Annotated in this window: 199 protein-coding genes, 2 tRNA genes, 3 rRNA genes, 9 pseudogenes and 1 riboswitch (2 of these 214 cut by a window edge); of the genes and pseudogenes, 123 read left to right on the top strand and 90 right to left on the bottom strand. The window is 68.5% G+C overall.

The window, feature by feature from the left end; all coding sequences use genetic code 11:
• Positions 1–287, bottom strand: partial view of an RNA polymerase-binding protein DksA gene (gene dksA / locus PKO50_RS01330; RefSeq protein WP_109934727.1) — the 5' portion only. The gene continues 157 nt to the left of window position 1, outside the view; 287 of the gene's 444 nt are visible here — the first part of the coding sequence; its start codon is at positions 285–287; the stop codon falls past the left edge of the window.
• Positions 288–477: 190 nt separating this feature from the next.
• On the opposite strand from dksA, the gene PKO50_RS01335 reads away from it, so the two are divergent.
• Both PKO50_RS01335 and sfsA read left to right on the top strand, forming a co-directional pair.
• Positions 478–1,650: a pyridoxal phosphate-dependent aminotransferase gene (locus tag PKO50_RS01335; RefSeq protein WP_109934726.1), complete on the top strand. Its 1,173-nt coding sequence runs from the start codon at positions 478–480 to the stop codon at positions 1,648–1,650.
• The gene (sfsA, locus tag PKO50_RS01340) at positions 1,650–2,357 is read left to right on the top strand and encodes a DNA/RNA nuclease SfsA (protein WP_275628590.1); all 708 of its coding nucleotides are present in this window, start codon (positions 1,650–1,652) and stop codon (positions 2,355–2,357) included. The genes PKO50_RS01335 and sfsA overlap by 1 nt, the downstream gene beginning before the upstream one ends.
• Positions 2,358–2,362: 5 nt before the next feature.
• On the opposite strand, the gene PKO50_RS01345 is transcribed toward sfsA, so the two are convergent.
• Together PKO50_RS01345 and PKO50_RS01350 are read right to left on the bottom strand one after the other, a co-directional pair.
• Positions 2,363–2,692, bottom strand: a complete 330-nt coding sequence (locus tag PKO50_RS01345; RefSeq protein WP_275628591.1) for a Rieske (2Fe-2S) protein — start codon at positions 2,690–2,692, stop codon at positions 2,363–2,365.
• An 82-nt stretch (positions 2,693–2,774) separates the two neighbouring features.
• A complete protein-coding gene (locus PKO50_RS01350) occupies positions 2,775–4,985 on the bottom strand; it encodes a TonB-dependent hemoglobin/transferrin/lactoferrin family receptor (protein WP_275628592.1) in 2,211 nt (736 codons plus the stop codon).
• A gap of 187 nt (positions 4,986–5,172) precedes the next feature.
• Here PKO50_RS01350 and PKO50_RS01355 point away from each other — a divergent pair, with 187 nt between their 5' ends.
• From PKO50_RS01355 to PKO50_RS01375, 5 genes are read left to right on the top strand one after another with little or no spacing between them, the layout of a single operon-like run.
• Positions 5,173–6,228 carry a ChuX/HutX family heme-like substrate-binding protein gene (locus PKO50_RS01355; RefSeq protein WP_109934722.1) on the top strand — a complete coding sequence of 352 codons (1,056 nt, stop codon included), beginning with the start codon at positions 5,173–5,175 and terminating at the stop codon, positions 6,226–6,228.
• A gap of 10 nt (positions 6,229–6,238) precedes the next feature.
• Positions 6,239–7,132, top strand: coding sequence for an ABC transporter substrate-binding protein (locus PKO50_RS01360; RefSeq protein WP_109934721.1), 894 nt, complete (start codon positions 6,239–6,241; stop codon positions 7,130–7,132).
• 50 nt (positions 7,133–7,182) lie between these two features.
• Positions 7,183–8,166, top strand: coding sequence for an iron ABC transporter permease (locus tag PKO50_RS01365; RefSeq protein ID WP_109935769.1), 984 nt, complete (start codon positions 7,183–7,185; stop codon positions 8,164–8,166).
• The gene (locus PKO50_RS01370; RefSeq protein WP_275628593.1) at positions 8,166–8,933 is read left to right on the top strand and encodes a heme ABC transporter ATP-binding protein; all 768 of its coding nucleotides are present in this window, start codon (positions 8,166–8,168) and stop codon (positions 8,931–8,933) included. The genes PKO50_RS01365 and PKO50_RS01370 overlap by 1 nt, the downstream gene beginning before the upstream one ends.
• A gap of 11 nt (positions 8,934–8,944) precedes the next feature.
• Positions 8,945–9,829, top strand: coding sequence for a ChaN family lipoprotein (locus PKO50_RS01375; protein ID WP_275628594.1), 885 nt, complete (start codon positions 8,945–8,947; stop codon positions 9,827–9,829).
• Between the two features lie 801 nt (positions 9,830–10,630).
• On the opposite strand, the gene PKO50_RS01380 is transcribed toward PKO50_RS01375, so the two are convergent.
• The 3 genes from PKO50_RS01380 to PKO50_RS01390 all read right to left on the bottom strand — a co-directional run bounded on the left by PKO50_RS01380 (position 10,631) and on the right by PKO50_RS01390 (position 13,582).
• Positions 10,631–11,431, bottom strand: coding sequence for a cyclic nucleotide-binding domain-containing protein (locus PKO50_RS01380; protein WP_089390268.1), 801 nt, complete (start codon positions 11,429–11,431; stop codon positions 10,631–10,633).
• A gap of 107 nt (positions 11,432–11,538) precedes the next feature.
• Positions 11,539–11,811, bottom strand: a complete 273-nt coding sequence (locus PKO50_RS01385) for a TfoX/Sxy family protein (protein WP_089390269.1) — start codon at positions 11,809–11,811, stop codon at positions 11,539–11,541.
• A 208-nt stretch (positions 11,812–12,019) separates the two neighbouring features.
• Positions 12,020–13,582 carry an AAA family ATPase gene (locus PKO50_RS01390; RefSeq protein ID WP_275628595.1) on the bottom strand — a complete coding sequence of 521 codons (1,563 nt, stop codon included), beginning with the start codon at positions 13,580–13,582 and terminating at the stop codon, positions 12,020–12,022.
• Positions 13,583–13,801: 219 nt separating this feature from the next.
• Between PKO50_RS01390 and mrcB the strand changes: the two genes are divergently transcribed.
• The 3 genes from mrcB to PKO50_RS01405 are packed head-to-tail and all read left to right on the top strand — an operon-like array spanning position 13,802 to position 17,305.
• Positions 13,802–16,126 carry a penicillin-binding protein 1B gene (mrcB, locus tag PKO50_RS01395; protein WP_275628596.1) on the top strand — a complete coding sequence of 775 codons (2,325 nt, stop codon included), beginning with the start codon at positions 13,802–13,804 and terminating at the stop codon, positions 16,124–16,126.
• 16 nt (positions 16,127–16,142) lie between these two features.
• The gene (locus PKO50_RS01400; RefSeq protein ID WP_275628597.1) at positions 16,143–16,976 is read left to right on the top strand and encodes a tetratricopeptide repeat protein; all 834 of its coding nucleotides are present in this window, start codon (positions 16,143–16,145) and stop codon (positions 16,974–16,976) included.
• The gene (locus PKO50_RS01405) at positions 16,976–17,305 is read left to right on the top strand and encodes a YqcC family protein (RefSeq protein WP_109935746.1); all 330 of its coding nucleotides are present in this window, start codon (positions 16,976–16,978) and stop codon (positions 17,303–17,305) included. The genes PKO50_RS01400 and PKO50_RS01405 overlap by 1 nt, the downstream gene beginning before the upstream one ends.
• Positions 17,306–17,315: 10 nt before the next feature.
• Here the strand turns inward: PKO50_RS01405 and PKO50_RS01410 are convergent, their stop codons facing one another.
• The gene (locus tag PKO50_RS01410; RefSeq protein ID WP_089390274.1) at positions 17,316–17,762 is read right to left on the bottom strand and encodes a DUF4124 domain-containing protein; all 447 of its coding nucleotides are present in this window, start codon (positions 17,760–17,762) and stop codon (positions 17,316–17,318) included.
• Between the two features lie 402 nt (positions 17,763–18,164).
• Between PKO50_RS01410 and PKO50_RS01415 the strand changes: the two genes are divergently transcribed.
• From PKO50_RS01415 to rrf, 11 genes are all read left to right on the top strand, one after another.
• Positions 18,165–19,895, top strand: a complete 1,731-nt coding sequence (locus tag PKO50_RS01415; RefSeq protein ID WP_109935745.1) for an acetolactate synthase 3 large subunit — start codon at positions 18,165–18,167, stop codon at positions 19,893–19,895.
• A 2-nt stretch (positions 19,896–19,897) separates the two neighbouring features.
• Positions 19,898–20,389 (top strand): acetolactate synthase small subunit, encoded by a 492-nt coding sequence (ilvN, locus tag PKO50_RS01420; protein ID WP_009612939.1) that lies wholly within the window; start codon positions 19,898–19,900, stop codon positions 20,387–20,389.
• A 47-nt stretch (positions 20,390–20,436) separates the two neighbouring features.
• The gene (ilvC, locus tag PKO50_RS01425; protein WP_089390276.1) at positions 20,437–21,453 is read left to right on the top strand and encodes a ketol-acid reductoisomerase; all 1,017 of its coding nucleotides are present in this window, start codon (positions 20,437–20,439) and stop codon (positions 21,451–21,453) included.
• A 140-nt stretch (positions 21,454–21,593) separates the two neighbouring features.
• The gene (pssA, locus tag PKO50_RS01430; protein WP_089390277.1) at positions 21,594–22,412 is read left to right on the top strand and encodes a CDP-diacylglycerol--serine O-phosphatidyltransferase; all 819 of its coding nucleotides are present in this window, start codon (positions 21,594–21,596) and stop codon (positions 22,410–22,412) included.
• 62 nt (positions 22,413–22,474) lie between these two features.
• On the top strand, positions 22,475–23,488 hold the full coding sequence (msrP, locus tag PKO50_RS01435) for a protein-methionine-sulfoxide reductase catalytic subunit MsrP (protein ID WP_275628598.1): 1,014 nt from the start codon (positions 22,475–22,477) through the stop codon (positions 23,486–23,488).
• Between the two features lie 5 nt (positions 23,489–23,493).
• A complete protein-coding gene (msrQ, locus tag PKO50_RS01440; RefSeq protein ID WP_089390289.1) occupies positions 23,494–24,102 on the top strand; it encodes a protein-methionine-sulfoxide reductase heme-binding subunit MsrQ in 609 nt (202 codons plus the stop codon).
• A 535-nt stretch (positions 24,103–24,637) separates the two neighbouring features.
• A 16S ribosomal RNA gene (locus tag PKO50_RS01445) occupies positions 24,638–26,174 on the top strand.
• A gap of 80 nt (positions 26,175–26,254) precedes the next feature.
• A tRNA-Ile gene (locus PKO50_RS01450) sits at positions 26,255–26,331 on the top strand.
• Between the two features lie 15 nt (positions 26,332–26,346).
• Positions 26,347–26,422 (top strand) — tRNA-Ala (locus PKO50_RS01455).
• A gap of 232 nt (positions 26,423–26,654) precedes the next feature.
• Positions 26,655–29,545, top strand: a 23S ribosomal RNA gene (locus tag PKO50_RS01460).
• A 134-nt stretch (positions 29,546–29,679) separates the two neighbouring features.
• Positions 29,680–29,795 (top strand): 5S ribosomal RNA (gene rrf, locus PKO50_RS01465).
• Together the 16S, 23S and 5S rRNA genes with 2 tRNA genes alongside form the textbook arrangement of a ribosomal RNA operon.
• 124 nt (positions 29,796–29,919) lie before the next feature.
• On the opposite strand, the gene PKO50_RS01470 is transcribed toward rrf, so the two are convergent.
• From PKO50_RS01470 to PKO50_RS01485, 4 genes are all read right to left on the bottom strand, one after another.
• Entirely contained in the window at positions 29,920–31,431 is a 1,512-nt protein-coding gene (locus tag PKO50_RS01470) for an IS66 family transposase (RefSeq protein ID WP_042913351.1), read from the bottom strand.
• Positions 31,432–31,494: 63 nt separating this feature from the next.
• Positions 31,495–31,830, bottom strand: coding sequence for an IS66 family insertion sequence element accessory protein TnpB (gene tnpB, locus PKO50_RS01475; RefSeq protein WP_028629613.1), 336 nt, complete (start codon positions 31,828–31,830; stop codon positions 31,495–31,497).
• Positions 31,827–32,162: a transposase gene (locus tag PKO50_RS01480; protein WP_275628599.1), complete on the bottom strand. Its 336-nt coding sequence runs from the start codon at positions 32,160–32,162 to the stop codon at positions 31,827–31,829. The genes tnpB and PKO50_RS01480 overlap by 4 nt, the downstream gene beginning before the upstream one ends.
• Positions 32,163–32,694: 532 nt before the next feature.
• Positions 32,695–33,444: a transporter substrate-binding domain-containing protein gene (locus tag PKO50_RS01485; protein WP_109934616.1), complete on the bottom strand. Its 750-nt coding sequence runs from the start codon at positions 33,442–33,444 to the stop codon at positions 32,695–32,697.
• A gap of 220 nt (positions 33,445–33,664) precedes the next feature.
• Here PKO50_RS01485 and PKO50_RS01490 point away from each other — a divergent pair, with 220 nt between their 5' ends.
• Entirely contained in the window at positions 33,665–34,504 is an 840-nt protein-coding gene (locus PKO50_RS01490; RefSeq protein WP_275628600.1) for an SDR family oxidoreductase, read from the top strand.
• Between the two features lie 10 nt (positions 34,505–34,514).
• Here the strand turns inward: PKO50_RS01490 and PKO50_RS01495 are convergent, their stop codons facing one another.
• Both PKO50_RS01495 and PKO50_RS01500 read right to left on the bottom strand, forming a co-directional pair.
• Positions 34,515–34,940 carry a VOC family protein gene (locus PKO50_RS01495; protein ID WP_275628601.1) on the bottom strand — a complete coding sequence of 142 codons (426 nt, stop codon included), beginning with the start codon at positions 34,938–34,940 and terminating at the stop codon, positions 34,515–34,517.
• A gap of 58 nt (positions 34,941–34,998) precedes the next feature.
• On the bottom strand, positions 34,999–35,652 hold the full coding sequence (locus PKO50_RS01500) for a YciC family protein (RefSeq protein ID WP_009615681.1): 654 nt from the start codon (positions 35,650–35,652) through the stop codon (positions 34,999–35,001).
• Between the two features lie 171 nt (positions 35,653–35,823).
• On the opposite strand from PKO50_RS01500, the gene PKO50_RS01505 reads away from it, so the two are divergent.
• The 9 genes from PKO50_RS01505 (at position 35,824) to PKO50_RS01545 (ending at position 45,311) form a co-directional block, all read left to right on the top strand.
• The gene (locus PKO50_RS01505) at positions 35,824–36,546 is read left to right on the top strand and encodes a DUF2076 domain-containing protein (RefSeq protein ID WP_275628602.1); all 723 of its coding nucleotides are present in this window, start codon (positions 35,824–35,826) and stop codon (positions 36,544–36,546) included.
• Between the two features lie 87 nt (positions 36,547–36,633).
• Complete coding sequence (locus tag PKO50_RS01510) at positions 36,634–37,110, top strand: NYN domain-containing protein (protein ID WP_109934620.1); 477 nt, start codon at positions 36,634–36,636, stop codon at positions 37,108–37,110.
• Positions 37,111–37,155: 45 nt separating this feature from the next.
• Complete coding sequence (locus tag PKO50_RS01515) at positions 37,156–38,490, top strand: DEAD/DEAH box helicase (protein ID WP_275628603.1); 1,335 nt, start codon at positions 37,156–37,158, stop codon at positions 38,488–38,490.
• Between the two features lie 160 nt (positions 38,491–38,650).
• Positions 38,651–39,469 (top strand): LuxR C-terminal-related transcriptional regulator, encoded by an 819-nt coding sequence (locus tag PKO50_RS01520; protein ID WP_089389824.1) that lies wholly within the window; start codon positions 38,651–38,653, stop codon positions 39,467–39,469.
• 175 nt (positions 39,470–39,644) lie between these two features.
• Complete coding sequence (locus tag PKO50_RS01525) at positions 39,645–40,760, top strand: ABC transporter ATP-binding protein (RefSeq protein WP_275628604.1); 1,116 nt, start codon at positions 39,645–39,647, stop codon at positions 40,758–40,760.
• 71 nt (positions 40,761–40,831) lie between these two features.
• Entirely contained in the window at positions 40,832–41,974 is a 1,143-nt protein-coding gene (locus tag PKO50_RS01530; RefSeq protein WP_275628605.1) for a spermidine/putrescine ABC transporter substrate-binding protein, read from the top strand.
• Between the two features lie 114 nt (positions 41,975–42,088).
• Positions 42,089–42,997, top strand: coding sequence for an ABC transporter permease (locus tag PKO50_RS01535; RefSeq protein WP_275628606.1), 909 nt, complete (start codon positions 42,089–42,091; stop codon positions 42,995–42,997).
• A 1-nt stretch (position 42,998) separates the two neighbouring features.
• Positions 42,999–43,817: an ABC transporter permease gene (locus PKO50_RS01540; RefSeq protein ID WP_275628607.1), complete on the top strand. Its 819-nt coding sequence runs from the start codon at positions 42,999–43,001 to the stop codon at positions 43,815–43,817.
• Between the two features lie 24 nt (positions 43,818–43,841).
• Positions 43,842–45,311, top strand: coding sequence for an aldehyde dehydrogenase family protein (locus PKO50_RS01545; protein ID WP_275628608.1), 1,470 nt, complete (start codon positions 43,842–43,844; stop codon positions 45,309–45,311).
• Positions 45,312–45,820: 509 nt separating this feature from the next.
• Here the strand turns inward: PKO50_RS01545 and PKO50_RS01550 are convergent.
• From PKO50_RS01550 to PKO50_RS01565, 4 genes are all read right to left on the bottom strand, one after another.
• Positions 45,821–46,192, bottom strand: a complete 372-nt coding sequence (locus PKO50_RS01550) for a VOC family protein (RefSeq protein WP_275628609.1) — start codon at positions 46,190–46,192, stop codon at positions 45,821–45,823.
• Between the two features lie 80 nt (positions 46,193–46,272).
• Positions 46,273–46,878, bottom strand: a complete 606-nt coding sequence (locus tag PKO50_RS01555) for a GNAT family N-acetyltransferase (protein WP_275628610.1) — start codon at positions 46,876–46,878, stop codon at positions 46,273–46,275.
• Between the two features lie 37 nt (positions 46,879–46,915).
• Positions 46,916–48,157 (bottom strand): TIGR03862 family flavoprotein, encoded by a 1,242-nt coding sequence (locus PKO50_RS01560; protein ID WP_275630413.1) that lies wholly within the window; start codon positions 48,155–48,157, stop codon positions 46,916–46,918.
• 487 nt (positions 48,158–48,644) lie between these two features.
• Entirely contained in the window at positions 48,645–49,565 is a 921-nt protein-coding gene (locus PKO50_RS01565; RefSeq protein WP_275628611.1) for a histone deacetylase, read from the bottom strand.
• Between the two features lie 183 nt (positions 49,566–49,748).
• On the opposite strand from PKO50_RS01565, the gene PKO50_RS01570 reads away from it, so the two are divergent.
• Genes PKO50_RS01570 through PKO50_RS01580 form a run of 3 tightly spaced genes read left to right on the top strand, consistent with a single transcriptional unit; the run spans position 49,749 to position 52,827 of the window.
• Positions 49,749–51,365, top strand: a complete 1,617-nt coding sequence (locus PKO50_RS01570; protein WP_275628612.1) for a SagB/ThcOx family dehydrogenase — start codon at positions 49,749–49,751, stop codon at positions 51,363–51,365.
• Positions 51,362–52,231 carry an acyl-CoA thioesterase II gene (gene tesB / locus PKO50_RS01575; protein ID WP_109936399.1) on the top strand — a complete coding sequence of 290 codons (870 nt, stop codon included), beginning with the start codon at positions 51,362–51,364 and terminating at the stop codon, positions 52,229–52,231. Before PKO50_RS01570 ends, tesB begins: the two co-directional genes overlap by 4 nt.
• Positions 52,228–52,827: an HAD family hydrolase gene (locus PKO50_RS01580; RefSeq protein ID WP_275628613.1), complete on the top strand. Its 600-nt coding sequence runs from the start codon at positions 52,228–52,230 to the stop codon at positions 52,825–52,827. The genes tesB and PKO50_RS01580 overlap by 4 nt, the downstream gene beginning before the upstream one ends.
• Before the next feature lie 595 nt (positions 52,828–53,422).
• Here PKO50_RS01580 and PKO50_RS01585 read toward each other — a convergent pair.
• Positions 53,423–55,288 carry a TonB-dependent receptor gene (locus tag PKO50_RS01585; RefSeq protein ID WP_275628614.1) on the bottom strand — a complete coding sequence of 622 codons (1,866 nt, stop codon included), beginning with the start codon at positions 55,286–55,288 and terminating at the stop codon, positions 53,423–53,425.
• Positions 55,289–55,372: 84 nt separating this feature from the next.
• A riboswitch (cobalamin riboswitch) is annotated at positions 55,373–55,573 on the bottom strand.
• A gap of 311 nt (positions 55,574–55,884) precedes the next feature.
• Here PKO50_RS01585 and eutS point away from each other — a divergent pair.
• The 20 genes and pseudogenes from eutS to PKO50_RS01685 all read left to right on the top strand — a co-directional run bounded on the left by eutS (position 55,885) and on the right by PKO50_RS01685 (position 74,119).
• Positions 55,885–56,220, top strand: coding sequence for an ethanolamine utilization microcompartment protein EutS (eutS, locus tag PKO50_RS01590; RefSeq protein WP_275628615.1), 336 nt, complete (start codon positions 55,885–55,887; stop codon positions 56,218–56,220).
• Positions 56,221–56,222: 2 nt separating this feature from the next.
• A complete protein-coding gene (locus PKO50_RS01595) occupies positions 56,223–56,690 on the top strand; it encodes a EutP/PduV family microcompartment system protein (RefSeq protein ID WP_089389808.1) in 468 nt (155 codons plus the stop codon).
• Positions 56,687–57,382, top strand: a complete 696-nt coding sequence (eutQ, locus tag PKO50_RS01600) for an ethanolamine utilization acetate kinase EutQ (protein WP_275628616.1) — start codon at positions 56,687–56,689, stop codon at positions 57,380–57,382. The genes PKO50_RS01595 and eutQ overlap by 4 nt, the downstream gene beginning before the upstream one ends.
• A gap of 7 nt (positions 57,383–57,389) precedes the next feature.
• Positions 57,390–58,232, top strand: coding sequence for an ethanolamine utilization cob(I)yrinic acid a,c-diamide adenosyltransferase EutT (eutT, locus tag PKO50_RS01605; protein WP_275628617.1), 843 nt, complete (start codon positions 57,390–57,392; stop codon positions 58,230–58,232).
• Complete coding sequence (locus PKO50_RS01610; protein WP_275628618.1) at positions 58,229–59,230, top strand: phosphate acetyltransferase; 1,002 nt, start codon at positions 58,229–58,231, stop codon at positions 59,228–59,230. Before eutT ends, PKO50_RS01610 begins: the two co-directional genes overlap by 4 nt.
• A gap of 96 nt (positions 59,231–59,326) precedes the next feature.
• Entirely contained in the window at positions 59,327–59,620 is a 294-nt protein-coding gene (gene eutM, locus PKO50_RS01615) for an ethanolamine utilization microcompartment protein EutM (RefSeq protein WP_109936393.1), read from the top strand.
• Positions 59,621–59,735: 115 nt separating this feature from the next.
• On the top strand, positions 59,736–60,023 hold the full coding sequence (gene eutN / locus PKO50_RS01620) for an ethanolamine utilization microcompartment protein EutN (protein WP_275628619.1): 288 nt from the start codon (positions 59,736–59,738) through the stop codon (positions 60,021–60,023).
• Positions 60,024–60,117: 94 nt separating this feature from the next.
• Entirely contained in the window at positions 60,118–61,539 is a 1,422-nt protein-coding gene (locus tag PKO50_RS01625; RefSeq protein ID WP_275628620.1) for an aldehyde dehydrogenase family protein, read from the top strand.
• A gap of 7 nt (positions 61,540–61,546) precedes the next feature.
• A complete protein-coding gene (gene eutJ, locus PKO50_RS01630) occupies positions 61,547–62,383 on the top strand; it encodes an ethanolamine utilization protein EutJ (RefSeq protein ID WP_275628621.1) in 837 nt (278 codons plus the stop codon).
• A gap of 46 nt (positions 62,384–62,429) precedes the next feature.
• Positions 62,430–63,583: pseudogene (locus PKO50_RS01635) on the top strand (iron-containing alcohol dehydrogenase).
• Between the two features lie 44 nt (positions 63,584–63,627).
• Positions 63,628–64,884 carry an ethanolamine utilization protein EutH gene (gene eutH / locus PKO50_RS01640; RefSeq protein WP_275628622.1) on the top strand — a complete coding sequence of 419 codons (1,257 nt, stop codon included), beginning with the start codon at positions 63,628–63,630 and terminating at the stop codon, positions 64,882–64,884.
• A 10-nt stretch (positions 64,885–64,894) separates the two neighbouring features.
• Entirely contained in the window at positions 64,895–66,313 is a 1,419-nt protein-coding gene (locus tag PKO50_RS01645) for an ethanolamine ammonia-lyase reactivating factor EutA (RefSeq protein WP_275628623.1), read from the top strand.
• 9 nt (positions 66,314–66,322) lie between these two features.
• Positions 66,323–67,684: an ethanolamine ammonia-lyase subunit EutB gene (locus PKO50_RS01650; protein WP_275628624.1), complete on the top strand. Its 1,362-nt coding sequence runs from the start codon at positions 66,323–66,325 to the stop codon at positions 67,682–67,684.
• Positions 67,685–67,694: 10 nt separating this feature from the next.
• Positions 67,695–68,576 (top strand): annotated as a pseudogene (gene eutC, locus PKO50_RS01655) (ethanolamine ammonia-lyase subunit EutC).
• 25 nt (positions 68,577–68,601) lie between these two features.
• Positions 68,602–69,261 (top strand): ethanolamine utilization microcompartment protein EutL, encoded by a 660-nt coding sequence (eutL, locus tag PKO50_RS01660; RefSeq protein ID WP_089389796.1) that lies wholly within the window; start codon positions 68,602–68,604, stop codon positions 69,259–69,261.
• Between the two features lie 13 nt (positions 69,262–69,274).
• A complete protein-coding gene (locus PKO50_RS01665) occupies positions 69,275–69,769 on the top strand; it encodes a BMC domain-containing protein (protein WP_089389795.1) in 495 nt (164 codons plus the stop codon).
• Positions 69,766–71,136, top strand: a complete 1,371-nt coding sequence (locus tag PKO50_RS01670; protein WP_275628625.1) for a 4Fe-4S dicluster domain-containing protein — start codon at positions 69,766–69,768, stop codon at positions 71,134–71,136. The genes PKO50_RS01665 and PKO50_RS01670 overlap by 4 nt, the downstream gene beginning before the upstream one ends.
• Positions 71,121–71,669, top strand: coding sequence for a BMC domain-containing protein (locus PKO50_RS01675; protein WP_275628626.1), 549 nt, complete (start codon positions 71,121–71,123; stop codon positions 71,667–71,669). The genes PKO50_RS01670 and PKO50_RS01675 overlap by 16 nt, the downstream gene beginning before the upstream one ends.
• Positions 71,670–71,777: 108 nt before the next feature.
• Positions 71,778–72,836 carry an HTH-type transcriptional regulator EutR gene (eutR, locus tag PKO50_RS01680; RefSeq protein ID WP_275628627.1) on the top strand — a complete coding sequence of 353 codons (1,059 nt, stop codon included), beginning with the start codon at positions 71,778–71,780 and terminating at the stop codon, positions 72,834–72,836.
• Positions 72,837–72,934: 98 nt separating this feature from the next.
• Positions 72,935–74,119 carry an acetate kinase gene (locus tag PKO50_RS01685; protein ID WP_275628628.1) on the top strand — a complete coding sequence of 395 codons (1,185 nt, stop codon included), beginning with the start codon at positions 72,935–72,937 and terminating at the stop codon, positions 74,117–74,119.
• Between the two features lie 24 nt (positions 74,120–74,143).
• On the opposite strand, the pseudogene dxs reads toward PKO50_RS01685, so the two are convergent.
• From dxs to PKO50_RS01700, 3 genes and pseudogenes are all read right to left on the bottom strand, one after another.
• Positions 74,144–76,053, bottom strand: a pseudogene (dxs, locus tag PKO50_RS01690) (1-deoxy-D-xylulose-5-phosphate synthase).
• Positions 76,054–76,448: 395 nt separating this feature from the next.
• Positions 76,449–77,336: a (2E,6E)-farnesyl diphosphate synthase gene (ispA, locus tag PKO50_RS01695; RefSeq protein WP_275628629.1), complete on the bottom strand. Its 888-nt coding sequence runs from the start codon at positions 77,334–77,336 to the stop codon at positions 76,449–76,451.
• On the bottom strand, positions 77,333–77,575 hold the full coding sequence (locus PKO50_RS01700; RefSeq protein ID WP_009615726.1) for an exodeoxyribonuclease VII small subunit: 243 nt from the start codon (positions 77,573–77,575) through the stop codon (positions 77,333–77,335). The genes ispA and PKO50_RS01700 overlap by 4 nt, the downstream gene beginning before the upstream one ends.
• Before the next feature lie 116 nt (positions 77,576–77,691).
• Between PKO50_RS01700 and PKO50_RS01705 the strand changes: the two genes are divergently transcribed.
• Both PKO50_RS01705 and PKO50_RS01710 read left to right on the top strand, forming a co-directional pair.
• Positions 77,692–78,291: an ACP phosphodiesterase gene (locus PKO50_RS01705; RefSeq protein WP_275628630.1), complete on the top strand. Its 600-nt coding sequence runs from the start codon at positions 77,692–77,694 to the stop codon at positions 78,289–78,291.
• A 67-nt stretch (positions 78,292–78,358) separates the two neighbouring features.
• Positions 78,359–79,225: a universal stress protein gene (locus PKO50_RS01710; protein WP_109934471.1), complete on the top strand. Its 867-nt coding sequence runs from the start codon at positions 78,359–78,361 to the stop codon at positions 79,223–79,225.
• 148 nt (positions 79,226–79,373) lie between these two features.
• Here the strand turns inward: PKO50_RS01710 and PKO50_RS01715 are convergent, their stop codons facing one another.
• Entirely contained in the window at positions 79,374–80,138 is a 765-nt protein-coding gene (locus tag PKO50_RS01715) for a lysophospholipid acyltransferase family protein (protein ID WP_275628631.1), read from the bottom strand.
• Positions 80,138–80,896: an L-ornithine N(alpha)-acyltransferase gene (gene olsB, locus PKO50_RS01720; protein ID WP_275628632.1), complete on the bottom strand. Its 759-nt coding sequence runs from the start codon at positions 80,894–80,896 to the stop codon at positions 80,138–80,140. Before olsB ends, PKO50_RS01715 begins: the two co-directional genes overlap by 1 nt.
• 141 nt (positions 80,897–81,037) lie before the next feature.
• Here olsB and PKO50_RS01725 point away from each other — a divergent pair, with 141 nt between their 5' ends.
• The 16 genes and pseudogenes from PKO50_RS01725 (at position 81,038) to PKO50_RS01800 (ending at position 102,472) form a co-directional block, all read left to right on the top strand.
• Positions 81,038–81,934, top strand: coding sequence for an acyl-CoA dehydrogenase (locus tag PKO50_RS01725; RefSeq protein ID WP_275628633.1), 897 nt, complete (start codon positions 81,038–81,040; stop codon positions 81,932–81,934).
• A 70-nt stretch (positions 81,935–82,004) separates the two neighbouring features.
• The gene (locus tag PKO50_RS01730; RefSeq protein WP_109934475.1) at positions 82,005–82,790 is read left to right on the top strand and encodes an MBL fold metallo-hydrolase; all 786 of its coding nucleotides are present in this window, start codon (positions 82,005–82,007) and stop codon (positions 82,788–82,790) included.
• A gap of 96 nt (positions 82,791–82,886) precedes the next feature.
• On the top strand, positions 82,887–84,011 hold the full coding sequence (locus PKO50_RS01735) for a serine hydrolase (RefSeq protein ID WP_275630414.1): 1,125 nt from the start codon (positions 82,887–82,889) through the stop codon (positions 84,009–84,011).
• A complete protein-coding gene (locus tag PKO50_RS01740) occupies positions 84,008–84,337 on the top strand; it encodes an amidase (protein WP_275628634.1) in 330 nt (109 codons plus the stop codon). Before PKO50_RS01735 ends, PKO50_RS01740 begins: the two co-directional genes overlap by 4 nt.
• Before the next feature lie 409 nt (positions 84,338–84,746).
• Positions 84,747–85,322 (top strand): YceI family protein, encoded by a 576-nt coding sequence (locus PKO50_RS01745; RefSeq protein ID WP_109934478.1) that lies wholly within the window; start codon positions 84,747–84,749, stop codon positions 85,320–85,322.
• Between the two features lie 74 nt (positions 85,323–85,396).
• On the top strand, positions 85,397–86,476 hold the full coding sequence (locus PKO50_RS01750; protein WP_109934683.1) for a phosphatidylserine/phosphatidylglycerophosphate/cardiolipin synthase family protein: 1,080 nt from the start codon (positions 85,397–85,399) through the stop codon (positions 86,474–86,476).
• Positions 86,477–86,518: 42 nt separating this feature from the next.
• A complete protein-coding gene (locus tag PKO50_RS01755; RefSeq protein ID WP_089389779.1) occupies positions 86,519–87,796 on the top strand; it encodes an acyltransferase in 1,278 nt (425 codons plus the stop codon).
• An 85-nt stretch (positions 87,797–87,881) separates the two neighbouring features.
• Positions 87,882–88,480, top strand: a pseudogene (locus tag PKO50_RS01760) (DUF2846 domain-containing protein).
• Between the two features lie 269 nt (positions 88,481–88,749).
• On the top strand, positions 88,750–89,262 hold the full coding sequence (gene fae, locus PKO50_RS01765) for a formaldehyde-activating enzyme (protein ID WP_275628635.1): 513 nt from the start codon (positions 88,750–88,752) through the stop codon (positions 89,260–89,262).
• A 10-nt stretch (positions 89,263–89,272) separates the two neighbouring features.
• Positions 89,273–90,307: an aldo/keto reductase gene (locus PKO50_RS01770; protein WP_275628636.1), complete on the top strand. Its 1,035-nt coding sequence runs from the start codon at positions 89,273–89,275 to the stop codon at positions 90,305–90,307.
• A pseudogene (locus PKO50_RS01775) lies at positions 90,304–91,742 on the top strand (NAD-dependent succinate-semialdehyde dehydrogenase). Before PKO50_RS01770 ends, PKO50_RS01775 begins: the two are co-directional and overlap by 4 nt.
• 119 nt (positions 91,743–91,861) lie before the next feature.
• Positions 91,862–93,220 carry an MFS transporter gene (locus tag PKO50_RS01780; RefSeq protein WP_275628637.1) on the top strand — a complete coding sequence of 453 codons (1,359 nt, stop codon included), beginning with the start codon at positions 91,862–91,864 and terminating at the stop codon, positions 93,218–93,220.
• Positions 93,221–93,401: 181 nt separating this feature from the next.
• Entirely contained in the window at positions 93,402–99,806 is a 6,405-nt protein-coding gene (locus PKO50_RS01785) for a filamentous hemagglutinin N-terminal domain-containing protein (RefSeq protein WP_275628638.1), read from the top strand.
• Positions 99,806–101,293, top strand: coding sequence for a DUF637 domain-containing protein (locus PKO50_RS01790; RefSeq protein ID WP_275628639.1), 1,488 nt, complete (start codon positions 99,806–99,808; stop codon positions 101,291–101,293). Before PKO50_RS01785 ends, PKO50_RS01790 begins: the two co-directional genes overlap by 1 nt.
• Complete coding sequence (locus tag PKO50_RS01795; protein WP_275628640.1) at positions 101,290–101,793, top strand: hypothetical protein; 504 nt, start codon at positions 101,290–101,292, stop codon at positions 101,791–101,793. The genes PKO50_RS01790 and PKO50_RS01795 overlap by 4 nt, the downstream gene beginning before the upstream one ends.
• A 388-nt stretch (positions 101,794–102,181) precedes the next feature.
• Positions 102,182–102,472, top strand: a complete 291-nt coding sequence (locus PKO50_RS01800) for a hypothetical protein (protein ID WP_275628641.1) — start codon at positions 102,182–102,184, stop codon at positions 102,470–102,472.
• 315 nt (positions 102,473–102,787) lie between these two features.
• Here PKO50_RS01800 and PKO50_RS01805 read toward each other — a convergent pair whose 3' ends face one another.
• The 5 genes from PKO50_RS01805 to PKO50_RS01825 form a co-directional block, all read right to left on the bottom strand.
• Complete coding sequence (locus tag PKO50_RS01805; RefSeq protein WP_275628642.1) at positions 102,788–103,054, bottom strand: DUF1427 family protein; 267 nt, start codon at positions 103,052–103,054, stop codon at positions 102,788–102,790.
• A 52-nt stretch (positions 103,055–103,106) separates the two neighbouring features.
• Entirely contained in the window at positions 103,107–103,760 is a 654-nt protein-coding gene (locus PKO50_RS01810; RefSeq protein ID WP_275628643.1) for a hydrolase, read from the bottom strand.
• Positions 103,761–103,891: 131 nt separating this feature from the next.
• Complete coding sequence (locus tag PKO50_RS01815; protein WP_275628644.1) at positions 103,892–104,833, bottom strand: LysR family transcriptional regulator; 942 nt, start codon at positions 104,831–104,833, stop codon at positions 103,892–103,894.
• A gap of 95 nt (positions 104,834–104,928) precedes the next feature.
• The gene (locus tag PKO50_RS01820; RefSeq protein ID WP_109933242.1) at positions 104,929–105,189 is read right to left on the bottom strand and encodes a hypothetical protein; all 261 of its coding nucleotides are present in this window, start codon (positions 105,187–105,189) and stop codon (positions 104,929–104,931) included.
• A 173-nt stretch (positions 105,190–105,362) separates the two neighbouring features.
• On the bottom strand, positions 105,363–106,238 hold the full coding sequence (locus PKO50_RS01825; RefSeq protein ID WP_275628645.1) for a LysR substrate-binding domain-containing protein: 876 nt from the start codon (positions 106,236–106,238) through the stop codon (positions 105,363–105,365).
• Between the two features lie 240 nt (positions 106,239–106,478).
• On the opposite strand from PKO50_RS01825, the gene PKO50_RS01830 reads away from it, so the two are divergent.
• The 10 genes from PKO50_RS01830 (at position 106,479) to PKO50_RS01875 (ending at position 116,531) form a co-directional block, all read left to right on the top strand.
• The gene (locus PKO50_RS01830) at positions 106,479–107,654 is read left to right on the top strand and encodes a hypothetical protein (protein ID WP_275630415.1); all 1,176 of its coding nucleotides are present in this window, start codon (positions 106,479–106,481) and stop codon (positions 107,652–107,654) included.
• 94 nt (positions 107,655–107,748) lie between these two features.
• Positions 107,749–108,687 carry a LysR substrate-binding domain-containing protein gene (locus PKO50_RS01835; RefSeq protein WP_275628646.1) on the top strand — a complete coding sequence of 313 codons (939 nt, stop codon included), beginning with the start codon at positions 107,749–107,751 and terminating at the stop codon, positions 108,685–108,687.
• A 214-nt stretch (positions 108,688–108,901) separates the two neighbouring features.
• Positions 108,902–110,326 carry an aldehyde dehydrogenase gene (gene aldA / locus PKO50_RS01840; RefSeq protein WP_275628647.1) on the top strand — a complete coding sequence of 475 codons (1,425 nt, stop codon included), beginning with the start codon at positions 108,902–108,904 and terminating at the stop codon, positions 110,324–110,326.
• An 88-nt stretch (positions 110,327–110,414) separates the two neighbouring features.
• Positions 110,415–111,710, top strand: coding sequence for an MFS transporter (locus PKO50_RS01845; RefSeq protein WP_275628648.1), 1,296 nt, complete (start codon positions 110,415–110,417; stop codon positions 111,708–111,710).
• The gene (locus PKO50_RS01850; RefSeq protein ID WP_275628649.1) at positions 111,707–112,924 is read left to right on the top strand and encodes a mandelate racemase/muconate lactonizing enzyme family protein; all 1,218 of its coding nucleotides are present in this window, start codon (positions 111,707–111,709) and stop codon (positions 112,922–112,924) included. The genes PKO50_RS01845 and PKO50_RS01850 overlap by 4 nt, the downstream gene beginning before the upstream one ends.
• A 52-nt stretch (positions 112,925–112,976) precedes the next feature.
• The gene (locus PKO50_RS01855; protein ID WP_275628650.1) at positions 112,977–114,626 is read left to right on the top strand and encodes a GMC family oxidoreductase N-terminal domain-containing protein; all 1,650 of its coding nucleotides are present in this window, start codon (positions 112,977–112,979) and stop codon (positions 114,624–114,626) included.
• Between the two features lie 92 nt (positions 114,627–114,718).
• On the top strand, positions 114,719–115,300 hold the full coding sequence (locus PKO50_RS01860) for a DJ-1/PfpI family protein (protein WP_275628651.1): 582 nt from the start codon (positions 114,719–114,721) through the stop codon (positions 115,298–115,300).
• 32 nt (positions 115,301–115,332) lie between these two features.
• Entirely contained in the window at positions 115,333–115,635 is a 303-nt protein-coding gene (locus PKO50_RS01865) for a ribbon-helix-helix domain-containing protein (RefSeq protein WP_009615780.1), read from the top strand.
• A 129-nt stretch (positions 115,636–115,764) separates the two neighbouring features.
• A complete protein-coding gene (locus PKO50_RS01870) occupies positions 115,765–115,932 on the top strand; it encodes a YhfG family protein (protein WP_009615782.1) in 168 nt (55 codons plus the stop codon).
• Positions 115,933–115,934: 2 nt separating this feature from the next.
• Positions 115,935–116,531, top strand: coding sequence for a putative adenosine monophosphate-protein transferase Fic (locus tag PKO50_RS01875; RefSeq protein ID WP_089389749.1), 597 nt, complete (start codon positions 115,935–115,937; stop codon positions 116,529–116,531).
• Between the two features lie 425 nt (positions 116,532–116,956).
• Here PKO50_RS01875 and PKO50_RS01880 read toward each other — a convergent pair whose 3' ends face one another.
• Entirely contained in the window at positions 116,957–118,480 is a 1,524-nt protein-coding gene (locus tag PKO50_RS01880; protein ID WP_109933232.1) for a fumarate hydratase, read from the bottom strand.
• 254 nt (positions 118,481–118,734) lie between these two features.
• On the opposite strand from PKO50_RS01880, the gene PKO50_RS01885 reads away from it, so the two are divergent.
• Genes PKO50_RS01885 through PKO50_RS01895 form a run of 3 tightly spaced genes read left to right on the top strand, consistent with a single transcriptional unit; the run spans position 118,735 to position 121,609 of the window.
• Complete coding sequence (locus PKO50_RS01885) at positions 118,735–119,862, top strand: GGDEF domain-containing protein (protein WP_109933231.1); 1,128 nt, start codon at positions 118,735–118,737, stop codon at positions 119,860–119,862.
• Complete coding sequence (locus PKO50_RS01890; protein ID WP_275628652.1) at positions 119,855–120,787, top strand: iron-sulfur-binding ferredoxin reductase; 933 nt, start codon at positions 119,855–119,857, stop codon at positions 120,785–120,787. Before PKO50_RS01885 ends, PKO50_RS01890 begins: the two co-directional genes overlap by 8 nt.
• A 48-nt stretch (positions 120,788–120,835) precedes the next feature.
• Positions 120,836–121,609, top strand: coding sequence for an enoyl-CoA hydratase-related protein (locus PKO50_RS01895; RefSeq protein WP_109933229.1), 774 nt, complete (start codon positions 120,836–120,838; stop codon positions 121,607–121,609).
• Positions 121,610–122,441: 832 nt separating this feature from the next.
• Here the strand turns inward: PKO50_RS01895 and pyk are convergent.
• The 3 genes from pyk to PKO50_RS01910 all read right to left on the bottom strand — a co-directional run bounded on the left by pyk (position 122,442) and on the right by PKO50_RS01910 (position 125,759).
• The gene (pyk, locus tag PKO50_RS01900; RefSeq protein WP_275628653.1) at positions 122,442–123,893 is read right to left on the bottom strand and encodes a pyruvate kinase; all 1,452 of its coding nucleotides are present in this window, start codon (positions 123,891–123,893) and stop codon (positions 122,442–122,444) included.
• 65 nt (positions 123,894–123,958) lie between these two features.
• Positions 123,959–124,888, bottom strand: coding sequence for a universal stress protein (locus PKO50_RS01905; protein WP_275628654.1), 930 nt, complete (start codon positions 124,886–124,888; stop codon positions 123,959–123,961).
• 64 nt (positions 124,889–124,952) lie between these two features.
• On the bottom strand, positions 124,953–125,759 hold the full coding sequence (locus PKO50_RS01910) for a tetratricopeptide repeat protein (RefSeq protein ID WP_275628655.1): 807 nt from the start codon (positions 125,757–125,759) through the stop codon (positions 124,953–124,955).
• Between the two features lie 101 nt (positions 125,760–125,860).
• Here PKO50_RS01910 and PKO50_RS01915 point away from each other — a divergent pair, with 101 nt between their 5' ends.
• The 3 genes from PKO50_RS01915 (at position 125,861) to PKO50_RS01925 (ending at position 127,153) form a co-directional block, all read left to right on the top strand.
• The gene (locus PKO50_RS01915; RefSeq protein ID WP_275628656.1) at positions 125,861–126,232 is read left to right on the top strand and encodes a hypothetical protein; all 372 of its coding nucleotides are present in this window, start codon (positions 125,861–125,863) and stop codon (positions 126,230–126,232) included.
• A 76-nt stretch (positions 126,233–126,308) separates the two neighbouring features.
• Positions 126,309–126,734: a DUF4124 domain-containing protein gene (locus PKO50_RS01920; RefSeq protein WP_109933224.1), complete on the top strand. Its 426-nt coding sequence runs from the start codon at positions 126,309–126,311 to the stop codon at positions 126,732–126,734.
• A 59-nt stretch (positions 126,735–126,793) separates the two neighbouring features.
• On the top strand, positions 126,794–127,153 hold the full coding sequence (locus PKO50_RS01925) for a PilZ domain-containing protein (protein ID WP_109933223.1): 360 nt from the start codon (positions 126,794–126,796) through the stop codon (positions 127,151–127,153).
• A 697-nt stretch (positions 127,154–127,850) separates the two neighbouring features.
• On the opposite strand, the gene PKO50_RS01930 is transcribed toward PKO50_RS01925, so the two are convergent.
• The 7 genes from PKO50_RS01930 to PKO50_RS01960 form a co-directional block, all read right to left on the bottom strand.
• On the bottom strand, positions 127,851–129,182 hold the full coding sequence (locus tag PKO50_RS01930; protein WP_109933222.1) for a DUF58 domain-containing protein: 1,332 nt from the start codon (positions 129,180–129,182) through the stop codon (positions 127,851–127,853).
• Positions 129,179–130,189: a MoxR family ATPase gene (locus tag PKO50_RS01935; protein WP_109933221.1), complete on the bottom strand. Its 1,011-nt coding sequence runs from the start codon at positions 130,187–130,189 to the stop codon at positions 129,179–129,181. Before PKO50_RS01935 ends, PKO50_RS01930 begins: the two co-directional genes overlap by 4 nt.
• Positions 130,186–131,460, bottom strand: coding sequence for a DUF4350 domain-containing protein (locus PKO50_RS01940; RefSeq protein ID WP_109933220.1), 1,275 nt, complete (start codon positions 131,458–131,460; stop codon positions 130,186–130,188). Before PKO50_RS01940 ends, PKO50_RS01935 begins: the two co-directional genes overlap by 4 nt.
• The gene (locus tag PKO50_RS01945) at positions 131,457–133,028 is read right to left on the bottom strand and encodes a DUF4129 domain-containing protein (protein WP_275628657.1); all 1,572 of its coding nucleotides are present in this window, start codon (positions 133,026–133,028) and stop codon (positions 131,457–131,459) included. Before PKO50_RS01945 ends, PKO50_RS01940 begins: the two co-directional genes overlap by 4 nt.
• Positions 133,015–133,998 (bottom strand): stage II sporulation protein M, encoded by a 984-nt coding sequence (locus tag PKO50_RS01950; protein WP_275628658.1) that lies wholly within the window; start codon positions 133,996–133,998, stop codon positions 133,015–133,017. The genes PKO50_RS01945 and PKO50_RS01950 overlap by 14 nt, the downstream gene beginning before the upstream one ends.
• The gene (locus PKO50_RS01955) at positions 133,995–134,720 is read right to left on the bottom strand and encodes an RDD family protein (RefSeq protein WP_089389734.1); all 726 of its coding nucleotides are present in this window, start codon (positions 134,718–134,720) and stop codon (positions 133,995–133,997) included. Before PKO50_RS01955 ends, PKO50_RS01950 begins: the two co-directional genes overlap by 4 nt.
• A gap of 133 nt (positions 134,721–134,853) precedes the next feature.
• Positions 134,854–135,609 (bottom strand): hypothetical protein, encoded by a 756-nt coding sequence (locus tag PKO50_RS01960; RefSeq protein WP_275628659.1) that lies wholly within the window; start codon positions 135,607–135,609, stop codon positions 134,854–134,856.
• Positions 135,610–135,726: 117 nt separating this feature from the next.
• On the opposite strand from PKO50_RS01960, the gene sbcB reads away from it, so the two are divergent.
• On the top strand, positions 135,727–137,160 hold the full coding sequence (gene sbcB, locus PKO50_RS01965) for an exodeoxyribonuclease I (RefSeq protein WP_109933217.1): 1,434 nt from the start codon (positions 135,727–135,729) through the stop codon (positions 137,158–137,160).
• Between the two features lie 69 nt (positions 137,161–137,229).
• Here sbcB and mvaT read toward each other — a convergent pair whose 3' ends face one another.
• Positions 137,230–137,604 carry a histone-like nucleoid-structuring protein MvaT gene (gene mvaT / locus PKO50_RS01970; protein WP_074982273.1) on the bottom strand — a complete coding sequence of 125 codons (375 nt, stop codon included), beginning with the start codon at positions 137,602–137,604 and terminating at the stop codon, positions 137,230–137,232.
• A gap of 251 nt (positions 137,605–137,855) precedes the next feature.
• Here mvaT and purU point away from each other — a divergent pair, with 251 nt between their 5' ends.
• From purU to PKO50_RS01985, 3 genes are read left to right on the top strand one after another with little or no spacing between them, the layout of a single operon-like run.
• Complete coding sequence (purU, locus tag PKO50_RS01975) at positions 137,856–138,707, top strand: formyltetrahydrofolate deformylase (protein ID WP_009615828.1); 852 nt, start codon at positions 137,856–137,858, stop codon at positions 138,705–138,707.
• Positions 138,708–138,748: 41 nt separating this feature from the next.
• Positions 138,749–138,934 (top strand): hypothetical protein, encoded by a 186-nt coding sequence (locus PKO50_RS01980; protein ID WP_275628660.1) that lies wholly within the window; start codon positions 138,749–138,751, stop codon positions 138,932–138,934.
• 27 nt (positions 138,935–138,961) lie between these two features.
• Positions 138,962–139,945, top strand: coding sequence for a zinc-dependent alcohol dehydrogenase family protein (locus PKO50_RS01985; protein ID WP_275628661.1), 984 nt, complete (start codon positions 138,962–138,964; stop codon positions 139,943–139,945).
• A 621-nt stretch (positions 139,946–140,566) separates the two neighbouring features.
• Here PKO50_RS01985 and PKO50_RS01990 read toward each other — a convergent pair.
• The 3 genes from PKO50_RS01990 to upp all read right to left on the bottom strand — a co-directional run bounded on the left by PKO50_RS01990 (position 140,567) and on the right by upp (position 143,710).
• Complete coding sequence (locus tag PKO50_RS01990; protein WP_109933213.1) at positions 140,567–141,568, bottom strand: lysylphosphatidylglycerol synthase transmembrane domain-containing protein; 1,002 nt, start codon at positions 141,566–141,568, stop codon at positions 140,567–140,569.
• Positions 141,569–141,778: 210 nt separating this feature from the next.
• Positions 141,779–143,068, bottom strand: coding sequence for a uracil-xanthine permease family protein (locus PKO50_RS01995; protein WP_109933212.1), 1,290 nt, complete (start codon positions 143,066–143,068; stop codon positions 141,779–141,781).
• A gap of 3 nt (positions 143,069–143,071) precedes the next feature.
• Complete coding sequence (gene upp / locus PKO50_RS02000) at positions 143,072–143,710, bottom strand: uracil phosphoribosyltransferase (RefSeq protein WP_089389726.1); 639 nt, start codon at positions 143,708–143,710, stop codon at positions 143,072–143,074.
• A 215-nt stretch (positions 143,711–143,925) separates the two neighbouring features.
• Here upp and PKO50_RS02005 point away from each other — a divergent pair, with 215 nt between their 5' ends.
• The 3 genes from PKO50_RS02005 to PKO50_RS02015 all read left to right on the top strand — a co-directional run bounded on the left by PKO50_RS02005 (position 143,926) and on the right by PKO50_RS02015 (position 146,581).
• A complete protein-coding gene (locus tag PKO50_RS02005) occupies positions 143,926–144,483 on the top strand; it encodes a hypoxanthine-guanine phosphoribosyltransferase (protein ID WP_275628662.1) in 558 nt (185 codons plus the stop codon).
• A gap of 3 nt (positions 144,484–144,486) precedes the next feature.
• Complete coding sequence (locus PKO50_RS02010; protein ID WP_275628663.1) at positions 144,487–144,963, top strand: WbuC family cupin fold metalloprotein; 477 nt, start codon at positions 144,487–144,489, stop codon at positions 144,961–144,963.
• A gap of 193 nt (positions 144,964–145,156) precedes the next feature.
• Positions 145,157–146,581 carry an aldehyde dehydrogenase family protein gene (locus tag PKO50_RS02015; protein ID WP_275628664.1) on the top strand — a complete coding sequence of 475 codons (1,425 nt, stop codon included), beginning with the start codon at positions 145,157–145,159 and terminating at the stop codon, positions 146,579–146,581.
• A gap of 257 nt (positions 146,582–146,838) precedes the next feature.
• Here PKO50_RS02015 and PKO50_RS02020 read toward each other — a convergent pair whose 3' ends face one another.
• Positions 146,839–147,744 carry a LysR family transcriptional regulator gene (locus PKO50_RS02020; protein WP_089389723.1) on the bottom strand — a complete coding sequence of 302 codons (906 nt, stop codon included), beginning with the start codon at positions 147,742–147,744 and terminating at the stop codon, positions 146,839–146,841.
• Positions 147,745–147,887: 143 nt separating this feature from the next.
• Between PKO50_RS02020 and PKO50_RS02025 the strand changes: the two genes are divergently transcribed.
• From PKO50_RS02025 to PKO50_RS02035, 3 genes are all read left to right on the top strand, one after another.
• Positions 147,888–148,373, top strand: a complete 486-nt coding sequence (locus PKO50_RS02025) for a hypothetical protein (protein ID WP_089389722.1) — start codon at positions 147,888–147,890, stop codon at positions 148,371–148,373.
• A gap of 81 nt (positions 148,374–148,454) precedes the next feature.
• Positions 148,455–148,742, top strand: a complete 288-nt coding sequence (locus tag PKO50_RS02030) for a PA4642 family protein (protein ID WP_089389721.1) — start codon at positions 148,455–148,457, stop codon at positions 148,740–148,742.
• 187 nt (positions 148,743–148,929) lie between these two features.
• On the top strand, positions 148,930–149,331 hold the full coding sequence (locus PKO50_RS02035) for a glyoxalase/bleomycin resistance/extradiol dioxygenase family protein (RefSeq protein ID WP_089389720.1): 402 nt from the start codon (positions 148,930–148,932) through the stop codon (positions 149,329–149,331).
• A 60-nt stretch (positions 149,332–149,391) separates the two neighbouring features.
• On the opposite strand, the gene mqo is transcribed toward PKO50_RS02035, so the two are convergent.
• Entirely contained in the window at positions 149,392–150,876 is a 1,485-nt protein-coding gene (gene mqo / locus PKO50_RS02040; protein WP_275628665.1) for a malate dehydrogenase (quinone), read from the bottom strand.
• 513 nt (positions 150,877–151,389) lie between these two features.
• Here mqo and PKO50_RS02045 point away from each other — a divergent pair.
• A complete protein-coding gene (locus PKO50_RS02045) occupies positions 151,390–151,977 on the top strand; it encodes a YajG family lipoprotein (protein WP_089389718.1) in 588 nt (195 codons plus the stop codon).
• Between the two features lie 227 nt (positions 151,978–152,204).
• Here PKO50_RS02045 and PKO50_RS02050 read toward each other — a convergent pair whose 3' ends face one another.
• A complete protein-coding gene (locus tag PKO50_RS02050; RefSeq protein WP_009615850.1) occupies positions 152,205–152,414 on the bottom strand; it encodes a hypothetical protein in 210 nt (69 codons plus the stop codon).
• A 271-nt stretch (positions 152,415–152,685) separates the two neighbouring features.
• Between PKO50_RS02050 and PKO50_RS02055 the strand changes: the two genes are divergently transcribed.
• Entirely contained in the window at positions 152,686–152,973 is a 288-nt protein-coding gene (locus tag PKO50_RS02055; RefSeq protein ID WP_109936742.1) for a hypothetical protein, read from the top strand.
• A 60-nt stretch (positions 152,974–153,033) separates the two neighbouring features.
• On the opposite strand, the gene PKO50_RS02060 is transcribed toward PKO50_RS02055, so the two are convergent.
• Positions 153,034–154,191: a 1-acyl-sn-glycerol-3-phosphate acyltransferase gene (locus PKO50_RS02060; RefSeq protein WP_275628666.1), complete on the bottom strand. Its 1,158-nt coding sequence runs from the start codon at positions 154,189–154,191 to the stop codon at positions 153,034–153,036.
• Between the two features lie 136 nt (positions 154,192–154,327).
• Between PKO50_RS02060 and PKO50_RS02065 the strand changes: the two are divergent.
• From PKO50_RS02065 to PKO50_RS02080, 4 genes and pseudogenes are all read left to right on the top strand, one after another.
• A pseudogene (locus PKO50_RS02065) lies at positions 154,328–154,509 on the top strand (CPXCG motif-containing cysteine-rich protein).
• Positions 154,509–154,775, top strand: coding sequence for a DUF2007 domain-containing protein (locus PKO50_RS02070; RefSeq protein WP_275628667.1), 267 nt, complete (start codon positions 154,509–154,511; stop codon positions 154,773–154,775). The pseudogene PKO50_RS02065 and the gene PKO50_RS02070 overlap by 1 nt, the downstream one beginning before the upstream one ends.
• Positions 154,776–154,793: 18 nt before the next feature.
• Complete coding sequence (locus PKO50_RS02075; RefSeq protein ID WP_275628668.1) at positions 154,794–155,411, top strand: SOS response-associated peptidase; 618 nt, start codon at positions 154,794–154,796, stop codon at positions 155,409–155,411.
• 452 nt (positions 155,412–155,863) lie between these two features.
• A complete protein-coding gene (locus PKO50_RS02080; RefSeq protein WP_275628669.1) occupies positions 155,864–157,234 on the top strand; it encodes an MFS transporter in 1,371 nt (456 codons plus the stop codon).
• Positions 157,235–157,569: 335 nt separating this feature from the next.
• Here PKO50_RS02080 and PKO50_RS02085 read toward each other — a convergent pair whose 3' ends face one another.
• From PKO50_RS02085 to PKO50_RS02125, 9 genes and pseudogenes are all read right to left on the bottom strand, one after another.
• On the bottom strand, positions 157,570–160,623 hold the full coding sequence (locus PKO50_RS02085; protein ID WP_275628670.1) for a multidrug efflux RND transporter permease subunit: 3,054 nt from the start codon (positions 160,621–160,623) through the stop codon (positions 157,570–157,572).
• Positions 160,624–160,710: 87 nt separating this feature from the next.
• Entirely contained in the window at positions 160,711–161,823 is a 1,113-nt protein-coding gene (locus tag PKO50_RS02090) for an efflux RND transporter periplasmic adaptor subunit (protein WP_275628671.1), read from the bottom strand.
• 261 nt (positions 161,824–162,084) lie between these two features.
• Positions 162,085–163,182, bottom strand: coding sequence for a DUF1513 domain-containing protein (locus PKO50_RS02095; RefSeq protein ID WP_275628672.1), 1,098 nt, complete (start codon positions 163,180–163,182; stop codon positions 162,085–162,087).
• An 87-nt stretch (positions 163,183–163,269) separates the two neighbouring features.
• Complete coding sequence (locus tag PKO50_RS02100; RefSeq protein WP_275628673.1) at positions 163,270–164,331, bottom strand: imelysin family protein; 1,062 nt, start codon at positions 164,329–164,331, stop codon at positions 163,270–163,272.
• Positions 164,332–164,341: 10 nt separating this feature from the next.
• A complete protein-coding gene (locus PKO50_RS02105; RefSeq protein ID WP_275628674.1) occupies positions 164,342–165,760 on the bottom strand; it encodes a di-heme oxidoredictase family protein in 1,419 nt (472 codons plus the stop codon).
• Positions 165,761–165,937: 177 nt separating this feature from the next.
• The gene (locus tag PKO50_RS02110; RefSeq protein ID WP_275628675.1) at positions 165,938–167,272 is read right to left on the bottom strand and encodes an imelysin family protein; all 1,335 of its coding nucleotides are present in this window, start codon (positions 167,270–167,272) and stop codon (positions 165,938–165,940) included.
• Between the two features lie 134 nt (positions 167,273–167,406).
• A pseudogene (locus PKO50_RS02115) lies at positions 167,407–169,478 on the bottom strand (EAL domain-containing protein).
• A 193-nt stretch (positions 169,479–169,671) separates the two neighbouring features.
• Positions 169,672–170,253, bottom strand: coding sequence for a superoxide dismutase [Fe] (gene sodB, locus PKO50_RS02120; protein WP_043314054.1), 582 nt, complete (start codon positions 170,251–170,253; stop codon positions 169,672–169,674).
• A gap of 310 nt (positions 170,254–170,563) precedes the next feature.
• Positions 170,564–171,165: pseudogene (locus tag PKO50_RS02125) on the bottom strand (LysE/ArgO family amino acid transporter).
• A 162-nt stretch (positions 171,166–171,327) separates the two neighbouring features.
• Here PKO50_RS02125 and PKO50_RS02130 point away from each other — a divergent pair.
• Positions 171,328–172,227, top strand: a complete 900-nt coding sequence (locus tag PKO50_RS02130) for a LysR family transcriptional regulator ArgP (protein ID WP_275628676.1) — start codon at positions 171,328–171,330, stop codon at positions 172,225–172,227.
• Here PKO50_RS02130 and PKO50_RS02135 read toward each other — a convergent pair.
• Complete coding sequence (locus PKO50_RS02135; RefSeq protein ID WP_275628677.1) at positions 172,214–173,266, bottom strand: saccharopine dehydrogenase NADP-binding domain-containing protein; 1,053 nt, start codon at positions 173,264–173,266, stop codon at positions 172,214–172,216. The genes PKO50_RS02130 and PKO50_RS02135 overlap by 14 nt on opposite strands.
• Positions 173,267–173,445: 179 nt before the next feature.
• Between PKO50_RS02135 and PKO50_RS02140 the strand changes: the two genes are divergently transcribed.
• Complete coding sequence (locus tag PKO50_RS02140; RefSeq protein WP_275628678.1) at positions 173,446–174,435, top strand: NAD(P)-dependent oxidoreductase; 990 nt, start codon at positions 173,446–173,448, stop codon at positions 174,433–174,435.
• Between the two features lie 90 nt (positions 174,436–174,525).
• Here PKO50_RS02140 and PKO50_RS02145 read toward each other — a convergent pair whose 3' ends face one another.
• On the bottom strand, positions 174,526–174,795 hold the full coding sequence (locus tag PKO50_RS02145) for a hypothetical protein (RefSeq protein WP_244160886.1): 270 nt from the start codon (positions 174,793–174,795) through the stop codon (positions 174,526–174,528).
• A 262-nt stretch (positions 174,796–175,057) separates the two neighbouring features.
• Between PKO50_RS02145 and PKO50_RS02150 the strand changes: the two genes are divergently transcribed.
• Positions 175,058–175,897: an ATPase gene (locus tag PKO50_RS02150; protein WP_275628679.1), complete on the top strand. Its 840-nt coding sequence runs from the start codon at positions 175,058–175,060 to the stop codon at positions 175,895–175,897.
• Positions 175,898–176,236: 339 nt separating this feature from the next.
• On the opposite strand, the gene PKO50_RS02155 is transcribed toward PKO50_RS02150, so the two are convergent.
• From PKO50_RS02155 to PKO50_RS02165, 3 genes are read right to left on the bottom strand one after another with little or no spacing between them, the layout of a single operon-like run.
• A complete protein-coding gene (locus tag PKO50_RS02155; RefSeq protein ID WP_275628680.1) occupies positions 176,237–177,286 on the bottom strand; it encodes an alkene reductase in 1,050 nt (349 codons plus the stop codon).
• Positions 177,287–177,321: 35 nt separating this feature from the next.
• Entirely contained in the window at positions 177,322–178,485 is a 1,164-nt protein-coding gene (locus PKO50_RS02160; RefSeq protein ID WP_275628681.1) for an MFS transporter, read from the bottom strand.
• 48 nt (positions 178,486–178,533) lie between these two features.
• Positions 178,534–178,845, bottom strand: coding sequence for a helix-turn-helix transcriptional regulator (locus tag PKO50_RS02165; RefSeq protein ID WP_089389696.1), 312 nt, complete (start codon positions 178,843–178,845; stop codon positions 178,534–178,536).
• A gap of 243 nt (positions 178,846–179,088) precedes the next feature.
• Here PKO50_RS02165 and PKO50_RS02170 point away from each other — a divergent pair, with 243 nt between their 5' ends.
• On the top strand, positions 179,089–179,667 hold the full coding sequence (locus PKO50_RS02170) for a hypothetical protein (protein ID WP_275628682.1): 579 nt from the start codon (positions 179,089–179,091) through the stop codon (positions 179,665–179,667).
• Between the two features lie 246 nt (positions 179,668–179,913).
• Here PKO50_RS02170 and ppa read toward each other — a convergent pair whose 3' ends face one another.
• The 3 genes from ppa to PKO50_RS02185 form a co-directional block, all read right to left on the bottom strand.
• Entirely contained in the window at positions 179,914–180,444 is a 531-nt protein-coding gene (gene ppa, locus PKO50_RS02175) for an inorganic diphosphatase (protein ID WP_009615962.1), read from the bottom strand.
• 82 nt (positions 180,445–180,526) lie between these two features.
• Positions 180,527–181,345 carry a zinc-dependent peptidase gene (locus PKO50_RS02180; RefSeq protein ID WP_109936760.1) on the bottom strand — a complete coding sequence of 273 codons (819 nt, stop codon included), beginning with the start codon at positions 181,343–181,345 and terminating at the stop codon, positions 180,527–180,529.
• A 7-nt stretch (positions 181,346–181,352) separates the two neighbouring features.
• A complete protein-coding gene (locus PKO50_RS02185; protein WP_275628683.1) occupies positions 181,353–182,012 on the bottom strand; it encodes a DedA family protein in 660 nt (219 codons plus the stop codon).
• Between the two features lie 173 nt (positions 182,013–182,185).
• Here PKO50_RS02185 and PKO50_RS02190 point away from each other — a divergent pair, with 173 nt between their 5' ends.
• Positions 182,186–183,766 (top strand): protein kinase, encoded by a 1,581-nt coding sequence (locus tag PKO50_RS02190; protein WP_275628684.1) that lies wholly within the window; start codon positions 182,186–182,188, stop codon positions 183,764–183,766.
• Here the strand turns inward: PKO50_RS02190 and PKO50_RS02195 are convergent.
• The 5 genes from PKO50_RS02195 to eat form a co-directional block, all read right to left on the bottom strand.
• Positions 183,662–184,552, bottom strand: coding sequence for a transporter substrate-binding domain-containing protein (locus PKO50_RS02195; protein WP_275628685.1), 891 nt, complete (start codon positions 184,550–184,552; stop codon positions 183,662–183,664). The genes PKO50_RS02190 and PKO50_RS02195 overlap by 105 nt on opposite strands.
• A gap of 92 nt (positions 184,553–184,644) precedes the next feature.
• Positions 184,645–185,109: an N-acetyltransferase gene (locus PKO50_RS02200; RefSeq protein ID WP_275628686.1), complete on the bottom strand. Its 465-nt coding sequence runs from the start codon at positions 185,107–185,109 to the stop codon at positions 184,645–184,647.
• Between the two features lie 351 nt (positions 185,110–185,460).
• On the bottom strand, positions 185,461–186,273 hold the full coding sequence (eutC, locus tag PKO50_RS02205) for an ethanolamine ammonia-lyase subunit EutC (RefSeq protein ID WP_275628687.1): 813 nt from the start codon (positions 186,271–186,273) through the stop codon (positions 185,461–185,463).
• 10 nt (positions 186,274–186,283) lie between these two features.
• Positions 186,284–187,678 (bottom strand): ethanolamine ammonia-lyase subunit EutB, encoded by a 1,395-nt coding sequence (locus PKO50_RS02210; RefSeq protein WP_275628688.1) that lies wholly within the window; start codon positions 187,676–187,678, stop codon positions 186,284–186,286.
• A gap of 52 nt (positions 187,679–187,730) precedes the next feature.
• Positions 187,731–189,095 (bottom strand): ethanolamine permease, encoded by a 1,365-nt coding sequence (eat, locus tag PKO50_RS02215; protein ID WP_109936766.1) that lies wholly within the window; start codon positions 189,093–189,095, stop codon positions 187,731–187,733.
• A gap of 280 nt (positions 189,096–189,375) precedes the next feature.
• Between eat and PKO50_RS02220 the strand changes: the two genes are divergently transcribed.
• The 3 genes from PKO50_RS02220 (at position 189,376) to PKO50_RS02230 (ending at position 191,526) form a co-directional block, all read left to right on the top strand.
• Positions 189,376–190,425, top strand: a complete 1,050-nt coding sequence (locus PKO50_RS02220) for an AraC family transcriptional regulator (protein WP_109936767.1) — start codon at positions 189,376–189,378, stop codon at positions 190,423–190,425.
• A 379-nt stretch (positions 190,426–190,804) separates the two neighbouring features.
• Positions 190,805–191,290: a hypothetical protein gene (locus PKO50_RS02225; protein ID WP_109936768.1), complete on the top strand. Its 486-nt coding sequence runs from the start codon at positions 190,805–190,807 to the stop codon at positions 191,288–191,290.
• A complete protein-coding gene (locus tag PKO50_RS02230) occupies positions 191,290–191,526 on the top strand; it encodes an MYXO-CTERM sorting domain-containing protein (protein WP_109936769.1) in 237 nt (78 codons plus the stop codon). Before PKO50_RS02225 ends, PKO50_RS02230 begins: the two co-directional genes overlap by 1 nt.
• A gap of 53 nt (positions 191,527–191,579) precedes the next feature.
• Here the strand turns inward: PKO50_RS02230 and PKO50_RS02235 are convergent, their stop codons facing one another.
• On the bottom strand, positions 191,580–193,100 hold the full coding sequence (locus PKO50_RS02235) for an aldehyde dehydrogenase family protein (protein ID WP_109936770.1): 1,521 nt from the start codon (positions 193,098–193,100) through the stop codon (positions 191,580–191,582).
• A 304-nt stretch (positions 193,101–193,404) separates the two neighbouring features.
• Here PKO50_RS02235 and PKO50_RS02240 point away from each other — a divergent pair, with 304 nt between their 5' ends.
• From PKO50_RS02240 to PKO50_RS02255, 4 genes are all read left to right on the top strand, one after another.
• Complete coding sequence (locus tag PKO50_RS02240) at positions 193,405–195,315, top strand: sigma-54-dependent Fis family transcriptional regulator (RefSeq protein WP_275628689.1); 1,911 nt, start codon at positions 193,405–193,407, stop codon at positions 195,313–195,315.
• Positions 195,316–195,625: 310 nt separating this feature from the next.
• Positions 195,626–196,978 (top strand): UDP-N-acetylmuramate:L-alanyl-gamma-D-glutamyl-meso-diaminopimelate ligase, encoded by a 1,353-nt coding sequence (mpl, locus tag PKO50_RS02245; RefSeq protein ID WP_275628690.1) that lies wholly within the window; start codon positions 195,626–195,628, stop codon positions 196,976–196,978.
• A gap of 1 nt (position 196,979) precedes the next feature.
• Positions 196,980–197,609 carry a flavin prenyltransferase UbiX gene (gene ubiX, locus PKO50_RS02250; RefSeq protein ID WP_109936773.1) on the top strand — a complete coding sequence of 210 codons (630 nt, stop codon included), beginning with the start codon at positions 196,980–196,982 and terminating at the stop codon, positions 197,607–197,609.
• Positions 197,599–197,886, top strand: a complete 288-nt coding sequence (locus PKO50_RS02255; RefSeq protein ID WP_176450304.1) for a YceK/YidQ family lipoprotein — start codon at positions 197,599–197,601, stop codon at positions 197,884–197,886. Before ubiX ends, PKO50_RS02255 begins: the two co-directional genes overlap by 11 nt.
• Positions 197,887–198,195: 309 nt before the next feature.
• Here PKO50_RS02255 and PKO50_RS02260 read toward each other — a convergent pair whose 3' ends face one another.
• The 3 genes from PKO50_RS02260 to PKO50_RS02270 form a co-directional block, all read right to left on the bottom strand.
• On the bottom strand, positions 198,196–198,837 hold the full coding sequence (locus PKO50_RS02260; RefSeq protein ID WP_109935021.1) for an oxidoreductase: 642 nt from the start codon (positions 198,835–198,837) through the stop codon (positions 198,196–198,198).
• A gap of 42 nt (positions 198,838–198,879) precedes the next feature.
• Positions 198,880–200,394, bottom strand: a complete 1,515-nt coding sequence (locus PKO50_RS02265; RefSeq protein ID WP_275628691.1) for a C13 family peptidase — start codon at positions 200,392–200,394, stop codon at positions 198,880–198,882.
• Positions 200,395–200,484: 90 nt separating this feature from the next.
• Complete coding sequence (locus PKO50_RS02270; protein ID WP_109933211.1) at positions 200,485–200,940, bottom strand: MaoC family dehydratase; 456 nt, start codon at positions 200,938–200,940, stop codon at positions 200,485–200,487.
• 152 nt (positions 200,941–201,092) lie between these two features.
• Between PKO50_RS02270 and PKO50_RS02275 the strand changes: the two genes are divergently transcribed.
• Genes PKO50_RS02275 through PKO50_RS02285 form a run of 3 tightly spaced genes read left to right on the top strand, consistent with a single transcriptional unit; the run spans position 201,093 to position 202,776 of the window.
• Positions 201,093–201,461 carry a CidA/LrgA family protein gene (locus PKO50_RS02275; RefSeq protein WP_089389678.1) on the top strand — a complete coding sequence of 123 codons (369 nt, stop codon included), beginning with the start codon at positions 201,093–201,095 and terminating at the stop codon, positions 201,459–201,461.
• A complete protein-coding gene (locus PKO50_RS02280) occupies positions 201,454–202,167 on the top strand; it encodes an LrgB family protein (RefSeq protein WP_109933209.1) in 714 nt (237 codons plus the stop codon). Before PKO50_RS02275 ends, PKO50_RS02280 begins: the two co-directional genes overlap by 8 nt.
• A gap of 18 nt (positions 202,168–202,185) precedes the next feature.
• Entirely contained in the window at positions 202,186–202,776 is a 591-nt protein-coding gene (locus PKO50_RS02285) for an LON peptidase substrate-binding domain-containing protein (RefSeq protein ID WP_089389676.1), read from the top strand.
• A gap of 171 nt (positions 202,777–202,947) precedes the next feature.
• Here PKO50_RS02285 and prpD read toward each other — a convergent pair.
• From prpD to PKO50_RS02315, 6 genes and pseudogenes are all read right to left on the bottom strand, one after another.
• Positions 202,948–204,431, bottom strand: a pseudogene (gene prpD / locus PKO50_RS02290) (2-methylcitrate dehydratase).
• Between the two features lie 243 nt (positions 204,432–204,674).
• On the bottom strand, positions 204,675–205,862 hold the full coding sequence (prpF, locus tag PKO50_RS02295; protein ID WP_275628692.1) for a 2-methylaconitate cis-trans isomerase PrpF: 1,188 nt from the start codon (positions 205,860–205,862) through the stop codon (positions 204,675–204,677).
• 161 nt (positions 205,863–206,023) lie between these two features.
• The gene (acnD, locus tag PKO50_RS02300) at positions 206,024–208,633 is read right to left on the bottom strand and encodes a Fe/S-dependent 2-methylisocitrate dehydratase AcnD (RefSeq protein WP_275628693.1); all 2,610 of its coding nucleotides are present in this window, start codon (positions 208,631–208,633) and stop codon (positions 206,024–206,026) included.
• An 18-nt stretch (positions 208,634–208,651) separates the two neighbouring features.
• Positions 208,652–209,812: a 2-methylcitrate synthase gene (gene prpC / locus PKO50_RS02305; protein ID WP_109933206.1), complete on the bottom strand. Its 1,161-nt coding sequence runs from the start codon at positions 209,810–209,812 to the stop codon at positions 208,652–208,654.
• A gap of 172 nt (positions 209,813–209,984) precedes the next feature.
• The gene (prpB, locus tag PKO50_RS02310) at positions 209,985–210,872 is read right to left on the bottom strand and encodes a methylisocitrate lyase (RefSeq protein WP_109933205.1); all 888 of its coding nucleotides are present in this window, start codon (positions 210,870–210,872) and stop codon (positions 209,985–209,987) included.
• Positions 210,869–211,591, bottom strand: a complete 723-nt coding sequence (locus tag PKO50_RS02315; protein ID WP_089389670.1) for a GntR family transcriptional regulator — start codon at positions 211,589–211,591, stop codon at positions 210,869–210,871. Before PKO50_RS02315 ends, prpB begins: the two co-directional genes overlap by 4 nt.
• 196 nt (positions 211,592–211,787) lie before the next feature.
• On the opposite strand from PKO50_RS02315, the gene PKO50_RS02320 reads away from it, so the two are divergent.
• Positions 211,788–212,399, top strand: a complete 612-nt coding sequence (locus tag PKO50_RS02320) for a class I SAM-dependent methyltransferase (protein WP_275628694.1) — start codon at positions 211,788–211,790, stop codon at positions 212,397–212,399.
• Between the two features lie 7 nt (positions 212,400–212,406).
• Here PKO50_RS02320 and PKO50_RS02325 read toward each other — a convergent pair whose 3' ends face one another.
• From PKO50_RS02325 to PKO50_RS02335, 3 genes are all read right to left on the bottom strand, one after another.
• Positions 212,407–212,646 (bottom strand): hypothetical protein, encoded by a 240-nt coding sequence (locus PKO50_RS02325; RefSeq protein WP_009615991.1) that lies wholly within the window; start codon positions 212,644–212,646, stop codon positions 212,407–212,409.
• Between the two features lie 165 nt (positions 212,647–212,811).
• Complete coding sequence (locus PKO50_RS02330) at positions 212,812–213,042, bottom strand: hypothetical protein (protein ID WP_009615992.1); 231 nt, start codon at positions 213,040–213,042, stop codon at positions 212,812–212,814.
• A 111-nt stretch (positions 213,043–213,153) separates the two neighbouring features.
• Positions 213,154–213,606 carry a hypothetical protein gene (locus tag PKO50_RS02335; protein ID WP_275628695.1) on the bottom strand — a complete coding sequence of 151 codons (453 nt, stop codon included), beginning with the start codon at positions 213,604–213,606 and terminating at the stop codon, positions 213,154–213,156.
• 126 nt (positions 213,607–213,732) lie between these two features.
• Between PKO50_RS02335 and PKO50_RS02340 the strand changes: the two genes are divergently transcribed.
• Positions 213,733–214,029 carry a type II toxin-antitoxin system MqsR family toxin gene (locus PKO50_RS02340; protein WP_275628696.1) on the top strand — a complete coding sequence of 99 codons (297 nt, stop codon included), beginning with the start codon at positions 213,733–213,735 and terminating at the stop codon, positions 214,027–214,029.
• A gap of 2 nt (positions 214,030–214,031) precedes the next feature.
• Positions 214,032–214,433 carry a type II toxin-antitoxin system MqsA family antitoxin gene (locus PKO50_RS02345; RefSeq protein WP_089389665.1) on the top strand — a complete coding sequence of 134 codons (402 nt, stop codon included), beginning with the start codon at positions 214,032–214,034 and terminating at the stop codon, positions 214,431–214,433.
• A 451-nt stretch (positions 214,434–214,884) separates the two neighbouring features.
• Here the strand turns inward: PKO50_RS02345 and PKO50_RS02350 are convergent, their stop codons facing one another.
• The 8 genes from PKO50_RS02350 to ada form a co-directional block, all read right to left on the bottom strand.
• Complete coding sequence (locus PKO50_RS02350; RefSeq protein ID WP_109934197.1) at positions 214,885–216,213, bottom strand: sigma-54 dependent transcriptional regulator; 1,329 nt, start codon at positions 216,211–216,213, stop codon at positions 214,885–214,887.
• Complete coding sequence (locus tag PKO50_RS02355) at positions 216,210–218,096, bottom strand: sensor histidine kinase (RefSeq protein WP_275628697.1); 1,887 nt, start codon at positions 218,094–218,096, stop codon at positions 216,210–216,212. Before PKO50_RS02355 ends, PKO50_RS02350 begins: the two co-directional genes overlap by 4 nt.
• A gap of 202 nt (positions 218,097–218,298) precedes the next feature.
• On the bottom strand, positions 218,299–219,033 hold the full coding sequence (locus PKO50_RS02360) for an amino acid ABC transporter ATP-binding protein (RefSeq protein ID WP_089389662.1): 735 nt from the start codon (positions 219,031–219,033) through the stop codon (positions 218,299–218,301).
• A complete protein-coding gene (locus PKO50_RS02365; RefSeq protein ID WP_275628698.1) occupies positions 219,030–219,698 on the bottom strand; it encodes an ABC transporter permease subunit in 669 nt (222 codons plus the stop codon). Before PKO50_RS02365 ends, PKO50_RS02360 begins: the two co-directional genes overlap by 4 nt.
• Positions 219,695–220,441 (bottom strand): amino acid ABC transporter permease, encoded by a 747-nt coding sequence (locus tag PKO50_RS02370; protein ID WP_109934194.1) that lies wholly within the window; start codon positions 220,439–220,441, stop codon positions 219,695–219,697. The genes PKO50_RS02365 and PKO50_RS02370 overlap by 4 nt, the downstream gene beginning before the upstream one ends.
• A 189-nt stretch (positions 220,442–220,630) precedes the next feature.
• The gene (locus PKO50_RS02375) at positions 220,631–221,539 is read right to left on the bottom strand and encodes a glutamate/aspartate ABC transporter substrate-binding protein (protein ID WP_275628699.1); all 909 of its coding nucleotides are present in this window, start codon (positions 221,537–221,539) and stop codon (positions 220,631–220,633) included.
• A 540-nt stretch (positions 221,540–222,079) separates the two neighbouring features.
• Positions 222,080–222,721, bottom strand: coding sequence for a phosphatase PAP2 family protein (locus PKO50_RS02380; protein WP_275628700.1), 642 nt, complete (start codon positions 222,719–222,721; stop codon positions 222,080–222,082).
• An 80-nt stretch (positions 222,722–222,801) separates the two neighbouring features.
• Entirely contained in the window at positions 222,802–223,860 is a 1,059-nt protein-coding gene (gene ada / locus PKO50_RS02385; RefSeq protein WP_275628701.1) for a bifunctional DNA-binding transcriptional regulator/O6-methylguanine-DNA methyltransferase Ada, read from the bottom strand.
• 122 nt (positions 223,861–223,982) lie between these two features.
• Between ada and PKO50_RS02390 the strand changes: the two genes are divergently transcribed.
• A protein-coding gene (locus PKO50_RS02390; RefSeq protein WP_275628702.1) for a transporter substrate-binding domain-containing protein crosses the window boundary here: on the top strand, positions 223,983–224,949 show its start. It continues 1,394 nt past the right edge of the window; only the first 967 of its 2,361 coding nucleotides appear in the window; the start codon lies at positions 223,983–223,985; its stop codon lies off the right edge, out of view.

Consider the following 224,949-nt stretch of genomic DNA (forward strand, 5'->3'; position numbering starts at 1 on the left):
TCGATCTTCTTGATCAGTTTGCGTTCGCGGTCGCGGGCGCGCAGTTCGAGGCTGAACTCCTCTTCCTGGCTGGCGCGGTCGGCCGGGTCCGGGAAGTTGGCCGCTTCGTCCTGCATGTGGTGCACGGTGCGGTCGACTTCTTCCATCAGCTCAACTTTCCACTTGTTGAGGATGGAGGTGAAGTGGGCGCGCATGCGCTCGCTCATGTACTCCTCGCCCTTGGTTTCCTTGTAGGGTTCGAAGCCACGAATCAGTTGGCTGCTCTGCTGTTTTGCATTGGTGGGCATGTGTGGCCGCCTCTCACTCTCGCTAATCCTGTCGCGGATGGTCCCTCTCCGGCACCGCCGGCCCCGCGCTCGCAAGCGGGCGAACTTACCAGATCGATAATCGCGATGCTACTCCCGGTTGTCGAGCTTGCTGCCACCCGCTGATGGCTTGGTTAGAATCGCCTCTTCGTCGCAAAGTTCGGTATTTCCCATGGTTTCTTCCTTCAGTGCCCGCAGCCGCGCCATCGAACCTTTCCACGTCATGGCGTTGCTGGCGCGAGCCAACGAGCTGCAGGCCGCTGGCCACGACGTCATCCACCTGGAGATCGGCGAGCCGGACTTCAGCACCGCCGCGCCCATAGTCGCCGCCGGCCAGGCCGCACTGGCCGCCGGCCATACCCGCTACACCGCGGCCCGCGGCCTGCCGCAGCTGCGCGAGGCCATCGCCGGCTTCTACGCCTCGCGCTACCGCCTGGCCATCGACCCCGAGCGCATCCTGGTCACCCCGGGCGGTTCCGGCGCCCTGCTGCTGGCCAGCAGCCTGCTGGTCGACCCGGGCCGCCACTGGCTGCTGGCCGACCCCGGCTACCCGTGCAACCGTCACTTCCTGCGCCTGGTGGAGGGCGCCGCGCAACTGGTGCCGGTGGGCCCGCAGAGCCGTTACCAGCTCACCCCGGAACTGGTGGATGCGCACTGGAATCAGGACAGTGTAGGCGCTTTGCTGGCATCGCCGGCGAATCCTACGGGCACTTTGCTGCACAAGGATGAACTGGCCGCGTTGTCGCAGGCCCTCAAGGCCCGTGGCGGGCACCTGGTGGTGGACGAGATCTACCACGGCCTGACCTACGGCGTGGATGCCAGCAGCGTGCTGGAAGTGGACGACGAGGCCTACGTCCTCAACAGTTTCTCCAAATATTTCGGCATGACCGGCTGGCGCCTCGGCTGGCTGGTGGCGCCGCCGGCGGCGGTGGGCGAGTTGGAGAAGCTGGCGCAGAACCTCTACATCAGCGCCCCGAGCATGGCCCAGTATGCCGCGCTGGCCTGCTTCGAGGAGGGCACCCTGGCCATTCTCGAGGAACGCCGCGCCGAGTTCGCCCGCCGCCGCGACTACCTGCTGCCGGCCCTGCGCGAGCTGGGCTTCGGCATCGCCGTTGAGCCGGAAGGGGCCTTCTACCTGTACGCCGACATCAGCGCCTTCGGCGGCGACGCCTACCGCTTCTGCCAGCACTTCATCGAGACCGAGCACGTGGCCTTCACCCCGGGCGTGGACTTCGGCCGCTACCAGGCCGACCACCACGTGCGCTTCGCCTATACCCAGAGCCTGGAACGCCTGGAGCAGGCGGTGGAGCGGATCGCCCGCGGCCTGAAGAGCTGGCGGCCCTGATGCGCTTCGCTCCGGAACTGGAGGAGGCGCGCCTGCTGCGCCGCTACAAGCGCTTCCTCGCCGATATCGAGATGCCCACCGGTGAGCAGTTGACCATCCACTGCCCGAACACCGGCTCCATGCTCAACTGCATGAGCGAGGGCTGCCGGGTGTGGTTCAGCCGTTCCTCCGACCCCAAGCGCAAGCTGCCCGGCACCTGGGAGCTGAGCGAGACGCCCCAGGGGCGCCTGGCCTGCGTAAACACCGGGCGGGCCAACCGCCTGGTGGAGGAGGCCCTGCTGGCCGGGAGCGTCGCCGAACTGGCCGGTTTCGCCGGGCTGCGCCGGGAGGTCGCCTATGGCGTGGAGAACAGCCGCGCGGACTTCCGCCTGGACTTCGCCGGCGGGCCGGTGTTCGTCGAGGTGAAGAGCGTCACCCTGGGCTTCGACGCCACGCCGGTGGCGGCCTTCCCCGACGCAGTGACCACCCGCGGGGCCAAGCACCTGCGCGAGCTGGCGGCCCTGGCCCGTGCGGGCACCCGCGCGGTGCTGCTGTATTGCGTGAACCTGTCCGGCATCGAGGCGGTGCGCCCGGCGGAGGAGATCGACCCGGCCTATGCCGCCGCGCTGCGCGAGGCGCGCGACGCCGGCGTGGAGATGCTGGCCTATGGTGCCGATATCGACGTCAGCGAAATCCGCCTGAGCCGGCCGCTGCGCATCGAGTTGTAGGTCTTTCAGTCGTCCTCGGGCAGGCTTATCCACAGGCCCCGCTCGTCCTCGCGGCAAGGCAGGCTGTCGAGCACCTCGCCCAGGCAGGGGCCCTGGATGCATTCGCCGGATTCGACGAGGAAGAGCGCGCCGTGGTGGGCACACTGCAGCAGGCCGCCGCTGGCGTCGAGGAAGCGGTCGGCCTCCCACTCCAGGGGCACGCCACGGTGCGGGCAGCGGTTGCGGTAGGCGTACACGCGGCCCTGGCGGCGCACGGCGAAGACCTTCAGGCCTTCCACCTGGAAGCCGCGGCTGCGGCCCTCGGCCAGTTCGCCCGGATGGCAGAGCAGGATCACCGCGGCGCTCCCGGCGCCGACAGCAGGGCACGTGGCGCCCCCTGGCGTCGGGATAGGGTGCACGTCCTTGTGCTGAAGTCGGTCAGATCTCCCAGATCAGGTTGGCCGCCGCATAGCGGCCGGGCTGGGTGTAGCGATCCAGGCTGGGGCTGTTCTCGGTGAGGCCGCGTACGTCGCCCCATTGCCAGTACTTCTTGTCGGTGAGGTTGAACAGGCCGGCGTTGAGGGTCACGCCGTCGGTGATCCGCACCCAGCCGCTGAGGTCGAGCAGACCGTAGCCGCCGGGCTTGAATTGGCTGGGGACTTCGTTGTCGTCGATGCGCTGCTTGGCCTGCACCAGGGTCCAGGTCAGCTCGCTGCCGAAACGTCCGCCGGGCGCATCATACCCCAAACCGAACACGCCCTTGAGCGGGTCGACGCTGTTGATCGGCTCGCCGGTTTCCTCGTCCTTGCCCCGTGCATAGGACACGGCGCCACGCAGGCGGGTCCCCTCGGGCAGGCCGGCGGCCAGGTGCAGGTCGAGGTCGCCGCGGGCCTCGGCGCCGCGGATGGTGACCTTGTCCAGGTTGGTGTACTGGTAGGTCAGGCGGCCGTTGCCGGTGGGGTCGTTGGGCAGGGTGACCTGCTCGATGAAGTCGTCGTAGCGGTTATAGAAGAGGGCGATGCCGAAGCTGCCCATGGTGTACTTGCCGCGCAGGCCGAGTTCATAACTGTCGCTGGTTTCCGGCTTGAGGTCGGTGTTGGCGATGGTCTGGTAGCCGATGGCGGTGTTGACGAACTCGCCGAAGATGTCCACCGGCTCGGGCGCGCGGAAGCCGGCGGCGTACTGGCCGTAGACGCTGTGGTGGTCGTCGATGCGGTAGGTCACGCCGAACTTGGGCGACAACGCGTGATCGCTGAAGTTGGACGGGGCGGTGTCCAGCGGGTGGCTGTTGAGATAGCGCTGGCTGACCTCCGGGCGCATCTCGTAGTAGTCATAGCGCAGGCCCGGCAGCAGGGTCCAGCGGCCGATGTCGATGCTGTCCTGGATGAACGCCGCGTATTCGTGGGTGACCGGATCGGGGAATTCGCTGAGCGGGAAGGTTTCGCTGCCGAAGGCCGGCGGCACCGGTTGGCCGTTGCTCTGGAAGGTCTCGCCGCCCTTGCGCAGGTCGCTGCTTTCCAGGCGCTTGAGGTCGAAGCCGTAGATCAGGTGGTGCTGGGTGTCGGCCAGGGCGAAGCGCTTGTCCAGCTGGCTGTTCAGGCCCCAGAGTGTTTCCTGGTATTTCGAATCCCGCACGCGATCGCGCAGGCTGCCGCCGCTGAAGCGTTCCTGGTAGGTCTGCTGGCGGATCTGGCTGTCCTGGTAGTTGAGCTGCCATTGCACCTGGTCGGCCAGCGCGCTGTCGAGCTGGAAGCGGTGCTGCAGGCTGATGCGCTCGCGGTCGGTGCTGTCGGTGGCATCGGAGGTGCGGGTGGCGCCGGTGGCGCTGTACTCGTTGAGCAGGCGGGTGTCGGCGTCGTCGGCGTAGCGCTCGTAGGCCAACTGCAGGCGGCTGCCTTCGGCGTAGTCCCAGCCGACCTTGGCCAGCAGGTTGTCGGTACCGAAGTCCACCGGGTTGGCCTCGCCACGGGTGGCGCCGATGCCGCCCTGGCCGCCGAAGGTCTCGGTGTCGTGGCCGTCGCGGCGGCTGATGGTCAGCAGGCCGTCCACCGGCCCCTGGCGCCCGGCGAAGGTGGCGCTGCCCAGCCAGCTGTCGTCGGAGCCGTCGTAGCCGGTCTTGAAGCGGGCGTAGAAGTCCTTGCCGTCCTCCAGGTAGTCCGCGGCGTCCTTGGTCAGGAAGCTCACCGCGCCGCCCAGGGCGTCGCTGCCGTACAGCGAGCTGGCCGGGCCGCGAAGTATCTCGACGCGTTTCACGGTATCCAGGTCGATGTAGTTGCGCCGCGCGTCCATGAAGGGGCCGAAGGCGAAGGCGCCGGGCACGCCGACGCCGTCCACCTGGGTCAGCACGCGGTTGCCGCCGATGCCGCGGATGGTGAAGCCCGACAGGCCGAAGCGGCTGCCGCTGCCGCTCACCGACACGCCGGGCTCGTAGCGCACCAGCTGCTTGATGTCGTTGGCGTTGTTGCGGTCGATGTCCTGCTCGGTCTGCACGCTCACAGTGCTGGGCACCGTATCCACGGGTTGCTCGCTGCGCGTCGCGGTGACCGTGGTCTCGCCGAGGGAAACCGCATTGTTCGCGAGGGCGAGTGAGGGGCTCAGCAACAACAGGGCCAGCCAGTGGCGGCGGGCGAACGGAGGCGTGATCGACATGGGGTACCTGTATTTTTCTTGGAAGTGGCAGATGGCAAATGGCCGTTGGCAGAAGGCGGCGCAGACCATAATGCCTCTCAAATCTAAATGCAAATTATTATCAAATAGATTTATTAAATTCGTTGTGGCACAGTTCGTCGGTGCCGCCGCGATGCGGCAGGTCTCCCTGTGAACGAGGACTTCTGCGATGACTACCCTTTCCGCGCCGGCTTCCGAGCTGTACCGCGCCTGGCAGGCGCTGCGCGCCGAGAAACCGCGTCTGCGCGCCCGTGATGCGGCGCAACACCTGGATGTGAGCGAGGCCGAGCTGACCGCCAGCCGTCTCGGCGTCGATGCCGTGCGCCTGCGCCCGGAGTGGGCCGCGCTGCTGCCGGCGCTGGGCGAGCTGGGCCCGATCATGGCGCTGACGCGCAACGAGCACTGCGTGCACGAGCGCAAGGGGCCGTACCAGGAAGTCACCGTATCGGCCAACGGGCAGATGGGCCTGGTGGTGTCCCCGGACATCGACCTGCGCCTGTTCCTCGGCGGCTGGGACAGTGTGTTCGCCGTCAGCGAGGAAACCGCCCACGGCACCCAGCGCAGCATCCAGGTGTTCGACCGCCAGGGCACCGCGGTGCACAAGGTGTTCCTCACCGAGCACAGCGAGGTCGCCGCCTGGGCGCCGCTACTGGAACGCTTCCGCGCCGAGGAGCAGAGCGAGCGCCTGGAGCTGCGCCCGGCCGAGGCCAAGGCCGCGCCGCTGGCCGATGAAGCGATCGACGTCGCTTCCCTGCGCGGGGGCTGGGCGGCGCTGAAGGACACTCACCACTTCTTCGCCCTGCTGAAGAAGCACAAGGCCGCGCGCACCCAGGCGCTGCGCCTGGCCGGCCGCGAGTGGGCCGAGCCGCTGGACGTGGCCGAGCTGCCGCGCCTGCTGGAGGCGGCCAGCGCATCCCGCTTGCCGATCATGATCTTCGTCGGCAACGCCCACTGCATCCAGATCCACACCGGCACCGTGGACAACCTGAAGTGGCTGGACGACTGGTTCAACGTGCTCGATGCGCAGTTCAACCTGCACCTGAAGACCTCCGGCGTGCGCGAGCTGTGGCGCGTGCGCAAGCCGAGCAGCGACGGCATCGTCACCAGCTGGGAGGCCTTCGACGCCGATGGCGAGCTGGTCCTGCAGGTGTTCGGCGCGCGCAAGCCGGGTGTGCCGGAACTGGAAGAATGGCGTAGCCTCGCCGAATCCTTCACGGCTATCTGAGGAGGCAACCATGACTGCGCGTCCCCTGCTGGCCGGGCTGTTCGCCGGGCTTTGCCTCGCCGCCACCAGCGCCATCGGCGACACCCTGCCCAAGCGCTGGGTGAGCGCCGGCGGCTCGCTGAGCGAGTGGGTGGTGGCCCTGGGCGGCGAGCCCCGCCTGGTCGGCGTCGACACCACCAGCCTGCACCCGGCCAGCCTCAAGGCGCTGCCGAAGATCGGCTACCAGCGCCAGCTGGCGGCCGAGGGCATCCTGGCGCTGAAGCCGGACATCCTCCTCGGCAGCGAGGAGATGGGGCCGCCGCCGGTACTGCAACAACTACGCGCCGCCGGGGTGCGTATCGAGACCCTGTCGGCCAAGGCCGATGAGCAGACCGTGCACGACAACCTGCTACGCCTGGGCGAGCTGCTGGGTACGCCCGAGCAGGCCGGGAAGGTGGCGGCGGACTTCCAGGCGCGCCTGGCGGCGCAGCAGGCCTGGGTCAGCAAGGCCCAGGCCGGCCAGGCCGCGCCGGGCGTGCTGCTGCTGATCGGCAACGCCGGCGGCAGCCTGCTGGTGGCCGGGCAGGACACCGCCGGCGACTGGATGATCCAGCACGCCGGCGGGCGCAACCTGGCCAGCCACAAGGGCTACAAGGCACTCTCCGGCGAGGCCCTGACCGCCCTCGACCCGCAGGTGGTGGTGCTGGCCGACCGCAGCCTGGACGGCGACAAGGCGCGCGAGGCGCTGATTCGCCAGAACCCCGGGCTGGCCGCCACCCGGGCGGCGCGTGAGGCCCATGTGCTGCTGCTCGACCCGACGCTGCTGGTCGGCGGCCTCGGCCCGCGTATTCCGGACGCATTGGCCAGCCTCTCCCAAGCCTTTTATCCTTCCGCGCAGGCCCTGAACCCGGAAGGTCGTCCTTGACTGCGAAGCACGCTGCCCGACCGCTGTTCCTGCTCCTTGGTTTCCTCCTGCTGCTGGTCCTCTGGCTGTCCCTGGCCCTGGGGCCGGTCAGCCTGCCGCTGGGCGACACGCTACGGGCGCTGGCGCGCCTGGCCGGGCTGCCGGTGTCCGCCGACGATCTCGGCCAGGCCGAACTGATCGTCGGGCAGATCCGCCTGCCGCGCACCCTGCTGGGCGTCGCCACCGGCGGGGTGCTGGCGCTGGCCGGGGTGGCCATGCAGGGGCTGTTCCGCAACCCGCTGGCCGACCCCGGGCTGATCGGCGTGTCCAGCGGCGCCGCGCTGGGCGCCGCCATCGCCATCGTCTTCGGCGCCTCCATCGGTGGCCTGCCGGAGGCCTTCGCCCCCTACTTGCTGTCGGCCTGCGCCTTCGTCGGCGGCCTGCTGGTGACCGCGCTGGTCTACCGCCTCGGCCGCCACAACGGCCAGACCAGCGTGGCCACCATGCTGCTCGCCGGCATCGCCCTCACCGCGCTGGCCGGCGCGCTGATCGGCCTGTTCACCTACCTGGCCGACGACGCGACGCTGCGCACCCTGACCTTCTGGAACCTCGGCAGCCTCAATGGCGCCAGCTACCCGCGGCTGTGGCCGCTGCTGCTGGTCACGCTGCTGGTGGCCTGCTGGCTGCCGCGCCGGGTGGACGCGCTCAACGCGCTGCTGCTGGGCGAGTCCGAGGCGCGCCACCTGGGCTTCGACGTCGAGCGGCTGAAGGTCGAACTGATCCTCTGCACCGCCCTGGGTGTCGGCGCCGCGGTGGCCGCGGCGGGGCTGATCGGCTTCATCGGCCTGGTGGTGCCGCACCTGCTGCGCCTGATCGTCGGCCCCGACCACCGCCTGCTGCTGCCGGCCTCGATGTTCGGCGGCGCCATCCTGCTGCTGCTCGCCGACCTGGTGGCGCGCCTGGCGCTGGCGCCGGCGGAGCTGCCGATCGGCATCGTCACGGCGCTGATCGGCGCGCCCTTCTTCCTTTACCTGCTGATCCGGGGGCGTTCCTGATGCTGGCGGCGGAAAACCTGACGGTGAAGCGCGGCCAGCAGGTCGTGCTGCAGGGTGTGAGCCTGGCGCTGCAGCCGGGCGAAGTGCTCGGCGTGCTGGGGCCCAACGGCGCGGGCAAGAGTACGCTGCTGGGGGCTTTGAACGGTGAGCTGCCGCTGGCCAGTGGGGGCGTGAGCCTCGACGGCCGCGCGCTGGACCAATGGCAGGGCACGGCACGGGCACGGCGCCTGGCGGTGCTGCCGCAGTCCTCGTCGCTGAATTTCGCCTTCAGCGTCGAATCCGTGGTGGGCTTCGGCCGCCTGCCCCACGACAGTGGCCGCCAGCGCGACCGCGAGATCATCGCCGAAGCCATGGCCGCGGCCGACGCCTCGCACCTCGCCGGGCGCAGCTACCTGGCGCTGTCTGGTGGCGAGCGCCAGCGCGTGCACCTGGCGCGGGTCCTGGCGCAGTTGTGGCCGGGTGGCGAGGAGCAAGTGTTGCTGCTGGACGAGCCGACCTCGGCGCTGGACCCCCTGCACCAGCACACCACCCTGCAGGCCGTGCGCGAGTTCGCCGGCCGCGGCGCCGCGGTGCTGGTTATCCTGCATGACCTCAACCTCGCGGCGCGCTACTGTGACCGTCTGCTCCTGCTGCACGACGGCCGCCCGCATCTGTTCGGCACGCCGGACGAGGTATTGCGCGCGGAACCGCTGCGCCAGGTGTTCGGCCTGGACGTGCTGGTGCAGCGCCATCCCGAGCGCGGCCATCCGCTGATCGTCGCCCGTTGAAAGGAGTTCACGTGAAATACCTGCTGATTCCCCTGGTGGCGCTGCTGGCGGCCTGCCAGAGCCTGCCTTCCGCTCCGTCCCTGCCGGCCTGGCAGAGCCCCGAAGGCCGCGACAATGCCGAGTTGGGTGTCATCCGCGACCTGCGCAGCGGCCAGGCGCTGACTCCGGAACAACTGCTCGAACGCCTGGAGGCCGCGCCCCGCGTGCTGGTCGGCGAGCAGCACGACAACCCCGACCACCACGCCCTGGAGCTGTGGCTGGTGCGCGCCCTGGCCCAGCGCCGCGAGCAGGGCAGCGTGCTGCTGGAAATGCTCAACCCCAACCAGCAGCAACGGGCGACGGCGGCCCAGGCCGACAGCGCCGCCGGCAAGCCGCCGCAGGACCTGTACGCCGCGCTGGCCTGGCAACCGGGCTGGGACTGGTCGCTCTACGGCCCGCTGGTGTCCTGGCTGGTCAAGCAGCCGGCGCCGTTGCTGGCGGCCAACCTGGACCGCAGCGAGATCAAGCGCATCTACGGCGAACAGCCGGCCCTCGCCGGTACCCGCTCGACGGCCGAGGACGTGCGCCGGGTGCTGCTCGACGACATCCGCGAATCCCACTGCGGCCTGCTGCCGGAAAGCCAGATGCCGGCCATGCTGGCGGTGCAGCAGCAACGCGACCGGCGCATGGCCGAGCGGCTGAAGGCGGCGCCCGCGCCCGCCGTGCTGATCGCCGGCGGCTTCCACGTACGCCGCGACTTGGGCGTGCCGCTGCACCTGGAAGACCTGGGGGCAGGGAAGGGCATGCAGGTGCTGATGCTGGCCGAGGTGGGCAAGACGGTCACCGCGCAACAGGCCGACTACGCCTGGTACACGCCGGCGCTGCCGCCGCAGGATCATTGCGCGAAGTTGCGTTGATGCGGGCATAGCCTGACGGGAGGGCTCCTCTTTTGTGTAGGAGCGAGCTTGCTCGCGAAGGGTGCTCTACCGGAGGCTTCGGTGCCTGTTCTGAAGAACGCCCTCTCCCTAACCCTCTCCCTGAAGGGAGAGGGGACCATTCGGCAGACGCTGATGCTCTGGAGTCAGCCGGCTAGCACCGTGACTGCCGGCTGAAACCAAGCCTGTTCTCGGCACGGACAAGCCCCCTCTCCCTTCAGGGAGAGGGCTGGGGAGAGGGAGCGGAATACCACCGAAACACCAACACAGCCGGGAGCGCTGTTCGCAAGCAAGCCCGCTCCCACGAAAAGCCACCCAAACGCCAGGCAAAAAAAGACCCGGCGATGAGCCGGGTCGAAACCGTGATTAGCCTGATGAGGAGATAATCTGATCGTCCGACTGCGGTGGCCGCTCAGCTTACCGACTGGCCTCGCGACCAGTTGAGTTAATAATAACAATTATCATTCGCGAGTCAACGCTTTTTTCATCGTTCCGGCATTTCCCGGCGAACGGTCATGGGGAAAGGGCGCCTGGAAAAATCGCGGGCAAAAAAAAGACCCGGCGGTGAGCCGGGTCTAAAACCGTGATTAGCCTGATGAGGAGATAATCTGATCGTCCGACTGCGAGTAGGGCTCTCAGCTTACCCGCCGACCTCGCGGTCAGCTGTGGTAATAATAACTATTATCATTTGTGAGTCAACAGCATTTCGCAAAAAAATTTCGCCATGCAGAAACGACGAAGCCCGGCGCATGGCCGGGCTTCGTCCTGGGGCTTCGGCTGGCGCTAGCCGGCGCCGAGCTGCAGGCGCAGCTGGGTGACCTCGCGGTTGAGCAGGTCGATGCGCCGCGCCATGCCTTCGATCAGGCTGTGGGCGATGCGCGGGTTGCTCTGCATCAGGCTGAGGAACTGGTCCTTGGGGATCACCATCACGGTGCAGGGCTCGCTGGCGACCACGCTGGCGCTGCGCTTCTCGCCGGTGAACACGGCCATGGCGCCGAAGATCTCGTCCTTCTGCACGTCGCCGACCTTCTGCCCGTCGACGAAGGCCTCGGCGTGGCCCTCGATGATGATGAACACGTGCTCGGCGTCGTCGCCTTGCTGGATCAGCTGGTCGCCGGCGGCGAAGTGGCGGAAGCCGGTGGAGGGGCGGATGTCCGGCTGCTTGAGGTGCGCCAGGGCATCGGAAAGCAGCGCGGTGTGGCCGATCAGGTAGTGCAGGAACAGCTCCTGGCGCTGCTCGTCGGCGTGGATGTGGTGGAACACGTCGCTGCGCGAGTAGGGGATCAGGCACAGCGGCTCGTCGCTGGTGTAGCGGCACGGCGGCAGGTCGATGCCCTGGCGCAGGCCCACCAGGTCGCCCTCCTGCAGGTAGAACAGCGGGCGTTCGTCGACCAGCGCGTGGAGCAGGCCGTTCTCGATCAGGAACAGCTGCTGGTTGGGCAGCTCGGCCGCCAGGTCGTCGGTACGTTCCAGGCGGATGGGCTCCGCGCAGGGGGCGAGGCCGGAAAGCAGCTGGGCGGGAATCCCCTGCAGGCGGCTGATCAGCTGGTCGGCGTATGCCGGTTGTTCACCGAGTAGGTACATGGGCCGTGATTCCTTGGACGGACGTTGGCGGTCGAGGCGCACGAAGGGCCCTGAAACGATAGGGTTCTGGCCCGCTGCCGTAAATCATTTCCTGGAAGGCTTGTGAGCTAACTCTGATTCCTTTGGGGGAAAGTTTCCAACTGGCCCAGCAGGTCGGCCTTGTGCGCCGGTGGCAGGTCGTTCCAGTGGACATCCAGCAGGGCCCCTTCGATGGCATAGAGCAGTACCTTGGAGGCCCTGAAGCCGCGGGCCCGAACGGCGCGGTAGGCGCCGACCGCCCCCAGGCGGCGCAGGTCGGAAACGTTGTGGATGCCCACGGCGTGCAGCCATTGGGCCGAGGTCTTGCCAAGATTCTTCAGATGCAGCAGTTCGTCGTTCATCGTCGGTCCTTGCGATGCGGCACACGGGGTGGGTCATGCATGGCGGCGACGGCCGTGAACTGCTGGAGACGGCCGGCTCACTTGACGATGAAGTGTAGCGGGCCGGTGGCGGGACAATGTGGCTTTGTGACATCGGCGGGCGCCAAAGCGCCCTCGGCGTGACGAACGGCAGCCCGGGCATACTCGACGCCCGGGCTGGAGCCGGTTCTCAGAGGCCCGGCAGGCGCTGGCGGATGCTACTTACCAGGGTGTCCAGGCTGGCACTGTCCTGGGTGTCGACGCGCTTGCTGTGGGCCTGCTCGTCGGCGTCCAGGGCCTCGCGCCCGGCTTGCTGGGCCTGCACCACCTCGAGGGTGGCGTCGGACGGGTCGCCGCCCTGCGCCTGGCGCTGGGCCAGCCAGCTGGCGATCACGTTTTCCGGCGCCTGGCAGTCGAGGATCAGGTAGGGCACCCCGGTGTCGTCGGCGATGTGGCGTGCGGCCTGGCGCTGGGCGTGCTTGAGGAAGGTGGCGTCGAGCACCACCGGGTAGCCGGCGCGCAGGATGTCGCCGGCCAGGGTGTTGAGGCGCTCATAGGTGGCCGCGCTGGATTCGGCGTTGTAGATGCCGCCTTCCAGGGCACCACGCTGGGCGTCCTGCTGTTCGCCGAACAGGCGCTTGCGCTCCACGTCCGAGCGCAGGCGGATGGCGCCCAGGGCCTCGACCAGGCGCAGCGCCACCGAACTCTTGCCCACCGCGGAAACGCCCATGGTCAGGGCCAGGAAGCGCGAGGGGATGGCGCTGTAGCTCTCCGCCAGGTTGGCGTAGTTGCGGTACTGGCGCAGGGTCGCGGCCTTCTGCACGGCGTCGTGCTGGTGGGCCAGGCTGAACAGGGCGATCTTGGCCCGCACCAGGGCGCGGTAGGCCTTGTAGAAGTTGAGGATTTCCAGGGACTGGTAGTCGCCGGTCAGCTCCAGGTACTGGCTGACGAAGCGCCGCGAATGGCACTTCAGGCCGCGGTCCTCGAGGTCCATGGCGAGGAAGGCGTAGTCGGCGCAGACGTCGGTGAAGCGGAACGGCTCGTTGAACTCGATGCAGTCGAACAGCACCACCTGGCCGTCGATCAGCGCGGCGTTGCCCAGGTGGATGTCGCCGTGGCATTCGCGGACGAGGCCGTTCGCCTTGCGCGCCTGCAGCAGCGGCTCCAGGCGGGCGTAGGAGCTTTCGGCCCAGGCTTCCAGGGCGTCCAGCTGCAGCAGGTCGGCCTTGTCGCCGAGCAGCGGGCGGATCTGCTCGAAGTTCTGCCGCACCGGCGCCATCACCGCCTCGGCCGAACCCAGCGGGTTGTCCTGCGGGACCTGCGGGGTGCGCAGGTGGAAGCCGGCGATCTGCTTCGCCAGGGCGTCGATGTGCGCGGAGGTCAGCTCGCCGCGCGCCTGCACTTCGCTGAGCAGCGCGTTCTGCGGGAATTCGCGGCACTTGAGCGCGTATTCGATCGCCGGGCCTTCGCCGCCCAGCTGCGGTGCGGCCTCGCTGCCGGTGATCGGCAGCACGTCCAGGTACAGGCCCTCGGTGAGGCGCTGGTTCAGGCGCAGTTCTTCCTCGCAGAAGTGCTTGCGCGCGGCGAGGTCGGTGAAGTCGAGGAAGCCGAAGTTCACCGGCTTCTTGATCTTGTAGGCGTACTGGCCGGTGAGCAGGACCCAGGAGATGTGGGTTTCGATGACCCGCACCTGCTCCACCGGGTGGGGGTACAGGGCAGGGTTCTGCAGGGCAGCGATCAGAGTCTGGCTCACGGGATATTGTCCTTGGCTGTCCGGATTCGGGAGGCAGGCATTATGGCGGCATCGCCGGTGGCTGCAAACTTGCGCGGCGCCGCAGGCAACCAATCGGCCGGGCGCTGGTCGAAGCTGCGTCGCCATGGCCGGGGTTCCGCCGCGTGCCCGCGACAGAGCCCGGACGCCGCCTCGCTCGGCGTCTGTCCCCTGTGGATAAAGTACGTATAATGCGCCGCCATGACGCGTCCCCGATCCCCCCGTTCCCGTAAGAATCAAAAGCCCGCTCCGTCGCGCAAGTGGCTGGGCTGGCTGCTCAAGCTCAGCCTGGTAGGCCTGGTCGTGCTGGCCGGTTTCGCCGTGTACCTCGATGCGGTCGTCCAGGAGAAGTTCTCCGGCAAGCGCTGGACCATCCCGGCCAAGGTCTATGCCCGGCCGCTGGAGCTGTTCGTCGGCCTGAAGCTGAACAAGGACGACTTCCTCCAGGAACTCGGCGCCCTGGGCTACCGCCGCGACGGCGCGGTCAGCGGCCCGGGCATGGTGGCCGTCTCCGGCGGCACCGTCGACCTCAACACCCGCGGCTTCCAGTTCTACGAGGGCGCCGAGCCCGCGCAGCGCATCCGCGTGCGCTTCTCCGGCGACTACGTGGCCGGCCTGTCCCGCGCCGACGGTGCCAAGCTGGACGTGGCGCGCATGGAGCCGCTGCTGATCGGCGGCATGTACCCCTCGCACAACGAGGACCGCATCCTCATCAAGCTGGACGAGGTGCCGCCGTACCTGGTCGACACCCTGGTGGCGGTGGAAGACCGCGACTTCTGGTCCCACCATGGCGTTTCGCTGAAGTCCATCGCCCGCGCCGTCTGGGTCAACGCCAGCGCCGGGCAACTGCGCCAGGGCGGCAGCACCCTGACCCAGCAACTGGTGAAGAACTTCTTCCTGACCAACGAGCGCAGCCTCAGCCGCAAGCTCACCGAAGCCATGATGGCGGTGCTGCTGGAGCTGCACTACGACAAGCGCGAGATCCTCGAGGGCTACCTCAACGAGGTGTTCCTCGGCCAGGACGGCCAGCGCTCGGTGAACGGCTTCGGCCTGGCCAGCCAGTACTTCTTCAGCCAGCCGCTGTCCGAGCTCAAGCTGCCGCAGATCGCGCTGCTGGTGGGCATGGTCAAGGGACCGTCCTACTACAACCCGCGGCGCAACCCGGAGCGCGCCATGGAGCGGCGCAACGTGGTGCTCGACGTGCTCGCCGAGCAGGGCGTGATCACCCCCGAGCAGGCCACGGCGGCCAAGCAGGCGCCCCTGGGCGTGACCCGCCAGGGCAGCATGGCCAACAGTTCCTACCCGGCGTTCCTCGACCTGGTGAAGCGCCAGCTGCGCCAGGACTACCGCGAGGAAGACCTGACCGAGGAAGGCCTGCGCATCTTCACCAGCTTCGACCCCATCCTGCAGTACAAGGCGGAAACCGCGGTCACCGAGACCTTCAAGCGTTTCGCCGGGCGCAAGGGCCTGGACCAGACGGAAACCGCGATGGTCGTGACCAACCCGGAGACCGGCGAGGTGCAGGCGCTGATCGGCAGCCGCGACTCGCGCTTCGCCGGCTTCAACCGCGCGGTGGACGCCACGCGGCCGATCGGCTCGCTGGTCAAGCCGGCGGTCTACCTGACCGCCCTCGAACGGCCCAGCCAGTACACCCTGACCACCTGGATCCAGGACCAGCCGTTCTCCATCAAGGGCAAGGACGGCCAGGTGTGGACGCCGAAGAACTACGAAGGCGATTCCAACGGCACCATCTTCCTCTACCAGGGGCTGGCGCGTTCGCTGAACCTGTCCACCGCCAAGCTGGGCCTGGACCTGGGCGTGCCCAACGTGCTCAAGACCCTCGAGCGCCTGGGCGTGCAGGTGGACTGGCCGGCCTACCCGTCCATGCTGCTGGGCGCCGGCGCCATGACGCCGATGCAGGTGGCGACCATGTACCAGACCATCGCCAGCGGCGGCTTCAACACCCCGCTGCGCAGCATCCGCAGCGTGGTCGCCGCCGACGGCCAGCCGCTCAAGCGCTATCCATTCCAGGTCCAGCAGCGCTTCGACTCGGGCTCCATCTACCTGCTGCAGAACGCCATGCAGCGGGTGATGCGCGAAGGCACCGCGCGCTCGGCCTACAACCAGCTGCCGTCGAACCTGACCCTGGCGGGCAAGACCGGCACCACCAACGATTCCCGCGACAGCTGGTTCTCCGGCTTCGGCCAGGACCTGCTGGCGGTGGTCTGGCTGGGTCGCGACGACAACGGCAAGACACCCTTCACCGGCGCCACCGGCGCGCTGCAGATCTGGACCAGTTTCATGCGCAAGGCCGACCCCCTGCCGCTGGACATGCCGGTGCCGGATAATGTCGGCATGGCCTGGGTCGATCCGCGTACCGGCCAGGGCAGCGACGCCAATTGTCCGGGCGCCGTGCAGATGCCCTATATTCGCGGAAGCGAGCCGGCGCCGGGCGCCGGCTGTGGCAACAACCAGCAGACGCCGGCCGGCGAGGTCATGGACTGGGTCCGTGGCTGGCTGAATTGAGGCGAGAGGATTCGAAGTGAGAAACGCATGGTTTGCCGTGGCTGCCGCCGCGGCCGTGCTGTCCGGCTGCGCCACCCCGCAGCAGGGCGCTATCCCGGTGCAGGATTCCGGCACCTCGGTGTCCAACCAGGAGCGTGTCGGCTATTCCAATGCCAACCGCCCGGCCTATGCCAACACCGCGCCGAGTGCGGCGTCACAGCCGGCCGGTGATTCCGGCGTGACCGTGATGGTGCCCCAGGATGCCGGCATGGCGCCGATCCAGGCCTTCCCGGCGCAGACCGGCACGGCGCCTATCTCCACCGGCCCGGCCGCCCCCGGCACGCAGCAATATGGCAGCGCCCCGGCTGCGCCCGCCGGCAGTGCGCCGAGCAACATCAGCGCCACCGGCGGCTTCAGCCAGCAGACCTACCAGCAACCGGTCTACCAGCAGCAACAGCCCAGCTACCAGCAGCAGGCCCCGGCCGCGCCGGTGCAGGCGCCGTCCGGCATTCCCTCGCGCAACGCGCCGCTGGCCGCCGACGAGCAGCTCGATGGCCCGGTCCTGGCGCTGCTCACCACCGCCCAGCAACAGCAGGGCAGCGGCGACCTCAACGGCGCCTCGGCCAGCCTGGAGCGCGCCCAGCGCATCGCCCCGCGCGAGCCGCAGGTGCTCTACAAGCTCGCCCAGGTACGCCTGGCCCAGGGCGACGCCGCCCAGGCCGAGCAGGTGGCCCGCCGCGGCCTGTCGCTGGCCAACGGCCGGCCGACGCTGCAGGCCAGCCTGTGGGACGTGATCGCCAAGGCCCGCGAGGCCCAGGGTGACGCGGCTGGCGCAGCTACCGCGCGGCAGAACGCCAAGGCGACACTGTGATGGACGGCCGCCTGCCTGCCATCGCCGACCAGCTCCTGCTGATCGAGCGGGAACTGCGTGCGCTGGCCATGTGGGAAGAGCAGTCGCCTTCGGACGAGGCGCTGGCCAGCCAGGAGCCGTTCTGCGTGGATACGCTGGAACTGGAGCAATGGCTGCAGTGGATCTTCCTGCCGCGGATGAAGCTGATCATCGAGAGCGGCGCGGACCTGCCGCACGCTTCGGGCATCCGCTCCATCGCCGAAGTGGTCTACGCGAACGAGGGCGAGCGCATGCTCACCCTGTTCGAGGCCCTGGGCGAGTTCGACCGGCTGATCGGCGAGGCGCCCTGAGCCACGCCGGTCAGTTGCAGTTCTTCTGCAGGTCCTGCTCGGTCTGGGTGATGCGGGCCTGCCGTTCTTCTTCCGGGATGCGTCGCATCTCGCCGTCGTCGTCGGCCACCCGTACCCGCGGGTTGTTCTTCAGCTGTGCCAGGTTGGTCCGCAGGGTGTCGCAGTAGCGCGCACGCTCGGCCTCCTGCTGGGCGACTTCCTGGCGCACCTTTTCGTCGGCCGCCTTCTGCTTGTCGCTGGCCGAGGGCGCGGCCGCCGGGGCCGGCCTGGGTGGCAGCGGGAAGCCCGAGGGCGGCGGGGCGACCTTGGTGTCCACGGTGGCGGCTTCGGTGCCCTGCGGCGGCTGCGCGCCGAAATGCGTGACACCCTGGGCGTCGACCCACTTGTATACCTGGGCGGCCATCAGCGGAGCACTCAGGGCGAACATCAGGGCGCCCATCACAATCGTCCGTCGCATGCGGTTTCGGTCCTTGGATGCGGAAACTGCGGGTAACTATAACCAAAAGTGTCGATGCGTCCGCAGAGAAAGATCACAACCTGCGTCAGACACAAATCCATATATGGCTTGACTTGACGCGGCCGAATCAGAAGAATCCAAGGTTCGCTGCAGTGGGCCGGCCGCAAGCTGGTTTTACTCGGCAGACAAGAGGCGCTACCCGCGCCGCTAAGTTTCACCCTGCTTCGCGTTACCTCGCGCTGGGTGGAGGCCCTCCGTAACACACCAGGTGCGCCTCCAAGTTCTGCTCATTCGGCAGTCGACGTAGCCGGCGATTACATTCGCCCAATTGTCTGCCGGGCAGCCAACCAAGTTTCGGTCCCCCGCCCCTGGGAGATCGTTTAGCGTTCTAGAGGTGACAACGTGGAGCTTTTATCCGGCGCTGAAATGGTCGTCCGCTCGTTGCGTGACGAAGGCGTTAAGTACATCTACGGGTACCCGGGCGGTGCCCTCCTGCACATCTACGACGCTCTCTTCAAAGAGAACGAAGTGACCCACATCCTGGTGCGTCACGAGCAGGCCGCTACCCACATGGCCGATGGCTATGCGCGCGCCACCGGCAAGCCCGGCGTGGTCCTGGTGACCTCCGGCCCGGGTGCGACCAACGCCATCACCGGCATCGCCACCGCCTACATGGACTCCATCCCGATGGTGGTGATCTCCGGCCAGGTCGCGAGCAACATGGTCGGCACCGATGCCTTCCAGGAAACCGACATGGTCGGTATCTCCCGGCCGATCGTGAAGCACAGCTTCATCATCAAGCATCCCTCGGAAATCCCCGAGGTGATCAAGAAGGCCTTCTACATCGCCCAGTCCGGCCGTCCGGGCCCGGTGGTGATCGACATTCCGAAGGACATGGGCGATCCGACGCAGAAGTTCGAGTATTCGTATCCGAAGAAGGTCAAGCTGCGCTCCTACAGCCCCGCGGTTCGCGGTCACTCCGGCCAGATCCGCAAGGCCGCCGAGCTGCTGCTGTCGGCCAAGCGCCCGATCATCTACGCCGGTGGCGGCGTGATCATGGGCAATGCCGCCGAGCCGCTGACCGAAGTGGCGCGCCTGCTCAACGTCCCGGTGACCAACACCCTGATGGGCCTGGGCGGCTTCCCCGGCAACGACCGCCAGTTCGTCGGCATGCTCGGCATGCACGGCAGCTACACCGCCAACCTGGCGATGCACCACGCGGACGTGATCTTCGCCGTCGGCGCGCGCTTCGATGACCGCGTCATCAACGGCGAGACCGCCGCCAAGTTCTGCCCGAACGCCAAGATCATCCACGTCGACATCGACCCGGCCTCGATCTCCAAGACCGTCAAGGCCGACATCCCGATCGTCGGCCCGGTGGACAGCGTGCTGGCCGAGATGGCCACCATCCTCAAGGAAATCGGCGAGACCCCGAACAAGGAGGCCCTGGCCGCCTGGTGGAAGCAGATCGACGAGTGGCGCGGCAACCGCGGCCTGTTCCCCTACGACAAGGGCGACGGCAGCATCATCAAGCCGCAGAGCGTCATCGAGACCCTCTGGGAAGTCACCGGCGGCGACGCCTTCGTGGCCTCCGACGTGGGCCAGCACCAGATGTTCGCCGCCCAGTACTACCGCTTCAACAAGCCCAACCGCTGGATCAACTCCGGTGGCCTGGGCACCATGGGCTTCGGTTTCCCCGCGGCCATGGGCGTGAAGCTGAACTTCCCGGAGGCCGACGTGGCCTGCGTGACCGGCGAAGGCAGCATCCAGATGAACATCCAGGAGCTGTCGACCTGCCTGCAGTACGACCTGCCGGTGAAGATCGTCAACCTGAACAACGGTGCGCTGGGCATGGTCCGCCAATGGCAGGACATGCAGTACAACAGCCGCTACTCGCACTCCTACATGGAATCCCTGCCGGACTTCGTCAAGCTGGCCGAGGCCTATGGCCACGTCGGTATGCGCATCACCGACCTCAAGGACCTGAAGCCGAAGATGGAAGAGGCGTTCGCCATGAAGAACCGCCTGGTCTTCCTCGACATCCAGGTCGACACCAGCGAGCACGTCTACCCGATGCAGATCCGCGGCGGTGCGATGCGCGACATGTGGCTGAGCAAGACGGAGCGTACCTGATCATGCGACACATCATTTCCCTGCTGCTGGAAAACGAACCCGGCGCGCTGTCCCGCGTGGTCGGCCTGTTCTCCCAGCGCAACTACAACATCGAGACCCTGACCGTGGCGCCGACCGAGGACCCGACCCTGTCGCGCCTCACCCTGACCACGGCCGGGCATGACGAAGTCATCGAGCAGATCACCAAGAACCTCAACAAGCTGATCGAGGTGGTGAAGCTGGTGAACCTGTCGGAAAGCGCCCACATCGAGCGCGAGCTGATGCTGGTGAAGATCAAGGCCACCGGCGCCCAGCGCGCCGAGGTCAAGCGCACCACCGACATCTTCCGCGGGCAGATCGTCGACGTCACCAGCAGCGTCTACACCGTGCAGCTGGCCGGCACCAGCGACAAGCTTGACAGCTTCATCCAGGCCATCGGCACCGCTGCGATCATCGAGACGGTGCGGACCGGGGTGACCGGCATCGCCCGTGGCGACAAGACTCTCAGCATCTGAATTTGAAAGACGGCCCACGAGGCCACTAGACCAGGGGAATTACCCAAATGCGCGTTTTCTACGATAAAGACTGTGACCTCTCCATCATCCAGGGCAAGAAAGTTGCCATCATCGGTTACGGTTCCCAGGGCCATGCCCATGCCTGCAACCTGAAGGACTCCGGCGTCGACGTCACCGTCGGCCTGCGTTCGGGCTCGCCGTCCGCCGTCAAGGCGCAGAACCACGGCCTGAAAGTGGCCGACGTGGCCAGCGCCGTCGCTGCCGCCGACCTGGTCATGATCCTGACCCCGGACGAGTTCCAAGGCCGCCTGTACAAGGAAGAGGTCGAGCCGAACCTGAAGAAGGGTGCCACCCTGGCCTTCGCCCACGGCTTCTCCATCCACTACAACCAGGTCGTACCGCGCGCCGACCTCGACGTGATCATGATCGCGCCGAAGGCCCCGGGCCACACCGTGCGTTCCGAGTTCGTCAAGGGCGGCGGCATCCCTGACCTGATCGCCATCTACCAGGACGCTTCCGGCAACGCCAAGAACGTCGCCCTGTCCTACGCCTGCGGCGTCGGCGGCGGCCGTACCGGCATCATCGAAACCACCTTCAAGGACGAGACCGAAACCGACCTGTTCGGCGAGCAGGCCGTTCTGTGCGGCGGTTGCGTCGAGCTGGTCAAGGCCGGTTTCGAAACCCTGGTCGAAGCCGGTTACGCGCCGGAAATGGCCTACTTCGAGTGCCTGCACGAACTGAAGCTGATCGTCGACCTCATGTACGAAGGCGGCATCGCCAACATGAACTACTCGATCTCCAACAACGCCGAGTACGGCGAGTACGTGACCGGCCCGGAAGTCATCAACGCCGAATCCCGCGCTGCCATGCGCAATGCCCTCAAGCGCATCCAGAACGGCGAATACGCCAAGATGTTCATCAGCGAAGGCGCCACCAACTACCCGTCGATGACCGCCTACCGCCGCAACAACGCGGCCCATGGCATCGAAGTCATCGGCGAGCAGCTGCGCGCCATGATGCCCTGGATCGCCGCCAACAAGATCGTCGACAAGTCCAAGAACTAAGGGCTTTCCGATACTCGAGGAAACGCGGCTCCGGCCGCGTTTTTTCGTTCTTGCGCAGGGTTCTGGTATAAAGCCTGTGCGCCCGGGCGTCCGTGCCCCGCGCTCGATCGTATTCCGCTGAGTTCCCTAAGGAAGTCTCCATGAGTGAAGGTCCCGAGGAGCCGAACAAGGCCTCCGAAGAAACCGAAAGCCTGCTGCCCATCGACGAGCACGTCGAGGAAGGGCACGACGCCGACGGCCGCAAGGTCCGCCACCGCGGCATCTACCTGCTGCCCAACCTGTTCACCACCGCGGCGCTGTTCACCGGCCTGTACGCCATCATCAACGCCATGAGCGGCGACTTCTCCAATGCCGCCATCGCCATCTTCGTCGCCATGGTCCTGGATGGCCTGGACGGTCGCGTCGCGCGCCTGACCAACACCCAGAGCGCGTTCGGCGCCGAGTACGACTCGCTGTCGGACATGGTCGCCTTCGGCGTGGCCCCGGCGCTGGTCGCCTTCGAATGGGCGCTGAGCAGCCTGGGCAAGGTCGGCTGGATGGTCGCCTTCATCTACGTGGCCGGCGCCGCGCTGCGCCTGGCGCGTTTCAACACCCAGGTGGGCAAGGCCGACAAGCGCTACTTCATCGGCCTGGCCAGCCCGGCCGCCGCCGCCCTGGTGGCCGGCACCGTGTGGGCTTTCGCCGACTTCGAGATCCAGGGCGCCAAGGTCTCCCTGCTGGTCGCGCTGATGGTCGCCGCCGCCGGCATGCTGATGGTCAGCAACATCAAGTACCACAGCTTCAAGGACCTCGACCTGCGTGGCCGCGTGCCCTTCGTGGCGATCCTGGTGGTGGTGCTGGCCTTCGCCGTGGTCTTCACCGACCCGCCGCGCATCCTGCTGCTGCTGTTCCTCGCTTATGCCGCGTCCGGTCCGGTGCAATACTTGTTGCAACTGCGCCGCCGTCGTCGCCCGAGCTGATGTAATTTCCCCCGGGCTCCGCAGTCTATTGGCGCACACAGCCAGTCGTTGCGGAGCCCGCCATGCTGATCCGTATTGCCCGACCCTCCGATTGCCACGAATCGGAAGTCACTCCCGAAGCCCTCTACCTTTCCCGCCGCCGTTTCCTCGCCGCCGGCGCGGCAGGCGCCGCCCTTGCCGGCCTGCCGGCCATGGGGCTGGCCGAGCCTTCCCGCTATGCCGATGTCGAGGCCGCGGCCAGCACGCCGGGCTGGTTCAGCGAAAAGCTCCCCTCGACCAAATGGGATGCCGTCACCGTGCAAGGGGAGAGCATCACCCCCTTCAAGGATGCGACCACCTACAACAACTTCTACGAGTTCGGCCCGGACAAGGGCGACCCGGCCGCCAACGCCGGCGCGCTGAAGACCGAACCCTGGTCGGTGGTGATCGATGGCGAGGTGGCGAAGCCCGGCAAGTACGCCCTCGAGGACTTCATCAAGCCCTACCGCCTGGAAGAGCGCATCTATCGCCTGCGCTGCGTGGAGGCCTGGTCCATGGTCATCCCCTGGATCGGCTTCCCGCTGTCGGCGCTGATCAAGCGCGTCGAGCCGACGGGCAATGCCAGGTACCTGCGCTTCGAGACACTGGTCGACCGCGAGCGCATGCCCGGCGTGCAATCCAACTTCGCCCTGATCGACTGGCCATACGTGGAAGGGTTGCGGATGGATGAGGCCATGCACCCCCTGGCGATTCTGGTCGTGGGCATGTATGGCCGCGTCCTGGCCAACCAGAACGGCGCGCCGCTGCGCCTGATCGTGCCCTGGAAGTACGGCTTCAAGGGCGCCAAGTCGATCATCCGCATCAGCTTCGTCGCCGAGCAGCCGAAGACCACCTGGGAAAGCCTGGCGCCCGACGAGTATGGCTTCTACGCCAACGTCAACCCGACGGTGGACCACCCGCGCTGGAGCCAGGCCCGCGAGCGGCGCCTGCCCAGTGGACTATTCAGCCCCAACGTTCGTCCCACCCTCATGTTCAACGGCTACGCCGACGAAGTGGCCTCGCTGTACGCGGGGATGGACCTGAGGAAGAACTACTGATGCAGATGCGCAATCCCGTGTGGCGCGCCAGCGTATTCCTGTTGGCGCTGTCGCTGCCGCTCTACTGGCTCTACCAGGCCTGGGCCTTCGCCCTGGGGCCGGACCCGGGCAAGGCGCTGGTGGACAACCTGGGGCAGGGCGGCCTGGTCCTGTTGCTGCTGACCCTGGCCATGACCCCGCTGCAGAAGCTGACGCGCTGGAACGGCTGGATCCTGGTGCGCCGGCAGCTCGGCCTGTGGTGCTTCACCTATATATGCCTGCACCTGTGCGCCTATTGCGTGTTCATCCTCGGCCTGGACTGGGCGCAGCTGGGTGTCGAATTGCGCAAGCGGCCCTACATCATCGTCGGGACACTGGGCCTTCTCTGCCTGCTGCCCCTGGCGCTGACTTCCAACAAATACAGCATGCGCAAGCTGGGTAGTGGCTGGAAGAAACTGCACCGGCTGGTCTATCTCATCCTCGCCCTTGGCCTGCTGCATATGCTGTGGGTCGTGCGTTCGGACCTCGAGCGCTGGTCGTTGTATGCCGCCGTGGGCGTATTCCTGCTGTTGCTGCGCCTGCCGCCGGTGGCGCGGCAACTGCCGGCGCTACGAGCCCGTTTCGCATCGCGCTGAAGATTCTTTCAGAAAAGTGTTGACGGGCATTCTGAAGTCCCTATAATGCGCACCACTCCCAGCGACGAAGCGCTGAAAGAGCTTGAAAATCAAGCACTTAAGCGGGTTCGAAGTTGAGAGTGGTGGTCAGGCAGGTGATTCACTTGCCGCCTTTCGGTTCGATAGCTGCTCCGGCGGCGGGCCGAAAAGGAAGATCGCCGAGGTGCTTGACAGCGAGTTTGAACGCTGTAGAATGCGCCTCCCGCTGACGAGAAGCTTCGGCCGATCGAAAGCGCAAGCGGTTGAGTAGGAACGAAAAATTCTGAAAATAACGCTTGACGGAATAAGAGGTTGGCGTAGAATGCGCGGCCTCGGTTGAGACGAAAGAATCAACCACTGCTCTTTAACAAGTTGAATCAAGCAATTCGTGTGGGTGCTTGTGAGCTAAGACTGGTGATCGCAAGATTATCAGCATCACAAGCAACACTCGTGAATTCGAGAGTTTTTTGCGATTGCTGAGCCAAGTTTAGGGTTTTCTCAAAACCCGATCAGTATTGAACTGAAGAGTTTGATCATGGCTCAGATTGAACGCTGGCGGCAGGCCTAACACATGCAAGTCGAGCGGATGAAGGGAGCTTGCTTCCGGATTCAGCGGCGGACGGGTGAGTAATGCCTAGGAATCTGCCTGGTAGTGGGGGACAACGTTCCGAAAGGGACGCTAATACCGCATACGTCCTACGGGAGAAAGTGGGGGATCTTCGGACCTCACGCTATCAGATGAGCCTAGGTCGGATTAGCTAGTAGGTGGGGTAATGGCTCACCTAGGCGACGATCCGTAACTGGTCTGAGAGGATGATCAGTCACACTGGAACTGAGACACGGTCCAGACTCCTACGGGAGGCAGCAGTGGGGAATATTGGACAATGGGCGAAAGCCTGATCCAGCCATGCCGCGTGTGTGAAGAAGGTCTTCGGATTGTAAAGCACTTTAAGTTGGGAGGAAGGGCTGCAAGCTAATACCTTGTAGTTTTGACGTTACCAACAGAATAAGCACCGGCTAACTTCGTGCCAGCAGCCGCGGTAATACGAAGGGTGCAAGCGTTAATCGGAATTACTGGGCGTAAAGCGCGCGTAGGTGGTTTGGTAAGATGGATGTGAAATCCCCGGGCTCAACCTGGGAACTGCATCCATAACTGCCTGACTAGAGTACGGTAGAGGGTGGTGGAATTTCCTGTGTAGCGGTGAAATGCGTAGATATAGGAAGGAACACCAGTGGCGAAGGCGACCACCTGGACTGATACTGACACTGAGGTGCGAAAGCGTGGGGAGCAAACAGGATTAGATACCCTGGTAGTCCACGCCGTAAACGATGTCGACTAGCCGTTGGGATCCTTGAGATCTTAGTGGCGCAGCTAACGCGATAAGTCGACCGCCTGGGGAGTACGGCCGCAAGGTTAAAACTCAAATGAATTGACGGGGGCCCGCACAAGCGGTGGAGCATGTGGTTTAATTCGAAGCAACGCGAAGAACCTTACCTGGCCTTGACATGTCCGGAATCCTGCAGAGATGCGGGAGTGCCTTCGGGAATCGGAACACAGGTGCTGCATGGCTGTCGTCAGCTCGTGTCGTGAGATGTTGGGTTAAGTCCCGTAACGAGCGCAACCCTTGTCCTTAGTTACCAGCGGGTTATGCCGGGCACTCTAAGGAGACTGCCGGTGACAAACCGGAGGAAGGTGGGGATGACGTCAAGTCATCATGGCCCTTACGGCCAGGGCTACACACGTGCTACAATGGTCGGTACAGAGGGTTGCCAAGCCGCGAGGTGGAGCTAATCCCACAAAACCGATCGTAGTCCGGATCGCAGTCTGCAACTCGACTGCGTGAAGTCGGAATCGCTAGTAATCGTGAATCAGAATGTCACGGTGAATACGTTCCCGGGCCTTGTACACACCGCCCGTCACACCATGGGAGTGGGTTGCTCCAGAAGTAGCTAGTCTAACCTTCGGGGGGACGGTTACCACGGAGTGATTCATGACTGGGGTGAAGTCGTAACAAGGTAGCCGTAGGGGAACCTGCGGCTGGATCACCTCCTTAATCGAAGATCCCGGCTTTCTCATAAGCTCCCACACGAATTGCTTGATTCACTGGTAAGCGACGGTTAGGCAACCCTATATGGGTCTGTAGCTCAGTCGGTTAGAGCGCACCCCTGATAAGGGTGAGGTCGGCAGTTCGAATCTGCCCAGACCCACCAATCGTTGGAAAAGAGGGGGCCATAGCTCAGCTGGGAGAGCGCCTGCTTTGCACGCAGGAGGTCAGGAGTTCGATCCTCCTTGGCTCCACCATCTCCGAAATCGTCGAAAGCTCAGACATGAGTGTTCCGCTGCGAACATTGATGTCTGGTCTTTGTGCCAGAACCGTTCTTTAAAAATTTGGGTATGTGATAGAAGTAGACTGAATGATCTCTTTCACTGGGGATTGTTCAAGTCAAGGTAAAATTTGCGAGTTCAAGCGCGAATTTTCGGCGAATGTCGTCTTCACGTTCGAGACGTATGACCAGATTGCTTGGGGTTATATGGTCAAGTGAAGAAGCGCATACGGTGGATGCCTTGGCAGTCAGAGGCGATGAAAGACGTGGTAGCCTGCGATAAGCTTCGGGGAGTCGGCAAACAGACTGTGATCCGGAGATCTCTGAATGGGGGAACCCAGCCAGCACAAGCTGGTTATCACACACTGAATCCATAGGTGTGTGAGGCGAACCAGGGGAACTGAAACATCTAAGTACCCTGAGGAACAGAAATCAACCGAGATTCCCTTAGTAGTGGCGAGCGAACGGGGACTAGCCCTTAAGCTTCTTGGAATCTAACAGAACGCTCTGGAAAGTGCGGCCATAGTGGGTGATAGCCCCGTATGTGAAAGGTTCCAGGAAGTGAAATCGAGTAGGACGGCGCACGTGAAACGTTGTCTGAACATGGGGGGACCATCCTCCAAGGCTAAATACTACTGACTGACCGATAGTGAACCAGTACCGTGAGGGAAAGGCGAAAAGAACCCCGGAGAGGGGAGTGAAATAGAACCTGAAACCGTATGCGTACAAGCAGTGGGAGCCCACGTTGTTGGGTGACTGCGTACCTTTTGTATAATGGGTCAGCGACTTATATTCAGTGGCGAGCTTAACCGAATAGGGGAGGCGTAGCGAAAGCGAGTCTTAATAGGGCGTTTAGTCGCTGGGTATAGACCCGAAACCGGGCGATCTATCCATGAGCAGGTTGAAGGTTAGGTAACACTGACTGGAGGACCGAACCCACTTCCGTTGAAAAGGCAGGGGATGACTTGTGGATCGGAGTGAAAGGCTAATCAAGCTCGGAGATAGCTGGTTCTCCTCGAAAGCTATTTAGGTAGCGCCTCACGTATCACTCCAGGGGGTAGAGCACTGTTTCGGCTAGGGGGTCATCCCGACTTACCAAACCGATGCAAACTCCGAATACCTGGAAGTGTCAGCGTGGGAGACACACGGCGGGTGCTAACGTCCGTCGTGAAAAGGGAAACAACCCAGACCGTCAGCTAAGGTCCCAAAGTTATGGTTAAGTGGTAAACGATGTGGGAAGGCTTAGACAGCTAGGAGGTTGGCTTAGAAGCAGCCACCCTTTAAAGAAAGCGTAATAGCTCACTAGTCGAGTCGGCCTGCGCGGAAGATGTAACGGGGCTCAAACCATACACCGAAGCTACGGGTGCATCGCAAGATGCGCGGTAGAGGAGCGTTCTGTAAGCCTGTGAAGGTGAGTTGAGAAGCTTGCTGGAGGTATCAGAAGTGCGAATGCTGACATGAGTAACGACAATGGGAGTGAAAAACTCCCACGCCGAAAGACCAAGGGTTCCTGCGCAACGTTAATCGACGCAGGGTTAGTCGGTCCCTAAGGCGAGGCTGAAGAGCGTAGTCGATGGGAAACAGGTTAATATTCCTGTACTTCTAGTTACTGCGATGGAGGGACGGAGAAGGCTAGGCCAGCTTGGCGTTGGTTGTCCAAGTTTAAGGTGGTAGGCCGAACACTTAGGCAAATCCGGGTGTTCAAGGCCGAGAGCTGATGACGAGCTTTCTTTTAGAGAGCGAAGTGGTTGATGCCATGCTTCCAGGAAAAGCTTCTAAGCTTCAGGTAACTAGGAACCGTACCCCAAACCGACACAGGTGGTCGGGTAGAGAATACCAAGGCGCTTGAGAGAACTCGGGTGAAGGAACTAGGCAAAATGGCACCGTAACTTCGGGAGAAGGTGCGCCGGTGAGGGTGAAGTATTTACTGCGTAAGCCCACGCCGGTCGAAGATACCAGGCCGCTGCGACTGTTTATTAAAAACACAGCACTCTGCAAACACGAAAGTGGACGTATAGGGTGTGACGCCTGCCCGGTGCCGGAAGGTTAATTGATGGGGTTAGCGAAAGCGAAGCTCTTGATCGAAGCCCCGGTAAACGGCGGCCGTAACTATAACGGTCCTAAGGTAGCGAAATTCCTTGTCGGGTAAGTTCCGACCTGCACGAATGGCGTAACGATGGCGGCGCTGTCTCCACCCGAGACTCAGTGAAATTGAAATCGCTGTGAAGATGCAGTGTATCCGCGGCTAGACGGAAAGACCCCGTGAACCTTTACTGTAGCTTTGCACTGGACTTTGAGCCTGCTTGTGTAGGATAGGTGGGAGGCTTTGAAGCGTGGACGCCAGTTCGCGTGGAGCCAACCTTGAAATACCACCCTGGCATGCTTGAGGTTCTAACTCTGGTCCGTTATCCGGATCGAGGACAGTGTATGGTGGGCAGTTTGACTGGGGCGGTCTCCTCCTAAAGAGTAACGGAGGAGTACGAAGGTGCGCTCAGACCGGTCGGAAATCGGTCGTAGAGTATAAAGGCAAAAGCGCGCTTGACTGCGAGACAGACACGTCGAGCAGGTACGAAAGTAGGTCTTAGTGATCCGGTGGTTCTGTATGGAAGGGCCATCGCTCAACGGATAAAAGGTACTCCGGGGATAACAGGCTGATACCGCCCAAGAGTTCATATCGACGGCGGTGTTTGGCACCTCGATGTCGGCTCATCACATCCTGGGGCTGAAGCCGGTCCCAAGGGTATGGCTGTTCGCCATTTAAAGTGGTACGCGAGCTGGGTTTAGAACGTCGTGAGACAGTTCGGTCCCTATCTGCCGTGGACGTTTGAGATTTGAGAGGGGCTGCTCCTAGTACGAGAGGACCGGAGTGGACGAACCTCTGGTGTTCCGGTTGTCACGCCAGTGGCACTGCCGGGTAGCTATGTTCGGAATAGATAACCGCTGAAAGCATCTAAGCGGGAAACTAGCCTCAAGATGAGATCTCACTGGGGACTCGATCCCCCTGAAGGGCCGTCGAAGACTACGACGTTGATAGGTCGGGTGTGTAAGCGCTGTGAGGCGTTGAGCTAACCGATACTAATTGCCCGTGAGGCTTGACCATATAACACCCAAACAATTTGTGTGTTGGACGGTGAAGTCGACGAACCGAAAGTTCGTGAGAACCGCAAAGAATACCTGTCACATACCCGAATCTGGGTGAGCGTGAGCGCAAGCCACGAGCATCCGAAAGAATTGCTTGACGACCATAGAGCGTTGGAACCACCTGATCCCATCCCGAACTCAGTAGTGAAACGACGCATCGCCGATGGTAGTGTGGGGTTTCCCCATGTGAGAGTAGGTCATCGTCAAGCACCTATCCCCAAACCCCTGATCAGCCTGGCTGGTCGGGGGTTTTGCTTTGGCGCGGGGAAAACCAATCGCGGACAAGGTCCGCTCCTACGCCATGCCCACCTCCGGCTCGTAAGCGAACGGGCATCACACCTTGCCGGCGGGTACCCAGTTATGCGGCAGCAGCTCGGTCAGGGCGCTGGCCTTCTGCGTCGGCAGGCGCATGAGCACGTCCTTCAGGTAGGCGTACGGATCGTGCCCGTTCAGGCGGGCTGACTGGATCAGCGTCATCAAAGCTGCGCCACGCTGGCCACTGCGCAGCGAGCCGGCAAACAGCCAGTTGGAGCGCCCCAGGGCCCAGGGGCGGATCTGGTTCTCGATCCAGTTGTTGTCGATGGGCAGGTTGCCGTCATCCAGGTAACGCACCAACGCTGCCCAGCGCTTGAGGCTGTAGTCGAGTGCCTTGGCGATCGCGCTGCCTTCCGGCACCTTCTGCCGCTGCCCAAGCATCCAGCTATGCAGGCCCTCGATGATCGGCCTGGCCTTGTCCTGGCGCAGTTGCCGTCGCTCTTCGGCGAGCAGCTCTCGCCCTTCACGCTCCACCTCGTACAACTGTCCGATGTACTGGAGGGCCTGCTCGGCCAGTTGGCTCTGGTTGGCGGCATGCAGGTCGAAGAACTTGCGCCGTGCATGGGCCATGCAGCCGATCTCGGTCACGCCTTGCTCGAAGCTGGCCTTGTAGCCGGCGAAGTCGTCGCAGACCAGTTTGCCTTGCCAATCGCCCAGGAAGCTGCGCGCGTGCTCACCGGCCCGGCTCGGCCTGAAGTCGTAGACCACTGCCTTGAGATCGGCGAAGGGACTGGGTGCATAGGCCCAGACGTAAGCCCGCTGGGTTTTCTTCGTGCCCGGGGCGAGCATCTGCACTGGGGTTTCGTCGGCGAGGATAATGTCCTGCTGGAGCAGGCAGTCGCGCAGGGCATCGACCAGGGGTTGCAGTTGGGCACCGCAAGCGCCGACCCATTGCGCCAGCGTGGAGCGCGCGATGGCCAGCCCGGCGCGGGCGAAGATCTTTTCCTGACGGTACAGCGGCAGGTGATCGGCGAACTTGGCCACCATGACCTGAGCCAGTAGCCCGGCAGTCGGGATGCCCTTGTCGATCACCTGCGCAGGCACCGGGGCCTGGATCAATGTTTCACACTTGGCGCAGACCCACTTGCCACGGATATGCCGCTCGACGGTGAAGGTGCCCGGGGTGTAGTCGAGCTTCTCGCTGACGTCTTCGCCGATGCGCTTGAGTTGGCAGCCGCAGGCACACTGGGTGCTGTCCGGCTCATGGAGTATCAGCGTGCGCGGCAGTTCGGCTGGCAGAGGCGCCCGCTTGGGCTGCTGCCGTAGCTCACGCTTGGCTGCGGCCGGGCGCGCCGCTTCAAGCTCTGCCTCGATGGCGGCGATGTCAGCCTCGATCATCTCATCCAGCAAGTTGAGCTGGTCGGCATTGAGCTGCTCGCTACGGCGGGCGAAGCGGTGGCGCCGCAGCACGGCGAGTTCGTGGTTCAACCGCTGGTTGAGCGTTTCCAGATGATCGATGCGCTGACTCAACTGCGCGGCCAGTTGGCGCAGTTGCTCAGGCGTCAGATGATCGAAAGCGGCAGAATTCATGGCGCCGAGTGTGCGAATTTCTGGCCCCCTCGACGATAGGCCATTGGCCTAATTGCACCCCAGTTACAGGAGCCTGATCTCGGCATCAGGCCCAAGACGCTGCCAAGGCAGGCCGACCACCAGGGCCTGCAACTGCTCGGGGCTGAGTTCCAACTGCTGTCCCTGCCAATTGCCCGACCAGACGAAGCGACCCTTATTCAGCCTCCGAGCGGCCAGCCAGATGCCGAAGCCATCGTGCACCAGCACCTTCATCCGGTTGGCGCGCTTGTTGGTGAACAGGTAGGCACAGTGCGGCTGCGCCGCACCGAACACCTGAACCACCCGGGCCAACGCTGTTTCAGTGCCGGCGCGCATGTCCAGCGGCTCGGTGGCGAGCCAGATGCGCTCGATGCGGATCACTTCAGCAACTCGCGCAGGAAGCGGGCGCAGCCTTCAGGGTCGTTGCCCGGCCACTGCACTGACAGCTTGCCGGCCCGATGGGGAATGGCGATCTGGATGGCCATGTCGGCCGCACTCGGGGTAGCCGGCAGGCTCGGGACGAGAGGAATCGGAATAAAACTTGAGGGTACAGCGGGCAGCTGTGCCTGCTGGCGGCGAATCCACTTGTGCACGAGATTGGCGTTGAGGCCGTGGCTCAAGGCTACACCGGCAACCGAGGCGCCGGGCTGGGTACACTCATCGACGACCTGGGCCTTGAAGGATTTGGGATAGGAGCGGCGTTGGCCTGGCACAGGAGATCCTCCACAAGGGGCTTGAAATGGTGTCCACCAAAAACAGGTGGACACCATGCCGCTAGCTGGAAGAACCGGGGAGGTGTGTTGGCCGGACGCTTACTCCGGCTCCCCCTGTAGGCGCGCGCCCTGCGCGCGAATCGCGGGCAGGGCCCGCTCCTACAGTTACCCTGTGCGCCATGTGCCCGTAGGAGCGGATCTCATCCGCGATCCGGCCAGCAGGCCGGCGGTTTTCCCAGCGCGCTATTACGGCGGCAGTTGTGTTTCCGGTGACGCCGTTCCCTCGCCCCAGCCCTCTCCCGCAAGCGGGAGAGGGGGCCGTTCGGCGTTGTTGGGGGTTCGGCGTCAGCCTGGAACATCGGTTCGAATATGCAATCGTAGGGCGCATAACGCCCCAAGCGTTATCCGCCATCGAGCCCCTGCGCTAACGCCAGCGGCGGATAACCGCGAACGGTTATTCGCCCTACGTCTGACCGAAATCCGCTGCCGCCGGCCCCCACACCAGACCCACCGGCGCGACCGTGATTGCCCCTCAGTTCAACTCGACCTTCTCCCCCTTCGCACTCAACTGCTCGAACGCCTGGTCCAGGCGCTGGCGGAGTTGTTCGGCGTCGGGCGTACGGCGGGAGACGATGAGCTTGAGCGGCAGGCGGTAGAGGGTGTCGTAGGCCAGCGGTGGCAGGCCGGCGGCGTTGCGGGCTTCTTCGACCGGGGCCTGGTAGTCCAGCAGGTAGTCGCCGCGGTCGCGCAGCAGCATCTGCAGCGCTGCGTTGTGGGTGGTGGTGCGGTGCACCTCCAGGTTCAGGCCGGGGTCGTCCAGCAACTGGGTGGCGGGCCGCCAGTAGCTGTAGCCGCTGATCAGGATCACCCGGCTGCCGGCCAGCCCCTGGGGCAGGTGAGGCGCGGGTTGGGAGGCCAGGCGATAGAGGTTGAGGGTGACCTGGCCGAGCACGTGCTCGCACTCCAGGGTGCTTTCGGCCAGCTCGGGCTTGCCGGGTGCGCCGGCCCACAGCTGGACGCTGCCGTCGCGCAGGCCCTGGTAGAGGCGGGCACTGGGCAGGGCCCGGAGTTCGGCGCGGTAGCCGGCCTGGCGCAGCAGCTTGCGGATCAACTCGGCACCTTCGCCCTGGGTGCTGCCGTCATCGTCGGTATAGATGTACGGCGGGAACTCGTAATAGCCGACCGCCAGCGACTGGGGGCCACCGGCAGGGCCTGGCAGGGCATGGGCCAGCGACGCCGGAAGCAGCGACGAGGCCAACGGGAGCAGGAGTTTCTTGAGCATTGCTGCGCCGCACCTTTATCGTTCTTGTGTTGGTGTCTGTATTGAGCATGAGTCGCCAACCGGGGCTTGTCCAGTCCGTGGCCGGCAAAGCGGCGGTGACATTCCCGGGCTGCGACCAGCGGCACACGGAGCGGCCGGCGCAGCCTTCGCCGCGCTCCCCCGGAGGCTATGCTTGAGGGGCGCCCGGTACCGCCGCCGCGCCTGGCCGAGGGCTCCGTACATGCCACGCAAGGTCTTTTCCAGCAAGGTCTACCTGCACAAGACGGTCCTGGTGACCGGCGGTTGCTCGGGCATCGGCCGTGCGCTGGTCTTGCGTTTCGCCCAGGCGGGCGCCCGGCCGGTGATCCTCGACCTGGACCAGGCCGCGCTCGACAGCCTGGTGCAGCACCTGCAGCAACACCTCAACGTCGAGGCCCTGGGGCTGCGTTGCGACATCACCGACCCCGCCGCCGTGGAGCAGGCCGTGGCCGGGGCCATCGAGCGCTTCGGCGGCATCGACGTGCTGGTCAACAATGCCGGCATCACCCACCGCAGCCTGTTCGCCGAGACCGACCTGAAGGTGTTCCAGCGGGTGATGGCGGTGAACTTCTACGGCGCCCTGCATTGCACCCGGGCGGCGCTGCCCAGCCTGATCGCCCGCCAGGGGCAGATCGTCGTGCTCAGCTCGCTCACCGGCTTCGCCCCCTTGCTCTATCGCAGCGCCTACAACGCCAGCAAACACGCCCTGCATGGCCTGTTCGATACCCTGCGCATGGAGCTGGAAGGCACCGGCGTCTCGGTGACCCTCGCCTGCCCCGGCTTCACCGCCACCGACTTGCGCAAGAACGCCCTGGTCGGCGACGGCTCGGTGATCCGCCAGCCGGCCGCGGTCCTGGGCAGCGAAGTGGCCTCCCCGCGCGACGTGGCCGAGGCGATCTACCAGGGCGCCCTGCAGCGCAAGCGCTTGCTGGTGCTGTCCAACGTCAACTGGCGCGCGCGCCTCCTGGCCCGCTACTGCCCCCGGCTGTTCGAACGCCTGCTGGTGCCGCGCATGTCCGGGCTGAAACCGGGCCAGCGCTGAGCCGCTCCCCTCAGTGGGTGTGCGGTACGGCCTTGCCCAGGTCCCAGAAGGTGGCCTCGACCTTGTGCCCGTCCGGATCGCGGACGAAGCAGCCGTAGTAGGGTTCGCCATAGTGCGGGCGCGGGCCCGGCGCGCCGTCGTCGTGGCCGCCATTGGCCAGGGCCGCGGCGTGGAAGGCATCCACCGCTTCGCGGCTGCTGGCGATGAAGCCTATGTGGGTACCGTTGCCGACACTGGCCGGCGCACCGTCCAGCGGCGTCTGCACCCAGAACTCCGGGAACTCGCGGCCATAGGCCACGGCGCCGGGATGCTCCATCACCCGGCGGCAGCCGAGCGTGGCCAGCACCGCGTCATAGAAGGCGCGGGCACGGTCGTAGTCATTGGTGCCGATGGATACGTGGGAAATGCAGCTCGGCGGGATGAGGTCGTCGCTCATGGCAGCTTCCTGGCGCGGTCGGGAGGGACAAGGTTAGCCGCCCGCGCCGGAGTCTGCCTCAGGCTTCCTCGCGCTCCGGGCCGAGGATGTAGATGCGGTAGGCGGCGACGGTCAGCAGCAACTGGAAGAAGCCGCTGAGGGCGCTGAGCGCCAGGCTGTAGCCGAGGGCGTTCTCGCTCAGCTGCTCGATCCAGCCCTGCAGGGCCCAGGTGGGGGCGAGGATCACCAGCACGGTGGTGAGCAGCAGGAAGAAGTGCCCGCCGGTGAGGCGGAAGCTCTCGCGCATGGCGTCGATCGGCCGCAGGCCGCGCTTGACCAGCAGCACCTCGGCGAAGGCCAGCTTGATCATCACGTAGATGCCCGGCAGCACCATCAGCGACAGGCCGATGACGATCAGCAGCGAACTCAGCGCCGAGAGCAGGGCGAAGGCCGGCCACAGGCGCAGCGCCGCGCGCCACAGCTCGCCGACGCCGCGCTGGCGGCCCTCGCCGAAGTCGACCAGGTAGAGCAGCAGGCTGGCGGTGTAGATGGGGTAGAAGATCAACCCGGCGGCCATGCCCCAGGGCGCGAACTGCTGGGAATTGGCGGCCATGCTCAGCTGCTGCTGGGTGAGCGTCTCCAGGACGATCCAGGGCAGGCAGAGCGGCAGCAGCGTGCCGATGTGGCGGCTGAAGAAGTACCAGGTGTCGCGCAGGATGGAGATGGGATTCATCGGCTCGTCTAGAAGGCCAGGTGGCAATCGACTCTAACCCAAGCCCGGCGGCCCAGACCAGAGCCCCGATAGCGCGGATGAAGAAGATTTCATCGACCGGAACTTGTTTTTTCGCCGGCCGATCCAATCTTGTGATCGTTCCCACCCCCCGGTGCTCACTCGAGGCCCCAGATGAATTCCGAAGAGCAAACCCTGATCGATGGCCTGTTCACCCGCCTGCAGGAAGCCGAGCGGCAATCCGCGCCGCGCGACGCCCAGGCCGAGGCGCAGATCAACCAGCACCTCGTGCGCCAGCCGGCCGCGCCCTACTACATGGCGCAGGCGATGCTGATCCAGGAAGCGGCGATCAAGCGCCTGGACCTGCGCGTGAGGGAGCTGGAAGCCCAGGTCGCCAGCCTGCAGCAGAACCGCCCCAGCAGCGGCGGCTTCCTCGCCGGCCTGTTCGGCGGCGGCCAGCGCGAGGCGGCGCCGCAGCCGCAACAGGCACAACAGCGCCCGGATGGCTGGGGCCAGACGCGCTTCTCCCAGCCCGGCGGCAATGCCGGCTACGCCAGCAACCCCAACGACTTCCGCCCCGCCGCGCCGCAGGCTGCGCCCGCCCAGGGCGGCGGCTTCCTGCGTGGCGCCCTGCAGACCGCCGCGGGCGTGGCCGGCGGCATGGTGGTGGCGGACCTGCTGACCAACATGTTCCACCACTCGCAGCCGCAGGAAATCGTCGAGGTGATCCAGGAAGAGGTGCCGGCCGAGCAGCCCACCGGGCTGGACGACTCCGGCCAGTCCTTCCTCGACGGTGATCGCTATGCCGACAACGGCTTCACCGACACCAACTACGACGATGGCGGCTTCGCCGACGACTCCAGCTTCTTCGACGACGACGGCGACATGTTCAGCTGAGTGGATGCCCCACGCCGACGACGCGGGGCTGGCGGCGCGGCGGTGGGCTGCGATAATGCGCGCCCACCGCCTGATCCGGAGCCGCCGTTGAAAACCCTCGCCCTGTTCGCCGATGTGCAGAACCTCTACTACACGGTTCGCCAGGCCTACGGCTGCCATTTCAACTACGCCGCCCTGTGGGCCGAGTTGAGCCGCGAAGGCCGCATCGTCGAGGCCTACGCCTATGCCATCGACCGTGGCGACCCCCGCCAGCAGCAGTTCCAGCAGATCCTCCGCAACCTTGGCTTCGAGGTGAAGCTCAAGCCCTACATCCAGCGCAGCGACGGCTCGGCCAAGGGCGACTGGGACGTGGGCATCACCATCGACGTGCTCGACGCCGTGGCGCGGGTGGACGAGATCGTCCTGTGCTCCGGCGACGGCGACTTCGACCTGCTGCTGCAACGCGTCCGCGCCCAGGGCAAGGCGGCCACCGCCTATGGCGTGCCCGGCCTGACCGCCCAGGCGCTGATCCGCGCGGCGACGCGCTACGTGCCCATCGAAGGCGAGCTGCTGCTGCGCCACTAGCGGCTACAATGCCGGCCATTCCACTTTCCGTTGCGTGAGTGCTCCATGACCTTCGCCGCCCTCGGCCTGATCGAACCCCTGCTGCGCGCCCTCGACGGCCTCGGCTACCAGACCCCGACCCCGGTGCAGGCCCAGGCCATCCCGGCGGTGCTCAAGGGCCGCGACCTGCTGGCCGCGGCGCAGACCGGCACCGGCAAGACCGCCGGCTTCGCCCTGCCGCTGCTGCAGAAGCTGCTGCAGGAAGGCCCGCAGGTGGCCGCCAACTCGGTGCGCGCCCTGGTGCTGGTGCCCACTCGCGAACTGGCCGAGCAGGTGCACGACAGCTTCCGCGCCTACGGCCAGCATGTGCCGCTGCGCACGGCGGTGGCCTACGGCGGGGTGAGCATCAACCCGCAGATGATGAAGCTGCGCAAGGGCGTCGACCTGCTGGTGGCCACCCCCGGGCGGCTGCTCGACCTGTACCGGCAGAACGCGCTGAAGTTCGGCCAGCTGCAGGCGCTGGTGCTGGACGAGGCCGACCGCATGCTCGACCTGGGCTTCGCCCGCGAGCTGGAGGAAGTCTTCGCCGCGCTGCCGGCGCGGCGCCAGACCCTGCTGTTCTCCGCCACCTTCTCCGAGGTCATCCGCCAGATGGCCAAGGGGCTGCTGCGCGACCCGCTGACCATCGAGGTGGCGCCGCGCAACACCGCGGCGAAGACGGTGAAGCAGCAGCTGATCACCGTGGACAAGAAGCGCAAGGCCGAGCTGTTCCTGCACCTGCGGCAGGCTCGCGGTTGGCGCCAGGCGCTGGTGTTCGCCAAGACCCGCAAGGGCGTCGACGAGCTGGTCGGCCTGCTGCAGGCCGAGGGCATCGCCGCCGACTCCATCCACGGCGACAAGCCGCAGCCGGCGCGCCTGCGCGCGCTGCAGCGGTTCAAGGACGGCGAGGTGGACTTCCTGGTGGCCACCGACGTCGCCGCCCGCGGCCTGGACATCGACCAGATGCCGCTGGTGGTCAACTTCGACCTGCCGATCGTCGCCGAGGACTACGTGCACCGCATCGGCCGCACCGGCCGCGCCGGGGCCAGCGGCCAGGCGCTGTCGCTGGTGTGCGCCGACGAGGTGCAGCAACTGGCGGCCATCGAGACGCTGATCGGCCAGACCCTGCCGCGCCGCGAGGAGGAGGGCTTCGAGCCGGACCACCTGGTGCCGCAGACCGTGCCCGGCGGCCAGGTGCTGAAGAAGCCGAAGAAACCCAAGCAGCCCAAGGTGCCCGAGGCCAAGCCGGGCAAGATCCACCTGGGCGACCTGCTGGCCGACAAGCCGCAGGTGAAGGCGGTGCGCAAGGCGCCGGGCTTCGCCAGGGCGCCAACGGGCAAGGGCAAGCCGAAGGGCCGCTGAGGGGCGGGGCGCATCGTGCTGGTGCGCCGGCCCGCTGGCTTTCGCGCTGCGGGCCGCGGCTGGCGGGCTTTCAGGATACTGGCGCAAAACCTGCATTTCCGTGCGCAATTCTGAACGCCTATAGTGTGTGCACCGCGCACACAACAAGAACGACAGCCCTATGCGCCACAAGGAACTCAAAGCCTGGACCGGCGGGCTCGCCCAGCTGCTCCCGCTCGCCCCCGGACGCCCGCGCCTGCTCGGCCTCAGCCAGTGGCTGCAGCAGGCCTGCCCGGTGGACCACTTCGTGCTCTTCGTCTACGAGGGCAACCACCGCCCGCTGGACCTGTTCGACACCTTCCCGGCGGACGTGCGCCACGTCTACGTGCAGGACTACCAGGTCGGCCCCTACCTGCTCGACCCCTTCTACCTCGCCTGCACCCGCAACCAGGCGCCGGGCCTGTGGCGCCTGCGCCAGTTCGCCCCGGACCACTTCTACCTGGGCGAGTACTACCAGACCTACTACCAGCAGACCGGCCTGACCGAGGAGATCGCCTTCTTCGTCGACCTGGCCGGCGGCGCCAAGGCGGTGCTGTCGCTGATGCGCAAGGCTTCGAGCCCGGCCTACAGCCGCGACGAGATGCAGTTGCTGGACTGCGCCCGCCCGGCGGTGGAGCAGGTGGTGCGCGAGGCCTGGGAACTGCGCCGCGCCCAGCCGCGCCCGGCGCAGGACCTGGACTACAAGATCCGCGAGGCCTTCGACCAGTTCGGCGCGCAGCTGCTCACCGCGCGCGAGCAGGAGATCGTCCAGCTGCTGCTGCGCGGCCACTCCAGCGCCTCGGTGGCCGAGCAGCTGGACATCAGCCCGGGCACGGTGAAGATCCACCGCAAGAACATCTACGCCAAGCTCGGCATCGGCAGCCAGTCGGAGCTGCTGGGCCTGTTCATCCGCGAGCTGGCCGGGCAGGACGATGCCGGCGAGATGCGCGCCACGGGCTGATAGCCCGCGCCATGCCCATGTAGGAGCGCGCCCTGCGCGCGAAATCGCGGGCAGGGCCCGCTCCTACAGGTAGGCCGTGCGCGCGGCATCTATCCCCCGAGGGATATATACACCCCGAAAGCCCCATTGCTAGCGTGACCGGCAACAAGAACAGCCACCGAAGGGGCGTGCGGCGATGGATTCCAGCCAGGCTTTCGACATCGAGTTCCGCAACGTGGTCAAGCGCTACGGCAGCGTGCAGGCGGTCAACGGCCTGAACTTCAGGGTGCGCCGCGGGGCCTTCCATTCCTTCCTCGGCAGCTCCGGCTGCGGCAAGACCACCACCCTGCGGATGATCGCCGGCTTCGAGCAGCCCAGCGAAGGCGAGGTGCTGCTGGCCGGCCAGGCGGTGGCCGGGGTGCCCGCGCACCGGCGCCCGGTGAACATGGTGTTCCAGCACTACGCGCTGTTCCCGCACCTGAGCGTGGCCGAGAACATCGCCTACGGCCTGCGCTACCGCACCCCGCGCCCGGACCGCGCCGCGCAGCGCCGGATGGCCGACGAGGCGCTGGAGATGGTGCGCCTGTCCGGCTTCGGCGCGCGCAAGCCCCACGAGCTGTCCGGCGGCCAGCAGCAGCGCGTGGCCCTGGCCCGCGCGCTGGTCAACAAGCCCACCGTGCTGCTGCTCGACGAACCCCTGGCGGCGCTGGACCGCAAGCTGCGCAAGGAGATGCAGTCGGAGCTGCTGCGCCTGCAGCGCGAGGTCGGCATCACCTTCGTGCTGGTCACCCACGACCAGGAAGAGGCGCTGTCGATGAGCGACAGCATCAGCATCATGAAGGACGGCCTGATCATCCAGACCGCCAGTCCCGAGGCCCTCTACGAAACGCCGGCGAGCCGCTACGTGGCCGACTTCATCGGCGAATCCAACCTGTTCAGCGGCACCGTGCGCCGCGTCGACGGCGGCCGCGTGGTGCTCGCCACCGCCGCCGGCCTGGAGCTGAGCAGCCCGCAGACGCCCACCGGCCCGGCCCTGGCGCCGCAGAGCGAAGGCTGCATCGCGGTGCGCCCGGAGCTGGTCGGCATCGCCGCCGCCGGCGCCGAGCTGGCCCGCGAGGTGCGCCTGGGCGGCAGCGTGGAAGACCGCATCTACCTGGGCAACCTCACCGAATACCGGGTGCGCACCGAAGCCTTCGGCATCGTCTGCGTGCGCGTGCTGCGGCAGGGCGCCGAGGCCGGCGCGGCCTTCGAGCACGGCGCGCGGGTACAGGTCGGCTGGAACCAGGCCAGCGGCCTGGCCATGGGCCTCTGAGCAATGCGGCTGCGCCCGGCGCGGCCCTGGACGATCCAACCATAACCACAGCAGACAGGCGGGGAGTGACGATGGACAAGAAGAGTTTCATCAAGACGATGCGCAGTTGGGAGAAGGGCTCCATCACCCGCCGCGAGTTCCTCGGCCGCACCGGCCTGGGCCTGGCGGCGGCGGCGGTGGCGGCGAACACCCCGGGCCTGCTGCTGGGCAAGGCCTATGCCGGGCAGAGCGGCAACCTGGGCGACCGCGTGACCCTGGCCACCTGGCCGAACTACCACAGCCCGGAGAACTTCGAGGCCTTCGCCAAGGCCTCCGGCGCGCGGGTGCAGATGAACGTGTTCGGCTCCAACGAGGAGATGCTCGCCAAGCTGCAGGCCGGCGGCAGCGGCTGGGACGTCTTCGTGCCGACCAACTACACCATCAGCACCTACGTGAAGCTGGGGCTGATCGAGCCGCTGGACCTCTCGCGCATCCCCAACTTCGAGCCCGCGGCCTTCGAGGAACGCTTCATGGCCCAGGGCACGGTGGACGGCAAGGTCTACGCGGTGCCGAAGAACTGGGGCACCACCGGCATCGTCTACGACGCCAGCCGGGTCAAGGGCAGCCCGGACTCCTGGAAACAGTTCTGGGACCTGACCCTGACCAGCGCCTCGGGCCGCACCATCGTCCACGACTACCAGCTCACCGCCATCGGCAACGCCCTGAAGTACTACGGCTACAGCTTCAACTCGGTGGACGAGAAGGAACTGGCCGACGCCGAGAAACTGCTGATCAAGGCCAAGCCGCACCTGTTCGCCATCAACTCCGACATCCAGCCCTCGCTGCGCAACGGCGACGCCTGGATGGCCATGGCCTGGACCGGCGACGCCTCGCAGCTGCACCGCGACAACCCGGACATGACCTTCGTGCTGGGCAAGGAGGGCGGCGAGATCTGGAGCGACTTCTTCGCCATCCCCAAGGGCGCCGAGCACCGCGACGCCGCCTACGCCTTCATCAACTACCTGCTCGACCCGCAGCACAACAAGCTGGAGGTCCTGGCCCACGGCTACCCCAGCGGCGACAAGCGGGTGGACGCGCTGCTGCCCAAGGAGATGCTCGACGACCCGATCATGTACCCGGCGGCCGAGCGCCTGTCGCCCCTGGAGTTCGGCGCTGCGGCGACCCTCACCAGCCCGGCGCGGGCCGAGCTGATGGCGCGCTTCAAGGCCGCCTGAGGACGGCCCTTCGTAGGCGCGAGCCCGCTCGCGAACAGAGCCGTGCCGAAGCGGTTCGCGAGCAAGCTCGCTCCTACGGGGGCTCCGTGCAATTCCATGCGTAGGGAATCGAACATGAACATCGCTGTCAGCGCCCCCCTGCAGGCCGCTGCGACGCCCGCGGCCGCACCGGCGAGAAGCCTCGGCCGCCGCGTCACGCTGCTCCTGCTGCTGCCTTCCACCCTGTGGTTCCTGCTGTTGCTGCTGATGCCGCTGGTGATCATCCTGGTCTTCAGCTTCGGCGAGCGCAGCGCCGTGGGCGGCTACGGCGGCGGGCTGACGCTGGAGAACTACCTCAACCTCGGCTCGCGCGCCCAGGCCTTCTGGAACACCCTGACCCTGGCGCCGCTGGGCACCCTGGCCTGCCTGCTGGCGGCCTACCCGCTGGCCTACTTCCTGGCGGTGAAGGTGCGGCGCAACAAGTCGCTGCTGCTGACCCTGGTGATAGTGCCGTTCTGGACCAGCTTCCTGATCCGCACCTACGCCTGGATCTTTATCCTCAGCGGCAAGGGCATCCCGGCGCTGCTGGAGAGCCTGGGGATCGCCGACGTGCGCCTGATCAACACGCCCTGGGCGGTGCTGATCGGCATCGTCTACGGCTACCTGCCGCTGATGGTGTTCCCCATCTACGTGACCCTGGAGAAGCTCGACAAGCGCCTGCTGGAAGCCTCCGGCGACCTCGGCGCGAGCGCCTTCGAGACCTTCCGCCGGGTGACCCTGCCGCTGTCGGCGCCGGGCGTCATCACCGGGGTGATGCTGGTGTTCATCCTGCTCATGGGCGAGTTCCTGATCCCGGCGATCCTCGGTGGCGGCAAGGTGTTCTTCGTCGGCAACGCCCTGGTCGACCTGTTCCTGCAGTCGCGCAACTGGCCGTTCGGCAGCGCCGTGGCCATGACCCTGGTGGCGATGATGCTGGCGATCATCGGCCTGTACCTGAAACTCGCGGCGCGCTTCGGCGGGCCGCGCAACGACGGGGTGCTCTGAGATGTGGCTGCGCAGCTATTCGACCTCGCTGTACCTGTTCCTCTACGCGCCCATCGCGCTGATCATGCTCTTCGCCTTCAACGCCGGGCGCAGCGGGCTGAGCTTCCAGTGCTGCTCGGTGCAGTGGTTCGGCCGCGCCTTCGGCAACCCCTTCATCATGGAGGCCCTGGGCAACAGCGCGCTGATCGCCCTGTGCTCGGCGCTGATCGCCACCTTCTTCGGCACCCTGGCGGTGTTCGGCCTGCAGCGGGTGGGCAAGCGCGTGCGCCTGCTGTTCGATGCGCTGACCTACTGCGCGATCATCGTGCCGGGGATCGTCATCGGCATCGCCACGCTGATCGCCTTCATCACCCTGTTCGACGTGCTCAACCCGCTGCTGCTGGCGCTGGACATGGGCCTGCCGAAGCTGCGCATGGGCTTCCCCACGGTGGTGGCGGCGCACTCGCTGTTCACCATGGCACTGGTGATGGTGATCGTCCGCACCCGCGTCGAGGCCATGGACAAGGCGCTGCTGGAAGCCTCCGCCGACCTCTACGCGCCGCCGCTGGAGACCTTCCGCCGGGTGACCCTGCCGCAGATCGCCCCGGCCATCCTCGCCGGCTTCCTGCTGGCGTTCACCTTCAGTTTCGACGACTTCATCATCGCCTTCTTCGTCGCCGGCTCCGAGACCACGCTGCCGATCTACATCTTCTCCTCGATCCGCCGCGGCATCACCCCGGAGATCAACGCCATATCCACCGTGATCATCTGCGCCTCGCTGGCGCTGCTGTTCACTTCCCGCTACCTGCAGAACCGCCGCGCCGGCGTTCAGGCCGCCTGATGGCCGCAGACAAGGAGACGTGCGATGCGTGACCAGCTGTACATCAATGGGCAATGGGTCAGCCCGGACCTGGGCGGGACCTTCACCAGCTTCGACCCGGCGACCGGGCGGCCGCTGCGCGAGGTGCCGGCGGCCACCGAGGAAGACGTCGACCACGCCGTGCGCGCGGCGCGCCAGGCCTTCAACCGTGGCTGGGGACAGAGCCGCGGCGGCGAGCGCGCCGAGTGGCTGGAGGCGCTGGCCGACGAGCTGGAACGCAACCAGGCCGGGCTGGCCGAACTGGAGGTGCGCGACAACGGCAAGCCGCTGCCCGAGGCGCAGTGGGACGTGGCCGACGCCATCGGCTGCTTCCGCTACTACGCGGAGCTGGCACGCGAGCTGGACGGCCGCCAGGACCAGGCGCTGGCCCTGCCCGACGAGCGCTTCCGCTGCCGCATCCGCCACGAGCCGGTGGGCGTGGCCGGGCAGATCATTCCCTGGAACTACCCGCTGCTGATGGCCGCCTGGAAGGTCGCCCCGGCCCTGGCGGCCGGCGCCACCTGCGTGCTCAAGCCCTCCGAGCTGACGCCGCTGAGCGCCCTGGAACTGGCCGCCGCGGCCGACGCCATCGGCCTGCCAGCCGGCGTGCTGAACGTGCTGCCGGGCCTGGGCGGCGAGGCCGGCGGCCCGCTCGCCCAGCACCCGGGGGTGGACAAGCTGGCCTTCACCGGCAGCGTGCCGACCGGGGCGAAGATCATGTCGGCGGCGGCCCGGGACATCAAGAACATCAGCCTGGAGCTGGGCGGCAAGTCGGCCTTCATCGTCTTCGACGACAGCGACGTGGAAGCGGCGGTGGAGTGGATCCTCTTCGGCATCTTCTGGAACCAGGGCCAGGTGTGCAGCGCCACCTCGCGCCTGCTGGTGCAGGAAGGCATCGCCCCGCGCCTGCTGGAGCGCCTGGTGGAGGCCACCCGCGCCATCTCCATCGGCAACGGCCTGCAGCCGGGCGTGCTGCTCGGCCCGCTGGTGAGCCAGGGGCAGTACGACAAGGTGCTGGGCTTCATCGAGCAGGGCAAGGCCTGCGGCGCCCGCCTGCTCACCGGTGGCCGGCGCCCGGCGGGGCTGGAAGAGGGCTGGTTCGTCGAGCCGGCCATCTTCGACGAGCCGGCGGAGAACGCCATTGTCTGGCGCGAGGAAATCTTCGGCCCGGTGCTCTGCGTGAAGCGCTTCAGGACCGAGGCCGAGGCCCTGCGCCTGGCCAACGACAGCCGCTTCGGCCTGGCCGGCGCGGTGATGTCCGGCGACCCGCAGCGTGCCGCGAGGGTGGCCGACGGGTTGCGCGCGGGGATCGTCTGGGTCAACTGCTCGCAACCGACCTTCACCCAGGCGCCCTGGGGCGGCATGAAGCAGAGTGGTATCGGCCGCGAGCTTGGGGTGTGGGGGCTGGAGAACTACCTGGAGGTGAAGCAGGTGACGGAGTATGTGTCCGACCAGCCTTGGGGGTGGTATCTGTAGGGGCGGGCTTGACCGGCAATACCTGTGCTCTGGTTCAGCCCCGCTCCCTCTCCCTAACCCTCTCCCTAAAGGGAGAGGGGACCGTTGGGCATGCTCGGGTATTTCGGCGTCAGCCGGCTAGCACAGAGACTACCGGCTGAAACCAAGCCTCCTCTCGGCACGGACAAGCCCCTCTCCCTTCAGGGAGAGGGCTGGGGAGAGGGCGCTCTTGAGGATACACACCGAACCTACCCGGCAGAACGCCGTTCGCGAGCAAGCTCGCTCCTACAAAAAGTCACGCCCCGCTCAATAAGGGAGGGGGATCGTTCGGTGTATTTGGATGTTCCAGCGTCAGCCGGCTAGCACAGAGACTACCGGCTGAAACCAAGCCTCCTCTCGGCACGGACAAGCCCCCTCTCCCTTCAGGGAGAGGGCTGGGGAGAGGGCGCTCTTGAGGATACACACCGAACCACCCGGCAGAATGCCGTTCGCGAGCAAGCTCGCTCCTACGAAAAGCCGCGACCCCGCGCTCAATCAAGATTGTGGCCGATACGCCACAACACCCCGCTCGGATCATGCAAGGTGAAATCCCGCATCCGCCAAGGCTGGTCCGCAGGCTCCCCCAACCGCACCCCGTAGCGCCCGGCGATATCGATCTCGCGTAGGCGTTGCCACCAGGCGTCGGCGTCCTCCACCAGCAGGTGCAGCATCAGGTTCTCGGCGAATTCCTTGACGTAGAAGTTCTGCAGCAGGAAGGCGCAGCGGTCGCCGTGGTGGAAGTAGCTCAGCTCCTCGGAACCCCAGGGATTGGCGAAGCCGAGGTCGCGGTAGAAGGCCTGGGACTGGGCGTAGTCGCGGGCCGGGACGAAGACTTTCAGTTCGACGCTGTTCAGGTCGCTCATGGCGCTTCCTTGTCGTGGCACTGGCCGGCACGGTGGCGTTGCCGCCTCTGCGGGCGGCTGGCGCGCAGTCTAGCGTAGGCTCAGAGGGCGCGCTGCATGTAGCGGTGGCTGGCCACGCCGGGCAGGTCGGAGGTGCGCTCGGCCTGCACCACGAAGCCCATGCGCTCGTACAGCGCCTGGGCCCGCGGGTTGGCTACCGACACGTCGAGGGCGGCCATGGGCAGGCCGGCCTGGCGGCCGCGTTCGAGGAAGTGGGCGATCAACTGGCTGCCCAGGCCTTCGCCGCGTAGCTCCGGCGCCACGCCGAGGTGGGCGAGGTACAGCGTCTGCTTCGGCGGCGGGCAGATGATGCGCTCCAGTTGCAGGCCGTGGTGGATCACCGGTAGCGCGCCCGGGCCGAAGAAGCCGAGGATCTGCCGGCTGGCGGCGAGCATGTAGCCGAGGTTGGCCTCGCCGCCGAACACGGTCCCCACCGCCGCCACCCGCCCATCCAGCTCGCCCACCGTGTGCTGGCGCCAGCCGAACTGGCCGCCGCCCTGGACGAAGGCGTGGCGCAGGAAGTCCTCGGCGCTGTTGCGGCCGGGGCGGGCGAAGGCGTAGTCGAAGGCATCGGGGCCGGAGCTGTAGATCAGCGGGACGGCGGCGTCGACGTCCCCGGCGCGGGCCGGGCGGAAGCTCAGGGGCATGGCGCGGACTCTGCGGGTGGGAGTCCGCAATCTAGCACTAGGGTTCCAGTTTCAGCCAGCGCAATGCGCCCAGGCCGGCGGCGCGGCCGCTGGCGAAGCAGGCGGTGAGCAGGTAGCCACCGGTGGGGGCCTCCCAGTCGAGCATCTCGCCGGCGCAGAACACCCCGGGCAGGGCGTTCAGCATCAGCTGCTTATCCACAGCCTCGAAGGTGACGCCGCCGGCGCTGCTGATGGCTTCGTCCAGCGGGCGGGCGCGCACCACGCGTAGCGGTAGCTCCTTGATCAGCGCGGCCAGGCGTTGCGGCTCGGCATAGTCCGCGGCTGTGGACAACTCGCGCAGCAGGCCGGCGCGCACGCCGTCCAGGCCCAGGCGGCCGCGCAGGTGGTTGGCCATGGACTTGGAGCCGCGCGGCTGGGCCAGGGCCTTGGCCACCTGCTCGGCGCTGCGGCCCGGCAGCAGGTCCAGGTACAGGGTGGCCGAGCCGTCGCGGGCGATGCGCTCGCGGATGGCGGCGGACAGCGCATAGACCAGGCTGCCCTCGATGCCGCCGGCGGTGACCACGAACTCGCCCTGGCGCGGCGCCTCGCCGTCCAGGCCCAGGGCCACCGGCTTGACCGGCGCGCCGGCGAACTTGTCGCGGAAGAACTCGCTCCAGGCCTCGACTTCGAAGCCACAGTTGGAGGGACGCAGGGGCGCGACTTCCACGCCGCGCGCCTGCAGCAGCGGCACCCAGGCACCGTCGGAGCCCAGGCGTTGCCAACTGCCGCCGCCCAGGGCGAGGACGGTGGCGTCGGCCCGCAGCGCCTCGCGGCCAGCGGGGCCGTCGATGAGCAGGCGGCCCTGGTCGTCCCAGCCCTGCCAGCGGCTGCGGGTGTGGATAACTACGCCTTTTTCGCGCAGGCGCTTGAGCCAGGCGCGCAGCAGGGGCGCGGCCTTCATGTCGGTGGGGAAGACGCGGCCGGAGGTACCGACGAAGGTGGTTATCCCCAGGCCATGGATCCACTCGCGCAGGGCCTGGCCGTCGAAATCGGCGAGCAGCGCGCCGACTTCCCCGCGGCGCTCGCCGTAGCGGCCGACGAAGGCCTCGCGGGCCTCGGAGTGGGTGATGTTCATACCGCCGACGCCGGCCAGCAGGAACTTGCGCCCCACCGAGGGCATGGCGTCGTACAGCGCCACGCGCATGCCGGCGCCGGCCAGCACTTCGGCGGCCATCAGGCCGGCGGGGCCGCCACCGATGACGATGGCGCTGGGGGAGGGCGAGGGGCTGGAGCTGGTCATGGGCTGGGCATGGTCGGTGGAGAGGGCGCGCATTCTAGCCTAGCCGCTGCGGCGGGCGGCTGGTCAATTTGCCGGCAGCCGCGGCGAAGCCTTTGCTCACGGGCGGCCGGCGCGCTTGTTCCCAGGATATCCACAGGCGGCTCCACAGCATCCGTGGACAAGCCGATGCCTCGGGCTCTTGTAGGAGCGAGCTTGCTCGCGAACCCCCATTCCCTCCGCGGCGCCCTTCGCGAGCAAGCTCGCTCCTACGAAGAACGCCCTGGTCATATTTTGTTCATTGGGCTGGAGGGCTTGAGGGGCGTGGCCTGCAGCGAAGGCCCCGCAGCTTATCCACAGTGGCTTCCACAGTATCCGTGGACAAGGCTCCGCTGCGTGCAAGCTTGCCTGGTCATCTTTCACCCAGCCGGCTGTGCCCCAGGCCGGGCGGGGGCCGGGGCGGACGCCCCCAAGCTTTTCCACAGGTTGTTCCACAGCCTGCGTGGACAACTCAGCCCAGACCGAGGCGCTGCCAGACGCGCTGCGCGCTGTGGTGGAGGATGCCGTGGCGCCGCGCCAGGGCCGCGCGGTCCTTGTCGTAGCCGCCGCCGATCACCCCCAGCACCGGGACGTCGCGGGCCAGGCAGCGTTCGATCACCCGCTCGTCGCGGGCGGCCAGGCCGGCGTCGGTGAGGTTCAGGTAGCCCAGGGCGTCGTCCTTGTGCACGTCCACCCCGGCGTCGTAGAGCACCAGGTCCGGCTGGTACAGCGGCAGCAGGTAGTCCAGCGCCTCGTCCACCACCCGCAGGTAGTCGGCGTCGCCCATGTGCAGCGGCAGGGGGATGTCCCAGTCGCTGTGCGCCTTGCGCGCGGGGAAGTTCTTCTCGCAGTGCAGCGATACCGTGACGGCGTCGGGGACGTTTTCCAGGATGCGCGCGGTGCCGTCGCCCTGGTGCACGTCGCAGTCGAAGATCAGCACCCGCCCGGCGCGGCCGCTCTCCAGCAGGTAGAGGGCGATCACCGCCAGGTCGTTGAAGATGCAGAAGCCCGAGGCGTGGTCGTGGTGCGCGTGGTGGGTGCCGCCGGCCAGGTGGCAGGCCAGGCCGTGGCGCAGCGCCAGCTCCGCGCCCAGCAGCGAGCCGCCCACCGCGCGCACGGTGCGCAGGGCCAGGGCCTCGCTCCAGGGCAGGCCCAGGCGGCGCAGCTCCTCGTGGCTCATCCGGCCGCCGCAGTAGCGCTCGATGTAGCCGCGGTCGTGGGCCAGGGCGAGGATGTCCGCCGGGCAGGGCTCGGGGCGCAGCAGCGCCGCGTCGCAGATCAGGCCGCTGGCCACCAGGTGCTCCTTGAGCAGGCGGAACTTCTCCATCGGGAAGCGGTGGCCGGCGGGGAAGGGCGGGCTGTAGTCGTCGTGGTAGACCAGGGGCAACGGCATGGGACGGGGCTCGGGCTGTTCAGCGGCAAGGGTAAGCCGGCCCCGCGGCCGGGCGCCAGGGCCGTGCATGGGGCACAATAGGCCCCTGACGAGCATCCCGAGGCGAACCATGCACCTGCCCAGCCTGAGCACCCCGCGCCTGCTGCTGCGCATCAGCCGCCAGCAATGGCTGGAGGCGCAGACATGAACGCCGCCGAGGCCGTGCGTGCCTACCATGCCCTGAGCTGCCACGCCCCGGAGCGCTTCGCCCCGGGGCCCGGCCAGCTGGACTGGGCGACCCAGCCGGCGCCCTTCCGCCGCTATGCCGGGGCGCGCTCGATCGAGTTGCTGCACCGCCCGCAGGAAGAATCGCCGGGCTACGACGGCGTGTTCGCCGGCCCCCTCGGCGAGCCGGCGCCGCTGGGCCTGGAAAGCGTCTCGCAACTGCTCTACGACAGCCTGGCCCTCTCCGCCTGGAAGGAAGCCGGCGGCAGCCGCTGGGCGCTGCGGGTCAACCCCTCCAGCGGCAACCTGCATCCCACCGAGGCCTACCTGCTGCTGCCGGCCGGGGCTGTGGACAAGTCCGCCGTGCTGGCCCACTACACGGCCGACGAACACCTGCTGGAGGTGCGCGCCGAACTGCCGCCCGCCCTGGCCGGGCAGCTCCCCGGCAACGGCCTGCTGCTGGCGCTGGCCAGCATCCCCTGGCGCGAGGCCTGGAAGTACGGCGAGCGCGCCTACCGCTACTGCCAGCACGACTTCGGCCACGCCCTGGCGGCCCTGGCCATCGCCGCGGCCATCCAGGGCTGGGAAGTGCGGCTGCTGCGCACGCTGGACGAGCGCAGCCTGGACGCGCCCTTCGGCCTGGACCGGGAAGGCTTCCACGAGCGCGAGGCGGTGGATGCGTTGCTGTGGATAGGTCCGCCGCAGGACCCTGAGCCCCGCGTGCCCGATGCGCTGCTGCGGGGCCTGGCGGCGCTGGAGCTGCAGGGCGCGCCCAACCGGCTCTCGCGCAGCTACCGCCACTGGCCGGAGCTGGAGCGCGTCCACGCGCTGTGCCGTGCGCCGGCGCTGGCCCCCGCCGACTGGCGCCTGCCGCGCGCCGAGGCGGCCCTGGACAACCCCGGCCTGCCGCTGCGCCCGATTCTCCACCGCCGGCGCAGCGCGCAGAGCCTGGACGGCCGCAGCGGCATCCACGCCGAGCTGCTGCTGGCCTGGCTGCGCCGCCTGCTGCCGGAGCACTCGCCGGTGCCCTTCGCCTGCACTGGCGAGCCGCCGCGCCTGGACCTGCTGCTGTTCGTCCACCGCGTCCAGGGCCTGGCGCCGGGGCTCTACTGGCTGGGCCGCAGCGGCCGCGCGCCGGGCGGCCTGCGCGCGGACTTCCAGTGGCGCCGGGCGGACGCCGGGCTGCCGCTGTACCTGTTGCTGGAAGGCGACGCCCGCCAGCTCTCGGCCTTCCTTTCCTGCGGCCAGGACATCGCCAGCGACGGCTGCGTGGCCTTCGCCATGCTCGCCGACCTGGACGCGGCGCTGGCCGAGGGCCCCTGGACCTACCCGCGGCTGTACTGGGAGGCCGGGCAGATCGGCCAGGTGCTCTACCTGGAGGCCGAGGCCGCCGGGCTCTCGGGCACTGGCATCGGCTGCTATTTCGACGAGGCGCTGCGGGAATTGCTCGGCGAAGGATCGGACCGCCCGGTCAGCCTCTATCATTTCACCATCGGCCGCGCGGTATGGGACACTCGTCTGACCAGCTCCCCTGCCTACCCCCAGCCGCGCCGCCCGCATCCCATTCGCAGTATCGATTCCGAGGAAACGTCATGACCCAGATCCTGGACAACCTGGTGGCTTTGCTGAGCCTGGAACCCATCGAGGAAAACCTGTTCCGGGGCATCAGCCAGGACCTCGGCTTCCGCCAGCTGTACGGCGGCCAGGTGCTCGGCCAGGCGCTGTCGGCGGCCAGCCAGACGGTGGAGCCGGCGCGCCACGTGCATTCCATGCACGGCTACTTCCTGCGCCCGGGCGACGCCAGCATGCCGGTGGTCTACCAGGTCGACCGGGTGCGCGACGGCGGCACCTTCAGCACCCGCCGCGTCACCGCCATCCAGAAGGGCCAGCCGATCTTCGCCCTGAGCACCTCCTTCCAGTACGACGAGGAGGGCTTCCAGCACCAGATCCCGATGCCCGACGTGGTCGGCCCGGAGAACCTGCCCACGGACCTGGAGCTCAAGCAGCGCAGCATCGCCCAGTTCCCCGAGCGCATCCGCGACAAGCTGCTGTACCCCAAGCCCATCGAGATCCGCCCGGTCACCCAGAACGACCCCTACGACCCGCAGGTCGGCGAGCCGATCAAGTACCTCTGGCTGCGCGCCGACGGCAAGCTGCCGGACGTGCCGGCGCTGCACAAGTACATCCTCGCCTACGCCTCGGACTTCGGCTTCCTCACCACCTCGCTGCTGCCCCACGGCCGCTCGGTGTGGCAGAAGGACATGCAGGTGGCCACCATCGACCATTCCGTGTGGTTCCACCGCGACCTGCGCGCGGACGAGTGGCTGCTGTACGCCATCGACAGCCCCTGGGCCGGCAACGGCCGCGGCTTCGTGCGCGGCAGCATCTTCAACCGCGACGGCCAACTGGTGGCCTCGGCGACCCAGGAAGGCCTGATCCGCCGCCGCGAGGACTGGACATGAGGCCGGGCCTGATCCGCCACTGGGTGTTCGACATGGACGGCACCCTGACCCTGGCGGTGCACGACTTCCCGGCGATCAAGCGGGCCCTGGGCATCCCCCAGGAAGACGACATCCTCAGCCACCTGGCGGCGCTGCCGGAAGCCGAGGCGGCGGCCAAGCACGCCTGGCTGCTGGCGCACGAGCGCGAACTGGCCCTGGCCTCCACCGCCGCCCCCGGCGCGGTGGACCTGGTGCGCGCGCTGCACGAGGCCGGCTACCGCCTCGGCATCCTCACCCGCAACGCCCACGAGCTGGCGCTGGTGACTCTGCAAGCCATCGGCCTGGGCGACTGCTTCGCCACCGGCGACATCCTCGGCCGCGGCGAAGCCCGGCCCAAGCCCAATCCCGACGGCCTGCTGCACCTGGCCGAGCGCTGGGGCGTGCAGCCGAAAGACATGCTGATGGTCGGCGACTACCGCTTCGACCTGGAATGCGGCCGCGCGGCGGGCAGCTACACGGCGCTGGTCAACCTGGTGGAGAACCCCTGGCCGGAGCTGAGCGACTGGCACGCCGTGGATTGCTCGGCGCTGGGGCGGCTGGCGGGGGTGTTGGCGTAGGGCGAATAACGCTCCGCGTTATCCGCCGTTTAACGGCGATCCCCGGCGGTGCCAAGGTTGGCCTGGGCGTGGTCCGCCCTGCCGGCGGAATCGCGGATGAATCCGCTCCTACGGGCGAGAATGCCATGCCTCACGGCAACCTGTAGGAGCGGGCCCTGCCCGCGATTCGCGCGCAGGGCGCGCTCCTACATTGGAATGGCGCCGGTGGTTCTGGCTATCGCGGACAGGGTCCGCTCGGAGTGCGGAGAAACGCCGTCGTAGGATGGGTTGAGCGATACCCATCACCACGACGGCATGGGTTTCGCTCAACCCATCCTACGACGCGCGCCTCGGCGCAGTCGGCAAGACGGTTGCCCCAACGGGGACATGCCGTGCAGCACGGCGAATGCGTAGGGCGAATAACGCTCCGCGTTATCCGCCGTTTAATGGCGATCCCCGGCGGCGCCAAGGTTGGCCTGGGCGCCGTCCGCCCTGCCTGCGGAATCGCGGATGAATCCGCTCCTACGGGTGAGAATGCCATGCCTCACGGCAACCTGTAGGAGCGGGCCCTGCCCGCGAAATCGCGCGCAGGGCGCGCTCCTGCATGGGCCGATACCTACAACTCCGGCGTCCAGGTCAACGCCAGCAGCGCGGTGCGCCCGGCTTCCTTGTAGTGGAAGGTCTCGCTGGGGAAGCCCATGGGGTCGGTCGGGCGCTGGTAGCTGGCGCGGGCGTAGTCCTGGTCCAGCAGGTTCTGCAGCTTCAGGTCCCAGCGCAGCGTTTCACTGAACTGCCAGCTGCCGCGCATGTCGAGCACGCCGTAGCCGCCCAGGCGGTCCTGGTTGGTCGCGTCGGCGTAGCTGTTGCTCAGCGCGCGCCAGGTGCCGCCGACGCCGAAGGCGCCGAACTGGCGGTCCAGGTCCAGGCTCAGGGTGCGCCGGGCGCGGCGCGGCAGGGTGTGGCCGGTGTCGCGGTCGCGCGGGTCGATGATGCTCAGGCCGAGGTTGGCCTGCCAGCCGAGGACCTCGCGGGCCAGGCTGGCCTCGAAGCCGTCGATGCGCGCCTTGGCGATGTTCTGCGGCTGGTTGCTGGCGCTGTCCCAGGCGATCAGGTCGTCCACTTCCGTGCGGTACAGCGCGGCCTCAAGATGCGTGCCGGCGAAGTCGCCGCGCCATTGCAGCTCGTAGGTCTTCGAGGTCTCGGCCGCAAGGTCCGGGTTGCTGGCGCCGGGGTAGTAGAGGTCGCTGAAGGTCGGCGCGCGGAAGCCCTCGCCGTAGCTGGCGATCCAGCTCTGGCTATCGCCCACCGGCAGGGTGAAGGCGGCGTTCCAGCTGTTCTGCGAACCGTAGCGCTCATTGTCGTCGTGGCGCAGGCCCAGCTCGGTGGAGAAGGCCTCGCCCTTGAAACTGTGCTGGGCGAAGAAGGCGTGGTTGGTGCGGCTGTCCTCGGCGAAGGCGGTGCTGCCGTCGACCCGGTCCTCGTACCAGTCCGCGCCCAGGGCCAGCTGGTTGCGCGCATCCAACTGCAGGCGGTTGAACCAGCTGGCGGAATGCCGGGTGGTTTCCAGGGTGCCGTTGTTCCACACCTCGGCGGCGCCCACGGCCTTGTTGCGGTCGAAGCTGCGGCCCAGTTCCAGGCGGCTGTTCCACATCGAGGTCAGCTGGCCTTCGAGGTAGCCGCTGTAGCTGCTGACGCGGAATTCGTCGTGGGGCTCGGCGGGGGCGTAGCTGTAGGCGTCGTCGTATTCGCTGTCGCCGCGCTGGTCGTTGAGGCTGAAGCCGGCCTTCCAGTCCTCGTTCAGGCGGTGGTCCAGGTTCAGGTGCACGGCCTTGTTGCGCTGGCCGTCGTGGTCGCTGTCGGCGCCGACGTTGTCGCGGGTGTAGTCGTAGCCGCGGCTCTCGTCGAGGCTGGCGCCCAGGTCGAAGCGGGTGCGCTCGTCGCCGCCGGCGAGCGAGGCGCTGCGCTGGAAGGTGCCGTTGCTGCCGGCGGCCAGGCGCACCTGCGGGTGCAGGCCGGCTTCGCCGCGGCGGGTGAAGATCTGGATCACCCCGCCGATGGCGTCGGCGCCGTACAGCGCCGAGCGCGGGCCGCGGGTCACTTCCACGCGCTCGATGTTGTCGACGTTCAGGTAGTCCAGGCGGGCGATGCCGCTGCTCGCCGAGGCGATGCGCTGGCCGTCCACCAGCACCAGGGTCTGGCCGGGGTTGGTGCCGCGCAGGAAGTAGCTGGTCAGGCCGCCGGCGTTGCTCAGCTGCACGCCGGGCACCCGCTGCAGCAGCTCGGGGACGCTGCGTGCCTGCAGGCGCTCGATGTCGTCGCGGGTGAAGACGGTGTTGGCCGAGGTAGCCTGGCCGCGGGGTTCGGCCTGGCGCGCCGAGGTGATGACCATCGACGGCAGCTGGTAGGCCTGTTCGGCATCGTCGGTGGCGAAGGCCGCCGCGGGCAGCACGGCGGCGGCCAGGGCGAGACGGGAAAGTTTCATCGATGGGTTCCTCAAAAGTGGACTTTCGAGGAGGGCTGGGCAAGGGCGGGAGGGGCCGCGCTTGACGGTGCGGCCCTCCGCAACACCTGTCGTGCGTGTCGAGGGCGGTCTCCGGGCTGCCGACTCGCACGCTCCCGGCCTTCCCATGCGTGGCGCACAGTGGCGGATTGGAGCGCGGCAGGCGCGGGCCTGCGGTCGGTTACCGTTGCGGGGGCAGCGCAGGTCTTTCACCTGCTTCCCGTTACCTCGAACGAAAACGTGCGCACCTTACGAACAACGCCCCGGCCGGGCAAGTCGGGCCGATGCGGAACCTGTCTGTCAGATGCCCCTTTCCCCTACTCCCCGCCACCGCCATAGCTGCGCCCAGCCTGTGCCCGGACGCCTCCCGCCGGCTGCGACAAAGTCACTCAGCACGGCGTCGGCCGCGGGTCGCAGGCCTCGGCGGGAAACCGTCGATGCGGCGTCCTGCGGGCGTTCCAGCGGTTTCTCGTAGGAGTTTTCCGGTCTTGCGGGGCGGCGGAAAACTTTGCCGGATTTTGATAGGGCCGCCGTCCTGGCACTTGTTAGCTTCCTAAGCAGTTAGAGGAGCAGAGCACGTGTCCAAAGAGCGCATCATCCAGGAATTCGTCCCAGGCAAGCAGGTGACCCTGGCGCACCTGATCGCGCACCCCCAGGAGGAGCTGGCGAGCAAGATCGGCGTGCCCGGGGCCGAGGCCATCGGCATCATGACCCTGACCCCGGGCGAGACCGCGATGATCGCCGGCGACTTCGCCACCAAGGCGGCGAACGTGAACATCGGTTTCCTCGACCGCTTCAGCGGCGCCCTGGTGCTGCACGGCAGCGTCGGCGCGGTGGAGGAGGCGCTGGCGCAGACCTGCGCCGCCCTCGGCCGGCTGCTCGACTACAGCGTCTGCCCGGTGACCAGGAGCTGATGATGAGCGCGCAGCGGTATGCCCTGGTCGGCGGCGTCGGCGCCGGCAAGACCACCCTGTTCAACGCCCTGTGCGGCAACCCCGCGGCGGCGCGCAAGACCCAGGCGCTGGAATACGACCCCAGCGGCGCGCTGGATACCCCCGGCGAGTTCGTCAGCCACCCGCGCCTGTACCGCGCGCTGATCACCAGCACCGACGACGTCGACACCCTGGTCTACGTGCACCCCGCCGACTCGCTGGAATGCCGGCTGCCGCCCGGGCTGCTCGACATCCACGCCGGCAAGCGGCTGATCGGGGTGATCAGCAAGTGCGACCTGCCCGGCGTCGACCTGCCCGCCATCGAGCGCCTGCTGCGCAGCCACGGCATCGACGGCGAGATCGTCCGCACCGCCAGCGACGACCCCGCCAGCATCGAGCGCCTGCGCGCGCTGCTGAACGCACGGAATCCGATCGAGGACCTGTTGAGATGAAGAAGCTGATTACCGCCAACGACATCCGTGAAGCCATCGCCGCCGGGCAGAGTTCCCTGGCCGTGGAACTGCCGCGCTGCATCGTCACGCCGGAGGCGCGCACGGTGGCCGAGCAGGTGGGCCTGGCGCTGGTCGAGCGGGTGGCCGGCAGCCCGGAGGCACAGGAAGCGCAAGCGGCCGCGGCCGGGCCCAGCGAGGACGAGCTGGCGCGGATCCGTGCCGAGGTGCTGGCGCGGCTGCCCGCCGAGGTGGACGCGCAACTGGTCGACCAACTGGTGCGCAAGGCCGCGCAGCAGGGCGGCGCCAGAGTGGCCCGGGCAGCCTTCGAGGCGCGCACCGGCGCCGGCGGGATCAAGCTGGTGAAGGGCGACAGCGTGCGCTTCGGCCGCCTCGACGGGGTGCCGGGCGACTGCCAGATCGGCATCACCGACGTGGTCGGCGCCGAGGACGGCAGCAGCATGGGCGCCGGCTTCATGCAGTGGGAGAACGCCTTCTTCCCCTGGACGCTGAACTACGACGAAGTGGACCTGGTGCTGGAGGGCGAGCTGCACATTCGCCAGAACGGCGAGACCCTGGTGGGCCAGCCCGGCGACCTGCTGTTCATCCCCAAGGGCAGCGCCATCGAGTTCGGCACCCCCAGCCGGGTGCGCTTCCTCTACGTCGCCTGGCCGGCCAACTGGCAGGAACAGTGAGGCGGCCATGAGCACTTTCATCACCGAGGCCTGGCTGCGCGAACGCCATGGCCTGAGCGAAGGCACCGAGCTGCGCCTGCCCGCCGATGCGCGGCTGACGCCCTCGGCCCGCGCGCTGATCGACGAGCGCCGCCTGTCGCTGAAGTTCCAGGACGAGCAGGGGCGCCTGTACCGCCCGGCCGGCGAGCCGGACGCCGACGGCGCGGCGCGCCTGAAGCCGGTGCACGGCCTGACCGGCAGCGACCAGCGCGTCGCCGCGGCCTGCCAGCTGTGCGGCGAGACGCCGGCGCACAAGCCCGCCGGCATGACCCACCTGAACGCCCACGAGCTGGTGGCCAAGAACGATCCGCGCCTGCAGTTCCGCGCCCAGCTGGACGCGGCCATCGCCCTGGCGGTGTGGCTGCAGGTGGAGCTGGTGGAACCGGCCGGGCTGGCCGCCTGGCTGGCCGACATCCGTTCGCTGCTCGGCCAGCTGATGCGCGCCGACGTGCTCGGCGAGGAACTGGCCGGGTTCGCCGTCGGCGGGCTCGACGAGGCCGTGCTGCACCGCCTGTCCCACGCGCCTCTGAAATACCTGGGCCACGACCACCTGGTGCCCGAGTGCTGCCACGGCCGCGCGCCAGCGCTGCTCAACCTGCTGCGGGCCAAGGTCCGCGAGGTGGAAATCTGCGCCGCCCAGGTGTTCATGGAGGCCGGCTTCAAGCTGCGTCGCCCGGACCTGCTGCATGCCCTCAACCGGCTTTCCAGCGCGCTCTACGTGGCCATGCTGCTGAGCCTGCTGCACCTGCGCGGGCAACCCTGGCCGAGCGCCGCCGAGCTGGGCCGGCGCGTGCAGGGGGATGCGCCATGAAGCTGTTCGACGAATGCCGCCGGGTAGCCCGGCAGAACCCGCCGCGGGTGGTCTTCCCCGACGCCCTGGACCGCCGCGCCATCGAGGCGGCGCAGTACCTCAAGCGCGAGGGCCTGGCCGAGCCGCTGCTGCTGGGCAACCCCTTCGCCCTGCGCGGCTACTGCCTGGAGCGGCACATCCGCCTGGGCGACCTCGGGCTGATCGACCCGTCGCGCTCGCCCTGGCTGCACGGCTTCGCCCAGGACCTGGCGCAACGACAGAACAAGCTCAGCCCCGAGCAGGCCCTGGAGCAGCTGCACGACCCACTGTGGTTCGGCGCGGCGCTGCTGGCGGCCGGCCAGGTGGACCTGTGCATCGCCGGCAACCTCAGCGCCACCGCCGACGTGCTGCGCGCCGGCCTGCGGGTGGTCGGCCTGGCACCGGGCAACCGCACGCTGTCCTCGGTGTTCGTCATGCTGCCCGCGGACGGCGGCGCGCCCCTGGCCTTCGCCGATTGCGGCGTGGTGCCGCGGCCGACGGTGGAGCAACTGGCGGACATCGCCATCGCCTCGGCCGCCAACTTCGAGCGGCTGACCGGCAAGCCGGCGCGGGTGGCGATGCTGTCGTTCTCAAGCCACGGCAGCGCCAGGCATGCCGATGCCGAGGCGGTGCGCCAGGCCTGCGAGCTGGTGCGCGAGCGCCAGCCAAGCCTGTGCGTCGACGGCGAGCTCCAGTTCGATGCCGCCTTCGTGCCCGAGGTGGCCGCGCTCAAGGTGCCCGGCAGCCCGCTGGGCGGGGCGGCCAACGTGTTCGTGTTCCCAAGCCTGGAGGCCGGGAACATCGGCTACAAGATCGCCCAGCGGCTCGGTGGCATGAACGCCATCGGCCCGTTGCTGCAGGGCATGAACGCGCCGCTGCACGACCTGTCGCGCGGCTGCACGAGCGAGGAAATGATCCAGACGGTGCTACTGGCCAACAAGATGGCCGGCGGCGCCGAGGCTGTCGGGCGAGTCGCCTGAGCCGGACGGCGGCCCCCGCCGTCCGGGGGTAACGCGAGTGGCTAGCCACTCCGAAGAGGCCCTGCGAAGGGCGATCGATTGTTCGAGGAGAGTGAGATGGAAGCATTAGGCATGATCGAAACCAAGGGCCTGGTGGCGCTGATCGAGGCCTCCGACGCCATGGTCAAGGCCGCCCGGGTGAAGCTGGTGGGCGTCAAGCAGATCGGCGGCGGCCTGGTCACCGCCATGGTCCGCGGCGACGTCGCGGCCTGCAAGGCGGCCACCGATGCCGGCGCAGCCGCCGCGCAGCGCGTCGGCGAAGTGGTGTCGGTGCAGGTGATCCCGCGCCCGCATTCGGACCTGGAGGAAGTCTTTCCGATCAAGCTGGCGGGGGATCGCCCGGTGGATTGAGCGGTTCGCCGCGACTGTCCGAGCGGTGCCTGAGCGCGCCCTGCGCGTGCCGGGCACCGTCACCGAGGATCCATGCGTACGCCGCGGGGAACGCGGCCCGACGAGGTAACAGGCGATGAAACTGGCGATTGTCGTGGGGCAGGTGGTGTGCACCGTGAAGCATCCGGGCATGGGCCTGGACCGGCTGCTGCTGGTCGAGATGCTCGACCGTGCCGGGCAGCCCGGCGGTGAACGGCACGTGGCCAGCGACTGCCTCGGCGCCGGCAACGGCGAGTGGGTGATGCTGGCCAGCGGCAGCGCCGCGCGCCAGGCCCTGGCCGAGGAACGCGTGCCGATCGACCTGTGCGTGGTCGGCATCGTCGACGAAGCGGTGCTCGACGGCAGCCTGCTCTACCGCAAATAGGCCCGCCCCCGGCGGTCATTCACGACAAGCGTCCTCCACCGGCCCGCGCCAGGTGGAGTGGCCTGGCTCATCCCTGAATTCTGTGAGGCACGACGTGGACATCAACCCGAAGGAAATCGAACAGGTGGTCAAGGCGGTGCTCGCCTCCATAGGGGCGACCTCCACGGCCGGGGGTTCCGCGCCGGGCGCGACCTGCGCCCCCGGCGTGTTCGTCGAACTGGACGCCGCCGTGGCCGCCGCCGCGCAGGCGCAAAAAGCATTGCGCTCGGTGGCCATGCGCGACCGGGCCATCGCCGCCATCCGTGCCGCCGGCGAGCGCCACGCCCAGGAGCTGGCGGAACTGGCGGTGGAAGAAACCGGCATGGGCCGGGTGGCCGACAAGGCCGCCAAGAACATCGCCCAGGCCCGCCATACCCCCGGCACCGAATGCCTGCAGGCGCAGGTGCTCAGCGGCGACCGCGGGCTGACGCTGATCGAGAACGCGGCCTGGGGCGTGATCGCCTCGGTGACGCCCTCGACCAACCCGGCGGCCACCGTCATCAACAACGCCATCAGCATGATCGCCGCCGGCAACGCCGTGGTGTTCGCCCCGCACCCGGCGGCCAGGCGGGTGTCGCAGCGCACCGTCAGCCTGCTCAACGAGGCCATGGTCGCGGCCGGCGCGCCGGCCAACCTCATCACCACCGTGCAGCGCCCGGACATCGAGACCGCCCAGCGGCTGTTCCGCTACCCCGGCATCGGCCTGCTGGTGGTGACCGGCGGCGAGGCGGTGGTGGAAGCCGCGCGCAAACACACCGACAAGCGCCTGATCGCCGCCGGCGCCGGCAACCCGCCGGTGGTGGTGGACGAGACCGCCGACCTGGCGCGCGCCGCGCGCGACATCGTGTTCGGCGCCTCGTTCGACAACAACATCATCTGCGCCGACGAGAAGGTGCTGATCGTGGTCGACAGCGTCGCCGACGCCCTCAAGGCCGAGATGCTCAAGCACCAGGCCGTGGAGCTGAGCGCCGCCCAGGGCCAGCAGTTGCTGCCGCTGCTGTTGCCGAAGGTCGACGGGCAGGGGCGCGGCACTGTCGCGCGCGACTGGGTTGGCCGCGACGCGGCGAAGATCGCCGCCGCCATCGGCCTGCAGGTACCGGAACAGACGCGCCTGCTGCTGCTGGAAAGCGCCGCCGACCACCCCTTCGCCATCACCGAGATGATGATGCCGGTGCTGCCGATGGTGCGGGTGGCCAACGTCGACCAGGCCATCGCCCTGGCGGTGAAGCTGGAGGGCGGCTGCCACCACACGGCCGCCATGCACTCGCGCAACCTCGACCACCTGGACCGCATGGCCAACGCCATGGACACCAGCATCTTCGTCAAGAACGGGCCATGCCTCGCCGGCCTGGGCTTCGGCGGCGAGGGCTGGACCACCATGACCATCACCACGCCGACCGGCGAGGGCGTGACCTCGGCGCGCACCTTCGTGCGCCTGCGCCGCTGCGTCATGGTCGACCACCTGCGGATCGTCTGAGGCGGCCATGCAACGCGATCTCGAAAACTGGCTGCTGCCGCGCCTGGAACGCGCCGCCTACTGCCTGGCGCACCCCGTCGCGCAACCGGGCGACCGCGGGCCGCTGAGCCTGGGCATCGACCTGGGCACCAGCGCCGTGGTGTCGGTGGTGCTCGACGCCCAGGCGCTGCCGGTGGCGGTGCGCCTGGACTGGGCCGACGTGGTGCACGACGGCGTGGTCTGGGACTTCTTCGGCGCGGTGAAGCTGGTGCGCAGCCAGCTGGAAAGCCTGGAGCGGCAACTGGGCGTGTGCTTCCAGCGCGCCGCGACCTCGTACCCGCCGGGCACCGAGGCGAGCATTTCCACCCACGTGCTGGAGGCCGTCGGCCTGGAAGTCGGCTGCGTGATCGACGAGCCCTCGGCGGTGGCGCGGATGCTGCGCCTGGACCGCGCCGCGGTGGTGGACATCGGCGGCGGCACTACCGGCGTGGCCGTGGTGCACGACGGCGAAGTGACCTATTCCGCCGACGAACCCACCGGCGGACATCACGTCAGCCTGGTGCTGGCCGGCCACCTGGACGTGCCGCTGGAGGAAGCCGAGCGGCGCAAGCGCAAGGAGGGCGAGGCCCTGTGGCCGCTGGCGCGCCCGGTGTTCGAAAAGATGGCCGACATCGTCCGCACGCACCTGCAAGGCCAGGCCGTGGACGCCATCTACCTGTCCGGCGGCTCCTGCACCCTGCCCGGCGTACAGCCGCTGTTCGCCGCGGCCTTCCCCGCGCAGCGGGTGATCCTGCCCGCGCCGCCGCTGTTCACCACGCCGCTGGCCATCGCCGCCTGCGGCCTGCAAGCCGAGGAGGAACGCTGACATGCACGAGCAGGAGGTCGGCCGGGTGATCCATCGCGCCCTGGACATGCTCAATGCCCGCGCGGTGCGCGAATTCCGCGTGCCGCCCAGCACCTACATCGGCCCCGGCGCCACCGTGCGCACCGGCGAGGCCTGCGCGGCGCTGGGCATCCGCCGGCTGTTCGTGATGGTCGACGGCCGATTGCACGAGCAGCGACTGGACCAGGGCCTGCTGCGTTCGCTGGACGACGCCGGGCTGGCCCACGAATGCCTGGTCTATGCCGGCGGCGAGCCGCACAGCGAAGTGGTGGAGGCCGCCGGCCGGCAACTGCTGGCCGCCGACTGCGACGGCGTGCTGGCCTTCGGCGGCGGCTCGGTGCTGGACGCGGCCAAGGCCACGGCGCTGCTGGCGGCCAACCCGGAGCGCCGGGTGAGCGACCTCGGCGAGGGCCCGGCGCTGCGCCGGCGCATGCCGCTGATCGCCGTGCCGACCACCGCCGGCACCGGCTCCGAGGCCACCAACGTGGCGGTCATCACCGACAGCCAGCGGCACCTGAAGCAGGTGCTGGTGCACACCGACCTGATTCCGGACCTGGCGATCATCGACGCCTGCCTGACCCTCGGCGTGCCGCCGGCGGTGACCGCCGCCACCGGCATCGACGCGCTGACCCACGCCATCGAGGCCTACGTCGCGCCGCACGCCACGCCGCTGACCCAGGGCCTGGCCCTGCGCGCCGTGGCGCTGATCGGCGAGGCCCTGCCGCTGGCGGTGGGCAGGGCGGCAACGTCGGCGCCCGCGAATCGATGATGCTCGCCTCGTACATGGCCGGCATGGCCTTTTCCAATTCCGGCCTGGGCCTGTGCCATGCCACCGCGCACCCCCTGGGCGCGCGCTACGGCATTCCCCACGGCCAGGCCAACGCGCTGATGCTGCCGGCGGTGATGCGCTTCAACCAGCTCGTCTGCAAGCGCGCCTACGCCGACATCGGCCACGCGCTCAGCCGCGAAAGCCTGGATGCCGAACGCAGCATCGCCGCGGTGCAGCGCCTGATCGACGAAGTCGGCGCCGCCGGCCGCGACCTGCAGGCCCACGGCGTGCGTCGCGAGGATTTCGCCGCGCTGGCCGAGGCGGCCCTGCAGGACATCTGCCTGGCCGGCAACCCGCGCAGCGCCTGCGCGCAACAGATCACCGCGATCTACCAGGATGCCTGGCAGCGCTGACGCGCCTGCCGTGAAGGAAACGACGTTGTTCAGGAGTAGGTGTCATGAGCGTTAACGAAATCATCCTCTACGTGATGATGGTCTTCCTGCTGATCGGGGCGGTGGACAGGGTATTCAGCCAATTCGGCGGTTCGGAGAAAGTCCTCGGCTACCTCGGCCTGGGCTGGCTCGGGCGCGGCATCGGCGGCTCCGGCGGGCAGTTCGAGGAAGGCTTCATGGCCATGGGCGCGCTGGGCCTGGCCATGGTCGGCATCACCGCCCTGGCGCCGGTGCTGGCCAACCTGCTGGGGCCACTGGTGATCCCGCTCTACGAGAGCGTCGGGGCGAGCCCGGCGATGTTCGCCGGGACCCTGCTGGCCAACGACATGGGCGCCTTCTCCCTGGCCAAGGAGCTGGCCGGCGGCGACACCGCCGCCTGGCTGTACTCGGGGCTGATCCTCGGCGCCATGATGGGCCCGACCCTGGTGTTCATCATCCCGGTGGCGCTGGGCATCATCGACCCGTCCGACCGCCGCTACCTGGCCCTGGGCACCCTGGCCGGGATCGTCACCGTGCCGCTGGGCTGCATCGCCGGCGGGCTGGTGGCGATGTACTCGGGCATCGAGGTCAACGGCGAGCCGGTGCAGTTCAGCCTGGCGATGATCCTCGTCAACATGATCCCGGTGCTGGTGGTCGCGGTGCTGATCGCCCTGGGCCTGAAGTTCTGCCCGGAGAAGATCATCGCCGGCTTCGAGGTGTTCGCCAAGCTGCTGGTGGGGCTGATCACCCTCGGCCTGGCCGCCGCGGTGGTGCAGTTCACCGTGGGCTGGACGCTGATCCCGGGGATGGACCCGATATTCATGAGCGAGGGCGACGAGCCCGGCGCGGTGATGCGCGCCATGGAGGTGATCGGCTCGATCGCCTGCGTGCTGCTCGGCGCCTACCCCATGGTGCTGCTGCTGACCCGCTGGTTCGGCACCCCGCTGATGAAGGTCGGCGGCCTGCTGGGCATGAACAAGGATGCCGCCGCCGGCATGGTGGCGACCCTCGCCAACGTGATCCCGATGTTCGGCATGTTCGGCAAGATGGATGCCCGCGGCAAGATCATCAACTGCGCCTTCGCCGTGTCCGCCGGCTTCGCCCTGGGCGACCACCTCGGCTTCACCGCGGCGAACATGTCCGCGATGATCTTCCCGATGCTGGTCGGCAAGCTGTTCGGCGGTGTCACCGCGGTGGTGGTGGCGCTGCTCATCGCGCCGAAATCCGAAGCCCAACCCGAGCCGGTGGCGTTGCCCGACGCCGACCTGCAGCGGGCCGAGTAAGGGCACGGCCATGAGCAGGCGCGAGTTGCGCAGCGTCGGCATCGACGTCGGCACCACCACCACGCAGGTGATCTTCTCGCGCCTGGTGCTGGTCAACCGCGCCTCGCTGTCGCAGGTGCCGCACTACGAGTTCGCCGCGCGGGAGGTCACCTACGTCAGCCCGGTGGCCTTCACCCCGATCGACTTCGAGGGCCACCTGCGCGAGGACGAGCTGCTCGCCTTCATCCTCGACCAGTACCGCGCCGCGGGGCTGGAACCTGCGCAGGTGGAATCCGGCGCCATCATCATCACCGGCGAGACCTCCAAGGCGCGCAACGCGCGCCCGGCGGTGCTGCGCCTGGCCGAGCGGCTGGGCGACTTCGTGGTCGCCAGCGCCGGGCCGCACCTGGAGTCGGTGATCGCCGGGCGCGGCGCCGGCGCGGCGGAACTGTCCGCCGCCTGCGCCGGGCGGGTGCTGAACATCGACATCGGTGGCGGCACCGCCAACTACGTGCTGTTCGAGGCCGGCCGGGTGATCGGCTCGGCCTGCCTGAACGTCGGCGGGCGCCTGGTGGAGACCGACAGCCGCGGCGCATTGCTGCGCCTGCATGCGCCGGCGCGGGCGATCTGCCGCGAGCTGTTCGGCGCCGAGCCCCAGGCGCTGTCCATCGAGCAATTGCGCACGCTGGCGCGGCGCATGGCGGCGCTGCTGTACGAGGTGATCGACGGCACGCCGTCGCCGCTGGCCAGGGAACTGCTGATGACCGAAGCGCTGCCCGCGGTCGGCCAGTTGCAGGCGCTGACCCTCTCCGGCGGCGTCGGCGAATGCTACTACCACGGCGCGGAACAGGCGCCGTTCCGCTTCGGCGATATCGGCCCGCTGCTGGCCGCGGCGTTGCACGGCGACCCCGGCTTCCAGCGCCTGCCGCTGGCCGAGCCGAAACAGACCGTGCGCGCCACCGTGATCGGCGCCGGCGCCCACAGCCTGTCGCTGTCCGGCAGCACCATCTGGCTGCGCGAAATGCAACTGCCGATGCGCAACGTGCCGGTGGTGCCCTGCGCGACGAACTGGGCCAGCGGCCAGGGCGCGGGCCTTGCCGACGGCTGGTTGCAGAACCTGCTGCGCATGGACCTGCGCGCCGGCGAAGACCTCTACGCCCTGGCCCTGCCGGCGGACCTGCCGGTGGCCTACCGGGCCATCCAGCGCTGCGTGGACGAACTCGCCGGCTTCCAGCGCCATGCAACCCAAGCCCATCCGCTGCTGGTGGTGGCCGCCCAGGACCTCGGCAAGGTCCTCGGCATGCTCCTGCAGCCGCGCCTGGCCGGCCGCGCCCTGGCGGTTATCGACGAAGTGGCGACCAGCGATGGCGACTACATCGATATCGGTAGCCCGTTGTTCGACGGCGAGATCCTTCCGGTCACCGTCAAGTCACTGGCTTTCCCTTCCTGAGGTGGTGTTATGAAGCTCAAGACCCAGTTGTTCGGCAAGACCTATCAGTTCAAGGACGTCAAGGAAGTCCTGGCCAAGGCCAACGAGCCGCGCTCGGGCGACGTGCTCGCTGGCGTGGCGGCAACCACTGCGCAGGAGCGGGTGGCGGCCAAGCAGGTGCTGTCGGAACTGACGGTGGCCGACATCCGCATGAACCCGGTCATCCCCTACGAGGAGGACAGCGTCACCCGGCTGATCCAGGACGACCTCAACGAAACCGCCTACGCCCGTGCCGCGCAGTGGAGCATCGGCGAGTTGCGCGAATACCTGCTCGCCGACACCACCAGTAACGACGACATCACCTTCCTGCGCAAGGGCCTGAGTTCCGAGGTGGTGGCGGCGGTGGCGAAGATCTGCTCCAACGCCGACCTGATCTATGGCGCCAAGCGCATGCCGGTGGTGAAGAAGGCCAACAACACCATGGGCCTGCCCGGTCGCTTCAGCGCCCGCTTGCAGCCCAACGACACCCGTGACGACGTGCAGAGCATCGCCGCGCAGATGTACGAGGGGCTGTCCTACGGCATCGGCGACGCGGTGATCGGCGTCAACCCGGTGACCGACAACGTCGAGAACCTCAGCCGCGTGCTGCACACCGTCTACGAGGCCATCGACAAGTTCGCCATCCCCACCCAGGGCTGCGTGCTGGCCCACGTAACCACGCAGATGGAAGCGATCCGCCGCGGCGCGCCGGGCGGGCTGATCTTCCAGAGCATCTGCGGCAGCGAGAAGGGCCTGCGCGAATTCGGCGTGGAACTGGAGATGCTCGAGGAGGCGCGCGCGGTGGGCGCCGAGTACAACCGCATCGCCGGGCCCAACTGCCTGTACTTCGAAACCGGCCAGGGCTCGGCGCTGTCCGCCGGCGCCCACCACGGCGCCGACCAGTTGACCATGGAGGCGCGCAACTACGGCCTGGCCCGGCACTTCGACCCGTTCATGGTCAACACCGTGGTCGGCTTCATCGGCCCGGAGTACCTGTACAACGACCGCCAGATCATCCGCGCCGGCCTGGAAGACCACTTCATGGGCAAGCTCAGCGGCATCTCCATGGGCTGCGACTGCTGCTACACCAACCACGCCGACGCCGACCAGAACTCCAACGAGAACCTGATGATCCTGCTGGCCACCGCCGGCTGCAACTTCATCATCGGCATGCCGATGGGCGACGACATCATGCTCAATTACCAGACCAACGCCTTCCACGACACCGCCACCATCCGCCAGTTGCTGGGCCTGCGCCCGGCGCCGGAGTTCGAGCGCTGGCTCGAGCGCATGGGCCTGATGAGCGAAGGCCGGCTGACCGCCCGCGCCGGCGATCCATCCATTTTCTTCTGAGGGAAGCGACATGCATCAGCAGCAGATCGAGGACATCGTCCGTTCGGTATTGAATGAACTCCAGGCCCGCCCCGCGGCCGCGCCGGCCAGCGCGCCGACGCCCGCCGCGAGCGCCGTGGAAGACGGCCTGTGCGCCTGGGACCTGGGCTCGGAACAGGCCCGGCAGTGGATCGGCGTCGAGGCCCCGCAGCGCCCCGAGGTGCTGGAGGAATTCCGCAAGGCCACCGCCGCGCGGGTGTGCCTGGGCCGCGCCGGCGTGCGCCCGCGCACCCAGGCGTTGCTGCGCTTCCTCGCCGACCACTCGCGTTCCAAGGACACCGTGCTCAAGGAGGTGCCCGCCGAGTGGGTGGCCCAGCAGGGCCTGCTGGAAGTGTAGTCGGAAATCGACACCAAGGACCAGTACCTGACCCGCCCGGACATGGGCCGCCGCCTCAGCGAGAAGGCGGTGGCGACCCTGCTGGCCGAGTGCAGGAAGAACCCGCAGGTGCAGGTGGTGATCTCCGACGGCCTGTCCACCGACGCGGTGACGGTGAACTTCCAGGAAATCCTCCCGCCGCTGCTGGAGGGCCTGAAGAGCGCCGGGCTGGATGTCGGCACGCCGTTCTTCGTGCGCTACGGACGGGTCAAGGTCGAGGACCAGATCGGCGAACTGCTCGGCGCCCAGGTGGTGATCCTGCTGGTGGGCGAGCGCCCCGGCCTGGGCCAGTCCGAGAGCCTGTCCTGCTACGCGGTGTACAAGCCGACCCTGGCCGGCACCGTGGAGGCCGACCGTACCTGCATCTCGAACATCCACCGCGGCGGCACGCCGCCGGTGGAAGCGGCGGCGGTCATCGTCGACCTGGCCAGGCGGATGCTGGACAAGCAAGCCTCCGGCATCGCCCTGAACCGCTGAGCCCCATCCTGAGGAGCAACCCGACATGAGCATTCTCGATCCGATCAAACCGAGCGTCACGGCCATGCGCCTGATCGCCTCGTTGCAGGAAGACTTCCGCCGCGAGCTCAAGGTGGGCGAGCACATCCGCAGCCTCGGGCTGATCAGCGTCGACTCCGACGACGTCGCCTACATCGCCGCCGACGAGGCGACCAAGCAGGCCCAGGTGGAAGTGGTCTACGGCCGCTCGCTGTACGCCGGGGCGGCCAACGGGCCGTCGCCGACCGCCGGCGAGGTGCTGATCATGCTCGGCGGCCCCAACCCCGCCGAGGTGCGCGCCGGGCTCGACGCCATGAACGAGGTGATCGAGGCCGGGCCGAGCTTCCGCTGGGCCGACGACGCCCACAGCGTGGCCTTCCTCGCGCACGTGGTGTCGCGCACCGGCAGCTACCTGTCGGCCGGCGCCGGCATCGCCCTGGGCGACCCCATCGCCTACCTGGTGGCGCCGCCGCTGGAGGCCACCTACGGCATCGACGCCGCGCTCAAGGCCGCCGACGTGCAACTGGTGACCTACGTGCCGCCGCCCTCGGAAACCAACTACTCGGCGGCCTTCCTCGCCGGCAGCCAGGCGGCCTGCCGCGCCGCCTGCAACGCCTTCTCCGAGGCGGTGCTGGAGATCGCGCGCAACCCCATCCAGCGGGCCTGAGGAGGTGAGCGCCATGATCGATGCCCTGGGGTTGCTGGAGGTCAGGGGCCTGGCCTGCGGCATCGAGGCCGCCGACGCCATGCTCAAGGCGGCGTCGGTGCGCCTGCTGCGCCAGGCCGTGACCAACCCGGCGCTGGTCACCCTGGTGGTGGAGGGCGACCTGGCCGCCTGCCGCGCCGCGCTGGACGCCGGCGCGGCGCTGGCCACCCGGCGCGGCTGCCTGGTCGGCCGCAAGGAGATCGGCCGCCCGGAAGACGACACCGCCTACCTGCTGGATACCCTGCTGGACGCCGGGCAGGAGCCGGCGCCGCGCCCTGCGCCGGCGCCGGAGGAGGCGCTGCTCGGCCTGCTCGCCCGGCGCAGGCAGGGCTACAGCGCCAGCGAGGTGGCGGCGGCCTTCGACATCCCGGTGGCGCAGGCCCGGGCCTGGCTGGAGGGCCTCTTCGCCCAGGGCCGGCTGCGCCGCCGCAGTAGCCGCTACCGCCTGCCGGGAGGGGCGCCGCGATGATCACCGTGCAGGCCCTGGCGCCCGACGAGATCCGCCGCCGGGTGTTCGCCGCCGGCGTGGTGGGGGCGGGGGGCGCGGGCTTCCCGACCCACGTCAAGCTGCAGGCCGAGGCGGAGATCTACCTGGTCAACGGCGCCGAGTGCGAGCCCCTGCTCAAGGTCGACCAGCAACTCGCCGTGATGCAGGCCGAATGGTTGCTCAAGGGCTTGCTCCACGGCATGGCCGCCACCGGCGCGAAGGAGGGGATCATCGCCCTCAAGGCCAAATACCAGGCGGCCATCGACTGCCTGCAACCGCTGCTGCCCGAGCGCGTGCGCCTGCACATCCTGCCGGACGTCTACCCGGCCGGCGACGAAGTCATCACCATCTGGCTGGCCACCGGCCGGCGCGTGCCGCCGGCGGCGCTGCCGCTGGCCATCGGCGTGGTGGTGAGCAACGTGCAGACGCTGATCAACGTCGGCCGCGCGGTGGAGCTGCAGCAGCCGGTGACCCACCGCACCCTGACCGTGAACGGCGCGGTGCGCCGGCCGCTGACCCTCAGCCTGCCGCTGGGCACGCCGCTGCGCGAGGCCCTGGCCCTGGCCGGCGGCAGCACCCTGGAGCGCCCCGCCTTCATCAACGGCGGGCCGATGATGGGGCGCCTGCTGGACGACCTCGACGAGCCGCTGAGCAAGACCACCGGCGGCCTGCTGGTGCTGCCGGACGACCACCTGCTGGTGCGTCGCCGCCGGCAGGGCATGGACTCGGTGCTGGCCATGGCCCGTTCGGTGTGCGAGCAGTGCACGCTGTGCACCGAACTGTGCCCGCGGCACATGATCGGCCACGAACTGCCGCCGCACCTGATCGTGCGCGCCACCAACTACCGGCACGTGGCGCAACCCAGCGTGCTGCTGTCGGCGCTGACCTGCTCCGAATGCGGCATCTGCGAGGCCTACGCCTGCCCGGTGGACATCTCGCCGATGCGCCTGAACCAGGCGCTCAAGGCCCGCCTGCGCGAAGAGGGCGCCCGCTACCAAGGCGAACTGCGCGGCGCCGACCCCATGGCCGAATACCGCCTGCTGCCGGTCAGCCGCCTGGTCTCGCGCCTGGAACTGCAGGCCTACAACCACAAGGCGCCACTGCTGGCCCAGGAACACCACCCCGCCGAGGTGCGCCTGGCGCTGCGCCAGCACATCGGCGTGGCCGCCCGGCCCTGCGTCGCCGTGGGCCAGCAGGTGGCATTGGGCGACTGCATCGCCGAAGTGCCCGAAGGACAACTCGGCGTGCCGCTGCACGCCAGCATCGCCGGCCGCGTGGCGGAGGTCGGCGACGGCCACATCCGCCTCGTCGCCAACCCGCCAGGAGAAGCTTCATGCACCACGCCATAGGCTTGATCGAACTGACCAGCATCGCCCGCGGCGTGCAGCTCGCCGACCTGATGCTGAAGAGCGCCGACGTGCAGCTGCTGGCGGCCAAGACCATCTGCCCCGGCAAGTACATCGCCATGGTCGGCGGCGAGGTCGCCGCGGTGCGCCAGGCGGTGCAGGCCGGCGCGGCCGAGGGCGGGCAGATGCTGGTGGACCAGTTCGTCCTGGCGAACATCCACGAATCGGTGCTGCCGGCCATCAGCGGCGTCAACCCGGTGGACGAGCCGCGCGCGCTGGGGGTGGTGGAAACCTTCAGCGTGGCGGCCTGCATCGAGGCCGCCGATGCCGCGGTGAAGGCGGCCAACGTCACCCTGGTGCGGGTGCACATGGCCTTCGGCATCGGCGGCAAGTGCTACCTGGTGCTGACCGGCGAGATCGCCGACGTGGAGGCGGCGGTGCGGGTGGCCTGCGCCAGCGCCGGGGAAAAGGGCCTGCTGGTGCATGCCATGACGGTGGCCAGGCCGCACCTTGACCTGTGGCAACACCTGCTCTGACGAATTCTCCACAGTGTGAGGCAGCCACAGAGCTACCCACCTGGCCGTGCCTTGCAGACGAAACCCGACCCGCTCGCGCGGGTCCCTGAAGTCATCGGGCAAGGCGTCATGTCGGACAAGAAAAGCACAATCGATCTGCATCACCTGTGGGCGTGCGAAGGCGCGCCGGGCGGGCTGGACGAACCCCTGGGCCACGGCGACGGCGTGCGCCGGCGGCAGACCGGCGACGTCTACGCCCACGCCTGCAACATCACCGCCTGGCAGCAGCTCTACGACCAGCTCGACCCCGGGCCCTTCCGCGGCGAGCTGACCGAGGTCTGGCTCGACGGCCTGCAGTTCTTCCGCGAATACACCAGCCACGCGCTGCACCAGTCCTGCATGGTCTGGCCCGGCGCCTTCTGGTTCGGCATCCCCTACGGCGACAAGGACGTCGGCTACATCGGCCGCGACTGCATCGACGCCCAGGCCATCGCCGTGCGCCCGGGCGGGCGCGAGTTCGAGCTGAGCACCCCGGACGACTACAACATCCTCGGCCTGGTGGTGGAGCGCGAGGCGCTGCTGGAGCACCTGGAGCTGGAGGAGTTGCGCCACCTCGGCCTGCTGCTGGAGGAGTCGCGCCTGCTGCAGGTCGAGCCCGGCGCCCGGCGGCGCCTGTGCGACTTCATGCGCGCCGCGCTGGCGCTGGCCCAGGTCGAGCCGCTGAGCCTGCGCGAGCCCGCGGTGGCGCGGCAGCTGAACCACGACCTGCTGCTCTGCCTGCTGGACCTGCTGCAGGGCGCCGAAGCGGCCCGCCACGCCTGTTCCCGCACCCTGCTGCGCAAGCACTGGGTGGTCGCCAGGGCGCGCGAATACGTGCTGGACAACCCCGCGCGGCCGGTGAGCGTGCTGGAGCTGTGCCGGCTCCTGCACGTCAGCCAGCGCACGCTGCGCAACTGCTTCCTGGACGTGCTCGGGCGCAGCCCCATCCACTACCTCAAGGCCGTGCGCCTGAACGCCGTGCACCGCGAGCTGGGCAGCCCCCACTCGCCCTACGCGACCGTGCAGGACGCCGCCATGGCCTGGGGGTTCTGGCACATGGGGCAGTTCGGGCGCGACTACCAGCTGCTCTTCGGCGAGCGGCCCTCGGCCACCCTGGCCAATCGCGAACGCCTGAGCGCGGCCTGGTAGGCCGCACCTCTTCTCCCCGGCGCGCCCGTGCCCGGCCCTTCGCGGTCCGGGGCGGCGTGGCGCGCCGGGCTCTCCCTTGTCCTGCAGGAAACCCTTCCATGTCCGACCGAAGCATCCTCGTCATCAACTGCGGCAGTTCGTCGATCAAGTTCGCCCTGGTCGAGGAAAGCGCCCCCGAGTTCCGCGCCAGCGGCATCGTCGAATGCCTGGGCACGCCCCAGGCCAGCCTGCGCATCGTCGACGCCGGCGGCCGCGCCGACCTCGCCCTGCCCAACGCCGACCACCGCCAGGCCCTGGCGCGCCTGCTGCCGCTGGTGCAGGCGGCCGCCGAAGGGCGCCTGCAGGGCATCGGCCACCGCGTGGTGCATGGCGGCGAGCACTTCAGCCAGGCCTGCCGCATCGATCCGCAGGTCATGAGTACCATCCGCGACACCGTCGCCCTGGCGCCGCTGCACAACCCCGGGGCCCTGGCCGGCATCGAGGCCGCCCTGGCGCTGTACCCGCAACTGCCGCAGGTGGCGGTGTTCGACACCGCCTTCCACCAGAGCCTGCCCGAGCACGCCTACCGCTACGCCCTGCCGGAACGGCTGTACCGGCATTTCGGGGTGCGCCGCTACGGCTTCCACGGCACCAGCCACCGCTACGTCAGCCAGCGCGCCGCCGCCCTGTGCGACCTGCCGGCGGAGGACAGCTGCTGGCTGTCGGCGCACCTGGGCAACGGCAGCTCGACCTGCGCCATCGTCAACGGCCGCAGCCGCGACACCAGCATGGGCATGACGCCGCTGGAGGGGCTGGTGATGGGCACGCGCAGCGGCGACGTCGACCCCAACCTGCACGGCCACCTGATCCGCAGCCTGGGCTGGAGCATCGAGGAAGTCGACAGGATGCTCAACGAGGACAGCGGCCTGCTCGGCCTGTCGGGGTTGTCCAACGACATGCGCACGCTGGAGCAGGCGCGCGCCCGGGGCCATGCGGGCGCGGCCCTGGCCATCGAGGTGTTCTGCTACCGCCTGGCCAAGTCCCTGGCGGCGATGGGCTGCGCCATGCCGCGCATCGACGGCCTGGTGTTCACCGGCGGGATCGGCGAGAACTCGTCGCTGGTGCGCGCCAGGACCCTGGCCCACCTGGAATTTCTCGGTTTCGCCGTCGACGAGGCGGCCAACGACGCGTGCGTGGGCGGGCGCTGCCGGGCAATCCACCGGCCCGGCTCGCCGCGGGTGCTGGTGGTGCCCACCGCCGAGGAACGCATGATCGCCCTGGACACCCTGGCGCTGCTGGGCTGACGCGGCCCGGCGCCGCGCCGGGGCTCAGGCCCCGGGCGCGGGGGTGGCCAGCTGCGCCAGGCGCTCGGCGATGGCGCGCTCGATGCCGGCGGCGTCCAGGCCGCATTCGGCGAGCATCTGCGCCGGCTTGGCGTGTTCCACGTAGTAGTCCGGCAGGCCCAGGTGCAGCAGCGGCTGCTGGCGGTTCTCGCGGGCGAGGAACTCGCCGACCGCGGCGCCGGCGCCGCCCATCACGGCGTTTTCTTCGATTGTCACCAGCAGTTCGTGGCTGTCGGCCAGTTCACGCACCAGGGCCTCGTCCAGCGGCTTGACGAAGCGCATGTCGGCGACGCTGGCGTCGAAGCGCTCGGCCACCTGCAGGGCCTCGGCCAGCTGCACGCCGAAGGCCAGGATGGCGACCTTGCCGGCCTTGCCCTGGCGGCGCAGCACGCCCTTGCCGATTTCCACCGGCTCCAGCGCCGGGTCGATCGGCGTGTTCGGGCCGCTGCCGCGCGGGTAGCGCACCGCCGCCGGGCCCTGGAACAGGTAGCCGGTGGTCAGCAGCTTGCGCAGCTCGTCCTCGTCGCTGGGGGCCATCACCAGCATGCCGGGGATGCAGCGCAGGTAGGAAAGGTCGAAGCTGCCGGCGTGGGTCGGGCCGTCCTCGCCCACCAGGCCGGCGCGGTCGATGGCGAAGAGCACGTCGAGGTTCTGCACGGCGACGTCGTGGATCAGTTGGTCGTAGCCGCGCTGCAGGAAGGTGGAGTAGATCGCCACCACCGGCTTGATGCCGTCGCAGGCCATGCCGGCGGCCAGGGTGACCGCGTGCTGCTCGGCGATGGCCACGTCGAAGTAGCGCTCCGGGAAGCGCTCGGCGAAGGCCACCAGGTCGGAGCCTTCCTTCATCGCCGGGGTGATGCCGACCAGGCGCGGATCCTGCGACGCCATGTCGCACAGCCACTGGCCGAAGACGTTGGAGTACTTCGGCCCGCCGGCCTTCTTCGGCGCGGCGCCCGCCGGCTCCAGCTTGGTGATGGCGTGGTAGCCGATGGGGTCGGCCTCGGCCGGGGCGAAGCCCTTGCCCTTCTTGGTCACCACGTGGAGGAACTGCGGGCCCTTGAGGTCGCGCATGTTGCGCAGGGTGGCGATCAGCGTGGGCAGGTCGTGGCCGTCGATGGGGCCGATGTAGTTCCAGCCCAGCTCCTCGAAGAGGGTGCCGGGGACCAGCATGCCCTTGGCGTATTCCTCGGTGCGGCGGGCGATCTCCCAGGCCCCGGGCAGGCGCGAGAGCACCTTCTTGCTGCCCTCGCGCATGCTGCTGTAGGTGCGGCTGGAGAGGATCTTGGCCAGGTAGTTGGACAGGCCGCCGACGTTGTGCGAGATCGACATGTCGTTGTCGTTGAGGATCACCAGCATGTCGGCCTGCACGTCGGAGGCGTGGTTCAGCGCCTCGAAGGCCATGCCGGCGGTCAGCGCGCCGTCGCCGATCACCGCCACCGACTTGCGCCCCGAGCCCTGCATGCGGGCGGCGATGGCCATGCCCAGGGCGGCGCTGATGGAGGTGCTGGAGTGGCCGACGCCGAAGGTGTCGTACTCGCTCTCGGAGCGGCGCGGGAAGGCGGCCAGGCCGTCCTTCTGGCGCAGCGTGCCCATGCGCTCGCGGCGGCCGGTGAGGATCTTGTGCGGGTAGGCCTGGTGGCCGACGTCCCACACCAGGCGGTCGTCCGGGGTGTCGAAGACGTAGTGCAGGGCGATGGTCAGTTCGATCACCCCCAGGCCCGCGCCGAAGTGGCCGCCGGTCTGGCCGACGCTGTAGAGCAGGTACTGGCGCAGTTCGTCGGCGAGGGTGACGAGCTCCGCCTCGCCCAGCCGGCGCAGTTCGACCGGCGTGCCGGCGCGGTCGAGCAGGGGGTGGCGGGGCGCTCGCGGGGAATCTCGTGGAACGTCGTGGGCATCAGGCTGATCGTTATGAGAGGCAAAGATGCGGCAGTTTACCTGATGCTTCTGACAGGCCCAAGCAAGGCGGTCGTGCCGTTTGCCCGAGAAAGCGGGTGGTTTGCGTCCGGTTGGTTCCTGTGGAGTGGGGCGGGGCTTTGCTTGCGGACCTAGGTCCTTCGCCCTGCCACACCGGCGAAGACGGCAACCTAGAGCCGTCGAAGCGGGTATGGCGTCCAGGGAAGCACGGTCGTAGGAGCAACTGTCTTGCAGGCCGTGCCGAGGTTGCTCTTCGTAGGAGCGAGCTTGCTCGCGAACAGGCTCCGCTGCGGGGCTTATTCGCGAGCAAGCTCGCTCCTACGAGAAGCAGGCCCGCCGGCAGGGGCGTGCGGTTGTACGCGAAACGACCGGTCGGTCAGTTGCGCCGCTCGACGATGTAGCGGGCCAGGTCGCGCAGCGGCTCGGCGCCGTCGCCGAAGCCTTCCAGGGCCGCCAGGGCCTGGTCGCGCAAGGCCAGGGCGTAGGCCTTGGCGGGTTCCAGGCCGAGCAGCGCGGGGTAGGTGGGCTTGTCGTGGGCCTGGTCCTTGCCCTGGGTCTTGCCCAGGGTGGCGGTGTCGCTTTCCACGTCGAGGATGTCGTCCTGCACCTGGAACGCCAGGCCGACGGCGCCGGCATAGCGGGCCAGGGCCTCCAGGCGCTCGACGTCGGCGTGGCCGCTGGCCAGGGCGCCGAGGCGCACGCTGGCCTCGATCAGCGCGCCGGTCTTGTGCCGGTGCATGGTTTCCAGGGCCGCCTGGTCGATGCGCCGGCCCACCGCCTCGAGGTCGATGGCCTGGCCGCCGACCATGCCGGCGGAGCCGGCGGCGCGGGCCAGGGCGCTGACCATGGCCAGGCGCGTCCCGGCGTCCTGCGGGTTCAGCCGGGCGTCGGCCAGCACCTCGAAGGCCAGCGCCTGCAGGCCGTCGCCGGCGAGGATGGCGCAGGCCTCGTCGAAGGCAATGTGGGTGGTCGGCTGGCCGCGGCGCAGGGCGTCGTCGTCCATCGCCGGCAGGTCGTCGTGGACCAGCGAGTAGGCGTGGATCAGCTCCACCGCGCAGGCCGCGCCGTCGGCCCGGGCGGGGTCGCCGCCGAGGGCCTCGCAGGCGGCGTAGGCCAGCAGCGGGCGCACGCGCTTGCCGCCGTTGACCACGCTGTAGCGCATGGCCCGGTAGAGGCGCTGGAGGTCTTCGCGGGGCGGGGTGAACAGGGTTTCCAGGGCGGCATCGACGCGCGCCTGGCAGCGCGCCTGGTAGGCGGCGATCATGCGTCTTCGCCTTCGCTGTCGAAGGGCGCCTCGCTCAGCTCGCCATCGCGCTCCAGCAGCACCTGCACCTTCTGCTCGGCCTGGCTCAGCGCCGCCTGGCATTCGCGGGTAAGGCGGATGCCCTGCTCGAAGGCGCCGAGCGAGTCCTCCAGGGACAGCTCGCCGCTCTCCAGGCGTTCCACCAGGGTTTGCAGTTCGGCGAGGGACTGTTCGAAATCGACGGCTTTCTTGCGGGCCATGGGACATCTCGGCGGGGTATTCGGAACCCGGCGACACTAGCAGAGACGGGCCTTGCGGGCAAATCCGCGGGCCTGCCCGCACCCCGCCGCGGCCGCTTTCGCGCTAAGCTTGGACGATGAACTACCTCGCCCACCTCCACCTCGGCGGCTCGCAGCCGGCGCAGTTGCTCGGCAGCCTCTATGGCGACTTCGTCAAGGGGCCGCTGGCCGGGCGCTGGCCGGCGGACGTCGAGACGGCCATCCGCCTGCACCGGCGCATCGATGCCTTCACCGACAGCCATCCGCTGGTGCACGCGGCGAAGCTGCGTTTTCCCGCCGAGCGGCGGCGCCTGGCCGGGGTGCTGCTGGACGTGTTCTTCGACCATTGCCTGGCCCGCGACTGGGACACATTCAGCAACGAGCCGCTCAGCGAATTCACCCGCCGCGTCTATGGTGTACTGAACCAGACCCCGCAACTGCCCGAGCGCCTGGCGCGCATCGCCCCGCGCATGGCGGCGCAGGACTGGCTGGGCAGCTACCGCGACTTCGCGGTGCTGCAGGACGTGCTCGCCGGCATGGCCCGGCGGCTGTCGCGCCCGGGCCTGCTGGACGGCGCCTGGGAGGAGCTGGCCGAGCGCTACCAGCCGCTGAGCGACGACTTCCGCGCCTTCTACCCGCAACTGCTGGCGCTGGCCGGGCGGCGCGACGATTTGCCTGGGGATCGCCCCCCGGCTTGATATGCATCAAACGTAGGAAAGCCATGAAAGGATGCAATAGAACCCACGACGGAGAGGGAGGTGCTGCATGCTCAAATCATTGATGATCGCCACGGACTTGTCGTCGCGCTCGGAGAAGGCCCTGCAACGCGCCGGGGCCCTGGCCAAGCGCTTCGGCTGCCCGTGGACGGTGCTCTGCGTGGTCGACGAGGACCAGCCGGCGGCGCTGGTCGAGCAGGAGGCGACGCAGGTCCGGCTGCTGCTGGAGGCGCGCCTGGTCGAGCTCACCGCCCTGGGCGGCAGTTGCCCGCGCATCCGCGTCGAGGTGGGCGACCCGAACCAGAAGATCGTCAGCTGCGCGCTGGAGGAGGACGTCGACCTGCTGGTGATGGGCTCGCACCGCAAGAGCGTATTGCGCGACATCTTCGTCGGCACCACGGTGGAGCGGGTGGTGCGCGCCGGCAAGCTGCCGGTGCTGATGGTCAACCAGCCGGCCGCCGGCGAATACCGCGACCTGCTGCTGGCGCTGGACACCTCGCCGGCCTCGGCCAACGCGGTGCGCGTCGCCGAGCGCCTGGGCCTGCTGCAGGGCGCGGTGCGCCGCGCCATCTACGCCTTCAGCCCGCTGGCCAAGGGCATGATGCAGTACTCCGGGGTCAGCGAGGAGCGCATCGACGAGTTCGTCGGCACCGAGACGCGGCAGGCGGTGGACGAGTTCAAGGCGTTCCTCAGGGACCAGCAGCTGGAGCCCTGGATCGACGAACAGCTGGTCGCCGTCGGCCTGCCGGGCAACGTGCTGGAGCGCATGTCCGAGAAGCACCGGCCGGACCTGCTGGTGATGGGTACCCGGGGCATGGGAGGGATCAAGCGTGCCCTGATCGGCAGTGTTGCCGACTACGCCCTGCGCGAACTGGATTGCGACATCCTGGTCGTGCCGCCGGACACCGACGTATAGGGCGGCGCCGCGCAGGCCCCGCGCGCCACTGGAACGACGGCGCCCGCCAATGGCGGGCGCCGGTCTTTCCGGGGGCCGGGGACTGCGCCGCCGTCCGGGGCGGAACCTGCCAGCCGTGGCGCCCGGCAGGTTCGACTTCCTTCCTGTTTCAGGCGGCCAGCGCCTGGTCCCGCGCGATTTCCCCGTAGATCACCGTGCCGATGGCGGCGTGGGCCTGCTGCGCCAGTTGGGCGCGGTCGCGGCCCTGGCTGGGCAGCGGCTCGAGCAGGTGGATCTCCACGCAGCCGCGGTCGTTGCGCAGCAGCCGCAGCAGGTGGCTGAGCAGGTCGTCGTCGCCGATGAAGGGCGCCAGCTGGTCCGGCTCTCCGTCGCGCAGGTAGCGCAGGGCCACCGGCTGCAGCGGTACCCCGGCATGGATGGCGCCGGCCAGCAGGCGCGGGTGGAAATTGCGCAGGCCGCGGCCGTCGGTGGTGGTGCCTTCGGGGAAGATCAGCGTCGAGCGGCCCAGCTGCAGGGCCCCGGCGATCTGCTCGCCGAGGCGGCTGCCGTCGCCCGAGCCGCGGCGGATGAACAGGGTGCCGGCCTTTTCCGCCAGCCAGCCGGCCAGCGGCCACTGGCGCACCTCGGCCTTGGACAGGAAGGTCAGCGGGGCCAGGGCGCCGAGCAGCGGGATGTCGAGCCAGGACACGTGGTTGCTGACCCACAGCGCCGGGCCCCGGGGCAGTTCGCCATGGACCGTCACCCGCAACGGCAGGGCGCGGCGCAGGCGGGCCAGCCACCAGCGCGTCAGGCCCTGGCGCAGGGCGGTCCAGTCGTAGCCGGGCAGGCGTTCGAGCAGCGCCACCGCGGCGGCCAGCGCCAGGCCCAGGCCGACCACCGCCAGCAGGCGGGCGGTTCGCCAGGCGCCGCGCATCACACGGCCGCCTTGAAGTGGCGGGCGTAGCGCGGGCACAGCTCGTCGCGCTTGAGCAGGATGAACACGTCGGCGACCTGGAAGTCCGGGTCCCAGCAGGGCTCGCCGCAGATCTTCGCGCCCAGGCGCATGTAGGCCTTGAGCAGCGGCGGCAGCTCGGCGGTGAGGTTGTCCGGCAGCTCCCGGGCCGGCAGCGGCGTCTTCGGCTCGGCGCGCAGGTGCTCGCGGCACAGGTAGCGCTCGCGCAGGCGCTGCATCACCGCCAGGGCCTGGATGCCGCCGTCGCGCATGGGGATGCTGGCGCAGCCCATCAGGTAGCGGTAGCCGCCTTCGTTGAGCACCTCGGCCAGCTCGCCCCAGAGCACGGCGATGGTGGCGCCGTTGCGGTAGGCCGGGTCGACGCAGGTGCGGCCGATCTCCAGCACCGGGCCCTGCAGCTCGGCCAGGCCGTCGAGGTGGAACTCCTCCTCGCTGTAGAAGCGCCCCAGGCGCCCGGCGGCGCGGTGGTCGAGCAGGCGGGTGGTGGCCACCAGGGCGCCGCTGGCCAGGTCGCGCACGCCGATGTGCAGGCAGTGGCTGTCGTAGTCGTCCAGGTCCAGGCCGAGTTCGGCCCCCTTCAGGCGCGCATCGAACTCGGTGCTGAACACGCGGAAGCGCAGGGCCTGGGCTTCGCGCAGGGCGCGGGCGCCGCGCAGGCGCACGGCCTTGAGGCGGCGTTCTTCGCGCGGGGTGTCGCAGGCGTGGGCGGTCTGACTCATGCGGAGGCCTCCATGGGCCGGCCAGGCGGGTTGCGGCCGGTCGCCTTTGTTGTGCAAGCTCAGGCTAGGAAGCGGCGGTGTCACGCTCGTGACCCTGGCGTGATGCTTGTATGACAACCACCCCTGGATGAGGATCGCCCCATGCCCTGGAACCGCCTGCTCGGCCCACTGGAGCCACTGCCCGCCGGCCTGGCCCTGGAGGACTGGTACGCCGAACTGCTGGCCTGCGCCGACGGTGCCGGGCCGCTGGAGCTGGCGGTGCTCGCCGGGCGCCTGGCGGCCACCCCCGGCCTGGCCTTCCTCGGCGGCTACCAGGCGGCCCTGCGCGCCCTGTGGCCGGCGGCCCCGGCCGGCCTCGGCGCGCTCTGCGTCAGCGAGGGCAAGAGCCTGCGCCCGGCGGACCTGGCCACCCGCCTGGACGGCCTGACCCTGCACGGCCGCAAGGACTTCGCCACCGCCGCCGACAGCGCCGCCTGGTACCTGGTGGCGGCGCGCGACGAGCCGGCCGGCGACGCCCCGCGCCTGGCGATGACCGTGGTGCTGGCCGGCGCCCCCGGCGCGCGCCTGGAGCCGATGCCGGCCATGCCGCTGATCCCCGACATCCCCCATGCCCGGCTGATCCTCGACGGCGCCCACTGCGAGCGCCTGCCGGGCGACGGCTGGGACGCCTACAGCAAGCCGTTCCGCGGCCTGGAGGACCTGCACGTGATGGCCGCGCTGCTGGCCTGGCTGTACGGCGTGGGCCTGGCCAGCCGCTGGCCGCGCGAGCTGCCGCTGCGCCTGGCGGGGCTGCTGGCCGGCTGTGCGGAGGTGGCGCGGCACCCGGTCGGCGACCCGGCCACGCACCTGCTGCTGGGCGGCCTGTTCGCCCAGTTCGACGCCCTGACCCCGGCGCTGGACGCCGCCATCGCCCAGGGCCCGGAGCACTGGGCGCAGCTGTGGAAGCGCGACCGCGCGGTGCTCGCCCTGGGCGGCAGCGCCCGCGCCAGGCGCCTGGACAAGGCCTGGGCGGCACTGGGGCTTGACCCAGGTCAGTGAGGCCTGCGCCCGCGCCTGGGTACCCTGCGCGACATTCCGCCGCCCACCGGCATGATCCGCAGGAAGCTCCATGCGTCGCGAACCCATAGTGCTGTTCGACAACGGCACCCACCAGTGCCTGTGCTTCGATGACCTCGTCACCGGCGACGGGGTGCAGTCCAACCAGTTCCTCATCGTCGACCACGGCCAGTACCTGCTGCTGGACCCGGGCGGCGACCTGACCTACACGCCGCTGTCGCTGGAACTGTCGAAGCTGATGCCGCTGCAGGAGCTGGACTACATCTTCGCCTCGCACCAGGACCCGGACATCATCGCCGCGCTGGACAAGTGGCTGCTGCACACCCGCGCCAAGGTCATCTGCTCCAAGCTCTGGGCGCGCTTCCTGCCGCACCTGACGGCCAACTACCTGGCGGTCAGCCACGGCATCTCCACCTACGACCGCGTCATCGCCGTGCCCGACCGCGGCCAGTCGCTGAACCTCGGCCGCTGCCAGCTGAAGATACTGCCGGCGCACTTCCTGCACTCGGTGGGCAACTTCCAGATCTACGACCCGGTCAGCCGCATCCTCTTCTCCGGCGACATGGGCGCCTCCCTGGTGGACGACGCCAACCCGGTGCAGGACTTCGCCGAGCACCTGCCGCACATGCTCGGCTTCCACCGCCGCTACATGGCCAGCAACAAGGTGTGCCGGCTGTGGGCGGACATGGTGCGCACCCTCGACGTGCAGATGATGGTGCCGCAGCACGGCCGGCCCTTCGCCGGCAGGCCGATGATCGACGCCTTCCTCGACTGGATAAGCGGCCTGGAGTGCGGCATGGACCTGCTCGGCCCGGCCGACTACCAGGTGCCGCGCTGAATCCGTCCGCCATTACGGCGTGATCGGCGCTTATGGCCGTCATGGCGCCGTGCTAGGGTTCCGCCGGAGCTGACAACAAGAGGCCCGCCGATGCCCATGCCCTGCCTGCGCCCGCTGCTGCGTGGCGCCACCCTGGTCGCCAGCCTGTGCCTGCTGGCGCCGGCCCACGCGCAAACCTGGCCTGAGGCCGATTGGCAGGGTGGCCCCGCGCCCAGTGGCCCGGCCTTGCAGGCCTTCGAGGCCTATGCCTTCCCGGCGCGCGACGACGCCACCCGCCAGGGCGTGCGCAGCGACGCCGTGGTGGTGATCCGCGACGGCCAACTGGTCTACGAGCGCTATGCCGGGCCGACCCGCGCGCAGACCCCGCACCTGGCCTGGTCCATAAGCAAGAGCATCATGGCCTGCGTGCTCGGCGTGGCCTACGGCGAGGGCCGCTTCCAGCTGGACGACGCGGTGGCGCAGCACTTCGCGCCCTTCGCCGCGCACCCGCAGGTGAAGATGCGCCACCTGCTCAACTGGGCCTCGGGCCTGGCCTGGGAAGAGGACTACGAATACGCCCCGCTGAAGTCCTCGGTGGTGGCCATGCTCTACACCCGCGGCCGCGACGACATGGCCGGCTTCGTCGCCGGCTTCCCCGCCGACGCCGAGCCGGGCCAGCGCTTCCGCTACTCCAGCGGCGACAGCAACGTGCTCGCCGCCAGCCTGAAGCAGATGGTCGGCGAGGACGCCTACGCGGACTATCCCTGGACCGCGCTGTTCGAGCCCCTGGGCATCCGCTCGGCGGTGTGGGAGCGCGACGCCAGCGGCACCTTCGTCGGTTCCTCCTACGCCTACATGACCGCCCGCGACCTGGCGCGCATCGGCTTGCTGATGCAGCGCGGCGGGCGCTGGAAGGAACGCCAGCTGCTGCCCCAGGCCTGGATGCAGTTCGCCCTCACGCCGTTCGCCAACTACCGCCCGACCACGGAGGACGCCGCCGACGGCGTGCCCGGCGGCCAGTGGTGGCTGAACCGCGCCCCGGCCGGCGCCGGCCTGCCCTGGCCGAACGCCCCGGAGACCACCTTCGCCGCCCTCGGCCACTGGGGCCAGGCGCTCTACGTGCTGCCCGACCAGAAGCTGGTGATAGTGCGCTACGCCGACGACCGCGACGGCAGCTACCGCCACGACGACTTCCTCAAGCGGGCCCTCGCGGCCTTCGCCCAGCCGGAGGCCAAGCCATGATCCGCCGCCATCCGCTGCTCAGCCTGCTGCTCCTGCTGCTGGTCGCCCTGGCCGGCTGGGCCTGGGCCAACCGCGTGCACCTGGAATCCTTCCCGCCGATCATCGGCGCCTACACGGCCAAGGAGTACTGCTCCTGCCGCTACGTCATGGGCAACAGCGCCGAGTACTGCCAGGGCTACACCAGGCAGTACGTGCCCACCAGCGCCTTCCTCGACGACGCCGAGCACAAGCGGGTGACCGCCCGCGGCCTGGGCAGCACCCAGACCGCCGCCTGGCTCGGCCTGCGCGAGGGCTGCCGGCTGCTGCCCCAGGCGGACGCTTTGTAGGGCGAATAACGCCTACGGCGTTATCCGCCGCTTGGCCTCGATCCCCGGCGGCTCCGGGGTTGACCTGGGCGCTGGCCATGGCCTCGGTGTATCCGGCGGATAACCGCGAACGGTTATGCGCCCTACGCCTGGTGTAGGGCGCATAACGCCTACGGCGTTATCCGCCGCTTGGCCTCGATCCCCGGCGGCTCCGGGGTTGACCTGGGCGCTGGCCATGGCCCCGGTGTATCGGCGGATAACCGCGAACGGTTATGCGCCCTACGTTCTCGCCTGGGATTGCCGCGCTGCCGGCCGACTGAACCATTGGCGCTGCCGCCTGCCCAATGGGCTCGCCGGTCGGCCGGTTTGCAAGGCGGCGGCGGGCCGCTATCGTTGGCCTGATCCAGCCGTTTTCCATGTAAGGGACTCCATGCGCTCGCTGTTCGCTTTCCTCCTCGTGGCCTGCTTCGCCGCTTCCGCCCAGGCGGCCTGGTACCTCGACTACGAATCCTCGCGGTTGAACTTCGTCACCGGCCGCGGCGCCGCCGGCGCCGACGGCAACCGCTTCCTGGTCATGCACGGCGCCGTCGACGACCACGGCAAGGCCAGCCTGCGCATCGAGCTGGACTCGGTGCTCAGCGGCGTGCCGCTGCGCGACGAGCGCATCCGCGAGCTGCTGTTCGAGACCGAGCGCTACCCCGAGGCCACGGTGGACGCGCAACTGGACCTGGGGCCGATCCTCGGCCTGGCCAATGGCGCGCAACTGGAGATGCCGCTGCCGCTGCGCCTGAACCTGCACGGCGCCAGCCACGGCTACCGCGCCGAAGTGCTGGTGACGCGCCTGGACGAACGGCGCTTCCAGGTGGTGACGCTGTCGCCGCTGATCCTCGACGCCGCCGACTTCGGCCTGGCGCCGGGGCTGGAGCGGCTGCGCAAGCTCGCCGGCCTGCAGACCATCAACCTGGCGGTGCCGGTGGGCGCCGTGCTGATCTTCGCCCAGCGGTGAGCGGGCCGGTCTTCCCCTGGCGCAGCGGCAACCGCTTCGCCCTGCTGGTGGACGGGGAGAACTTCTTCCCGAGCATGCTCACGGCCATCGCCCGGGCGCAGCACCAGGTCGACCTGGAGCTGTACCTGGTGGAAGGCGGCACCTGCGCCGAACTGCTGCTGGAAACCCTGATCGACGCCCTGCGCCGCGGCGTGGCGGTGCGCTGCCTGTTCGACGGCTTCGGCGCCCTGCGCCTGGGCAGCGCCTGGGGCCGCCGGCTGCGCGAGGCCGGCGGCGAGCTGCGGCTGTACAACCCGCTGCGCTGGCGCGGCGGCTGGCGCAACCTGTTCCGCGACCACCGCAAGCTGCTGCTGGTGGACCAGGACGTCGGCTACGTCGGCGGCGCCGGCGCCACCGACGAGTTCTGGTCGGTGCCGGAGAACACCAGCGCCTGGCACGAGGTGATGGTGCAGATGCAGGGCCCGGTGCTGGCCGACTGGCTGGTGCTGTTCGAGCGCCAGTGGCACGCCTGCCTGCAGGCCAAGGCCTGGCGCCCGCTGGAAGCGGTGCACCCGGCGCGCCTGCCGCCCACGCCCATCGGCAGCAGCGGCCTGGGCCGGGTGGCCTACGCCGACGCCCGCCAGCACCGCGACATCCTGCAGTCGCTGGTGCGCAGCCTGAACGGCGCGCAGCAGCGCATCTGGCTGGCCACGCCGTATTTCTTGCCCACCTGGAAGGTCCGCCGGGCCCTGCGCAAGGCCGCGCGGCGCGGGGTGGAGGTGCGCCTGCTGCTGACCGGGCGGCTCACCGACCACGCCCCCGTGCGCTATGCTGGGCAGCGTTATTACCCGCGCCTGCTGCGCGCCGGCATCCGCATCTTCGAGTACCAGCCGCGCTTCCTGCACATGAAGGTGGCGCTGGTGGACGACTGGGCGAGCGTGGGCTCGTGCAACTTCGATCATTGGAACTTGCGGTTCAATCTGGATGCCAATATCGAGATACTGGACGCCGACTTCACGGCGGCGGTGGCCGATTGCCTGATCGCCGACTTCGCCGCCAGCCGGGAGATCGATTTCACGCTGTGGCACGGCCGCTCCCTGTGGATGCGCCTGCACCAGCGGTTGTGGGGCTGGCTCGACCGGGTGGTGGTGAATTTCCTCGACCGCCGCCGCTGAGCCGCCCGCCGGGGCAGGCACCCGGGGAAACGGGAGAAGGTCGTGAACAAGATCCGCAAGGAAAGGTTCATCGGGCTGGAGTGGTTGCGCTTCCTGCTCGGGATGTACGTGGTGGTCTACCACACCCTGCACGTCTACCCGGCGGAGCAGAAGTTCCGCGGGCTGGACGAGCTGACCAGCCTGGGCTTCTTCGCCACCAGCACCTTCTTCGTGCTCTCCGGCTTCCTCCTGGCCCACGTCTACGTCACCGACGGCCAGCTGCGCGAGAGCCCGCGCAGCTTCCTCACCAAGCGCTTCTCCAACCTCTACCCGATCCACATCTTCTCGATCCTGCTGACCATCGGCGTGCTGCTGCTGATCAGCCAGCTGGGCATCGGCCCGGACCTGGACCAGGCCACCCCGCGCTTCGTCGTCTACGACACCCATGACCACCTGGGCCAGACCCACCCGGAACTGTTCCGCCACTGGATGAGCGACCGCGAGCTGCTGTTCAACAGCATCCTCCAGCTGACCATGCTGCAGGCCTGGAACCCGCTGTACCTGACCTTCAACGCGCCGCTCTGGTCGCTGTCGACGCTGTTCTTCTTCTACCTCTGCTTCCCGGCGCTGGCGCCGCGGCTGATGCGCATCGGCAACAAGCGGCGGGCGCTGCTGGCGCTCTGGCTGCTGTACCTGGTGCCGCCGCTGCTGCTGGCGTTGCACCAGCAGTACGGCATGCCCTGGACCGGCCTGCTGCACCGCAACCCCATCCTGCGCCTGCCGGAGTTCCTCGGCGGCATCCTCGCCTACGGCCTGTTCCGCGAGCACAAGGACGGCGGCCGCCTGCCCGGCACCGGCGCGGTGCTGGCGCTGGGCGGCTTCGTGGTGGCCAACTTCCTCGCCGCCGACTACCTCTACACCCAAGGCGCGCGGCACTGGTACTTCCTGCTGCACAACGGCCTGCTGCTGCCGGCGCAACTGGTGCTGGTGTACATCAGCGCCTTGCCGCGCGACCCGCACAGCCCGGCGATCCGCCACTGGTCGCCGCGCCTGGGGGCGGCCTCGCTGTCGCTGTTCGCCCTGCACGTGCCGCTGTTCACCCTGTTCTCGCGCACCGAGAAGCTGATCCGCGCGCCGGGCGATTGCCTGGCCGACTGGGCCTACTGCATCACCGCGGCCACCGAGCAGCAGCTGTCGCTGTGGCTGTACCCGCTGTTCCTGCTGTTCATGGTGGTCAGCTGCGTGCTGTTCCAGGAACGCTTGGTGGTACCCACGCGCAAGTGGCTGGTGCGCCACCTGTTACCGCAGGCGGCGCAGCGGCGCCCGGCGACCCTGCCCTGAGGCGCCGCCACCCGGACTTTCGGCGGGTGGTCTGGCGGCCGTCGCTGGTTATGCTCAAGGCATGACCACAAGAAGGGACTGACGCATGTTGCGATCGCTGCTGGGCCTGGTTCTCCTGCTGCTGGCCGGCTGCAGTACCCCGGCGCCTTCTTCGGCGCCACCGACGGCCAGGCCTTCGCGCCGCTGCAGCCCAGCGATGCGCGCCACGCCCTGGTCTACCTCTACCGCCCGCAGAACCAGTGGGCCGACGAGGAACTGGAGGCGCCCGGGCTGTTCCTCAACAACGAGCTGATCGGCAGCCTGCCGAGCAACGGCTACCTGGCCCTGGAGTTCGAGCCGGGCAGCTTCAAGCTGGAAATGCGCCGCCCGCTGTTCGGCAGCTTCTGGACCTTCTTCGCCGACGGCCCGCTGGACTTCACCCGCATCGCCAGCTTCATGCTCGAAGCCAGGGCCGGCGGCGTCTACTACCTGCGCTACGACGAGGACCGCGTGCCCGGCAAGCGCAGCCACAGCGAGGGCGACGGCCCGCTGCAGCTGATCGAGGCGCGCCTGGCCGAGCCGGAGATCGCCCGCACCCGGCTGGTCCAGGAACCGGCGCAGATCGCCGCCAGCGGCTACGAGGTGCGCCGCCAGCAACGCTTCTGGCAGGGCGTGGGCAAGGCCCTGGACAAGGTCGGCATCTGATCCCCCGGTTATGAGTTGAACTCATAGCTCCTTGAGTTTTTATGCTTACCGGCCCGCAACGGGCCGGTGCTAAAAAATTGCGCAACGGCTCCCGACAACAACAACGAGCGATTGCGCCATGCCTTCATTCCTCCTGCTTTCCCGCTTCCCGCTCGTTCCCCCGCCAGCCCCGTCGCGAACCGATCACTGAACCCGGCTGCCCCGCAGCCTTGCGCACGGACCCCCGCGGCCCGCGCCCCCGCTCGCCCCGACTATCCCACGAGGTACCCATGAAACAGCTCGCCCTCTACATCGGTGAAGGCTTCGAAGGCCCCGGCGTCAACGCCGCGCACATCAACATCCTGCTCGGCCCGCGCAACGGCCCCGCCGGCCAGGCCTTCGCCGGCAGCCTGGCCTCGCCCAGCCAGGGCCATTGCCCGTTCATGGTGATCGCCCAGCCGAACATCCCGGTCAAGCCGATGACCCTCTACGTGAACAAGGCCCCGATCGGCGGCGACCTGCACGCCAACGCCACCTGGGGCGCGTCCCAGGCCGGCATCGCCAAGGCGGTCACCGAGGCGCTGCTGGACGGCACCCTGCCGGCCGAGGCCGAGGACGAGTGGGCCATCGTCACCGCCAACTGGGTCAACCCGGCCTGCGACGACCTGGATGCCGTCTACCTGAACAACTACAACGCCTGCCGCACCGCCATCCGCGCGGCGCTGGCCTGCAAGCCCGAGCGCGCGCAGCTGGCCGACGTGGCCGGGCAGATCGCCAACCCCTTCTACACCCCCAAAGCCTGAGGTCGCCGCCATGCAGTACATCCGTCTCGGCAACTCCGGCCTGCAGGTCTCCAAGCTGTGCCTGGGCACCATGAACATGGGCACCCCGGACTGGAAGCCATGGATCTTCGACGAACAGAAGAGCGAGCCGATCGTGAAGCACGCCCTGGACGCCGGGGTGAACTTCATCGACCTGGCCGACTTCTACTCCGCCGGTGTCGGCGAGGAAGTGGTGGGGCGCATCCTCAAGCGCCTGGTGCGCCGCGAGGACATCGTCGTCACCACCAAGGTCGGCTACGGCACCCGCCAGGGCATCAACGCCAGCGGCCATTCGCGCAAGCACATCCTGGACAGCATCGACGCCTCCCTGGCCCGCCTGGGCATGGACTACGTCGATATCTACATGCTGCATTTCTATGACGTGAACACCCCGGTGGAAGAGGTGATGGGCGCGCTGAACGACATCGTGAAGGCCGGCAAGGCGCGCTACATCGGCGTGTCCACCATGCTCACCGGGCAACTGGCGAAAATCCTCATGGCCTGCGAGCGCAACGGCTGGGTCAAGCCGATCAACATGCAGCTGCAGCTCAACTGCGCCTACCGCGAGGAAGAGCGCGAGATGATCCCCTTCTGCCGCGACCAGGGCCTCGGCGTCTCGGTGTTCAGCCCGCTGGCCCGCGGCCTGCTGACCGGCGATGCGCAGTCCACGCGCAACCAGACCGACTTCTTCACCCAGCAGATGTACGCCGACGAGGCCTCCTTCGAGATCGCTCGCTCGGTGCAGCGCGTGGCCCGGCGCCGCGGCGTAAGCAACGCGCAGATCGCCCAGGCCTGGGTGCTGAACCACCCCGGCGTGGACTGCATGCTGGTCGGCGCCGACACCACCGCGCAGTTCGACAGCGCCCTGGCGGCCCTGGAGACGCGCCTGGACGAAGAGGAGCTTTACGAGCTGGAGCGCAACTACACGCCCTGCGACGTCATCAACGACTATACCGCCGGCAAGCGCATCCTCCGTGTGTCCCGGCCGATGCGCGAGACCTTTTCGCTGACGGAGGCCGTGGCATGAGCGAACTGCTGAGAGCCGGCCACTACATCGACGGCCAATGGCGGGCCGGCGCCCCACCTACGCGGTGCGCAACCCGGCCAACGACGAGGTCATCGCCCAGGTGCCGCGCGGCGGCGCCGAGGAAACCAACGCCGCCATCGCCGCCGCCGAGCGCGCCCTGCCGGCCTGGCGCGGCCTGCTGGCCAAGGAACGCGGCGCGCGCCTGCGCCGCTGGGCCGAGCTGATGCTGGCCAGCCAGGACGATCTGGCGCGCCTGCTCAGCCGCGAGCAGGGCAAGCCGCTGGCCGAGGCGAAAGGGGAGGTGGCCTACGCGGCGAGCTTCCTCGACTGGTTCGCCGAAGAAGCCAAGCGCGTGTACGGCGACGTGATCCCCTCGCACAAGACCGACGCGCGCATCGTCGTCACCAAGCAGCCGGTCGGCGTGGTGGCCGCCATCACGCCGTGGAACTTCCCGCTGGCGATGGTCACCCGCAAGGTCGGCCCGGCGCTGGCGGCGGGCTGCACCCTGGTCCTCAAGCCCTCGGAAGAAACCCCGCTGTCGGCTTTCGCCCTGGCCGTGCTGGCCGAGCAGGCGGGCATCCCGGCCGGGGTGTTCAACATCGTCTCCGGCGACGCCGCGGCCATCGGCGGCGCGCTGCAGGCATCCCCGGTGGTGCGCAAGCTGACCTTCACCGGCTCCACCCGCACCGGCAAGCTGCTGATGCGCCAGGCCGCGGACACCCTGAAGAAGGTCTCCCTGGAGCTGGGCGGCAACGCGCCCTTCATCGTCTTCGCCGACGCCGACCTGGACGCCGCGGTGCGCGGTGCCATGGCCTCGAAGTTCCGCAACACCGGGCAGACCTGCGTGTGCGTCAACCGCTTCTACGTGCAGGACGAGGTGTACGAGGCCTTCACCGCCAAGCTGGCCGAGGCGGTGCGCGCGCTGCGCGTGGGCAGCGCCCTGGAGGGCGAGACCGAGCAGGGCCCGCTGATCAACGCGGCGGCCCTGGCCAAGGTCGAGCAGCACGTCGGCGACGCCCTGGAGAAGGGCGCCCGGCTGCTCTGCGGCGGCCAGCGCCACGCCCTGGGCGGCACCTTCTACGAACCCACGGTACTGGCCGAGGCCAACGCGGACATGCTGATCGCCGGCGAGGAAACCTTCGGCCCGGTGGCCGCCTGCTTCCGCTTCCGCGACGAGGCCGAGGTGCTGCGCCTGGCCAACGACACGCCCTACGGCCTTTCCGCCTACTTCTACAGCCGCGACATCGGCCGCGTCTGGCGCATGGCCGAGGGCCTGGAGGCCGGCATGGTCGGCATCAACGAAGGGATCATCTCCACCGAGGTGGCGCCCTTCGGCGGCATCAAGGAATCCGGCCTGGGCCGCGAGGGCTCCAAGTACGGCCTCGACGACTACCTGGAGATCAAGTACCTGCTGCTCGGCGGCCTGGCCGACTGACGCCGCCGCGCACGCAGCCGCGGCCACGCCGCTAAGGAGTTCCGCCAACCGCCGCCGCCCCGACCGGTGCGGCGGTCACCCTTCCGTTCAGACAACAAGAAAAAGACTCGGAGACGATCATGTCGGGTAACACAGTCAGAATCGATGACCTGCCCATCGGCAGGTTCCACATCAAGATCGCCGGCCTCACCTTCGGCGCCCACTTCACCGACGGCTACATCCTCGGGCTGATCGGCATCGCCTTCACCCTGATCAACCCGCAACTGAACCTCGACCCCTTCTGGCAGGGCCTGATCGGCAGCTCGGCGCTGCTCGGCCTGTTCTTCGGCAGCCTGTTCTTCGGCTGGATTTCCGACCACCTGGGGCGGCAGAAGATCTTCCTCATCAGCTTCGTGCTGATCACCCTGGCCTCGCTGCTGCAGTTCTTCGCCGAGACCGCGCTGCAGCTGTTCCTCTGCCGGGTGCTGATCGGCATCGGCCTGGGCGGCGACTTCAGCGTCGGCCACGCCATGCTCGCGGAGTTCTCGCCGAAGAAGCACCGCGGCGTGCTGCTGGGCTCCTTCAGCGTGATCTGGACCTTCGGCTACGTCGCCGCCACCTTCGTCGGCAGCGCCATGCTCGGCCTTGGCGACGACGCCTGGCGCTGGATGCTGGCGTCCTCGGCGATCCCCGCCGCGCTGATCCTGATCGCCCGCATCGGCACCCCGGAATCGCCGCGCTGGCTGGTGCACAAGGGCCGCATCGAGGAGGCCCGGGCCATCGTCCGCAAGCACCTGGGCGCGCACGTGGTGCTCGACGACGAGATTGCCGAGGAACACAAGGGCGGCTTCCGCCAGCTGTTCAGCGCGCAGTACCGCAAGCGCACCGCGTTCAACTGCCTGTTCTTCATCTGCATCGTCATGCCGTACTTCGCCATCTACACCTTCCTGCCGTCGATCCTGCAGAAGATGGGCCTGGCCGAGGGCTTCGGCACCGAGATGCTGCTCAACGCGCTGCTGGTGGTGGGCGCCCTGGTGGGCATCTGGTGCACGGTGAAGTTCACCCGCCGCGGCTTCCTCATCGGCGCCTTCCTGATCCTCTCCGCCGCGCTCTTCCTGCTAGTGCTGCTGCCCGGCAGCCTGGCCTGGCTGATGGTGGCGACCTTCGGCCTGTTCACCCTGGTGCTCTCGGCGGTGAGCAACCTGGTCGGCGTCTACCCGGCGGAAAGCTTCCCCACCGAAGTGCGCGCCGGCGGCATCGGCCTGGCCACCGCCGCCAGCCGCCTGGGCTCGGCGCTGAGCACCTTCCTGCTGCCGGTCAGCGTGGCCGGCATCGGCCTCAACCCGACCATGGCCATCCTCGCCGGCATCCTCCTGTTCGGCGCGCTGATCTCCATGGCCTGGGCGCCGGAGACCAAGTACCTGACGCTGACGGATGCGGGGAAGGGTGAAGGCGAGGGCGACGCGCAAGGGCCGGCGAGCAAGGCGGCGCTGGTCTGATCCGTAGCCGGGGCGGACGCCTTCGTCCCGCCCTGGCTGCAAGCCGGGGCCGGGCGCCCGGCGGGGCAGGGTGTGATTCGGAAAAGGCCTACGCAAGGGGCTGGAAACCCTCAAGGTCCTACGCCGTACAGGGGAATAGAGTCCGCCGGGCCAATCACCACCCCCGCGCGAGCCCCCCGATATGGACATCCGCCGTCCCCTCCAGCAGGCCATCGCCAGCGGCCTGGCCGGCCTCCTGTTCCTCAACCCCATAGTCGCGGCCGCCGCCCAGTTGGCGGTGGATGCGGCGGCGGCTGGCAACACCCAGCTCGGCGCGGCGGGCAACGGCGTGCCCATCGTCAACATCGCCACGCCCAATGGCGCGGGCCTGTCTCATAACCGGTTCAGCGACTACAACATCGGCCAGCAGGGCCTGATCCTCAACAACGCCACCGGCAAGACCGCCAGTACCCAGCTGGGCGGGATCATCATCGGCAACCCCAACCTCAAGGGCCAGGCGGCGCAGAAGATTCTCAACGAAGTCACCGGCGGAAGCCCCTCGCAGCTCAAGGGCTACACCGAGGTGGCGGGGCAGGGCGCCCACGTCATCGTCGCCAACCCCAATGGCATCACCTGCAACGGCTGCGGCTTCATCAACACCCCGCGCGCCACCCTCACCACCGGCAAGCCGATCCTGGCCGGCGAACGCCTGCAGGGCTACGACGTGAATGGCGGCGAAATCGCCATCGAAGGCGCCGGGCTCAACGCCAGCAACCTCGACCAGTTCGAGCTGATTACCCGCAGCGCCAAACTCAACGCTGACCTGTACGCCAAACAGCTCACCGTGGTGGCCGGGCGCAACACGGTGGACGCGCAGACCCTCGCTGCGACTGCCAAGCCCGACGACGGCCGCGCCAAGCCACAACTGGCCATCGACAGCGCGGCATTGGGCGGCATGTACGCCAACACCATCCGCCTGGTGGGCACCGAGCAGGGCGTGGGTGTGAAACTGGCCGGCAACATGGCGGCCAGCGCCGGCGACATCCGCATCGACGCCAACGGCAAGCTGGAACTGGCCCAGGCCGCGGCCAGCGGCGACCTCGCCCTGAAGGGCCAGGACGTGGCCCTGAACGGCCCGGCCTATGCCGGCGGCAGCGCGAGCGTGCAGGCCAGTGGGGCGTTGAGCAATGCGCAGAGCCTGGCCGCGGGCTCGACCCTCGAGCTGAAAGCGAACCAGCTCAGCAACAGCGGTGTGATCGAAGCCGGCGTGAATGCCGACAACAGCCGCAACGCCCGGGGCGACGTCGCCATCGAGGCGCAGCACCTGCGCAACGCCGGCAGCCTGATCGCCTCGCGCAGCCTGGACGCCCATGCCGCGCAGCGCCTGGACAACAGCCAGGGCAAGATCGGCGGCCAGCATGTCCGCGTCAGTGGCGGCACCCTGGACAACCGCCTCGGCCTGTTCGCCGCTGAACAGAGCCTGCGCCTGGACCTGGCCAGCCTCGACAACAGTGGCCAAGGCACCCTCACCAGCCGTGGCAGCCTGGACGCCAGCCTCGCCGGCAAGCTGGACAACAGCGCCGGTGGCCTGATCCACAGTGCCGGCAGGCTCACGCTGGCGGCGCAGGGCATCGACGCCAGCCGGGGCGAAATCTCCACCCAGGGCGACGCCGAGATCCGCACCCGGCATCTGACCCTGCACGGCGGGCGCCTGCAGGGCCAGGGCGCACTTGGCCTCGACCTGCAGGGCGGCGACCTGGACAACAGCCAGGGCGGGCTGCTCAGCGCCGGCACCCTGAGCTTCAGCCGCCTGGGGGCAGTGGATAACCGCGGCGGTGAAATCTCCAGCCAGCAGAGCTTCGCCCTTGGCGCCCGGCTGCTGGACAACCGCGACGGCGGCCGCATCATCAGCGCCGGCCGGCTCGACCTGCAGGCCGACCGGGTGCTCAACGCCGGCCTGGGCCTGCTCTCCGGCTGGCAGGGGCTGACCGTCGGCGGCGGCAGCCTGGACAACAGCCAGGGTGGCACTCTTTCCAGCAAGGCCGGCGCGCTCGACGTCAGCCTCGGCGGCGAGCTGAACAACGCCAGCCAGGGCGCCCTGGTCAGCCAGGGAGACCAGCGGATCAGCGCGGCCAGCCTGGACAACCGCGGCGGCATCGTCTCCGCCGAGGGCAACGTCGAACTCGTCATCGCCGATGCCCTGGACAACCGCGACGGCGGCCTGATCGATGCCCAGCGCCGGCTCGATTTCAGCCACGCCGCCACCCGGCTGCACAACCAGGGTGGACAGATCAGCGCCGGCAGCCTGCTGCTCCAGGCCGCCAGCCTGGACAACCGGGGCGGCCAACTGGCCAGCCAGTCCACCCTCGACCTGACTCTCACCCAGGGCGACCTGGACAACCGCGACCAGGGCACCCTGGCCAGCCGGGGCGCGTTGAGCATCGAGGCGCTCGGCGGCCGCCTGCTCAATGGCGACGATGGCTTCGTCCGCAGCGGCGACAACCTCAGCCTGCGGGCCGTCGGCCTCGACAACCGGCAGGGGCAGGTGTCCAGCCAGGGCGACGCCACCCTCGTCCTGAGTGGCGCGCTGAACAATGCCCAGGGCCGCATCCAGAGCGATGACGGCAAGCTCGACCTGCATGCCGCGAGCACCGACAACAGCGGCGGCATCCTCGATGCCGCCCTGGGCCTGCTCAGGATCGTCACCGGCTACTTCGACAACGGCGCCGGCGTGGCCCAGGGCCTGGACCTGGAGGTCCAGGCCAGCGGCGGCATCGGCAACCAGCAGGGCCACCTGGCCGCCACCCGCGGCAAGGCCGAAGTCGAAACCGGCAGCGCGACTGTGGATAACCGCAATGGCGGCCTGTACGCCGGCGACCAACTGACCGTCGTTGCCGGCGACTTCCTCAATGGTGGCGGCAAGGTCGGTGCGAAAGGCATCGACTTCAGCCTCGAGGGCACCCTGGACAACGACGGCGGCCTGATCGAAGCCGGCGACTGGCTGAGCCTCGACGCCGTCAGCCTGAGCAACGCCCAGGGCCGCCTGCGCGCCCTCGGCCAGAGCGGCACCACCCGGATCGCCACCCGCGGCCTGCTCGACAATCGCCAGGGCACCCTGGAAACCGCCGCCGACACCCTGCAACTGAGCGGCGGCGCCCTGCAGAACGCCGGCGGTACCGTGCTGCACGCCGGCAACGGCGGGTTTCTCGTCGATCTGGGGCAACTCGGCCAGGCCGGTGGCCACTTCATCACCCAGGCCGCGCTGGACATAAACGCGCCCGACTGGACCCTGAACAGCAGCCTGCAGGCCCGCCAGCTCACCCTGAACGTCGACCGGCTGCAGCTCGGCAGCGGCGGCCAGCTGCTGGCCGCGCAGGGCCTGGATGGCAGCGGCGGCCACTGGACCAACGACGGGCTGATCGCCAGCGATGCCGGCCTGAGCCTGGACCTGAGCGGCAGCTATACCGGCAACGGCCGCCTCACCAGCCTGGACGCCCTGAGCCTGGGCGCGAAGCGGATCGAACTCGGCGCACCCGCCAGCATCGCCGGCGGCAGCGCGGCCAGCGTCAACGCCAACGGCCTGAGCAACCATGGCCGCATCAGCTCCGCCGGCGATCTTGGCGTTAGCGTCGCCAGCCTCGACAACTTCGGCAGCCTCGGCAGCGCCACCGGGTTGCGCGTGGAGGCCGGCCACCTGCTCAACCAGGGCGGGCTGCTGTTCAGCGGCGGCGACATGGCGCTGCGGGTGGGCACCCTCGGCAACCATGCCGGCGACCTCTACAGCCTCGGCGACCTGCACATCGCCGGCAACGACCAGGGTGGCTGGGCGGCCAGGGTCGAGAACGTCTCCGGCAGCATCGAAAGCGCCGGCGCCCTGACCCTGCTGGCGCAGGACTTCGACAACCGCCGTGGCGACGACTTCCGCATCGGCCAGCGCATCGTCGCCGGCAACATCCGCATGTACGCCGACGATGTGTGCGACGGCAAGGGCTGCGAATTCAGGTTCCAGTCCTGGGAGCGCTACGAGGATGTCATCACCCAGGACTCGCCCCAGGCGACGATCACCGCCGGCGGCGACTTCGTCTTCCGCGGCGGCGCCTTCGCCAACCTCTACAGCAGCATCGCCTCGGGCGGCGACATCGACATCCAGGCCGCCCGCTTCCGCAACCAGGGTGCGGCCGGCGGCGTGGAGCGGCATCTGGACGGGGCCTTCTACACCCGCACCGATGCCTACTACTGGACGTTCCGCAGCAACCAGGAACTCTACAACCGCTACAACGACCCCAACTCGCCGGACTACGACCCCGGCGCGCTGAGCCGCCAGCAGGTGCTGGAGTCCGGCGGCTACCCGGAACACAACTTCCACAACCTCATGATCTCCGAGGTGCAGGTGTCCGGCGCGCCGGCGGCCAGCGCGGTGATCCAGGCCGCGGGCAACGTCAGCATCGTCGCCAGCGAGCAGTTCGACAACAGCGTGGTGCGCCGCGACGCCGACGCCCAGGGCATCGACCCGCGCGATGTGGGAACGGCCACCGCTGCCGCCACCGGCCAGTTCGCCGTCACCTCGCAGCTGCCGCCGGACCTGACGCAATGGCAGGTCGACCCGCTGGAAATCCCCGGCTTCGCCCTGCCCAGCGGCAGCAACGGCCTGTTCCGCCTCAGCGGCGAGGGCGGCAGCGCCGACGCGAGCGCGCCCGACCTCGCCGGCCTCGGCCAGGGCATTTCCCGCGTCCAGGGCGTGCCGGGCAACGCCGCACCCGGCAACAGCCACAAGTACCTGGTCGAGACCAACCCGGAGCTGACCAGCCTGAAGAGCTTCCTCAGCTCCGACTACCTGCTCGGTTTGCTCGGCTACGACCCGGACCAGGCGCAGAAGCGTCTGGGCGATGGCCTCTACGAGCAGCGGCTGATCCAGCAGGCGGTGGTGGCCCGCACCGGTCAGCGCTTCATCGACGGCATGGCCAGCGGCGAGGCGCTGTTCAAGTACCTGATGGACAACGCCATCGCCTACAAGGACAGCCTCCACCTGACGGTGGGCGTGGCCCTGACCGCCGAGCAGGTGGCGGCACTGACCCACGACATCGTCTGGCTGGAAGAGGCCGTGGTGAACGGCGAGAAGGTCCTGGTGCCGGTGCTCTACCTGGCCCAGGCCGAGAACCGCCTGGCGCCCAACGGCGCGCTGATCCAGGGCCGCGACGTCAGCCTGATCAGCGGCGGCGAACTGAACAACCATGGCACCCTGCGCGCCAGCGGCGACCTCGGCGCCACCGCCGCCAACATCGGCAACGCCGGCCTGATCGAAGCCGGCAACCGCCTCGACCTGCTCGCCACCGGCAGCATCCGCAACACCGCCGGCGGCATCATCGCCGGGCGTGACGTCAGCCTCACCGCGCTGGCCGGCGACGTCATCAACGAACGCAGCATCACCGCCCTCGACCTGAGCGCCGACAACGACCGCATCCACAAGGAAATCGCCAACGCCGCCGCCCGCATAGAGGCGAGCGGCGACCTGGCGATCAACGCCGGGCGCGACCTGCTCAACACCGGCAGCGCGATCCAGGCCGGCGGCGACGCCTACCTGCAGGCCGGCCGCGACCTGCGCCTGGAAGCCACCCAGGAAACCGACAGCGCCGATTTCCAGAGCCGGCGCATGCAGGGCAGCATCGGCAGCACCACCCAGCACGCCAGCGAAGTCAGTGTTGGCGGCAGCCTCGATGCCAGCGCCGGCCGCGACCTCGCGGTGGTGGCCAGTCATATCGACGCCCAAGGCGACATCGCCCTGGGCGCCGGCCGTGACGTAACCCTTGCCTCGGCGGCGAACGAAGACCATAGCGAAACGAAGTACAAGGGCGGCGGCAAGAAGGTCGAGCAGCAGGCCGACCAGGTGCGGCAGCAGGGCGCCAGCCTGGATGCCGGTGGGGATGTGGTCGTCAGCGCGGGGCAGAACCTCTCCCTGGTGGCCAGCAAGATCAGCGCCGGCAACGAAGCCTACCTGGTGGCCGGCGACAAGCTGGAACTGCTGGCGGACTACGACAGCGACCACTCGCTGTACAGCGAGGAGGAAAAAGGCAGCTTCGGCAGCAAGAAGACCCAGCGCGACGAAGTCACCGACATCAGGGCCGTCGGCAGCCAGATCAGCGCCGGCTCCGACATCACCCTGCTCAGCGGCGGCGATCAGAAATACCAGGGCGCGAAGCTCGAAAGCGGCAACGACATCGCCATCCTCAGCGGCGGCGCGGTGACCTTCGAAGCGGTCAAGGACCTGCACCAGGAAAGCCACGAGAAGAGCAAGGGCAACCTGGCCTGGCAGTCCGCCAAGGGCAAGGGCCAGACCGACGAGACGCTGCGCCAGAGCCAGCTGATCGCCCAGGGTGAACTGGCGATCAAGGCCGTGGACGGGCTGAAGATCGATATCAGGCACATCGACCAGCAAAGCGTCGGGCAGACCATCGACGCCATGGTACAGGCCGATCCCGACCTGGCCTGGCTGAAGGAGGCCGAGGCGCGGGGGGATGTGGATTGGCGGCGGGTGCAGGAGGTGCATGACTCCTTCAGCTACAGCAGTTCGGGGCTGGGCGTGGGGCACAGCTGGCCATCGCCATCGTGATGGCCGCCTACGTCGGGCCGGCCGCCCTGAAAGCCATGGGCGGCGGCGCCGTTGCCGCCGGTGGCGCGGCCATTGCTTCGGGGGCCGCGACCAACGCCTCGATCAGTCTGGTGAACAACCGCGGCGACCTTGGCGCGGTCTGGCAGGACACCACCTCAAGCGATGCCCTCAAGGGCTACGCCATCTCCGGCATCACCGCCGGCCTGACCCAGGGCTACTTCAACGACTGGACCGGCGCCACCAGCGACCTCACCGGCAAGATCACTGTCGACCTGGGCTCCCTCAAGGGCATCGGCCAATTCGCCGCCAGCCAAGGGCTGCAGAACGGCACGGCATTGGCGCTGGGCCGGATCATGGGGCAGGGCGGCGACCTGGGCGATGCCCTGCAGAGCACCCTGCTAAACACCCTGGCCGCCGTCAGCTTCAACGCCGTGGGCGACTACACCAAGGGCGTCTACGCCGACGGCAGCATCCAGAAGGTGATGATCCACGCCATGGTCGGCGGCCTGCTGGCCGAAGCCAGCGGCGGCGACTTCAAGACCGGCGCCCTGGCAGCGGGTGCCAACGAAGCCCTGGTGGACCAGCTCGACACCTGGGTGGGCGGCAACAAGATCCTGCTCGACATGACCTCCCAACTGGTCGGCCTGCTGGCGGCCTCGACCCTGGACGGCGCCGATGCGCAAAGCCTGCAGACCGGGGCTTGGGTGGCGCAGAACGCTACGCAGTACAACCACGAACTGCATCGAAAAAATGCCGAGAGTTTTGCTGAAGGCGCCCTGGATTTCTGCAAGAAGCAGCCGGCGTACTGTGGCCCTGGAGCCGATCAGGTCAGCGAACAGGACTTGATGGACGCCCTGGCCGCGACTGCGGCACACGGCGAGGGGATCGATAAGGTCAAGCCGGAAGCCCTGCGCTTGGTCAATCAGTTCCTGGTCAATCCGGACCTTGCGGACACACTGCAAAACGATCTGTTCGCCCCTACGGCTTCTGAACAACAACGCCTGGACACCTTGGAAAAGGCGGAGCTGGCAGCAGCAGGTGTTTCGGCTGCGGCGCTGGCGAAGGCTGTGATAGCGGGTGGTGGCCAACTGCTGAGTAAGGTGGTTGGAGCGTTGAAGGGGCAGGGGACAAAAGGATTTGTAGGGTTCTCCGACGATGCTGCGAAGTCAGCGCTTTCTAATGTTGGTCGTGTCGATCACTCTGCTAGACACTTGATTGATGCAGGCATAATCACCGCGAACTCTGGATCAAAAGCTGCGCGGCAAGCATTTCAGGAGATTGGGCAGATTATTCTGACCAACCCTGCAAAGACCTTTGATCATGTGATGACCCAAGGTGGGCAAGCTGTAAAAGGTTTTTATGGGAAGATTGATGGGAATGATGTTGTGATTTTTGTGGCGAAAGAGTCTCGTGGAAAGATAGCGGTTGGAGATATTGTGACAGCCATCAAACCGTCCTCTCAGCAAATGAAGAACTTTGGATTATGAAAACTATTGAAAGCCTTGGTGTTTACTGGGCGTTTATAGATGAGTCTAGTGGTGAGATTTATCAAGATGAGGTGGGCGGGTTAGTCTTTTATGGGTATTGGCGTGAGAGGGGTTTCAGCGAGATTGTCGGTAATGAGTCCTCGTTTGAAGCTGTCTGGGAAGGTAGTGCTGATGTGAAATTTCGAAAGTGGGAAGGCGAGGGTATGAGCAACCTTTCTGCTGAGGTGAAAATAAATATGTGGCCCGATGAACTTAAGTGGTTGTCATATGTTGAACGGTCACTAAGGTGGTTTGTTGAACATGGAGCGACTGTCTCTTGGTGTGGGTCGGAGCTATGTAGTCCTTCTCTAGATGTCTTCTCTTCAGGTGAGGGTTCCGGTTCGGTGTATGCAGCCTATAGTGAGGATCTTGGTTTTGTTCGTGGTTCTGGGTTGGAGGAAGAGTATCAAGATATTAATGCATCACAATTGGATGAATTCAATAAGATTGTGCTTGGTTAGTCATCGGTGCAAAAGGTAGTTCCGGCGCAGAAGACGCTATCGACCCGAAAAGGGGACACGAAAAGGGGACAGATTTATTTTTCCTGCTCTAAAGCTGGCTGACTGGACAGGATTAGGGTGTGAGAAATAAATCTGTCCCCTTTTTGCCTTGTGACAACAGGTGGAACAGCTAATGCCTTGGGGTATGCTAGTACCTCTGCGGGACTACTGTCAGGCTACTTAAAAGATAGTACCGGAAGTGCTATATCTGAAAGTGTTCTAGGTGTTGGTTTTCAAAAATATGCAATGTCACGTGGCGTGCCGGAAGAGGTCGCGAAAAAGATGACCAATGCACTATCTGTTAGCGGTGCATGGAATGTCATTGTTAAGAATGGGAAAGATTTTCTTGATGAATAGACTGCTGGATTTCTTATATGAGAAACGGGCCTGGGTTCTGGTTTTATTGCTAGCAGGAGTGCTTTTAAATTCTCTGAGATTTTTGGAAGGGTGGAGAAGTCTGTTTGTTGTTGTGTCGGGGCAGTTGTGGTTTGGTTATGCCTTTCATTCATATATTTCTGGTCGTGAGATTCTTTTTGGTCCTGGGGCGATATCACGAAATGATAGCAGCGCCTTGGAAAGATCTTTGGCAGGTGGAGTATCATTTTTTATATATGTTCTATTTTTCTTCTTTGATGGGTGAGAGATCGGACAGATTTATTTTTCCTGCTCTAAAGCTGATCGGTCAGGCCGGCTAATGGGTGTCCCCATTTCACGTCGAAGGCTAACAGGGTCTTGAAGAAGATCCTCTCGCTGCGCTGACTGCTGGCGCCAAGAAGAGTCCAGAAAGTAAATCTCCTTTCTAGCCTGCCTGCGGAGCGAAGCGTCATCCGGCAGCGGCGGATAACGCTTCGCGTTATGCGCCCTACGGCGGGGGCGTTCCTCTGCGATGGCATGCAGCCTCTTGGCATCGGTTGTCAGGTATTCCGGCGCGCTCCGGAAATGCGGGCGCCGCCGATCACCGCCGGCCCTGCCGATCCTCCCGAGCCTGTACCTCATGCCCTGCCGCTACGCCGGAAGCCGGGGCCTGCCGTTCCGCGGGGGCGCTGGCGGCTGGCGGGGGTTGGGCCAGGCGCCTGGCCAGTGGCAGCGCCTGTTCGCCGAGCAGCATGCCCAGCAGGCCGAGCAGCGCTATGGCCGGTGGCGCTGGCGAGCGGACGCCGCTCAGGGAATAGATGACGCCCACCAGCAGGCCGACGCCCAGGGACAGCAGATAGGCTTTCATGGCGTGCTTCCCAATGGGGCGGCGGGGTGGCCCGCCGCCGGGTGTGCCGGGCTCAGCCCTGGTGGCCGCCGAGCATGCTTTTGGCGTACTGGATGCCGATGCCGAAGGCGCCGCCGAACTCGATCGAGATGCCGGTGGTGAGGTCGTAGGTCTCCACCCGCGCCCAGTCGCGCTGCAGTTCCAGCAGGTAGGTGAGGGCGGTGATCGGCCGGGCGCCGGCCTGGAGCATGCGCTGCACCGCGCGCTCGTGGGCCTCGGCGGTGCAGTCGCCGCAGGCGTCGGTCACCACGTAGACCTCGAAGCCCTGTTCCAGCGCCGAGAGCACCGGGCCGTTGCAGCACACCGAGGTCCACAGGCCGCACATCACCAGGCGAGCCTTGTCGGTGGCGTTGATGGCGGCGATGAAGGGCTCGTCTTCCCAGGCGTTGGAAGTGGTGCGGTCGATGACCTCGGCGTCGGGGAAGGCTTGGCTGACTTCGGGGAACAGCGGGCCGGCGAAGCTTTCCCGGGAGATGGTCGAGATGACGGTGGGTACGCCGAAACCCTTGGCGGCGTTGGCGAGGATGGCGGTGTTGGCGCGCAGGCTGGTGATGTCGATGGACTTGGTGTTGAAGGCCATCTGCGACTGGTGGTCGATCAGTACCAGGGCGTGGTCGTGGGGGCTGAGCAGGGAACGGGCGGGCTTGGCGGACGCTTTGACGCTCATGGGGGAGTCCTCCTCTGGTGGGATGCCGGCGGCCGTGGCTGCCGATCTCCGCCGAGTCTATGGACCTGGCACGGCGTGCGGGTGTGCGTTTGCGCGGAGTCGAATCCGCAGGATTGCGGACGGCCTCGGCGCTAGCGGTCGGGCAGGGCGAGGGAGGCGGGGCGCGGTTCGCGGCCTTCGATGAAGTCGCGCTGGTGGACGATGGCCTCGGCGCAGTGCGTGAGGAAGGCGTATACCCGGCCGGACTTGCGGATGTCCGGGTGGGTGAGCACCCAGAGTTCGTCGTGGACCTCCGGCTGCACCGGGCTGATGCGCACCAGGCCGGGCACCAGGTCGCCGTGCATGCAGGGCAGGAAGCCGATGCCCATGCCGGCGGCGATGGCCGCGGCGACGCCGGCCACCGAGTCGCTGCGGTAGCCGATCCGCTGCGGCGCGACGCGCTGCTCGACGAAGCCGTAGGCGCGCAGGCCGGCCAGCCCGCGGCCGTAGGACACCCATTGGCGCTGCCAGAGTTCGTCGAGGGCGGGCGAGTGGCCGACGTAGTCGACGCGGCGTCCGTAGATGGCCCAGGCCACGGTGGCCACCTTGCGCCCGAACAGGTTCTCCGGCGGCACCAGGGTGGCGCGGAAGGCGACGTCCGAGTCGCCGCGGGCGAGGTTCAGCGGCTGGTTGCTCACCAGCACCTCGATGCGGATTTCCGGGTTGGCCGCCTGGAAGCCGGCGATGATGGGGGTGAGGAAGTCCAGCAGCAGGGCATCGCTGGTGGTGACGCGCAGGTCGCCCTTGTAGCCCTGGGCAGGGCTCGACACCCGCCGCGCCACGCTGAAGATGTCCTGCTCCAGGCGCGCGCCCAGCTCGACCAGCTCGGCGCCGGCGGCGGTCGGGGCGTAGCCGCTGCGGCGGCGGTCGAAGAGGGCCACGCCGAGGGTGCCTTCCAGGGCCGCCAGGCGCCGCGAGACGGTCGAGTGGTTCAGCCCCAGGGCGGCGGCCGCGGCGACCAGGCTGCCGCCTTCGCCGATGGCCTTGACGATGCGCAGGTCGTCCCAGGAAAGCTTGTGCAGGGGATCGGTCATGGGGCTCCTCGTAGGGCTCTGCGGGCTACGGACCTGGAAAGGTAGCAGCAAAAAGCCCCCGGCGATCGCCTGCCTGCCCCGGCGCAAGCCTGGGTTCAGGGGCTCATCAGCCCGCGGATCCGTTTGGTGAGGCTGTCCAGCTGGCGGAGGGTGCCCACATCGTGGGCGCGTTCGTCCTCGGCCTGCGACAGGCCCAGGGCGACGTTGGCCAGGGCGTGGACCCGCGCCGGCTCCACGCCCAGCATGTGGGCGACGCGCTTGGCGGTGGCGGTGTCGTTGAGGGCTTCCTGGGCGGCGTCGAGCAGCTCCTTCAGCAGCCGCTCGTCCAGCAGGTTCAGTGTGTGCTTGATAGACATGGTCTTGTCCTTGCGGTGGAAGTTTCCGGCGTCCGTGAGCGGGGGCGGACTCCAGCGCATGATCTTGGACCTGCGGGCCCTTGGGAGGAGCCCGAAGGCCTGTGCAATTCCTCCGAGTCGGGCGGGGGAGATTTCCCCGCATGGCGCGAAGCTGTCGGCAAATCCTTAAACGGCTAGGGGTTGCTCACCAATTCCAGCCACTCCTGGAAGCGCTGCACCTTGGACAGGCCGCGCTTGTCCGTGGGGATGTCCAGCCAGTAGCCGTAGGGGCCGATCACTTCCACCGGGGTGATCGGCAGCAGGCTGCCGGCGGCCAGTTCGCGCTCGATCATCTGCCGGTCGATCACCGCCAGGCCACCGCCGGCCAGGGCGGTGTGGATGACCTGGTCGAGGGTGCTGAACTCGATGCCGCTGCCGGCGTCGACGTCGTTGCGGCCCACGGCTTCCAGCCAGTTCTCCCAGACCTTCAGGCGCTTGCCCTCGTGGAGGATGTGCAGCAGCGGGTGGGCGTCCAGCTCCGGCGCGCGCTCACCGTCGAACAGCTCCGGGCTGGCCACGGCGATGTGCCGTTCCATCACCAGCAGGTGGCTGTGGCAGTGGGGGGCGGCTTGCAGGCCGAAGCGGATGCGGCAGTCCAGTTCGCCGGGGTTGTCCGGGGCCTGGGCGTTGGTCACGCTCAGGCTGATGTCCGGGTAGCGCTGCAGGAAGCTGCGCAGGCGCGGCGACAGCCAGCGCGTGCCCCAGGTGGGCGGGGCGAGGATGCGCAGGCGCTGGCGCAGGTTGGGTACGCGCACCGCCTGCAGGGCGCGCTCGATGCGCTCGAAGGCCTCGCCCAGGTGCGGCGCCAGGGCGCCGCCGGCCTCGGTGAGGCTCAGGCCGCGGGGCGTGCGCACGAACAGGCTGACGCCCAGGTAGTCCTCCAGTTGCTTGATCTGCCGGCTCACCGCGCCCTGGGTGACGTTGAGCGCCTCGGCGGCGCGGTTGAAGCTGCGGTGGTGGGCGACTTCCTCGAAGACCCGGAGCATGTTCAGGGGCGGCAGGCTGCGCATGGGGCGGCTTCCGAAAGGGGGCGCGGGGTGGCGCGCGCGGGCTGGTCGTGGTGCGTCGATTCTAGCGCCGGGGCAGGTCCCACAAACATGCGTTTTTCTCCGGTTCGCCCGGCGATTTAGTCGTTTGTGCGCGGTTCGCGCCAGCGGCTAGTTTCGGCCGCGCACAAGGTGTGGGGGGAGTGTCCGCGCCGGGTGCGCCGAATAACGACAAGAACTTCGCCGAGGCTTTCCATTGTGGCCATGTTTCCCCTGCCGCGCCGCTGTGCGCACCTGCTGTTTCCCGTCCTGCTGACCTGCAGCGCCGCCGCCCTGGCGGTGCCGGTGACGGACGAACTCGACGTCGGCGGCGCCATCCGCGCGCGCTTCGACCACGACCCGGACCGCGACATCGACAAGGCCGGCTTCGACACCCTGATGCTGCGCGCCACCTACACCTCCGACAGCTGGATAGGCGCGGCGCGCTACCGCTTCTACGGCAAGCAGTACCCCTACCAGTACACCGACCACATCGGCGACGTCGCCTTCGCCGAATATGCCTGGGTCGGCTACCGCTTCGATGCCGATCGCCAGGTGCAGGTCGGCCTCAACCAGGTCCCCTTCGGCCTGCAGCCGTACTTCGGCAGCACTTTCTACGAGACCCTCGGCAACGTGGTGGGCCTGGAGGACGTCTCGGCGGTGGGCGCCAAGTACATCCAGCAGCTGGGCGACTGGAACCTGCAGGCGGGCCTGTACGGCCGCCCGGCCTGGCCGGGGCGCGGCACCAGCAACGGCAGCACCTACTCGACGGTGGTGACCTCCGCCGACGACTACGTGCCCGAGGGCACCCGCAACCAGGAGCGGCAGATCGTGGTGGCCCGCCTGGCGCGCTCGCTGCAGCTGGGCGAGTGGAAATCCGAGGTCGGGGTTTCCGCGCTGACCTCGCGCCTGGAGAACAAGGACACCCACGACGCCGGCCGGCGCAACGCCTATGCCCTGCACTACCTGGGGCAGAACGGCCCCTGGGGCGTGCAGCTGCAGGCCGGGCGCCAGCAGATGTCGCCGCGCAACCCGGGCAGCGACGAGGTGGTCAGCTTCGGCGGCTACGACGGCACCTTCAACGTCGCCAGCCGCGGCAACCTCTACGTCGGCGACCTCAGCTACAGCTTCCCCGGCACCTTCGTCGGCGGCTGGGGGAGCGGCATGAAGGTCTATGGCAACTACAGCCGCTTCGACAAGTCGGCCAGCGGCTTCGACGCCTCCGAGCGCTTCATCCTCGGCACCTCCTTCTCGGTGCGCTCCTTCTACATCGCCGTGGAGTGGCTCAACGGCCGCAACGACCCCTACATCGGCGGCAGCAGCTACACCGACAGCCTGGCCCGGGGCGGCACCGACCACTGGGAGAACCAGCTGTACGCCAACGTCGGTTATTACTTCTGAGTGAGCCTCGGCGGCGGTCCCGGTGACTCCGGGGCCGCTGCCATACTCCAATGCGCATGCCGCGTCCAACGGGGGCGCGAGGGGAGGGCCAGCGATGAAGCGCAAGATCCCGGCGCTCAATGCACTCAAGGCGTTCGAGGTGGCCGGCAGCACCGGCAGCTTCACCCGCGCCGCCGAACTGCTCAACGTCACCCAGAGCGCGGTCAGCCGCCAGGTGCGCCAGCTCGAGGAGCAACTCGGCGAGCCGCTGCTGCAGCGCCGCCACCATCACCTGCAGCTGACCGACGCCGGGCGTATGCTGCTGCGCGCGCTGCAACAGTCGTTCGACCGCATCGAGCTGACGGTGCGCGGCATCCAGCAGCGCCAGCACCTCAACCGCCTGCGCCTGAACGCCCCGCCGACCTTCGCCAGCCGCTGGCTGCTGCCGCGCCTGGGGCGCCTGCGCGAGGCCCACCCGGGGCTGGAGGTCACCCTCACCACGCACCTGCAGGACAGCCTGGCCGAGACCGGCACCCTGGACTGCGCCATCCGCTTCGGCAACGGCGAGTGGGAGGGCCTGGACAGCTCGCTGCTGATGCACGAGAAGCACATCGCCGTGTGCGCGCCGGGCCTGCTGGCGCAGCGCGAGGAACAGGGCCTGGAGCTGAACGGCATGACCCTGCTGCACGTGCTGGCCCGCGACGACCAGCGCTACCTGACCTGGCGCCACTGGCTGGACGCGGCGAAGATCCAGGGCGTCGACCTGCACGGCGGCTACGAGTTCGACCTGCTGGACATGGCCATCCGCGCCGCCATCGATGGCCTGGGCGTGACCATGGCCGACCGCCAGATGGTGGCCCGCGAACTGGTGGCCGGGCAGCTGGTGCAACTGCTCGACGTGCAGGTGGATGGCCACCAGTCCTACTGGTGGGTGAGCCGCCCGGGGCAGGAACTGCCGGAGCACGTGGAGCGCTTCCGCGACTGGCTGCTGGAGGAGGTGCGCCTGGCCGAGCGCAGCCTGGACAACGCCGCGCACATCGTCAGCCCGCGCTGAAGCGCCGCCGGGTAACATGCGAAAAATGCAGGTTACCCGGCGTTATTAATCGTTTGTCCGGCCTGCTGCGCCTGTCGAAACTTGGCCCATCCAAGAACGACAAGAGTGTTGCCCCATGCCTGCCCGCACCCGCCTGCCGGCGCGGCTTCGCGCCCGCCCCGCGCTCCGCCTGTCGTTCCTCCGCCACCGCGCTGCTTGAACCACAGGAATGCCCATGCGTACTGACCAGAACTTCATCGACGGCCGTTTCCACGACTGCGGCGTGGCCGCGCGCATCGCCGTGTTCGACCCGGCCACCGGGGCCTGCATCGCCGAAGTGCCGGCGGCCACCGAGGCCGAGGTGCTGAGCGCGGTCGAAGCCGCGCAACGCGCCCAGCGCGACTGGGCCAGGCTGCCGGCCATCGAGCGCGGCGAGCACCTGCGGCGCTTCGCCGAGGCCATCGAGCGCAACGCCGCGGGCATCGGCGCGGCGCTGGCCCGCGAGTCCGGCAAGAGCGTGCAGGACGCCACCAGCGAAGCGTTCTACGCCGCGCAGATCACCCGCTACCACGCCGAGTGGGCGCGGCGCATCGAAGGCGAGGTGATCCCCAGCGACTCGCGCGACGAGACCATCCTGCTGCAGCGCGAGCCGATCGGCGTGGTGGCCTGCCTGATCCCCTTCAACTATCCGGTCTACACCCTGCTGCGCAAGGTCGCCCCGGCGCTGATCGCCGGCAATACCGTGGTGGTGCGGCCGAGCAACAACACCCCGACCTCGGCCTTCGAGATCGCCCGCGCCGCCGCCGAGGCCGAGCTGCCAGCCGGCGTGTTCAACGTGCTGACCATGGTCCACGAGGTGGCTGCCAGCCTCTGCCAGCACCCGGCGGTGGGCATGATCACCCTGACCGGCAGCGTCGGCGCCGGGCGCACCGTGCTCGACTACTGCAAGGCCAACATCGCCAAGCCGTCCCTGGAGCTGGGCGGCAAGACCCCGGCGATCATCGAGGCCGACGCCGACCTGGAGCAGGCCGCCAGCGCCATCGCCGCGTCCAAGACCACCCACTGCGGCCAGCTGTGCACCGCCATCGAGCGCGTGTACGTGCAGGCCGGCGTGCACGACCGCTTCCTCGCCCTGCTGCGCGAGAAGCTCGCCGCCGTGCGCATCGGCGACCGCGCCGAGGACGCTTCGCGCATGGGCCCGCTGGTCAACGCCCGCGCGCGCCAGGACGTCCACGCCAAGGTGCGGCGCGCCCTGGCCGAAGGCGCGCGCCTGGAATGCGGCGGCGTGCTGCCGGAAGGGCCGGGGCACTTCTACCCGGCCACCCTGCTGAGCGAGTGCCGCCAGGACATGGAGATCGTCCAGGAGGAAATCTTCGGCCCGGTGCTGCCGGTGCTGCGCTACGAGACCCTCGACGACGCCCTGGCCATGGCCAACGACCACCAGTTCGGCCTGGCCTCGGTGCTCTACAGCGAGAACTACCGCACGGCGATGAGGGTGGCCAACGCCATCGAGGCCGGCGAGCTGTACGTCAACCGTACCCCCGCCGACCCCTACCAGGGCTACCACGCCGGCTGGAAGCGCTCGGGCCTGGGCGGCGACGACGGCAAGCACGGGATGCTGGAGTTCACCCAGACCCGCCTGGTGGTCCTGAAGTACTGACGAGCCGCGCCGGGCGCCTGCCTGCGCCCGGCGCGCGCCGCGCTTTTCCGACAACCCGCCGGTGCCCCCGCCGGCCACGAGACGCATGATGAAAAAAACAATAAGTGCAGAGGCCATGCCCATGGCCGTTCCGTCCAGCGCCAACCTGACCCGCTACCTGCAACTGGCCCTGCTGGTGCTCGCCGCCGGCGCCATCTACCCCATGCTCTACCTGCGCCAGGTGTACCAGAGCACCATGCTCGAGGCCCTGGCCATCAGCAACAGCGAGCTGGGCTACCTGTATTCCATCCTCGGCAGCGCCTTCCTGCTCAGCTACCTGCCCAGCGGCTGGCTGGCCGACCGCATCGCCCCGCGCTTCCTCATCGGCTTCTCGCTGCTGGGCACCGGCGCGCTGGGCCTGTGGTACGCGCAACTGCCCGGCTTCCCGGCGCTGCTGGCGATCTTCTGCGGCTTCGGCATCAGCACCGGGCTGACCTTCTGGGCCTCGCTGATCAAGCGGGTGAAGATGCTCGCCGGCGACGACGAGCAGGGCCGCTTCTTCGGCGTGCTCGACGGCGGCCGCGGGCTGGTGGAAGCGCTGCTGGCCACCGTGGCCATCGCGCTGTTCGCCTACGTCACCGAAACCCGTGGCGAGCGCAACGCCGAGGGCCTGCAACTGGTCATCCACTTCTACGCCGCCTGCTGCATCGCCCTCGGCGCCGCGCTGATGCTGCTGCGCGACCCCCGGGGCGCGCGTGGCGAAGCGGCCATCGAGAAGGGCAACCTGTGGCAGGACCTGCGCACCCTGGCGCGCATCCCCGAGTTGTGGCTGGTGACCGCCATCGTCTTCTGCGGCTACCACTTCTTCTGGGCCACCTACAGCTTCTCGGCCTACCTGCAGGAAGGCGGCTTCGGCCTCAGCGCCACCATGGCCGGGCTGATCACCACCATCAAGCTGTGGATGCGCCCGCTGGGCGGCATCGGCGGCGGCTGGCTGGGCGACCGCTTCTCGCGGACCGGCGTGCTGACCTGGGCCATGCTGCTCTCGGCCCTGGGCATGCTCGGCCTGGTGCTGCTGCCGAGCCTGCACGTACTGGGCGTGCTGGTGTTCCTAGTGATCTTCATCGGCCTGATGACCTACGCCATCCGCGGGCTGTACTGGGCCATCCTCGACGACTGCCACATCCCCCTGCGGGTCACGGGCCTGGCCATCGGCATCATCTCCCTGGTGGGCTACTCGCCGGACGTCTTCCTGCCGCTGCTCAACGGCTGGATCACCGACCGCTTCCCCGGCTTCGTCGGCTACCAGATCTACTTCTCCTACGTCGTGGCGGTGGGCCTGCTGGGCGTGGTCGCCACCCTGATCCTGAAGAAACGTATCGACAAGAGAGCGCGCCAAGCATGAAAGTCGTCTCCCTGCAGACCCACGTGGTCGCCGTCCCGCCGCCGCACATCGGCGGCATGTACTGGCTGTTCGTGACCCTGAAGACCGACTGCGGCATCGAGGGCGTCGGCGAGATCTACGCCGCCACCTTCCATCCGAAGGCGATGGTCCCGGTGATCGAGGACGTGTTCCAGCGCTACCTGCTGGACCAGGACCCGCACCACATCGAGCGCTTCTTCCGGCGCGCCTATTCCAGTGGCTTCACCCAGCGCCCGGACCTGACCATGATGGGCGTGGTCAGCGGCCTGGAGATGGCCTGCTGGGACATCGTCGGCAAGGCGGCCAACAAGCCGGTGTACGAGCTGCTCGGCGGCAAGGTCCACGAGCGCCTGCGCTCCTACACCTACCTGTACCCGAAGAACGCCCGGGGCGAGTACGACTACTCCGACCCGGACCTGGCCGCCGAATGCGCGGTGCAGAACATGAACCTCGGCTTCACCGCACTGAAGTTCGATCCGGCCGGCCCCTACACCGCCTTCTCCGGGCACCAGCTGTCGCTGGAAGTGCTGGAGCGCTGCGAGACCTTCTGCCGCAAGATCCGCGAAGCGGTGGGCAACAAGTGCGACCTGCTGTTCGGCACCCACGGGCAGATGGTGCCGTCCTCGGCCATCCGCCTCGCCAGGCGCCTGGAGAAGTACGACCCGCTGTGGTTCGAGGAGCCGATTCCGCCGGGCCAGGAAGAGGCCATGGGCCAGGTCGCGGCCAAGACCAGCATCCCCATCGCCACCGGCGAGCGGCTGACCACCAAGTACGAATTCTTCCGCCTGCTGCAGGCCGGCGGCGCATCCATCCTGCAGATGAACGTGGGGCGCTGCGGCGGCCTGCTCGAAGGCAAGAAGATCGCGTCCATGGCCGAGGCCTTCTACGCGCAGATCGCCCCGCACCTGTACAACGGCCCCATCGGCGCGGCGGCCAGCTTCCAGCTGGCGGCCTGCACGCCGAACTTCCTGATCCAGGAAAGCATCGGCACCTGGGACGGTTTCCACGCGGAAATCCTCAAGAAGCCGCTGTACTGGGAAGACGGCTACATCATCCCCTCCAGCGAGCCCGGCCTGGGCGTCGAGCTGGACATGGACGTGGTGCGCCGGCATTCCCCCTACACCGGCGAGCGGCTGCACCTGCAGATGGGCCCGGATCCGGTCGATGTCAAGGACACCGCCCCGGCCAAAGGCTGACCCCGCGCCCGCGCCGGCCGGCGCGGGCCCCCTCACTTGCGGTACGAGATTCATGAAATACGACTACATCATCGTCGGCGCCGGCTCGGCCGGCTGCATCCTCGCCAGCCGCCTGAGCGAATCCGGCGAGCACAGCGTCCTGCTGCTGGAAGCCGGCGGCAAGGACGCCTCGCCCTGGTTCAAGGTCCCGGTGGGCTTCGCCAAGCTCTACTACAACCCGGCGTACAACTGGATGTACTACAGCCAGCCGCAGGCGCAACTCGCCGGCCGCCAGCTGTACGCACCGCGCGGGAAAGTGCAGGGCGGCTCCGGCTCGATCAACGCGATGATCTACGTGCGCGGCCAGGCCCACGACTTCGACGACTGGGCGGCGAACGGCAACGACGGCTGGTCGTTCAAGGACGTGCTGCCGTACTTCCGCAAGCTGGAGTCCCACCCGCTGGGCGACAGCGAGTACCACGGCGCCAGCGGGCCGATCCGCATCAGCCCGATGAAGGGCCACACCCACCCGATCTGCGATGCCTTCCTCAAGGGCTGCGGGGAGCTGGGCTACCCGCGCAGCGAGGACTTCAACGGCGAGCACTTCGAAGGCGCCGGCATCTACGACGTCAACACCCGCGATGGCCAGCGCTGCTCCAGCAGCTTCGCCTACCTGCACCCGGCGCTGGGCCGGCCGAACCTGCACATCGAGCACCACGCTCTGGCCGAGCGCATCCTGTTCGACGAGCACAAGCGCGCCATCGGCGTCAGCATCAGCCAGCACGGCGTGCAGCGCGAATTCCATGCCCGCCGCGAAGTCATCCTGGCGGCCGGCGCGGTGGATTCGCCGAAGCTGCTGCAACTCTCCGGCGTGGCCGACCGCGAACTGCTGCAGGAGCACCGCATCCCCGAGGTGCTGCACCTGCCGGCAGTGGGCAAGAACCTGCAGGATCACCTGTGCGTCAGCTACTACTACAAGGCCAGCATCAAGACCCTCAACGACGAGTTCGGCTCGCTGTTCGGCCAGCTGAAGCTGGGCCTGGAATACCTGCTGACGCGCAAGGGCCCGCTGTCGATGAGCGTCAACCAGAGCGGCGGCTTCTTCCGCAGCGACGACAGCCAGGCGCACCCGAACCTGCAACTGTACTTCAACCCGCTGTCCTACCAGATTCCCAAGAGCAACAAGGCCAGCCTCAAGCCGGAGCCGTACTCGGGCTTCCTGCTGTGCTTCAACCCGTGCCGCCCGACCAGCCGCGGCGAGGTGCGCATCGCCTCGAAGAACCCGGCCGACGCGGCGCTGATCGACCCCAACTACCTGAGCACGCAGAAGGACATCGACGAAGCCATCCAGGGTAGCCGGCTGATCCGCAGGATCATGAATGCCCCGGCGCTCAGGGCGGTGACCGTGGAGGAAGTGCTGCCGGGTGCGGCGGTGCAGTCCGACGAGGCCATGCTGCGCTATTTCCGCGAGAACTGCGGCTCCATCTACCACCTGTGCGGCAGCTGCGCGATGGGCGCCGACCCGCAGACCTCGGTGGTCGACAAGCGCCTGCGGGTGCATGGCATCGAGGGCCTGCGGGTGGTGGATGCGTCGATCTTCCCCAACGTCACCTCCGGCAACACCAACGCGGCGGTGATGATGGTGGCGGAGAAGGGCGCCGAGCTGATCCTGGAGGATGCCCGCCAGGTCCGGGCCGAAATGGCGCAGCGCCTGGCGGTGTAGTAGCGGCCTATTACCCGCCGCGGCGGGGAGTGGCTAACCTGTCTGGCATGCCCGGCCGCCCATGGCCGGGCCCTGCCTGGAGGAATGCCGCGATGGCCGCGAAGAAGATCCTGATGCTGGTCGGCGACTACGCCGAGGACTACGAAACCATGGTGCCGTTCCAGGCGCTGCAGATGGTCGGCCACGTGGTCCACGCGGTGTGCCCGGACAAGAAGGCGGGGCAGAGCGTGCGCACCGCCATCCACGATTTCGAGGGCGACCAGACCTACAGCGAGAAGCCGGGGCACAACTTCGCCCTCAACGCCGACTTCGCCGCCGTGCGCGCCGAAGACTACGATGCCCTGCTGATCCCCGGCGGCCGCGCCCCGGAGTACCTGCGCCTCAACGCGAAGGTGATCGAGCTGGTGCAGGCCTTCGACGCCGCGAAGAAACCCATCGCCGCCGTCTGCCACGGCGCCCAGCTGCTGGCCGCCGCCGGCGTGCTGAAAGGCCGCGCCTGCAGCGCCTACCCGGCCTGCGGCCCGGAAGTGAAGCTGGCCGGCGGCGAGTATGTGGACATTCCGGTGGACGCCGCCCACGTCGACGGCAACCTGGTCAGCGCCCCGGCCTGGCCGGCGCACCCGGCGTGGCTGGCGAAGTTCCTCGAAGTGCTCGGCACGAAGATCAGCCTGTAGACTGGCATTCGCATCGATAAAGGAGGCGGAGCATGTGCGAGCTCTACGTGAAGGCCGACCCCATCCTCTACGAGTCCCGCTCGCGCTCCCTGCGCATTCGCGGCGTGGTCACCACCCTGCGCCTGGAGAACCAGTTCTGGGACATCCTGCGGGAGATCGCCGAGGTCGACGGCATGACCACCAACCAGCTCATCGCCAAGCTCTACGACGAGGTGATGGACTACCGCGGCGAGGTGGTCAACTTCGCCTCCTTCCTGCGCGTGAGCTGCACCCGCTACCTGGCCCAGCGCCGCGACAACATCGTGGAGCTGAGCCGGGTGCCGCGCAGCGCCTGAGCCCCGACCCTGTAGGAGCGGGCCCTGCCCGCGATTTCGCGCGCAGGGCGCGCTCCTACAGGGGAATGCCGCAGGTGGGGCCAGCTCACGTATAATGGAATTTCAGCCCCTGAAGCGAGGCATCGACTGGTGAAAACCCCCAGCCTGGAAGCCAAGAAAGCCTACTGCGCCAAGACCCGTCGTTCCAACTACGCGGCCAGCCTGCGTCTGGAAGGCTACGAAGTTACTGAGAGCGACGCCGCCCGCGAATTGCCCAGCCGCGAAGCGGTCCTGCGCGCGTACCGCAAGCAGGCCTGAGCCTGGACAAGTACGGCGCCGGCCAGGACCCGTACTGCTATCCGGGTACGAGCGTCCTGCGCAATCACCTCGATCTTCACAGCGATGACCTGCTGTCCCGCGCCGAGCGCGACCTTTCCGAAATCGCCGCCAGCCATCTCGACTTCGAACCGCCGCCTTACGACTTGGCGTACCTGAAACGCATCCACCATGCCCTGTTCCAGGACCTCTACGACTGGGCCGGGCAGATTCGCAGCGTGGATATCTCCAAGCGCGACACCCATTTCTGCAACGTCAATCGCATCGAACCGGAAGCCGACAAGATTTTCCGCACCATGGCGCGAGCCAACTGGTTCGAGGGCTACGAGCGTGAGCGACTGATAGTGGCCGTGGCCGAGCATTACGGCGACCTCAACATGATCCACCCGTTTCGCGAGGGCAATGGCCGGGCCCAGCGCATTCTGTTCGAGCACCTGATCGTCAACGTCGGATTCGAGGTCAACTGGTGGGCGGTGGAAGAGAACGAGTGGATCGGCGGCAACATAGACGCAGTGCTCTGTGATTACAGAGCGCTGGAACGCATCTTCGCGCACTGCATCGGCCAACCCATCGGATCGTAGGGCGGATAACCGTTCGCGGTTATCCGCCGGTGGCGTTGGCGTCGAGGCCTGTAGGAGCGAGGGAGCCGCCTGGTTCTTGTTCGCGAACGAACTCCGCGGCGGGACATCAGGTTCGCGAGCAAGCTCGCTCCTACGAAGATCTGTCGCGCGGGCATGAAAAAGCCCGGCACATGGCCGTAATGCTGTTCACTTAAGCGTTTAACGTTTGGCGGGCTACTCCAGAAACCCGCTGCCAGTCATCTGGCAGCGGGTTGTTTGTATGTTTTTCAGCCACTCCGAGGGGGCTCGACACCAGAATCGACCCACAGAGGCTAGAAAACAGACCAAGAAAAACGCCGCGACTCCCATGGGAGTCGCGGCGTTTTTCTTAAGTGAACAGCATTACGGCACATGGCCGGGCTTTTTCGTGGCGCGAAAGCGAAGGCTTACTTCACTTCCACCGCCAGGCTGTGGGCGATCTTGTCTTTCCAGATCGCAGGTCCCGTGATGTGCACCGACTCGCCGTTGGTGTCGACCGCCACGGTCACCGGCATGTCCTTCACGTCGAACTCGTAGATGGCTTCCATCCCCAGTTCGGCGAAGGCCAGGACCCTGGACTTCTTGATCGCCTGGGCCACCAGGTAGGCGGCGCCGCCGACGGCCATCAGGTACACGGCCTTGTTGTCCTTGATCGCCTCGATGGCGATGGGGCCGCGCTCGGACTTGCCGATCATGCCCAGCAGGCCTGTGCTCTCCAGGATCTGGCGGGTGAACTTGTCCATGCGGGTGGCGGTGGTCGGGCCGGCCGGGCCGACCACTTCGTCGCCTACCGGGTCGACCGGGCCGACGTAGTAGATGAAGCGGCCTTTCAGGTCCACCGGCAGTTCTTCGCCCTTGTTCAGCATGTCGACCATGCGCTTGTGCGCGGCGTCGCGGCCGGTGAGCATCTTGCCGTTGAGCAGCAGGGTCTCGCCCGGCTTCCAGCTCTGCACTTCTTCCGGGGTGATCTTGTCCAGGTCGACGCGGCGCGCGGAGGGGCCGGCTTCCCAGACGATTTCCGGGTAGGCGTCCAGCGGCGGGGCTTCCAGTTCGGCAGGTCCCGAGCCGTCGAGCACGAAGTGGGCGTGGCGGGTGGCGGCGCAGTTGGGGATCATGCACACCGGCAGCGAGGCGGCGTGGGTCGGGTAGTCCATGATCTTCACGTCGAGCACGGTGGTCAGGCCGCCCAGGCCCTGGGCGCCGATGCCCAGCTGGTTGACCTTGTCGAACAGCTCCAGGCGCAGTTCCTCGATGCGGTTCTGCGCACCGCGGGCCTTCAGCTCGTGGATGTCGATCGGGTCCATCAGGACTTCCTTCGCCATCACCGCGGCTTTCTCGGCGGTACCGCCGATGCCGATGCCGAGCATGCCCGGCGGGCACCAGCCGGCGCCCATGGTCGGGACGGTCTTGAGCACCCAGTCGACGATGGAGTCGGACGGGTTGAGCATGGCCATCTTCGACTTGTTCTCGGAGCCGCCGCCCTTGGCCGCGACGTCGACCTCGACGGTGTTGCCGGGGACGATGGAGTAGTGGATCACCGCCGGGGTGTTGTCCTTGGTGTTCTTACGCGCACCCGCCGGGTCGGCCAGGATGGAGGCGCGCAGGACGTTCTCCGGCAGGTTGTAGGCGCGGCGCACGCCTTCGTTGATCATGTCGTCGACGCTCATGGTGGCGCCTTCCCAGCTCACGTCCATGCCGACGCGGACGAACACGGTGACGATGCCGGTGTCCTGGCAGATCGGACGGTGGCCGGTGGCGCACATGCGCGAGTTGATGAGGATCTGCGCCATGGAATCGCGGGCGGCCGGCGATTCTTCGCGCAGGTACGCCTCATGCATGGCCTGGATGAAATCGACCGGGTGGTAGTAGGAGATGAACTGCAGGGCATCGGCGACGCTCTGGATGAGGTCGTCTTGCTTGATCACGGCCATGGAGCACGGTCCTCTTCAGGCGGGTATGTCAGGCGGGAATCTCAGGCGGCTAAGCCACGTACACCGAACGCGTCCGGTCAGGCACCGGCGCAAAAAGGGCGCCGTAGTATAGCGCCGTGCCAGGGCCGGGCGCACGCGCCGGCGATCCGACCTTGGTCGGCAGGGGCGGCAAGCGCCCACTTTCCGGTCGGCTAGGCATGCTGTGGCTTTGATAGTAGAGTGAGGGCCAAGTGCCATTACGGGATGGAGCCCCCATGAGCACACCGAGTTCCCCGCTGAAGCAGCGCGCCCTCCAAAAGCTCTTGATCAGGCGGTTCGGCATGGCCCTCGGCACCTACGCGATGGCCCTGCTGCTGCTCTGGCTGACCGTGATCGGCGACTTCTACCATGGCTCCCTGGCGTTGGCGGTTTCCGCCAGCCTGTGCGCCGTGGCCAGCCAGGCGGTGTTCCTCTGGCTGTTCGTCAGCGGCCGCAACCAGCGCTTCGTCGACGCCAGCCTGACCGAGCCGCAGGTGCTGGTGGCGCTGGTCTGGACCACCTTCTTCCTGGCCCACGTCGACAGCGTGCGCGGCACCCTGATGGTGCTCTACGTGCTGATCCTGCTGTTCGGCGTGTTCCAGCTGCAGCCGCGGGTGTTCGCCCGCTGCGCGGGGCTGGCCTTCATCGCCTTCGCCGGCCTCAACCTCTGGGAGGCCTTCCGCCAGCGCCTGGAGCTGCCCGGGCAGGCCGTGCTGCAGTTGCTGGTGCTGTTCAGCGTGCTGGTCTGGCTGACGCTGTTCGCCGGCTACGTGCAGGCCCTGCGCCAGCGCATGCGCCAGCGCCGCTACGCGCTGCAGGCGCACCAGGATACCCTGCGCGGGATGATGCGCCAGCTGGAAGACCTGGTGGCCACCGACGAACTCACCGGGCTGTTCAACCGCCGCCACTTCCTGCGCCTGGCCGGGCGTGCCCTGGACGACATGCAGGCGGACCAGCGCCACGGCCTGGCGCTGATCGACCTCGACCACTTCAAGCGCATCAACGACATCCACGGCCACTCCGCCGGCGACCGCGTGCTGCAGACCTTCGCCGCGGTGGCGCGGGCCTGCCTGCGCCAGGGCGACGTGCTGGCGCGCTACGGCGGGGAGGAGTTCGTGCTGCTGCTGCCCGACGCCGACAGCGACCGCCTCGCCGCCTGCTGCGAACGCCTGCGCCTGGCCTATGCGGCGGCCGAGCCGATGGGCGTGGAAGTGCCGGTGCTGAGCCTTTCCGCCGGCATGACCCTGCTGCAATGCGGCGACGACCTCGACGAGGCCTTGCAGCGGGCCGACCAGGCGCTCTACCGTGCCAAACGCAGCGGACGCAATCGCTGCGAGGCGGCATGGGAGGAGAGCGATGCCTGAACTGCGTGCCGGCGGCCGGCACTGGGAAGTGGCCGCCGGGAGCAACCTGCTGGACGCCCTGCGTGCCGAGGGGATCGCCATTCCCTACAGCTGCCGCGCGGGCAGTTGCCATGCCTGCCTGGTGCGCTGCAGCGGCGGCGAGCTGCTCGACGAGCGCCCCGAGGCGCTGGACGCCGCGCGCCGCGCCGAGGGCTGGCGCCTGGCCTGCCAGTGCCGGGTGGTGGACGACTGCGCTGTGGAGGTCTTCGACCCCGAGCGCGACGGCCTGCCGGCGACGGTCGCCGAGCTGCACTGGCCGGCGGCGGACGTCCTGCGCCTGCGCCTGCAACCCCAGCGGCCCCTGCGCTACCGCGCCGGCCAGCACCTGGTGCTGTGGCTGGGCGAGGTGGCGCGGCCCTATTCCCTGGCCAGCCTGCCGGACGAGCCCTGGCTGGAGTTCCACATCGCCTGCCAGGCCCCCGGCGCCTTCTGCGACGCGGCGCGCAACCTGCGGGTGGGCGACGAACTGCGCCTGGGCGAGCTGCGCGGCGGCGCGCTGCACTACGACCCCGAATGGCAGGAGCGCCCCCTGCTGCTGCTGGCCAGCGGCACCGGCCTGGCGCCGCTGTGGGGCATCCTGCGCCAGGCCCTGGCGGCGGACCACGAGGGGCCGATCCGCCTGCTGCACCTGGCGCGCACGCCGGCCGAGCACTACCTGGCGGCGGAGCTGGCGGCCCTGGCCGCGGCCCATCCCGACCTGCAGGCGAGCCTGGCGCTGCCGGCCGATCTGGACGCGCATCTGGCGCAATTCCGCCTTGTCTCGCGGCGAAGCATCGCCTTACTCTGCGGCCAGCCCGCCAGCGTCGAGCGCTTCGCCCGCCACCTGTACCTGGCCGGGCTGCCGCGCGGCCAGACCCTGGCCGACCTGTTCCTCTCCCACGCCTGAGCCGGGCCCGCGAACCCGGCCGCCACAGCCTGCTGCCAAGGAGTTGCCATGAGCCAACAGATTCTCGTCGAGCGCGAACAGGGCCTGCTGACCCTGCGCCTGAACCGCGCGGACAAGATGAACGCGCTGACCCGGGAGATGTACGCCGCCCTGGCCGACGCCCTGGAGGCCGCCGAGCACGACCGCGGCGTGCGCGTGGTGCTGATCGCCGGCAACGCCGAGTGCTTCACCGCCGGCAACGACATCCACGATTTCCTCCAGTACCCGCCCAGCGGCCAGGACAGCCCGGTGTTCCGCTTCATGCGCGCGCTCATGGAGTTCAGCAAGCCGGTGCTGGCGGCGGTGGCCGGCCCGGCGGTGGGCATCGGCACCACCCTGCTGCTGCACTGCGACCAGGTCTTCGTCGCCCGCGGCGCCAAGCTGAAAATGCCCTTCGTCAACCTCGGCCTGTGCCCTGAATTCGGCTCCAGCTTCCTGGTGCCGCGCCTGCTCGGCCACGTCCGCGCCGCCAGCCTGCTGATGCGCGGCGACGGCTTCAGCGGCGAGCAGGCGGTGGCCTACGGCATCGCCAACGAGGCCCTGGCCGACGGCGCCGCCGCCCTCGAACGCGCCCGCGAGGCGGCCCGGGCCCTGCAGGCGCTGCCGCCGGCGGCCCTGGCGCTGAGCAAGCGCCTGCTCAAGGCGCCATACATCGAGGAGCTGCGCAAGGTAGTGGCCCAGGAGGGCGAGCTGTTCGTCCAGCGCCTGAGCTCGCCGGAAGCCCTCGAGGCCCTGGGCGCCTTCACCCAGCGCCGCCAGCCGGACTTCTCGCGCTTCGCCTGAGCTGGCCAGCTGCCCACAGAAACTGTGGGCAGAGCTGTGCATAACCTTGGGGCCAACTGCCCGGGCGCCCGCTGCGCCTGGGTTGCGCGGCGTTGTGCGGTATTTGATCCATCGCCCGTTGCGCTGCCATCCAGGTTCGTCGCAAGTGCCTGATTTCGTGGGATTGTCCGACAGCCGGGCAGCAGGCCGGGCTGTGCGATCAGCGCACGGCGCTTGCCCACAGTAACTGTGGGAAGGGCTGTGGATAAGCTTGGGGCGGATGTGTCGGGGGCGCGTGGTTGTTGGGTTGCACGGAGCTGTCCGGGTTTTGACCAGCGTGTGGGAGCCGCTGTCTTATAGGCTGCGCCGAGGTGCTCTTCGTAGGAGCGAGCTTGCTCGCGAAAGCGAAGCCTGTTCGCGAGCAAGCTCGCTCCTACGAAAAGCCGTGCCCCCTGCAACGTAGGAAGCGGACGGTCTTGCCGACTGCGCCGAGGTGCTTTCGTAGGATGGGTTGAGTTTTTGCGAAACCCATGCGGTCGTGGCGGTGGAGGCGTGTGCCGGTTGGTCTTGGCGTGTGGCTTGGCCGCTGCCCTCTCCCTAACCCTCTCCCTGAAGGGAGAGGGGACCGTTGGGCAGACGCTGGTGCTCCTGAGTCAGCCGGCGACGCCGAAGGTTTCCGGCTGAAACCATTCCTTCTCTCGGCACGGACAAGCCCCCTCTCCCTTCAGGGCGGGGCGCGCAGCCGAGGGCTGGGGAGAGGGAGCGGAGTTGGGCGAAAGTAATGAACTACAGGTGACTTCCCTCAAAAAACAAAGGCCGCCCAAAGGGCGGCCTCCGTCACTCACCATCCCACTCAGACCAACAGGTCCCCCACGTGCAGCACCTTCATGGTGTTGGTGCCGCCCTGGGTGGTGTAGCTGTCGCCCTTGGTCAGGATCACCCAGTCGCCCTTGGTCACCACGCCGCGCTGCAGCAGCGCGTCCACGGCTTCCTGGCTGACGCGCTCCGGCGGCAGCGCGGCGGGGTCGAAGGGGATGGTCTCGACGCCGCGGAACAGCGCCACGCGGGCCTGGGTCTCGCGGTGCGGGGAGTAGGCGAAGATCGGTACCGAGGAGCGGATGCGCGACATGATCAGCGGGGTGTAGCCGCTCTCGGTGAGGCAGATGATCGCCTTGATGCCCGGGAAGTGGTTGGCGGTGTACATGGCCGCCAGGGCGATGCTTTCGTCGCAGCGCTCGAAGGTCTGGCCCAGGCGGTGGCTGGATTTCTTGGTGGTCGGGTGCTTTTCCGCGCCCTGGCAGATGCGCGCCATGGCCTGGACCGCTTCCACCGGGTATTCGCCGGCGGCGCTCTCGGCCGAGAGCATCACGGCGTCGGTGTAGTCGAGCACGGCGTTGGCCACGTCCGAGACTTCCGCGCGGGTCGGCATGGGGTTGTGGATCATCGACTCCATCATCTGCGTCGCGGTGATCACCGCCTTGTTGTAGCGGCGGGCGTGCAGGATGATCTTCTTCTGGATGCCCACCAGCTCGGCGTCGCCGATTTCCACGCCGAGGTCGCCGCGGGCCACCATCACCGCGTCGCTGGCGCGGATCAGGCCGTCCAGCGCCTCGTCGTCGGCCACCGCCTCGGCGCGTTCGATCTTGGCCACCAGCCAGGCCTTGCCGCCGGCCTCGAGGAGCAGGCTGCGGGCGTATTCCATGTCCTTGGCGTTACGCGGGAAGGACACGGCGACGTAGTCCAGGTCCATGCTCGCGGCCAGCTTGATGTCGGCCTTGTCCTTCTCGGTCAGGGCCGGCGCGGTCAGGCCGCCGCCGCGGCGGTTGATGCCCTTGTGGTCGGACAGCGGGCCGCCGATCAGCACTTCGCAGACCAGCTCGTCGGCCTTCACCTGCTTCACCACCATGACCACGCGGCCGTCGTCCAGCAGCAGCTCGTCGCCCACGCCGCAGTCCTTGACCAGGTCCGGGTAGTCGATGCCCACGACTTCCTGGGTGCCGGCGTCGCGCGGGTGGCTGGTGGAGAAGCGGAAGTTGTCGCCCACGGCCAGTTCGATGCGCTTGTTGGCGAACTTGGCGATGCGGATCTTCGGCCCCTGCAGGTCGCCGAGCAGGGCGACGAAGCGGCCATGCTTGGCGGCCAGGTCGCGCACCAACTGGGCGCGGGCACGGTGCTCGTCGGGGGTGCCGTGGGAGAAGTTCAGGCGGGCGACGTCGATCCCGGCGAGGATCAACTGCTCGAGGACTTCGGGGGACTGGCTGGCTGGGCCGAGGGTGGCGACTATCTTGGTGCGGCGGACGGACATGCGGGACTCCTTGGAAGACGAGCGTGCGGGCCGGCGGCGGGAGCCGGGCCGGCCCGGCGGCCATCTTACCCCTTTTCCGATGACGGTTCGCCTGCCGGCTTGAGCACCAGCAGGTCGCACTCGATTTCTTCCAGCACGCGCTCGGCGGTGTGGCCGATCAATGCGCTCTCCAGCTGGCCACGGGCCACCGCGCCCATCAGCAGCAGGTCGATGCCCTGGTTGCGGACGAACTCGGGGATCACCTCCTCGGGGAAGCCCTGCAGCAGGTGGGTGTCGCCGGCGGCCATGGCCGGGTGGGCGGCCATCAGCCTGTGCAGGGCCTGGCGGTGGTGCGCCTCGGTGGCCTTCAGGTGCTCGTCGTAGCTGCCCAGCAACTGGGCGTCGAAGGCCAGGGTCTGCGGCAGCGCCACGTAGGCGTGCAGGTAGCTGGCGTGCAGGCCCAGGCGGCGGTTCAGCTCCAGCGCCGTGGCGATCAGCCGGCGGTCCAGCGCCGCCGGCTTGTCGCCCTCGTGCAGCGGGTCGAGGGCGGCGCACAGCTTGCGCCCTTCCCAGGCGCCGTGGTGGACCAGCCACAGCGGCGCCTCGCAGTGGCGGATCAGCTGCCAGTCGGTGTTGGTCAGGAACAGGCGCTTGAGCAGGCCGTGGCGGCTGCTGGACTTGAGCACCAGGTCGGGTTGGTGCTCGGCCACGGCGGCGAGTATCTCGCGGTACAACGGCTTGCCCCAGCGGGTGTGACAGCGCACGTCGATGCCGGCCTGGCGCAGCGGCGCGGCCAGCTTGTCGAGCCAGTCCAGGCGCTCGGTCTGTTGCAGGATGCGCACCCGCTCCAGCTCGTGCTGCGGGATCAGCAGGCCGTTGTCCAGCGCCGGGTTGTAGTCGCACACCAGCAGGGTCACGCTGGCGCCGCTGCGCTCGGCGATCCACTGGGCGCGGGTGAGGGCGGGCTGGTCGTCGCGGGTGGGGTCGATGACCACCAGCAGGTGCTGCAGTTTCATGGTCGGCTCCTCGCTTGGCTGCTGCCATTGCAGTGCAAGCGTAGCCGGCCCGGCTTGACCTGTGTCAGTCGCCGCCCTGGTTCAGCGCCTGGTCCAGGTGGCGCGCGGCCTTGTTCGCCAGCTCGCCGTCGGGGTAGTCCACCAGCAGGTGGCGCAGGTAGCCGATGGCCTTGCTGCGGCTGGGGTGCGGGTTGTCGGGGGCCATGTACATCAGGCCCAGCTGGTACAGCGCCTTCTGCTTGATGTCGGCGGGGATGGCCGGGTCGTTGACCGCCAGCAGGTACAGCTGCTCGGCCTCGGCGACGCGGTCCTTGAGCACGGCGCGGCGCGACAGCAGGGTCATGTCCGGGTCCAGGCTGGTCTTGTTCAGGTCCAGGTTCTGCTGCGGCTTCCAGGTGGCCAGCAGCTCGCGGGCGTTCTTCTGCACCGGTTCCCTGGCGCGCTGGCGGATCATCAGGATGCGCGCGTCGGCATGGCTGGCCGCGGCGGTGCCGGGGAACTCGCGGTCGATGCGCTGGAAGTAGTCCAGGGCCTTGGCGTCGTCGCGCTGGTCGTTGTAGCGGCTCATGTAGATCAGGCCGATCTGGTACAGGGCGATGGCGCGCACGTCGGGGCTGTAGCGGGTATTGTCGTAGCCGGTGAGGTAGAGCTTCTCGGCCTCGGCGCTCTTGCCGTCGCGGATGGCCTGGGCGCTGTAGGTGAGCAGGTCGCCTTCCTCTTCCACCGCGGCGGTCATGCGGTCGCTCTTGAGCTTCTTGTACTCGGCGACTTCGCCGGTGGTGACCTGGGCGACGAACAGCGGCGTGGTCGGCGAGCAGGCGGCCAGCAGGCCCAACAGGGCGACCAGGGGCAGGGCGGGGTGCAAGCGCATGGCATCTCCTTGGCGCCGGGGCGTATTCCCTGCGCAGTCTAGTGATGCCCTTCAGCGCGGCCAAGGCGCGCCGATACAGTTCCCAACGGAGGATATGCCCCATGCGAATACTGTGCGTCCTGGCCCTGGCGGCGAGTGTTACCGGCTGCAACAGCTGGTCGACCAACAAGAACCTGGACAGCGCCTACCGCGCCTACGATCGCGGCGACTGCGAGCAGGTGATGCTCGACCTGTCGCGCACCGAGCGCAAGAGCCGCGCGCGGCCCTGGCTGCAGCCGGAGATCTCGATGCTCCGCGGCCTGTGCCTGGAGCGCCAGAAGTACTACGTCGACGCCGCGCAGACCTACGACTTCATCATCGCCCGCTACCCGGCCAGCGAGTACGCCTACCGCGCCAAGGCGCGCCTGGAGACCCTGCGCCTCAACGGGCGGTTTGGCAGCGGGGCGGCACAACCGTTGCCGGCGCGTCCGTGACCGTCGGTCGTTGCCGGCTTGAGCGGGATGGGCCGCTCGCTAAGCTCAGGTAGCTGGCTTCAAGGAGGAGGTTGCGATGCGTTCGTTGCTGTGCCTGTGTATGGCCCTGGCCCCCTTGCTGGCAGCGGCCGACATCTATCGCTGGACCGATGCCCAGGGCAAGGTGCATTTCAGCGAAACCCCGCCGCCGGGGGCGCAGCGCGTCGAGGTCAGGCCGCAGGTGGTCGAGCGCGATGCCGCCACGCGCGAGCGCGAGGAGCGTACCCGCCAGTTCTACCAGGCGCGCAGCGAGGAACAGGCCGCTGCGCGCAGCCGCGCCGCCGAGCAGCAGGCCAAGGCGGGCGCCGAGTGCGACCGCCTGCGCGACCAGTTGGCGACATTGCAGCGCGGAGGTCGCTACTACTCCACAGATACCCGGGGCGAACGCCTCTACTATAGCGACGAGCAGATCGATGCCGCTCGTCGCTCGCTGGCCGCGCGGGTAGCCGAAGGCTGCCGTTAGTGCTGGCCGTGGCGGGGTTGCATCGTCATACTGGGTAAAAATCATAGCGAATAGCCATTATGCGTCATCAACGACACATAGAGCGCCATCAGCTGCCGTACTACCTGAAGGTGTTCAATAGCATCACCGACAAGCCCATGGGCTACCTGGGCAACGTATCGCTGGACGGCATGCTGCTGATCAGCCAGCTGCCGATGCTGGTGGGCGGGCGATTCGACATGCGCCTGAAGATCCCCGGGCAGGACGGCAAGGTCCAGCACATCGACTTCAGCGGCACCTGCCAGTGGTGCCACGAAGACGTCACCCCGGGCAGCTTCGACTCCGGCTTCAGCCTGGTGGCGCCGCCGCCGGAGTATGCCGAGCTGGTCGAAGCGCTGCGCCGTTATTTCAGTTTTCGCCGCCAGGTGGAGTCGGTCTGAGCAGCGGGATGCGCTGAACCGACCTGGGCGGTGATGAAGGACAGGGAAACATCGGCGGTATGCGAATGATACGTGTAGGAGCGGGCCCTGCCCGCGATTCGCGCGCAGGGCGCGCTCCTACATGGGCGTGGCTTGTGGGGCGACCCGTAGGAGCGGATCTCATCCGCGAATCGCGCCGATACGCCAGGCTATCGCGGACAAGGTCCTACATCGATGCTTCCCTGGAACCGTAGGAGCAACTGTCTATTGGGTTTGGGTGTAGCGCGCCGCTCCGAGTGCGTTGATGTCTCTCGTTTCGCCCCCTCGGGCGAGTCACTTTTGTCAATCGCCACAAAAGTAACCAAAAAGGCTTGCCCCGACATACGGGCCCGATGAAGCCGGGCTACCCTCGCGAACTCCCCCGCCACGGAGGCCCGCCCCGACAGCACGTCCCTGTGCTGATCGGGGCTCTAGCGACATCCATGTCGCATGACCTCCTGAGCGCCGGTTTCGCTCGGCCTTCTGAAGGGGCGTTCCGGTGCGCTCGGATGTTTCTCTGGAAATCCCAAACGCCAGAGCAAAAGCGCTTTTGCTTTTCGTAGGATCGAGGGGGACGCCTAGTTCTTGCTCGCGAACCTGGCTTCCCGCGTTCGCGATAGTTCGTAGGGCGGATAACGCCGTAGGCGTTATCCGCCCTACGCGCAATGCAAGGCGCCCGTCACAGCGCTCCGGCGCGTTTCCAGCCCAGGTAGCGGCTGACCAGTTCCGGGCCCAGCTGGCTGGGGCGGGCGTCCAGCACCGGCACGCCGTTGGCCAGCAGCTTTTCGTGCAGGCCGGCGCGGGCGTTCAGGTAGTCCAGGGCGCCGCAGTAGGTCAGGGCCTCGTCGTAGCCCTGCACCGGCGCCTGCCGCAACTGGTCGAGCACTTCCTCGCGCAGGCTGGCGACCAGCACGCGGTGCTGGCGGCCGAGGCGGCGCACCGCGCCCAGCAGTTCCTCGTCGTCCTCGTCGCGCAGGTTGGTCACCAGCACCACCAGGGCGCGGCGGCGCTGGCGCGTGAGCAGGGCCTGCACGGCGGCGGCGTAGTCCGCCGGGCGCTGGCTGCTGTCCAGGTCGTACACGGCGTTGAGCAGGGCGCCCAGCTGGGCGTTGCCCTTGGCCGGCGGCAGGTGCCGCGGGCGTTCGCCGGCGAAGGTCTGCAGGCCCACCGCGTCGCCCTGGCGCAGGGCCACGTAGGCCAGCAGCAGGCTGGCGTTGAGGGCGTGGTCGAAGTGCGAGAGGTCGCCGTCCTTGCTGCGCATGTGGCGGCCGCAGTCGAGCAGGAAGAGGATCTGCTGGTCGCGTTCGTCCTGGTATTCGCGGGCGATGGGCGTGCGCTTGCGGGCGGTGGCCTTCCAGTCGATCTGGCGCAGGGTGTCGCCGTCGCGGAATTCGCGCAACTGGTGGAATTCCAGGCCCAGGCCGCGGCGCTGCCCGGGGCGCACGCCGATGCGGCTGAGCCAGTGGTCCACGGCCATCAGCTCGGCGCCGTAGATGCGCGCGAAGTCGGGGTAGACGCGGGTTTCGTCGCGCACCTCGAGGAAGCGCCGGCCGCGCCACAGGTGCAGTGGGCTGGGCAGTTCCAGCTCGCAGCGGGGGAAGACGAAGTGGCCGCGCTGCAGCGGCCGCACGCGGTAGCCGACCTGGGTGGTCTCGCCCGGGTGCAGTTCCACGGCCAGGGGCAGGTGCTCGAAGTCCATGCCCGCGGGCAGGTGGTCGAACAGCGTCACCCGCAGGCGCTGGCGGAAGCCGTGCTGCAGTTGCAGGCGCACCTCGCTCCAGCGCCCCAGCGGCAGGTTGCCGGCCAGCTGGCGTTGCAGGCGCGGGCTGGGCAGGCGGCGCAGCCACAGGGCATCGCCCAGGGCCAGGCCGAGCAGGGCCAGCAGCAGGCCCCACCACAGCTCCTGCAGCCAGGCCGGCGCCGGGCTGCCCAGGGCCGTGGCGCTGCCCAGGCCGATGGCGGCCAGGGCCAGCGCGGCGAGCAGCGCGAGCAGGACGCGCGAGGGCTTCATAGGCGCGGCGCCGGTACCTGGTCGAGCAGTTGTTGCAGCACCTGGTCCACCGACAGGCCCTCGATGTCCAGCTCCGGCGACAGCCGCACGCGGTGGCGCAGCACCGCCAGGGCGCAGGCCTTGACGTCGTCGGGGAGGACGAAGTCGCCGCCGCGCAGCAGCGCGCGGGCGCGGGCGCAGCGCACCAGGGCGATGGAGGCGCGGGGGCCCGCGCCCAGGGCCAGGCCCGGCCAGCTGCGGGTGGTGCGGGCGATGCGCACGGCGTAGTCGAGCACCTGGTCGTCGATGGCCAGGTCGGCGGCGATCTTCTGCAGCGCCAGCACGTCCTTGTCCTTGAGCAGCGGGCGCAGCGGCGCCACCTCGAGCATGTCGCTGCGCGCCGAGCGCGTCACCTGGCGCACCAGGGTCTGTTCCTCGGCTTCCTGCGGGTAGTCCATGCGCAGCTTGAGCATGAAGCGGTCCAGCTCGGCCTCGGGCAGCGGGTAGGTGCCTTCCTGCTCGATGGGGTTCTGCGTGGCCAGCACCATGAACGGCTGCGGCACCGGCAGGGCGCGGCCCTCCAGGGTGACCTGGCGTTCCTGCATGACTTCCAGCAGCGCCGCCTGGGTCTTGGCCGGGGCGCGGTTGATCTCGTCGGCCAGCAGCAGGTTGGTGAAGGCCGGGCCCTTGCGCAGCTTGAACTGCTCGCTGGCCAGGTCGTACACGGCGTGGCCGGTGACGTCGCTGGGCATCAGGTCGGGGGTGAACTGGATGCGCGCGAAGGCGCCGTCGAAGCAACGGGCCAGGGCGCGCACCAGGAGGGTCTTGCCCAGCCCCGGCACGCCCTCGACCAGGATGTGGCCGCCGGCGAGCAGGGCAGTGAGCACGTCGTCGATCACCCCGGCCTGGCCGATCAGGGCCTTCTGCAGTTCGTGGCGCAGGGCCTGGGCCAGCTGGCTGGCGCGCTGGCGCTGGGCCGCCGGGTTGGCGGTCGGGGTGGCGCTGGGTTCGGGCGTCTGTTCGCTCATAGGGCATTCCTGAGGCTTTGCAGGTGGGCGACCTGGCGGGTGAATTCGGCGGCGCTCATGCGGGGCGCCGGGTAGGGCCGCATGGCCTGGCTGATGGCGCTGACCGGCAGGCGCGTCATGCGCCCGAGCAGTTGCCACTGTTCGGCGATCGGCAGGCGTTCGAAGCCCGGCTGGCGTTGCCGGGCGCGGCGCAGCACGTCGCGCTGCAGGCCTTGCACCAGGGCCACGTGGCCGCGCTGGCGGAGCAGGAAGTCGGCGCCGGCGCGCAGGTGCTCCACCAGTTGCCGGCGGGCGCGGCTGGGCACCGGTTGCAGCGGGCCCTGGCGCAGGCCGGCGCGCCACAGCAGCAGCGCCAGCAGCAGGGCGAGGGCCAGCAGCGCCTGGGGGTAGTTGCGCAGCAGCAGGTTCAGCAGGCTGTCGCCGTCGGCGCGGTAGACCAGGGTGACGGCGCTGTCCTGGGTCAGGTACCAGAGCAGCCAGGCGTTGTCGTAGGCGTCGAGGTTGGCGGTCTGCCAGATCCAGTTGTCGGTCAGCACCGTGACCAGGCCGTCGCCCAGCTGCAGTTGCAGCAGGTGGGTGGCGTCGTGGCTGTTGGCCCAGGCGTAGGCCAGGTTCTTCGAGTCGTAGAGGTGGTATTCGGTGTCGAAGCCGATGTAGGCCGGGGCCTGCTCGTTCTCCAGGTAGAGCTTGGTCAGGTCCGGGTAGGCGTCGGCGTCCTCTTCTTCCTCGGCCTTGGCCGGGTCCCCCGCGGGGGCAGCGGGCTGCTCGGCGCCCTTGGGCGGCGGCACCTTGCCCGGCGGCGCGGCCTCGCCGTCGGCTTCGGGCTTGTCGGCGCTGGCGCCCTTGTCCAGGTCCTCGGTCAGGTACTGCTGGATGCCCAGCGGGTCGAGCAGCAGGTCGCCGCTCTTGCCGTCCTTCTCGTCCCACAGGCGCTCGGCGGTGACGATCAGGTGGCCGCCGCGGCGCGTCCAGTCGAGCAGGGCGCGGTTCTGCGCGGGGGTGACGTTCTCGCGGCTGCCCAGCAGGACCAGGGTGCGGCCCCGGCTGGGCAGGCCGTCGAGTACTTCCAGGCCCTTGGCGCTGTCGACCTGCAGGCCGCGGCCGCGGAGGAAGCGTTCGGCGGCCAGGTAGGGGTTGGCGCGGGCCTCGGGGGAGGCGCCGTGCTCGATCTTCTCCGGGTAGGGCCGCAGGTGCTGGTACAGGTACCAGGCCACGGCGGCGCCGACCAGCAGCACCAGCACGCCGAGCAGCCAGCGGGTGGAGCGGCTCATGCCGGCGCTCCCGGGCCGAACAGCCGGCGCCAGCCGTCGCACAGCGCCTGGCGCAGCTCGCCGGGCGGCGGGCGGTGGCCGTAGGCGAGGGCCTGCCAGTGCAGGGTCAGTTCCCGCGCGTAGCGGTCCAGCTCGGGCTGCTGCAGGCCTTGCACCTGGCCCAGCACCTCGCCTTCGGTGCTGGAGTCGCGCAGCGGCACCCGGTAGTCGTGCAGCAGGCGGCTGAGCAGGGCGCGGTAGAGCAGGCCCAGGGCCAGGCGGGGCTGTTCGTCCCAGAGCCGCTCGGCGGCGCTGGCGATGTCCTCGGGCAGGCTTTCGGGGGCCAGTTCCAGGCCGAACAGCACCGCCGGCGTCTCGCGCCGGGCCTTCTGCGGCAGGCCCAGGCGGGTGGCGAACAGGCGCAGCCATTCGCGGTAGCGCCACAGCAGCAGGACCACGGCGGCGACCAGCGCGGCCCACAGCAGCGTCTGCAGCGACTGCAGGACCAGGCCCAGCGGCCGCCAGTGGGCCAGGGCGTCGAAGAAGGCCTTGAGGTCGTCCTCGTTGCCCTTGCCGGCCTTCTCCTTGGGCGGCTCGCCCAGGCGCCAGCGGGTGACCGTCTCGCTGTTGCGGAAGGGCGGGGCGTCGAGCAGGGCGTCGACGGCCTGGCGCGACTGCTCGCTGGTCAGCTTCTGGTGCAGCAGGCGCGCGGCCTCGGGGCCGTTCGGGTCCTGGTTGGGGAGCGGGCAGCTGGTGGCGCTTTCCGCGGCCCAGGGCGCGCTGCCGGGCAGCAGCGCCAGGGCGCCGGCGCACACCAGCAGCAGGGCGTAGGCGCTGCCGACCAGGCGCTGGCGCAGGCGGCGGAACACCAGTTCGATGTCCCAGGCCTCCAGCTCGGTGCGGCGGTTGAGGTAGAGGGTGAAGCCGCAGGCCACGTAGACCGGTTCCCAGACCACCAGGACCAGGGCGTAGAGCAGGTTGGACAGGTGCTCCAGCCATTGCCAGTCGCCCTGCAGGGCATCCAGCAGGGCCTGCCATTTCCAGTCCGACAGCCACTGCTGCGGCAGCATCAGGTAGAGCAGCGCCATCAGCCCCAGGTACAGGGCCAGCTCGAAGTGCATGCCGACCACCGTCAGCCAGGTGGCGCCGCCGGCGTTGCGCTGGCCCAGCACCACCAGGCGCTGGCTGCGCGCCTGCCCGGCGAGGCCTTCGAGCTGCAGCACCGGCAGGTCGAAGCTGCGCGTCGGGCTGAAGCGCCGCCACAGCAGGCTGGGCAGCAGCTGGCGCCGGAGCAGGCCGGGGAAGGCGCGCAGGGCCTGGCGCAGCGTCGGGGTATCGGCGAACAGGGCGCGGGAGAGGATGTACAGCGGCAGGCGCTCGAAGGCCGGCTTCAGCCACCAGAAGACCAGGATGGCCAGGCTGGAGTAGTCCCACAGCAGCAGGCTGAGCAGGGCGAACACCGGCAGCGTGACCAGCGCCCAGCTGGCCATCAGCAGCCCGGCGTGGCGCCGCGCCAGCAGCACGCCGAGGTCCAGCGCTTCCCAGGCGCTGCGCGGGCGGATCGCCACGCTGGCGTCAGTCAGGCGCATGGCGCTGGCGTCCGGCGAACAGGAAGTAGCTGCCCACCAGCAGCCAGAGCACGGCGCCGACGCCGTACTTGACCGTGGCCGGGAAGCGCGTGAGCGAGGACCAGTAGCCCTCGACGAAGGCGGCGGCGAGCAGCAGCAGTATCACCCCGGCGACCAGCTGGATGGCCTTGGCCGCTGCCTGCCGCAGCGCCTCGCCGCGGCTCAGGCGCCCGGGGGCGAGCAGCGCCCAGCCGAGCTTGAGCCCGGCGGCGCCGGCGAAGGTGATGGCGGTCAGCTCGAAGGCGCCGTGGCCGATGACGAAGGACCAGAAGGTCTGCACGTAGCCGATCTGCGTCAGGTGGCCGGCCACCGCGCCTATCATCAGGCCGTTGAAGAACAGGAAGAACAGGCTGCCCAGGCCGAACAGCAGGCCGCTGGCGAAGGTCTGGAAGGCGATGCCGATGTTGTTCATCACGTAGAAGGCGAACATCTGCCAGTTGTCCCCGGCGCCGCGCTCGCCCAGCGGGCCCAGGCGCGCGGCGTCGGGGGCGTACATGCTTTCCATTTCCGCCACCCGCTCGGCGCTGAGCACGCTGTAGACCAGGTCGGGGAAGCAGTACACCAGCAGGCCCATGAACAGCAGGCTGCCGTAGAACAGCAGGCTGGCGACGGCGATGGCGCGCCACTGCTCGCGCACCAGGCGCGGGAAGCCGGCCAGCAGGAAGCCGATCAGCCGCGCGCCCAGGTGGCTGCGGTGGCGGTAGAACTGCTGGTGGCCGCGCATGGCCAGTTGCTGCAGGTGGTCGATCAGGTGGCTGCTGTAGCCGCGGTCCTGGGCCAGGGCCAGTTGCTGGCAGAGGCTGCGGTAGTCGCTGGCGAAGTTGCCGTCGCGGGTGGATTCCTCGCGCTTGCCGCCCTCCAGCTGTTCCAGGCGCTTGGCGAAGCGCTTCCAGTCGTTGCGGTGGCGTTGCTCGAACAGGCTCTGCTTCATGGCGCCAGGCCTCCGCCGAGCAGGCCGCTGGCGATGCCGGCCAGGCGCGCCTCGGCCTGTTCCGCGGGCACGCCCAGGGGCTCGGCGAGAATCCCCGCCAGTTCCTCGCGGCGCGCCGCCGACAGGCCCGCGGCGCGCTCGCTGAAGCCGGTGACGGCGCGCTGCTCGGCCAGGCTCAGCGGGCACGGCGGCAGCAGCGGCGGCACCTGCGGGACCTGCGGCCGGCTTGGCGGCGGGTCGCGGTAGATCACCAGGGTGCCGGCGGCCAGGTCGCCCAGGCGCTTGAACGCCGGGTTGGACAGGCAGGCCAGCAGGCCCAGGGTGTAGCCGAAGGGCAGGATGTCGGCGAAGCGCAGCAGGTTGCGCAGCAGCGAGGCGGACCAGCCGACCGGCGTGCCGTCGTCGTGGACCACGCGTAGGCCCATGACCTGCTTGCCGGGCGAACGCCCCTGGTTGAGCACTTCGAACAAGACCATGTACCACCAGGTGACGAGGAAGGTGAGCAGCAGGCCGAGGCCGGTGCCGAGCTGGCCGAGGAAGGCCAGCAGGATGTACATCACCAGCATCAGCAGCACGCGGATGCCCAGGTCGATCAGGTAGGCCAGGGCGCGGGCCACCGGCCCGGCCGGGCGCAGCAAAAGGTCGATGCCTTCCGGGGTTTCCACCTGGTAGCGGGTGTCCAGCGGCGGGCTGGCGGGGCGTGGTGGCGCGGCGGCGATCAAGGGCGTTGGCAGTCGCTGAAGGGAAATCCAGATGCTAGGGGCTGTTGGCGTTCCTGCGCAACCCGCTGCGTGTCGAAACGCCAAGCGCTCCGAAAAGCGCCGCGCCGGCGAGGTCGCCGGGGCGGCGCGGGGCTCAGTTGGCCGGCGGCAGCACGCCGAAGATGGTGCGGTAGAGCACGCCGATGGCGATGAAGGCCAGCGGCAGCGTCCACACCAGGCCGATCAGCAGCGGGATGGCGCTGAGCATCATGATCAGGCCGAGCGCCAGGAACAGGCCGAAGACCTTGAACCAGTGCTGGCCGACGGCCTTGCGCGAGGCCTCCATGGCCTGCCAGGGCGACAGCCCGCGCTCCACCACCAGCGGGATGGCCAGGGCATAGGAGACGCCCAGGTAGATGCCCGGCAGCACCAGCAGGATCAGGCCCAGGTAGGTCAGCACGGTGATCGCCAGGCCGGTGACGAGCAGCGGGACGAACAGGCCGAAGTAGGCGAACAGCTCGTTGATGGTCGCCGGCTGGTCGGCGGCGCGGCGGATGCCGATCATGTTCAGCCCGGCCAGCAGCGGGTAGCAGAGCGCGCCGGCGAGGACGCTGACGATGATTTGCAGCGCGCCGGGTTCGGAGTCGTGGATCAGGCCCAGCAGGCCGAGGACGAAGGCGATGACGAAGCTCAGCAGGTTGACCGCCACGGCGTAGATGATGGCCGCGACCACCAGCGTGCCCTTCATGCCCTTGACCTTGCGCCAGGCTTCGCCCAGCACGTCGCCGATGCGGAAGTCATAGCCGCGGGCGAGGGCTTCCTCGATGCCGGGCGCGCCCGCGCCCGTGGGGTTCTGTTGCAGCTGGCTGGCCGGCGTGGCGTAGGGGTTCTGTTCGAGTTCCTGGTTCATATGAGCCAATCCTTGGTGATGGTGAAAGAAACCGCGCCTACACCATAACCGATAGCGAGCTTCCGGGCAGCCCATGGCGGGGTGATAGACTGCCCGGCCAGGCCAAGGGAGAGCGCCATGACCGCCAGCATCTTCTGGTACGACTACGAGACCACCGGCATCGATCCACGCCGCGACCGCCCGTTGCAGGTCGCCGGCATCCGCACCGACGAGGCGCTCAACGAGATCGAGGCGCCGCTGAACTTCTACTGCCGCCCCAGCGACGACATTCTGCCGCACCCGGCGGCCTGCCTGATCACCGGTATCACCCCGCAGCGCCTGGAAGAGCAGGGCCTGGGCGAGGCCGAGTTCATGACCCGCCTGCACGCCGAGCTGTCGCGCCCGGGCACCTGCGTGGCCGGCTACAACACCCTGCGCTTCGACGACGAGGTCACCCGCTACAGCCTCTACCGCAACTTCTTCGACCCCTACGCCCGCGAATGGCAGGGCGGCAACAGCCGCTGGGACCTGATCGACCTGGTGCGCACCGCCTACGCGCTGCGCCCGGAAGGCATCCAGTGGCCGCTGAACGAGGAAGGGATGGTCACCCTCAAGCTGGAGCGCCTCACCGAGGCCAACGGCCTGGAGCACGGCCAGGCCCACGACGCCCTGTCCGACGTGCGCGCGACCATCGCCATGGCCCGGCTGGTCCGCCAGCGCCAGCCCAAGCTCTACGACTTCCTCTACCGCCTGCGCGGCAAGCACGCGGTGCTCGACCAGGTGCAGCTGCTCAAGCCGCTGGTGCATGTGTCCGGGCGTTTCTCGGCGGCGCGCAGCTTCCTGTCGCTGGTGCTGCCCCTGGCCTGGCACCCGCGCAACCGCAATGCCCTGATCGTCTGCGACCTGGGGCTGGACCCGGCGCCGTTGCTGGAGCTGGATGCGGAGGCCCTGCGCCAGCGCCTGTACACCCGCCGCGAGGAACTGGGCGAGGGCGAGCTGCCGGTGCCGCTGAAGCTGGTGCACGTCAACCGCTGCCCGGTGCTGGCGCCGCTGGCGGTGCTGCGCGAGCAGGACCAGGCGCGCCTGGGCATCGACCTGGCGGCCTGGCGCGAACGCGAACGGCTGCTGGTCGAAGGTAAACCGCTGTGGCAGGACAAGCTGGCCGCGATATATGCGCAGGAGAACTTCGCCGGCAGCGAGGATCCGGAACAGCAGCTATATGACGGTTTTATCGGCGACCGTGACCGTCGGCTCTGCGAACAGGTGCGCCAGGCGGACCCGGTGCGCCTCGGGCGAGAACAATGGCCATTCGACGATCCACGCTTGGTGGAACTTCTGTTCCGTTATCGCGCGCGGAATTTTCCGGAAACTTTGTCTGCCGCGGAGCAGGAACAATGGCGAGAGTTCTGCCGTTGCCGTCTGATGCTCGACGAGTACGGCGCGCCCAATACCCTCGCGAACTTCGAAGTGGCTTTGGCTGAACAGCTCGAAAATACTGGGCTGCAGGGCAGGGCATTGCTGCAGGAGTGGCAGGCATATGCCGCTGTCTTGCGTCAGCGTTATTGCCTTTAGTGTTCCGCGAGTTGTTCGCGGGCAATAAAAAACGCCAGCCGAAGCTGGCGTTTTCGCCTGGCGCGGGGTTCAGCCCAGCAGGGTGGCCCAGCTCTCGACGGTGTCGGCGCCCCACTTGGCCTTCCATTCCTTGAGCGTCTTGTGGTTGCCGCCCTTGGTTTCGATGACTTCGCCGTTGTGCGGGTTCTTGTATTGCTTGACCTTGCGCGCGCGCTTGCTGCCGGTGGCCTTGGCGGCACGCGGGGCCTTGCTCAGTTTGGCGTCCGGATCGAGCAGCGCGAGGATGTCACGCAGGGACTTGCCATAGCCACCCATGAGCGTGCGGAGTTTCTCTTCGAACTCCAGTTCCTTCTTCAGCTTGTCGTCCTTCTCCAGGGACTTGAGGCGCTCTTGAAGTTCCTTGATGGCTTCTTCGGTGGCGCGGTACTCATTGATCAGTGACATGTCGGGGTACCTTGTCTTGAGGTCAAGCGTGGCTGGAATATTAGTATTTCCAATAATAGTCAGGCGATTTGTTTGAGTAAACCATCAAGTAAAGTTTTCTCACTACTTAACGTAATATTTAAGTTGCCCGGATAGACGCATTGTCCCCGCAGTTAAATCCGGACGCGTCCGAATGTCCCCCGCCAGCGGTCGCGGTTTTCCCGGGCAGCCGCTAGAATGGCGGCCTTCGCGAAGTATCTGGAGCTACACCCATGCGCACTTTCCGACTGGTGATCGCCTGTCCCGACGGGGTCGGCATCGTCGCCAAGGTGAGTAATTTCCTGGCCACTTACAACGGCTGGATCACCGAGGCCAGTCATCACTCCGACAACGACAACGGCTGGTTCTTCATGCGGCACGAGATTCGCGCCGACTCCCTGCCGTTCGACCTCGACGGGTTCCGCCAGGCCTTCGCCCCCATCGCCCGCGAGTTCAACATGGTCTGGCGCATCACCGACTCGGCGGTGAAGAAGCGCGTGGTGCTGATGGCCAGCCGCGAGTCGCACTGCCTGGCCGACCTGCTGCACCGCTGGCACAGCGGCGAGCTGGACTGCGAGATCCCCTGCGTGATCGCCAACCACGACGACCTGCGCAGCATGGTCGAGTGGCACGGCATCCCGTACTTCCACGTGCCGGTGGATGCGAAGAACAAGCAGCCGGCCTTCGACGAGGTGTCGCGGCTGATCGACGAGCACCAGGCCGACAACGTGGTGCTGGCGCGCTACATGCAGATCCTGCCGCCGGACCTGTGCCAGAAGTACCGCCACCAGGTGATCAACATCCACCACAGCTTCCTGCCCTCGTTCATCGGCGCCAAGCCCTACCACCAGGCCTCGCTGCGCGGCGTGAAGCTGATCGGCGCGACCTGCCACTACGTCACCGAGGAACTGGACGCCGGCCCGATCATCGAGCAGGACGTGGTGCGCGTCAGCCACCGTGACAACGTCGAGGAGATGGTGCGCCTGGGCAAGGACGTGGAAAAGATGGTGCTGGCGCGCGGTTTGCGCTATCACCTGGAAGACCGCGTGCTGGTGCACGACAACAAGACCGTGGTGTTCGACTGAGCCACGCCGGCCGGGCGAACCTGCGATAGGAGAGCCCGGCCATGGCCGACGAAAAAGCCCCCGGTACCGCCACCCCGCCGCCCACCCTGGGCGAGGGCTGTACCAGCCGTTACGACCTCGACGCCCTGAGCGAGGAGGACGGCACCGAGTTCCCCGGTGCCGCCGAGCTCTGGCGCGAGCTGCAGGACGACCGGCCGTGCCCCGAGGCGCCGCCGAAGAAACCCTGATCGACTAGCCGTATGCGGAGGTGAGCCATGCGCGCCATGGTGCTCGAACAGGTGGGCCAGCCGCTGCGATTGCGCGAGCTGCCCATGCCGCAACCCGGCCCCGGCGAGCTGCGCGTGCGCGTGGCGGCCTGCGGGGTCTGCCGCACCGACCTGCACGTGGTCGACGGCGAGCTGCCGGCGGTGCCCCTGCCGGTGATCCCCGGGCACGAGATCGTCGGCTACGTCGATGCCCTGGGCGAAGGCGTCGAGGGTTTCGCCCCGGGCCAGCGGGTCGGCGTGCCCTGGCTGGGGCATACCTGCGGCCACTGCCCGCCCTGCACCCATGACAGGGAAAACCTCTGCGACGCGCCGCAATTCACCGGCTACACCCGGCCGGGCGGCTATGCCGAATACGTGGTGGCCGACGCGCGCTTCACCTTCGCCCTGGGCGAGGCGGGCGACGACGCCGAGCTGGCGCCACTGCTGTGCGCCGGGCTGATCGGCTGGCGCTCGCTGGTCAAGGCCGGCGACGGCCGGCGCCTGGGCCTCTATGGCTTCGGCGCGGCGGCGCACATCGTGCTGCAGGTGGCGCGCTGGCAGGGGCGCGAGGTCTACGCCTTCAGCCGGCCCGGCGACCACGCCGCCGAGGCCTTCGCCCGTTCCCTGGGCGCCGCCTGGGCCGGCCCGTCCGACCAGGCGCCGCCGCAGATGCTGGACGCGGCGATCATCTACGCCCCGGCCGGCGAACTGGTGCCCGCCGCGCTGCGCGCCGTGCGCAAGGGCGGCCGGGTGGTCTGCGCCGGCATCCACATGAGCGACATCCCCAGCTTCCCCTATTCGATCCTGTGGGGCGAGCGCGAGCTGGTCTCGGTGGCCAACCTGACCCGCCGCGACGGCCTGGAGTTCTTCCCCGTGGCCGTCCGCGCCGGGGTGCGCACCGAGGTGCAGCGCTACCCGCTGGAGCAGGCCAACCAGGCCCTGGACGACCTGCGCCACGGGCGCTTCCAGGGCGCGGCGGTGCTGGTGCCGTAAGAGTAGCGGCATGGTGTGGATGCCTGGCCATCGCGGACGGCACCACCGCTGCCCCACCTGTAGGAGCGCGCCCTGCGCGCGAAATCGCGGGCAGGGCCCTACGACCATGCTCGACCGTAGGGCGAATAACCGCTCGCGGTTATCCGCCGCCGGCCGGAACGCCGGTGCCCGACGGCGGCGGATAACGCCGTAGGCGTTATGCGCCCTACGGGTTGCAAGGGGGCGGCATAGGAGGGGTTGGGCTTGCAATACCCAACTGCCCCACCCGCGCCATTCCCCTGTAGGAGCGCGCCCTGCGCGCGAAATCGCGGGCAGGGCCCTACGACCATGCTCGACCGTAGGGCGAATAACCGTTCGCGGTTATCCGCCGCCGGCCGGAACGCCGGTGCCCGACGGCGGCGGCGGATAACGCCTTAGGCGTTATGCGCCCTACGGGTTGCAAGGGGGCGGCATAGGAGGGGTTGAGCTTGCGATACCCAGCTGCCCCACCCGCGCCATTCCCCTGTAGGAGCGCGCCCTGCGCGCGAAATCGCGGGCAGGGCCCGCTCCTACGGTTGTCGTGAGGCATTGAGTTTCCTCGCAGGAGGACTCCGTCCGCGATACCGCCGGCAGGGCCGGCGCCTAAGCGTCGCGGTTGCGCAGGCCGACCAGGCGGCGCAGCAGCGGGCGGCCGGCCATGATGGCGAACACCGGCGCGCCCGCCACCAGGTAGAAGTAGTAGGTCACCACCCGCCAGACCAGGATGGCCGCGGCCGCGGTCGGCTTGCCCACCAGCGGGCTGAGCAGCGCCAGCGAGGTCAGCTCGGTGCCGCCGGCGCCGCCCGGCAGCAGGGTGGCCAGGCCGGCGGCCAGGGACAGCAGCTGGATCAGGAAGGTCCAGGCCCAGTGCAGTTCCACGCCCATGGCCTGGAGGATCAGGTAGAGCACCGAGAAGCGCAGCAGCCAGTGGCAGCTGGTGAGCAGGAACACCAGGGCCAGGCGCCGGCGTGGCTGCTTGAGGCTGGTGACGATGCTGTCGCGGAAGTGCAGCAGCTTGCGCGCCAGGTGCAGGCGCCGTCGCGGCCCGACGTGCAGGCGCGCCAGCAGGCGGCCGTTGGCGCGGATCACCCGGCGCTGGAAGCGCGCCAGCAGCACCACGCCGGCGAGGATGCCGCCCAGCAGCACGGCGCTGACCAGCAGCGAGGATTCCAGGTTCGGGCTCAGGCTGTGGGACAGCGTGTAGCACAGCACCACCAGCAGGGCGCTGAGGAAGAACAGCAGGTCGCTGAGCTGGTCGACGGCGAAGATCGCGCTGCTCTGTGCCGGGCGCAGGCCTCGGCGGGCCAGCAGGGCCATCAGCGTCAGCGGCGCGCCGCTGCCGCCGGGGGTGGCGTAGAAGGCGAACTCCGAGGCCATGATGATGCCGATCGACTGCCGCTGGCTCAGCGGCCCGGCGCGGCCGGCCAGCAGCACGCGCAGCTTCTGGGCATTGATCAGCCAGCACAGCAGGATCATGCCGAGCAACAGCAGCAGGCTGTCCAGCGGGAAGCGCGCCAGTTGCTCGAGCATCGGCCGGCCGCCCAGCACCAGCGGCACCAGCGAGGCGCCGAGCAGGGCGATCAGCAGCCACCAGGCACGGCTCATGGCCGGGCCTGCGGGCGGGTGGGGCGCGCTCCGTTCAGGGCGGGGCGCAGGGCGTTACGGCAGACGGAAATGACATTTACCTCCGGGACTGTGCGCTTCCCTCTTCTGTGGACTACCAGCTCTGGCAGGCGTTCGCAGTCGCCGAGGGGAGTCTACGGCAGCCTCGGCAGCGGCGCCCCGGTCCTTTCGTCGGTCCGGGGCGCCCGGGGCTCACGGGTGTTCGCTCTCTTTGGCGCCTTCCTCCAGCGCCTTGTTCTGCCAGCCTTCCTCGCCGGGCAGGATCAGGTTCAGGAGGATGGCGACGATGGCGCACAGGGCGATGCCCTTCAGGCCGAAGTCGTCCGGGCCCGTGCCCGAGCCGATCAGCACGCCGCCGATGCCGAACACCAGGGTCACCGAGACGATGCACAGGTTGCGCGCCTGGGACAGGTCGACCTTGTGGCGGATCAGGGTGTTCATGCCCACCGAGGCGATGGTGCCGAACAGCAGGCAGAGGATGCCGCCCATCACCGGCACCGGGATGCTCTGCAGGATGGCGCCGAACTTGCCGACGAAGGCCAGGCCGATGGCGAACGCCGCCGCCCAGGTCATGATCTTCGGGTTGTAGTTCTTGGTCAGCATCACCGCGCCGGTGACCTCGGCGTAGGTGGTGTTCGGCGGGCCGCCGAACAGGCCGGCGGCGGAGGTGGCGATGCCGTCGCCCAGCAGGGTGCGGTGCAGGCCCGGGGTCTTCAGGTAGTTCTTGCCGGTCACCCCGCCCACGGCGATCACCCCGCCGATGTGCTCGATGGCCGGGGCCAGGGCCACCGGGACGATGAACAGGATGGCCTGCCAGTTGAATTCCGGCGCGGTGAACTTCGGCAGTTCCAGCCAGGGCGCGGCAACGATCTTGGCCACGTCGACCACGCCGAACACGAAGGACAGCGCGTAGCCCACCAGCACGCCGCTGATGATCGGCACCAGGCGCAGCATGCCCTTGCCGAACACGGCGACGATCAGGGTGGTGACCAGCGCCGGCATGGAAATCAGCATGGCGGTGCGGTAGGGGATCAGCTCGGTGCCGTCGCCGGCCTTGCCCATGGCCATGTTGGCGGCGATCGGCGCCATGGCCAGGCCGATGGAGATGATCACCGGGCCGATCACCACCGGCGGCAGCAGGCGGTCGATGAAGCCGGTGCCCTTGATCTTCACCGCCAGGCCCAGGAAGGTGTAGACGAAACCGGCGGCGACCACCCCGCCCATGGTCGCGGCCAGGCCGAACTGGCCCTTGGCGAGGATGATCGGAGTGATGAAGGCGAAGCTGGAGGCCAGGAACACCGGCACCTGGCGCCCGGTCACCAACTGGAACATGAGGGTGCCGAAGCCGGCGGTGAACAGCGCCACGTTCGGGTCCAGGCCGGTGATCAGCGGCATCAGCACCAGGGCGCCGAAGGCCACGAAGAGCATCTGCGCGCCGGAAATGACCTGGCGCCACAGCGGGTCATTGAATTCGTCGGCCATGGATCAGGTGTCCTTCTGCTTGGTGCCGAAGATCTTGTCGCCGGCATCGCCCAGGCCGGGGATGATGTAGCCGTTCTCGTTCAGCCCCTGGTCGATCGAGGCGGTATAGATGATGACGTCCGGGTGCGCGTCGGCCACCGCCTTGATGCCCTCGGGCGCGGCCACCAGCACCATGGCGCGGATTTCCTTGCAGCCGGCCTTCTTCAGCAGGTCGATGGTGGCGACCATGGAGCCGCCGGTGGCCAGCATCGGGTCGATGATCAGCGCGCGGCGCTCGGCGATGTCCGGCGCCAGCTTCTCCAGGTAGGTGTGCGCCTGCAGGGTCTGTTCGTTGCGCGCCACGCCCACGGCGCTGACCTTGGCCCCGGGGATCAGGCTGAGCACGCCGTCGAGCATGCCGATGCCGGCGCGCAGGATGGGCACCACGGTGATCTTCTTGCCGGCGATCTTCTCCACCTGCACCGAGCCGGCCCAGCCGGGGATCTCGTAGTTCTCCAGCGGCAGGTCGGCGGTCGCTTCGTAGGTCAGCAGGGCGCCCACTTCCTGGGCCAGCTCGCGGAAATTCTTGGTGCTGATATCGTGGCGGCGCATCAGTCCGATCTTGTGGCGGATCAGGGGATGGCGAATCTCGTGCACGGGCATGGACGGGTCTCCGGGAGGGGGCTGGCAAAAAATTGCGGTAGCGTAAAGCATCTTAGGGGCAGTTGGCAGTCGGTGCGCGACAAATAGCCGCCGGCTACCGGCTGCGGGAACCCGCCTGGCCTGGCGCGGGATTGTCGGCGACTTTCGTCCGCCGGTACTTGCTCCAGGGCAGAGGGATGGGTACCTTTGCGCACTTTTTCCGGGAGAGCCCGCCAATGTCCGTCGATCTCGCGCACATCCGCCAAGTCATGGCCGAAGCCGATTGCCTGTACAACGACGCCGAAGTGGACGCCGCCATCGGCCGCGTCGCCCTGGCGATCAACGCGGACCTGGCCGAGCGCAACCCGGTGGTGTTCTGCGTGATGAACGGCGGGCTGATCTTCTCCGGCAAGCTGCTGCCGAAGCTGGACTTCCCCCTGGAGCTGTCCTACCTGCACGCCACCCGCTACCGCAACGAGACCACCGGCGGCGAGCTGTTCTGGAAGGCCAAGCCGGAAATCTCCTTCATCGACCGCGACGTGCTGATCGTCGACGACATCCTCGACGAAGGGCACACCCTCTCGGCGATCATCGACTTCTGCCGCCACGCCGGCGCCCGCGAGGTGCACACCGCGGTGCTGATCGACAAGGACCACGACCGCAAGGCGCGCCCGGACCTGAAGGCCAACTACGTCGGCCTGTCCTGCGTGGACCGCTACATCTTCGGCTACGGCATGGACTACAAGGGCTACTGGCGCAACGCCCCGGGCATCTTCGCCGTCAAGGGCCTCTGAGCCGTGGCCGGGCCGCGCTTCCTCGACCAGGCCCTGTTCGCCGAATTGGCCGGGCAGGCGGCCGCCAACCCGCGCCGCCGCCAGCACCACAACCTGCACGCGATGGACGAGCCCTGCCACCGGCTGCTCAATGCGCTGCAGCCGGACACCTACGTGCAGCCGCACTGCCACCGCAGCCCCGACAAGGCCGAGAGCATCATCGTGCTCAGGGGGCGCCTGGGCCTGCTGGTCTTCTCCGAGGCCGGCGAGTTGCTCGCCACCCGCGAGCTGTCGCCCGAGGGCGACTGCCCCGGCGTGGACCTGCCGCCGGGCACCTTCCACGCCCTGGTGGCGCTGGCGCCGGACAGCCTGATCTTCGAGTGCAAGGCCGGCCCCTACCAGGCCCTGGCCGACGACGAGCGCGGCGCCTGGGCCCCGCGCGAGGGCGAGCCCGGCGCGGCCGGGTACCTGGCCTGGATGCGGGCGCAGTTTTTGGCCTGACACCCGCGTCATGCGGGGGCTTTTCGTAGGAGCGAGCTTGCTCGCGAACGAACCCCCGCTGCGGAATCCGTTCGCGAGCAAGCTCGCTCCTACACATCGACAAACCTCGATGCATGCATGCGTCGATATGCATTTTTGCCGATCCATTCCCCGCCTATCCTGCCGGCCTCGCTGAAACCACCCCGAGGTCACCATGCGCACCCAGCTCTACATCGACGGCCAGTGGCGCGACGCCGCCAGCGGCGCCACCCTGCAGCCGATCAACCCCGCCACCCGCGAGCCGCTGCCAGCCGTGGCCGCCGCCGGCGCCGCCGAGGTCGACCTGGCCGTGGCCGCCGCCCGCCGCGCCTTCGCCAGCTGGCGCGAGACCCGTGGCGCCGAGCGTGCGCGTTACCTGCGCGGTTTCGCCGAGCAACTGGAGGCCCGCCGCGAGGCGCTGGTCGAGTTGCAGATGCGCGCCAGCGGCAAGCCGCGCCTGGAGGCGGAGATCGACGTCGGCGACGCCATCGCCACCTTCGCCTATTACGCCGAATTGGCCGATGGCCTGGACGCCCGGCAGAACGCCGAGGTGGCGCTGCCCGACGCCGGTTTCCGCTCGCAGACGCGCTTCGAGCCGGTGGGCGTGGCCGGGCTGATCGTGCCCTGGAATTTCCCCCTGGTGACCAGCGCCTGGAAGGTCGCCCCGGCCCTGGCCGCCGGCTGCACGGTGGTGCTCAAGCCCTCGGAGATCACCCCGCTGGTCGAGCTGGTGCTGGGCGAGGTCGCCGACGCCATCGGCCTGCCCGCCGGCGTGCTGAACCTGGTGCCGGGCCTGGCCGATGCTGGCGCCGCCATCTCCGGCCATGGCGGCATCGACAAGCTGTCCTTCACCGGCAGCAACGCCGTCGGCCGCAAGGTCATGCAGGCCGCCGCCGCGCGCACCCTGCCGGTGGGCCTGGAGCTGGGCGGCAAGTCGCCGATCCTGGTGTTCGCCGACAGCGACCTGGACGACGCCGTGCAGTGGATCATCGCCGGCGTGTACTGGAACGCCGGGCAGATGTGCTCGGCCACCTCGCGCCTGCTGGTGGCGGAGGGCATCGCCGACGAACTGCTGGCGCGCCTGAAGGTGGCGGTGGAGGCGCTGCGCGTCGGCGACCCGCTGGCCGGCGAGACCGACATGGGGCCGATGACCAGTGAAGCGCAGTTCCGCAAGGTGCGGGACTACTTCGCCATCGCCCGCGACGAAGGCCTGGCCTGCCTGACCGGCGGCGAGGCGGGCGAGGGCTGGTTCATCCGCCCGACCGTCTACGTCGACGTGCCGGAAGACAGCCGCCTGTGGCGCGAGGAAATCTTCGGCCCGGTGCTCTGCGTGCGCCGCTTCCGCGACGAGGCCGACGCCCTGCGCCAGGCCAACGACTGCGATTTCGCCCTGGCCGCCACCGTGGTCAGCGCCGACCTGGCGCGCGCCCAGCGCGTCGCCGAGCGCCTGGAGGCCGGCCACGTCTGGCTGAACTCGCCGCAGGTGGTGTTCCCGCAGACCTCCTGGGGTGGCGGCAAGGCCAGCGGCATCGGCCGCGAGCTGGGGCCCTGGGGCCTGTCGGCGTTCCTCGGCGTCAAGCACATCACCGCGCCGCGCTGACGATCGAGGCATTTCGGTCCCGGGACCAACGGCGGATAACCGCGAACGGTCATGCGCCCTACCTGCCCCGCCCACATCGTTCCCCTGTAGGAGCGCGCCCTGCGCGCGAATCGCGGGCAGGGCCCGCTCCTATTGCGCCGAGGTGCTCTTCGTAGGAGCGAGCTTGCTCGCGAACAAACGCGGTGCCATGCGGTTCGCGAGCAAGCTCGCTCCTACGGGAAGCTGGGATGCCCCGGCGCGATTCGCGGATGAGATCCCTAGGGCAGGGACACGCCATGCACTGCGCAAAGGTCCTCCACCAGCGCCTGCAGGGCCTGGTTGTGCCCCGTGTCGTCGCGCAGCAGCAGGCTGTGCTCGATGCCGTAGCCGAGCCGCCCGGCGAGCAGCGGGCGCATCTCGCCCAGGTCCACCCAGCGCTGCGCATAGTGCGTCGGCAGGTAGCCCAGGTGGGTGCCGGCGCGCACGGCGTGCACCACCGCTTCCATGTTGCCGGCCAGCGCCGTGCTGCGCCGCGGGTCGGCCGGCAGCTGGACGTCGGCCTGGGCGTGGCCGTACTGCACCCAGGCGCAGGCCTCCAGGTCGGCCTGGCTGGGTGCCTGGTGGTCGAAGAGCGGGTGCCCGCGGCCGCAGAACACCGCCACCCGTTCGCTGTACAGCGGGCGGTAGCGCAGGTTCGGCAGATGCCGGCTGGAGCAGGCGATGGCCAGGTGCAGCTCGCCGCCCAGCACCTGGCGTTCCAGCTCGGTGGAGGAGCCGATGGACAGCTGCAGGCGTACCTCCTGGTCGCGCCGGCCGAAGCGTGCCAGGGCCTCGTGGATGCGCGCATCGGGCAGGGTGGCGATGTTGTCCGCCAGGCCGATGCGCAGCTCGCCCACCAGGCGCCCGGCCAGGGATTGCACCTGGTCGCGGAAGTCGCCCAGGGCGGCGAACAGCGCCTGGCCGTGCTGCAGCACCAGGGCGCCCTTGTCGGTCAGGCGGAAGCCGCTCTTGCCGCGTTCGCACAGGCGGTAGCCCAGGCGCGTCTCCAGGCTGGCGATGTGCGTGCTGATGGTCGACTGGCCCATGCCCAGCTCGCCCTGGGCGGCGGAAAAGCCGCCGCAGCGCACCACGGTGGCGAAGATGCGCAGCAGGCGCAGGTCGAGGTCGGAGACGTTGTGCAGCATGGGGTTCCTGCATCCACTTCGTGGCATGTGAATGGGCGAATGCATCGAATTTTATCAATGCATCGAAACCCTCACCAAGTGCCTGTACGAGTGCCGGCGGCCCCGTGCTAGAGTGCCGGACGAGTTTTCCCGCGGGGTTCACGATGACGTTGCGCCACCTGTTCTGCCTGGCCGTCCTGGCCTTCTCCGGGCCGCTGTTCGCCGCCGATGCGCCGGTGGCCCATGCCCAGTTCCTGCCGCCGGACGACAACAACCTGCGCGGCGAGGCGCCGGAGCAGCAGCAACTGCTGCAGGTCACCGAATACAGCGTGGTGCTGGGCAACCAGCGCCAGTCCAACCAGCAGCCGATCCCGATCACCACCCCGGCGCTGCTGCGCCTGAAGGGCAAGCCGCTGAACAAGGGCGGCGCCGTGACCCAGGTGCTGATCAGCTTCGACAGCGAAGGCAAGAGCCTGAAGAAGCCCACCTACGACGCCGCCAGCCGCACCCTGAGCCTGTCGTACCCGGCCGCGTCCTACACCCAGCTGCTCGACCTGCTGCGCCACGGCCCGGTGTACTGCCAGTTCCTCAGCTACCCCAACGGCCACGTCTGGGCCGACCTGCACAGCGGCGCCGTGCGCCTGCGTTGAGCCGGCGCCCGCAGCGGGGTTACACTGCCCGCCTTTGGTGACGGCCGGGCCGTCGACTGGTGCCGTAGAGAGAAGCGAGCGATGCGTAAAGACAAGAAGCAGGTGATTGGCGAAGAGATCGGCGACGAGTCGATCAAGCTGTTCCTCGAGGTCGAGCCGGCCGACGATACCCCGCCGTCGCTGCACAAGCTGATCAAGGCCTACCGCGGCCTGCGCATCGACGATTTCGAGCGCTTCGTGAAGTTCTTCGTCGAGGCCGGCTACGACCTCGGTGCCAGGGATGCCAAGGGCCAGGACTTCGTCGCGCTGATCCGCGACCAGCGCCAGGCCGAGCCCTACATCGAGGTGATCGAAGCCGCCCGCGGCTGATCGGCCTCGCTGTGAAGAAGCCCGCCCTGTGCGGGCTTTTTCGTGCCTGGATGGTTCGCGAGCAAGAGCTGGGCGCCCCCCTCGCTCCTACGAAGAGCATTCCACCCTGTAGGAGCGAGCTTGCTCGCGAACCCCGGCCCCCCGCCTAGACTTGCAGGTAGAACAACGACAAGGTGAGGACGCCGACATGCATGTACAGCCCTATCTGTTCTTCCACGGCCAGTGCGACGAGGCCATCGCCTTCTACCAGCAGGCGCTGGGCGCGCAGCTCAACGCGCTGATGCGCTACGAGGAGGCGCCGGGGCCGCTGCAGGTGCCCGACGGCTGGTGCGAGAAGGTCATGCATGCCAGCCTGCAGGTCGGCCAGAGCGAGGTGCTGATGTCCGACGGCCGCGGCGAGCACGAGGCGCCACCCGGCGGCTTCAGCCTGCACCTGGCGCTGCACAGCGTGGTGGCGGCGGAGAAGGCCTTCGCCGCGCTGGCCGAGGAGGGGCGGGTGGACATGCCGCTGGAGAAGACCTTCTGGGCGCAGCGCTTCGGCATGCTCCACGACCGCTTCGGCGTCGGCTGGATGATCAGCTGCCGCTGACGCCGCGCCCCGGAAACGAAAAGGCCCGCCGAATGGCGGGCCTTCTGCGTCAGGGCCGGATCACTGATCCAGCTGCAGCTTCTGCCAGGTGTAGGCGTTGATCTCGCGGTAGGCCGAGGCGTCGCTCTCCAGCTGCTTCTCGCGGGCCGGGAAGATCTCCCGGAGCTTGGCGCCCCAGGCTTCGGACTTGTACTGAGCGGGGAAGCAGCGCTCGAGCAGGCCGAGCATGATCGACACAGTCACCGAGGCGCCCGGGGAGGCGCCCAGCAGGGCGGCGATGGTGCCGTCCTCGGAAGCCACCAGCTCGGTGCCGAACTGCAGGATGCCGCCTTTCTTGGTGTCCTTCTTGATGATCTGCACGCGCTGGCCGGCGGTTTCCAGGCGCCAGTCCGCCGGGTTGGCCAGCGGGTAGAACTTGCGCAGGCTTTCCAGGCGCTGGTCCATGGACTGCATGACTTCGCGCACCAGGTAGCGGGTCAGGTCCATGTTGTCGCGGGCGACCGCCAGCATCGGCATCAGGTTGCTGCCGCGCACCGACAGCGGCAGGTCGAGGAAGGAGCCGTGGCGCAGGAACTTGGTGGAGAAGCCGGCGTAGGGCCCGAACAGCAGGGACTTCTTGCCGTCGACCACGCGGGTGTCCAGGTGCGGCACGGACATCGGCGGGGCGCCGACCTCGGCCTGGCTGTAGACCTTGGCCTGGTGCTGCCTGACCACTTCGGGGTTGTCGCAGCGCAGCCACTGGCCGCTCACCGGGAAGCCGCCGAAGCCCTTGCTTTCCGGGATGCCGGACATCTGCAGCAGCGGCAGCGCGCCGCCGCCGGCGCCGAGGAAGACGAACTTCGTGCGGATCTTGCGCGACTGGCCGTTCTGGGTGTTCTTGATGTCGACGATCCAGTCCTGGCCGTCGCGCTCCAGGCCCACGACCCTCTGGAAGTAGCTGATCTTCGCGCCTTCCTGCTTGCCCAGGCGGGCCAGCAGCTGGTTGGTCAGGGCGCCGAAGTTGACGTCGGTGCCATGCTCCACGCGGGTGGCGGCGACCTGCTCGTCGGCCGGGCGGCCGGGCATGGTCAGCGGCGCCCACTGGGCCAGCTGCTCGCGGTCCTCGGTGTAGACCATGGACTCGAAGGCATGGTGCTGGCTGAGGGTTTCGAAGCGCTTCTTCAGGAAGGACACGTCCTTGCCACGGACGAAGCTCAGGTGCGCCACCGGGTTGATGAAGTTGCGCGGATTGCCGAAGCCTTCCTTGTCCACCAGGTGCGCCCAGAACTGCTTGGACACCTCGAACTGGGCGTTGATCTGCACCGCTTTCTTGATGTCGATGGAGCCGTCGGCGGCCTGCGGCGTGTAGTTCAGCTCGCAGAGGCCGGCGTGGCCGGTACCGGCGTTGTTCCAGGGGTTGGAGCTCTCGATGGCTCCGGACTCCTGCAGTTCGACGATCTCCAGTCGGGTGTCGGGTTCGACTTCCTTCAACAGGGTCGCCAGGGTTGCGCTCATGATGCCGGCGCCAACCAGCAGCACATCCAAAGCTTCGTGTTCGTTCGCCATTCTCGCTCGCCACACTCTCGTGAAGTAGTGAAAAACCTTCAAATCACGCTCTTATGGAGACGTGAAGCTCAAAGGGGGTCGTCGCTGCGGGCGGGTCCGGACTCGGTTCGGAGGGGACTCGCGGCAATCCTTGCCTGAAAGTGTCGTCGCAACGATCGGTACAAAGCGCGAGGCCGGTGGCCACGGCGCAATTGGCGACTCTCTAGGAGGGTGTGACAGGCCGGCAGGCGCGAGGCTGCCGGGCTGTGGGACCCGATCAGGAGGCGTCCTTATAATCGGGGCGCGATTATAACGACGAAATGCAAAAAAAGCCCTCGGGCTTAGACTTTTTTCCGAGTTCCGGTCACCGGATTTCCTGTTTTTGCACCAGATTGGTGCGACTTGTCCTCGCGCGCGTCGCCGCCAAGGAACCTGTAACAAAGTGCCAGCGTCCAAGTTGCAGAGCGCTATCAGGGCGCTCCGACGGCCGGTATACTGCCCGCCGTTCCGAGCCCAACCCATGGAGACACGAACATGTTGCAGCGTCTGTTGCTCAGTCTGATCGCCGCCGGCACCCTGGCCTTGTCCGGCTGTGCCCTCAGCCCGCAACAACTGAACCCGGACCCGGTGTTCAAGGGCCAGCCGGTCGCCGTCGGCCAGGGCCAGCCAGTGGTGGTGAAGGTGGTCGACGGCCGCCAGAGCACCGAGCTGGGCACCCGTGGCGGCCTCTACTCGGAGACCAGCGCGGTCACCGTGCGCAGCCAGGACGTGATTCCCAAGCTGCAGGCCCAGACCGAGGCGGCGGTGCGCCTGCTCGGCTTCACCCCCTCGCCGAACGCCTACAACGCCCCGACCCTGACCCTCACCCTGGCCGAGCTGAAGTACCAGTCGCCCAAGGACGGCGTCTACGTCACCGAGGCCACCATAGGCGCGACCTTCCGCGTCGACGTGCAGGCCGGCGGGCGCCGCTACAGCGGCCGCTACGGTTCCTCGCTGAACCAGCGCTTCGGCATGGCGCCGAACCAGCAGACCAACACCAAGCTGGTCAGCGACGTGCTCAGCGACACCCTGGACCGCGTGTTCAAGGACCCGACCATCGGGCAGACCCTGAACCAGCGCTGATCGCTTCGGCGTGAACGAAAAAGCCCGGCGAGTCAGGCTGTGTGAAAAACCGAGCGGCTCTTCGAAGAGCGCGTTCCTACGTGAAATCTGAAGAGGCTTGGCTATTCAGCCAATCCAGAATCCACGTAGAAACGCGAAATCCAGGTTGTTTTTTAACCAATGGGACCGATCCTGAGGTTTTCACACAGCCTGGAGTGCCGGGCTTTTTCGTTCATGGTCGCGGGAATTCAGGCGGCGGCCTGGCGGAACGGGTCGGTCTCGTAGGCCGGCTGGCGCTCGTCGGCTTCCGGCAGGTCCAGGTGTTCGTGGCCGCAGGCCTGGCAGTACACCAGCCAGTGGTCGTCCTGGACGTTGAAGGAGAGGTCGGTGACCACGGCTTCGATCTCATCCAGGTGTTCGATCAGGTAGGCGCTTTCGTGGGGTACGATTTCGAGCATGGCGAATCTCCTAGGCGGGATACCGGATGGCGAAAGGTGACTAGCCAGTCATGTGCCAGGTGGTGAAAAAGGCTTAGAACCCTTCTCGATAAGGCTGACGTTCGTCGTGAATAAGACGACCGAACTGGCTGTGCCGTCCTCCTGACGGATACAATCGGCCGTCTTTCTTTCAGTTGCGTGACGTACCCGCCGCGGTTCGTCGCTTCGTACAGAACTCGGCCTTGGCGCTTTCTTGCTTCCTGGCGTGCAGTCCTGAAGTGTGGAGGTCGTGATGTCGCTGCAGGCGCTCTGGAATCTGTTCCAGGCCCATCCCGCCCGGGTCCTCAACGACCTGGCGCTGTTCTTCGCCCTGGCCGGCGCCTGGCTGCTGCTGGCCACCCGCCGGCGCGAGCGCCAGGCCCTGCAACGCCTGGTCGCCGGTGGCGATGGCGCGTCCGCGCCGCTGGCCGAGGCCGAGCCCTCGACGGCCAAGATCAACCGCTTCTTCTACCTCTTCGGCTTCGCCTGCCTGGCCCTGGCCGTGGGCCTGAGCCAGTACAGCACCCACCTGCCGGGCTGAAAACGCACCGTAGCGATGCAAAAGGGCGCCCGAGGGCGCCCTTTTCGTTCATGCGGTGGCTCAGGCCTGCTTGAGCCGGTACTGGTTCAGCACCGGGGTGGCGTACTGCAGGACCAGGTAGGGGCGGTGTTCCGGCGGGCAGGCCTGCAGGCGCTGCTGCCACTGCTCGCGGGCCCGACGCAACTCCTCGGCGCCGAACAGGCTCTCGGCGCCGGGCACGGCCAGGGTCGGGTCGCGCAGCTCGGACATCTCGTAGGCCAGGTAGTGCACCGGGAACAGCCGGTAGTTGCCGAGGATCTGCCGGTCCAGGGCGGCGGCCAACTGCTTGGCGTCGGCGTAGTCGCCGTCCATCTCGGCGCCGAAGTTGATCTGCACGCGCCCCTTGTAGCCGGTGATGCCCAGGGCGATGCTGGCGTCGTCCTCGCCCGGCGCCTTGCGGTATTCGCCGGTGCTGGCGCGGGTGTACAGCTCGCGGGCCTTGGCGGCGTCGCAGGGGTCGTACTCGTAGCTGATCGACACCGGGATCAGGTGCAGCTCGCGGACCACCTGGGCGAAGGGCTCGTCCTTGCGGCTCATGTGGAACATCTTGAGGATCGCCGAGTCGGTGCGGTCGTCACCGTCCTTGGCGCGGCCCTCGGCCTGGGCGATCCACACCGACTCGCCATCGTGGCGGATCGAGTGGTTGATGTAGGCCGAGAGGGTGTTGTAGGCCGCCAGCTTCTCGCGCCGGCCGCTGATCGAGCGGTGCACGATGAAGCTCTTGTTCAGGCGCATCAGGTCGCTGACGAAGGGCCGCTGCAGCAGGTTGTCACCGATGGCGATGCGCGGCGTCGGCAGCTTGGCGTGGTAGATGGCGTAGTTGCAGAACGCCGGGTCCATCACGATGTCGCGGTGGTTGGCGATGAACAGGTAGGCGCGGCCGCTCTTGAGATTGTCCAGCCCGGAGTAGGTGACGCCGTCGGTGGCGTGCTCGATGGTGCGGTCGACGTAGGGCTCGCACTTGTCCTGCAGCTCCACCACGCTGCGGATGCCGGTGACCTCGCGGGCCAGGCGGTGGGCGATCAGCGGGCGCAGCAGCCAGCCGAAGGGGCGCGACAGGCGCGGATAACGATAACGCGCCAGAATACCCAGGAAGGCGTCGTCGCTCAGCAGGCGCTGGAGAACGGCCGGGACTTCGGCGTCGTTGTACGGTCGGATGGCTTCGAACTCGCCCATCATGCTCTCTTGTTCATGGGTGTAACTGGCACGGCACGCGTCTGGCGCGGGCCTCTCCCCCGGAAAACCGGCCATGCCCGCGGGCCTGGCCGGATAAAAAGACCGCGGGAGTATAACGGAAGTCACAGGGGACCTTCAGATGCTCGAGACCCAGGCTTACCGCTGCCCTACTGCGGGGAACCGGCCGAGGCCGTGCTAGACCTCTCCGGCGGCGACCAGAGCTACTATGAAGATTGTCCGGTGTGTTGCCGGCCCATCCTGTTCCAGCTGTACACCGACGGCGCCCAGTGGTCGCTGGAGGTTCACCGGGAGGACGACTGATGCAGCGAGTCTACGAACCGGCCGACCTGGCCGAGGCCGAGTTGCTGGCCGGCATGCTGGCCAGCGAGGGCATCGCCTGCCACCTCGGCGGCCGCCACCTGCTCGGCGGCATCGGCGAGTTGCCGCTGCACGGCCTGCTGCACCTGTGGGTCGACGACGGGGCCGCGCAACAGGCGCGGGAGCTGATCCAGGCGTACAATGCCGCGCAGCCGTTGCCCGGCCCCGCCGACGAGTTCGGCCCGGCCAGCGGCGTCCTGCTCTGTTGAGGCCGCCCTGGAGCGCCGATGACCGCCCGCTTTGCCCTGTTCCGCTGGACCCGCGAGCTCGCCGAGCTGCCGGGCTTTCCCAAGGACCACCCGCCGCACTGGAACCTCGCCCCCGGCGCGCAGTTGCTGATGCTGCGCGAGGAGGCCGGCGCGCGCCGCGCCGGCCTGGCCCGCTGGGGCCTGACCCCGGCCTGGCTCACCGACCTGTCGCGCACCCCGGCCCACGCCCGCGCCGAAACCCTGGCCGAACAGCCGATGTTCCGCGAGGCCTTCGCCCGCCGCCGCTGCCTGGTGCCGGCCAACGGCTTCTACGAATGGCACGGCGTGCGCAAGCGCCCCTACTGGCTGGCCGGCGCCAGCGGCCTGAGCTACTTCGCGGCGGTCTGGGAGGCCTACCCGGTGGACGGCCACACCTGGCTGAGCCTGGCCCTGGTGACCCAGGCGGCCGGCCCGATGCGCCGCCCGCTGCTGCTGGAGAGCGAGGAGGAGAGGGCGCTCTGGCTAGGTGACGAGACGCCGGTGCCCAAGCTGCTGAGCCTGCTGGCGCGGCCGCAGGTGCGGCTGCGGGAGCAGGCGTTGGCGAGCATAGTCAACGATCCGGCTTGCGATGGACCGGAGTGTTTGACGCCGGCTTAGTACGGGGGCGTTGAGGGGGCTTTTCGTAGGAGCGAGCTTGCTCGCGAACGGTTGCCTCGGTGTTTCGGGGGAATTCCGCACCCTCTCCCCAGCCCTCTCCCTGAAGGGAGAGGGGGCAGTCCGTGCCAACGGGAAGCGTGGCGTTCGCCGGCTATTTCCGTGATTGCCGGCTGACTCAGAAATACCCAGGCACTCCGAACGGTCCCCTCTCCCTTCAGGGAGAGGGTTAGGGAGAGGGAAAGGCGCTGAACCAAAGCACCGAAGCCACCAGTGGGCACGGTTCGCAAGCAAGCCCACCCCAACAAAGAAACTCCCCACCCATCCGCCTTATCATCCAGAGGTCGCCACTCGCATTCAGCTGCCTGATAGTGCGCGCCAGCTTCCCCCTCACTTGCCTAAGCTGCAGGCCACCCCTTCGCTCTGGCCGCGTTGGCGGCGAACAGGAGTCCGGCATGCACAACAACAATAACGGCTACCCCTCCAGTGCCGTGGCCTGGTCCACGGTGGCGATCCTCATGGTCGCCTATGTCCTGTCGTTCATCGACCGGCAGATCCTCAACCTGCTGGTCGGGCCGATCCGTCGCGACCTGGTCATCAGCGACACCCAGATGAGCCTGCTCATGGGCCTGTCCTTCGCGCTCTTCTACACCCTCTGCGGCATCCCGCTGGGGCGCATGGCCGACAGCCGCAGCCGCCGCGGGCTGATCACCGTCGGCGTGCTGATCTGGAGCGCCATGACCGCGGCCTGCGGCCTGGCCCGGCAGTACTGGCAGTTCCTGCTGTTCCGCGTCGGTGTGGGCGTGGGCGAGGCGGCGCTGTCGCCGGCGGCCTATTCGCTGATCGCCGACAGCTTCCCGGCGCAGCGCCGGGCCACCGCCATCAGCGTGTATTCCATGGGCATCTACCTGGGCTCCGGGCTGGCCTTCCTGCTCGGCGGGCTGGTGATCAAGTTCGCCTCGGCCCAGGGCGACGTGCACCTGCCGCTGCTGGGCGAAGTGCGGCCCTGGCAGCTGATCTTCCTTCTCCTCGGCGCCGCCGGGGTGCTCTTCACCCTGCTGATGCTGGCGGTGAAGGAGCCGCAGCGCCACGGCGTGGGCGCCGGCGTCGAGGTGCCGATGCGCGAGGTCGGCGCCTACCTGCGGGCCAACCGCAAGACGGTGATCTGCCACAACTTCGGCTTCGCCTGCATCTCCTTCGCCAGCTACGGCAGCGGCGCCTGGGTGCCGACCTTCTTCGTCCGCACCTACGGCTGGGATGCCGGCCACGTCGGCGTGGTGTACGGCAGCATAGTGGCGGTGTTCGGCTGCCTGGGCATCGTCTTCGGCGGGCGCCTGGCCGACCGCTGGGCCAAGCGCGGGCGCAGCGACGCCAACATGCGCGTGGGCCTGCTGGCGGCCTGCCTGGCTCTGCCGCTGTCGGTGACCTTCCCGCTGCTGGACGATCCCAACCTGGTGGCCATGCTGATGGCGCCCACGGTGTTCTGCCTGAGCATGCCCTTCGGCGTGGCGCCGGCGGCGATCCAGGAGATCATGCCCAACTCCATGCGCGGCCAGGCCTCGGCCATCTACCTGTTCGTGGTCACCCTGTTCGGCCTGGGCGTCGGCCCCACGGCGGTGGCGCTGGTCACCGACTTCGTGTTCCACGACGACATGGCCCTGCGCTACTCGCTGCTGATCGTCACCAGCCTGGCGCTGCTGGGCGGCGTGCTGCTGCTCGGCCTGGGCCTGAAGCCCTACCGCCAGAGCCGCGAGCACCTGCAGAATTGGAGCCTGCAGCGCGAGGCCGGGCAGGACAAGGGCGGGATGCAGCGGCAGCCGGCGTAGGCTGCCATGCCCCGGCCAGCACCGTGGCAGGGGCGAGCCATCGCGGACGGAGTCCGCTCCTACGACCGTGCTCGACCGTAGGGCGAATAACCGTTCGCGGTTATCCGCCGTTGGCCGGAACGCCGGTGCCCGACGGCCGCGGCGGATAACGCCGTAGGCGTTATGCGCCCTACGGGTTGGAAAGAGGCGGCGCAGCCTGCAAGACAGTTGCTCCTACGCCCCCACCTGCACCGCCCCCATGTAGGAGCGCGCCCTGCGCGCGAATCGCGGGCAGGGCCCGCTCCTACAGTCTTTGGCGAGACACGGTATCGTCCGTAGGAGCGGACTCCGTCCGTTCAGTGCGCCGGCGTCGGTTCGGCCGCGGGCGCCAGGTCCTTCTTCGCCAGCAGCGTGTACACGCAGGGCAGCACGAACAGGGTGAAGAGGGTGCCCACGCTCATGCCGGTGGCGATCACCACGCCGATGTCGAAGCGGCTCACCGCGCCGGCGCCGGTGGCCAGCAGCAGCGGGATCACCCCCAGGACCATGGCCGCGGTGGTCATCAGCACCGGCCGCAGGCGGATGGCCGCGGCTTCCTCGATGGCCTCGCGCACGCCCAGGCCGCGCTCGTGGCGCAGCTGGTTGGCGAACTCGACGATGAGGATGCCGTGCTTGCTGATCAGCCCGATCAGCGTCACCAGGCCCACCTGGGTGTAGATGTTCAGGCTCGACAGGCCGAGGAACAGCGGCACCAGCGCGCCGCAGATCGACAGTGGCACCGTGACCATGATCACCAGCGGGTCGCGGAAGCTCTCGAACTGCGCCGCCAGCACCAGGAAGATCACCGCCAGGGCCAGGGCGAAGGTCAGCATCAGCGCGTTGCCTTCCTGGACGAACTGCCGCGAGGCGCCGGCGTAGTCGAAGGCGAAGCCGCGCGGCGACTCTTGCTCGGCTATCTGCTTCACGCTGTCGATGGCGTCGCCCATGCTCACCAGCGGCACGCCGGAGATGATCGCCGAGTTCAGCTGCTGGAACTGGTTGAGCTGGCGCGGCCGCGCGCGCTCGTGCAGGGTCACCACGGTGGACAGCGGCAGCAGCTCGCCGCGGCCGTTCTTCACGTAGTAGCTGCCCAGCCAGTCGGGGTTCTCGCGGAAGTGCCGCTCGACCTGGGCGATCACCTTGTAGCTGCGCCCGTCGATGGTGAAGCGGTTGATCTCGCCCTCGCCCAGCAGGCTGGCCAGGGTGACGCCCAGGTCCTGCATGGACACGCCCATCTGCGCCGCCTTGGCGCGGTCGATATCGACCACCAGCTCCGGCTTGTCGAAGGCCAGGTCGAGGTCGAGGAAGGCGAACTTGCCGGATGCCTCGGCGCGCTTCTTCACCCGCTCGGCCACCTGCAGCAGCGACTCGTAGTCGCTGGCGGTGTTGATCACGAACTGGAACGGCAGGCCTTCGCCGGTGCCCGGCAGCGACGGCAGGTTGAAGCCGAAGATCTGCAGGCCGGGGATCTTGTCCAGTTCCGCCTGCACCGCGTGGAGCAGTTCCATCTGGCTGCGCTGGCGCTCGTCCCAGGGCTTGAGCAGCATGCCGCCGATGCCGGTCTGCACGCCGTTGTAGCCGTTGATCTGGAACGCCGAGTAGTACTCGGGGAAGGTGCGGAAGATGCCCTCGAACTGGCTGGTGTACTTGTTCAGGTAGTCCAGGTTGGCGGTCTGCGGCGCATTGGCCATGAGGAAGACGATGCCCTGGTCTTCCTCCGGCGCCAGTTCCTTGTGGGTGAACACCAGCAGCAGCGGGATGATCGCCAGCACCAGCACGCCGAAGGTCAGCACCACCGGGCGGTTGTCCAGGGTGGCGTGGAGGCTGTGCTGGTAGCGCCGCTTCAGGGCCTCGAACATCAGGTCCAGGCGGTGCGCCAGGCCGCTGGGGTTTTCCTCGTGGCGCAGCAGGCGCGAGCACATCATCGGCGACAGCGTCAGCGCCACTATGCCGGAGATGATCACCGCGCCGGCCAGGGTGAAGGCGAACTCCTTGAACAGCGCGCCGGTCAGGCCGCTGAGGAAGCCGATGGGGGCGTACACCGCGGCCAGGGTGATGGTCATGGTGACCACCGGCACGGCGATTTCCCGCGCCCCTTCGATGGCGCCCTGGAAGGGCGACTTGCCGTCCTCGATGTGGCGGTGGATGTTCTCCACCACCACGATGGCGTCGTCCACCACCAGGCCGATGGCGAGCACCATGGCCAGCAGCGTCAGCAGGTTGATGGAGTAGCCCATCAGCTGCATGAAGAACAGCACGCCGATCATCGACAGCGGGATGGTCACCACCGGGATCAGCACCGAGCGGAAGGCGCCGAGGAACAGGAAGACCACCACTATGACGATGAGGATGGCCTCGCCGAGGGTCTTCACCACCTCGTCGATGGAGGCCTGGATGAAGCGCGTGGCGTCGTAGGCGATGGACACCTTCAGGTCCGGCGGCAGCTGTTCCTCCAGCTCGGGCATCTTGGCGCGGACTTCCTTGATCACGTCCAGCGGGTTGGAGCTGGGCGTGCCCTTGATGCCGATGTAGACCGAGGGAATGCCGTTGAACGAGCTGACCGAGTCGTAGCTGGCCGCGCCCAGTTCGACCCGCGCCACGTCGCTCATCAGCACGCGGCGATCGCCGAGGGTCTTCAGCGGGATGGCGGCGAAGGCTTCCGGCGACTTCAGGTCGGTGGCGGCGTTGACGCTGGTGACCACCAGCTCGCCCTTCACCTCGCCGGCGGCGGAGAGGAAGTTGTACTTGCGCACGGCGTCGTCGATGTCGCTGGCGGTGATGCCGTAGGCGGCCATCTTCACCGGGTCCAGCCACAGGCGCATGGCGAACACCTGGTTGCCGAGGATCTCCGCCTCGGCGATGCCCGGCAGGGTGGCGAGCTTGGGCTGGATCACCCGCGACAGGTAGTCGGTGATCTGCGGGTTGTCCATGTGCTCGCTGTAGAAGCTGATGTACATCAGCGCCGAGGCGTCGGCGGCTTCCTTGTCCAGCACCGGGTCCTCGGCGTCGGGTGGCAGCTGCGTCTTCACCTCGCCGATCTTCGACAGCAGCTCGGTCACCAGGCGGTCGGTGTTGGCGCCGATGTGCGCGTAGATGGAGATCACCGAGTAGTTCTGCCGGCTCACCGAGGTCATGTAGTCGATGCCCTCGGCGCTGGCCAGGCTCTGCTGCAGCGGCTGGGTGATGTAGCCCTGGATGGTCTCGGCGTTGGCCCCGGCGTAGAAGGTGGTGACGGTGATGAGCGCGTTCTCCATCTGCGGGTATTCGCGGATCACCAGGCGGCTGAAGGCCTGCATGCCGAGCAGGACGATCAGCAGGCTGACCACCGTCGCCAGCACCGGGCGGCGGATGAAGGGATCGGTAAAGGCCATGGTTCCAGTCCTTTGTCGTTGCGCCCGCGCGGCCGTGGCCGGGCGGGGTTCGGCGGCCGCGCGGGCCGCCCTGTGCATCGGTTGCGGTCAGCGCACGTCGTCGACGATGGCCACCGGCGTGCCGCTGTCCAGCTTGAGCTGGCCGCTGGTCACCACCGGCTCGCCGACCTTCAGGCCGTCGAGGATCACCGCCTTGCCTTCGCGGCGCTCGCCGACCTTGACGAAGCGGCGCTCCACGGCCAGCAGCGGCTGGCCCTTGGCGTCGTTCTGCGGCTTGCCGTCCTTGTCCTGTTTGGGCACCACCACGTACACCGAGTTGCCGTACAGGGTGAAGGCGATGGCGGTCTCCGGCACCACCACGCGCTGCGCGGTTTCCGGCAGCTGCACCTCGAGGCTGGCGAACATGCCCGGCAGCAGCTTGCCGTCGGGGTTGGCCATGGCCGCGCGCACCTGCAGGTTGCGCGTCTCGTTGTCCACCCGCGGGTTCAGCGCCTGGATGCGCGCCTCGAACACCTGGCCCGGGTAGGCCGCGACCGTGACCAGCACGCGCTGCCCGACCTGCAGGCGGGGGAAGTCCTGTTCCGGCAGGAAGAAGTCCACCAGCAGGGTGGAGAGGTCCTGCAGGGTGGCGATGGGCGTGCCCGGCGAGACGTAGTCGCCGACGTCCACCTGGCGGATGCCGATGGTGCCGCCGAAGGGGGCGAGCACGCGCTTCTTCGCCAGCGCCGCCTTGAGCTGCGCGACCGTGGCGCTGGAGCGCTGCAGCTGCGCGGCCAGGCGGTCGAACTCGCTCTTGGAGATGGCCTGGCGGCCGACCAGGCTGCGGCCGCGCTCGAACTCCACCTGGGCCAGGTTGAGGTCGGCCTCGGCGGTGCGCAGGGTGGCGGCCTCGACGTCGTTCTCCAGCTGCACGATGGGCTGGTCGACGCGGACCTTCTCGCCGGAGGCGAACAGCACCTGGCGCACGGTACCCGAGGCTTCGGCGGTGAGCACCACGCCCTGGTTGGCGCGCAGGGTGCCGATGGCCGGCAGGCGGCTCTGCCAGGTGAGCGCCTCGGCCTTCACCGCGGTGACGCTGACCGGCGGGCGCGGCGCGGTGAACTGGGCGATCTGCTTCTGGATGGAGAGATACTTGGAGCCGGCGAGCACCGCGACTATGACGGCGACCGCGCCGAGCATGATCAGCATGCGGCGCAACATGTTCCTGTTCCTTGGTGAGTGCCTGGCGGCTCTGCGCCGCGAGGGGCCCGTTCCTGCATGGCCGGCCCTGCGTTCGCGGGACTGCATCGCTTCCCGGAGCCTGTCGGGAATGCCCCGTTGCGGGGCAGAAGTGCGCACATTAGACGGAGTTCGCTTCCGCGTCAAAGTACCTTGATTGCAGGACGTTTCCCCCGCCGGGGGATTTAGCGCGCCCCCGCAAGGCGAGCGCGCCCTCTGCGCCGAGGGCTCGCCGGGCGTGGCTCAGGAGGCCAGGTGCAGGTGGTTGTCCCAGAACGCCGGGGGCAGTTGCAGCGGTTGGGCGGCGATCTTCTCGCCACGGCAGTCGTAGAGGCGGCAGCGGCCCTGGCCGGAGGTGACCACGAAGCCGTCCTTCACCGCGCCGACGCCGGCGCAGTCGGGTAGCGGCGCGTCCAGGCGCAGGGCGCCGCTGTCCAGGTCCCAGATGAAGAAGCGGTTGCCGCGCGGTGCGGTCAGGGCCACCAGGCGCAGTTCGTCGTGCACCGCCACGCTGGCGGTGTACTGGACCATGGCCTGGCGTTGCTCCTCGCCCAGCGGGAAGCTCTGGAAGGCCTGCCCCGGGCGCTTGATGGCGAGCAGGTCGGCGGCCTCGTGGGCGTCGCCCATGAACTGCTGGCAGGCGACGATGGTGCCGTCGGCGGCGATGGCCAGGTGGCGCACGCTGTTCATCTGCTGGGCCAGGGTTTCCTTGGAGATCAGCGCGCCGTCGCGGCGCATCAGCACCAGGCTCGGCTCCATGGCGTCGAGGTTCATCTCGACCCGGCTCTCGGCCTCGGTGCGGATGCCGCCGTTGGCCACCACCAGGGTCTCGCCGTCGGGCAGCCAGGCCACTTCGTGGGGGCCCAGGCCATGGGTCGGCACCTCGCCGGTGTGCGCCAGGCGCTCGCCGTCGAAGCGGTAGATGCCGAGCAGGCCGCGGCCCGGGTCGGTGGTGTCGTTCTCGGTGGCGTAGAGCCACTCGCCGTCCCCGTGCCACACGCCGTGGCCGTAGAAGTGGCGGTCCGGCTGTGAATCGAGGGTCTGCAGCAGGCGGCCGTCCTCCAGGCTCACCAGGTAGCTCTGGCGCCCCGGGCGGCGGGCCACGAACAGCGCCAGCGGCAGGCTCGGGTGCTGGACGATGGCGTGGCAGCGCAGGCCCACCTCGGTGGCGAACGCGCACTGGCCGTCCAGGCGGTAGCCCACCGCGTAGTGCTTGCCGTCCGCGTCGTCGCGGGCGGACAGCAGCAGGGGCTCCCGGCCCTTGCGCGACAGCGTCCAGCCGCCGAAGGAGAGGGCGCCGAGCAGCAGGCTGCCCAGGCCGATCACGTGACGTCGCAGCATGGCGTTCACCTCTTTCACATCGTTGCCTTGACCTGGCGAGCCAGCGCCAGGCGTCTCTCCAACGACGCCTGGCCGACGCTCGGCCGGTCAGTCGCCGTCGTTGGCGTTGAAGCCCAGCTGCACGCCCAATGCCTTGGCCAGCTCGCCCTCGTGCAGGCGGTGGACCACGTTCAGGCTGTCGTACAGCTCGTTGAGCTGCTTGATGCCGGCGTCGTCCTTGAGCAGTTCGCCCAGGGGCTGCCTGAGCGCGGCGAACTTGCCGTGGACGTCGGCGTAGGCGGCGTCGATCTTGCCGGCCAGGTCCTTTTGCTCGCCCGGCAGCAGGGCGCGCAGGCCCTTGCCGTCGGAGCCCTTCCACAGCGCCTCGGCGCCGTTCAGGCTGGATTCCAGGCTGGCCAGGGAGGCGTCGCTGCGCCAGTTCTCGGCCTGGAACGGCTGCGGGATGCCCTTGCTCTGGCGGCCCAGCGGGGTGCCGAGCTTCTTCTTCAGCATGTCCAGGGCGGTGACCTGTACACGGAGCATTTCGGCGATGGCCTCGTGGGCGTCGGCGTAGCGCTCGTTGGGGAACTTGCTCATCTGCGCCAGCATGCCGTTGTCGGCCTTCCAGCGCGCCAGGATGTCCTGGGCCAGGGCCTGCTGGTGCTCGCCGATGGCTTCCAGCAGCGGGCAGTAGCGCGCGCGGGTGGCGGCGTCGGCGAGGTCGATCCTGGCGTCGAAGAGGATGTACTCGTAGGCGGTCAGGCCCTGCACCACCACGCTGGACTTGGCCAGGGTGGCGGGGGTGATCTGGGCGTCGCCGCCGAGCAGTTGCTCGACCTGGCGCGCCACCAGGTTCTTCTTGTCCGGGTAGAACTGGATCTGCCAGGCGCGGTTGCCCTCGGCCAGCGGGCCGATCAGCAGCGGCTGCAGCTCGGCCCAGGCCTTCTGCGCGGCGACGAAGTCGGCGCGGGCGCGGGCCAGGTCTTCCTTGCCCTGGCAGAAGGCCAGGGAGCTGGCGGCCAGCGCGCGGTCGGCGTCGACCCAGCGGCCGTAGGCCGGCAGGATCACCTGCTGGGCCAGCGCGGCGCTGGTGGTCGCCTGCGGGTCCTGCGGCGAGCAGGCGCCCAGGGCGATGGCGAGGCTGGTGAGCAGTAGTCGGGGGCGGAACATGTTCGGCTCCTTAGAGTGAATTCAGGAAGTCCAGCAGGGCGCTGCGCTGCGCGGCGTCGAAGGCCAGTACCCGCTGCCTGGCCGCCTCGGCCTCGCCGCCATGCCAGAGCACGGCTTCCAGCAGATTGCGCGCGCGCCCGTCGTGGAGGAACTGGGTATGGCCGTTGACCACCTCGGTCAGGCCGATGCCCCACAGCGGCGGGGTGCGCCAGTCGCGTCCGCTGGCGAGAAATTCCGGGCGATTGTCCGCGAGTCCCTCGCCCATGTCATGTAGTAGAAGGTCGCTGTAGGGGCGGATCACCTGGTTGGCCAGTTCCGGCTCGGCGGCGTCGGCCCCGGTGGTGAACTTCGGGGTGTGGCAGCCGGCGCAGCCGGCCTGGTGGAACAGCGCCTTGCCGGCCAGCACCTGTGGGTCGTCGACCTTGCGCCGCGCCGGCACCGCGAGGTTGCGCGCGTAGAAGGCGACCTGGTCGAAGATGCGCTGGCTGACCTCGGGCTTGCCGCCGTCGACGGCCTGGCGGCAGGCGACCTGGGCTTCGGTGCAGTCGTCGGCGGCCAGCAGGTGGCTGGTCAGGCCCATGTCGCCGGAGAAGGCGTGGGCGTTCTGCTGTGCCACGTCGGGCTGTCCGGCCTTCCAGCCGAAGCGGCCGAGCACGGTCTGCTGGCGGGCGTCGTCCCAGACGCGGTTGGCGCGGCCGCGGATGCCGTCGCCGTTGCGGTCCTCGGCGTCGGCATTGGCCAGGATGGCGGCCTCGGGGATGGCCTCCAGCAGGCCCAGGCCGATCATCGGCGGGGCGACGCGGGCGGAGAACTGCGTGTCCGGGTGCATGGGGCCGTAGCCCAGCTCGGTCAGGCGCAGGATCGGCTTGCGCAGCTCGACCTCGGTGCCGTCCCTGAAGCTCACCTTCACCGGTTCGTAGTCCACGCGCACCCGTGCCTCGGGCACCACGCCGGGGATCGCCGAGTCCTGCAGCTGGCCGCCGTAGACCGGCTCGGGCACCACGCCCAGGCGCTCGAGGGCGCGGGCGTCGCCGGGGCCGGCGGGGATCGACAGGCGCACCAGCATGGACACCGCGTTGATGTCCTTTGGCCCCGGCGGGTGGCCGCGGCCGTCCTTGATGTGGCAGTTCTGGCAGGCGTTGGTGTTGTACAGCGGCCCCAGGCCGTCGCGCGCGGTGGTGGTGGTGGGCGCGATCACCCAGGGGTTGCGGAAGAAGCTGTTGCCCACGCTGAAGTCCAGGCGGCGGCTGGGCGTGAGGTTGCCCGAGGGCATGGAGTAGGCGTTGCGGTCGGCCTGGTAGACGGTGGCGCCGCCGCCGGACAGCGCCTCGCCCGGTTCGGCCACCGCCTTGGGCTCTTCGCGACCGCAGCCGGCGAGGGCGAGGGTGGCGAGCAGGGCGGCGAGGGCGGCGGTTGGACGGCGGTACATCGAGGCGATCCAGGCTGAAAAACGGGCGGGCCATCTTAGCAGTTGGGCAAATGCAAATATGAAAAATTTGTATTCGCTATTGCCGCGCCGGCCCGGATGAAATGCCAAGGCCCCGGCTAGCGGGGCCTTGGCTCAACCGGCATGCGCTGCGGCGGGTTGCCGCAGCGCGGGCGTCGATCAGAACTGGTGATCGGCGTTGTCCGGCTTCAGGTCCTGGATGCCCAGGGCGGCGGCGGCCTTCTCGATGGCGCCGGTCTGCTTGACCAGGGAGGCGATGGTGTCGCTGATGATCTTGTGGTCGGCCTCGTCGGCCGGGGCGATCATCTGGTCGAAGTGCACGCCATCCTTCTCGGCGCGGTCGACGATGGCCTGCATCTTGGCCTGGGTGGCGTCGAGGTCGGCCTTCAGGTCGGTGTTGGCCTGGGCGTCGGCCTTGGCCACCAGGTCGGCCACGCTCGGGCCCTTGACCACGCTGCCGTCCACGCGCTTGTACTCGCCCAGGTAGATGTTGCGGATGCCTTCGGCGTTGAAGTACAGGGTGTGGTGGGTGTTGTCGCTGAAGCAGTCGTGCTCGTCTTCGGTGGAGTTGGCTTCCAGGGCCACCTTCATGCGCTCGCCGGCCAGCTCGCCCAGGGACAGGCTGCCCATGCCGAAGAAGATCTTGCGCAGGTTGGCGTCGGCGCCGTCGGCTTCCAGCTTGGCGCGGTAGTTGTCGGCGACGCCGGCCTTCCAGTTGCCGACCATTTCTTCCAGCTGGGTGACCAGCAGGTCGGTGACCGCCTTCAGGTAGGCCGCGCGGCGGTCGCAGTGGCCGTTGGTGCAGTCCTTGCCCTGGACGTAGTCGGTGTAGGGGCGGTTGCCGGCGCCAGGCTTGGTGCCGTTGAGGTCCTGGCCCCAGAGGAGGAACTCGATGGCGTGGTAGCCGGTGGCGACGTTGGCCTCGGAGCCGGCCACTTCGTTCAGGCTGGCCAGCTTCTCGCCGGTGATTTCCTTGACGTCGATCTTGTCTTCGCCGACCTGGATCTCGGTGTTGGCGACGATGTTGGCGCTGGCGGCCGGGTTGCCCTCGGCGTGCTGGTAGTCCTTGGCGACGTAGTCGATCAGGCCTTCGTCCAGCGGCCAGGCGTTGACCGCGCCTTCCCAGTCGTCGACCACCTTGTTGCCGAAGCGGAAGGCTTCGCTCTGCGAGTAGGGCACGCGCGCGGCCAGCCAGGCTTCGCGGGCGGCCTTGAGGGTTTCTTCGCTGGGCTTGGCGAGGAAGGCGTCGACGGCCTTCTGCAGCGCCTGGGCGGTGGTCAGGGAATCGCTGAAGACGGCCTCCGCCATGTCCGCGTAGTTCTTCACCACGGCCTTGACCGCGGCCTCGTCGACCTTGGCGGCCGCCGGGGCGGCGCTCTGGGTGCTGGCGGCCGGGGTGGCCGGGGCGGAAGCTTCTTTCTTGTCGTCGCCGCAGCCGGCGAGGGAGATGGCGATGGCCAGCAGGCTGGCGGTGGCCCAGGGCATACGAGTCATGACGGGTTCCTTAGCATGGGGTGGCGCGAAGAGATGCGCAAAGAAAGCGGCAACATAATGCGAAAGATTTGCATTTTTGAAAAGGCCGGCGCAGCGAATAGCCAGCAAATGGCTATTGCCGCCCCGCCGCGGCCTCAGCGCCGCTCGATGCTGGAGCTGCCGGCGGCCTCGGCCAGGCGCCGCGCCTGCTTCAGGTAGAGGGTCAGCTCGCGCGCCGGCAGCGGCTTGCTGTACAGGTAGCCCTGCCCCTCGTGGCAGCCCTGGGCGATGATGTACGCCTCCTGCTCGATGGTCTCCACGCCCTCGGCGATGACCTGCATGCCCAGGCTCTTGCCCAGTTGGATGATGGCCCGGACGATGGTGGCGTCGTCGTCGTCCTGCAGCAGGTCCTGGACGAAGCTCTTGTCGATCTTGATCTTGTCCAGCGGCAGGCTCTTCAGGTAGCTGAGCGAGGAGTAGCCGGTGCCGAAGTCGTCGATGGCGATCTGGGCGCCGGCGCGGCGCAGGCTGAGCAGGTGCTGGGCGGCGGTGGAGATGTCTTCCATCAGGCCGGTCTCGGTGACTTCCAGCTCCAGCGAGCGTGGCGGCAGGCGGTGGATCTGCAGCAGGTTGCTGACCACCCGCGGCAGCGCGCTGTGGCGCAGCTGCACGGTGGACAGGTTGACCGCCAGGCGCAGGTCGTCGAAGCCCTGGTCGTGCCACTCGCGCAACTGCTTGCAGGACTGGTCGAGCACCCATTCGCCGATGGAGAAGATGCTGCCGTTCTGTTCGGCCAGGGGGATGAACAGGTCCGGCGCGACCCAGCCCTGGGTCGGGTGTTGCCAGCGCAGCAGGGCCTCGACGCCGACCACGCGGTGGTCGCGGTAGTCCACCTGCGGCTGGTAGACGATGTGCAGCTCGTTGCGCGACAGCGCCTCGCGCAGGTCCTTTTCCAGCTCGCGGCGGCGGCGCATCTCGCTGTCGACGCTGGCGATGTAGAACTGGTAGCGGTTGCGCGAGCGGGTCTTGGCCAGGGTCATGGTCTGCTCGGCCTTCTGCAGCAGCTTCTCGGTGCTCTCGCCATCCTCGGGGTAGAGGGTGATGCCGATGGTGGCGCGCAGTTGCACCGGCTGCTCGTCGAGCTGGAAGGGCAGTTCGAGGTCGTCGAGGATCTGCTGGGCCAGCTCCGCCGCCTCGTAGGGTTGCTCGACGTCGGCCTGGACCAGGGCGAACTGGTCGCCGCCCAGGCGCGCCAGGGCGCCGAGCTGGGCGCTGTGGCCGCGCAGGCGGTCGGCCAGGGCGATCAGCAGCTGGTCGCCGAACTGGTAGCCGTGCTGCTCGTTGATGCCCTTGAAGTCGTCCAGGCCCAGGCACAGCACCGCCACGCGGCGCTGCTCGCGGCCGGCGTCGGAGAGGATCTGGTCCAGGCGCTGCTGCAGCAGCTTGCGGTTGGGCAGGCCGGTGAGGAAGTCGTACTGGGAGATGCGCAGCAGGCTGTTCTCCGCCTCGCGGCGCAGGTGGCCGTTGCGCTCGATGGATTCGAGCAACTGGTTGGCGGTGTTGATCCACAGCCCCAGTTCGTTGTGCTCGTGGCCGGCCAGCATCGGCAGCTTGTGCTCGCCGGGACGGTCGGGATTGATGCTGGTGAGGTGGTCGATGATACGCCACAGCGGCTTGGTCAGCAGCCAGTGGTAGACCAGGAACAGCACCAGGCCCATGGCCAGGGCGCGGAGGATGCCGGAGAGGAAGATGATCACCGAGGTGACCACGAAGTCCTGGCCGTAGGGTGCGGTGTCCAGGGTGATCTTCAGGTCGCCGTAGTATTCGCCGGGCTCGCCGCGGCCGACCAGGCGGATGGAATAGTGCTGCTCGGGCCGAGGATGGGGTCGGTGAGCCAGCGGGTGGGCGAGTCCAGCAGCGGGCGGGATTTTTCCGCCAGCATGGGCTCGTCGGGGTGGCCGATGGCGGCGTAGCGCACCGCTTCATGCTGGAACAGGCCTTCGAGCACCTGCATGGCCATGTCGCGGTCCAGGCTGTAGACCGCCTGGGTCGACGGGTCGCGGACCATGGCGAGGATCCGCTGGGCGTCGTTGTGCACCGCCTGCCGCGCCTTGTGGGCGTCGAAGACGATCTGCGCGCAACTCAGGACGACCCCCACCACCAGCGCCGCGAGCAGTACGACGCGCAGCAGCTTGAGGGAGAGCCTGTGCCGGGGGTCCAGTTTCAAGGGTGCTTTCCTTGTTCATCGCCATCCGGCGAAAGACTAGTCTGAGTATTGGCAAACGAAGCTTTGACGTCAAAGGGCCATCACCCTTTTTCCGACCAAATCCGCTCCTCAGGTTAGCCGAGCCTTGCCCTTCTGGCGCGCAGAAAGCAGAAACCCGGCTCCAGGCCGGGTTTCCGCGGGTGAGCCGAGGGTATCAGGCAGCGAAGTTCTTCGCCACGTAGTCCCAGTTCACCAGGTTCCAGAACGCCTCGACGTACTTCGGACGCAGGTTGCGGTAGTCGATGTAGTAGGCGTGTTCCCACACGTCGCAGGTCAGCAGCGGGGTGTCGCCGCTGGTCAGCGGGTTGCCGGCGCCGATGGTGCTGGCCAGGGCCAGGGAGCCGTCGGCCTTCTTCACCAGCCAGGCCCAGCCGGAGCCGAAGGTGCCGATGGCGGTCTTGGTGAACTCTTCCTTGAACTTGTCGAAGGAACCGAAGGCGGCGTTGATGGCGTCGGCCAGGGCGCCGGTGGGCTGGCCACCGCCGTTGGGAGCCAGGCATTCCCAGTAGAAGGTGTGGTTCCACACCTGGGCCGCGTTGTTGAAGATGCCGCCCGAAGAGGTCTTGACGATGTCTTCCAGGCTCTTGCCTTCGAACTCGGTGCCGGGGATCAGGTTGTTCAGGTTGACGACGTAGGTGTTGTGGTGCTTGTCGTGGTGGTATTCCAGGGTTTCCGCGGAAATGTGCGGCTCGAGGGCGTTCTTGGCGTAAGGCAGCGGCGGCAATTCGAAAGCCATGGTGTCTCTCCTATCTTCCTCAGGTCAGGGCTAGCGCGGCGAACGCGCGACCGGTACACGGGGCCGGTTCGGTGATTGTCGCGGCATCGTACGTAGCGCCCCTGTTCCGCAGAACGGGGCGCGCGTCGGGTGCGTCCAGCAGGCCTGGCAGGCTGGCGCCGCGAAGGTCGGATCATAGCACCCGCCCCCGGCATATCCACGCAGCAACTGTAGGGGCAAAGCCGCGCGCCAGCGCCGGTGCGCGGCGTTCCCGTGCACTGGGGTGGACTGCCGTGGGGCCCGGGGGTTCGATCCGTTTCGCCGCCGGGGCTCAGGCGGCGAACGCCAGCTGGCTGGCCATGCCCAGCATCATCACCGCCACCATCAGGTCGACCAGGCGCCAGGTGGCCGGGCGCGCCAGCCAGGGCGCGAGCCAGGCGGCGCCCAGGGCCAGGGTGAAGAACCACAGCAGCGAGGCGCTGGCCGCGCCCATGGCGTAGGCGCCGGGGGCGGCCTGCTGGGCGCCGAGGGAGCCGATCAGCAGCACGGTGTCGAGGTACACGTGGGGTTGAGCAGGGTCACCGCCAGCGCCGCCAGCAGCACCGCGCGGCGCGAGCGCGGGCCGGTCTGCCCGGCGTCGGCCATGGCCTGGGGGACGATGGCGCGGCGCAGGGCCTTGGCGCCGTACCAGACCAGGAAGATCACCCCGCCCCAGCGGGCCACGGCCAGCAGGGTGGGGTTCTCCGCCAGCACCTTGGCCAGGCCGAACACCCCGGCGCTGACCAGCACGGCGTCGCACAGCACGCAGAGCGCGGCCACCGATAGGTGATGCTCGCGGCGCAGGCTCTGGGCCAGGACGAAGGCGTTCTGCGCGCCGATGGCGATGATCAGGCCGGCGGCCACCAGCAGGCCGTTGAGGTAGCTCTGCCACATGTTCAGGCCCTCCCTTGGCTGTAGGGCAGCGAGGTAACGGGGGTGATCAGGCCAGGCATGGTCGGGCTCCGGTGGGTGGGTTCGGGGGGAATGCCTGGCGAGTCTGCGGCCTGTGCCTGTATAAGGAAAACGAATCCTGTTGATGGCTCATTAGGAAAACTGATGTTCGACTACAAATTGCTCGCGGCCCTGGCCGCCGTGGTGGAGCAGGGCGGCTTCGAGCGCGGCGCCCAGGCCCTGGGCCTGTCGCAGTCGGCGATCTCGCAGCGCATCAAGCTGCTCGAGGCGCGCGTCGGCCAGCCGGTGCTGGTGCGCGCGGCGCGGCCGCAGCCCACCGAGCTGGGCCGCCGCCTGCTCAACCACGTGCAGCAGGTGCGGCTGCTGGAGGGCGACCTGCAGCAGTGGGTGCCGGCGCTGGACGAGGGCGGCTCGCCCGAGCGCCTGCGCCTGGCGCTCAACGCCGACAGCCTGGCGACCTGGTGGGCCGATGCCGTCGGCGACTTCTGCGCCGAGCGCAAGGTGCTGCTGGACCTGGTGGTGGAAGACCAGGAGGTGGGCCTCAAGCGCATGCGCGCCGGCGAGGTGGCCGGTTGTCTGTGCGCCAGCCCGCGGCCGGTGGCGGGCGCGCGCAGCGAGCCGCTGGGGGCGATGCGCTACCGCGGCCTGGCCAGCCCGGCCTTCGTCGCCCGGCACTTCCCCGGGGGCGTGCGGGCCGAGGCGCTGGCGCGGGCGCCGGCCATCGTCTACGGCCCCGACGACCAGTTGCAGCACCGCTACCTCGCCGACCTCGGCGTGGACGGCACCTTCATCTACCACCTGTGCCCCTCGTCCGAGGGCTTCGTGCGCATGACCTGCGGCGGCCTGGGCTGGGGCCTGGTGCCGGAACAGCAGGTGCGCGGCGAGCTGGCCCGAGGCGAGCTGGTGGAGCTGCTGCCGGGCCAGGTGATCGACGTGCCGCTGTACTGGCACCACTGGCGCAACGGCGGCGAGCTGCTCGCAGCGCTGACCGCGCACCTGCTGCGCCGGGCCGCGGCCAGCCTGGTGCCGATCAGCCGCGGATGACGATGCGCCCGCTGCCCGGCAGGGCCTCCACGCAGCGCGGGCCGAACAGCTGCGACGGGGTGAAATAGCCGCCGGGGCCGTCGTGGCCGAGCAGGTGGCGCACGGCCAGGAGCACGCCGTGCACGGTGACGTCGTAGCCGTTGGCGGTCTCCAGGCGCGCTGTGCGCCGTTCGCCGCGGCCGTTGCGCGCCTCGCCCCAGACCCAGGTGCGCAGCCGGCTGCGCGCCTGCTCGTCGGGGCCCTTCACGCGCAGCTGCACCTGCTGCTTGAGCCAGTGCTGGACGCCGTCGCGGCCCAGCAGCGGGCGCAGCGGGTCGATCAGGCGCATGCCCAGGGCCGCCAGCGGCGGCGCCGGCAGGTACACCTCGATGTTGGGGATGCCGGTGCTGTAGAAGGCGGTGGCGACGTCGCCCCAGGGAATGCTCACGGCGTGCTTGAGGCCGCGGCCGAAGTCGATGTCGCGGCGCTTGTAGCCCAGCGGCACCTCGACCAGGCGGCCGTCGCGGCGCACCTTGCCGCCCAGCTTCAGGCCTTCCACCGTGGTCTTGGCGGTGCCCGGCGAGAGCCCGCTGCCGGTGTCGAAGCCCAGCGCCAGCTGGGTGGCGTCGGGCAGCGCCTCGGCCAGGCAGGCGGCGACGCAGTCGGTGGGGATGACGTCGAAGCCGACGCCGGGGCAGACCACGCAGCCGGCGGCGCGGGCGCGCTCGTCGAGGCCGTGGGCGTGTTCGAAGACGCCGATCTCGCCGGTGATGTCGACGTAGTGCGTGGCATTGGCCAGGCAGGCCTCCAGCAGGGGCGCGGCGGTGGCGGAGAAGGGGCCGGCGCAGTTGGCCAGCACGGCCACGTCGGCCAGGGACTCGGCTGCGCCGTCGGCGCCGAACACCCGGCACTCCAGGCCCAGCACGCTGCCCAGGGCCTGCACGGTGGCGGGGTCGCGCCCGCCCAGCAGCGGGCTCAGGCCCTGGCGCCGGGCCTCCTCGGCCACCAGGCGGCCGGTATAGCCGTTGGCGCCGTAGATCATCCAGTAGGGCTTGCTCATTCGGAGGCCTCGCACAGGGAACGGGGAAGGATCGCCGTGGTTCTAACCGGCCGCGACGCGGCTTGTCACCCGGCCGCGAGTCGGGCGGCCCGCAAGGACGCTGTTCTGGCGTGCGCGGCCAGCGTGGCCGGGCGGGTGGCCTGCTAGAGTCGGCAGACAACAACTATAGAGGTGCGTGCATGAAGATTCTGGTCACCGGCGCCAGCGGGTTCATCGGCGGGCGTTTCGCCCGTTTCGCCCTGGAGCAGGGCCTGGCGGTTCGCGTCAACGGCCGCCGCGCCCAGGCCCTGGAGCCGCTGGTGCGGCGGGGCGCGGAGTTCATGCCGGGCGACCTGGCGGACGCGGCCCTGGTGCGGCGCCTGTGCGATGGCGTGGATGCCGTGGTGCACTGCGCCGGCGCGGTGGGCGTGTGGGGCCCCTACGAACACTTCCACCAGGCCAACGTGGTGATGACCGAGAGCGTGGTCGAGGCCTGCCTGAGGCAGGGCGTGCGGCGCCTGGTGCACCTGTCCTCGCCGTCGATCTACTTCGATGGCCGTGCCCACGTCGGCCTGAACGAGGACCAGGTGCCGACGCGCTTCGCCAACCACTACGGCGCCACCAAGTACCAGTCGGAAAAGGTCGCCCTGGGCGCCGCCGAGTTCGGCCTGGAGGTCCTGGCGCTGCGCCCGCGCTTCGTCACCGGCGCCGGCGACACCAGCATCTTCCCGCGGATGATCGCGGCGCAGCGCAAGGGCAAGCTGAAGATCATCGGCAAGGGCCTGAACAAGGTCGACTTCACCAGCGTGCAGAACCTCAACGACGCCCTGTTCAGCGCGCTGCTGGTCACCGGCACGGCGCTCGGCCAGGCCTACAACATCAGCAACGGCCAGCCGGTGCCGCTGTGGGACGTGGTCAACTACGTGATGCGCCGCCTCGACCTGCCGCCGGTGACCGCGCACATGCCCTATCCCCTGGCCTGGTCGCTGGCGGCGCTGAACGAGGGCCTGTGCTACCTGCGCCCGGGCCGCCCCGAGCCGGTGCTCACGCGCATGGGCATGGCGGTGCTGGCCAAGGACTTCAGCCTGGATATCGGCCGCGCCCGCCAGTTCCTCGGCTACGAGCCGCGCGCCAGCCTGTGGGACGCGGTGGACGAGTTCTGCGACTGGTGGAAGGCCAGCGGCCTCTGAAGCGTCCGTCGCGGCTTCCATCGCTTTCGTAGGATGGGTGGAGCGCAGCGAAACCCATCGCCCGGGATATTGCTGCGCTCGACCCCGGCGTCACCCGCGCAACGGTCCCGAGTAATGCCGTTGCCCGGATTCGCTGGGCAGGAAGCTCGGCTCCTGCACCACCCGCGGCAGGCGCACGCCGCTCAGTTCGCTGAGGCGCTGGCCCAGCTCGCGGGTGCCCTCGCGGCTGGAGCCCTCGCAGGCGTGCAGCATGAGCGCGATGGCGTCGGCTTGCTGGAACTGGATGTCCAGCGCCTGTTCCTCGCGCAGACGGCGGCGCAGTTCGCGCATGCAATCCAGGATGGCCTTGTTGAATTCGATCACCCAACTCCCTCCCCCGCAGTGGGCGCCAGGGCGGCGCCGGTGCGGAGGCGGAGCAAGGCATATGCCATACTGTCTCCTCGCCACTATTTCCGCGGCCTGGCGGGAACCCCGGCGGCGCCGGCGTGGTCTCTGCCAGGGCCGGAGCGCGCCGCCGCGGTGCGCCGCGCCCCCGATGGCGCGCTGTCCAAGGTCCCGGCGCGAACGGATATACTGCGCCCTGCGCAGGCGCCATGCCGCTTTCCCTCCACAGGTTTCCTTCATGCGTAACGACAGTTTCGACGACTTCGACGATGTGCCCAGCCTGACCACCGACGCCGCCGACCGCGACGAGTTCGGCCACCATCCGCGCCGCGTCTACGAGCCCGACGGCAAGCGCCTGGCACCCCAGCCCAAGGGCAGCGCCAGCACCGGCCCGCTGTGGGCGCTGGTCGCGGCCATGGCCATCGCCCTGGGCGCCGTGGCCTGGTGGAGCCACCAGCAACTGGCGCTGATGGAGCAGCAACTGATCGCCACCCAGGAAAGCTTCGCCAAGATCAGCGAGGAAGCCGCCGGCCGCCTCGACGACATCCGCGGCAAGTTCGTCCAGAACGAATCCTCCGTCACCAGCGAGCGCGAGCAGCTCAAGCTGCAGGTCAAGCAACTGCAGGGTCGGCTAGTCGACCAGGCGCGCCAGCAGCAGGATTCGCTGTCGCAGATCGACGGCCAGCAGGCCAAGCGCCTCGACCAGTTGGGCAACGAACTCAAGGCCCAGCAGGACAGCGCCGCGCAACTGATCGCCCAGCTCGACGGCAAGATCAAGTCGCTGGCCGACGAACAGGCCAAGGTGAAGAGCCTGCAGGGCGACCTGGCCAGCGCCAACGCGCAGATCCAGAACCTGAGCGCCGACATCGCGGCGCTGAAGAAGCGCGGCGACCAGAGCCAGTCGATCAAGAGCATCCAGGACGACCTGCTGATCCTGCGCAGCGAAGTCGAGGGCAAGCAGGGCCAGCAGGGCGGCAGCACCGCCGAGTTCGACGCCTTCCGCGCCCAGGTCACGCGCAACATCAATGCGCTGCAGGCGCAGGTGCAGAACCTCCAGCAGCAGCTGACCAACCGTTGAGCATCCGTGTAGGAGCGGGCCCTGCCCGCGATTCGCGCGCAGGGCGCGCTCCGACATAGCTTCTGAACGGTATTCACTGGTGGCTTTCGTGCTTTGGGTTGGCTCCGTTCCCTCTCCCTGAAGGGAGAGGGGACTGTCCGTGCCAACGGGCATATCGGCGCTCGCCGGCAACACCGTGGTAGCAATGAGCACTGGGATTACGCTTCACGCCGTACGGCTCCCTCTCCCTTCAGGGAGAGGGCTGGGGAGAGGGGCTCTTGGCTCTTCGCATACGAAAAGCGCCACGCGGCAAACGAAAAGGGCGCCTCCTAGAGGCGCCCTTTTCTTCATGCCCAGCCCTTACAGCCGCGGGTAGTCCAGGTAGCCGACCGGGCCCTTGGCGTAGAAGGTCTCCGGATGTGCCTCGTTCAGCGGCGCGTCCTTGGCCAGGCGCTCCACCAGGTCCGGGTTGGCGATGTAGGGGATGCCGAAGGCCACCGCGTCGGCCTTGCCGCTGGCCAGCCATTCGTTGGCGCTGGCCTTGGTGAAGCGCTCGTTGGCGATGTACGGGCCGCCGAAGATTTCCTTCAGTTTCGGGCCGATGCTGTCCGGGCCTTCCTTCTCGCGGGTGCAGATGAAGGCCACGCCGCGCTTGCCCAGCTCGCGGGCCACGTAGCCGAAGGTGGCCAGCGGGTCGGCATCGCCCATGTCGTGGGAGTCCATGCGCGGCGCCAGGTGCACGCCGACGCGGCCGGCGCCCCAGACTTCGATGGCGGCGTCGGTGACTTCCAGCAGCAGGCGCGCGCGGTTCTCGATGGAGCCGCCGTAGCGGTCGCTGCGCTGGTTGGTGCTGCTCTGCAGGAACTGGTCGAGCAGGTAGCCGTTGGCGCCGTGGATCTCCACGCCGTCGAAGCCGGCGGCCTTGGCGTTCTCGGCGCCCTGGCGGTAGGCCTCGACGATGTCGGCGATCTCCTCGGTCTCCAGGGCGCGCGGGGTGACGTATTCCTTCAGCGGGCGCACCAGGCTGACGTGGCCGGCCGGCTTGATGGCGCTGGGCGCCACCGGCGTCTCGCCGTTCAGGTACAGCGGGTCGGAGATGCGGCCCACGTGCCACAGCTGCAGGAAGATGCGCCCGCCGTTGGCGTGCACGGCCTTGGTCACGTTGCTCCAGCCGCGCACCTGGTCGTCGGACCAGATGCCGGGGGTGTCCGGGTAGCCGACGCCCATGGGCGTCACCGAGGTGGCTTCGCTGAGGATCAGGCCGGCGTCGGCGCGCTGGGTGTAGTACTCGGCCATCAGCGCGTTGGGCACGCGGCCCTCGTCGGCGCGGCAGCGGGTCAGCGGGGCCATGATGATGCGGTTCGGCAGTTGCAGGTCGCCGAGGGTGATGGGGTCGAAGAGCGTGGTCATTGCTGCGGTGCTCCGTTACGGGGTTGATCCGGGGTTCAGTCGAGGACGGGTTGCGTCTGGTTGGGCCTGCCGCTGAAAGCGATCATCACCGCGATCAGCGCCAGCACTGCGAGCAGGGCGCCGGCCAGGGGCACGCGGGTCAGGCCCAGGCCGTGGTCGATGACGCTGCCGCCGACCCAGGCGCCGACGGCGTTGCCGACGTTGAAGGCGCCGATGTTCAGGGTGGCGACCAGGTTGGGCGCGCCCTGGCCGACGCGCACCACGTTGACCTGCAGGGCCGGCACGGCGGCGAAGGCGGCCGCGGCCCAGAGGAACAGGGTGATCTCGGCCGGCAGCAGCGAATGGCTGGTCCAGCTCAGCGCCGCGGAGACCACCGCCATGGTGGCGAAGACCCCCGCCAGGGTGGTGCCCAGGCGCCAGTCGGCGAGGCGGCCGCCGAGGATGTTGCCGAGGGTCAGGCCCAGGCCGATCAGCACCAGGGTCCAGGTCACGCCGCGCGGCGACACCTGGGTGACCTCGCCCAGCAGCGGGGCGACGTAGGTGAACAGGGCGAACACCGCGGCGGAGAACAGCACGGTGGTGCCCAGCGCCAGCCACAGCTGGCCGCTGCGCAGGGCCGCGGCTTCCTGGCGCATGTCCACGGCTTCCTCGTCATGCCCGGCGGGCAGGATGCGCCACAGGCCGATCAGCGCGAACACGCCGATGACCGTCACCACCCAGAAGGTCGAGCGCCAGCCGGCGGCCTGGCCGAGGGCGGTGCCCAGCGGCACGCCGAGCACGTTGGCGAGGGTCAGCCCGGTGAACATCAGGGCCACGGCGGAGGCCTTGCGGTTGGCCGGCACCAGGCCGGCGGCGACCACCGAGCCGATGCCGAAGAAGGCGCCGTGGCAGAGCGCGGTGACGATCCGCGCCAGCATCAGCATGCCGTAGCTGGCGGCCACCGCGCAGAGGAAGTTGCCGAGGATGAAGATGCCCATGAGCATCAGCAGCGCGCGCTTGCGCGGCAGCCTGGCGGTGAGCAGCGCCATGATGGGCGCGCCCACGGCCACGCCGAAGGCATAGCCGCTGACCAGCCAGCCGGCGCTGGGGATGGAGACGGCGAGGTCGCCGGCGACGTCCGGCAGCAAGCCCATGATGACGAATTCCGTGGTGCCGATGGCGAACGCGGACAAGGCGAGGACGAGAAGCGGAAGGGGCATGCGCCTGCTCCTGGAAAAGGGTGGGATGTTCTAGGCAGTTCGCTGCGGCTACAGCGCTTCGCTCAGGTGGCGAACAAAGGCCGCGATGGTTTCTTCATTGCGTTTGAAGAAGTGCCACTGGCCGATTTTCCGACTGGTCACCAACCCGGCGCGCTGGAGGGTGGCCAGATGCGCCGAGACGGTGGATTGCGACAACCCGGTGCGCTGGTCGAACTTCCCGGCGCAGACGCCGATGGCGAAAGGCTGGTGCTCCTGCTCGTCGAAATAGCGCTCCGGGTCCTTCAGCCAATGCAGCATGTCGCGCCGCACGGGGTGGGCCAGGGCCTTGAAGATTTCGTCGAGGTTCAGTGCTTCGCTCATCGCTGCCTTTGTGTGTATCGCTTGGGAACGAACTATATATCGGTGAAAAACGATATGAATTCGTTTGGGCCGATAATGATGATCGATGGGGTTGATAGTAGGCGGCCGCGGGGCTGGCGCCATTGGCCCGGCCAACTGTCGCCCGCGGCCGGGCGAGGCGGTCGATGGCTGGATAGGCTTGTCGGACGGCAACCACGGGAGGGGGAAAATGGGAGCGCGCATTTGCGAATGGACCGGGCGGCGATGGCCGAAGGCTTCGGCATGATCCTGCACGTGTTCTGCGAGCTTCTGCTGTTCGCCGCTTGCCTGTGGGCTGCACTGGGCAGCCTGCGGCGGCGCCAGGGCTGGGCCGTGCCGGGGTTCGCGCTGTTCGGCCTGGCGGCATTGCTGGGAGCCTTGGAGTATGCCGGGCTGGATGCGCTGGCGCCGTTGCACCAGCAGGCATCGGACATCGCCGGGCGCTTGGGGCTGTTACTGATCGCCCTGGGCGGTGTGGGCGGTTGGGGGCTGAACCTGGCGGTGGCCGGGCTCTGCGCCGTCATGTCGCTGCTGCCGGACGGCCCGTCGCTGGCGGTCAACCTGCTGGCGCTGCTGGCCATCGTCCGCCGCGGACGTTCGCGGCGCTGGCCGCTGGCGCTCGCCGGGGCCGTGCTGTTCGCCGCGGCGGGACTGCTGGTGGGAACGCGCGGCGAATGGTCCGGCGTGGCCCGCGTGGACATCTTCCACCTGGTGCTGGCGCTGGCGGTCTGGTGCTGGGGCAGGGCCGAGCTGGGCAGCCGGGGGCAGGACTGGCGCGAGGCCGGGGTTTCTCGCGGGCATTAAAAAAGCCAGCTTGTGGCCGGCTCTTCAGGGGGTGGCCCGTCCTTACTTCTGGTAAGCCGCGACCGCCTTTGAATTCTGTGGACGCGGCTGGCGCCTGCGTCGTGGGCGCGCACTTTAGCAAATTCGGCCGGGCTTGCCTAATGGCATTTCCGCCAGGCGCCGTCGTTGCGACGGGCGTGCCTTTCGCGCGCAGAAAAAAGCCCCGCGCGGGGCGGGGCTTCTTCGTGGCGGGTCACCCCGCGACCATCACTTGGCCTGGAAGGCGGCGACGGCCTTGGTGATGTAGGAGCGGGCCTCTTCGGCGTTGCCCCAACCTTCGACCTTGACCCACTTGCCCTTCTCGAGGTCCTTGTAGTTCTCGAAGAAGTGCTTGATCTGCTCCAGCAGCAGGGCCGGCAGGTCGGTGTATTCCTTCACGTCGTGGTACAGCACGCTCAGCTTGTCGTGCGGCACGGCGATCAGCTTGGCGTCGCCGCCGGCTTCGTCGCTCATGTTCAGCACGCCGACCGGACGGGCGCGGATCACCGAACCCGGGGCGACCGGGTAGGGGGTCACGACCAGCACGTCCAGGGGGTCGCCGTCGTCGGCCAGGGTGTTGGGGATGAAGCCGTAGTTGGCCGGGTAGAACATCGGGGTGGCCATGAAACGGTCGACGAACAGGCAGTCGGTGTCCTTGTCGATCTCGTACTTGATCGGCGCGTGGTTGGCCGGGATCTCGATGGCGACGTAGATGTCGTTCGGCAGGTCTTTGCCAGCCGGGATGCTGCTGTAGCTCATGGACGACTCCAAGGGGGTTGGTCGGGCCGAAAAAGTGCGGCGGATTATAGGCAGATTGCCGTGGCCAAGCCACAGACATCGCTCAGTGCGCCGGAGTTTCCTGATAGTCGGGGTGCTCGCGCTGCAACCGCTGCAGGCGCGCAAGCGGATCTTGCCGGTAGAACAGCGCCAGTTGCTCGTAGACCTTCGGATAGGCCTGGTGCAGCAGGTCCGGGGCGGTGAAGAAGTATTCGCTGGTGACGGCGAAGAATTCCGCCGGGTTTTCCGCGGCGTAGGGGTCGATGGCGGTGTGCGCGCCGGGATGGCGGTCGAGCTTGCGGTTCATTTCGTCGTAGGCCGATTTCATGGCCGCCGACCAGTCGCTGATGCGCATGTCGCGGTGCAGCGGCGGCAGGCCGTTGGCGTCGCCGTCGAGCATGTCCAGCTTGTGCGCCAGTTCGTGGATCACCAGGTTGTAGGCGTCCCAGCCGCCGCCGTTCTCCACCCCGGGCCAAGCCAGCACCACCGGGCCCTGCAGCGAGGTCTCGCCGCTGCGTTCGTCGTCGAACTCGTGGATCACCCCGGCCGGGTCGCGGTGCTTCTGCGGGCTGAGGAAGTCGTCCGGGTAGAGCACCAGTTCGTGGAAGCCGCCGTACCAGTTCAGCTCCGGCAGGTGCAGCAGCGGCAGCTGGGCCTGGGCCGCCAGCAGCAGGCAGCGGAAGTCGTCCAGCTCGACGCCGGGCAGGGCGGTCAGGTGCTTGTCGCGCAGGAACAGCAGCGCCCGCTCGCCGAGCAGGCGCAGCTCCTCTTCGCCCAGGCCGTCGAGGATCGGCAGGCGCCGCAGCACCTCGGCCCACAGCTGTGCGTCCAGCGGGTGGCGGGCGAGGAAGCGCCGGCGGCGCCAGGCGCTGAACGACCACATCGCGGTATCAGCGCTCCGAGGCTTGCGGCTTGGTGGGGCGCACCAGCTTGTGGCGGACCACGCCGATCAGCATGGGCACCAGGGAGAAGGCGATGATGGCGATGATCATCACCGACAGGTTCTGCTTGATGAAGGGCACGTTGCCGAAGAAGTAGCCCAGGGTGACCAGGCCGCCGACCCAGGCGACGCTGCCGGCGACGCTGAAGAACAGGAAGCGCAGGTAGGGCATGTAGGCCATGCCGGCGACGAAGGGCGCGAAGGTGCGCACGATCGGCAGGAAGCGCGCGAGGGTCACGGTCTTGCCGCCGTGGCGTTCGTAGAAGGCGTGGGTCTGGTCCAGGTAGTCGCGGCGGAACACCTTGGAGTCCGGGTTGCTGAACAGCCGTTTGCCCAGGGTGCGGCCGATCACGTAGTTGGTGCTGTCGCCGCTGATGGCCGCGAACAGCAGCAGGCCGCCGAGCAGCCACGGGTCCATGCCGCCGGTGGCGCAGATGGCGCCGGCGATGAACAGCAGGGAGTCGCCGGGGAGGAAGGGCGTTACCACCAGGCCGGTTTCGCAGAAGATCACCAGGAACAGGATGGCGTAGATCCAGGCTCCGTAGTTGCTGACCAGCAGCGAGAGATAGGTGTCGAGGTGCAGGACGAGGTCGATCGGGTTGAAATCCATGAAGAGCCTTGAGAACCGCGTGGTGAACTGCCGAGCCCGGCATTATAGGCGCCCCCGTGTTGCAGTGGGGGGCGCTTTGTCGCGGGCCTCTGCCCAGGACAGGTTGCAGGATATTACACGTCGGCATGAAGGCTGCAGTCCCGCAGTGGAAATCCCTGTCGGAACCTCGCCCCATGTCCCTGCATCCCGCCCATTCGCCCCTGCCCGGTGTCGCCCTTGGCGCCGGGCCCGACCTGCCGGCCCAGGCCGCGCGGGTGCGCGCCGAGTGGCTGGGCGGGCGCCAGGGGCGGCCGGCGGTGTTCATGCTGGGGATGCTCTGGGGGCGCGGCTGCCCCAATCTGGTGCGGGAGCTGGAGGTGCAGCTGGATGCGCTCTTCGCCGATTTCGCCTGCGCCCCCGAAACCTGGTCCGAGGCCCAGGCCGTGCGCCAGGTGCTGGCGTCGCTGAACATGCTGAACTTCCGCCGCGCCCGGGCTGGCCGGCCGAGCGCCGAACTGGCCGCGGGGGTGCTGCTGGTCCAGGGTGGGCAGGCGCATTTCCTGCGCTGTGGAAACATCGGCCTGCTGCGTTACCGCGCGGGTGAGCTGCAGGGCCTGCCCGGCCGCGAGGATGGCAGCCTGGGCGGCCAGGCCGAGTTGCCGCTCACCCAGCACAACCTGCCGCTGCAGGCGGGCGAGGCCTTGCTGATGGCGCCGCAGCCGCTGCTCGAGGTGATCGATCGGCGGCCGCTGCTGGAGGGGCTTGGACGGCCCGCCGAGGTCGAGCTGCCGGCGCTGCTGGAGCCGCTCCTGCAGGCACCGGGGGCCGCCGCGCTGGTGCTGCCGGAGCGCCTGGTGGCGCAGCCGGGCCTGCCGGTGCCCGCCGGCTGGCCGGCGCCGCCGGTGCTGCGGCCGGGAATAGCGCTGGAGGGCTGGCGGCTGCTGGAGGCCTGCCCCTACGGGCCCGAGGGGCGGCTGTTCCGCGTGCGCCACGAGGACGGCCGCGAGGCCTGGCTGCTGGCAGCTGCACAGGCCGCCGACCAGGCCTTCTGGCTGCGCGAATGGGCGTTGCGTGGCTGCAAGGTGGCGAGCCTGCCCGACGTGCTGTCGCCCCGCGCGCCGCGCCAGCATGCTTACCAGCTGTTCGCCTTGCCGGCGGGGCGCTGGCGCAGCCTGGCGGATTGGCGCGGTGCCTGGCGTAAGCCGGCGCCGGCAGAGTTGCTGGGCCTGCTGCGGCAACTGGTGCAGGCCCTGCGGGCGCTGCAGCGGCGCGGCATGCAGGGGCTGTGGGTTTCCCCCAGGCAGATCGTGGTGGACGACCGCGGGCACCTGCTGTTGTTGCCGGAGCTGGCCGCGATAGTGCCGGGCTGCCCGCGCCAGGCGCTGCCGGCCGATGTGTTGCCGCTGGCGCCGGAACTGCGCGCGGGCGGCGCCCTGGACAGCCGCGCCGAGCAGTTCGTGGTGGCTGCCTACGCCTACTGGCTGGCCAGCGGGCGCTGGCCCGAGCCGGCACTGCCGGAGGCGGGGACGGCGGTGCGCTATCAACCCCTGGCGGACCTCGGGGTGGCCGTGCCGCCCGGCTGGGATGGCTGCCTGGCGCGGGCCCTGGCGCCGGAGCCGGAGAACCGCTTCGAGGCGCTGTCGGAACTGGTCCAGGCCCTGGAGGCCGGGTTAGCGCAGGCTCGCCTGCCAGTCCAGGGTTGGCGCCGCTGGGCGGTTGTCGGCGCCTTCGCGGGCGTGGTCGTGGCCGCCAGCGCCTGGTGCCTGCTCGGCTAGCGGGTGTTCGGCCACGGCGCGGATGCCCTGGGCCGTTTCCAGGTGGGCGTCGGCGATCAGCTGCTGCAGGCGCCCGCTCTGGCGCAGCGTGCGCAGGCCGCGGTCGAGGTTGGCGGCCAGCGCCTCGCCGCCGGTGCGGGCCTTGGGAATCAGCACGTAGAGGGGCTTGATCTCCAGCGGCGGCTCGATGAACTCCAGCTGTTCGCGCAGCGCCGGGGCATTGCGCGCCAGCAGGTGGTAGCCGGTGTAGCGGTCCACCACCGCCAGGTCGAGGCGCCCGCGCAGGAGCTTTTCCAGGTTCTGCCAGTCGTTGTTGACCACTTCCTTGGTGAGGAAGTCGGCGTTGTCGAAGTCGGCCTGGTTGACGTAGCCGCGCACCACGCCGATGCGGTAGGGGCGCAGGCTGTTCAGGTCGCCGGCGCGGTAGGCGATGGCGTGGTCGCGGCGGTGGAAGAAGCCCAGCTGCGAATCCAGCAGCGGCATCGAGGTGTAGAAGTCGCGGCTGCGGTCGGCCGACAGGTAGGCCGGCATCAGGGCGTCGTAGCGGCCTTCGCGGGTTTCGTTGAGGGCCCGTTGCCAGGGCAGGAACACCCGTTCGGCGCGGTCGCCGTTGAGCGCCAGGGCCTCGTCGAGGATGCGGCTGGCCAGGCCCTGGCCGGGCAGGTCGGCGCCGACGTAGGGCTCCCAGTCGAGGGTGGCCACGCGCAGGGTATCGGCCTGGACGGTGCCCAGGCCGAACAGCAGGAGCACGGAGAAGTGACGCAGTAGACGCTGGGGAATGCCCATGGAGCCCCTTAGCCGCCGAACGCCGGGCGGCACGTGCGATGCTTCACTGTAATGCTGGCTTTACGCTATTGCTAGCGTGATGCGCCCCTGGCTTAGACGAGATCGTCGCTGATCGGGAGGATATAGTTCTTGAACTCGGTGTCCTCGCGGAAGCCGATGGACTCGTAGACCTTCTGCGCCACCTCGTTGTTGATGCTGGTGGACACGCGCATGCGCACGGCGTTGGTCTCCCGCGCCATCTGCCGGGCGTGCTGCAGCAGGTGGTCGGCCACCAACTGACGGCGGGCGTCCTCGGCGACGTAGATGTCGTTGAGGATCCACACGCGCTTGAGCGACAGCGAGGAGAAGCTCGGGTAGAGCTGGCAGAAGCCCAGCAGCTTGTCGTCGCTGTCGTCCGGCAGCGCCAGGTAGATTACCGACTCCTTGCGCTTGAGGCGCTTTTCCAGGAATTTCCGCGAGGATTCGGGGTAGGGCAGCATCCCGTAGAACTCACGGTACTTGACGAACAGCGGGGCGAGCAGGTCGAGGTGATCGAGGGTGGCTTGCACGATGCGCATGGGCGGATCTCTGCGTTCGGTGAATGGGCTGCTGTCACGATGCAGGTGCTGTGCCAGCACAACACTGCCCTGGATGCTGCACCAGAAATCGTTGAAAGCGCAATCCAAGCGAGCGTTTGATCGAGAGCGGCGCCTTAGGGGTCCAGGAAAGCATGGACGTGGGAGCGGGCCCTGCCCGCGAATCGCGCGCAGGGCGCGCTCCTACAGATGGGACAGCGGTGGTGGGGTAGGAGGACTTCGTCCGCGATTGGATTGACCGGCCACACCGGATGCCCCGGTGGCACGGCCCACGGCGGATAACCGCGAACGGTTATTCGCCCTACGGTTCCAGTCAGTCCCTCTCCCGGAGGCTCAGCGCCCGGCCAGCAGGAAGTTGGCCCCCGGCCCCTGGCCTTCCAGCGTCGGCAGTTCCGCCTCGTCCTTCAGGTTCACCCCCGAGAGCTGGCGGCGGCAGGCTTCGCGCATCAGGTACAGCAGGCGGTGCGCGGCCATGCCATAGCTCAGGCCTTCCAGGCGGACGTTGGAGATGCAGTTGCGGTAGGCGTCGTTCAGGCCCACCTTCGGCGCCCAGGTGAAGTACAGGCCGAGGCTGTCCGGCGAGCTGAGGCCGGGGCGTTCGCCGATGAGGATGACCACCATCTTCGCCTTCAGCAGTTCGCCGACCTCGTCCGCCACCGCGACGCGGCCCTGTTGCACCAGGGCCACCGGCGAGAGGCTCCAGTTCTCGGCCGCGGCCATTTCCTCCAGGCGTTCCAGGAAGGGCAGGGCGTGGCGCTGCACGGCCAGGGCGGAGAGGCCGTCGGCCACCACCACGGCCAGGTCGTAGCCCGCCGGGTTGGCCTGCGTGTGCCGGCGCAGCAGCGCTGCCGAGTCTTCATCCAGGCGGCGGCCCAGGTCCGGGCGTTGCAGGTAGGTGTGGCGGTCGGCGGCGGCGCTGTGCAGCAGCAGGCTTTCGCGCCCGCGCCCGGCCAGGGCGGCGCTCAGGCCGGCGTGGTCGAAGGGCAGGTGCACGGCGTCGCGGGCCTGGGCGTGGGCGAACTGGAAGTCCAGTTGCGCGCGGGTCGGCAGGCTGGTGCCGGCGCGGCCCAGGGCGATGCGCGCGGGGGTCAGGCGGCGCAGTTCCTGCCAGGGGTTGGGGGTGGCGGTGGACTTCTCTTCGCTCATCCGCGCGTCCTCAGTTCAGTTGCGCCAGGGCCGGGCGGAACGCCGGCGGCAGTTGCTCGGCGAGGCGCACCCGGCCTTCGCGTTGTTGCAGGATGTGCATGCGCTCCAGCCACTGCTCGAACTCCGGTGCCGGACGCAGGCCCAGGGCCTGGCGGGCGTAGAGGGCGTCGTGGAAGGAGGTGGTCTGGTAGTTGAGCATCACGTCGTCGGAACCGGGGATGCCCATGATGAAGTTGATGCCGGCCACGCCCAGCAGCGTCAGCAGCATGTCCATGTCGTCCTGGTCGGCCTCGGCATGGTTGGTGTAGCAGATGTCGCAGCCCATGGGCACGCCCAGCAGCTTGCCGCAGAAGTGGTCTTCCAGGCCGGCGCGGATGATCTGCTTGCCGTTGTACAGGTATTCCGGGCCGATGAAGCCGACCACGGTGTTCACCAGGAACGGCTTGAAGTGCCGCGCCACGGCATAGGCGCGGGCCTCGCAGGTCTGCTGGTCGATGCCGTGGTGGGCGTTGGCCGAGAGGGCGCTGCCCTGGCCGGTCTCGAAGTACATGAGGTTGTCGCCCAGCGTTCCACGCTTGAGCGACAGGCCCGCTTCGTAGCCTTCCTGCAGCACCGAAAGGCTCACGCCGAAGCTGGCGTTGGCCGCCTCGGTGCCGGCGATGGACTGGAACACCAGGTCCAGCGGCGCGCCGCGGTTGATCGCCTCGATGGAGCTGGTGACGTGGGTCAGCACGCAGGACTGGGTGGGAATCTCGTAGCGCTGGATGATGGCGTCGAGCATCTCCAGCAGGGTGCAGATGGATTGCAGGCTGTCGGTGGCCGGGTTGATCCCGAGCATGGCGTCGCCGTTGCCGTAGAGCAGGCCATCGAGGACGCTGGCGGCGATGCCGGCCGGGTCGTCGGTGGGGTGGTTGGGCTGCAGCCGGGTGGATAGCCGGCCGCGCAGGCCCAGGGTGTTGCGGAAGCGGGTGACCACGCGGATTTTCTGCGCCACCAGCACCAGGTCCTGCACGCGCATGATCTTCGATACCGCGGCGGCCATTTCCGGCGTCAGCCCCGGCGCCAGGGCGCGCAGGCTGGCTTCGTCGGCGGCATCGCCGAGCAGCCAGTCGCGGAAGTCGCCCACCGTCAGGTGGCTGACCGGGGCGAAGGCGGCGCGGTCGTGGCCGTCGATGATCAGGCGGGTGACCTCGTCGCTTTCGTAGGGGACCAGCGCCTCGTCGAGGAAGCGCTTGAGCGGCACCTCGGCCAGGGCCATCTGCGCGGCCACGCGCTCGGCGTCGCTGGCCGCGGCGATGCCCGCCAGGCAGTCGCCGGAGCGCGCCGGGCTGGCCTTGGCCATCAGCTCCTTGAGGCTGTCGAAGCGCCAGGTCTGGCCACCGACGCTGTGGGCGTATCCGGGCATGGGAACTCCTTGTGCTCAACGGCGCCGGACCTCGCGGCCCGGCGCGGGTGGATCAGCCTTCGCTGGCGAAGCTCGCCGGCACGCCACGGCGCGCGGCGATGACCAGGTTGCAGCCGATGTAGCCGGCCAGCATCAGCGCCAGGAATACCATGGCGATCACCTGGTTGTACCACAGCATGGCCGCCAGGCAGACCAGCGCCAGGCCCAGGGCGATGCCCGGCACCACCGGGTAGCCGGGGGCGCGGAAGCTGCGCTCCAGGTGCGGCTCGCTGCGGCGCAGCTTGAACAGGCTGAGCATGCTCATGATGTACATGACGATGGCGCCGAACACGCTCATGGTGATCATGGCGGCGGTCAATGTCATGCCCTGCAGGCTGATCAGGTTGTCGCTGAAGATTGCCGCGATGCCCACCACGCCGCCGGCGAGGATGGCCCGGTGCGGGGTCTGGAAGCGCGACAGCTTGGCCAGCCCTGCGGGCAGGAAGCCGGCGCGGGCCAGGGCGAAGAACTGCCGCGAGTAGCCGAGGATGATGCCGTGGAAGCTGGCCACCAGGCCGAACAGGCCGATCCACACCAGCATGTGCATCCAGGTGGAGTTGTTGCCGACCACCGCCTTCATGGCCTGCGGCAGCGGGTCGTTGATGTTCGACAGTGCGCGCCAGTCGCCAACGCCGCCGGCGAAGATCATCACGCCGATGGCCAGGGTCACCAGGGTCAGGATGCCGGCGATGTAGGCGCGCGGGATGGTGCGTTTCGGGTCCTTGGCTTCCTCGGCGGCCATGGCCGCGCCCTCGATGGCGAGGAAGAACCAGATGGCGAAGGGGATCGCCGCGAAGATGCCGCCGATGGCCGCGCTGCTGAAGGTACTGGAGCCGGCCCAGCCGTTGAGCACGAAGTTGCTGAAGCTGAAGCCCGGCGCCACCACGCCCATGAACACCAGCAACTCGGCCACGGCCAGCACGGTGACCACCAGTTCGAAGGTGGCGGCGATGCTCACGCCGAGGATGTTCAGCGTCATGAAGATGGCGTAGGCGCCGGTGGCCGCCCATTTCGGGTCCAGCGCCGGGAACTGCACGTTGAGGTAGGCGCCGATGGCCATGGCGATGGCCGGCGGGGCGAAGACGAACTCGATCAGGGTGGCGATGCCGGCGATGCTCGCGCCGGTCTTGCCGAAGGCCCGCAGGCTGTAGGCGAAGGGCCCGCCGGCGTGGGGGATGGCGGTGGTCAGCTCGGTGTAGCTGAAGATGAAGCAGGTGTACATCAGGGCCACCATCAGGGTGGTGACCAGGAAGCCCAGGGTGCCGGCGGTGCCCCAGCCGTAGCTCCAGCCGAAGTATTCGCCGGAAATCACCAGGCCCACGGCCAGGCCCCAGAGGTGCAAGGTTCCCAGCGTCGGTTTTAGTTGTGATGCGCTCATTGTGGACTCCTCTGCCCCTGGGGGCGTGGATGGGTTGCCTGGCTTCGATGGTAGCGACGCAGGTCGTCCAGGACTTGACCCTGGAGCCCGGCGTGCGGCCTCTGCGGTCAACTTGCAACAGGGTGTTACCCATCGCCCCAGGATGGCGCGGGGCCTGCACGGGAATGACGCAAGTCTTCGAGGAAAACACCCCGGGGATGGGGGCTGGCGGGCCCTGGAGGCGAGGCACGGTAATTGCTTCGTCGTTTTGTCGAATAAGTGATCAATAACGAGCGTGCCCATGAACCCGTCCCTGTTCTCCAGCGCAGTCGCCATGCCCTCGGCGAGCAACCTCGGCGTGCTGTCCGCCGCCGCCAGCGGACTGGATGGCTTCATCACTGCCCAGGGCGGCGACATCGACCGCGTCTTCGGCCGCGCCGGCATCGACCCCGAACGCCTGCGCCACCCCACGCTGAGCCTGGCCCTGACCAACTACTGCCAGGTGCTGGAGGAGGCCGCGCGGCAGTCCGGCTGCGACAACTTCGGCCTGCGCTACGGGCAGCAGTTCCAGCCCCGTGCCCTCGGCCTGCTGGGCTACGTCGGGCTGTGCTCGGAAACCCTGGAGGACGCCCTGCGCAACTTCGCCTCGGCCTTCCCCTTCCACCAGCACAGCACGCTGATCCGCCTGGTGGACTGCGGCGAGTGCTACCGCTTCGACTACCAGGTGCAGCACGGCGCCATCCTCGACCGCCGGCAGGATGCCGAATTGACCATGGGCATGGCGCTGAACCTGCTGCGCCACGCCCTGGGCCAGGACTGGACGCCGCGCGCGGTGGGCTTCGAGCACGCCCGCCCGGAGGACTGGCAGGAGCACGCGCGGGTCTTCGGCGCGCCGGTGCACTTCCAGCGCGGCTGCAATTCGCTGCTGGTGCCCAAGGCCGACATCAAGGGCCGGCTGATGCCCGAGCGCGACGCCAACCTGCTGTTCCTGGTGCAGGACGTGATCCGCCGCCTCGGCGAGCAGAGCCGTGGGCCGGACCTGCTGGAAGACGCCGGCACCCAGATCCGCCTGGCCCTGAGCGAAGGCGAGCCGGTGCTGGAACTGATCGCCGAGCGCCTGGAACTGACCACCGCCGGCCTGCAACGGCGCCTGCGCGAGGCCGGGCTGAGCTTCAGCCAACTGGTGGAGAACACCCGCCGCGAACTGGCGGTGCACTACCTGCGCCAGCGCCAGCGGCCGATCTCCGAACTGGCGCCGCTGCTGGGCTATTCCGAGACCAGCGCCTTCTCCCGCGCCTTCCGCCGCTGGTTCGGGGTGAGCCCGCGGCAGTGGCGTAGCGACGAGGCCTGATCTTCCCGGCCGCGCCGGCGCGCTCCTACGAAAAGCCGTGCACGCCTGCAAAGTAGGACCTTGACTGCGATAACCGGAGATTCCGGCGCGGATTACGCTGCGCCACCCGCGTCATCCCCATGTAGGAGCGCGCCCTGCGCGCGAATCGCGGGCAGGGCCCGCTCCTACAGGTTGACTGCGAATTTCCCATCCATGGCGGACAGGTTCCTGCGCGGGAGACATCGGCGGATAACCGCGAACGGTTATGCGCCCTACACACTTGAAACTGAGACTTTTCAGGCGACCAATCAGGCCGTTGTCCGATAGTCCGGATCGAGGGCAAATCCGAATCTGGCCGACCTGCCGCCGAATACGGGGCAAACCTGCCGGGTCGCCGTCCATGAAGATAGAATGCCGCCAGGCGCAAAACGCGCATGGCATCGTTTTCTCGTTGATGATCGTTCAACTGGTTGCTGCCGAGCGGAACCGGTTACGTTCGTTGAACTACGATCGAACGCTCCGTTGGAATCAGGACATAGCCGAGTTTGTCTTGGATGTTTTCGACTACATGCAGGCGAGGGATCGGCTCTGCATGCTTAGCGTGCTGGTATCCGAACCTTTGAGCCGGGAGCAGGCCGACGCCTTGAACCACCAGAGAGTCAGTGTCGCCAATGCCGTTGCCGGGATCGCCACGGCAGCCGGCTCGCGCATACATCCCGTCGCAGGATTGGCCATGGGGGCCGCAAGCAGGCGTTTCGCGTTCGATCGGCTGCCGACCTACCATATCGGCGACCGGATTGTCGGCGTCGATGCCGTAGTGAGTGGTGGCATAGGTCCGCAGCGGTCTACCCAGTCCATGTTGCTCAAGACGGGGGCTTCCCACTGATGAGCGACATGCTCCAGTACGCCGTGGCACTCGTCCTGATTGTCTCGGTCGATCACTTGGTTCACCGCCGGACGCTGCGCCGGTGGTTGGGAGGTGGGTGCTTCCTGGCCGGTTGGGCAGTCATTCTCCAGTGGCCGACGGGGCTGTCCCATGGCGGTGACAGTGTCATTCCCGCTCTGGCGCTGATCGCCCTGGGCGGCTCCCTGCTCCTGCGCCGCAGGCGCGCCGAGGCCTGAAAAAAAGCGCGGCCCGAAGGCCGCGCAGGAAGAGAGTCGGAAGCCCGGGTGGATCAGAAGAAGCCCAGCGGGTTGATGTCGTAGCTGACCAGCAGGTTCTTGGTCTGCTGGTAGTGGTCGAGCATCATCTTGTGGGTCTCGCGGCCCACGCCGGATTTCTTGTAGCCACCGAAGGCGGCGTGCGCCGGGTACAGGTGGTAGCAGTTGGTCCACACGCGGCCGGCCTTGATGCCGCGGCCCATGCGGTAGGCGCGGTTGATGTCGCGGGTCCAGACGCCGGCGCCCAGGCCGTATTCGGTGTCGTTGGCGATGGCCAGGGCCTCGGCTTCGTCCTTGAAGGTGGTGACGCCCACCACCGGGCCGAAGATTTCCTCCTGGAACACGCGCATCTTGTTGTTGCCCTTGAGCAGCGTCGGCTGGATGTAGTAGCCGGTGGCCAGGCTGCCTTCGAGTTTCTCCACCGCGCCGCCGGTCAGCACCTCGGCGCCTTCCTTCTGGGCGATGTCGAGGTAGGAGAGGATCTTGTCGAACTGCTGCTGCGAGGCCTGGGCGCCGACCATGGTGTCGGTGTCCAGCGGGTCGCCGCGCTTGATCGCCTTGACCTTCTTCATCACCACTTCCATGAACTGCGGGTAGATGGACTCCTGCACCAGGGCGCGGGACGGGCAGGTGCACACCTCGCCCTGGTTGAAGAAGGCCAGCACCAGGCCCTCGGCGGCCTTCTCGATGAAGGACGGCTCGGCCTGCATGATGTCTTCGAAGTAGATGTTCGGGCTCTTGCCGCCCAGTTCCACGGTGGACGGGATGATGTTCTTCGCCGCGCACTCGAGGATGTGCGAGCCCACCGGGGTGGAGCCGGTGAAGGCGATCTTGGCGATGCGCTTGCTGGTGGCCAGCGCCTCGCCGGCTTCCTTGCCGAAGCCCTGGACGACGTTGAGCACGCCCGGCGGCAGCAGGTCGCCGATGATCTCCATCAGCACGCAGATGCCCAGCGGCGTCTGCTCGGCCGGCTTGAGCACCACGCAGTTGCCGGCGGCCAGGGCCGGGGCCAGCTTCCAGGCGGCCATCAGCAGCGGGAAGTTCCACGGGATGATCTGCCCGACCACGCCCAGCGGCTCGTGGATGTGGTAGGCCACGGTGGTGTCGTTGATCTCGGCGGCGGAGCCTTCCTGGGCGCGGATGCAGCCGGCGAAGTAGCGGAAATGGTCGGCGGCCAGGGGGATGTCGGCGTTGAGCGTCTCGCGCACGGCCTTGCCGTTGTCCCAGGTTTCGGTGACGGCCAGCACTTCCAGGTTCTGTTCGATGCGGTCGGCGATCTTCAGCAGGATGTTCGAACGCTCCTGCACCGAGGTGCGGCCCCAGGCGTCGGCCGCGGCGTGGGCGGCATCCAGGGCCTTGTCGATGTCGGCGGCGTCGGAGCGGGGGAACTCGGCGATCGGCTGGCCGTTCACCGGCGAGGTGTTGACGAAGTACTGGCCATTGACCGGGGGTACGAACTCGCCACCGATGTAGTTGCCGTAGCGGGACTTGAAGGAAACGACAGCACCTTGGCTACCGGGTTGGGCGTAACGCATGGTGGATCTCCTGGCTCTTGTGCTTGTTGGGGAGGACGCGTTTGTGGTCTGACAAGCGTAGAGCAAGGGCCGGGCCATGCCAGCGCGAACCGCGTGGTTGCTGGGCCGGTGGTCGGCTGGCGGGCAGCCGCCGACGGGCGGTGTGGCAACGGCGGTACAGGCCGTGGTGACAGTTTGTACCGCATCCGGCACAGCGGCTGACCGGCAGGTCACCGGGGCATTGCATTGCGTGGCGCACTGGACGATGCTGCGGGGACGGTCGCCCCGGGACTGCCTGCCGTCCCTTCCGTGGAGAACCATAACAATGAGTGCGAACGCCATGAGTCGCCACGCCCGCCAGGTCATGACAGTGGCCCGCGGGCAGCAACCGGCCAGCGGCCCCGCCGCCGATCCGTCCATCGCCCGTTCCTGGCTGCGCTGCCTGGAGGAATACCACCTCGACCCGGCGCAGACCCTGCCGCCCACGGTGCTGGAGCACCGGCGCATGCTGGAGCGCCGCGAGGGCCTGCAGCAGGTGCTGGAGATCGCCAGCGGCGAGATGACCAGCCTGCGCCAGCAGCTCGCCGGCGCCGGCCACGCGGTGCTGCTCACCGACGCCCGCGGAGTGATCCTCAACCGCGTCTGCGACGAGGCCGAGCGCGCCACCTTCGAACACGCCGGGCTGTGGCTGGGCGCCGACTGGAGCGAGGCGCGCGAGGGCACCAACGGCATCGGCACCTGCCTGGTCGAGCGCCAGGCCCTGACCATCCACCGCGACGAACATTTCCGCAGCCTGCACACCGGCCTAACCTGCTCGGCGAGCCCGGTGTTCGACCCCCACGGCGAACTGCTGGCGGTGCTCGACGTGTCCTCGGCGCGCCGCGACCTGTCGCGGCAGAGCCAGTTCCACACCATGGCGCTGGTCAACCTCTCGGCGAAGATGATCGAGAGCTGCTACTTCCTGCGCCGCTTCGAGGGCCAGTGGCTGCTGCGCTTCCACCTGCAGGCCGAGTACGTCGGGTTGTTCAGCGAGGGCCTGGTGGCCTTCGACGGCGCCGGGCGCATCCTCGCCGCCAACCAGGGCGCGCTGAACCTGCTGGACCGCCCGCGCGACGGCCTGCTCGGCCGCTGCGTGGAGGACTGCTTCGACATCCGCCTGGACGACCTGCTCGGCCGCGCCAGCACCCAGGCCGGCCTCAGCTGGCCGCTGCGCAGCCATGCCGGGCGCCAGTTCCATGCCCAGTTGCGTGGCGAGCCACGGCCGCTGGTGGTGCCCGTGGCGCGCCCGGCGCCGGCCGCCCCGGGGCTGTGCCTGGGCGACGAGCGCCTGGCCGCGGACTTCCGCCGCGCCCTCAAGGTCTACGCCCACGACGTGCCGCTGCTGCTGCACGGCGAGACCGGCTCGGGCAAGGAGGCCTTCGCCAAGGCCGTGCACCAGTCCGGCGAGCGCGCCGGCAAGGCCTTCGTCGCGCTGAACTGCGCGGCCATCCCGGAGAGCCTGATCGAGAGCGAGCTGTTCGGCTACCGCGGCGGCAGCTTCACCGGCGCGCGCAAGGAAGGCATGCGCGGCAAGCTGCTGCAGGCCGACGGCGGCACCCTGTTCCTCGACGAGATCGGCGACATGCCCCTGGCCCTGCAGACGCGCCTGCTGCGCGTGCTGGAAGAGCGCCAGGTGGTGCCCCTGGGCGACGGCGTGGCGCAACCGGTGGACCTGCGCCTGATCAGCGCCACCCACCGCAACCTGGATGAACTGGTGGCCGCCGGCAGCTTCCGCGAGGACCTCTACTACCGCCTCAACGGCCTAGTGCTGCAACTGCCGCCCCTGCGCGAGCGCGAGGACAGGCCGCAGTTGCTGGCGCAACTGCTCGCCGAGGAGTCCCGGGGCCGGCCCATCGTGCTCGACGAGGACGTGCGCCAGGCACTGCTCGACCACCCCTGGCCGGGCAACGTGCGCCAGCTGCGCAACGTGCTGCGCACCCTGGTGGCGCTCAGCGAAGGCGGCCGCGTGCACCTGGCCGACCTGCCGGTGGACATCCGCCGCGCCGCGCAGCCCAAGCCGGTATCCGAAGCGGAGGCGCCCACCGACAGCCTGCTCGACGCCGAGCGCGGCGCCCTGCTGGCGGTGCTGGAGGCGCAGCGCTGGCACATGAGCCGCACCGCGCAGCAACTGGGCATCAGCCGCAATACCCTGTACCGCAAGTTGCGCCGCCACGGCCTGAGCCGCTCCGTGCCGTAGGGCGTACAACCGTTCGCGGCTGTACGCCGTTTGACCTTGGCCCCAGGCGGCTCCGGGTTCGGCCTTGGCTTTGGCTGCGGCTGTGTAGATGGATGGCTTCAGGTTCAACCTTGGCTTTGGACGAGGGTTGGGTGTATCGGCGTATAACCGCGAACGGTTATACGCCCTACGCCAAGCCTACCGCCGGCGTGCGCGGAACCCCCGGCGAATGGCGCCGTCTGATGCATCCAGCCACCCCGCCGGCACCCGGCGCTGTGCTAATCTGCCGCCCATTCGAAGCGCCTTCCCAGGCTTGATTGCAGGAGTCTGCATGCATATCCACATCCTCGGCATCTGCGGCACCTTCATGGGCTCGCTGGCCGTGCTGGCCAAGGAACTGGGGCACCGCGTCACCGGTTCCGACGCCAACGTCTACCCGCCCATGAGCACCCAGCTGCAGGCCCAGGGCATCGAACTGATGCAGGGCTACGAGCCCGCCCACCTGGAGCCGGCGCCGGACCTGGTGGTGATCGGCAACGCCCTGTCGCGCGGCAACCCGGCGGTGGAGCACGTGCTGAACAAGGGCCTGCCCTACGTTTCCGGCCCGCAGTGGCTGGCCGACCACGTGCTGCAGGGGCGCTGGGTGCTGGCCGCGGCCGGTACCCACGGCAAGACCACCACCAGCAGCATGCTGGCCTGGGTGCTGGAGCACGCCGGCATGAGCCCGGGCTTCCTGATCGGCGGCGTGCCGCAGAACTTCGGCGTCTCCGCGCGCCTGGGCGGCACGCCGTTCTTCGTGGTGGAGGCCGACGAGTACGACAGCGCCTTCTTCGACAAGCGCTCGAAGTTCGTCCACTACCGCCCGCGCACCGCGATCCTGAACAACCTGGAGTTCGATCACGCGGACATCTTCCCGGACCTCGCGGCCATCGAGCGGCAGTTCCACCACCTGGTGCGGACCATCCCCGGCGAGGGCCTGATCATCCACCCTGAAAGCGAAGCCGCGCTCAAGCGCGTGATCGGCATGGGCTGCTGGACGCCGGTACAGACCACAGGCACCGGCGGCCAGTGGCAGGCGCGCCTGCTCAGCGCCGACGGCTCGCGCTTCGAGGTGCTGTTCGACGGCGCCGCGCAGGGCACCGTGGAGTGGGAGCTGACCGGCCAGCACAACGTCGCCAATGCCCTGGCCTGCCTGGCCGCCGCCCGCCACGTCGGCGTGGTGCCGGAGCTGGGCTGCGCCGCTCTGTCGGCGTTCAAGAGCGTCAAGCGGCGCATGGAGAAGGTCGCCGAAGTGAAGGGCGTGACCCTCTACGACGACTTCGCCCACCACCCGACCGCCATCGCCACCACCCTCGACGGCCTGCGCAAGCGCGTCGGCGACGCCCCGGTGATCGCCGTGGTGGAGCCGCGTTCCAACTCCATGAAGCTGGGCGCCCACCGCGACGGCCTGGCCGACAGCGTGGCCCAGGCCGACCGGGTGTTCTGGTACGCGCCGCCGAACCTGGGCTGGGACCTGGCCGCCACAGTGGCCGGTTCGACCGTGCCGACCCAGGTGTGCGACTCCCTGGACGCCATCATCGACGGGGTGAAGGCCGTGGCCGCCCCGGGCACCCAGGTGGTGATCATGAGCAACGGCGGCTTCGGCGGCCTGCACGGCAAGCTGGCCAAGGCCCTGGAGGACTGAGATGGCGGGAGCCGAACGCGTCACCCTGGCGATGACCGGCGCCTCCGGCGCCCAGTACGGCCTGCGCCTGCTCGACTGCCTGGTGCAGGAAGACCGCGAGGTGCACTTCCTGATCTCCAAGGCCGCGCAACTGGTGGTGGCCACCGAGACCGACGTGACCCTGCCGGGCAAGCCTCAGGCGATGCAGGCCTTCCTCAGCGAATACACCGGCGCCGCCCCCGGGCAGATCCGCGTGTACGGCAAGGAGGACTGGATGGCCCCGGTGGCCTCCGGCTCCGGCGCGCCCGGCGCCATGGTGGTGGTGCCGTGTTCCACCGGCACGCTGTCGGCGATCGCCACCGGCGCCTGCAACAACCTGATCGAGCGTGCCGCCGACGTCGCCCTCAAGGAGCGCCGCCAGCTGATCCTGGTGCCGCGCGAGGCGCCGCTCTCCAGCATCCACCTGGAGAACATGCTCAAGCTGTCCAACCTGGGCGCGGTGATCCTGCCGGCGGCGCCGGGTTTCTACCACCAGCCGCAGACCATCGACGACCTGGTCGACTTCGTGGTCGCGCGCATCCTCAACCAACTGGGCATCCCCCAGGACATGCTGCCGCGCTGGGGCGAACACCACCTTGTCAGTGACGAATAAGCTCCTCGCCGCCCTGATGCTGCTGCAACTGGGCGGCTGCGCCACGGTGAAGACCCTCAACGCCAACAAGCCCGGCGCCCCGCTGATCTACGCGGGCACCCGGCTGGACTGGTACTCCATCAACGGCGGCTGCTGCCCCAGGGACCACTACGGCACCGAGGCGCCAACCTACCCACGCCTGGACCTGCCGGGCAGCGCGTTGCTGGACACCGTGCTGCTGCCGCTGTCGATCGCCGCGGAGCTGGGGATCGGACTGCAGGTGTGGGGCGGGAATTGACGCCGCGGGCCTTGCCCGCGATTCGCGCGCAGGGCGCACTCCTACAGGTGGGCGTTGCGTAGGAGCAGATCTCATCCGCGAACCGCGCCGGAGCCTCCGGCTATCGCGGACAAGGTCCGCTCCTACAGGGGAGTGCCATGCCTCATACCGAACTGTAGGAGCGGGCCCTGCCCGCGAAATCGCGCGCAGGGCGCAACAGGAAACACCGTCGTAGGATGGTGTTGAGCGAAGCGATACCCATCGCCACGGCAGCATGGGTTTCGCTGAGGCTCAACCCATCCTACGAAGAGCATCTCGGTGCAGCTGGGGTTATTTGCCTAGCCTGCGCAACTCATCCGACTCGACGAAACGCACGCCCTTGCCGGTCTCCAGGGCCAGGCGCCAGAGGGCGCGGGCCAGGGCGCAGGCTTCGATGCCGTGGAGCTTGCCGGGGAGGATGCGGGCGAAGGGCGCGGCGAGCAGTTCGGCCAGGCGGATTTCCTCGCGCTGGCCCAGCAGCAGGGAGGGGCGGGCGATGGTCAGTTGTGGCCAGCCCTGTTTCTGCAGGGCCTCTTCCAGCTCGCCCTTGACGCGGTTGTAGAACAGCGAGGACTTGCTGTCCGCGCCCAGCGCGCTGACCACCACGTAGTGCCGCGCGCCGAGCCCGAGGGCGTGCTCGCCCAGGGCCAGCGGCAGGTCGTGGTCCACCGCCTTGAAGGCCGCTTCCGAGCCGGCCTCCTTGAGGGTGGTGCCCAGGCAGCAGAACACCGTGTCCACCGGCCCTGCCAGGTTGGGGATGAGTTCGGCCAATGGGCCTATGGGGTTCTCCAGGCGCGGGTGGGCGGCCAGTGGCCGACGGGTCGGCGCCAGCACGCGCTTGACCGTCGGCTCGCTGAGCATGCGGTCGAGCAGGTGCTCGCCGGTGAGGCCGGTGGCGCCGGCGAGAAGGACATGCGTCGGTGTTGAATACATCCTGGTTTCTCCGCTGACACAGTTACAAGCGTAGTTGCCGGGCTAACGTTTTTCCTGCACGTGCCCCGCATCGGCGCTCAGGGCCCGGCTGGCCTGGCCTGCGCGCAAGGTGTTCCAGCGCTGCAGGACGGCCGGTGGCGCCCACAGCTGCGGTTCGGAGGCGTCGAAGCCGTCCTCCGCCTCGCGCCGGGCGACCTCGGCGCTGGCCTGCTGGAAAGCCTGCTGCAGGTCGTCGGTGGCGTTCAAGGCGTTGGCGAACAGGGCCTGGCCGAAATAGGTGAAGTCCGCTTCCTCGGAACAGCCGAAGGACACCCGGTCGCCGCGCGCCGCCGTCATGATCAGAGTCCTGTCGTCCTTCAGAGGTTCGATGAAGCCGCCGCTGTAGCAGGCCGAGATCACCAGCACCTTGTAGCGGTCCTTCAGCGGCGCGAGCAGTTCGGCGAGGTCGGTGGCGGGCAGGTTGTCCAGGCGGATGCCGGGCATGTCGAGGACCAGTTGGTGGTCGTGGCTGCCGTGGCTGGTCAGGTAGATGAACACCAGGTCTTCCGGGCCGCTGCTGCGCGCCAGGGCGCGGACCGCCCGCGCCAGGCTCTCGCGGGTGGCCATGGGACGGTCGTCGGCGTGGTTGCGGTTGTTCACCAGGGTGACCACGCCGCGCGCGCCGAAGCGCTGGCCGAGCAGGCGGGCGACGTAGTCGGCCTCGCGCAGGAACACGCTCTGCTTGCCGTCGCCGCCCACGCTCAGGGCGTACAGCTCCACCTGCGGCGTGGAGGGTGGCAGCGCGGCCAGGGCGCGGTCGAGCAGGCGGCCCTGTTCCAGCAGGCCGACCTCGACCGGGTTGGGCAGGCGCCGGCCCTGTTCGTCGCGGCGCAGCAGGCCGTTGCTCCAGGTGCCGGCCTGCAGGCGCCCGTCGGCGCCGCGCAGGCTGCCCTTGCCGGCGAACTTGCCGTCGGCGAACTGGCCGCTGTAGACCTGGCCGTCGGCCTGGGTCAGCACGCCTTCGCCGGCGAAGCGCCAGTCCTTGAAGCCGCCTTCGTAGCGGCTGCCGTCGCGGCCCTCGTACTTGCCCGGGCCGTTCAGCGCGCCCTGGCTGAACTGGCCGCTCCACACGTCGCCGTCGGCGTTGACGAAACGCCCCTGGCCACTGAATTCGGTGTTCTCGAAGCCGCCCTCGTAGCGGTCGCCGTCGGTGTCGCTGAAGCTGCCCTTGCCGCGCAACTGGCCGTTCTCGAAGGTACCCGCGTATTCGTTGCCCTGGCCGTCGTCCAACTGGCCCTGGCCGTGATAGAGGCCGGCGCGGAAGCCGCCCTGGTAGTGGCTGCCGTCGGCGCCGTGCCATTCGCCCGGACCGTCGAACAGGCCCTTGGCGAAGCGGCCCTGGTACCAGGCGCCGTTGCCGTATTCCAGGCGTCCATCGCCGTGCAGGAGGCCGTCGACGAGGGCGCCTTGGTAGCGCGCACCGTCGGGCAGCACCAGGTCGGCCGTTGGCTGGGCGGGGCCCTGGTCACAGGCCGCCAGGGACAGGAGCAGGGCGAGGAGGGGAAGGTGCAGGCGCATGCGGCAGGGTCGGTCACGGCGGTTTTGCACCAGTGTGACGCAAAAAAGCCCGCGGGCGCGGGCTTTTTTGCGAGGGGCCGGGCGCTGGCGTCAGACGAAGGCCAGGCTCAGGGATTCGGCGATGTAGGCCGGCTTGGGCAGGCCCTCGATCTCCAGGGTGCAGCGCGCCTTGATCAGCCACTGCCCGGGGTTCTTCTCGTTGACGTCGAGGATGGTCACCTGCAGGCGCACCCGCGAGTCCACCGGCACCGGCTGGATGAAGCGCACGCTGTCCAGGCCGTAGTTGACCACCATCTTCGGGTTTTCCGGGAGCACCAGCAGGCCTTCGCAGAGCTTGGGAATCAGCGACAGGGAGAGGAAGCCGTGGGCGATGGTGCCGCCGAACGGGGTCTTCTTCGCCTTCTCCGGGTCCACGTGGATGAACTGGTGGTCCTCGGTGCATTCGGCGAACTGGTTGATGCGGTTCTGGTCGACGGTGAGCCAGTCGGAATGGCCCAGGTCCTTGCCAATGTAGTCCTTGAGGGTGCTGACGGGAACGAAAGGCATGTTTTCCTCCGCGAACGCGTGTTGTTGTTTTGGGCGTGCGATGCAGCATGGCACAGGTCGATGACGGCTGCGCACCTATGCTTGAAGCGAATGCCGTGCCATAGGCCGGGCGTACTTGGGCATAATGTCGGGCTTTTTCACAGGAGGTTGCCATGCTGCTTCGCGGCCTGACCTGGCTGGTGCTGTTCCAACTGCTGGGCACCGGCCTGAATGTTCTCATCCTGCCGATGATCCCCGGCCCCATCATTGGGCTGGTGCTGCTGCTGGCGTTCCTGCTGGTGCGTGGCGAGGTGGGCGAGCCGATCACCGAGGCGGCGTCCTCGCTGCTGCGCTACCTGCCGCTGCTGCTGGTGCCACCGGCGGTGGGGGTGATGGTCTACGGCCGCCAGCTGCTGGCGGACTTCTGGCCGCTGGCCGGGGCCCTGGCGCTGTCGCTGCTGGGCTCGTTCCTGTTCGCCGGCTGGCTGATGCAGAAGCTGATCGACCGCCAGCGCGGCCGCAAGGAGGCCCGCGATGCTTGACTGGCAAGGCGCCTGGCAGGCGGTCATCCACCACCCGCTGTTCTGCATCGGCATCACCCTGGCGGCCTACCAGCTGGCGCTGGCCGGCTACGAGCGCACGCGCTGGGTGTTCCTGCAGCCGGTGCTGGTGTCCATGGCGATGGTGATCCTGGTGCTGCTGGGCACCGGCATCGACTACCAGACCTACAGCGCCGGGGTCAGCGTGCTGACCGTGCTGCTCGGCCCGGCCACGGTGGCCCTGGCGGTGCCGTTGTTCCTCAACCTCAGGCGCATCCGCCAGCTGTTCTGGCCGACCCTGGCGACCCTGCTGGTGGCCGGCCTGCTGGCCACCGTGGCCGGCATCGGCCTGGGCTGGCTGTTCGGCCTGCGCGGCGAGCTGCTGATGAGCCTGGCGCCGAAGTCGGTGACCTCGCCCATCGCCATGCTGGTGGCCAACCAGATCGGCGGCGTGGCGGCGCTGGCGGCGGTGTTCGTGCTGATCACCGGGGTGCTCGGCGCCATCCTCGGCCCGGAGCTGCTGCGCCGCATCGGCGTGCGCCACCCGGCCGCCCAGGGCATGGCGCTGGGCATGACCGCCCATGCCGTGGGCACTTCCCGGGCCCTGCAGGAGGGCGAGGAATGTGGCGCCTTCGCCGCCCTGGCGATGAGCCTGATGGGCGTGGCCACCGCAGTGCTGCTACCGTTGGCGGTAGCCTTGATCGCCTGAAGCAGGAAGATTCACATCATGAAGTTGCCGCTCTTCCCCCTCAACACCGTGCTGTTCCCCGGCTGCCGCCTGGACCTGCAGATCTTCGAGGCGCGCTACCTGGACATGATCGGCCGCTGCATGAAGCAGGGCGGCGGCTTCGGCGTGGTGTCCATCGTCGAAGGCCGCGAGGTGGGCGAGGCCCCCGAGGCGTTCGGCAAGGTCGGCTGCGAGGCGCTGATCCGCGACTGGCAGCAGCTGCCCAACGGCCTGCTGGGCATCCGCGTCGAGGGTGGCCGGCGCTTCCGCGTGCTGGATACGCAGGTGCAGCCGGACCAGCTGCTGGTAGCCGACGTGGCCTGGCTGGAGGAGCTGCCCGACCAGCCGCTGACCGAGGAGCACGACGACCTGGCGGCGCTGCTCGGCGCCTTGTCGCTGCACCCGATGGTCGCCACCCTGGAGATGGGCGGCGAGGTCAGTGGCCAGCAGGAGCTGGCCTGCCAACTGGCCTACCTGCTGCCCTTCGAGCCGGAGCAGAAGCAGGTGCTGCTGGAGATGGACGACCCCACGGTGCGCCTGGCGCGCATCCAGGTGCTGCTGGAGCAGTTGCAGGGGGATCTGCTGGCCTGAGCGTTGTGGCTGCCCCGTAGGAGCGGATCTCATCCGCGAATCGCGCCGTTGGTTCCGGCTATCGCGGACAAGGTCCGCTCCTACGGGAAGAGAATGCCATGCCTCACGGCAACCTGTAGGAGCGGGCCCTGCCCGCGATTCGCGCGCAGGGCGCGCTCCTACAAGAGCGCTTCAGATCACCAGCAAGTCCATGAACCTATGCACCGGCGTGGCCTCCAGCTGCGCCGGGTCGTTGCACAGCGCGGCTATCCGCGCGCAGCGCTGCGGGGCGAAGCGGGTGGCCAGGGCGTTGCGGAACTTGGCTTCCAGCAGCGGAATGCCCTCGGCGCGCCGGCGGCGGTGGCCCACCGGGTATTCCACCTCGATCTTCGGCGTGCTGCTGCCGTCGCTGAAGAACACCTGCACGGCGTTGGCGATGCTGCGCTTGTCCGCTTCCAGGTACTCGCGGGTGTAGCGCGCATCCTCCACCACTTCCATCTTCTCGCGCAGGCGGTCGATCAGCGGGTGCGCGGCGTGGAAGGCGTCCTCGTAGTGTTCCGCTTCCAGGGTGCCGTAGATCAGCGGCACGGCGACCATGTACTGGATGCAGTGGTCGCGGTCGGCGGCGTTGGCCAGCGGGCCGGTCTTGGAGATGATGCGGATCGCCGATTCCTGGGTGGCGATGACGATGCGGGTGATCTCGCTGATGCGGTTGCGCACCAGCGGGTGCAGCTGCACCGCGGCTTCCACGGCGGTCTGCGCATGGAACTCGGCGGGGAAGCTGATCTTGAACAGCACGTTCTCCATCACGTAGCTGGCGAAGGGCTGCGGCAGGCGGAACCGGCGCTGGTCGTCGGGCTTGAGCGCCAGGTCCTTGTTGGTATGGCTGAACAGCACGTCGTAGAAGCCCCATTGCGGCGCGCTGAGCACGCCGGGGATACCCATCTCGCCGCGCAGGGCGATGTCCGCCAGGCGCAGGCCGCGGCTGCTGGCGTCGCCGGCGGCCCAGGACTTGCGCGAACCGGCGTTGGGCGCGTGGCGGTAGGTGCGCAACGCCTGGCCGTCGACGCAGGCGTGGGAGAGGGCGGAAAGCAGCTGCTCGCGGTCGGCGCCGAGCAGCCGTGCGCTCACGGCCGTGGAGGCGAGCTTGACCAGGAACACGTGGTCCAGGCCGACGCGGTTGAAGGCGTTCTCCAGGGCGAACACGCCCTGGATCTCGTGGGCCAGGACCATGGACTCCAGCACGTCGCCCATGCTCGGCGGCGGCTCGCCCCTGGCCTGGGCCAGCTGCGCCAGGTGGTCGGCGATGGCGAGGATGGCGCCGAGGTTGTCCGACGGGTGGCCCCATTCGGCGGCCAGCCAGGTGTCGTTGTAGTCCAGCCAGCGCACCAGCGCGCCTATGTCCCAGGCTGCCTTGACCGGGTCCAGGCAGAAGCGCGTGCCCGGCACCCGGGAGCCGTGGGGCACCACAGTGCCGTCCACCTGGGGCCGAGCAGCTTGGTGCATTCGGGGAAGCGTAGCGCCAGCAGGGCGCAGGCCAGGCTGTCCATCAGGCACAGCCGCGCGGTGTCACGGGCCTCGGCGGAGTCGACGCGGTAGGTCAGGACGTAGTCGGCGATCTGCTGCAGGACGACGTCGTAGTCGGGGCGGGTGTTCGGATCGGCGTTGGTGCTCATGGCGTGCTCCTTCGCGGTAATCCGGGAGAGTCTAGACGCTGGAGGCGGATACCCTTGGCAACGGAGCCATCACGGACGTAGGGCGTATAACCGTTCGCGGTTATACGCCGCTACACCGACCTCGTGCCCGGCTCCTCGGCCGAGCCCGGAGTGCCTTGAAACAGGCGCTCCGTGGCCAAACCCGGTACGTGCCTGAAACCAAGGTCAAACGGCGGATAACGTGGAACGTTATCCGCCCTACGCTCAGAAGGCGTCGCCCGGCACCCGCACCCAGCCTTCCATGAGGATGCGCGCGCTGCGGCTCATGATGGCCTTGGTCACCGTCCATTCGCCGTCCACCTGCCTGGCCTCTGCGCCCACGCGCAGGGTGCCGGAGGGGTGGCCGAAGCGTACGGCGGTGCGCTCGCCGCCACCGGCGGCCAGGTTCACCAGGGTGCCCGGCACGGCCGCGGCGGTGCCGATGGCCACGGCGGCGGTGCCCATCATGGCGTGGTGCAGCTTGCCCATGGACAGCGCGCGCACCAGCAGGTCGACGTCGCCGGCCTGCACCTGCTTGCCGCTGGAGGTGCGGTAGTCCTTGGGCGGGGAGACGAAGGCGATCTTCGGCGTGTGCTGGCGGGTGGCCGCTTCTTCCGGGGTCTTGATCAGGCCCATGCGCAGGGCGCCGGCGATGCGGATCTGCTCGAAGCGCGCCAGTTGCTCGGGATCGGAGTTGATGTCCTCGCGCAGCTCGGTGCCCTTGTAGCCGATGTCCTCGGCGTTGACGAACACCGTGGGGATGCCGGCGCTGATCATGGTCGCCTTGAAGGTGCCGACGCCGGGCACTTCCAGGTCGTCCACCAGGTTGCCGGTGGGGAACATGGAGCCGCCTTCCTCGCCGTCGTCGGACGGGTCGAGGAACTCCAGCACGATCTCGGCGGCGGGGAAGGTCACCCCGTCCAGCTCGAAGTCGCCGGTCTCCTGGACCTGGCCGTTGGTCACCGGCACGTGGGCGATGATGGTCTTGTTGATGTTGGCCTGCCAGATGCGCACCACGCAGGTGCCGTTGTCCGGGATGCGCGCCGCATCGACCAGGCCGGCGTGGAGGGCGAAGGCGCCGGCGGCGGTGGAGAGGTTGCCGCAGTTGCCGCTCCAGTCGACGAAGGCCTTGTCGATGGAGACCTGGCCGTAGAGGTAGTCGACGTCGTGGCCGGGCTGGCTGCTTTTCGACAGGATCACGCACTTGCTGGTGCTGGAGGTGGCGCCGCCCATGCCGTCGATGTGCGCCGAGTACGGGTCGGGGCTGCCGATCACGCGCATGAACAGCTTGTCGCGCGCTTCCCCCGGCACCTGGCAGCGCTCGGGCAGGTCCTGCAGGCGGAAGAACACGCCCTTGCTGGTGCCGCCGCGGATGTAGGTGGCGGGGATTTTCACTTGGGGTACGTGGGGCATGGGTTCGCTACCTGAAAGTTCGAGGGGGGCAACCCTCTCCCCCGCCCTCTCCCTGAAGGGAGAGGGAGCCGTCCGTGCCGGCTGACGCATTGGTTTCATCCTGCGCCGAACGGTCCCCTCTCCCTTCGGGGAGAGGGTCAGGGAGAGGGGCTCTTGTTACATCACGCCGCGGACGACTCGAGGAAGTCCTTGGCGAAGCGCTGCAGCACGCCGCCGGCCTTGTACACGCTGACGTCGGCGGCGGTGTCGAGGCGGCAGGTCACCGGTACCCGGACCACTTCACCGTTGCGCCGGTTGACCACCAGGGTCAGGTCGCAGCGCGGCGACAGTTCGCCCTCGATGTCATAGGTCTCGGTGCCGTCCAGGCCCAGGGTCAGGCGCGTGGTGCCCGGCTTGAACTCCACCGGCAGCACGCCCATGCCCACCAGGTTGGTGCGGTGGATGCGCTCGAAGCCCTCGGCCACGATCACTTCCACCCCGGCCAGGCGCACGCCCTTGGCCGCCCAGTCGCGGGACGAGCCCTGGCCGTAGTCGGCGCCGGCGACGATGATCAGGTTCTGCTTGCGGTTCATGTAGGTTTCGATGGCTTCCCACATGCGCATCACCTTGCCTTCCGGCTCCACGCGGGCCAGCGAACCCTTCTTCACCGCGCCATCCACGACCGCCATCTCGTTGACCAGCTGCGGGTTGGCGAAGGTGGCGCGCTGCGCGGTCAGGTGGTCGCCGCGGTGGGTGGCGTAGGAGTTGAAGTCCTCCTCCGGCAGGCCCATCTTGTGCAGGTACTCACCAGCGGCCGAGTTCATCAGGATGGCGTTGGACGGCGACAGGTGATCGGTGGTGATGTTGTCCGGCAGGATCGCCAGCGGCAGCATGCCCTTGAGCGTGCGCTCGCCGGCCAGCGCGCCTTCCCAGTACGGCGGGCGGCGGATGTAGGTGGACATCGGGCGCCAGTCGTACAGCGGGCTGTCGGCTTCCTTCACGCTGCCCAGGTCGAACATCGGGATGTACACCTGGCGGAACTGTTCCGGCTTCACGCTGCTGGCGACGATGGCATCGATCTCTTCGTCGGACGGCCACAGGTCCTTCAGGGTGATGGGGTTGCCGTTGGCGTCGGTGCCCAGCGGGTCCTGCTCGATGTCGAAGCGCACGGTGCCGGCGATGGCGTAGGCCACCACCAGCGGCGGCGAGGCGAGGAAAGCCTGCTTGGCGTAGGGGTGGATGCGCCCGTCGAAGTTGCGGTTGCCCGAGAGCACGGCGGTGGCATACAGGTCGCGGTCGATGATTTCCTGCTGGATCTTCGGCTCCAGCGCCCCGGACATGCCGTTGCAGGTGGTGCAGGCGTAGGCGACGATGCCGAAGCCGAGTTTCTCCAGCTCGGTCAGCAGGCCGGCCTCTTCCAGGTACAGCCTGGCGACTTTCGAGCCTGGGGCAAAGGAAGTCTTCACCCAGGGCTTGCGCACCAGGCCCAGCGCGTTGGCCTTCTTCGCCAGCAGGCCGGCGGCCACCACGTTGCGCGGGTTGGAGGTATTGGTGCAACTGGTGATGGCGGCGATGATCACCGCGCCGTCGGGCATCAGGCCGTGGGCCTCTTCGTCGCGGCCGGATTCCAGCTTGGCCTCGTCGGCGATGCCGCGCTCGGCCAGCGCCGAGGTCGGCAGGCGGCGGTGCGGGTTGGACGGGCCGGCCATGTTGCGCACCACGCTGCCCAGGTCGAAGCTCAGCACGCGCTCGTACTCGGCGCTCTTCAGGGCGTCGCCCCACAGGCCGAGGGTTTTCGCGTAGTTCTCCACCAGCGCTACCTGCTCGGGCTCGCGGCCGGTGAGCTTGAGGTAGTCGATGGTCTGCTGGTCGATGTAGAACATCGAGGCGGTGGCGCCGTATTCCGGGCACATGTTGGAGATGGTCGCGCGGTCGCCGACCGACAGGCTGTCGGCCCCTTCGCCGAAGAACTCGACGTAGGCACCGACCACGCGTTCCTTGCGCAGGAACTCGGTCAGTGCGAGCACGATGTCGGTGGCGGTGATGCCCGGCTGGCGCTTGCCGGTCAGCTCGACGCCGACGATGTCGGGCAGGCGCATCATCGACGGGTGGCCGAGCATCACGGTTTCCGCTTCCAGGCCGCCGACGCCGATGGCGATCACGCCCAGGGCGTCCACGTGCGGGGTGTGCGAGTCGGTGCCGACGCAGGTGTCGGGGAAGGCCACGCCGCCGCGCGCCTGGATCACCGGGCTCATCTTCTCCAGGTTGATCTGGTGCATGATGCCGTTGCCGGCGGGGATCACGTCGACGTTCTTGAACGCGGTCTTGGTCCACTCGATGAAGTGGAAGCGGTCCTCGTTGCGACGGTCCTCGATGGCGCGGTTCTTCTCGAAGGCCTCGGGGTCGAAGCCCGGGGCTTCCACGGCCAGGGAGTGGTCGACGATCAGTTGCGTCGGCACCACCGGGTTGACCTTGGACGGGTCGCCGCCCTGGTCGGCGATGGCGTCGCGCAGGCCGGCCAGGTCGACCAGCGCGGTCTGCCCGAGGATGTCGTGGCAGACCACGCGCGCCGGGTACCAGGGGAAGTCGAGGTCGCGCTTGCGGTAGATCAGTTGTTCCAGCGCGGCAGTCAGCAGTTCCGGCTCGCAGCGGCGCACCAGTTGCTCGGCCAGCACGCGCGAGGTGTACGGGAGTTTGTCCCAGGCACCAGCCTGGATCTCTTCGACGGCCGCACGGGCGTCGAAGTAGTCCAGTTGTGTGCCGGGCAGGCTTTTACGGTATTTGCTGTTCATCAGGCTATTCACCATTGTTCAGGGGCGGTCCTTGAGCGGAACGAACTTCAGGTCCTCGGGACCGGTGTAGTTGGCGCTCGGGCGGATGATCTTGCCGTCGATGCGCTGCTCGATGACGTGGGCGGACCAGCCGGCGGTACGGGCGATCACGAACAGCGGGGTGAACATGGCGGTGGGCACGCCCATCATGTGGTAGCTGACGGCGCTGAACCAGTCGAGGTTGGGGAACATCTTCTTGATTTCCCACATCACGCTTTCCAGGCGCTCGGCGATGTCGTACATCTTGCTGTTGCCCTGCTCGGCGGACAGCTCGCGGGCGACTTCCTTGATCACCTTGTTGCGCGGGTCGGACACGGTGTAGACCGGGTGGCCGAAGCCGATCACCACTTCCTTCTTCTCGACGCGGGCGCGGATGTCGGCTTCCGCCTCGTCCGGGTTGTCGTAGCGCTTCTGGATCTCGAAGGCCACCTCGTTGGCGCCGCCGTGTTTCGGGCCGCGCAGGGCGCCGATGGCGCCGGCGATGCAGGAGTACATGTCGGAGCCGGTGCCGGCGATGACGCGCGAGGTGAAGGTGGAGGCGTTGAACTCGTGCTCGGCGTACAGGTTCAGCGAGGTGTGCATGGCGCGCACCCAGGACTCGCGCGGCTTCTCGCCGTGCAGCAGGTGCAGGAAGTGGCCGCCGATGGAGTCGTCGTCGGTCTCCACGTCGATGCGCTTGCCGTTGTGGCTGTAGTGGTACCAGTACAGCAGGGCGGAGCCGAGGGAGGCCATCAGCTTGTCGGCGATGTCGCGGGCGCCGGGGTGGTTGTGGTCGTCCTTCTCGGGCGACAGGCAGCCGAGCACGGACACGGCGGTGCGCATCACGTCCATCGGGTGGGCCGACGGCGGCAGGGTTTCCAGGGCGGCCTTGACGCCCGCCGGCAGGCCGCGCAGGGCCTTCAGCTTGGCCTTGTAGCCGGCCAGTTCGGCGGCGTTGGGCAGCTTGCCGTGGACCAGCAGGTGGGCGATTTCCTCGAATTCGCAGCGGTTGGCGAAATCGAGCACGTCATAGCCACGGTAGTGCAGGTCGTTGCCGGTGCGGCCGACGGTGCACAGGGCGGTGTTGCCGGCGGCGGTGCCGCTCAGGGCCACGGATTTCTTCGGCTTGAAGCCGGTGGTGGTTTCGGCGGTAGCGCTCATCGCGTCTCTCCTCATCAAATCCGGTTGCTTGTTCTTGTTGCGCCAGTGTGGGCCGGGCGCTCGGTTCGAGTCTGGTCGGCGGATAATGCCTGTGGCGTTATGCGCCCTACGGTCTTTCAGGTTTGGGCGTAGGGCGAATAACGCGCAGCGTTATCCGCCGTTGTCGCCCGGGTTACTTCTTGCCGGCAGCGAACAGCGCGTCGAGCTTCTGCTCGAAGGCGTGGTAGCCGATGCGGTCGTACAGCTCCGCACGAGTCTGCATCAGGTCGATGACGTCTTTCTGATGGCCCTGCTGGCGGATCGCGGTGTACACCGCCTCGGCGGCCTTGTTGGCGGCACGGAAGGCCGACAGCGGGTAGAGCTGGATGGCCACGCCGACCGAGGCCAGCTCGTCGCGGGTGAACAGCGGGGTGGCGCCGAACTCGGTGATGTTGGCCAGCACCGGCACGCCCAGGGCCTCGACGAAGCGCTGGTAGGTCGGCAGGTCGTAGGCGGCCTCGGCGAAGATGCCGTCGGCACCGGCTTCCACGTAGCGCAGGCAGCGCTCGATGGCGGCGTCCACACCCTCGGCCTGGATGGCGTCGGTACGGGCGATGAGGAAGAAGTTCGGATCGGTCCTGGCGTCGGCGGCGGCCTTCACGCGGTCGGCCATCTCCTCGGTGGAGACGATTTCCTTGCCCGGACGGTGGCCGCAGCGCTTGGCGCCGACCTGGTCCTCGATGTGCGCGGCGGCGGCGCCGGCCTTTATCAGGCTCTTGACCGTGCGCTCGATGTTGAAGGCGCTGGGGCCGAAGCCGGTGTCGATGTCCACCAGCAGCGGCAGGTCGCAGACGTCGGTGATGCGGCGCACGTCGGTGAGCACGTCGTCCAGGGTGTTGATGCCCAGGTCCGGCAGGCCCAGGGAGCCGGCGGCGACGCCGCCGCCGGAGAGGTAGATGGCCTTGAAGCCGGCGCGCTTGGCGAGCAGGGCGTGGTTGGCGTTGATCGCACCGATCACCTGCAGCGGTTTCTCTTCGGCAAGGGCGGTACGGAAACGCTGGCCGGGGGAAAGCAGACTCATGACTCACCTCGTTCGTTGGCTGTCTTGGCTTGGGCGTCCAGGTAGTGACGCTCGATGTTGCGCTTGGAAGCGCCGATGTGACGGCGCATCAGCAGTTCGGCCAGTTCGCCGTCACGGTCGGCGATGGCATCGAGAATGCGGTGGTGCTCGGCGAAGGCCTGGCGCGGCCGGTTCGGCGTGGCGGAGAACTGCAGCCGGTACATGCGTACCAGCTGGTACAGCTCGCCGCAGAGCATGCGGGTGAGGGTGCGGTTGCCGCTGCCCTGGATGATCCGGTAGTGGAAGTCGTAGTCGCCTTCCTGCTGGTAGTAGCCGCGCCCGGCCTGGAAGGCCTCGTCGCGCTCGTGGGTGTCGAGCACCCGGCGCAGTTCGTCGATCTCGGCCTGGCTCATGCGTTCGGCGGCCAGGCGGCAGGCCATGCCTTCCAGGGATTCGCGGATCTCGTACAGCTCGATCAGCTCGGCATGGCTCAGCGACACCACCCGCGCGCCGACGTGGGGCACGCGCACCAGCAGCTTCTGCCCTTCCAGGCGGTGGATCGCCTCGCGCAGCGGGCCGCGGCTGATGCCGTAGGTGCGCGCCAGCTCCGGCTCGGAGATCTTGCTGCCCGGGGCGATATCGCCCTTGACGATGGCCGACTGGATCTTGCGGAACACGTGTTCCGAGAGGGTCTCGCCGTCGCCTTCGACGTCGCTGGGCAGGAGCAGGGATTCGTTCATGGTGTCGACAATCCACATCAGGTGCGGCGGAAATTAACCTCGAATATTTGTCCGGTCAAGTGGATTGTCGACAATCGTCTAATAGGCGGCCGGGTTATGCGCAAAGCGTCCAGGGAATCCTGCGGATGGCCGAAAAGCCCCGCGCGGCGCGGCCTGCACTGCGCTAGGCTGGGCGAAACCGCAAGGGGGGAAGACGATGGGCGTCTACGACCGCTACCTGCTGCCATGGCTGATCGACTGCGCCTGCGGCATGGGCCAGGTGATGAAGCAGCGCTCGCTGCTGGTGCCGCGGGCCCGCGGCCGGGTGCTGGAGATCGGTATCGGCACCGGGCTGAACCTGGGTTTCTACGATGCGGGGAAAGTGTCGACAATCGTCGGCGTCGACCCGGCGGCGCAGATGCAGGGCCTGGCGCGCAAGCGCGCGGCGGGCATCGGCATCCCGGTGGAGATGGTGGCGCTGGAACTGGGGCAGATTCGCGCCGATGCCGGCAGCTTCGACTCCGTCGTCTGCACCTTCACCCTCTGCAGCATCCCGGACGTGCTGGCGGCGCTGCGGGAGATGCGCCGGGTGCTCAAGCCGGGCGGCGAGTTCCTCTTCTGCGAGCACGGCCTGGCGCCGGACGCCGGCGTGCGCGCCTGGCAGCACCGCCTGACGCCGATCTGGAAGCCCCTGGCCGGCGGCTGCCACCTGGACCGCGACATCCCGGCGCTGATCGCGGCCGGCGGCTTCCAGGTGCGCGAGCTGAGCCGCGAGTACCTGCCGGGGCCGCGGCCGATGACCTATGTCTACAAGGGGATGGCCGACTGAGGCGGCCTCAGGCTGGCACCGGGCCCAGGGCCATCACCCGCAGGATGTGCACGCTGCGGATGAACAGGTCGGCCACCGGCCCGCGGCGGTCGGCGCGGCAGTCGTCCAGGCGCACCAGGCTGGGGGCGCAGCCGGCCAGCAGGTCGAAGTAGTCGCGCAGTTGCATGCGCCCGCGCAGGCGGTGCGGGCGCTGGGCGTTGTCCAGGGTTTCCAGTTCGACCCAGAGGGTGTCTTGATCCGGTTGCATGGTGGGCTCTCGCACGGCGCTGCTGCCGAAGGCTGCGTAGGAAGTTGCCGAAGATTCCTCTGTGACTGACGCCACGGCGCCCGGTTCCCCGGGCGCTTGTGAATCGTGGCGATATTCAGCTTCGGTTCAGCCAGGCCCGCGCCCGGGCACGTTTCGGCGCGGCGCCTAGGCGGCTGCGTCGCTGTCGTCGGTGCGGACCACCCAGCGGATGTTCACCCCGCGGATGAACAGGTCGCTCTGGCCATGCAGGTCTGTCAGGCGGACCAAGGCGGGCGTGTCGCCCAGCAGCAGGTCGTGGTAGTCGTTCAGGCTGATGCGCCCGCGCAGGATGCGCGGGGCGTGGTTGGGCAGGTGGGTTTCGAGTTCCACCGGCAGGCTGTCGTGATCGTGGGGCATGGCGGGCGCCGCTGGGTGCAATGAGCCCGCAACTGTAGGTTCGGCCCGGCGCCCGGCCTAGTGGAGATTCACCGCAGCTTCTGTAGGAAAAAGCCTGGGTTGCGTGTCGGCTCAGAGACCTTCGTCATCACGCACCAGCACGCAATGGCAGCCATCTTCCTCTTCGTGCCAGTCGTGCAGGAAGTACATCTGTACCTTGTCCGGGCTCGGCATCACGGCGACGAAATCACCGATCTCCGGAACGAAGAAGGCCTTGCTGCCGGGCTCGGCCTCGCACTCCACCAGGGCGCTGAAGAAGGCCGCCGGGTCGGCATCCTCGAAGAACGCCTCGCGCTCGGCGGCGTCCCAGTCGGCGGGCGCCTCGAAGGGGCCGAGAATGAGCACCCTGGCGTCGCCCAGGTCCAGTTCCTCGGCGTCCGGGTCGTTGTCGTCGGGGCGGTAGAAGCAGGCATCCACCGCCTTCGCGTCGGCCAGCACGGCCTGGCGCGCGGCCAGGCGCCGCTGCGGATCGACGCCGGCGTCGGCGCAGAGCTGGTTCCAGAAGGCTTCGGATTTGGCGGACATGGGGTGGCTCCGGCGGGGCGGCGATGGGGAAGGCGGCTAGTGTCCCGGAGCTTGCGTGGGAGTGCAATGCGGCAGGCTGGAATTAACCAAGTTGCTAAATGGTCAGGGTTTGTCTAGCCTTGCTCGATGGAGAAATCGACGCCTCATTGCCGTCTCGACCGAGTCAAGTCGCTGCTTGCCCAGGGCAGGGTTCGCGCGACCTATTCCGCGCTCTCCGGCGGCGCGGTGCTGGGGTTGGACTTCGCCGACATGCTGGCGGTCATCGAGGCCCTGGCGCCCCGTGATTTCCACAAGAGCATGACGACTCACGCCGATCATCGTGTCTGGCAGGACGTCTACCGACCTTCGACCGCCGTGGGTCGGATCTATCTGAAGTTGACCGTCATAGACGATGTGCTTGTCGTGTCCTTCAAGGAGCTATGAGCATGAAATGTCCCCTCTGCGGTGGAGCCGAGTTGCTCCACGAGACCCGCGACCTTCCCTATGCCTACAAGGGGGAGAGCACCCTGATAACGGCTGTGCGCGGTGAGTTCTGCCCGGCCTGTGGCGAGGCGGTGCTGGACGCCGACGAGTCGGCGCGGGTGAGTGCCCAGATGCTGGCGTTCAACAAGCGGGTGAACGCTTCGATGGTCGATCCGGGATTCATCGCCGCGGTACGCAAGAAGCTGGCACTGGACCAGCGCGAGGCCGCGGAGATCTTCGGTGGCGGCGTGAACGCGTTCTCCCGCTACGAGAATGGCAAGACGCGCCCGCCGTTGGCGCTGGTCAAGCTGCTCAAGGTGCTCGACCGCCATCCCGAATTGCTGGAAGAGGTGCGCTCGGGGTAAGGGGCCTCTCCTACACCTTCCGGCAAATATGACACCCCGTAGGATGGGTTGTGCCGATGGGCGGTTCGGTGCGATGGGGCGGGCAATCGCGGACAGAGTCCGCTCCTACGTTGCAGGCGAGCATGGCTTCTCGTAGGAGCGAGCTTGCTCGCGAACAAAGACGGTGCCATGCGGTTCGCGAGCAAGCTCGCTCCTACAAAGAGCATCTCGGCGCGGGCCACAAGACAGTTGCTCCTACGTCCGTGCTCGACCGTAGGGCGAATAACCGTTCGCGGTTATCCGCCGCCGGCCGGAACGCCGGTGCCCGACGGCCGCGGCGGATAACGCCGTAGGCGTTATGCGCCCTACGGGTTGGAAAGAGGCGGCGCAGCCTGCAAGACAGTTGCTCCTACGCCCGTGCTTCCCTGAAACCGTAGGAGCGGACTCCGTCCGCGATTCGCTGGTTTCCGCCCTACGCCAACCCGTACTTCTTCACCTTGTCGAACAGCGTGGTCTTGGCCATGCCCAGGGCCGCGGCGGCCTGGCTCAGGTTGCCGGCGTGGCGTTCCAGGGCGGCCTGCAGCAGGCTGCGTTCGAAGGCTTCCACGGCTTCGGCGAAGCGCGGTTCGCTGGCGTCCGGGCCGAGGCCGCTGGCGGTCAGCACCGGCAGGCCGAGGGCGAAGCGTTCGGCGACGTTGCGCAGTTCGCGCACGTTGCCCGGCCAGTCGTGGGCCATGAGGCTGGCGGCGGTGGCGTTGTCGATGGCCGGCGCCGGGCGGTCGAAGCGCAGCGAGGACTGCTGCAGGAAGTGCTCGAAGAGCATCAGGATGTCCTCGCGCCTCTCGCGCAGCGGCGGCAGTTGCAGGGTGATGACGTTGAGGCGGTAGTAGAGGTCGCTGCGGAAGCTGCCTTCGCGGCCCATGGCGGCCAGGTCCGACTTGGTCGCGGCTATCACCCGGCAATCCACCGGGATCAGCTGGTTGGAGCCCAGGCGCTCCAGCTGGTGTTCCTGCAGCACGCGCAGCAGCTTGATCTGCAGGTTCAGCGGCATGCTCTCGATCTCGTCGAGGAACAGGCTGCCGCCGTCGGCGTGCTCGATCTTGCCGATGCGCCGCTTGCCGGCGCCGGTGAAGGCGTGGGCCTCATGGCCGAAGATCTCGCTGTCGATCAGGCTTTCCGGCAGGCCGCCGCAGTTCAGCGCGACGAAGGCCTTGGCCTGGCGCCGGCTGTAGTCGTGCAGGCAGCGGGCGACCAGCTCCTTGCCGGTGCCGGTCTCGCCCTCGATGAGCACGTTGGCCGAGGTGTCGGCGACGTTGGCGATCAGCTCGCGCAGCGCCTGCATCGCCGGCGAGCGGCCGATCAGCCTGGCTTCCAGGGCCTGGCGCCCGGCCAGCTGGCGGCGCAGCTGGCCGATCTCGCGGCTGAGCCGGCGGCGTTCCAGGGCGCGCCGCGCCACGTCCACCAGGCGCTCGGGGGCGAAGGGTTTTTCCATGAAGTCGTAGGCGCCATCGCGCATGGCCTGCACGGCCATGGCGATGTCGCCGTGGCCGGTGATCAGCACCACCGGCAGCTGGGCATCCTTCTCGCGCAGGCGGGCCAGCAGTTGCAGGCCGTCCATGCCGGGCAGGCGGATGTCGCTGACGACGATGCCGGGGAAGTCGGCGCCTACGCGCCGCAGCGCTTCCTCGGCGCTGGCCACGCCGTCGCTGTCGATGTCTTCCAGGGCCAGGGCCTGCTGGCAGCCGAGCAGCACGTGGGGGTCGTCCTCGACCACCAGTACGCGGAGTTTTTCGTCGCTCATGGCGTGGGTTCCTGAGTGGGCAGCAGGGGCAGGCTGAGTTCGAAGGCGGTGCCGCCGGCCTCCGGGTGGGCCACGCCCAGGCTGCCGCCGGCGGCGGTGGCGAGGCTGGCCGAGAGCGTCAGGCCCAGGCCCAGGCCGTGCTCGCCGGGCTTGGTGGTGAAGAAGGGTTCGAACAGGTGCTCGCGGGCTGCCGGCGGGATGCCCGGGCCGTTGTCGCGCACCGTCAGGTGGTACTGCGCGCCCTCGCTGCGGCCGCTGAGCCAGAGCTGGCGGTCGGCCTGGCCGCTCATGGCGTCCAGGGCGTTGGCGACGAGGTTGACCAGTATCTGCTCCAGGCGCGTCTGGTCGATGCCCAGGCAGGCGTCGTCGAATTCGCGGTGCAGCACCAGCGGGCAGTCCTTCAGGCGCACCTGCAGCACCCGCAGCGCGGCGTCCACCGCCTTGCCCAGGCGCGCCTGGCCGTGGTCGTCGGCGCGCCGGGCGAAGGCGCGCAGGCTGGCGGTGATGCGGCCCATGCGGTCGACCATCTCGTTGATGGCCTCCAGGTTGCTGCTGGCGGTGTCCAGGGCGCCGCGCTGGAGGAAGCGCACGGTGTTGCCGGAGAGGGTGCGCAGCGCCGCCAGCGGCTGGTTCAGCTCGTGGGCGATGCTGGTGGACATCTGCCCGATGACCGCCAGCTTGCCGGCCTGGACCAGGCGGTCCTGGGCCTTGCGCAGGGTGTCCTCGGCCTGGCGGCGCTCGCGGATCTGCTCACGCAGATGCTGGTTGCTGGCACGCAGGTCGGCGGTGCGCTCGGCGATGCGCCGTTCCAGTTCGTTGTTGGCCTGCTGCAACGCTTCGCGGGCGGCCAGGCGGGTGGCCAGGACCTTGCGCCGCTCGTTCCAGGCGATCAGCAGGAACGCCAGCAGGGCGAAGCCCACCGCGGCCAGGGCGCCGTGGATCATGGCCTCGCGGCGCACGTCCTGCAGCGGGCTGAGCAGGGTGAAGTCCCAGGGCGTGTCGCCCAGGCGGCGGGTCTGCTTGAGGTACAGGTGCTCGGCATGGGCCACGCCGTTGGCGTCGTGGTCGCGGAAGCCGATTTCCTCCACGCCCTCGCCCAGGTCGCGGCGCGAGCTGGGCTGCCATTCGTTGAGCGCCCACCAGTAGTACTGCAGGCTGCGCGCCAGGCGCTCCTTGTCCGCGGCGCTGAGCGGGCGCACCGCCTTCAGGCGCAGCTGCGGGTTGCTGGAGAGGATGACGATGCCGTTCTCGTCGCTGACGAAGGCCTGCAGCTGGGCCTTCTCCCAGCGCTCCTCCAGGGCCTCCATCTTCACCTTGACCACTGCCACGCCGACGATGCGCCCGCCGTGCACCAGGCCGTGGGCCAGGTAGTAGCCGGGCTCGCCGACGGTGCTGCCGATGCCGTAGAAGCGCCCCGGGCGGCCCTGCACGGCGTCCTGGAAGTAGGCGCGGAAGGACAGGTCCTCGCCCAGGTAGCTGTCGGCGTCCTGCCAGTTGCTGGTGGCCAGCACCCGGCCGGAGGTGTCCAGCAGGTAGATGGCGCGGCTGCCGGCGCGGCGGTTGAGGCCTTCCAGGTAGGTGTTGACCTGGTCGCGGCGATAGGGCGTGGGCTCCAGCAGCAGGCGGGTGACGCCGCTCTCCAGCTCCAGCAGGCTGGGCAGGTAGGTGTAGCGGCTGATCTCGCTTTCCACCCCGCGGGCGTGCAGCTCCAGCTGGCGTTCGCCGCTGGCGACCAGGGCGCGGGTGCCGGCGCCGGCGCTGACCAGGTAGCCGCCATAGCCGAAGCCGAGCATCAGCAGGATCAGCGGGATCGGCAGCAGCAGGTTGCGCACGAGGCTGGGCTTCACGGTCGGCGGTGGCAGGGTCAATGGCTGGGCGGGCATTGCATCACAGTCGTCGGAAGCGGGCCAGCCCGGCGCCGGGCCGATGGAGAGGCTCTTCGTGGGAGCGAGGGGGACGCCTAGTTCTTGCTCGCGAACCGGGGATTGTTCGCGAGCAAGCTCGCTTCTACGAGAAACCGGGGTTTCAGCCGGTGATGGGTATCGCTGCGCTCCACCCATCCTGCGCAGGGGCGTGGGCGGGGCTTCAGTGGGTGAGGATCTTGGCGAGGAACTGCCGGGCGCGCTCGGAGCGGGCCTCGAGGTCGCCGAAGAATTCCTCCTTGGCGCAGTCCTCGACGATCTGCCCGCGGTCCATGAAGATCACCCGGTCGGCCACCTTGCGGGCGAAGCCCATCTCGTGGGTCACGCACATCATGGTCATGCCTTCCTGGGCCAGCTGGACCATCACGTCGAGCACCTCGTTGACCATCTCCGGGTCCAGCGCCGAGGTGGGTTCGTCGAACAGCATCACGATCGGGTCCATGGCCAGGGCGCGGGCGATGGCCACGCGCTGCTGCTGGCCGCCGGAGAGCTGGCCGGGGTGCTTGTGGGCATGGGCCTTCAGCCCGACGCGGTCGAGCAGCGCCAGGCCCTTTTCGGTGGCCTCGTCCTTGCCGCGGCCGAGCACCTTGACCTGGGCGATGGTCAGGTTCTCGGTGATGGTCAGGTGCGGGAACAGCTCGAAGTGCTGGAACACCATGCCCACCCGCGAGCGCAGCCTGGGCAGGTTGGTCTTCGGGTCGGCGATGGAGGTGCCGTCGACCACGATGTCGCCCTTCTGGAACGGCTCCAGGGCGTTGACGCACTTGATCAGCGTCGACTTGCCCGAGCCGGACGGGCCGCAGACCACCACCACCTCGCCCTTGCTCACCGAGGTGCTGCAGTCGGTGAGGACCTGGAAGTCGCCGTACCACTTGTTGACGTTCTGGATGGTGATCATAGGGCTAACCCTTTCTGCAGGCGCTTGACCGCGAAGGATGCGGTGAAGCTGACGATGAAGTAGACGAGACCGGCGAAGATCAGGAATTCGTGGGGCTGGCCGATGATGTCGCCGCGCGAGCGCGCCGCGTTGAGGAAGTCCATCAGGCCGACGGTGTAGACCAGCGAGGTGTCCTGGAACAGGATGATGCTCTGCTGCAGCAGCAGCGGGGTCATCTTGCGGAACGCCTGGGGCAGGATGATCAGCCGCATGCACTGGCCGTAGGTCATGCCCAGGGCCTGGGCCGCGCCCATCTGGCCTTTGGGAATGGCCTGGATGCCGGCGCGGACGATCTCGCAGAAGTACGCCGCCTCGAACATCACGAAGGCCACCAGGCAGCTGGTGAAGGCTCCCACCGGGGTGTCGCTGCCGGTGATCCAGCGCAGGATGTAGGGCACCGCCAGGTAGAACCAGGTGATCACCAGCAGCAGCGGGATGGAGCGGAAGTAGTTGACGTAGAAGCCCGCCAGGTTGCTCAGCAGGCGGTTGTGGGACATGCGCATCAGCGCCAGCAGGGTCCCCAGCACCACGCCGCCGACCACGCCCAGGGCGGTCAGCTGCAGGGTCATGGCCATGCCGTCCCACAGGCCCGGCAGCGCCGGGACGATCGAGCTGAAATCCATCACTTGCCCCCCACGGAGATCAGGCCGGGCAGCGCGACCTTGCGTTCCACCAGGCGCATGAACAGCATCAGGCTCATGTTCAGGGTGAAGTAGATCAGCGTGGCCAGGGTGAAGGCCTCGAACAGGTTGGCGCTGAATTCGGCGGTCTGCTTGGTCTGCGCCAGCAGCTCCATGAGGCCGATCAGCGAGGCCACCGAGGAGTTCTTGAAGATGTTGAGGAACTCCGAGGTCAGCGGCGGGATGATGATGCGGAAGGCCTGCGGCAGCAGCACGTAGCGGTACACCTGGGGCAGGCTGAAGCCCATGGCGCGGCCGGCGGCTATCTGCCCGCGGGGCAGGGCCTGGATGCCGGTGCGCACCTGCTCGCACACCCGCGCCGCGGTGAACAGGCCCAGGCACACCACCACGCTGATGAAGGCCGAGGTTTCCGGCGCCAGGCCGAGCTTGAACCAGTCCTGCAGCGGCTGCGGCAGCAGGTCCGGGACCAGGAAGTACCAGAGGAACAGCTGCACCAGCAGCGGCACGTTGCGGAACAGCTCGACGTAGCCGGTGCCGATGGCCGACAGCCAGCGGTTCGGCGCGGTGCGCAGCACACCCAGCACCGAGCCCAGCGCCAGGGCGACCAGCCAGGCGGTGAGGGCGACGGCGATGGTCCAGCCCAGGCCGGTGAGGTACCAGTCCAGGTAGATCTCGTCGCCGATCCCGGTGGACTTGAAGAACACGCTCCAGTCCCAGTTGTAGTTCATGCAGGTTTCCCTCGAAGGCCCCCGTGAGGGCGTCGAAACGGCCGGAACGCGGCGCGCGGGCGCCCGCGCCCGTGGGTGACGGGCGTGTTCCGCTGGTGGATCAGGAAGAAGGAAGAGGAGGCCGGGAGCGCCGCCGGCGCTCCCGCTCCCCGCCGGCCCGCGCCTCGTGAGCGCGGGCTGGCGCCACCGTTACATCTGCTCGGCAGACTTGTCGGTGGGACTGGCGATCAGCTTCTTGAGCGTGTCGCTCATCGGGAATTCGAGGTTCAGGCCCTTGGGCGGCACCGGCTGGGTGAACCACTTGGCGTAGATGTCGTTGATCTGCCCGGAGGCGAAGGTGTCGGCGATGGCCTTGTCGACCACCTGCTTGAAGCCCACGTCGCCCTTGCGCACCATGCAGCCGTAGATCTCGTAGGACTGCGGGGTGCCGACCACCGTCCAGTCGTCGGGCTTCTTGGCCTTGGCCATTTCGCCGTAGAGCAGCGCGTCGTCCATCATGAAGGCCACGGCGCGGCCGGATTCGAGCATCAGGAAGGACTCGCCGTGGTCCTTGGCCGAGATGATGTTCATGCCCATCTTCTTCTCGGCGTTCATCGACTTGAGCAGGCGCTCGGAGGTGGTGCCGGCGGTGGTCACCACGTTCTTGCCCTTGAGGTCGGCGAAGTCGCTGATGCCGCTGGTCTTCTTGGTCAGCAGGCGGGTGCCCACCTCGAAGATGCCGAGGGAGAAGTCGACCTGCTTCTGGCGCTCCAGGTTGTTGGTGGTGGAGCCGCACTCGATGTCCACGGTGCCGTTCTGCACCAGCGGGATGCGCGTCTGCGAGGTGACCAGGTTGTAGCGCACCTTGAGGTCGGGCATGCCCAGCTGCTGCTTGACCGCCTCGACCACTTTCAGCTGCAGGTCGTGGGAATAGCCCACCGGCTGGCGCGGGTCGTCGGCCAGGTAGGAGAAGGGAATGGAGGCGTCACGGTGGCCGAGGACGATGGTGCCGGAGTCCTTGATCTTCTTCAGGGTGCCGGTGAGTTCCTCGGAAAGGGCCGGAGTGGCGAACAGGGCGGCGACGATGGCCACGCCCAGCACACGGGGTGCGATACGCATTGATGCTTCCTCGACTTGTTCTGGTTGTTGTCGATCCTGCGGCAGGCGTACCCGGCGGCTGGCCCTCCTGGCGCCCGACGGGCAAGCGCGGCGCTGCCGCATGCTCACGGGAAGCTAGAGAGCAGGGACCGTGCCAGTCCCTTGCTATTAATGTAACTTTATGATTTTTAAGGATTTATATCTGGCGATGGCGCGCCGTCGAGGACGTCGGCGTTCGGTCTTCCGGATAGATGCCATTTGTACGTTCGGTTTTCCGAACGCGACTGGGCCCGCTCCTACAGTCCCAGGGAAGCACGGTCGTAGGAGCGGGCCCTGCCCGCGAATCGCGCGCAGGGCGCGCTCCTACAGGTGGGACAGCGGTGGCGGGGTAGGAGCGGACTCCGTCCGCGATAGGCCGAGCCCCGTTGCGAAATCGCAGATGAATCCGTGCTTCCCCGGCTCGTAGGGCGCATAACCGTTCGCGGTTATCCGCCGCCGGCCGGGGCACCGTTGCCGAGGGCAATGGCGGATAACGCCGTAGGCGTTATGCGCCCTACGGGCCTAGGCCGCCGGTGCCTGCTGGGCGTCCAGGCGATGGAAGCTACCCCACTCGCCGCGCCGGAACGGCTTGTCGCGGTCGGCCATGTAGGCGGCGATGCGTTCCAGCATCTGGTGGGTGGGCGCGCGCACGCCGGTCACGCCCTGCAGCGAGGCCAGCAGCAGGACCATGGCCAGCAGCAGCGGCGACAACGACGGCAGGCGGCGCTGCGTCAGGCAGAGGAAGGCGCCGCTGGCGGCCAGGCCGACGGCCAGCCCGCCGTAGACTTCCGCCGGCGAATGCACGTTGATCTGCAACCGCGACACCCCCACCAGCACCGCCAGCACGGCGCCTCCGGCCGCGGCGGCCAGGCGCCAGATGGGGCGGGTGGGTACCAGCAGGCTGCAGAGCACTGGCAGGACGCTGGCGGCCAGCATGCTGTGGCCGGACAGCCCGGTGAAGTTCCACGCGGGAATGCCGATGCCCCACCCCATGAAGGCCAGTTTGGAGACCAGGGTGGCGCCGGCGGCCAGGCCGAACAGCAACAGCCAGCAGTGGGCGTTGCGGCTTTCCCGGCGCAGCAGCAGCCAGGCATAGATGAACAGCGCGCAGGGCAACAGCAGGGAGCTGTCGCCGAAGCGGGTGATGAGGTTCCAGAGGTTCATGGGCTTGCAGGCGGTCCTTCGAGGGGCCGAACCATAGCACAGCGAAGGCTCTGCCATGGGCCCGGCCGATCGGAGGCGGCTCAGGCGGGCTCGTCCTGGCGCGCCGCCCGGCCCTCGCGGCGCAGCAGCTCGTGCTTGCGTTCCAGGCCCCAGCGGTAGCCGCCGCTGCCGCCGTCGGCCGCCACCACCCGGTGGCACGGCACCAGCAGCCCCACCGGGTTGCTGGCGCAGGCGCGGGCGATGGCCCGGGGGTGGCTGTGCAACTGTTCGGCCAGTTCGCCGTAGCGCCGCGTCTGGCCGCTGGGAATCTGCGCCAGGGCGTGCCAGACGCGCAGCTGGAAGGCGCTGCCGTGCAGGTCCAGGGGCAGGCCGGCGGTGCGTTCGGGCTGCTCCAGCTGGCGCAGCACTTGGCCCAGCCAGTCGCCCAGGCCGGCGTCGTCGCGCTGCAGCTCGGCGGCGGCGAAGCGTTGGCGCAGTTCCGCCTCCAGTTGCCCCGCTTCGTCGCCGAACAGCAGGGCGCAGACGCCCCGCGGGCTGGCGGCCAGCAGCACCTGGCCGAGCGGGCAGGGGGCGATGGCGTAGCGCAGCCGGGTGCCGGCGCCCTTCTGCCGGCGCTGCGCCGGGCTCAGCGCGGTGGGTGCCTCGTAGAGCGCGCGGGTGCCGGAGTAGCCCGCCTCCAGGGCGGCGTCGAGCACCGAACGCGCCTGCGGCAGGGCGGCGGCCAGGCGCTGCTGGCGGCGGGCCTCGGCCCAGGCCCGGGGCGTCAGGCCGGTGCGGGCCTTGAAGGCGCGGGCCAGGTGCGAGGCCGAGAGGCCGATGCGGGCCGCCAGCTCTTCCATGGTCAGCGGGCGCTCGGCCTGCTCCAGCAGCTGGCAGGCGGCGGCGACCAGGGCGTCCAGGCGCTGCGCCGGGCTCTCGCCGTCGGGCGTGCAGCGCCGGCAGGGGCGGAAGCCCGCGGCTTCGGCGGCCGCCGCGTCGGCGTGGAAGCGCACGTTGGCGCGGCTCGGCCGCCGCGCCGGGCAGCTCGGCCGGCAATAGACGCCGGTGGAGCGAACGGAAAACACGAAACGCTGGTCGAAGCCGGCGTCACGCTCGCAGACCGCCTGCCAGCAGCGTTCATCATCGGGAAGTGAGGGCATGGTGCTCTCCGTGGAGGACCAGGGACATGGGTAAATTGTCGGCGCCACCCGGCGGGCGGGCAATCCGTAATCGCTTTTCAAACTGCCGGCTACGCTTGCAGGAGGTCCGTCGAGAGCCCGCCATGCCCTGCCGCCGACTCCTTCACCACTGCCTGCTGCTCTGCGTCCTGCTGTGCCCGCCGCTGTGGGGCGCGGAACTGACGCTCAGCCCCCGCGAACGCAGCTGGCTGGAGGCCCATCCGACGCTGCGGGTGGGCATTTCCCGGGACGGCTGGCCGCCGTTCGAGATGGTCGACGCCCAGGGCGGGTTCCAGGGCATCAGCGCCGACTACCTGAACCAGGTCGCGCAGCGCCTGGGCCTGAGCCTGCAGACGCAGACCTTCGACGACTGGGCGCAGGTGATCGAGGCGGCGCGCAATGGCCAGGTCGACCTGTTGCCGACCGTGGCGCGCTCGCCCGAGCGCGAGCAGTTCCTCGCCTTCAGCCGGCCCTACCTGAGCACCAGCAGCCTGATCTTCGCCCGCCGCGACAGCAGCGTGCGGATGCTCGACGACCTGTCCGGCAAGCGCGTCGCCGTGGAGCGCGACTTCGCCGTGCACGACCTGCTGCGCACGGCGGTGCCGGGGGTGTCCTTCGTCATCGTCGACGACACCGCCGAGGCGCTCAAGGCCGTGGCCTCCGGGAACGCGGACGCCTACGTGGGCAACCTCATCTCGACCAACTACCTGCTCGGCCAGCTCAACCTGAGCAACCTCGAGGTGCGTGGCGACAGCGGCCTGGACAACAGCCAGGTGCGCTTCGCCGTGCGCCGCGAGCTGGCGCCCCTGGTACCGCTGCTCGACCGCGCCCTGGCCAGCATCGACGCCGACGAGCAGGAGCGCATCCGCCAGCGCTGGCTGCCGCAGCTCGACGCCTTCGACTGGATGCAGCTGCTGCAGGCGCTCTGGCCCTACGTGGCGGGCTTCTTCGCCCTGCTCACCTTCGTGCTGATCTGGAACCGCCGCCTGCAGATCCAGGTGGCCGAGCGCGCCCGCGCCGAGGCCGAGGAGCACCGCCAGCGGCGCACCCTGCTGGCGCTGATCAACGCCA

The sequence above is a fragment of the Pseudomonas sp. 273 genome (assembly GCF_029201425.1).
GTDB lineage: Bacteria > Pseudomonadota > Gammaproteobacteria > Pseudomonadales > Pseudomonadaceae > Pseudomonas > Pseudomonas delhiensis.

Bases quoted from the DNA above. Each gene is read 5' to 3' on its own strand.
- PKO50_RS01350 (WP_275628592.1), bottom strand. From the start codon at position 4,985: ATGTCGATCACGCCTCCGTTCGCCCGCCGCCACTGGCTGGCCCTGTTG.
- PKO50_RS01940 (WP_109933220.1), bottom strand. From the start codon at position 131,460: ATGAGCCGCTCCACCCGCTGGCTGCTCGGCGTGCTGGTGCTGCTGGTC.
- PKO50_RS01865 (WP_009615780.1), top strand. From the start codon at position 115,333: ATGTGCGAGCTCTACGTGAAGGCCGACCCCATCCTCTACGAGTCCCGC.
- PKO50_RS01715 (WP_275628631.1), bottom strand. From the start codon at position 80,138: ATGCGCGGCGCCTGGCGAACCGCCCGCCTGCTGGCGGTGGTCGGCCTG.
- PKO50_RS01735 (WP_275630414.1), top strand. From the start codon at position 82,887: ATGCCCTGCCTGCGCCCGCTGCTGCGTGGCGCCACCCTGGTCGCCAGC.
- PKO50_RS01665 (WP_089389795.1), top strand. From the start codon at position 69,275: ATGATCGATGCCCTGGGGTTGCTGGAGGTCAGGGGCCTGGCCTGCGGC.
- PKO50_RS02190 (WP_275628684.1), top strand. From the start codon at position 182,186: ATGTCCCTGCATCCCGCCCATTCGCCCCTGCCCGGTGTCGCCCTTGGC.
- PKO50_RS02100 (WP_275628673.1), bottom strand. From the start codon at position 164,331: ATGTTCCGCCCCCGACTACTGCTCACCAGCCTCGCCATCGCCCTGGGC.
- PKO50_RS01785 (WP_275628638.1), top strand. From the start codon at position 93,402: ATGGACATCCGCCGTCCCCTCCAGCAGGCCATCGCCAGCGGCCTGGCC.
- PKO50_RS01670 (WP_275628625.1), top strand. From the start codon at position 69,766: ATGATCACCGTGCAGGCCCTGGCGCCCGACGAGATCCGCCGCCGGGTG.
- PKO50_RS01830 (WP_275630415.1), top strand. From the start codon at position 106,479: ATGTTTCCCCTGCCGCGCCGCTGTGCGCACCTGCTGTTTCCCGTCCTG.
- PKO50_RS01805 (WP_275628642.1), bottom strand. From the start codon at position 103,054: ATGAAAGCCTATCTGCTGTCCCTGGGCGTCGGCCTGCTGGTGGGCGTC.
- PKO50_RS01535 (WP_275628606.1), top strand. From the start codon at position 42,089: ATGAACATCGCTGTCAGCGCCCCCCTGCAGGCCGCTGCGACGCCCGCG.
- PKO50_RS01495 (WP_275628601.1), bottom strand. From the start codon at position 34,940: ATGAGCGACGACCTCATCCCGCCGAGCTGCATTTCCCACGTATCCATC.
- PKO50_RS02340 (WP_275628696.1), top strand. From the start codon at position 213,733: ATGGAGAAATCGACGCCTCATTGCCGTCTCGACCGAGTCAAGTCGCTG.
- PKO50_RS02240 (WP_275628689.1), top strand. From the start codon at position 193,405: ATGAGTGCGAACGCCATGAGTCGCCACGCCCGCCAGGTCATGACAGTG.
- PKO50_RS01685 (WP_275628628.1), top strand. From the start codon at position 72,935: ATGTCCGACCGAAGCATCCTCGTCATCAACTGCGGCAGTTCGTCGATC.
- PKO50_RS02170 (WP_275628682.1), top strand. From the start codon at position 179,089: ATGGCCGAAGGCTTCGGCATGATCCTGCACGTGTTCTGCGAGCTTCTG.
- PKO50_RS02270 (WP_109933211.1), bottom strand. From the start codon at position 200,940: ATGCCTTTCGTTCCCGTCAGCACCCTCAAGGACTACATTGGCAAGGAC.
- PKO50_RS02165 (WP_089389696.1), bottom strand. From the start codon at position 178,845: ATGAGCGAAGCACTGAACCTCGACGAAATCTTCAAGGCCCTGGCCCAC.
- PKO50_RS02155 (WP_275628680.1), bottom strand. From the start codon at position 177,286: ATGACCACGCTCTTCGACCCCATCACCCTCGGCGACCTGCAACTGCCG.
- PKO50_RS02055 (WP_109936742.1), top strand. From the start codon at position 152,686: ATGTCGCTGCAGGCGCTCTGGAATCTGTTCCAGGCCCATCCCGCCCGG.
- PKO50_RS01585 (WP_275628614.1), bottom strand. From the start codon at position 55,288: ATGAAACTTTCCCGTCTCGCCCTGGCCGCCGCCGTGCTGCCCGCGGCG.
- PKO50_RS01880 (WP_109933232.1), bottom strand. From the start codon at position 118,480: ATGGCCGTGATCAAGCAAGACGACCTCATCCAGAGCGTCGCCGATGCC.
- PKO50_RS02375 (WP_275628699.1), bottom strand. From the start codon at position 221,539: ATGCGTATCGCACCCCGTGTGCTGGGCGTGGCCATCGTCGCCGCCCTG.
- PKO50_RS01745 (WP_109934478.1), top strand. From the start codon at position 84,747: ATGCGCTCGCTGTTCGCTTTCCTCCTCGTGGCCTGCTTCGCCGCTTCC.
- PKO50_RS02315 (WP_089389670.1), bottom strand. From the start codon at position 211,591: ATGAACGAATCCCTGCTCCTGCCCAGCGACGTCGAAGGCGACGGCGAG.
- mpl (WP_275628690.1), top strand. From the start codon at position 195,626: ATGCATATCCACATCCTCGGCATCTGCGGCACCTTCATGGGCTCGCTG.
- PKO50_RS01380 (WP_089390268.1), bottom strand. From the start codon at position 11,431: ATGTACCTACTCGGTGAACAACCGGCATACGCCGACCAGCTGATCAGC.
- PKO50_RS02140 (WP_275628678.1), top strand. From the start codon at position 173,446: ATGAAGATTCTGGTCACCGGCGCCAGCGGGTTCATCGGCGGGCGTTTC.
- eutM (WP_109936393.1), top strand. From the start codon at position 59,327: ATGGAAGCATTAGGCATGATCGAAACCAAGGGCCTGGTGGCGCTGATC.
- PKO50_RS02050 (WP_009615850.1), bottom strand. From the start codon at position 152,414: ATGCTCGAAATCGTACCCCACGAAAGCGCCTACCTGATCGAACACCTG.
- PKO50_RS01930 (WP_109933222.1), bottom strand. From the start codon at position 129,182: ATGAAGCCCTCGCGCGTCCTGCTCGCGCTGCTCGCCGCGCTGGCCCTG.
- PKO50_RS01925 (WP_109933223.1), top strand. From the start codon at position 126,794: ATGCGTCATCAACGACACATAGAGCGCCATCAGCTGCCGTACTACCTG.
- PKO50_RS02235 (WP_109936770.1), bottom strand. From the start codon at position 193,100: ATGCGTTACGCCCAACCCGGTAGCCAAGGTGCTGTCGTTTCCTTCAAG.
- PKO50_RS01570 (WP_275628612.1), top strand. From the start codon at position 49,749: ATGAACGCCGCCGAGGCCGTGCGTGCCTACCATGCCCTGAGCTGCCAC.
- PKO50_RS02345 (WP_089389665.1), top strand. From the start codon at position 214,032: ATGAAATGTCCCCTCTGCGGTGGAGCCGAGTTGCTCCACGAGACCCGC.
- PKO50_RS02275 (WP_089389678.1), top strand. From the start codon at position 201,093: ATGCTGCTTCGCGGCCTGACCTGGCTGGTGCTGTTCCAACTGCTGGGC.
- PKO50_RS02370 (WP_109934194.1), bottom strand. From the start codon at position 220,441: ATGAACTACAACTGGGACTGGAGCGTGTTCTTCAAGTCCACCGGGATC.
- fae (WP_275628635.1), top strand. From the start codon at position 88,750: ATGAAACAGCTCGCCCTCTACATCGGTGAAGGCTTCGAAGGCCCCGGC.
- PKO50_RS01650 (WP_275628624.1), top strand. From the start codon at position 66,323: ATGAAGCTCAAGACCCAGTTGTTCGGCAAGACCTATCAGTTCAAGGAC.
- PKO50_RS01945 (WP_275628657.1), bottom strand. From the start codon at position 133,028: ATGCGCCTGACTGACGCCAGCGTGGCGATCCGCCCGCGCAGCGCCTGG.
- PKO50_RS01845 (WP_275628648.1), top strand. From the start codon at position 110,415: ATGAAAAAAACAATAAGTGCAGAGGCCATGCCCATGGCCGTTCCGTCC.
- PKO50_RS02090 (WP_275628671.1), bottom strand. From the start codon at position 161,823: ATGTTGCGCCGCATGCTGATCATGCTCGGCGCGGTCGCCGTCATAGTC.
- eat (WP_109936766.1), bottom strand. From the start codon at position 189,095: ATGAGCGCATCACAACTAAAACCGACGCTGGGAACCTTGCACCTCTGG.
- PKO50_RS01370 (WP_275628593.1), top strand. From the start codon at position 8,166: ATGCTGGCGGCGGAAAACCTGACGGTGAAGCGCGGCCAGCAGGTCGTG.
- PKO50_RS01550 (WP_275628609.1), bottom strand. From the start codon at position 46,192: ATGAGCGACCTGAACAGCGTCGAACTGAAAGTCTTCGTCCCGGCCCGC.
- eutN (WP_275628619.1), top strand. From the start codon at position 59,736: ATGAAACTGGCGATTGTCGTGGGGCAGGTGGTGTGCACCGTGAAGCAT.
- PKO50_RS01485 (WP_109934616.1), bottom strand. From the start codon at position 33,444: ATGCTCAAGAAACTCCTGCTCCCGTTGGCCTCGTCGCTGCTTCCGGCG.
- PKO50_RS02045 (WP_089389718.1), top strand. From the start codon at position 151,390: ATGTTGCAGCGTCTGTTGCTCAGTCTGATCGCCGCCGGCACCCTGGCC.
- eutH (WP_275628622.1), top strand. From the start codon at position 63,628: ATGAGCGTTAACGAAATCATCCTCTACGTGATGATGGTCTTCCTGCTG.
- PKO50_RS02060 (WP_275628666.1), bottom strand. From the start codon at position 154,191: ATGATGGGCGAGTTCGAAGCCATCCGACCGTACAACGACGCCGAAGTC.
- PKO50_RS02150 (WP_275628679.1), top strand. From the start codon at position 175,058: ATGCGTAACGACAGTTTCGACGACTTCGACGATGTGCCCAGCCTGACC.
- PKO50_RS01825 (WP_275628645.1), bottom strand. From the start codon at position 106,238: ATGCGCAGCCTGCCGCCCCTGAACATGCTCCGGGTCTTCGAGGAAGTC.
- tesB (WP_109936399.1), top strand. From the start codon at position 51,362: ATGACCCAGATCCTGGACAACCTGGTGGCTTTGCTGAGCCTGGAACCC.
- mvaT (WP_074982273.1), bottom strand. From the start codon at position 137,604: ATGTCACTGATCAATGAGTACCGCGCCACCGAAGAAGCCATCAAGGAA.
- prpF (WP_275628692.1), bottom strand. From the start codon at position 205,862: ATGCCCCACGTACCCCAAGTGAAAATCCCCGCCACCTACATCCGCGGC.
- prpB (WP_109933205.1), bottom strand. From the start codon at position 210,872: ATGAGTCTGCTTTCCCCCGGCCAGCGTTTCCGTACCGCCCTTGCCGAA.
- PKO50_RS02085 (WP_275628670.1), bottom strand. From the start codon at position 160,623: ATGGCCTTTACCGATCCCTTCATCCGCCGCCCGGTGCTGGCGACGGTG.
- PKO50_RS02105 (WP_275628674.1), bottom strand. From the start codon at position 165,760: ATGTACCGCCGTCCAACCGCCGCCCTCGCCGCCCTGCTCGCCACCCTC.
- aldA (WP_275628647.1), top strand. From the start codon at position 108,902: ATGCGTACTGACCAGAACTTCATCGACGGCCGTTTCCACGACTGCGGC.
- PKO50_RS01555 (WP_275628610.1), bottom strand. From the start codon at position 46,878: ATGCCCCTGAGCTTCCGCCCGGCCCGCGCCGGGGACGTCGACGCCGCC.
- PKO50_RS01895 (WP_109933229.1), top strand. From the start codon at position 120,836: ATGAGCCAACAGATTCTCGTCGAGCGCGAACAGGGCCTGCTGACCCTG.
- PKO50_RS01740 (WP_275628634.1), top strand. From the start codon at position 84,008: ATGATCCGCCGCCATCCGCTGCTCAGCCTGCTGCTCCTGCTGCTGGTC.
- pyk (WP_275628653.1), bottom strand. From the start codon at position 123,893: ATGTCCGTCCGCCGCACCAAGATAGTCGCCACCCTCGGCCCAGCCAGC.
- PKO50_RS02020 (WP_089389723.1), bottom strand. From the start codon at position 147,744: ATGCTGCACAACGTCTCCGACCTCGACCTGCGCCTGCTGCGCATCTTC.
- mrcB (WP_275628596.1), top strand. From the start codon at position 13,802: ATGACGCGTCCCCGATCCCCCCGTTCCCGTAAGAATCAAAAGCCCGCT.
- PKO50_RS02260 (WP_109935021.1), bottom strand. From the start codon at position 198,837: ATGTATTCAACACCGACGCATGTCCTTCTCGCCGGCGCCACCGGCCTC.
- PKO50_RS01905 (WP_275628654.1), bottom strand. From the start codon at position 124,888: ATGAAACTGCAGCACCTGCTGGTGGTCATCGACCCCACCCGCGACGAC.
- PKO50_RS01470 (WP_042913351.1), bottom strand. From the start codon at position 31,431: ATGAATTCTGCCGCTTTCGATCATCTGACGCCTGAGCAACTGCGCCAA.
- PKO50_RS02265 (WP_275628691.1), bottom strand. From the start codon at position 200,394: ATGCGCCTGCACCTTCCCCTCCTCGCCCTGCTCCTGTCCCTGGCGGCC.
- PKO50_RS01515 (WP_275628603.1), top strand. From the start codon at position 37,156: ATGACCTTCGCCGCCCTCGGCCTGATCGAACCCCTGCTGCGCGCCCTC.
- PKO50_RS02030 (WP_089389721.1), top strand. From the start codon at position 148,455: ATGCGTAAAGACAAGAAGCAGGTGATTGGCGAAGAGATCGGCGACGAG.
- PKO50_RS01910 (WP_275628655.1), bottom strand. From the start codon at position 125,759: ATGCGCTTGCACCCCGCCCTGCCCCTGGTCGCCCTGTTGGGCCTGCTG.
- PKO50_RS01960 (WP_275628659.1), bottom strand. From the start codon at position 135,609: ATGAACCAGGAACTCGAACAGAACCCCTACGCCACGCCGGCCAGCCAG.
- ubiX (WP_109936773.1), top strand. From the start codon at position 196,980: ATGGCGGGAGCCGAACGCGTCACCCTGGCGATGACCGGCGCCTCCGGC.
- ppa (WP_009615962.1), bottom strand. From the start codon at position 180,444: ATGAGCTACAGCAGCATCCCGGCTGGCAAAGACCTGCCGAACGACATC.
- ada (WP_275628701.1), bottom strand. From the start codon at position 223,860: ATGCCCTCACTTCCCGATGATGAACGCTGCTGGCAGGCGGTCTGCGAG.
- PKO50_RS01860 (WP_275628651.1), top strand. From the start codon at position 114,719: ATGGCCGCGAAGAAGATCCTGATGCTGGTCGGCGACTACGCCGAGGAC.
- PKO50_RS01710 (WP_109934471.1), top strand. From the start codon at position 78,359: ATGCTCAAATCATTGATGATCGCCACGGACTTGTCGTCGCGCTCGGAG.
- PKO50_RS01540 (WP_275628607.1), top strand. From the start codon at position 42,999: ATGTGGCTGCGCAGCTATTCGACCTCGCTGTACCTGTTCCTCTACGCG.
- PKO50_RS01770 (WP_275628636.1), top strand. From the start codon at position 89,273: ATGCAGTACATCCGTCTCGGCAACTCCGGCCTGCAGGTCTCCAAGCTG.
- PKO50_RS02130 (WP_275628676.1), top strand. From the start codon at position 171,328: ATGTTCGACTACAAATTGCTCGCGGCCCTGGCCGCCGTGGTGGAGCAG.
- purU (WP_009615828.1), top strand. From the start codon at position 137,856: ATGCGCACTTTCCGACTGGTGATCGCCTGTCCCGACGGGGTCGGCATC.
- PKO50_RS01355 (WP_109934722.1), top strand. From the start codon at position 5,173: ATGACTACCCTTTCCGCGCCGGCTTCCGAGCTGTACCGCGCCTGGCAG.
- PKO50_RS01335 (WP_109934726.1), top strand. From the start codon at position 478: ATGGTTTCTTCCTTCAGTGCCCGCAGCCGCGCCATCGAACCTTTCCAC.
- PKO50_RS02380 (WP_275628700.1), bottom strand. From the start codon at position 222,721: ATGAACCTCTGGAACCTCATCACCCGCTTCGGCGACAGCTCCCTGCTG.
- PKO50_RS02160 (WP_275628681.1), bottom strand. From the start codon at position 178,485: ATGCCCCTTCCGCTTCTCGTCCTCGCCTTGTCCGCGTTCGCCATCGGC.
- PKO50_RS01780 (WP_275628637.1), top strand. From the start codon at position 91,862: ATGTCGGGTAACACAGTCAGAATCGATGACCTGCCCATCGGCAGGTTC.
- PKO50_RS01815 (WP_275628644.1), bottom strand. From the start codon at position 104,833: ATGACCGATCCCCTGCACAAGCTTTCCTGGGACGACCTGCGCATCGTC.
- mqo (WP_275628665.1), bottom strand. From the start codon at position 150,876: ATGGCGAACGAACACGAAGCTTTGGATGTGCTGCTGGTTGGCGCCGGC.
- PKO50_RS01950 (WP_275628658.1), bottom strand. From the start codon at position 133,998: ATGAAGCAGAGCCTGTTCGAGCAACGCCACCGCAACGACTGGAAGCGC.
- eutR (WP_275628627.1), top strand. From the start codon at position 71,778: ATGTCGGACAAGAAAAGCACAATCGATCTGCATCACCTGTGGGCGTGC.
- PKO50_RS02225 (WP_109936768.1), top strand. From the start codon at position 190,805: ATGAAGATAGAATGCCGCCAGGCGCAAAACGCGCATGGCATCGTTTTC.
- ispA (WP_275628629.1), bottom strand. From the start codon at position 77,336: ATGATCGCCGCCTACCAGGCGCGCTGCCAGGCGCGCGTCGATGCCGCC.
- eutT (WP_275628617.1), top strand. From the start codon at position 57,390: ATGAGCACTTTCATCACCGAGGCCTGGCTGCGCGAACGCCATGGCCTG.
- PKO50_RS01560 (WP_275630413.1), bottom strand. From the start codon at position 48,157: ATGACCAGCTCCAGCCCCTCGCCCTCCCCCAGCGCCATCGTCATCGGT.
- PKO50_RS01490 (WP_275628600.1), top strand. From the start codon at position 33,665: ATGCCACGCAAGGTCTTTTCCAGCAAGGTCTACCTGCACAAGACGGTC.
- msrP (WP_275628598.1), top strand. From the start codon at position 22,475: ATGCTGATCCGTATTGCCCGACCCTCCGATTGCCACGAATCGGAAGTC.
- PKO50_RS01645 (WP_275628623.1), top strand. From the start codon at position 64,895: ATGAGCAGGCGCGAGTTGCGCAGCGTCGGCATCGACGTCGGCACCACC.
- PKO50_RS02355 (WP_275628697.1), bottom strand. From the start codon at position 218,096: ATGCCCGCCCAGCCATTGACCCTGCCACCGCCGACCGTGAAGCCCAGC.
- PKO50_RS02025 (WP_089389722.1), top strand. From the start codon at position 147,888: ATGACGTTGCGCCACCTGTTCTGCCTGGCCGTCCTGGCCTTCTCCGGG.
- PKO50_RS01725 (WP_275628633.1), top strand. From the start codon at position 81,038: ATGCCCTGGAACCGCCTGCTCGGCCCACTGGAGCCACTGCCCGCCGGC.
- PKO50_RS01800 (WP_275628641.1), top strand. From the start codon at position 102,182: ATGAATAGACTGCTGGATTTCTTATATGAGAAACGGGCCTGGGTTCTG.
- PKO50_RS02285 (WP_089389676.1), top strand. From the start codon at position 202,186: ATGAAGTTGCCGCTCTTCCCCCTCAACACCGTGCTGTTCCCCGGCTGC.
- PKO50_RS02035 (WP_089389720.1), top strand. From the start codon at position 148,930: ATGCATGTACAGCCCTATCTGTTCTTCCACGGCCAGTGCGACGAGGCC.
- ilvN (WP_009612939.1), top strand. From the start codon at position 19,898: ATGCGACACATCATTTCCCTGCTGCTGGAAAACGAACCCGGCGCGCTG.
- PKO50_RS02200 (WP_275628686.1), bottom strand. From the start codon at position 185,109: ATGCGCATCGTGCAAGCCACCCTCGATCACCTCGACCTGCTCGCCCCG.
- PKO50_RS01790 (WP_275628639.1), top strand. From the start codon at position 99,806: ATGGCCGCCTACGTCGGGCCGGCCGCCCTGAAAGCCATGGGCGGCGGC.
- PKO50_RS01525 (WP_275628604.1), top strand. From the start codon at position 39,645: ATGGATTCCAGCCAGGCTTTCGACATCGAGTTCCGCAACGTGGTCAAG.
- PKO50_RS01810 (WP_275628643.1), bottom strand. From the start codon at position 103,760: ATGAGCGTCAAAGCGTCCGCCAAGCCCGCCCGTTCCCTGCTCAGCCCC.
- PKO50_RS02195 (WP_275628685.1), bottom strand. From the start codon at position 184,552: ATGGGCATTCCCCAGCGTCTACTGCGTCACTTCTCCGTGCTCCTGCTG.
- PKO50_RS01360 (WP_109934721.1), top strand. From the start codon at position 6,239: ATGACTGCGCGTCCCCTGCTGGCCGGGCTGTTCGCCGGGCTTTGCCTC.
- PKO50_RS01935 (WP_109933221.1), bottom strand. From the start codon at position 130,189: ATGAGCGAACAGACGCCCGAACCCAGCGCCACCCCGACCGCCAACCCG.
- PKO50_RS01545 (WP_275628608.1), top strand. From the start codon at position 43,842: ATGCGTGACCAGCTGTACATCAATGGGCAATGGGTCAGCCCGGACCTG.
- acnD (WP_275628693.1), bottom strand. From the start codon at position 208,633: ATGAACAGCAAATACCGTAAAAGCCTGCCCGGCACACAACTGGACTAC.
- PKO50_RS01885 (WP_109933231.1), top strand. From the start codon at position 118,735: ATGAGCACACCGAGTTCCCCGCTGAAGCAGCGCGCCCTCCAAAAGCTC.
- PKO50_RS01995 (WP_109933212.1), bottom strand. From the start codon at position 143,068: ATGGCCGACGAATTCAATGACCCGCTGTGGCGCCAGGTCATTTCCGGC.
- eutL (WP_089389796.1), top strand. From the start codon at position 68,602: ATGAGCATTCTCGATCCGATCAAACCGAGCGTCACGGCCATGCGCCTG.
- msrQ (WP_089390289.1), top strand. From the start codon at position 23,494: ATGCGCAATCCCGTGTGGCGCGCCAGCGTATTCCTGTTGGCGCTGTCG.
- PKO50_RS01915 (WP_275628656.1), top strand. From the start codon at position 125,861: ATGCGAATACTGTGCGTCCTGGCCCTGGCGGCGAGTGTTACCGGCTGC.
- PKO50_RS01530 (WP_275628605.1), top strand. From the start codon at position 40,832: ATGGACAAGAAGAGTTTCATCAAGACGATGCGCAGTTGGGAGAAGGGC.
- PKO50_RS02095 (WP_275628672.1), bottom strand. From the start codon at position 163,182: ATGCTGCGACGTCACGTGATCGGCCTGGGCAGCCTGCTGCTCGGCGCC.
- eutQ (WP_275628616.1), top strand. From the start codon at position 56,687: ATGAAGAAGCTGATTACCGCCAACGACATCCGTGAAGCCATCGCCGCC.
- PKO50_RS01410 (WP_089390274.1), bottom strand. From the start codon at position 17,762: ATGCGACGGACGATTGTGATGGGCGCCCTGATGTTCGCCCTGAGTGCT.
- PKO50_RS02185 (WP_275628683.1), bottom strand. From the start codon at position 182,012: ATGGATTTCAACCCGATCGACCTCGTCCTGCACCTCGACACCTATCTC.
- PKO50_RS01565 (WP_275628611.1), bottom strand. From the start codon at position 49,565: ATGCCGTTGCCCCTGGTCTACCACGACGACTACAGCCCGCCCTTCCCC.
- PKO50_RS01850 (WP_275628649.1), top strand. From the start codon at position 111,707: ATGAAAGTCGTCTCCCTGCAGACCCACGTGGTCGCCGTCCCGCCGCCG.
- ilvC (WP_089390276.1), top strand. From the start codon at position 20,437: ATGCGCGTTTTCTACGATAAAGACTGTGACCTCTCCATCATCCAGGGC.
- PKO50_RS01990 (WP_109933213.1), bottom strand. From the start codon at position 141,568: ATGAGCCGTGCCTGGTGGCTGCTGATCGCCCTGCTCGGCGCCTCGCTG.
- PKO50_RS02080 (WP_275628669.1), top strand. From the start codon at position 155,864: ATGCACAACAACAATAACGGCTACCCCTCCAGTGCCGTGGCCTGGTCC.
- PKO50_RS01595 (WP_089389808.1), top strand. From the start codon at position 56,223: ATGAGCGCGCAGCGGTATGCCCTGGTCGGCGGCGTCGGCGCCGGCAAG.
- PKO50_RS01580 (WP_275628613.1), top strand. From the start codon at position 52,228: ATGAGGCCGGGCCTGATCCGCCACTGGGTGTTCGACATGGACGGCACC.
- olsB (WP_275628632.1), bottom strand. From the start codon at position 80,896: ATGAGTCAGACCGCCCACGCCTGCGACACCCCGCGCGAAGAACGCCGC.
- PKO50_RS01675 (WP_275628626.1), top strand. From the start codon at position 71,121: ATGCACCACGCCATAGGCTTGATCGAACTGACCAGCATCGCCCGCGGC.
- sfsA (WP_275628590.1), top strand. From the start codon at position 1,650: ATGCGCTTCGCTCCGGAACTGGAGGAGGCGCGCCTGCTGCGCCGCTAC.
- PKO50_RS02335 (WP_275628695.1), bottom strand. From the start codon at position 213,606: ATGTCCGCCAAATCCGAAGCCTTCTGGAACCAGCTCTGCGCCGACGCC.
- PKO50_RS02330 (WP_009615992.1), bottom strand. From the start codon at position 213,042: ATGCCCCACGATCACGACAGCCTGCCGGTGGAACTCGAAACCCACCTG.
- PKO50_RS02075 (WP_275628668.1), top strand. From the start codon at position 154,794: ATGACCGCCCGCTTTGCCCTGTTCCGCTGGACCCGCGAGCTCGCCGAG.
- PKO50_RS02220 (WP_109936767.1), top strand. From the start codon at position 189,376: ATGAACCCGTCCCTGTTCTCCAGCGCAGTCGCCATGCCCTCGGCGAGC.
- PKO50_RS02360 (WP_089389662.1), bottom strand. From the start codon at position 219,033: ATGATCACCATCCAGAACGTCAACAAGTGGTACGGCGACTTCCAGGTC.
- PKO50_RS01980 (WP_275628660.1), top strand. From the start codon at position 138,749: ATGGCCGACGAAAAAGCCCCCGGTACCGCCACCCCGCCGCCCACCCTG.
- PKO50_RS01855 (WP_275628650.1), top strand. From the start codon at position 112,977: ATGAAATACGACTACATCATCGTCGGCGCCGGCTCGGCCGGCTGCATC.
- PKO50_RS02015 (WP_275628664.1), top strand. From the start codon at position 145,157: ATGCGCACCCAGCTCTACATCGACGGCCAGTGGCGCGACGCCGCCAGC.
- PKO50_RS02070 (WP_275628667.1), top strand. From the start codon at position 154,509: ATGCAGCGAGTCTACGAACCGGCCGACCTGGCCGAGGCCGAGTTGCTG.
- eutJ (WP_275628621.1), top strand. From the start codon at position 61,547: ATGCAACGCGATCTCGAAAACTGGCTGCTGCCGCGCCTGGAACGCGCC.
- PKO50_RS02230 (WP_109936769.1), top strand. From the start codon at position 191,290: ATGAGCGACATGCTCCAGTACGCCGTGGCACTCGTCCTGATTGTCTCG.
- PKO50_RS02135 (WP_275628677.1), bottom strand. From the start codon at position 173,266: ATGAGCAAGCCCTACTGGATGATCTACGGCGCCAACGGCTATACCGGC.
- PKO50_RS01385 (WP_089390269.1), bottom strand. From the start codon at position 11,811: ATGAACGACGAACTGCTGCATCTGAAGAATCTTGGCAAGACCTCGGCC.
- eutC (WP_275628687.1), bottom strand. From the start codon at position 186,273: ATGAGCGAAGAGAAGTCCACCGCCACCCCCAACCCCTGGCAGGAACTG.
- PKO50_RS01750 (WP_109934683.1), top strand. From the start codon at position 85,397: ATGCTCACGGCCATCGCCCGGGCGCAGCACCAGGTCGACCTGGAGCTG.
- PKO50_RS01795 (WP_275628640.1), top strand. From the start codon at position 101,290: ATGAAAACTATTGAAAGCCTTGGTGTTTACTGGGCGTTTATAGATGAG.
- PKO50_RS02280 (WP_109933209.1), top strand. From the start codon at position 201,454: ATGCTTGACTGGCAAGGCGCCTGGCAGGCGGTCATCCACCACCCGCTG.
- PKO50_RS02350 (WP_109934197.1), bottom strand. From the start codon at position 216,213: ATGAGCGACGAAAAACTCCGCGTACTGGTGGTCGAGGACGACCCCCAC.
- PKO50_RS02210 (WP_275628688.1), bottom strand. From the start codon at position 187,678: ATGCCCGGATACGCCCACAGCGTCGGTGGCCAGACCTGGCGCTTCGAC.
- PKO50_RS01890 (WP_275628652.1), top strand. From the start codon at position 119,855: ATGCCTGAACTGCGTGCCGGCGGCCGGCACTGGGAAGTGGCCGCCGGG.
- PKO50_RS01610 (WP_275628618.1), top strand. From the start codon at position 58,229: ATGAAGCTGTTCGACGAATGCCGCCGGGTAGCCCGGCAGAACCCGCCG.
- upp (WP_089389726.1), bottom strand. From the start codon at position 143,710: ATGCCCGTGCACGAGATTCGCCATCCCCTGATCCGCCACAAGATCGGA.
- PKO50_RS01705 (WP_275628630.1), top strand. From the start codon at position 77,692: ATGAACTACCTCGCCCACCTCCACCTCGGCGGCTCGCAGCCGGCGCAG.
- prpC (WP_109933206.1), bottom strand. From the start codon at position 209,812: ATGAGCGCTACCGCCGAAACCACCACCGGCTTCAAGCCGAAGAAATCC.
- PKO50_RS01820 (WP_109933242.1), bottom strand. From the start codon at position 105,189: ATGTCTATCAAGCACACACTGAACCTGCTGGACGAGCGGCTGCTGAAG.
- PKO50_RS01520 (WP_089389824.1), top strand. From the start codon at position 38,651: ATGCGCCACAAGGAACTCAAAGCCTGGACCGGCGGGCTCGCCCAGCTG.
- PKO50_RS02005 (WP_275628662.1), top strand. From the start codon at position 143,926: ATGTCCGTCGATCTCGCGCACATCCGCCAAGTCATGGCCGAAGCCGAT.
- PKO50_RS01985 (WP_275628661.1), top strand. From the start codon at position 138,962: ATGCGCGCCATGGTGCTCGAACAGGTGGGCCAGCCGCTGCGATTGCGC.
- PKO50_RS01700 (WP_009615726.1), bottom strand. From the start codon at position 77,575: ATGGCCCGCAAGAAAGCCGTCGATTTCGAACAGTCCCTCGCCGAACTG.
- PKO50_RS01405 (WP_109935746.1), top strand. From the start codon at position 16,976: ATGGACGGCCGCCTGCCTGCCATCGCCGACCAGCTCCTGCTGATCGAG.
- PKO50_RS02180 (WP_109936760.1), bottom strand. From the start codon at position 181,345: ATGTGGTCGTTCAGCGCCTGGCGCCGCCGGCGCTTCCTCGCCCGCCAC.
- sbcB (WP_109933217.1), top strand. From the start codon at position 135,727: ATGACCGCCAGCATCTTCTGGTACGACTACGAGACCACCGGCATCGAT.
- pssA (WP_089390277.1), top strand. From the start codon at position 21,594: ATGAGTGAAGGTCCCGAGGAGCCGAACAAGGCCTCCGAAGAAACCGAA.
- PKO50_RS02320 (WP_275628694.1), top strand. From the start codon at position 211,788: ATGGGCGTCTACGACCGCTACCTGCTGCCATGGCTGATCGACTGCGCC.
- PKO50_RS01730 (WP_109934475.1), top strand. From the start codon at position 82,005: ATGCGTCGCGAACCCATAGTGCTGTTCGACAACGGCACCCACCAGTGC.
- PKO50_RS02325 (WP_009615991.1), bottom strand. From the start codon at position 212,646: ATGCAACCGGATCAAGACACCCTCTGGGTCGAACTGGAAACCCTGGAC.
- PKO50_RS01835 (WP_275628646.1), top strand. From the start codon at position 107,749: ATGAAGCGCAAGATCCCGGCGCTCAATGCACTCAAGGCGTTCGAGGTG.
- PKO50_RS01920 (WP_109933224.1), top strand. From the start codon at position 126,309: ATGCGTTCGTTGCTGTGCCTGTGTATGGCCCTGGCCCCCTTGCTGGCA.
- sodB (WP_043314054.1), bottom strand. From the start codon at position 170,253: ATGGCTTTCGAATTGCCGCCGCTGCCTTACGCCAAGAACGCCCTCGAG.
- PKO50_RS01505 (WP_275628602.1), top strand. From the start codon at position 35,824: ATGAATTCCGAAGAGCAAACCCTGATCGATGGCCTGTTCACCCGCCTG.
- PKO50_RS02110 (WP_275628675.1), bottom strand. From the start codon at position 167,272: ATGACTCGTATGCCCTGGGCCACCGCCAGCCTGCTGGCCATCGCCATC.
- PKO50_RS01500 (WP_009615681.1), bottom strand. From the start codon at position 35,652: ATGAATCCCATCTCCATCCTGCGCGACACCTGGTACTTCTTCAGCCGC.